Origin of the sequence: Streptomyces sp. NPDC057963 (genome assembly GCF_042887155.1) — a bacterium.
Taxonomy (GTDB): Bacteria; Actinomycetota; Actinomycetes; order Streptomycetales; family Streptomycetaceae; genus Streptomyces.
Genome location: NZ_JBHVPX010000011.1, coordinates 155,024 through 342,337, shown reverse-complemented (window position 1 = coordinate 342,337; position 187,314 = coordinate 155,024). Strand labels below are relative to the sequence as shown.

The window sequence follows — 187,314 nt, the reverse complement described above, 5'->3', positions numbered from 1 at the left end:
GGCCCGGGGGTCTTCCGCCGTGTGCGGTCGCCGGTCCGGTCGTCCGGTCCGGTCGTCCGGTCCGGTCGTCCGGTCCGGTCGCTCAGTCCCGCGGGGGCAGGCTGTCGACCAGCACGACCTCGTCCGGAAGGCGTCCGGCGGGCCGGCGTTCGGCCAGCCAGCCGGCGATGGCCAGGGGGTCGAGGCGCGGCTTGCCGGACTCGGCGGAGGCCACCACCGGCCGGGGGTCGTCCGCGTACTCGGGGCGCACCGCCTGCACGGCGTACCGGCCGGTGCCGCGCAACAGGTCCTCCTCGGCCACGGTGGCCCGGAAGCCGTTCGCGGTCAGCAGGTCCTTCACGAGCTGCACCCGGCCCTCGGTCGGGGTGCCCTTCTCGTCGTGGACCTCCATGCTGATCTGCTGGATCAGGGACCAGTGGCGCTCTTCGACGCCCCGCAGGACGTCCAGCTCGGCCCGCTGCACATCGATCTTCAGCAGATCGATGCGCGCCACCGCGGCCTCCTCGATCACCTCGGACAGCGACCGCAGCCGGCAGTGCCGCTCGGTGAGTTCGAAGTCCTTGGCGACCAGGGCCTCCACCTGGGCCAGATGGTCGTCCCGGCCCGTGGCGCCGGTCTCCCGGGTGTTCGCGACGTACTGCTTGATCAGGTCGACCTCGTTGTCCAGGTCCGCGTAGTCGCTGCGGCACGACATGATCGAGATGCCCGGGTAGAAGTTGAAGACGATGTCCTGGTCCCGGTCGGACAGCCCGAAGGGAAGCAGCCGCGCGGCCACGCCGTGCCGCTCGACATTGCTGCGCAGCACGTCGAAGACATCGGGCACCGGCTCGAACGCGAATACGTCGGCGGAGGGGCAGCGGGCACCGACGAAGAGGCTGAACATTCCGATATTCGCACCCACGTCGAAGACGACGGCGTCCTCGCGCAGAGTGATGCCGCCCTGCAAGTAGGATTCGGCGGAGAATATCTCGTCGTAGAGAAAGCGCGTCTCGTGCGGATTGATCTCGGCGAGTTCACTCAGCGGCCCGGTGGGCGAGAGATCATTCGCGTGGTCCCAGCCCTGGACACGCGCAGTGAGCCGGCCCCCGGCCGTGCGCTCCAGCTGTGCACGGGCGACGCCCGGGTACCGCAGAATCAGGTCGCGCACCTCGTCGAGTTCCGTCTTCGGCGCATCCGGCGCAGGGGACCGGTCGGGCTTCGTCACGAGAAATTCCTCCGTCATCGACAATCGGTTTCCGGGGTACGGGGAAGGGGAAACAGTGCGCCGGGACCGCGGGGTCAGGAAGCGACCGCGGACGCGACCGCGGAACCGAGCGGGTTTCGTGCCACCACGAGCCGTTCGGCGCCGCCGAGCGCCGGGTCCTGGTTGAGGATCGCCATCATGCAGTTCTTGACGCTCGGCGAGGGCTCCATTCCGAACTCCTCGACCAGGCGGCTGCGCAGTTGGTTGTAGGTCTGTATGGCTTCGGCCTGACGGCCGAGGCGGTAGAGGCACACCATGAGCAGCTCGAACAGCCGCTCCCGCCAGGGCGCGAGGTAGGCGAGCATCTTCAACTCGCTGACGGCCTGCGCGTATCCGTCGATCGCGATGTCGAGCTGTATCCGCGTCTCGACGGCCGAGAGCCGGTTCTCCTCGAACTGCGCGGCGGCGCTCTGGCAGATCGGGCCACCGGTGACCCCCTCCAGCGGCGCACCGTGCCAGAGCGACAGGGCCCGGTCGAACAGGTCCCTCGCCGCCGCCGGATCGCTCCGTATCAGCGCGCGGGCCTGCTTCGTCAAGGATCCGAAGAGATGTACGTCCACTTCGAGCGGATCGATGTCGAGGACGTAGCTGGAGGGACGGGTGATCAGCCTCCGGCAGACGAACTCGTCACCGAGCTCCGCGCGGAGCACCTTTCGCAGCCGGGCCACCTGGGCCTGTAACGCGTTTCCGGGCTGACTGGGTATTCCCTCCTCCCACAGCTCCTCGAAGAACTGTTCCTTGGTGACCGGCTCCCCCGCCTTCAGGAGCAGCAGCGCGAGCAGTGTGCACTGCCGTGCACCGCGTAAGGCGGTCAGACCGTTCCCGTTCGTTATTCCCACTGAGCCAAGAACCCTGAATGTCACGAATCCCCCCGCGTCCAATCGTCCGTTGACCGTCGGGAAGGGCCGCCACTCGTTGGATGTATATCGAGTATGCCCCTCGCTCAGCCAACTGTGCAGTAGGGCATTTGGCAAAGTCCATTACCCACCCAGTAATTGACGACCCACCGGGCGCGTGATAAACCCATTCTCAGCGGGGTGTGCAAAAAAATAGCCAAGATTGCCTCGGGCCGGCCGGTGCGGCTGAGGGCCCACGTACCATACGGCACGCGGGCCCGGCGGCAACCCGGTGCCGCGCGGCGCCGGACGGTCCGGCGGCGGCGGACCCGGCCGTGACACTCACGCAGCCTGCGGTTCCGTGCCGTTGCGGGCCTCGTCGCTGACCTTCCCGAGGAAGCGCGCCACCTCGCGGTACGAGGCCCATGCGGACACCTCCCAGTACGGAAGGGAGTGCTCCGCGCAGTAGTCGATGACCAACGGCCGTACGTACCGCAGATTGACCCGGGGCATGGCGGGGAAGAGATGATGCTCGATCTGGTAGTTCAGCCCCCCGTACAGGAAGTCGGTCAGCCGGCTGGACCGGATGTTGCGTGACGTCAGTACCTGGCGGTGGAGCCAGTCGAGCTGGACATCGCTGCGGTAGACCACCATGCCCTTGTGGTTCGGGGCGAAGACGGCGCCCAGGTACAGGCCGAACACCGCCTGGTTGACGAGCACGAACACCACACCGGTCAGCGGTGACAGCACGGTGAACACGGCGGTCAGACAGACCACGGCGTGCACCCCGATCAGCCCGAGTTCCAGGACGGGGCGGCGCAGTCCGCCCGCCCGTGCCGCCTTGAAGCCGGACGCGTGCAGCCGCCAGGCCTCCTGCCCCAGCAGCACGAAGAACATCACCGACTGGAAGCGGATGACGAACCGCCGGAAGCCGCTCGTCGCCTTCGCCGGCAGCTCGTCCACGTCGAAGATGACCTGGCGGCGCATCGTGTCCGGGTCGCGGTCGAGGTTGTTGGGGTTGCTGTGGTGCCTGTTGTGGTGGTTGATCCACCAGCCGTACGCGGTGCCCATCAGCAGGTTCATGTGGAAGGCGCCCAGGATCTCTGAGGGCACCTTGGCCTTGCTGATCTGCTTGTGGCCCGTGTCGTGCGCGATGAAGCCGGTCTGGACGAAGGCCAGTCCCAGCGCGACCGCGGTCACCAGCTGCCACCAGGTGTCCCCGAACCAGAACAGGGCCGCCCAGCAGGCCCCGAACAGCACGAGGTTGGAGATTATCTTGAAGGCGAAGTAGTCCTTCCGGGGATCCATCAGCCCGGCCTGCTTGACCAGTTCGGACAGCTCCTCGAAGGAGCCTGTCGGCGAGATGGCCAGAGAGTCCTGTCGGGCGGGCATGAGCGTTCTCCTTCATGTCGAGCCGAATTACCGGGCCGGACGGCGTCGTGGTCAGGCCGCGGTGAACACGAGTACGGCGTTCTGCCCCCCGAATCCGAAGGAGTTGCTCAGGGCGACTCCGATCGGCAGGGCCCGGGGCGCCTTCGCCACGATGTCGACCTCGATGGCGGGGTCGACGCTGTCGAGGTTCGCGGTGGGCGGCACGGTCCCCTGCTCCAGCGCGAGGACGGTGAGCGCCGCTTCGATGGCTCCGGCGGCGCCGAGCGAGTGCCCGGTCACGCCCTTGGACGACGTCACCGCGGGACGTGTACCGAGGACCCGTTTCAGCACCCGGGCCTCGGTGAGGTCGTTGAGCGGGGTCGAGGTGCCGTGCGCGTTCACATGGTCGACCTCGTCCGGGCCCACGCCCGCGTCGCGCAGCGCGGCGCGGATGGCACGTTCGGCGCCGCGCCCCTCAGGTTCGGGGGCGGTGGCGTGATGGGCGTCGGCCGACGCCCCGTACCCGCTCAGCCGGGCCCGTACCCGGGCGCCGCGGGCGCGGGCGTCGGCCTCACGCTCCAGCACCAGCACCCCCGCCCCCTCCGCCGCGACGAATCCGTCCCGGTCGGTGTCGAAGGGGCGGGAGGCCGCGGCCGGATCGTCGCGCCGCTTGGAGAGCGCGCCCATCCGGGCGAAGCCGGTCAGCACCGTCGGGGTCAGGCTCGCCTCGGTGCCTCCCGTGATCACCACGTCGCACGTACCGGAGCGCAGCAGGTCCCGGGCCGTGCCGATGGCCGTGGCGCCCGAGGCGCACGCCGTGGCGGTGACGAGGTTGGGCCCGAGGGCGCCGAACTCCATGGCCACGTAACCGGACACCATGTTGACCGCCGACATCGGCACCAGCATCGGTGAGACGGCCGCCGCTCCCTGCCGGTCGAGGGTGCGGACCTGCTGCTCGAAGGTGGCGGTGCCGCCGAGGGCGTTGCCGAGGACGACGCCGACCCGAGCACCGTCCCAGCCGGCGGGGTCGAGTCCGCTCTCGTGGACGGCCTCCGCCGCGGCGATCAGGGCCAGTTGTACGTACCGGTCGAGCCGCCAGGCCCGCCGCTTGCCGAAGTGGGCCACCGGGTCGAAGTCCGCGGCGCGGCAGCTGAAGTCGACCGGCAGGCCCGCCAGCCCGGGATCGGGGGCGGCGGTCGGTCCGGCGTCCAGGACGCGCGTCCAGTTCTCCGCCACGCCGATGCCCGCGGGGGTCGCCAGGCCGAGACCGGTGACCGCGATGTCACGGGCCCCGGCGCTGTCGCGGCCGGAGATCACAGCACCGCGCTCTTGCTGTCGATCAGCGTGATCAGGTCCTTGACCGACGACTCCGCGCCGACCTCCTCGTCGTCGATCTGGATGTTGAACTCACCACCGGCGACCAGGGCGAATTCGACCAGGGCCAGGGAGTCCAGGTCGAGATCGCGCATCGTGGTGTCCTCGGTGACCTCCTCCGGCTCGACTCCGAACCGGCTGACGAGGACCTCGGTGATCCGGTCGAGAACGCTGGGCATCTCTGTCTCCTTCAACGGTGTACGCACACAGGTGGGACGGGATGGGGCGGAGCGGATGTGGTCGTGCGGTCAGACGGCGTCCAGCTGCGGCCAGCGCAGCGTGGTGGAGCCCCAGGCGAGGCCGCCTCCGAAGGAGGTGAGCACCACCGAGTGGCCTTCGCGCAGGGTGCCGTCGGCCACCGAGTCGGCCAGCAGCAGCGGCACCGACGCCGCGGCGGTGTTGCCGACCCGGTCGATGTTGGACAGGGCCCGGTCCCGGGGCAGACCGATCTGTTCGGTGAGGGCGTCCAGAATGCGGGAGTTGGCCTGGTGGGCGGCGAGCCGGTCGATGTCCCCGACGGTCCAGCCGGCCCGTTCGACGGCCTTGTGGACGGAGCCGGTCATCCGCAGCACGGCCTGCCGGAACACCTGCTTGCCCTGCATGGCGAAGTAGTGGTCGCGGGGTCCGGCCGGTTCACCGCTGCCCCGCTGGCGCGAGCCGCCGCCCGGCACCTCGATCAGATCGGAGAGGTGCCCGTCGGTGCCCAGGTCGAATCCGCCGAGCGCCCCGGGCTCCTCCGGCTCGCCGCGGCGCAGTACGACGGCTCCGGCACCGTCCCCGAAGATCGGGCCGGTGGCGCGGTCCTCGGGGTCGAGCAGCGTCGAGTAGGTGTCCGCGCCGATCACCAGGACGTCGTCCGCCGTGCCGGAGGCGATCAGACCGGCACCGGTCGCCAGCGCGTAGACGAATCCGGCGCAGACGGCCCCGATGTCGAAGGCCGGTATGCCGTCCAGGCCGAGCCGCGCGGCCACCTCGGGGGCGGTCGCCGGGCAGGGGCGGTCCGGAGTGGTGGTGGCGAGGACCACCGCGCCGACGGAGTCCAGCTGCGCCGACTTCAGGGCCCTGGCCCCGGCCTCGACGGCGAGCGAACCGGTGGACATGCCGGGCTCGATCACATGGCGCTGGCGGATGCCGGTACGGGTGCGGATCCACTCGTCCGAGGTGTCGAGCCGGGCGACGAGTTCCTCGTTGGTCACCACCCTGGGCGGCAGCCAGCCGCCGAGCCCGCACAGCACCGCGGCCGGGCCGGCCGGCCGCCCGGCCCCGGCCGGGCCCGTCATATGAGGGCCTCTTCCAGCCCCATGTACTTCAGGCGCTTGGCCTTCATGTCGTCGGACCACTTGTCGGCGGTGTCCTGGCGCTCCTGCGGGGTGGTGTCGATCAGCCGGCGGCCCGGCCAGATCTCGTAGTCGCCCACCACGTCACCGTGGCGGCGCAGCCCCTCCTGGAACCGCTCCTCGCGCCAGTGCACCATGTCGTGGGTGGGGAGTTCCTCCCACATGTCCATGCCGCGGCGGATCAGCTCCACGACCCGGTCCTTGTCCTGCGGGTGGTCGATCAGATGGCGGCGCGCGATGTCCGCCCCGACCGTCAGATGGCGGATCTCGTCGATGCCCGCGCCCTTGTCGATCTCGGCGGCCGCCGGGTCGAGCGGCCGCCACTTGCGCTCGCTCAGTTCGGCCGCGGGGGCGAGGGCGCCCTCCAGGATGATGGTCATCATCACCACGCCGCCGACGAAGTCCCGGTCGTCGCGCATGATTTCCAGGCTGCGCTGCTCCAGCGGCCCCAGCACGCTCTCCTTGTACGGGGAAGCGAAGGTGTCGACCGCCTCGACCAGCCGCTCGGGGGCGACGCCGAGTGCCAGCAGGTGGTTGCGGAAGACCATGGCGTGCCGGCACTCGTCCAGCACCTGGGTGGCGTAGAACTCCATGGTGTCGTTGTCCGGCGCGATCGAGACCAGGTACGACAGCACCCGGGTGGCCTTCTCCTCGGCCAGGGCCCGGAAGGCGTACTCCTGGGTGATGGCCTCGTAGAACGGCCCCTCCAGCATGTGCGGGGCCACCGTGAGGGCGGGGTCGTGCCCGTCGGGGCGGCCGCGCAGGGTGCCCTGCGGCACGGCCTGCAGCCAGTAGCGGAGGTTGCAGTCCGCCGCGGTGAGCTCCAGGTCCATGGCTCCTTCGAGGAGCCCGGGGGCCTTGTCCCAGTCCGCCTCGGCGGGAATCGGCGTGGTCATGTGGTTTCCTCCTCGATCCGGATGTGACCGGGGTGAAGATGCCCGGCGAAGTACAGCAGTGGAGCCCGGTCGCTCTCGGCCGCGCAGGCCGTCACGGTGGCCAGCACCACCATGTGGTCCCCGGCCGGGACGCGTTCGTGGACCCGGCAGTGCAGCCAGCTGAGGGCGGACCGCAGCCGGGGCACACCGTCCTCGCCCGGTGTCCACTGCACCCCCTGGAACTGGGCGCGCCCCGGACTCCGGGAGCGGCTGGCGAAGTGCCGGGCCAGCGCGGCCTGGTGGGCGGCGAGCACATTGACGGTGAAGACGCCCTGCTGCGTGATGCGCGGGAGCAGTGAGCTGTCGTTCTGCAGGCAGACGGAGATCAGCGGCGGTTCGTGGGAGACGAAGGAGAACGCGCTGACGGTGCTGCCGTGCACCGCGTCCCCGCTGCCCACGGTCACCACCGACACTCCGGTGGGGAACCTCCGGGCGGCGCTCCACACCGTGGTCTCGACGACCGGCCGTCGCGCCGTGCCGATCGGCGAGGTCATGAGGTGGCGGACTGATGGGCCGGGGCGGGGGCGGCTGCCGGGTTCCGTCCGGCCCCCGGCTCCACGGCCGCTTCCAGCGCGGTGAACTTCGGGTGGACGACCGGCTCGAAGCTGAGGCCGAACGGCTTCAGGAAGTTGCCGAACAGGGCCCGGTCCCCGCACAGGTGGATGGGGAGGGCGAGCAGTGCCCACTCGTTGCCGACCAGCAGGATCCACAGCAGCGCGACGGCGCCCTGGGTCGCCATGCTGTGCATGGTGTTGTACAGCACGTAGTACGTCTTCGGGATCCGCTTGGTCTTGCTGCGGTGGAAGGCGATGGCGCCGGGGATGTAGCCGATCAGGTCGATGTAGACGAAGAGCAGGGCGAAGGCCCACCAGCGGATGTCGCCCAGGTGCTGGAAGAAGAAGTAGAAGCTGACGCCGAGGGCGAAGAGGTATTCGAGCCGGATCAGCCGGTAGGTGGTCTTGGTGTCGAAGCGGTTGAGCGCATCCATCAGGCACCTCCTGGGGCGGAGAGCGAGGGGGCCGGCTCCGGACCGGAGCCGGGCAGGTCGGTGAGCGCCTCGCCGCCCTCCAGCACCGTGATGGCGCCGAAGAGCCCTTCGAGTACGGAGCAGATGGCCCGCTTGATCACGCGCTCGGCGATGGGGTCCATGATTCCGACGAGGCTCTCGATGCCGAAGTCGTAGGTGACCTCGAAGCGGACCTCGATGCCGGCGCCGGCCGGGGTCAGCTGCCAGCTGCCCCGGAACTCCTCGAAGTCGCCGTCGGTCTGGTCGAATTCGATCCTCATCCGCTCCGGATCGACGGTCTCCGCCTCGTTCCAGCGCATGATTCCGCGCCGGAAGTTCACCTCCCAGTCGCTGTCGCGCGGCGCGTCCGGGGTGGCGGGCGGATGGGTCTCCACGACGTGGATGTCCTCCGCGATGTCCGCGAAGCGGGTGAAGTCCGCGATGGTCCCGAAGGCCGCCGAGGGGTTCTCGGCGTCCAGGGCCACCAGGAGATGAATGCTTCTCACGGTGATACCGCTCCAGTTTTCGGGGGGGGGTCGGTCTGACGGTCCGGGGGTCAGGCGAGGACGGCGAGGGCGGCCTTCTCGAAGGCGTCGAGGAGGAACTGCACGTCGTCCTGGCTCAGCACCGCCGGTGGCGTCAGCCGCATGACGGTGGAGGAGTTCAGCGAGTGGTTGGCGAGGACACCGGCGCCGATCAGTTCCAGGAGCAGGTCGCCCGCCAGTCCCGGCACGGTGAACTCCAGGCCGATGAGCAGGCCCGCTCCGCGCACCTCCAGCAGCCGGTGGCCCAGCACCCTGCGGGCGATCCGCTCCAGCTCGGTCAGCAGCAGCTGCCCCAGCTCGGCGGACCGCTCCACCAGGGAGTCCTCCTTGATGGCGGCGAGCGCGCCGCGGGCCGCGGCCATCGCCAGCGGGTTGCCGGAGAAGGTCGAGGTGTGGATGAACGGGTCCTTGTCGAAGGGCCGGAACACCTGGGGGGTCGCCACCAGCGCGGAGACCGGCACCACGCCGCCGGCCAGTCCCTTGCCCACCAGGAGGATGTCCGGCACCACGCCCTCCCGGTCGGCGCCCCACCAGGTGCCGAGGCGGCCGAGCCCGGTCTGGATCTCGTCGAGCACGAACAGCGCGTCGTACTCGCGGCAGAGCCGTGCGATGTCCCGCAGGTAGCCGTCGGGCGGCACGATCACACCGGCCTCGCCCTGCACCGGTTCGACGATGACGCAGCCCTCACCGGGGTGGCGTGCCAGTTCGGCCTCCAGGGCGGCCGCGTCGCCGTACGGGACGTGCGAGACCTGGGGCAGCAGCGGCCGGAACGGCTCCTGGAAGACGTCCTTCGCGGTGAGGCTGAGGGCGCCCATGGTCTTGCCGTGGTAGCCGAGGTTCATGGAGATCAGATGGGTGCGGCCCTGGGCGCGCGCCAGCTTGATGGCGCCTTCCACGGCCTCCGCGCCGGAGCTCGCGAAGTGCACCTTCTGCAGTCCGGCGGGGACGACGTCGATCAGCGCCTCGGCCGCGTCGACGACGGCGGGTTCGAGGAGCAGCCGGGTGGCGACCGGGTTGGTGTTGAGCTGCCGGGTCACCTCGGCGACGACCCGGGGGTGCCGGGCGCCCATCAGGAAGACCCCGTAGCCGCCGCAGTTGAGGATGCGGCTCCCGGAGGCGGTGTGGATCCAGGGGCCCTCGGCGGCGACCTCCACATCGCCGCCGAACATCTCGCCGAGCGAGGCGCGGCCCTTGCTCAGGTAGCGGCGGTAGCGGGTGACGAGGTCGGCGTACGGGTCCGTGGCGGGCGCCGGTGCGGTGCCGGTGTGCGTGGTGGTCATCGTGGTCGCTCCCGTTGTCATGCCACAACCAGCGGCTGGCCCGCGTAGTAGTCGAGGAGGCCGTCGACGGTGCTGGTGCGCGACGGCGGGTGGAAGGCGATCGCGTGGGTCGCCGCGGCGAGGTACGCGATCTCGGAGGAGGAGATGAAGGCCATGCCGCCGAGCATCTCCACGGCCTGTGCGGTGATCTCGGCGATCAGCTTCTGCACGCCGAACCGGGTGACCAGGGCGGCCGCGAGCCCGTCGTTGTCGGTGTCGCCGTCCATGACGCGCCGGGCCAGTCCCTCGGTGAGCGCGGCCGCGGTCTCGATGCCGACGGCGAGCGCGCCGCGGTCGGAACCGGAGCCGCGTCCGCGCTGCAGCACCCGCTCGACCAGGGAGCTGGCCATGCCGGTGTACGCCGCGCACACGATCATCTGGAACCAGATCAGCCCGACCTCCTGGAGCTCGCTGAGCTCCTCGGCCAGCTCGGCGGGCGGCTGCAGGATCTGCCGGTCGGTCACGAACACGTCGTTCAGGCGTACTTCGTTGCTCTCGGTGCCCAGCAGCGCGCTGGTCTTCCAGAAGGGGTGCACGCTGATGCCGGGGGTGTCGGCGGGCAGGATCAGGAAGCCCATGTCGACCGAGCCGTCCGGCCGGCGCATTCCGACGCTCGCGGTGATCAGGTCCATGGACTTCGACAGGCTGCACGGCTTCTTGGAGCCGGTCAGCAGGTACCCGCCGTCCACCGGCCGGGCCTCCATGGTGGGGCTGAGGATGCCCTGTTCGGTGCGGCCCTCGGCGAAGGCCGAGGCCACCAGCAGGCGTTCCTGGGAGACCCGCTTCAGCAGCAGGTCGTCGAGGTCGGTGCCGTCCGCGAAGGTGTCGGCGACGCCGAAGAGCGTGCCGACCGAGAAGTGGTGCATGGCGGTCGCCACGGCGAGCGAGGGGGCCGCGGCGCCCAGGGCGCGCACCACCCGGGCCGCCTGCAGCGCGGTGGCGTCCGCCCCGCCGAACGCGGCGGGCACCAGCAGGTTGGACCCTCCGTGGTCGCGGAAGATTCCCACGGCGGGGCTGTTGTCGGACTCCAGCTCGGCGAAGGGGACTTCGGCCAGCCGGTCCAGCAGACCGGGCAGCAATGCCTCACAGGATTCGCGGTCTGCTTGCATGAACTGCATTACTGCTCCTCAGAGTTGTGTTCCGGAGTGACGTCCGCCAGCGGCCCCGGGCGGGCGCCGGCGAGCTCGGCGTATGCCCCGAACACCGCCTCGCGCGGCCGTACCCCCGTGGCGCGCGAGACGCCCTGCAGATGGGTGGTGCGCAGCATCGGGTAGTTGGCCTCGCCGAAGGCGCCGCCGGTGCGTCCGGTGCCGCCGTGCGTCGGCAGATAGGGCAGGAAGCCGATGTGCGAGTCGTTGACCTTGAGCAGGCCGCCGTTGGACACCTCGGCCACGAAGCGGTCGGCGACCGCTTCGTCCCCGGTCCACAGCGAGTTGCGGAGCCCGTAGGGGTTGCTGTTGACGTAGGCGAGCATCCGGTCGAGCAGTTCGTCGTCGTCGGCGGCCTCGGGCACGATGACCGGCAGCAGCGGGAAGAACGTCTCCTCGGCGACCGCCTCGATGTCCCGGCAGTGGTCGAGGCCGTCCACCCGCAGGATGGTCGGTTCGAGGAAGAGGCCGGTGTCGGAGGGCGTTCCGTCGGTCTCCATCCGCCGGGCGCCGTGGACCAGGGTGGCGCCCTTGTCCAGCGCGTCCTGGACGTAGGCGTAGAAGCGCTCGCTGCGCAGGACCGGGGAGAGCAGCGCACCGGGGTCCTCGGGCAGTCCCGGACGGATCAGTGACGCGGTCAGCCGCAGCCGTTCCAGCAGCTGTTCGGCCACGGCGGGGTGCACGATCACCTGGTTGGGGACCATGCAGATCTGCCCCGAGCCGAAGAAGCACTCGACGAGGGCCTCGCAGGCGGCCTCGATGTCGGCATCGCGCCAGATCAGCACGGCGTCGTTGCCGGCGAGTTCGAGGATGGGCTTCTTGCCGTGCGCGACGCAGTTGCGCTCCAGCTCCAGGCCGGTGGCCACGCCTCCGGTGTAGAAGATGTCGTTGATGTACGGGCTCTCCAGCCAGCTCTTGATGGCGGGCCCGGGGCGGGAGCAGAAGACGTTGAGCGTGCCGGGGGGCGCGCCGATGTCGTCGAGCGCCGGGGCCACCAGTTCACGCATCGCGTACATGACGCCGAGCGGCGCGCTGCGGGGGGCCCGCACGACGACGGCGTTGCCGGCGATCAGCGGGGTGATGCCGAACAGGGCGCTGCTGGCGGGCGCGTTCTGCGGCGGGTTGACGGCGACCACACCGTCCGCCACGCGCCGTACGGTCATCCGCCGGTTGCCGTGCTCGATGCTCTGCTCCATCTGCCGGGCGCACCAGCCGAGGGTCTCGTCGCTGAAGATCTCCAGCAGTCCGGCCACCTGCCATTCGGCCAGCGCCCGCGGGTTGCCTTCGGCGATGAGCAGATCGACGAACTCCAGGTGGCGTTCCAGGAGCCGTTCGCGGATTCCCCGGCCCAGCAGCAGGCGCTGTTCCAGCGGAAACCGTGCCCATACCGGAGCTGCCTCGGCCGCTTTGCGGGATGCTTCTTCGACCGTTTCGTCGTCGGCCAGCGCGCAGCGTCCGACGACAAAGTCCGCCGCGTCCGCGGGATCGGCTTTACCACGCTCAAGTTTCCGTTTGAGTGTCAGGCTCTTGAAGACGTCGTCAAGAATGGACGATGTCTTCACCGTGTAGACGTGTCTTCCTGCTGGCACCTCATGTCCGGCGATATACGAGTCGTAGCTGAGGAACACGGGTCGGGACGGCCGCGAACCACTCATGGCGACTTGTCCGAAGGTCCCGGTGGGAGATTCCACGATTCGATGTCTTCCTTCCGAGGTGCTGGGCGTTCGACACTGCGGAGACAAAAGCTGCGGATACACGGAAGTGGCCGGAAGTTGCGCGACTCGGCACGTCGGCGATTCTGGCAGGGGGCACTGATACGGCCCTGACGGTCGACTGACCCACCCGGATGCCGGACGGGGGCGCGGCATCGCGGGCCCGGACCGGGAAGCCCAAGACCGGAAACAGGAAGCCCAAGATCGGAAAGCCGGGGGCCGGCAGGACCGCGGCGGGCGCGCCCGGGGCCAGGAAGTCCGGAATTCAATAGTCCGGTTCCTTGTCGCCGAACTCCGTTTATTTACGTGGAGGTCAGCAACACGACAGACGACGGACAAACAGCCCCTGCCGCCACAGGCGAATCATTCCGGCCAAAGTTTATTACAGCTCACGGCCGGGCCCGGAACCGCGAAGTCGACCTGCTTACGATGGGTAAATGCGCGGACACACGATGCCCAGCGGTCACACGAAGCCCCATCGAATCGGCCCCTTGCTCCGGGAGTGGCGCCACCGCCGCAATCTGAGCCAATTGGCGCTCGCCCTGCTGGCCGAGACGTCCAGCCGCCACCTGAGCTTCATAGAGACCGGGCGGGCCAGGCCCAGTCGCGAACTGCTCCTGAGACTCTGCGACCAGTTGGACGTGCCCGTACGCCAGCGCAACCGCCTGATGATGGCCGCCGGTTACGCGCCGGCCTATGAGGAGACACCGATCGGCGAGTCGCACATGAGCCGGGCCAATGAGGCCGTCGAACGGCTCCTCACCGGCCACGAGCCGTATCCCGCCCTGGTCTTCGACACCGCCTCGGACCTGTTCCGGGCCAACCGGTCGGCGATGGCGCTGCTGGACGGTGTGGCCGAGGAGCTGCTGCTGGCGCCGGTCAACGTCGTGCGGCTCGGGCTGCATCCGCAGGGCATGGCGCGGCGGATCACCAACTTCTCGGAATGGCGCCGGAATCTGCTCTCCCGGCTGCACCGCGACGCCGCGTTCACCGACGACGAGCGGCTCCACCGCCTGTACGACGAGGTCTGCGCCTACCGGTACCCGCCGGGCCTGCTGGAGACGGAACCGATCTCCCCGGACTTCTCGGACATCCACCAGGTCGCGATGCCGCTGCACATCCGTGCGCTCGGGACCGAGCTGAGATTCTTCAGTGCCGTGACCACCTTCGTGGCGCCCGTCGACATCACGCTGGCCGAGCTGACCATCGAGACGTTCTACCCGGCCGACACGCACACCGCGGGCACGCTCCACTCCCACCACTGGAACAACCACCTGCGCGCCGCGGTGCCGGAGGGCTCCCCGCTGCTGCCGACCGCCCGTTGAGCGCGCACACCCGCCGCCGGATCGCGGGTGCGCGCGGACGGGCTCAGGCGGTTTCCCCGGCGGTCTTCTTCGGCAGCAGTTGAACGGCGACGACGAGGAGCAGCGCGAGGGCGGTCAGATACACCAGCCCCGCGTCCAGCCCGTCCGCCGCGCTCGCCGGGGCGGCACCGGTCCTGCCGTAGTAGATGATGCCGATGAGTGCGACCCCCAGCGCGTTGCCCACCTGCATCATCGTGGTCAGGACGCCGGAGGCGGCACCGGCCAGACGGGGCGGAATACCCGCCAGGACCGTCGAGTTGAGCGGTGCCATCACCATCCCCATCCCCGCTCCGTCGAGCAGCAGCGCCGGGGCGAGCAGCCAGATGTTCCCCTCGACCCCGATGCGGGAGACCGTGAGGAAGAGCAGCAGCTGGCCGACCGCGATCAGCACCCCGCCCAGGGCCAGGGCCTGCCGTCCCAGCCACGCCCCGAGCCGCCGCCCGGAGACGGACGTGACGAAGAACCCGGCGCCCATGACGGTGAAGGTGAGACCGGAGTCCAGCGCGTCGAGCCCGCGGCCCTGCTGCAGGTACAGCGCGAGGACGAGGAAGAACGAGGCCATCCCCGAGTAGAAGACGATCACCGCGAACAGTCCGACGGTGAAGGCCCGCTGGCGGAAGAGCCCCGGGTCCAGCAGGGGGGAGCCGCCGTTCGACGACAGCCTCCGCTGGTGCAGCACGAACGCCCCGAGGAACGGCACGGCGAGGATCAGGCACGCCCAGGTCCAGGCCGGCCAGCCCGCCTCCCGGCCTTCGACCAGCGGCAGCACCACGGCCACCAGGCCCACCGTGACCAGCAGCATCCCGGGGATGTCGAGCCGGGTGGCGCCCTGCGCGCGTGACTCCGTGATCAGCCTGGGGGTGAGCAGCAGCGCCGCGACCCCGATCGGCACATTGATCAGGAAGCAGCTGCGCCAGCCCAGACCGGCGACATCGGCCTGGATCAGCGCCCCGCCTATCAGCTGGCCGCCGACCGAGGCCGAGGCGAGGACCAGGCCGTACGCCGTGAACGCCCGGACGCGGGAGGCACCGGTGTAGGTGACCCCGAGGATGGTCAGCACCTGCGGGGAGAGCACCGCGGCCCCGATGCCCTGGGCGACCCGGGCGAGCACCAGCACGGAGGTGTTCGGCGCGATCCCGCACAGCAGCGAGGCCGCCGTGAACAGCAGCAGCCCGATGACATAGAGACGGCGCCGGCCGAAGATGTCGCCCAGCCGCCCCGCCGTGATCAGACCGCAGGCGTACGCCAGACCGTATCCGGCCACGATCAGCTGGACCTGGGCCGTGCTCGCGCCGAGCTCGCTCTGCACCGCGGGGATCGCGACGTTCACGATGAAGAAGTCGAGGACGACCATGAAGGTGCCGGCCAGGATCACCGGCAGTGCCAGGGAGCCGGGCCGGCCGTCGGCGACCCGGCCCGGTCTCGTCGTTGTGGTGTGGACGTCGGTCACAGCGTTCTTCTCCACGCTCGAACCAGTACGAATCCGCTCACCCTCCGCGCGCGGTGTCGGCGGTGTCGATTACCTGGCAGGTAATTGTCCGGGCCCCCGCCCGCTGCCTAGCGTCGAGCGGTACGGACGCGGGGCGGGACCGGCGGCAGAGTCCCCGCCCGTCGCGGCACAAGCGCGGGAGGGGCAGATGGTCCAGGAGAACGCGGGGCTCGGCGCCGATTGGTTCCACACCGGCCGGGCACGGCCCGACGCGGCGTGCCGGCTCTATGTCTTCCACCACGCGGGCGGATCGGCCGCGACGTACGCGCGCTGGGCGCAGATGCTGCCCGCCGACGTGGAGGTCGCCGCGGTCCAGCTGCCCGGTCGGCAGAACCGGCGTTCCACGCCCGCGTTCACCGATCTGGACACCCTCGTCGAGGCCGTGTACGAGGCCCTGGAGGACGACCTCGACGGGCGCCGCTTCGCGTTCTTCGGGCACAGCATGGGCGCGCTGATCGCGTACCGGCTGACCCTCGCCCTGCAGAAGGACGGCGCCCCCGCTCCGGCGCTGCTCGCGGTGTCGGCGTGGGAGGGGAGCGCGCACCGGCCGAGCCCGGTCCCCGTCGCGCACCTCTCCGACGAGGAGTTCCTCGCCCGGGTCGGGGAGTTCGGAGGTCTGCCGCCGGAGGTCACCGGCAACCGCGAGCTGCTCGATCTCGTGCTCCCGACGCTGCGCGCCGATTTCACCGTGGTCAACGGCTATACGGACGACGGGGCGCGGGTCGGCTGCCCGGTCGTGGCCTACGGCGGGGCCTCGGACCCCCTCCTGGGCGGGGGCGCCATGGGTGCCTGGGCCGACCGGGCGGACGCGTTCCAGGGGCTCAGCGAACTTCCGGGCGGTCACTTCTACCTCTACGAGCAGGCCATGGCGCTGGCCGCGGACCTGTCACGCCGGCTGCGGCGCAGCGCGGCGGGCCCGCAACGGGGCTGACACCGGAAATCCGGGCCGGCACCGGAAACCCGGTCCGGCACCGGAAACCCGGTCCGGCACCGGAAACCCGGTCCGGCACCGGAAACCCGGTCCGGCACCGGGAAGCCGGGCTGCCACCGCAGACCCTGGGCCGGCACCGGAGGCCCGGACTGCCACCGAAACCCCGGCCGCACTGGAAGCCCCGGCCGGCACCGGAAAGCCGGGCCGCCACCGCAGACCCGAGCTGACACCGCAGACCCGAGCCGACACCGGAAACCGGGGCTGTCATCGGCCCCGGCGTCCGGCGTCCGGCGTCAGTGGATCTTGCTGGTCCGCCCCGCCCAGAACCGGTCCCGCAGCTCGCGGCGGAGCACCTTGCCGGTCGCATTGCGGGGCAGGCCGTCCAGGAAGTCGTACCGGACCGGGATCTTGAAGTCGGCGATCCGCCCCTTCAGGGACAGCATCAGTTCCCTCGGGGTCGCGCGCATGCCCTCGCGCAGCACCACACAGGCGTGCACCGCCTCGCCCCAGCGGGGGTGCGGAGCCCCGATGACCGCCACCTCGGCGACCGCGGGGTGCCGGCCGAGCGCCTCCTCCACCTCGCCGGGGTAGACGTTCTCCCCCGCGACGATGATCGTGTCCTTGATCCGGTCGCAGAGGTAGAGGTAGCCGTCCTCGTCGAGATAGCCGGCGTCGCCCATCCGCAGCCAGCCGTCCGTCAGGGTCTGCGCGCTGGCCTCCGGCAGGTTCCAGTAGCCGAGCATGACCGCGGGCGAGCGCACCCACACCTCGCCCATCTCACCGGTGGCGCAGGTCCTGCCGTCGGCGACGATCCGTATCTCCACCCCCGGGCAGGCCCGTCCGGCGGCGCGCAGCCGCGGGCTGCCCGGTGTGTGATCGGGCATCGGCAGCAGCGCCACGGCGTTGCCCGTCTCGGTGGCGGCGTACGCCTGCACCAGGTCGGCCTCCAGCACGTCGAGGGAGCGGACCAGCAGCTCCTCGGCGATCGGTGAACCTCCGTAGACCGCCTTGCGCAGCGTCGCGAAGGTCTCCTTGGACGCGGCGGGCTCGGCCAGCATCATCTGGAGCATGGCGGGGGCGACGAAGGTGGTGGTGACACCCGCGTCCCTGATCAGCGCCACCGCTTCCTGGGCGACGAACATCCGCATGATCACGTTCGTCACACCCGCGGTGAAGCCCTGCATGGACCAGGAGAGCCCGGCGATGTGCAGTCCCGGCAGCCCGATCAGATTCCTGTCGCCGGGTTTCCAGTCCACCCAGTCGAGACCGTGCTCGTCCATCGCGCGGCCCAGCGCGAAGAAGCTCCGGTGCGGCAGGACCACGCCCTTGGGCGGCCCGGTGGTGCCGCTCGTGTACATCTGGGCGACGGGCTGGGCGGGATCGGGGCGGTAGCCGGTGCCGGTGTCCGGGAAGCCGGATTTCCAGTCCAGGAAGCCCGCGCCGCGCGGCCCTCCCGCGTCCATGGCGACGACGCTCTTCAGCTCCGGCAGTTCCGCCCCGATCCGCTCGGCGGTGGCCCGGTACTCCTCCTCGACGAAGAGGAGCCTGGCGCAGGAGTCCCGCAGCTGGTGCTCGACCTCGCTCTCGGTGAGCCGCCAGTTGACCGGGACCAGGACGGTTCCGCTCTTGGCGCAGGCGAAGGCGATCTCGTAGTAGTACTGCGACTCCATGCCGAGGAACGCGACCCGGTCGCCGGGAGCGAGCCCGGCGGCGAGCAGGGCGTGTGCCGCGCGGTTGCTCTCGCGGTCGAGTTCGGCGTACGTCACCTCGGTGCCGAGGTGGATCATGGCGATGTGATCGGGCCGGACGGCGGCGTGGTGTCCGGGGATGGCGGCAAGGGTCTCGGGCGTGGCCTCGTCCATGGTCTCTCCATCAACAGGTCCGGCTGGTCCGGAGGTCGGTACGGCCCGGCCGTGTGCGGCGCGGGGTTCAGTCCGAGGTCAGCCGCTGCTCGGCGAACTCGGCCAGGGAACGTGCGCTGGGGTGGTCCATGACCTCGGACACCGTGGTCCGGCGGCCCAGGGCGGTGCCCAGCCGTCCGCTGAGCCGGGCGGCGGCCAGCGAGTCGAGGCCCAGGTCGAGGAAGTGCGCGCCGGGCTCGATCTCCGCGGGGTCGTCGAACTGCAGCTCGGAGGCCATCAGCGCACGGATGTGTCCGGTGAGGGCGGCGAGGCGTTCGTCCTGGCCCATGGAGAGCAGCCGTCCGGTGTCCAGCTCCACCGGGTCGGTGGCGGCGGACCCGGCGGCGGACCCGGCCGGGGCACCTCCCACCGGGCCGCCCTCGGCTCCGTTCAGCGGCCCGCCCGTCGACGTCCTGGGCGAGGGGCGGCGGGGGTCGGCCGACCGGAGCCAGTACTCCTGGCGGTCGAACGCGTAGCCCGGCAGCACCACCCGGCGCATCCGCCGCTCCGCGTGGAAGCCGGTCCAGGACACCGGGTATCCGGCCGCGTACAGCTTGGCCACCGACGACAGCAGTGCCAGATCGTCCTGTTGGGCGGGGCGCAGGCTGGCCAGCCAGGTGTCGCCCGGGGCGTCGAGGTTCTCCCGGGCCAGCGAGGACAGCGTGGCGGACGGCCCGATCTCGATGAACGCGTGCCGGCCGCGCCGGGCCACGGTCCGCATGCCGGCCGCGAAGTCCACCGGTTCGGCGATGTGCCGTACCCAGTAGTCGGGTTTGGAGATGTCCCGCCACCGGGCCACCTGGCCCGTGAGGTTGGAGATCAGGGTGAACTCGGGTTCGTGGAAGGTGATGCCGTCGAAGGCCGCGCGGAACTCCTCGGTGACCGCGCCCATCAGCGGCGAGTGGAAGGCGTGCGAGACGGGCAGCCGCTTGACCCGCACCCCCCGGGCGGGCAGCTCGGCGGTCGCCGCGTCCAGCGAGGCGGCACCTCCCGAAATGACGCACTGCGACGGCGCGTTGTACGCGGCCACGGCGAGGTCGTCGTACGGCGCCACCAGGGCGTCCGCCGTCTCCGCGTCGACGCCGACGGCCGCCATGCCGCCGGGCGCGGTGACCGAGTCCATCAGCCGGGCCCGGACCGCGACCAGCCGGACCGCGTCGGCCGCGGTGAAGAGCCCGGCGACGGCCGCGGCGACCACCTCGCCGATGCTGTGCCCGATGACGGCGGAGGGACGCACCCCCCAGGACAGCCAGAGCCGCGCCAGGGCGTACTCCAGGACGAACAGGGCCGGCTGGGTGTACCGGGTGCGGTGCAGCTCGTCGGAGTCGTCGGTGCGACCGAACATCAACTCCCGGATGGAGCGGCCCAGATGCGGGGCGAACAGCGCGTCCAGCTCGTCGACGGTCCGGCGGAAGAGCGGGTGCCGCTCGTACAGGGCGAGGCCCATGCCGGGGCGCTGCGCGCCCTGCCCGGTGAACAGGAAGACGGCCTTGCGGACGGCCTCCGGCCTGGCCGTCGCGGACCCGGCCGCGGCCGCCGACCGGGCGGCCCGGTCGGCGAGCAGCGCGGAGAGCCCGGCGTGGTCGCGGACGACCCCGGCGATCCGGTGGTCGAAGTGGGCCCGCCCGGTGCTGCCCGTGTAGCAGATGGCGTCGACCGGCAGATCGGGGCGGTCGGTCAGCAGCCGCTGGTAGCGCTCGATCTGCAGGGCGAGCGAGCGGGCCGACTTGGCGGACAGCGTGAAGACCTGGCCCCCGGGCTCGCCGGCCTCCCCGGCCGGCGCGTCCCGCTCGGGAGCGCGGTCGTCCGCGCCGGACGGCGCCTCTTCGAGTACGGCGGAGGCCAACGTGCCCGCGAAGCCGAAGGAGTTGACCATCGCGCGCCGGGTGCCGGCCTTCCAGGGGCGGGTCTCGGTGGGGATCTCGACCGGGGAGACCTCCCAGGGGATGCGGGTCGAGGGCGTGTCGAAGTTGAGATGCGGGAAGATCTCGCCGCTGCGCAGCTGGGCAACGGCCTTGATGACGCCGCCGATCCCCGCCGCCGGTTCCATGTGCCCGATGTTGGTCTTGGCCGAGGCGACGATCACCGGGTCGTTCCTGCTGTGCGAGTCGGCGAAGACCTCGCTGATCGCGCCGATCTCGATCGGGTCCCCGAGCGGGGTTCCGGTGCCGTGCGCCTCCACGTACTGGATGTCGCCGGGCCCCAGCCGGGCGCTGCCGAGCGCCCGCCGCAGCAGGGTCTCCTGCGCGGCGCCGTTGGGCACGGTGAGCCCGGCGCTCTCGCCGTCCTGCCCGACGGCACTGCCCCGGACGAGCGCCAGGACGGTGTCGCCGTCGCGCCGGGCGTCCGACAGCCGCTTCAGCACGATCATGCCGCAGCCCTCGGCCCGGCCGTAGCCGTCGGCGGAATCGTCGAAGGTCTTGCACCGGCCGTCGGGCGAGAGCGCGCTCAGGTCGGAGAAGAGCGCGGTGCTGCGGGGGTGGTGGATGGCGTTGACCCCGCCGGCCAGGGCGATGTCGCACTCGCGGCGGCGCAGCCCCTGGACCGCGAGGTGGAGTGCGACGAGGGAGGCGGAACAGGCGGTGTCCACGGTGATGGAGGGGCCGCGCCAGCCGAGGAAGTACGAGAGCCTGCCGCAGATGCCCGAGTGCGAGACGCCGGCCGCGATCCGGCCGTCCAGTTCGTCGTCGCGGAGTTCGTCCATCTCCATCACGTAGTCGAGGGAGCTGGCCCCCACGTAGATGCCGCCGTTGCCGTGCCGCAGCGCCGTCGGGTCGATCCCGGCGTGTTCGAGGGACTCCCACGCGGTCTCCAGCACCAGCCGCTGCTGCGGGTCCAGGCAGTGCGCCTCGGCGGGGGCCGTCTTGAAGAACTTGGGGTCGAACCGTTCGAGCCCGTCGAGGAATCCGCCGCCCGTGGTCCGGATGACGCCGCGGCCCTCGCCGGACGCGAAGGCCTCGACGTCCCAGCGGTCCTTCGGGAGCGGGCCGATGGCGCTTCGCCCCTCGCGCAGGAACTCGGTGAATTCCTCCAGGGAGTTGTTCCCGCCGGGGAAGCGCAGGCCGACACCCACGATCGCGATCGGCTCGTACTTCTCCTGCAGCAGCTCCTTCAGGAGCTCGCGCTGTCTGCGGAGGTCTTCGTGGGCCTGCTTCAGGGCGCGGTCGGTGGTCGTCGCGTCGTCCGGATCTGCCATGTCTCCTACCCCTGGTAGAGGTTCTTGAGGGCTTCGTCGACCAGGTCGTCCGCCGTGGGGTCGGCGGGGCCGGTGGCAGCGGCGGACGCGGGCCCATCGGCGGGCGCGGACCCGCTCGCGGGCCCGGACGCGCTCGCGGGGCGGAACAGACCGGGGAGCAGCTCGTCGCAGATGTGGTCCATCAGCTGGCCCACGGTGGGGCTGTTGAACAGCAGGCTCGCACTGAGTTCGTGCCCGATCATCGACTCCAGGCTCTGCTTCAGATCGGTGATCGTCAGCGAGGTGAGCCCCAGGTCGAAATAGCTTTCGTCCAGGGGGAGTTCGTCGTCGTCCTCCATGAGGAGCACGATCTTGAACTCGGCGACGACGAGATCCTCCAACGCCTGCCGCCGCTCGGACCGGGGCAGATCGAGCAGGTCGTCCACCACTGTGGCGGCGCCCGCCGTTCCGGGCCCCGAAGGGCGTTCGTCCACCGCACTCACTGCCATCGCCTCCGCCACGTCGCGCCTCCGCAAGAGCCCCCGTACCGCGTTCCGTGGGTGCCTGCTCCATTCCAGTCGACGAGCACGAGAGCAGTCCAGCGCCGTCGGAGCGGTGGTACGGGCATGTGCGCCCGGCGTCAGCGGCATGTCAGCGCGGTGTCGGCGGGCACGGCGAAGGCCCGCACGGAAGGAGCTTCCGTGCGGGCCCTCGGGGCCGGGCGGTCGAGAGGATCAGTGGTTGCGCGGGAAGCCCAGGTCCACGCCCGCCGGGGCGTCGGCCGGGTCCGGCCAGCGGGTGGTGACGACCTTGCCGCGGGTGTAGAAGTGCACGCCGTCGTTGCCGTAGATGTGGTGGTCGCCGAAGAGGGAGTCCTTCCAGCCACCGAAGGAGTGGTAGCCGACGGGCACCGGGATCGGCACGTTGACGCCGACCATGCCGGCCTCGATCTCCAGCTGGAAGCGGCGGGCGGCGCCGCCGTCGCGGGTGAAGATCGCGGTGCCGTTGCCGAACGGCGAGGCGTTCATGAGGGCGACGCCCTCCTCGTACGTCTCGGTGCGCAGGACGCACAGGACCGGGCCGAAGATCTCGTCCCTGTACGCGTCGGAGTCGGTGGACACGTGGTCGAGGAGGGAGAGGCCGATCCAGTGGCCGTCCTCGAAGCCCTCGACCGTGTAACCGGTGCCGTCGAGGACGACGTCGGCGCCCTGGGCGGCCGCGCCCGTGACGTAGGAGGCGACCTTGTCGCGGTGGGCGGCGGTGATCAGCGGGCCCATCTCGGACACGGGGTCGTTGCCGGGGCCGATCTTGATCTTCTCGGCGCGCTCCTTGATCTTGGCGACGAGCTCGTCCGCGACGGAACCCACCGCGACGACCGCGGAGATCGCCATGCAGCGCTCACCGGCGGAGCCGTACGCGGCGGAGACGGCGGCGTCGGCCGCGGCGTCGAGGTCCGCGTCCGGCAGCACCAGCATGTGGTTCTTCGCGCCGCCGAGCGCCTGGACGCGCTTGCCGTTGGCGGACGCGGTGGCGTGGATGTAGCGGGCGATCGGGGTGGAGCCGACGAAGGAGACCGCGGCCACGTCGGGGTGGTTCAGCAGCCCGTCGACGGCGACCTTGTCACCGTGCAGGACGTTCAGCACGCCGTCCGGCAGACCGGCCTCGGCGGCCAGCTCGGCCAGCAGGTTGGCGGCCGACGGGTCCTTCTCGCTGGGCTTGAGCACAAAGGTGTTCCCACAGGCGATGGCGAGCGGGAACATCCACATCGGCACCATGGCCGGGAAGTTGAACGGGGTGATACCGGCGACGACACCGAGCGACTGGCGGATCGAGGAGACGTCGACCCGGCTGGAGACCTGGGTGGACAGCTCGCCCTTGAGCTGGGTGGTGATGCCGCAGGCCAGCTCGACGATCTCCAGACCGCGGGCGACCTCGCCCAGCGCGTCCGAGTGCACCTTGCCGTGCTCGGCGGTGATCAGTGCGGCGATCTCGTCGCGGTGGGCGTCCAGCAGCGCGCGGTAGCGGAAAAGGACCGCGGTGCGGGCGGCCAGCGAGGACGTGCCCCAGGTGGCGTAGGCGTCCTTGGCGGCGGCCACCGCGGCGTCGACCTCTTCGAGGGAGGCGAGCGCGACCTGCGTGGTGACGGCGCCGGTGGCCGGGTCGGTGACCGGGCCGTAGTTGCCCGACGCGCCCTCGACGGTCTTGCCACCGATCCAGTGGTTGACGGTCTTCATGACAGAACTCCTTCAGTGGCGTCTTCAGAGGTGGCGGCGTCGTTCGGCGACGTGTCGGTCGTACTCCCGGCGGGCTTCCACGGCCGACGGCCGGGTGGCCGTTTCGGCTACGGGAACATCCCACCACGCCTGCGCCGGAGGGGGGCCCGACACTGTGTCTGCCGTTTCGGTCTCGACGTAGACACAAGTGGGACGGTCCGCCGCACGCGCCTCGGCGAGCGCTTCGCGCAGGTCACACACGGTCTTGGCGCGCAGCACCCGCATCCCGAGCGAACCGGCGTTGGCCGCGAGGTCGACGGGGAGCGGGGGGCCGGTGAAGGTGCCGTCCGCGGCCCGGTGGCGGTAGGCGGTGCCGAAGCGCTCGCCGCCGACCGTCTCGGAGAGGCCGCCGATGGACGCGTAGCCGTGGTTCTGGAGGACGACCAGCTTCACGGGGAGGTCCTGCTGCACGGCGGTGACGATCTCGGTGGGGTTCATCAGATACGTGCCGTCGCCGACGAGGGCCCAGACCGGGCGGCCGGGGGCGGCCAGCTGGACCCCGATCGCCGCCGGGATCTCGTAGCCCATGCAGGAGTAGCCGTACTCGACGTGGTACTGGTGCGGGGAGCGGGTCCGCCAGAGCTTGTGCAGGTCGCCGGGGAGCGAACCGGCCGCGTTGATCAGGATGTCGTCCTCGGTGACCAGCGCGTCGAGGAGGCCGAGGACCTGCGCCTGGGTGGGGCGGGCGTGCGGGTCGCCGGCGGTGAACGCGGCGGAGACGCGCCGCTCCCACTCCGCCTTGGCCTCGGTGTACTCGGTCTCGTAGGCCGGGTCGACACGGTGGTTGCGTGCGGCGAGCGCGGCGGTGAGGGCTTCGAGGGCGGCGCGGGCGTCGGCGACGAGCGGGAGCGCGCCGAGCTTGTGGGCGTCGAAGCCGGTGATGTTGAGGTTGAGGAAGCGGACGGCCGGGTTCGCGAAGAGGGTGGCGGAGGCGGTGGTGAAGTCGGAGTAGCGGGTGCCGATGCCGACGACCAGGTCGGCGGTGCGGGCCAGTTCGTCGGCGGTCGCGGTGCCGGTGTGGCCGATGCCGCCGACGTCGGCGGGGTGGTCGTGGCGCAGGGAGCCCTTGCCGGCCTGGGTGGAGGCGACGGGGATGCGGGTGGCGGCGGCGAACGCGGCGAGCGTCTCCTCGGCCGCGCTGTGGCGGACCCCGCCGCCCGCCACGATCAGCGGCCGACGGGCGCTGCGCAGGGCCCGTACCGCCCGGTCGAGCTCGTACGGATCGGGGGCGGGGCGGCGTACGTGCCAGACGCGCTCGGCGAAGAACTCCTCCGGCCAGTCGTACGCCTGGGTCTGCACGTCCTGGGGCAGCGCCAGGGTGACGGCGCCGGTCTCCGCCGGGTCGGCGAGGGTCCGCACGGCCTGGAGCGCGGCCGGGATCAGGGCCTCGGGGCGGGTGATCCGGTCGAAGTAGCGGGAGACGGGGCGCAGGCAGTCGTTGACCGAGATGTCGCCCGCGGCCGGAACTTCGAGCTGCTGGAGCACGGGGTCGGCGGGCCGGGTCGCGAAGGTGTCCCCGGGCAGGAGGAGGACGGGGAGGTGGTTGATGGTGGCGAGGGCGGCGCCGGTGACGAGGTTGGTGGCGCCGGGGCCGATGGAGGTGGTGACGGCGTGCGCGGACAGCCGCCCGGACTGGCGGGCGTAGCCGACGGCGGCGTGCACCATGGCCTGCTCGTTGCGGCCCTGGAGATAGGGCATGGCGCGGCCGGACTCGACGAGGGCCTGGCCGACTCCGGCGACGTTGCCGTGGCCGAAGATGCCCCAGGTGGCGCCGATCAGCCGCTGCCGTCGGCCGTCGCGCTCGGTGTACTGGCGGGACAGGAAGGACACCAGGGCCTGGGCGGTGGTCAGTCTGCGGGTACGCGGTGCGCTCATGAGGCCGCCTCCGTCCCGTACAGCGGGAGTCTGGGGTCCACGGGCTGTTCCGGCCAGGTGTCGCGGATCCAGCTGTGGTCGGGGTGGTCGGTGATCAGCCACTCCCGCTGCTCCCCCGGGCCCGCCATCACATTGAGGTAGTAGAGGGTGCGGCCGGGGGAGGCGATGGACGGGCCGTGCCATCCGTCGGGGATGACGACGGCGTCGCCGCTGCGGACCTCGGCGAGGACGTCCGTACCGCCGGCCCGGGACGGCGACACCCGGTGGTAGCCGAGGCCGTCGTGCTCCACCTCGAAGTAGTAGATCTCCTCCAGCACGGATTCGGCGCCGGGGCGGTGCTCGTCGTGTTTGTGCGGCGGGTAGGACGACCAGTTGCCGCCGGGGGTGAGGACCTCCACGGCGATCAGCCGGTCGCACACGAAAGTGTCGGCGGCGGCGAAGTTGTTGACCTGGCGGGAGCAGTTGCCGGATCCGCGCAGTTCGACGGGTACCTCCGGCGCGGGGCCGTAGCGAGCGGGGAGTCGTCGCTCGCACTTCGCTCCTGCCAGGGCGAAGCGGCCCCCTGCGCCGGAGGCGATCTGTGCACGGGCGTCACGCGGTACATAGGCGAAGTCGGATACGCCGCTGAACACGCTTTCCCGGCCCAGCAGTTCAAAGATCTCACCTGAGGTGTGCACCGTACAGCCACCCGTCAACGGCAGGACGATCCACTCGCTCTCCCCGGTGACGAGCGTGTGAACTCCGCCCGGCCCCAGCTCCAGCACCCGCAGGCTCGACCGGTCCCATCCGGCGCGCTCCGGGTCGATGTCCAGGGCGTAGGGGCCGCTCGCCGTGGACCCGGCGCGAAGGTGGCGGCGCGGTGCGTCGCGCGGTTCGTCGTACGTCGTCATACCCATCCCCTACCCGATACCCGGTCCCCGCCCGTTTCTCCCGGCTCCAGCAGCGACACGGCCGTGTCGACGGCCGCGGCCACCTTCCCGTCGGCCGGGTAGAGCAGCGAACGCCCCACCACCAGCCCCTGGACGGTGGGCAGTCGCAGCGCCGTGCGCCACTTCTCGAACGCGCCGTCCAGGTCGTCGCCCACCTCGCCGCCCAGCAGCACGGCGGGCAGCGTCGAGGCCGCCATCACCCGGGCCATGTCGTCGGGGTTCTCGGTGACGGGGACCTTGAGCCAGGTGTACGCGGACGTCCCGGCCAGCCCCGAGGCGATGGCGATCGAGGTGGTGACGGCCTCCGCACCGAGGTCGTTGCGGAGCCGGCCGTCCATGCGGCGGCAGAGGAACGGTTCGACGAAGACCGGCAGCCGGTGCGCGGCCATGGCGTCGATGGCGCGGGCGGTGGCGTGCATGGTGTCGAGCGAACCGGGATCGTCGTAGTCGATGCGGAGCAGCAGTTTGCCCGCGTCGAAGCGGAGCCGGGCGAGGTCCTCGGGGCGGTGGCCGGTGAAGCGGTCGTCGAGTTCGAAGGCGGCGCCCGCGAGTCCGCCGCGGTTCATCGAGCCGACGACGACCTTGCTCTCCAGCGCTCCGAGGAGCAGCAGGTCGTCGAGGATGTCGGCGGTGGCGAGGACGCCGTCGACGCCGGGGCGGGCGAGGGCGAGGCAGAGCCGTTCCAGGAGCTCGAAGCGGTTGGCCATGGCCAGTGCGCGGTCACCGACGGCGAGGGAGCCGCGGGCCGGATGGTCCGCCGCGATGATCATCAGCCGTCCGCCGACGCCGACGAGGGGCCGTCTGCGGCGGCGCGCGGCGGCCTCGGCGACGGCCTCGGGGTGGCGCATGCGCAGCTGGACGAGTTCGGAGACCGAGGAGGCCGGGGGTGTCATGGGGTGGCTCCGGTGGGGCGGGAGGTGACGGCGCCCGCGGTCAGGGCCGCTTCGACCTCGTACGGGAACGGCATGGCGGGCGAGCAGGCGAGCCGGGACGCGACGATGGCACCGGCGGCGTTGGCGTACCGCATGACGCGGGCGGTCTCCCAGCCGGCGAGGAGCCCGTGGCAGAGCGCCCCGCCGAAGGCGTCACCGGCGCCGAGGCCGTTGACGACCTCGACGGGCAGCGGCGGCACGTCGGCCACCGTGCCGTCGTGGTGGACGGCGAGGACGCCCTCGGGCCCCTGTTTGACGACGGCCAGCTCGACACCCGCGGCGATCAGGGCGCGTGCGGCCGCGTACGGTTCGCGCTCGCCGGTCGCGATCTCGCACTCGTCGAGGTTGCCGACGGCGACGGTGGCGAGGGCGAGGGCCTCGCGGTAGCGGGCGGTAGGACCGGCGGATCCGTCGTCCCAGAACATCGGGCGCCAGTCGAGATCGAAGACGGTGATGCCGGACCGGTCGCGGGCGCGGAGTGCGGCGAGGGTCGCGGTGCGGCTCGGTTCGGCGCACAGCCCGGTGCCCGTCATCCAGAAGACCCGGGCCGAACGGATCGCGTCGAGGTCCAGCTCCGATGTGTGGATCTCCAGATCGGGGGCCTTGGGGCGGCGGTAGAAGTAGAGCGGGAAGTCGTCCGGCGGGAAGATCTCGCAGAAGGTGACCGGCGTGGGATACGCGTCGACGGGGGTCACCCACCGGTCGTCCACCCCGAACTCCCGCAACTGCTGGTGGAGATAGTCCCCGAAGGCATCCCGCCCGGTGCGGGTCACCACCGCGGTCCGCCGGCCGAGCCGGGCCGCCGCGACGGCGACGTTGGTGGGTGAGCCGCCGAGGAACTTCCCGAAGGTGTCGACCCGGGCCAGGGGCAGACCGGTCTGCAGGGGGTAGAGATCCACACCGATCCGGCCCATGGTGATCACGTCGTACAGCTCAGGCATCTGCGTCCCTTCGACCGGCGACCGGGCGGCTGCTCCCAGGTCTAGCCCTCCCCCGAACCCCTGTCAACGCTTTGTCCGGACATACGGACGAATCATTGACACCGCCCCGCCGGGGCCGGGAGGCTGGGCGGTATGACCTCCTCCGCAGCGGCTCCGGCCCGTATCCGCATCGGTTCGGCACCCGACTCGTGGGGGGTGTGGTTCCCCGACGATCCGCGGCAAGTGCCCTGGCAGCGCTTCCTGGACGAGGTCTCGACGGCGGGTTACGAGTGGATCGAGCTCGGCCCGTACGGCTATCTCCCGACCGATCCGGCCCGCCTCGCCGACGAGACCGGCCGCCGCGGACTCGCGGTCTCGGCCGGGACCGTTTTCACCGGATTGCACCACGGTCCCGGCGTCTGGGACCGGACCTGGGCGCATGTCGCCGACATCGCGGCCCTCACCCGGGCGATGGGCGCCGGGCATCTGGTGGTCATCCCGTCGTTCTGGCGCGACGACAGGACGGGCGAGGTCCTGGAGGACCGCGACCTCACCGCGGAGCAGTGGCGCGACCTCACCACCCTGACGGAGCGGCTGGGCCGCGAGGTACGGGACCGGTTCGGGCTGCGCATCGTCGTCCATCCGCACGCCGACACCCATATCGACGGCGCGGAGAACGTCGCCCGCTTCCTCGACGCCACCGATCCCGGCCTGGTCTCGCTCTGCCTCGACACCGGCCACTACGCCTACTGCGGCGGCGACAGCGTCGAGCTGATCGAGACCTACGGCGAACGGATCGGCTATCTGCACCTCAAGCAGGTCGATCCGGAGATCCTGGCCCGCGTCGTGGCGGACGGGGTGCCGTTCGGGCCCGCCGTGGCGCGCGGCGTGATGTGCGAACCGCCGGGCGGGGTGCCCGCGCTGGAACCCGTACTCGCCGCCGCGCGCAAGCTGGACGTCGACCTCTTCGCCATCGTCGAGCAGGACATGTATCCGTGCCCGCCCGACAAGCCCCTCCCCATCGCCCGCCGCACCCGGGACTTCCTCCGCTCCTGCGGCGGCCCGCACCGGACCCCCGACACACCGGACGCCGCCGGGAAGTGACGCGGCGGCGGTACGCGGCGCCGCCCTCGGCGAGAAGCCGGCGCGCGCTCCCCGCCGCACCCCTCGGCCTCCCCTCCGATCCCCCGAGTGCCCTACAGCCCCACGCACCATAAAATTCGGGACAAATACGGAGATACACATAGGAGCGTCTGTGAACCGGTCCACCGATCCCGGTTTCGCCGTGCCGCACGCGCTCCGGGACTCGATGCACGGCATCGCGGTCCGGCCGGTCGCACGGGTCACCGACACCGGCCTGAGCCGCGCGCTCTTCACGCAGGGCTGCATCCCGGCCCCCACCGACGAGCAGCGTCACCTGTTCACGCTCTTCTCGGTGGGCGGCACGGCCATGATCACGCTCGCCGCGCCGGTCTGACTGCGGTCGCCGGCACACCGAGCGCGCGAAGGACGGCGAGCCGCTCGTATTAATACCCCCTAGGGGTATAGTGTGATGAGTGTCGGGGGACGCCGGATCTTCCCGGGTTCCCGACGCCACACCCTTCCGCGCCCACCCAAGAGGAGAACACCATGACCGCCGAGACCCAGCTCCCCCAGGCCACCGGCTCCTGCTGCTCACCGAGCGGCTCCTGCCACGACGACGCGGACAGCGGCGCCGGGACGGGCGCGGTGACCGCCGTCTACCAGGTGTCCGGCATGACCTGCGGCCACTGCGAGGGCGCCGTCTCCGAGGAGATCTCCGGCATCGAGGGCGTCACCTCGGTGAAGGCCGTCGCCTCCACCGGCCGGGTGACCGTCGTCTCCCGCGCCCCGTTGGCGGAGGACGCCGTGCGCGCCGCCGTGGACGAGGCCGGCTACGAGCTCGTCGGCCGGGCCTGAACACCATCGGGACCCACCCGATACGCCGGATTCACCCGCATCACCCGCTTTGCCCGCCGGGCCGGACCGACCAGCAGATACTGGTGGGGTACGGCCCGGTCGGCGTTTCAGGAGTTCGGACATGCACAGCGCAACGGACATGCACCGCGCGACAGCGGCCGGGACCCCGGCACCGGAGACTTCCCGGGCGGAACTCACGATCGGCGGGATGACCTGCGCCTCCTGCGCCGCCCGCGTCGAGAGGAAGCTCAACCGGATGGACGGCGTCACCGCCGACGTGAACTACGCGACCGAGAAGGCCCGCGTCTCCTTCGGCCCGGGGACCGGACTCGCGGACCTGATCGCCACGGTGGAGAAGACCGGTTACACGGCCCGGCCCGTCCGCGGCCCCGAGCCGGTACCACCCGCGGCGGTCGCGCCCGCCGCATCCGCCGCGCCCGCGACACCCGCGGGCGCCGTCGAAGGCCGATCCGAGGCCGGCGGCGCGGAAGCCGGTGCCGGGGCCACGCCCGGGACCGGCGCCGACGGCGCCCCGGCCGGTGCCGACGACGGCGACCCCGCCGAGCGGAGCGCCGCCGCCGCGCTCGCCGCGCTGCGCCGACGTCTGACCGTCTCGGCCGTCCTCGCCGCCCCCGTGGTCGTGCTCGCGATGATCCCGGCCCTTCAGTTCGACAACTGGCAGTGGCTCTCCCTCACGCTCGCCGCCCCCGTCGTCGTCTGGGGCGGGCTGCCCTTCCACCGCGCGACCTGGGCCAACCTCCGGCACCGCGCGGCCACCATGGACACCCTGGTCTCGATCGGCACCCTGGCCGCCTTCGGCTGGTCCCTGTGGGCGCTGTTCCTCGGCGACGCGGGCACGACCGGGATGCGGCACGGCTTCGACTTCACCGTCTCGCGCGACGGAGCCTCCTCCACCATCTATCTGGAGGTCGCCGCCGGTGTCGTCACCTTCATCCTGCTGGGCCGCTATCTGGAGGCGAAGTCCAAGCGGAAGGCCGGTGCCGCCCTGCGGGCGCTGATGCACCTGGGCGCGAAGGACGTCACCGTCCTCAAGGGCGGTACGGAGGTACGCGTCCCCGTCGGCCGGCTCACCGTCGGCGACCGCTTCGTCGTCCGCCCCGGCGAGAAGATCGCCACCGACGGCACCGTTGTCGAGGGCGCGTCGGCCGTGGACGCGTCCATGCTCACCGGCGAGTCCGTCCCGGTCGACGTGGGCGTCGGCGACGCCGTCACCGGGGCGACCGTGAACGCCTCCGGGCGGCTCGTCGTCGAGGCGACCCGGGTCGGCGCCGACACCCAACTGGCCCGGATGGCCCGGCTCGTCGAGGAGGCGCAGAGCGGCAAGGCCGAGGTGCAGCGGCTCGCCGACCGGATCTCCGCGGTCTTCGTCCCCGTGGTGCTGGTGCTGGCGCTGGCCACCCTGGCCGGGTGGCTGTTCGCCACGGCCGACGTGACGGCCGCGTTCACCGCCGCCGTCGCCGTACTGATCATCGCCTGCCCCTGCGCCCTGGGCCTCGCCACCCCGACCGCCCTCATGGTCGGTACGGGACGCGGCGCCCAGCTCGGCATCCTGATCAAGGGCCCGGAGGTCCTGGAGACCACCCGCCGCGTCGACACGATCGTCCTCGACAAGACCGGCACCGTCACCACCGGCCGGATGACCCTGCTGGACGTCCACACCGCGCCCGGCACCGACGAGAACCAGCTGCTGCGGCTCGCGGGCGCTCTGGAGCACTCCTCGGAGCACCCCATCGCGCAGGCCGTCGCCGCCGGAGCCGCCGAACGCACCGGCACCGCCCTGCCCACACCCGAGGACTTCACCAACGTCGCGGGCCTCGGCGTCCAGGGGGTCGTCGAGGGCCACGCCGTCCTCGTCGGCCGCGAGCAGCTGCTCACCGACGCGGGCATCGCCGTCCCAGAGGCGCTGTCCGGCGCCGTGGCGGACGCGGCGGCCCGGGGCCGTACGGCGATCGCGGTCGCCTGGGACGGGCAGGCGCGCGGGGTCCTCGCCGTCGCCGACGCAGTCAAGGAGTCCAGCGCCGACGCCGTCGCCGCACTGCGCGCGCTCGGTCTCCGCCCCGTCCTGCTGACCGGTGACAACCGGGCCGTGGCGGACGCCGTGGCCCGGACCGTCGGGATCGACGAGGTCCACGCCGAGGTCCTGCCCGAGGAAAAGGTCCACGTCATCGAGCAACTCCGGGCCCGTGGGCACTCCGTCGCCATGGTCGGTGACGGGGTCAACGACGCGGCCGCCCTGGCCACCGCCGATCTCGGTCTGGCGATGGGAACCGGCACGGACGCCGCGATCGAGGCCGGCGATCTCACCCTCGTTCGTGGAGATCTCAAGGTGGCAGCCGATGCGATCAGGCTCTCCCGGCGCACCCTGGCCACCATCAGGGGCAACCTCCTCTGGGCATTCGGTTATAACGTTGCGGCCCTACCCCTTGCGGCATTTGGCCTGCTCAACCCTATGATTGCGGGAGCGGCGATGGCGTTCTCATCGGTCTTCGTCGTGACGAACAGCCTGCGGTTGCGCGCCTTCACGTAACATCCACAAAGAGATTTAGATCACACCGATTTCAGGGTAACCATCCGGCGGGTTCGCGAGTCTAAGAGTGCGATGCCAAGGATGTCTTGGGGGACGTCCGTCGAAGTGTCTTGGGGGATGCTTCGGGCAAGCGTTGGCCGGGGCACGTGCACCGGGGAGCTTTGAGCGGCCCTCCCGTGCGTACGTACCCCGGCAGATCGCACCGGAAGTACAAGTGAAGACCGCAGCAGCAAGTGAAGACCGCAGCACACAGCGGGCGGCAACGCCCGTACGCAGGAGTGGGGAACGCTCAGGAGCTTCGGCTCCCACAGACGCCCGGCCGGATCCCGTGGGGGGAATCCGCTCCGGGATATGGGAAGCGCCTCGCTGTCGGCCCGTGGGGGGATCGATGGCGGGGCGCTTCTCGCTGCCCGGCCCGACGGACCGCCCGAGCCACGCCGGACCCACCAGGCCGCGCCGGGCCTCGCCGGGCCTCGCCGGGCCTCGCCGGGCCTCGCCGGGCCTCGCCGGGCAAGCAAATCGCCCCGGACACCGCGCTCTGTGCGAAAGCGCGGTACACGGGGCGAAGACGACCGGCCTCGGCGGCCGGGGTGATGCGGGGGGGGTGGTGCGGGACTCAGCGGCCCTCGACCGGGACGAAGTCGCGCAGGACCTCGCCGGTGTAGATCTGGCGCGGGCGGCCGATGCGGGAACCCGGCTCCTTGATCATCTCGTGCCACTGGGCGATCCAGCCGGGGAGCCGGCCGAGCGCGAAGAGCACGGTGAACATCTCGGTCGGGAAGCCCATGGCCCGGTAGATGAGCCCGGTGTAGAAGTCCACGTTGGGGTAGAGGTTGCGCGAGACGAAGTACTCGTCGGAGAGCGCGTGCTCCTCCAGCTTCAGCGCGATGTCGAGCAGCTCGTCGGACTTGCCGAGCGCGGACAGCACGTCGTGCGCCGCGGCCTTGATGATCTTGGCGCGCGGGTCGAAGGACTTGTAGACGCGGTGGCCGAAGCCCATCAGCCGGACGCCGTCCTCCTTGTTCTTCACCTTGCGGATGAAGGAGTCGACATCGCCGCCGTTGGCCTGGATGCCTTCGAGCATCTCCAGCACCGACTGGTTGGCGCCACCGTGCAGCGGGCCCCACAGCGCCGAGATACCGGCGGAGATCGAGGCGAACATGTTCGCCTGCGAGGAGCCGACCAGACGCACGGTGGAGGTCGAACAGTTCTGCTCGTGGTCCGCGTGCAGGATGAGCAGCTTGTCGAGCGCGGAGACGACGACCGGGTCCAGGTCGTACTCCTGAGCGGGGACCGAGAAGGTCATGCGCAGGAAGTTCTCGACGTACCCGAGGTCGTTGCGCGGGTAGACGAAGGGGTGGCCGATCGACTTCTTGTACGCGTACGCCGCGATCGTGGGCAGCTTGGCGAGCAGCCGGATCGTCGAGAGGTGGCGCTGCTCCTCGTCGAACGGGTTGTGGCTGTCCTGGTAGAACGTGGACAGCGCGCTGACGACCGAGGACAGCATGGCCATCGGGTGGGCGTCGCGCGGGAAGCCGTCGAAGAACCGCTTGACGTCCTCGTGCAGCAGCGTGTGCTGGGTGATCTCGTTCTTGAAGGTCGACAGCTCGTCGACCTTGGGAAGCTCACCGTTGATGAGCGTGTACGCGACCTCAAGGAACGTCGAGCGCTCGGCGAGCTGCTCGATCGGGTAGCCGCGGTAGCGCAGAATGCCCTGCTCACCGTCGAGGTAGGTGATGGCGGATTTATACGCCGCGGTGTTGCCGTACCCGCTGTCCAGCGTGACCAGGCCCGTATTGGCCCGGAGCTTCCCGATGTCGAAGCCCTTGTCGCCGACGGTGCTGTCGATCACCGGGTAGGTGTACTCGCCATCGCCGTACCGCAGTACTACAGCGTTGTTGGTGTGCTCGCTCACGTCATCCCTCACCGACGTAGTGCCTCTTCTTCGAGGTTCCCTGATTGTCTCCACCCTCCCCCATTTGGCTCAGGAGAGTGCACTCGGGGTCGTCCATTGGACCTACTCGCGGCACTGAGTGCCGCGAGTTTACTCATCCTGCCCCCTTGACACTGGTTCCGGAAGACCTCCGTGATGTTTCCCACCGATTTGATCGATCATTTTTTCGGTGGATCCTCCTCCCGAGCCCCCCGCCAGCCGGTAATCCAACGCCGTACAGCGCCTGCCCGCGGAAACCGTGCGGACGGCCTGGCCGATCGCCTGCCGCGACCCGACCAGCACGACGAGCTTCTTGGCCCTGGTCACGGCGGTGTACAGGAGGTTCCGCTGGAGCATCATCCAGGCGCTCTTGGTGACGGGGATGACCACGGCCGGGTACTCGCTGCCCTGGGAGCGGTGGATCGTCATGGCGTACGCGTGGGCCAGCTCGTCCAGCTCGTCGAAGTCGTAACCGATCTCCTCCTCCTCGTCGGTGAGGACGGTCAGCCGCTGTTCGTCCAGATCGAGGGCGGTGACGACGCCGACCGTGCCGTTGAAGACGCCGTTCTCCCCCTTGTCGTAGTTGTTGCGGATCTGGGTGACCTTGTCGCCGACCCGGAACACACGGCCGCCGAACCGCTTCTCGGGGAGGTCCGGGCGGCCCGGGGTGATGGCCTGCTGGAGCAGCCCGTTGAGCGTGCCCGCGCCGGCCGGGCCGCGGTGCATGGGGGCGAGGACCTGTACGTCGCGCCTCGGATCGAGGCCGAACTTGGCCGGGATGCGACGGGCGGCGACGTCCACCGCGAGAACGCCCGCCTCCTCCGTCTCGTCCTCGACGAAGAGGAAGAAGTCGTCCAGGCCCTGAGTGAGGGGCGGCGTCCCGGTGTTGATGCGGTGCGCGTTGGTGACGACGCCGGACTTCTGGGCCTGCCGGAAGATCGTCGTCAGCCGGACCGCCGGAACGGGTCCGCCCTCGGCCAGCAGATCGCGCAGCACCTCCCCCGCGCCGACCGACGGCAGCTGGTCGACGTCCCCGACGAGCAGCAGGTGGGCACCGGGTGCCACGGCCTTGAACAGCTTGTTGGCGAGCAGCAGATCGAGCATCGACGCCTCGTCGACGACGACCAGATCGGCGTCCAGCGGCCGGTCCCGGTCGTAGGCCGCGTCCCCGCCCGGCTTCAGTTCGAGCAGCCGGTGCACGGTGGACGCCTCGGCGCCGGTCAGCTCGGAGAGCCGCTTGGCCGCCCGCCCGGTGGGCGCGGCCAGCACCACCTTGGCGCGTTTGGCGCGGGCGAGTTCGACCACGGAGCGCACGGTGAACGACTTGCCGCAGCCGGGCCCCCCGGTCAGGACGGCGACCTTGCGGCTGAGCGCGAGCCGGACGGCGGCCTCCTGTTCCGGCGCCAGCGTCGCCCCCGTCCGGCCCGCGAGCCAGGTCAACGCCTTGTCCCAGTCGACGTCCTGGAAGGCCGGCATCCGGTCCTCGGGCGTCCGCAGCAGCCGCTGCACCTGCGCGGCGAGCGCGACCTCGGCGCGGTGGAACGGCACGAGATAGATGGCCGTGACCGGCTCGCCGCCCTCGGGCGACGGCACCTTCTCCCGTACGACGCCCTCCGGGTCCGCGGCCAGTTCGGCGAGGCACTCGATCACGAGCCCCGTATCGACCTGGAGCAGCTTTACCCCGTCCGCGATCAGCCGCTCCTCGGGGAGGAAGCAGTGCCCCTGGTCGGTGGATTGCGACAGCGCGTACTGCAACCCGGCCTTGACCCGCTCCGGGCTGTCGTGCGGGATGCCGACGGCCTGGGCGATCTTGTCGGCGGTCAGGAAGCCGATGCCCCAGACGTCGGCGGCCAGCCGGTAGGGCTGGTTCTTCACGACGGAGATCGAGGCGTCCTCGTACTTCTTGTAGATACGGACGGCGATGGAGGTGGAGACCCCGACCCCCTGGAGGAAGACCATCACCTCCTTGATCGCCTTCTGCTCCTCCCAGGCGGCGGCGATCATCTTCGTCCGCTTCGGCCCGAGCCCCGGCACCTCGACCAGCCGCTTCGGCTCCTGCTCGATGATGTCGAGGGTGTCGACCCCGAAGTGGGTGGTGATCCGGTCCGCCATCACCGGCCCGATGCCCTTGATCAGCCCGGAGCCGAGATAGCGGCGGATGCCCTGGATGGTGGCGGGCAGCACGGTCGTGTAGTTCTCCACCGTGAACTGCTTGCCGTACTGGGAGTGCGAGCTCCAGCGCCCCTCCATCCGCAGGGACTCACCGACCTGGGCACCGAGCAGCGAGCCGACCACGGTCAGCAGATCGTTCGCCCCGCGCCCGGTGTCGACGCGCGCGACCGTGTACCCGTTCTCCTCGTTGGCGTACGTGATGCGCTCAAGCACACCTTCGAGGACGGCCATGTTGGACATGCCTCGACGCTAATACCTCGCACTGACAGCCCGGAAGGCAGGCGGCCCTTCCCCGGTGGCCAGGACGGCGGCCCGGCGCCACGCCCTTCGCGGTGGCCCCGCAGAAACAGGGCATGGTTCTTCCTGGCCCGCTCAGGTGCGCGCGGCCACTGTCACGGATCGCCGGGCGCTGCTCCTTGTCCCGGCGCTTGCGGCAGTCGCGCCCCTCTGCTCTCCGCGACCCGTTTCACATCGCGCAAGGACTCCGTCAACCGGGAGGCGAGGAAGTGCAGTTCGCTGCCGGTCACGCGCCGGTCCGCCAGGAGGTCGGCGGCATGCCCGAGCAGGTCGCCCGCCATCCCGAGCTGAACGCTCTCGATGTCGTCCGCGGCCCGCGACACATAGCCGGAGCCGTCCCCGATGACATAGCAGGGCTTGCCGTCCGCTCCCGTCCAGGGCAGCAGCCGTACGGTGCCGGGCTCATCCGTCCCCCCGGTCACACGACCGCCCTCCCCGCCCGGCGCACGTGACGGAACTCGATGTCCACTCCGTGCACGCCGTGCACGGCGAGCCACAGCGTGCGCCGCCGACGCCGCGCCTCGGCCACCTGCCGCTCGTGCGCTTCGAGATACGGGCGGACCAGCGGGCCGTCCTCCCCGCGCGGCGGCCGCTCACCGGTACGACGGACGGTGGGCCCGGCCACGTATACGCACGAGTACGGATGGACGGTGGCCGGGGCCGGACGCACCAGCCGCAGCAGCGACTCCGTGAACCGGCGGACGAGGTCTTTCATGTCGGCGTGCTCTCTTTCTGGATGCCCACGAACGGATGCGTTCTGTGGCGAACTCATCACAGAGTGAGGTCGCGCGTGGCTACGCTGCCAGGGGTTCGGGCTTGACAGCCCGCTGGTCAGACGAGGGAGTTGGGGCCGGATGGCGAAGATCCGGAAGCCACGTACGCCGAGGGAGAAGTACGGACAGGAGCTGAAGCTGCGACGGACGGCGGCGGGGCTGACCCAGGAGGCCCTGGGCGATCAGGTCGTGTGCTCGCCGACGCTGATCAGCCATTACGAGGCGGGGCGGCGGCTGCCGACGCCGGATGACGCGCGAAGGATCGACCTGGCGCTGAAATCTGACGGGTTCTTTGTCAGGTGGCTGGAGGATCTGGAGTCGAAGTACGCCGACTACTTCGCTGCGGTGGCCGAGCTGGAGCGGGAAGCGTCGGAGATCCGGCAGTTCGGGGCCCAGCTCATTCCTGGGCTGCTCCAGACCCATGCGTACGCCCGTGCCGTATTCCGGTCAGCACGAACGAACTTCACTCAAGACGACCTCGACAAAGCAGTGACGAATCGCATGGAGCGGGGAAAGCTGCTCCAGATGTCATCTGGTCCCGTCGCATGGACCTTGCTCGACGAGGCGGTGCTCAGGCGTCGCATCGGCGGACCGCATGTGATGGCGGAACAACTGCGCAAGATCGCGGACATGGCCGAGAACGGCCGCCTTCGCCTGCACGTATTGACCTTCGAGATCGGCGCGCACGCACTGCTGGAAGGCATGCTCTACCTGCTGAACTTCAAGAACGCCGCGCCGGTTGCCTACGTCGAAGGTCTCTACACGGGCAATCTGCTCGATGACCCGGCGCTGGTTGAAGCCTGCCACACGGACTACGCTCTCGCCCTGGGTGATGCGGTCTCGCATCTGGATTCAGTGGCACTGGTCAGGGCCATCGCGGAGGAACACGAACATGCACAGTGCTGAGCACGCCTTCACCGGCTGGTACAAGTCCAGTTACAGCGGCGCCAACCAAGGCGAATGCCTTGAAGTCGCTCGTGGCTACCCCACCGTCCCCGTCCGCGACAGCAAGGCCCCGAGCGGCCCGGCGCTCGTCTTCTCCGCCGACGGCTGGTCGTCGTTCGTCGCGGCGGTCAAGGACGGCTGCATCACCGCCTGACGCCGGGCGACCCGGCCCTCGTCGGTGTGCCGCCTCCGGCGCGCTTCGCGTCAGGAGCCGTCACCGCGTGCGCCACGTATGCCCTCATCGGGCGCCACGGCTCCCGCCCGTGCCGTCACGGGCCGGTCCACCACACCATGCCCTCCGACCCGCTGTCGGCCATGCCGGGTCGACGCGGACGGAGGGCACGTTCGTTTTCCGTCCGACGCCGGGACCAAGGACGTCTTCACCAGTTCCCCGGCCCTGACGTCCGTCTCCACACAGGAGCGCCCCGGAAACAGGGTGTCTGGCGACACCCCAGGACGGTGTCCAGCCCTCCTGCCCCGGCCCGCTGCCCGCCGCAGACTCTGACTGTTCCTCACAACAACTTCGGTCAGGAGTACGGGACATGGCGAAACACACACGACGCACTGTGCTGCGCGGGGCGGCGGCGGTCGCAGCCGCGGGCGGGCTGGCCGGCACCGCAGGGGGCCCGGCGGCGGCGGTCGCGGCACCTACGGAGGCGACAGCGCGGCGCTTCCCCTTTCTGGAGGGGGCGTTCAAGCCCGTCACGGAGGAGCTGACGGCCTTCGATCTGCCGGTCACCGGGCGCATTCCGCGCGAGTTGAACGGGCGCTACCTGCGCAACGGTCCCAACGTCCTGGGCCTTGAGGACCCGCGCGCCCACCACTGGATGCTCGGCGACGGCATGGTGCACGGTGTACGGCTCCGCGACGGCCGCGCCGAGTGGTACCGCAACCGGTGGGTGCGCTCCTCCCAGGTGGCGGAGAAGCTCGGCGAGCCCCGTCCGGGGCCCGTGCCGCCGGACGACTTCGCCTGCAACACCCATGTGATTCCCTACCAGGGGCGGATCCTCGCGCTCCAGGAGGGCGGTCCGCTGCCGTACGAGCTCGACGACGAGCTGAACACCGTGGGCAACCACGACTTCCGGGGCACCCTCGAAGGCGCGTTCACCGCCCACACCAAGTACGACGCGCACGCCGGCGAACTGCACGCGATCGCCTACTACCCGACCTGGGACCACGTGCGGCACCTGGTCGTGGACCCGACGGGCCGGGTCTCGCGCACCACGCGCATCCCGGTGGCGGACGCGCCGATGATCCACGACTTCGCGCTCACCGAGAAGCATGTGGTGGTCCTCGACATGCCGGTCACCTTCGACCCGGCGGGCGCCGAGCGCGGCGACCCGGTGCCGTACGTCTGGAACAGGAAGCACCCGGCACGCGTCGGCGTCCTGCCGCGAGCAGGCGGTACGGTGCGCTGGTTCGAGGTGGACCCGGTCTACTACTCGCACACCCTCAACGCGTACGAGGAGGGGTCGGACATCGTCATCGACCTGACGACCTTCCCGGCGCCCTTCTTCGTCGCCGGCCGCGGCTCGGACGGGCCGCACGGGGTGGGCACCGCCAGACTCGAACGCTGGACGGTGGATCTCCGTCACGGCCGGGTGCGGACGAGGACCATCGACGACCGGCCGCAGGAATTCCCCCGCGTCAACGAGGCGTTGGTGTCCCGCCGCCACCGCTACGGCTACACGGCGGCGGCCGGGGAGATGACGCTGGCCTATCTGACGGCCGACGGCAACCCGCCCGACCGGGCGTTCGGCAGCGCGCTCATCAAGCACGACCTGCTGCGCGGCACGACGCAGGTCCACCGGCTGCCCCGGGACGCCGCGGCGAGCGAGGCCGTGTTCGTTCCGTCCGACGCGGCCGGTCCGAAGGCGGCCGAGGACGACGGGTACGCGCTCAGTTACGTGCACAATCCCGACCGCGGGGCGTCGGACCTGGTGATCCTCGCGGCCCAGGACTTCACGGCTGAGCCGGTGGCCCGGATCCATCTGCCCGGACGGGTGCCGCTGGGCTTCCACGGGAGCTGGATTCCGGACGCCTGACGCGCCGACCGGTGCGTGAGGGCGGACGCCTTCGACTCGTCACACGCCCCCGCGTGCTTCGGCGGCGCGCCGCGATGCGTGCGGGGGTGTGTGCGTACGCATCGGCACATCCGCGCCGGAAGACGAAACGGGGCCCGGTCAGAAGACCGGACCCCCCTCGTATTCCCCCTCCGTCAGGGCTTCCCGATCCCCCCGGATCCCTCCCCGGAAGCGCCCGACGACAGATACGACTCGGCCTGGTGCCGAACGGTTGCACTGCTTGACGATCTCTTTACCGTGGAGGCAAGAAGCGTCGTCAGCAGGCGTGTTCGGCGTAGCGGGAGGCGACCTCCGCGAGGACCTCCGCGCCGTCCCGAGCCCAGAGGTCCTCGTTGAAGATCTCCACCTCGACGGGGCCGTCGAAGCCGGTGGCCTCGACCAGCGTGCGGAACGCGCGGAAGTCCACGGCGCCGTCGCCCAGTTGGCCCCGGCCGACCAGGACGCCCGCCGGGAGCGGGGTGATCCAGTCGGCCAGTTGGAACGAATGGATGCGGCCTCCCGCACCCGCGCGGGCGATCTGTGCGGGCGCCTGGTCGTCCCACCAGATGTGGTAGGTGTCGACGACCACCCCGACCTGGTCGGCGGGGAAGCGTTCCGCGATGTCCAGGGCCTGGGAGAGCGTGGAGACGACGCAGCGGTCCGAGGCGAACATCGGGTGCAGCGGTTCGATCGCGAGGCGTACACCGCGTTCGGCCGCGTACGGGGCGAGCCGGCCCAGGGCGTCCGCGATGCGTTCGCGGGCGCCGTGCAGGTCCTTGCTGCCCGCCGGGAGGCCGCCGGAGACGAGGACCAGCGTGTCGGTGGACAGGGCCGCCGCCTCGTCGATCGCGGCGCGGTTGTCGTCCAGGGCGCGGGCCCGCTCCGCCGGGTCGAGGGCGGTGAAGAAGCCGCCCCGGCAGAGGCTGGTGACGGAGATGCCGGAGTCGGCGAGGAGCCGGGCCGTGCGCTCGACGCCGTACTCCTGGACGGGGGCCCGCCACAGGCCGACCTTGTCGATGCCCGCCTCGACGCAGCCCTCGGTCAGCTCGGGCAGCGACCACTGCTTGATGGTCTCCTGGTTGATGGAGAGACGGCCGTCGCTCATCGGGTGCCTCCGTGGACCGCGAGCAGGGCGCGCATCCGGGACTCGGCCAGCTCCGGGTCGGGGAACAGGCCCAGCCGGTCGGCGAGTTCGTACGCCTTCGCCAGGTGCGGCAGCGAGCGGGCGGACTGGAGTCCGCCGACCATGGTGAAGTGGTCCTGGTGGCCGGCCAGCCAGGCGAGGAAGACCACGCCCGTCTTGTAGAAGCGGGTGGGGGTCCGGAAGAGGTGCCGGGACAGCTCGACCGTCGGGTCGAGGAGATCGCGGAAGCCCTGGACGTCCCCGGTGTCCAGGACGCGCACCGCGTGCGCGGCCAGCGGGCCCAGTGGGTCGAAGATGCCGAGCAGGGCGTGGCTGAAGCCGTGGTCGTCGCCCGCGATCAGCTCCGGGTAGTTGAAGTCGTCGCCGGTGTAGCAGCGGACCCCGCCGGGCAGGCGGCGGCGCACGTCGATCTCGCGCTCGGCGTCCAGGAGCGAGATCTTGATGCCGTCGACCTTGTCCGGGTGCTCGGCGATGACCTTCAGGAAGGTGTCGGTGGCGGCGTCCAGGTCCGAGGAGCCCCAGTAGCCCTCCAGCGCGGGGTCGAACATCGGGCCGAGCCAGTGCAGGACGACCGGTTCGGACGCCTGGCGCAGCAGGTGCGCGTACGTCTCCAGGTAGTCCTCCGGCCCCTTTGCCGCCGCGGCGAGCGCGCGGGAGGCCATCAGGATGGCCTGGGCGCCGCTCTCCTCGACGAGAGCGAGCTGCTCCTCGTACGCCGCCCGCACCTCCGCGAGCGTGGCGGGTCCCGAGGGCAGCTGGTCGGTGCCGACGCCGCACGCGATCCGGCCGCCGACCGCCTTGGCCTCGGCGGCGGAGCGGCGGATGAGTTCGGCCGCGCCGGCCCAGTCCAGGCCCATGCCGCGCTGGGCGGTGTCCATGGCCTCGGCGACGCCGAGACCGTGCGACCAGAGGTGGCGGCGGAAGGCGAGGGTGGCGTCCCAGTCGACGGCCGCGGGGTCGTCGGGGCCGATGTCGGCGTACGGGTCGGCGACGACATGGGCGGCCGAGAAGACCGTACGGGAGGCGAGCGGCGCCCCGCCGGGGGCGAGGTCGAGCGGGGTGGTGCGGGGTTCGTACGACCCCTGCGGGAGGTGGATGGTCACGGGATCAGCTCCGTTGCGCCGTGGGCGAGGCGGATCGTCACAGCGTCAGCTCCGGTACGTCGAAGCGGCGGCCCTCGGCGGAGGACTTCAGGCCCAGTTCGGCGAGCTGGACACCGCGGGCACCGGCCATCAGGTCCCAGGTGTACGGCTCGTCGAGCACGATGTGGCGCAGGAAGAGCTCCCACTGGGCCTTGAAGCCGTTGTCGAAGACGGCGTTGTCGGGGACTTCCTGCCACTGGTCGCGGAAGGACTCGGTGACCGGGAGGTCCGGGTTCCAGACCGGCTTGGGGGTGGCCGAGCGGTGCTGGACGCGGCAGTTGCGCAGGCCGGCGACGGCGGAGCCGTGCGTGCCGTCGACCTGGAACTCGACGAGCTCGTCGCGGTTGACGCGAACCGTCCAGGAGGAGTTGATCTGCGCGACGGCGCCGCTCTCCAGCTGGAAGATGCCGTACGCGGCGTCGTCGGCGGTGGCGGCGTACGGCTTCCCCTGCTCGTCCCAGCGCTGCGGGACGTGCGTCTGGACGTGCGCCTGGACGGTGGAGACCCGGCCGAACAGCTCGTGGAGCACGTACTCCCAGTGCGGGAACATGTCGACGACGATGCCGCCGCCGTCCTCGGCGCGGTAGTTCCAGGACGGGCGCTGGGCCTCCTGCCAGTCCCCTTCGAAGACCCAGTAGCCGAACTCTCCGCGTACGGAGAGGATCTCGCCGAAGAAGCCGCCGTCGATGAGGCGCTTCAGCTTCAGCAGGCCCGGCAGGAAGATCTTGTCCTGGACGACGCCGTGCTTGATCCCGGCGTCGCGGGCCAGACGGGCCAGTTCCAGGGCGCCGTCGACGTCCGTGGCGGTGGGCTTCTCGGTGTAGATGTGCTTGCCCGCGGCGATCGCCTTCTTGATCGCCTCGACGCGGGCCGAGGTGACCTGGGCGTCGAAGTAGATGTCCACGGTGTCGTCCGCGAGGACCGCGTCGAGGTCGGTCGACCACTCGGTCAGACCGTGCCGCGCGGCGAGCTCCTCCAGAGCGTGGGCGCGGCGGCCGACCAGGACCGGCTCGGGCCACAGCACGTCGCCGTCGCCGAGTTCGAGGCCGCCCTGCTCGCGGATCGCGAGGATCGAGCGCACCAGGTGCTGCCGGTATCCCATGCGACCCGTGACGCCGTTCATGGCGATGCGCACTGTCCTGCGTGTCACGAAGTTCCCTCCATACAGCCGTAGCAAGCGCTTTCTATCTCGTATGACGCTAGCCTGCCGACAGCGGCCCGGACAAGAGGGGCCGGCCCAAAAACCCTCGGAGGAAGCGATGACGGTCACCCTGGCGGATGTGGCGGCCCGCGCCCGGGTGTCCGCGGCCACCGTGTCCCGCGTGCTGAACGGCAACTACCCGGTGGCCGCGTCCACCCGGGAGCGGGTGCTGCGTGCGGTGGACGATCTCGACTACGTGCTGAACGGGCCGGCCAGCTCGCTCGCCGCCGCCACCTCCGACCTGGTCGGCATCCTGGTCAACGACATCGCCGACCCGTTCTTCGGGATCATGGCGGGCGCGGCGCAGACCGAGATCGGCGGTCCGGGTGACGGCTCCGGGCGGGCCGGCGGCGAGAAGCTCGCCGTCATCTGCAACACCGGCGGCTCCCCCGAGCGCGAACTGACCTACCTCACCCTCCTCCAGCGCCAGCGCGCCGCCGCCGTCGTCCTCACCGGCGGTGCGGTGGAGGACCCGGCGCACCAGGCGGCGATCTCCGCCAAGCTGGCGAAACTCGCGGACGCGGGCACCCGGGTGGTGCTGTGCGGGCGGCCCCCGCTGCCGGACAGCGAGGCCGTCGTGGCCGCGCTCGCCTTCGACAACCGGGGCGGCGGGCGCCGTCTCACCGAGCATCTGCTCTCGCTCGGCCACCGGCGGATCGGCTACGTCGCGGGCCCGTTGGAGCGGACGACGACCCGCCACCGGCTCGAAGGCCACCGGGACGCGATGAGGGCGGCGGGGCTCGTCGGCGACGGGAAGGGCGCGAAGGGGCGCGCGGCGGACGCGTACGACGAGGAGCGCCTCACCGTCCACGGCCCCTACGACCGCCGCTCCGGCTACGACGCCACCCTCGAACTCCTGCGCCGCGAACCGGAGGTGACGGCGATCGTCGCCGCCAACGACACCGTGGCCCTGGGGGCGGGCGCGGCGGTCCGGGACCATGGTCTGCGCATCCCCGACGACGTCTCGGTGGCGGGCTTCGACGATCTGCCGTTCTCGGTGGACGCGGTCCCGGCGCTGACGACCGTACGGCTGCCGCTCTTCGAGGCGGGCGCGCGGGCCGGGCGGCTGGCGATGGGCAAGGAGGCCCCGCCGCCGGGAGGCATCGCGACGATCGCGGCCGAGCTGATGGTCCGGGGGTCGACGGCGCCGCCGCGGAGGCCGTGAACGCGCGGCCTCGCGGACGGGCCCTCGGCGGCGGGCGGACGCGCCGAGGCTGCTGGGTAACCTGGAGCAGCTGCTCCGGGAGCCCTGCCGAGCCCGGCCCGACGCGCGGCGGCCGGTGGATCCGACGGAAGGAACACGCACGTGAAGCTCGCTTTCTCGACCCTCGGAGTACCGGGCATGCCGATCGCCGATGTCGTCCGGCTCGCCGCCGGACACGGCTATCAGGGGGTGGAGCTGCGCGCCCACCCCGAGGAGCCGGTGCACCCGGGCCTTTCGGCGCCCGAACGGGCCGGTGTCGTCGAGGAGTTCAAGAACGGCGGCGTCGAGATCCTGGCCGTCGCCGGGTACGTCCGGGCCGCCGCCGCGGGCGACGACAAGCCGGTGCTGGACGAGCTCGCCGGGCTGGTGGAGCTGGCTCACGGCCTGGGCGCGCAGCACGTCCGGGTCTTCCCCGGCGGCGGTGGCCAGGACCCCGCCGCGGCCGACGCGACCGCCGCCCGCCGACTGGCCGCCGCCGCTGCGCACGCCGCCGGTCTGGGCGTACGCATCCTGCTCGAAACGCATGACTCGCACCGGGCGGGCGCCGACGTGGCCCGGGTCGTCGGGACGGTGGGGCACACGCAGATCGGTGCGCTGTGGGACATCATGCACACCTGGCTGGCGGGCGAGGATCCGGCCGCGAGCCATGCGGTGCTGGCCCCGCACCTGGGCTACGTGCAGGTGAAGGACATCGCGTCGGCACAGGAGACCGAACCCCTGGCGCTGGGCGCCGGGGTGCTCCCGCTGGGGGCCTGTCTGGACACACTGGACCCGGACGGCTGGGTCTGCTGGGAGTACGAGAAGCGCTGGCACCCGGCCGCGGCGGAACTGCCGGGTCTGCTGACCGCCGGGCGGGAGCACCTGCTGCGGCTGGCCGCCGCCTGACGGAAGGTCACCCGACGGGCCGACGGCACTCGCGCGCCCGGCGGCCTCCTCCACCCCGTCCCCCGCCCCAACACCGGGGCGCAGCAGGTTCGTACGGACGGCGCCCCCGCTCGTGCCACCCGCTTCCTGCGCGCTCTGCCGGCCCCGACGGACCTCGGAGTCAGCCGCTGACCGTCTTCGACGGGTGGAGCGCGCTCCAGGCAGGAAGGGGAGTCAGCTCCACCACCGATACGCGCTCTGGCTCGATTCCTCGCTGCTGCGCGGATCCGTAGGTTTCACGTCATGACGCTTTCAACCAGGCACTTACCGCTCGTCAACCGGCGACGTGGGCTGTTCATCTTCCTCGGTGTCGCATACATCGGCATGTGGGCGGCCATGTCGCCACTCCTGGCCAGCGGTTACCAGCGCGGTGACGCACGCGAGGAGACCGGTGCACTGGAACAGGTGTGCATCGCGGCCGCGATGTTGGCGCCTGCCCTCGCCGCAATCCTCGTCGTCCGCTGGGTCGAGCGCAGCGGCCGGGTGCGGGACACGCTCGCCCTGCGCTGGACGAAGCCCTGGGGGCGTGCCGCACGGGCGTGCCTGATGGCTTTCGTCGTCCCCGCCAGCCTCACCACGGCTGCTCTTGTCATCAGCACCGTCGCCGGCCGCTACCCGTTCGGTGGAGTGCACTGGACCGGGCTCGGCGCGTGGGCGGCCGCAGCGGTGCTGAACATGCTGGTGTCGCTTCCGCTGTTCTTCGGCGAGGAACTGGGCTGGCAGGGCTACCTTTTCCCGCGCCTCGCACAGGACGGTGACCGCCGGAGCCTGATACGGGCGTACGCGATCACCGGCGCGGCCTTCGCCCTGTGGCACCTGCCCACGCTGCTGATGGGCGGCCAGTACCCGGGGCGGCCCTGGTATGTGTCGGTCCCCGCCATGCTGGTGAGCTGCCTCCTCATCCTGCCCGTCTTCACCTGGCTGCGGCTGCGCTCCGACTCGGTCGTACCCGCCGTCATCGGCCATGCGTTCGTGAGTTCGGTGAGTGTCGGTATGGTCACGGAGTTCGCCGATTCCAAGGCGGCGCTGGATCCCCTGCACATGAGCATGGCCGGATGGCCCGGCTGGATCGCCACAGGCGCGTTCGTCGCCTTCCTGGCGCTGACCGGCCGACTCCAGCCGTCCTTCTACGCGGCCCGGACCGTCCCTCACCCCGCATCGGCCCGCAGACCGTGAGTGCGTGTGCTGCGGGGCCGACCACGGTCCGAGCCACCAAGGCCCGGACCGGGGATGCCGATCGAGGTCCGGCGGCGCGCCTGCCCCTGTCACCGGCCGGCCGCACCGGACCCGTGGTCTCCCGCGGCCGCCGGTGCGCCGGCCTTCGGGCCCGCATCCGCGTCAACCGCCGCGTCCGGCCCCGGCATCGCCGTCGCACTGGACCGGCGCGCCCCGGCGAGCGAGGTGAGGGCCACCCCGCCCACCAGCAGCGCCGCCGCGCACCACCGCAGCGGGCTCACCGACTCGCCGAGCAGGAGCGCGGCCGAGGACATCCCGAAGACCGGGACGAGCAGGGTGAACGGGGCCACCGAGGAGGCCGGGTGGTGGCGCAGCAGGAAGCCCCAGGCGCCGAAGCCGAAGACGGTGGTGATCCAGGCGACGTAGACGACAATGCCGACGCCGCTCCAGTCGAGGGCGGCAAGGGCGTCGGCGTCGCGGTCCCAGCCCTCGAAGAGGAGGGACAGGCCGAGCAGTGGCAGCACCGGCACCGTCGACACCCAGACCATGAAGTTGAGGGAGTCGGGCGGGGATGCCTTGCGGGTCAGCACGTTGGACACGCCCCAGCAGGCCGCGGCCACCAGCACCAGGACGAAGGCGAGCACCGGTCCGCCCGCGCCCTCGTCGATCGCGGCCACCCCGATCCCCACGAGCGCCACACCCATCCCCCACACCCGTGTCCTTCCCGGACGTTCACCGAGCGCCAGGGCCGCGAAAAGGGCGGTGAAGACCGCCTGGACCTGGAGCACGAGGGAGGAGAGGCCGGCGGGCATGCCCCGGTCCATGCCGATGAAGAGCAGCCCGAACTTCGCCACTCCGAGGACCAGCCCGACGCCCGCGATCCACTTCCAGGCGACCTTGGGCCGGCCGACGAAGAAGACCGCGGGCAACGCGGCGACCAGGAAGCGCAGGGCGGAGAACAGGAGCGGCGGGAAGTGCCCGAGACCGACCTCGATGACGACGAAATTGACACCCCAGACGGCGGCGACCAGCGCGGCCAGGGCGATGTGGAGGGGACGCATGCACCGAGGATCACCCGCCCCGACCATGTAGCACCAGCACGGTTTTCTTCATGGTGGAATTGAGCATCGCTAACGAATCACCGAGGGGTCCGTGCGGGATCGGCCCCTCGCCCTCCGGGAGGTTCCGGTGCTCGATCTGTCCCGGCTGCGCGCCCTGCACGCGGTCTTCGTCCACGGTTCCGTGGCGGGCGCCGCCGCGGCGCTCGGCTACACCCCGTCGGCGGTCTCGCAGCAGATCACCAAGCTGGAGCGGGAGACCCGCACGACCCTGCTGGAGCGGCAGGGGCGCGGCGTCGCGCTGACCGAGGAGGCGCTCCATCTCGCCGCCACAGCCCAGCAGTTGCTGGCGATCGTGGAGCGCGCGGAGACCACGCTGGAGGAGCGCCGGGGGCTGCCGACGGGACGGCTCTCGATCGGCGCGTTCGCGTCGGCGGCGCGCGGGCTGCTGCCCGGTGTGCTGGCCGAGCTGGACCGGGAGCACCCGGCTCTGGAGGTGCGGATGACCGAGGTCGATCCGCACCTCTCGGTGGACCTGGTGGCCAAGGGCGTGATCGATGTGGCGGTCGCGCACGACTGGGACATCGCCCCGCTGCCCGCCCCCCAGGGCGTGGCACAGGCGGTGATCGGTGACGACCGGTGCGATCTGCTGGTGCCCGAGGGCCACCGGCTCGCGGGGCGGGACGCGGTGCGGCGGGAGGAGCTGGCCGAGGAGCGGTGGATCTGCCAGCCGCCGGGCACGGTCTGCCACGACTGGCTCGTACGGACGCTGCGCGCGGCGGGTTACGAGCCCGACATCCGGCACCAGGCGGAGGAGAACCACACCCAACTGGCCCTGCTCGCCGCCGGACTCGGGGTCGCGATGATTCCCCGGCTGGGCCGGGGGCCGCTGCCCGCGGGGGTGGTGGCGGTGCCGCTCGATCCGGTACCGGTGCGCCGGCTGTACGCGCTGTGGCGCACCGGGGCGGCGCGGCGGCCCGCGATCACGGCGGCGGTGTCGGCGCTCCAGGCGCGCGGGGCCGCGGTGGGACTGGGGTAAGGGCCGTCCCGTAGCGGGCCGGCGGGGTCCCGGGTTCGCCCGCCCGCCCGGACTGGTGGCCCTCCTGGTCTCGGAGGCGTGCAACATCGGCATGACCCCGGTCATCAACCCCGGCCACGAGGCGCTGACCCGGGCCCGGTTGGTGCACGTCGACCAGTTCTACCTGCGCGCCGACACCATCGCCGCGGCGAACGCGGCGCTGATCGAGGCACAGGGCCAGGTGCCCGACGATACTTTCACCGCTTGACCTTGACGCGACGGCAGGGTTTCTACTGGCGGCATGCGAATTGGAGAGATCGCCGCGCTCGTGGGGATCACCCCCCGGGCGATCCGGCACTACCACCATGTCGGGCTGCTTCCGGAACCGGAGCGGCGCCCCAACGGCTACCGGGCCTACAGCATCCGCGATGCCGTCCTGCTCGCCCGGGTGCGCCGGCTCACCGAACTCGGCCTCAGTCTCGATGAAGTGCGCGACACACTCGCCGACGATGCCGGACGCGACCCGGCCGAGATATTGGAAGAACTCGACGCCGACCTGGCCCGCCAGGAAGCCGACATCCGGGAGCGCCGCTGCCGGCTCAGCGCCCTGCTCGCCGAGCCGCCCGGCGCGACCGGGCCCGTCTCACCCGCCCTCGCCGCACTGCTGGCACAGGCCCCCCGAACAGACTCGCCGAGCGCGGCCAAGGACCGCGAGTACCTCACGCTGCTGGACACCACCAGCACCGGTAACCAAGAGATGCTCGCGCTGCTCGGAACGCTGGTCGCCGATCCCGCGGTCGTCGAACTGTATGAGCGCCTCGACGCGCTCGCCGAAGCCCCCACCGACGATCCGCGCATCGCACCCCTGGCAGCTGACCTGATCGCAGCCGTCCCCGCGGAGCTGTTCACCGCAATCCCCGAGGACGGGGTCGTCGTGACCGGGTTCAAGGAGGCACTGCTCGCCGAGTACACCCCCGCACAGGCGGAAGTCGTGAGCCGGCTCATGGACGCGTTCATGGAAAGGGGCCGGAGATGAGCGGCCGGCCAAGGGGCGTACGGGCGGCACGGGTCGCGGTAGCCGCCGTGCTGCCGGGGGAACTGGCCCTGGCGGCCTGCCTGGTGGCTGGGGTCCAGCCGCCCGGGTGGGCGCTGGCGGGCGCCGAAGCGCTGGTGCTCGCAGTGCTGCTGCTGGAGACCTGGGCGCTGCGCTCGCTGTACGTCGCCGCGCGCGCCCGCGGCGTAGACCGCCGGGCGGCTCGGCGGGCTGCCCTACAGGAGGCGGTGCCGGTGACGGTCCGCCGCCTGGTCCTCCACGAGCTGCGCGCCCTCGCCTCCCTGGGACGGTGGGTCCGGCGCGGCACGCACGGGGTGCGCCCCGGGGACCTCGCTGCCGCGTACACCGGGCCCCAGACCGCGATGATGTACGGGCTGCTCTTCGTCGTGGTCATCGAGACGGCGGGCCTGGCCTTCCTCATCCCTTGGCCGGCGGTCCACCGGGTGATCCTGGTACTCGACCTGTACGGCGTCGTCCTCGTGCTGGCCCTGCACGCCGCCTGCGTCACCCGTCCGCACGTCGTGCGCCCCGACGGCTCTCTGCGGATCCGCTACGGAGCCCTCTTCGACCTCGCCGTACCGCCGGACGCGGTCGCCTCGGTCCGCGTCGACCGGCGCTACCCCGAAGGCCGCCTGATCACCCTCTCCGAGGACGGGGTCCTCGACCTGATCGTGGGCAGTCAGACCTCGGTGACCCTGGAGCTGAACCGGCCACTCCCCTTCACCCGCCCGCTCGGCGCAACGGAAAAGGCCCACACCATCCGCTTCCACGCCGACGACCCGCGCGCACTGGTCAGCGCACTCCGTCAGCCCGCCTGAGCACGCAGGTTGGGTCTCGCCGCGACGTGGCGTCCGGCAAGGCGCTCCGATCGGGCACCCGCCCGGTTGCATGTTCGACTTCTCGGCATTCTCACAAATGAACATCTGTGAGAGTTCTGCGACAGGCCCCGGAGTGATCACGTTTCCGCAGGTCGCCGTTTGCAAAAGTCCCCTCAGAACCCGCATGTTGTGCGACGGGGTTCCGAGAGGCTGCCGCCATGGATCTCACGCCCGATCAGGCCGCATTGGCGGTAGAACGTCACGACTGCCCGAACTGTGACGCTCCCGCCGGCAGCGCCTGCCGCACCCGGGGCGGAAAGACCGCCGCGAAGTACCACACTCCGCGCTTCGTCCTCGTCCCCGCGCTCCGCGCTCCGCGAGGAACTGGAGATCGCCGTCCCCGCCGGCCGACACCCGGGGCGTGCGTGGAAGCAGAGCCTCGCGCTCGCCGTCGTGCCCGCGCCCCGCACCGAGCGACCGGTACGGATCGGGTACGCGAGGACGTCGACCGCCCGGCAGGAGCTTGCGAGCCAGCTCGAAGCCCTCCACCGCGCGGAGTGCCACAAGGTCTTCAAGGAACAGATCAGCACCCGCATCAAGGTGAGGCCCGAGCTGGAGAAGGCGCTCGCCCTGGCCCGCCAGTTCAAGGAGGCCGCCCCCGAGACGCCGGTCATCTTCACCGTCCATGAGCTCAAACGCCTCGCGCGCAACGCCGCCGAGCTGATGACGCTGTCCGCCGAACTTCAGGCCGGCGGCATCCAGCTCGAACTCCTCACCGGCCCGCTCACCGGCATCTACGACCCCAACGGCATGGGCGCCATGTTCTTCGCCGTACTCGCCGTCGCCGGGCAGATCGAGCGCAACCACATCCGGGAGAAGACCCTCGAAGGGCAGGTCACCGCAGCGGCCAAGGGCAACCACGGCGGGCGCCCGAAGGTCATCGACGACGACATGCTCACCTTCGCCGTCGCGCTCAAGGACAAGGGCGTCCCGGTCCCCGAGATCGCCAAGAAGCTGGTCATCAAGACCGGGAAGAACGCGGGCAAGAACCCGTCGGTCGCCTCGCTCTACCGGGCACTCGCCGAAGCCGAGGAAGCCGCGGCCGACGACAGCCTCCCGCTGCGGCCCAAGCCCGTCCGCATCCGCCGACCGGAAGAACCGCTCACCCCCGAGGAGATCGACCTCCGCGAACGCCTCCGGGCTCAGCCCCGCCCGAACACGGAGATCCGCAGCTGGACCCCGTGATCGTTCTCAGCGCCAACGGCTGTACCGATGTTCCCCAAGGCCGGAAACGGTCCGGACCCTTGACCGGAAGTTATTTTCTGTATATCCGTGCTCCTTGGAAGTTTCTTTCACCACCCCCTCTCGTCCCCCGAGTACGGCCGAAGGAGCTCACGTGCACCACCGCACCTCCAGACGCACCCTCCTCACCGCCACCGCCGCGACCGCCGCAGCCGCCGTCACGGGCGGGGTCCTCGCCCCCGGTGCCGTCGCCGCCCGGAGGTCCGCCGGCAGCGGGCCCGGTGCCGGGCACCACACCTCAGCCGCCACCACCAGGCGCCTCAAGCGGCTCATCTCCCGGATGAGCCTGGAGGAGAAGGTCGGGCAGCTCTTCGTGATGCGGGTGTACGGGCACTCCGCCACCGAGCCCGACCAGGCCGACATCGACGCCAACATGGCCGAGATCGGGGTCCGCACCGCCGCCGAGATGATCGCCAAGTACCACGTCGGCGGAATCATCTACTTCACCTGGGCGCACAACACCCGCGACCCGCACCAGATCGCCGACCTCTCCAACGGCATCCAGCGGGCCGGTCTCGCCGGCCCCACTCCCCTGCCGCTCCTCGTCTCCACCGACCAGGAGCACGGCATCGTCTGCCGCGTCGGCGAGCCCGCCACCCTGATGCCGGGCGCGATGGCGCTGGGCGCGGGCGGTTCGCGCTCCGACGCCCGCCGGGCCGGGCAGATCGCGGGCGCCGAACTGGCCGCGATCGGCATCAACCAGAACTACGCCCCGGACGCCGACGTCAACGTCAACCCGGCCAACCCGGTGATCGGCGTGCGCTCCTTCGGCTCCGACCCGCAGTCCGTGGCGGGGATGGTCGCCGCCCAGGTGAAGGGGTATCAGAGCAGCGGCATCGCCTCGACGGCCAAGCACTTCCCGGGCCACGGCGACACCAGCACCGACAGCCACACCGGCCTGCCCGTCATCCGCCACACCCGGGAGCAGTGGGCGGAGCTGGACGAGCCGCCGTTCCGGGCCGCGATCGCCGCGGGCATCGACTCGATCATGACCGCGCACATCGTCGTCCCGGCCCTGGACCCGGCGGAGGACCCGGCGACGCTGTCCCACCCGATCCTCACCGGCATCCTGCGCGAGGAGCTCGGCTACGACGGCGTCGTGGTGACCGACTCGCTCGGCATGGAGGGCGTGCGGACGAAGTACGGCGACGAGCGCGTCCCCGTGCTCGCGCTGAAGGCCGGGGTCGACCAGCTGCTCAACCCGCCGGACCTGAGCGTCTCCTGGAACGCCGTCCTGGCGGCCGTGAAGAGCGGTGAGATCAGCGAGACCAGGATCGAGGAATCGATCCTGCGCATCCTGCGGCTGAAGACGAAGCTCGGGCTGTTCGACGACCCGTTCGTCAGCCACAGGGGTGTGGACCGCACCGTCGGGACGCGGGCCCATCTCGCCGCGGCCGACCGGATCGCCGAGCGGACCACCACGCTTCTCGCCAACGACGGCGCGGTGCTGCCGCTCTCCCGCCGCTCCCACAAGAACCTGCTGGTGGTCGGCGCCGACCCGGCCTCCCCGTCCGGCACCACCGGACCGCCGACCACCACCCTGGCCGCCGCCTTCGGGGAACTGGGCCACGCGGCCACCGCGTTGTCCACCGGCACCGCCCCCACCAAGGCGGTGATCGACGAGGCGGTGGCCGCCGCACAGGGCAAGGACGCGGTGGTCGTGGGGACGTACAACGTCTCGGCGACCAGCTCGCAGCGCACCCTGGTGAGCGCGCTGGCCGCGACCGGCATCCCGGTGATCACGGTCGCGATCCGCAATCCGTACGACATCGCCCAGTTGTCCGGGACCGGGTTCGCGGCGAGCCTGGCCGCGTACTCCTGGACCGATGTCGAACTGCGGGCCGCCACCCGGGTGATCGCGGGCCGCGCCGAACCGGAGGGCACCCTGCCGGTGCCGGTGCAGCGGGCGGACGATCCGGGGCGGGTGCTGTACCCGGTCGGCTACGGGCTGAGGTACTAGGGCGACGCCTGGCACGCTCGCGGCGTAGCAGGAATGCCCTGGGAGAGCCGGGGAAGGGCCGCGGAACCGGGAAAGGGGCCGTGTACGAGCACAGCCCCTTTCCCGGGCACGATCCGGCGCGGGGAGCGGTTACGGCCGCAGCCCGCGCTCGTTCCTCACGTCGCGCTTGTCGAGCCTCGCGTCGAACGCGGCGAGCGGCTTCGCCTTCGCCGGGTCGTCCTGCACGGCGGCCGGGGCGACGCCCGCCCAGCGCAGGATGGCCGCGGTGGCCTTCGCCTTGTCGTCGTCGGCGAGCCCGGCCACGTTGGAGCCGTGGTTGCCGCCCGCCACGGTCATGACATAGCTGTCCCGGGCGCCCGCCCCGAGCCGGAAGCGCTCCGCGCCCCACGGGTCGTTCTGCCCGTACACGTACAGCATGTGGTGGGCGTGGTGCTTCACCCAGCTGTCGACGTCGCGCATCACCGACGGCTGGAACTTCATCGGGATGGAGCGGGGTACGAAGTTGCGCGGCGGCTGGTACCCGTACCGGCTCAGCTTGCCGAGCCACGGCTGCGTGATGCTGGGCGAACCGAGCTGGGTGCCCGCCTGGTAGTAGTACGGGGTGTACGTCTCCAGGCCCTGATCGGTGTAGGCGGAGAAGCCGGAGATCGAGTCGATCGAATCCCAGATCGCCTGGTCGGGGGCGTTGCGGGCGTCGGCCGGAATGGTGTCGCAGTCGGACAGCAGGCTGTACTGCCAGTACGCCCAGACGTAGTCCATGACGACGGCCTCGTACGCCCGGTCGAGCGAGCCGGTGGTCTGGAAGGTGTAGCCGTTCGCCGCGGCGTACTCCTGGTACTTCTTCTCCAGCGGCTCACGGCGGACCAGTGCCTCGCGCTGCACACCGTTCAGCTTGTCGCGGCACTCCTTGGTGCCGACGTTGTCGAAGAACCGGTCGTACGCCGAGTCCTCCTTGTTGACCACGTCGTTGGGCGCGACGTACGCGACGACGCCGTCCATGTCCTTGGGGTAGAAGCGCTCGAAGTAGGTGGCGGTCATGCCGCCCTTGGAGCCGCCCGTGGTCAGCCAGTTCTTGCTGTAGATCCGCTTCAGCGCGGTGAAGACGCGGTGCTGGTCGCTGGCGGCCTGCCAGATGTCGAGCTTGGACCAGTCGGCGGGCGCCGGGCGGGACGGGGTGAAGAACCGATACTCCAGAGAGACCTGGTTGCCGTCGACGATCCGGGTCGGCTCGGAACGGCTGGGGTTCGTGGAGACGTTGTAGCCGCTGGTGTAGAAGACCGTCGGGCGGGACGTGTCCTTGTGCAGCAGGGTGATGCGCTGCTGGAAGGTGCCCTTGGACGGGTGCCGGTGATCGATCGGCTGGGTGTAGCCGAGGACGAAGTAGCGGTAGCCCGCGTAGGGCTTCTCCTCGATGAGACTCATTCCCGGGATGGCCAGGATGCGGTCCTTGATGTCCGTGCTCGTACCGCTGTCACTGCCGGCCGTGTTCCGGAACGCGGTCGGTTCCGCGGCGGTGGCCGCCCCGGCCGAGGCGCCCGTCGCACTCACCGTGCCGATGAGCACCGCCAGCGACAGGAACCCTCTGAGCGCCTTGCGCATGCACCCTCCCCATGATTCACAACAGTCGTCGTGAACCTAGCGGCGCAACACCTGCACCGCCAGACCCTGTTGGCACGGGGAATTCACCGGGCAGGCCGTCAGCAGAGAATCCAGCCCGTGGAGGCGGACTTTCCGGAGATCGTGGCCGAGGCCCGGACGCACCGGTTCAGCGCGTGCACCGTCACCGGGCCGGCCTGTGTCGTGTACTGGCCGCTGTCGGTGACGGGGCTGCCGCCGCGCGGCTGGAGCGTCAGGGACATCGGGCGGCGCGAGCCCGGCTTCTTGGCGACCGCGACGGCGCAGGCGTAGGCGCGGCTCTTGAAGACGCGCAGCTCACCGGTCTTGAACGAGACCGTCTTCGCGGGGCGTCCGGCGCAGGCCGCCGCGGCGTCGGCGCTGTTCGCCACGGTGCCGGTCAGCACCAGACCGACGGCGGCCGACAGCGGCAGGACGAACAGCCGCACAAGCGTCCGGCGCGATCCGCCGCGTTCGTTCCCGCCGGCCCTTCCGGTCCTTCTGGTCACCAGCCGCCCCACATCGTCCGATCGAACATTTACACCCTTGCTCGGCACACGCGCATACACGTGTACGACGCAGGAGGCCATCCGGAGGTTGCACCCGGCGCGCTCCACCTTCCGGGCGACCGCATCGCCACAGCATGGCTCCCACAGGGCAGAGCCACACGAAAGGCAGGAACCGTCATGCTCCACCTCCGCGACGCCCAGGCTCCGCGCGGCCGGCGCGCCATCGGCCGGACGCTGTTCGCCACCGCTCTCCTCACCGCCGCCGCCGTCGCCGTGGTCCCGGCCGGCGCGGCGGCCCCGCAGGCCCCGGCGGCCGCCGCGCCGGCCCACAGCGCCGGCGCCCCGGCGTACCAGCGGGTCGCCCACTTCTACGGCGCCTACATCGACGCCGCCACGGCGGAGGGCGGCGGCAAGCTCGCCACCGCGCTGAGATCCTTCTACCTGACTTCCCGCCTGCGCACCCAGCTGGACGCCTGGAAGCGGCACAACCACGCGGACGGCGTGCTCCGCGCCCAGAACACCCCGCTCGCCGTCCGGGTCACCCCGGGCGAGAGCGGCGCCGGCCACACCTGGTCGACGGTGCGGCTCACCTGGAGCACCGGCAAGCATCCCACCTACACGTATCTGACCGTGCGGTCGGACCTGGAGACCGGCAAGATCTCCGGCATCGGCGAGTGAACCGGTGGACGGGCCCGCCTCTCACACCCCCGCGGGCTCGTCCTCCCCGATGAACGTGCGCCACAGCACGGCGTAGTGCCCGTCACGGGCCAGGAGCTCGTCGTGCGTGCCGTCCTCGACGACCCGGCCGTGGTCCATCACCACGACCCGGTCGGCGCGGGCGGCGGTGGTCAGCCGGTGGGCGACGACCAGGGTGGTACGGCGGCCGGTGAGCCGGTCGGTCGCCCGGTTGACCAGGGCCTCGCTGGCCAGGTCCAGGGAGGCCGTCGCCTCGTCGAGCAGCAGGACGTCCGGGTCGACGAGTTCGGCGCGGGCGAGGGCGATCAGCTGGCGCTGTCCGGCCGAGAGGTTGCGGCCCCGTTCGGCGACCCCGTGCAGGTACCCGCCGTCCAGGGTGGCGATCATGTCGTGGGCGCCGACCGCCCGCGCCGCCGCCTCCACCTCGGCGTCGGTGGCCTCGGGCCGCCCGTAGGCGATGGCGTCGCGGACCGTACCGGCGAAGAGGTACGCCTCCTGCGGTACGACTCCGAGCCGGTGCCGGTACGCGGTGAGGTCGAGGCGGCGCAGATCGGTGCCGTCCGCCGTGACCCGGCCGCCCGTCGGGTCGTAGAACCGGGCGACGAGCTTGACGAGGGTGGACTTCCCCGCGCCCGTCTCACCCACGAAGGCGACCGTCTGACCGGCCGGTATGCGCAGGTCGACGTCGGTGAGGGCCGCCTCCGCGTCATCGCCGGAGCCGTACGCGAAGGACACGTCCTCGAAGGCGATCTCGCCGCGCAGCGACAGCACGTCCAGCGGTTCGTCCGGCGCGTCGGTGGAGGTCGGCTCCCGCAGGAGTTCCTGGATGCGGCCGAGGGAGACGGTGGCCTGCTGGTAGCCGTCGAAGACCTGGGAGAGCTGCTGCACCGGGGCGAAGAACAGGTCGATGTAGAGGAGGTAGGCGACCAGCGCACCGGTGGTGAGCGTGCCGTTGTCGACCCGGCCCGCGCCGACGATCAGGACGGCGGCGGCGGCCACCGACGACAGCAGCTGCACGAACGGGAAGTAGACGGAGATCAGCCACTGACCGCGGACCCTGGCCTCGCGGTAGTGGTCGCTGCGCCGCGCGAACCGGTCCGCGCCGTCGCGCTCGCGGCGGAACGCCTGCACGATCCGCAGCCCGGAGACGGATTCCTGGAGGTCGGCGTTGACGGCGCTGATCCGCTCCCGGGCCAGTTCGTACGCCTGGACGCTCTTGCGGCGGAAGAAGAACGTACCGATGGCCAGCACCGGCAGCGTCGCGAAGACGACGAGGGCCAGCTGCACGTCGAGGACGAGCAGCGCGACCATGATGCCGAAGAAGGTGACGACGGAGACGAAGGCCGTGACCAGACCGGTCTGCAGGAACGTCGACAGCGCGTCCACGTCCGTCGTCATCCGGGTCATGATGCGGCCGGTCAGCTCGCGCTCGTAGTAGTCCAGGCCGAGCCGCTGGAGCTGCGCGAAGATCTTCAGCCGCAGCGAGTACAGCACCCGCTCGCCGGTGCGGCCCGTCATCCGGGTCTCGCCGATCTGGGCCGCCCACTGCACGAGCACGACCACCAGGGCCAGCGCGGACGCCGCCCAGACGGCGCCGAGGGCGAGCTGCGAGACCCCCTGGTCGATGCCGTGCCGGATCAGTACGGGCAGCAGGAGCCCGCCGCCCGCGTCGACCGCCACCAGGGCCAGGCTGACCAGGAGCGGCAGCCCGAAGCCGCGCAGCAGCCTGCGCAGCCCGTAGGACTCCTCGGCCCGGACGGCCCGTGCCTCGTCGATGTCGGGTGTGTCGGTGGCTGGCGGCAGTGCCTCGACCTGGGCGAGCAGCTCCGGGGTCGCGGGCATGCCGGCCGCCCCGGTGTCGCGCGGCTCGTCCTCGCGGACCCACAGGCGCGGGCTGATGCCGCGCTCGGCGTCGAACTCGGTGTCCAGTTCTTCCTGGAGCGCGCGGTCGTCCTCGGCGGTCGAGTCGGTGGCGACGGCCGGCGGCCGGTGTCCGGGCGAGGTGCCGCCCAGTTCGTCCGGGTCGGTGAGCAGCCGCCGGTAGAGCGGGGAGCGGCGCTCCAGCTCCTCGTGCGTGCCGATGTCGGCGAGCCTGCCGTGCTCCAGGACGGCGATCCGGTCGGCGAGGCCGAGGGTGGAGCGGCGGTGGGCGATCAGCAGGGTCGTCCGCCCGGCCATCACCTGGCGCAGCGCCTCGTGGATCTCGTGCTCGACGCGGGCGTCGACGGCGGAGGTGGCGTCGTCGAGGAGGAGCAGCCGGGGGTCGGTGAGGATGGCGCGGGCGAGCGCGACGCGCTGGCGCTGGCCGCCGGAGAGGGTGAGTCCGTGTTCGCCGACCTTGGTGTCGTAGCCCTCGGGCAGGGCGGCGATGAACCGGTCGGCCTGGGCGGAGCGGGCCGCCTGCTCGATCTGTTCCTGCGTGGCGTCCGGGCATCCGTAGGCGATGTTGGCGCGGACGGTGTCGGAGAACAGGAAGCTGTCCTCCGGTACGAGGCCGATGGCGGCGCGCAGGGATCGCTGGGTCAGCTCGCGGACGTCGTGGCCGCCGACCAGGACGGCGCCGTGCGTCACGTCGTAGAAGCGGGGCAGCAGCAGCGAGACGGTGGACTTGCCGCTGCCGGAGGCTCCGACGAGGGCGACGGTCTCACCGGGCTCGATGGTCAGCGAGAACCCGTCGAGGACGGGGCGGTGCGGGGCTCCGCCGCCGAGCTCCTCGTCCTGGGCGGAGCCGGGGCGCGACGGAGCGTAGCCGAACCGCACGTCGTCGAATTCGACGCTCGCGGGGGCGTCGGCCGGGAGTTCCTTGGTGCCGTCCTTCATGGTCGGCTCGGTGTCGATCAGCTCCAGTACGCGTTCGACGCCGGCCCGCGCCTGCTGTCCGACGGTGAGGACCATGGCGAGCATCCGGACCGGGCCGACGAGCTGGGCGAGGTAACTGGAGAAGGCGACGAACGTACCGAGGGTGATCTCGCCGCGGGTGGCGAGCCAGCCGCCGAGGGCGAGCATCGCGACCTGGCCGAGCGCGGGGACGGCCTGGAGGGCGGGGGTGTAGCGGGAATTCAGCCGGATCGTCCGCAGCCGCCCGGCGAACAGCTTCCGCCCGACCTCGCGCAGCTTGCCGGTCTCCTGATCCTCCTGTCCGAACCCCTTGACGACCCGGACCCCGGAGACGGCCCCGTCGACGACCCCGGCGACGGCGGCGGCCTGCCCCTGGGCGTACCAGGTGGCGGGGAAGAGCCGGGCGCGGGAGCGGCGGGCGATGTACCAGAGGGCGGGAGCGACGGCGACGGCGACCAGGGTGAGCAGGGGCGAGAGCCACGCCATGATCACCAAGGAGATGAGGAAGAGCAGCACGTTCCCGATGGTCATCGGGAGCATGAACAGGAGCCCCTGGATCAGCTGGAGGTCGCTCGTGGCCCGTCCGACGACCTGTCCGGTGGACAGTTCGTCCTGGCGCCTCCCGTCGAGGCGGGTGATCGTGCCGTACATCTCGGTACGGAGGTCGTGCTGTACGTCGAGGGCGAGCCGGCCGCCGTAGTAGCGGCGGATGTACGTGGCTATGTACACCAGCGCGGCGGCGGTTATGAGGAGCCCGGTCCAGACGGCGAGTGACCGTGTGCGGTCGCCGACGACGTCGTCGATGATCACCTTGGTGATCAGCGGGACGAGGGCCAGCACCGCCATGCCGGCGAGCGACGAGCCGAGCGCGAGCAGCACATTGCGCCGGTAGCGCCACGCGTAACCGCTCAGCCGCCGGGCCCAGCCGGGCGCGCGCCCCGCGCGCTCCGCGTCCTCTGCTTCCGTCACCGGTGCCTCCCCGTTCGACCTGGTCTACCGGATGGCACCAACGCGGTGGGCAGCGGATTTCATCCCGCCGTTACAAAGACGGGTCCTTCGGCGTAGGGCGGTCCGCCGACCGGCCTACGCCCGGCTGCGTCGAACCGGTGGGACGTGCCCACCCGCCCGGACCGGGGCTCTGCCTCCCCGATCGCCGGACGCGGCACCGCGTCCGGCGGTCGAGGAGGGCTCCGGACGCGTCCGCTACGACCGCGGCGTCGCGGTGAGCATCCGTACGGCCGGTGCCTCCGGCACCGCGGGCACCGCTTCCTGCGGGGCGGCGGGCGGTGCGACGGTCGCCTTCGCGGTGGCGGCCGGGCTGAGGTCCTTGTGCACGGCGCGGGCGACGGCCTGAACGGTGCTGATGCCGTCGTTCATCGTCTTGTTGTCCTGGGTGAGCACGGTGATCGCGTAGTCGTGGCCCTTGCCCGTGAACGCGCCGACGCTGTGCACCCGCCAGCCGTGGGTGGCGCGCGGCAGCCAGCCGTTCTTGACCTGGACGGTCACCCCGGACGGCGCACCGGCGGGCGTGCCCCAGCGCTGGGAGGAGACGACCTTGCGCATCAGGCCCAGCTCGTACGTCCGCGCGCTGTCGCTCAGCACGGAGTTCTTGGCGGTCAGCAGGGTCAGCAGCCGCTGCTCGTCCTGGGCGGTGATCTGGGTCAGCCCCCAGTAGCCACCGGAGCCGGGCACGGTGTGCGTCATCCCGGCGGCCTTCAGGAACGCCTTGACCTTGGTCGCTCCGAGCTGCTTCCACAGGCTGGTGGTCGCGTTGTTGTCGGACTTGGTGATCATGGCGGTGGTGAGGTTGATCTCGCGCTGGGTGAGAAGGCGGTTGTGCTTCTTGTTGTCCCAGAGGAGCGTCGCCAGCACGGTCGCCTTCACGACGCTGGCGGAGTCGTACTTCGTCGCCGCCCGCAGGGAGCAGTTCGTCCGGGTGGTCCGGTCGTAGAGCGCGACCGCCGTCGTGGACTTCCGCCCCTTGAGCGCGGCGGTGATGTCCTTCGACAGCTTCGCGGCCAGCCCCGCCTTGCCGGACGTGCAGCTCACCGTCGGCGTCGCGGCGGCGGGCGTGGCGCCGAGCGCCACGGGTGCCAGTACGCCTGCGGCGAGCGCGAGGGACACCGCACCCCGCGCGCGTCCGGACATACGGGATATACAAGGCTTTTTCACAGGACATTTCCCCCTTGGTGCATGTACGCGGTGTGCCCCCGGCACACCCGACACTGATGACTTCTGGCGGACGGAAAGGTTGTACGGACGGAAGGGGCCGTACGGCGCGTGCCGGTGTTCCCCTGCCGCGCGGGCCGGGTAGGGATGGCGTCCGTCATCGCAACGGCGCGGAACAGGGAGGAATCATGCCGGACGACCGGCCGACCGACGCCCATCTCTGCGGGCAGCTGTACGCCGCCCTGGAGGTGCTGCAGCGGCTGGGCGACATCGGTTTCCGCGCGCTGGGGCGCGAGGAGTCGAGGCAGCGGGCCGCGAGGAGGCCGCGTACGGAGATGACCGTGCCTCTGCACACGGTCGGCAAGTCCCTGTACTGGGCGCGGCTGCGCGGCCACGGCGCCGAGGCGGGCGCCGTCTTCAGGACGATCCCGGACCTGATGCCCGCCGCCAGAGACCTGCCGGCCGCGCTGAGCCCTGATCAGCGGAAGGAGTTCTTCCGGGGCCGGCAGGAGCAGCTGGACGCCCTCGCGAAGGCCGCGGCGGAGACCGCCGGCCGCTGAACCGTCCCGTGCCCCCGGCGGCCGGGGGCACGGGACGGGCGGGACGGGCGGGACGGGCAGGTGCCCCCGCGGACGCTCCGGCGTGTGCGTCACAGATGCGTCGGCTCGAACATCTTCAGCAGGGCCGGGAGCACGACCACCGAAGGGCCGGGCTCCGCAAGGGACTTCGCCAGGTCGTCGGCGAGCGTCTCGGGGGTCGTACGGACCGCCGGGACGCCGAAGGACTCGGCGAGGGCGACGAAGTCGGGGCGGGCGAGTTCCGTCGCCGTGGCCTCGCCGAAGGCATCCGTCATGTACTCGCGCAGGATGCCGTAGCCGCCGTCGTCGACGATCAGCCAGGTGACCGGGAGGTCGTACTGGCGGGCCGTGGCCAGTTCCGCGATCGAGTACATCGCGCCGCCGTCGCCGGAGACCGCCAGGACCGGCTTCGTGCGGTCGGCCGCCGCCGCGCCGAGGGCGGCCGGGAAGCCGTAGCCGAGGCCGCCCGCGCCCTGGGCGGAGTGCATCGTGTTGGGGCGGCGGGCGTCGAAGGCGGACCAGGCCCAGTAGGCGAGGATCGTCATGTCCCAGAAGCTGGGGGACGTGTCGGGCAGCGCCTGGCGGACCGAGGCGACGAGCCGCTGCTCCAGGCCGAGTTCCTGGCCGGCGAGCCGGTCGCGTACCGCTTCCAGGACCGCACGGACCCGGTCCGGCGCCGACGGGTCCTCGCGGCGGTCGACCGCGTCGAGGAGGTCGGACAGCGCCTCGCGGGCGTCGGCGTGGATGCCGAGCGCGGGGTGGTTGGACTCCAGCTTCCCGGCGTCGGCCTCGATCTGGATCACCCGGCCGCGCGGGCTGAAGGTGTGGTAGTTCGAGGAGAGTTCACCGAGTCCGGAGCCGACGACCAGCAGCACGTCGGCGGACTCCAGGAAGTCCGTCGTGTGGCGGTCCTCCAGCCAGGACTGGAGCGAGAGCGGGTGCTCCCACGGGAAGGCGCCCTTGCCGCCGAAGGTGGTGACGACGGGGGCGTCGATCTTCTCCGCGAGCGCGAGCAGCTTGCCGGAGGCGTCGGACCGTACGACTCCGCCGCCCGCGATGATCGCCGGACGCTCGGCCCTCGACAGCAGACCGGCTGCCACGGCGGTCAGTTCGGGACGGGCGTGCAGGGCGCGCGGGGTGGCGTCCATCGCCGTGACGACGGGCAGGGCGGTCTCGGCGAGGAGTACGTCCTGCGGGATCTCGATCCAGACCGGTCCGTGCGGGGCGGTCAGCGCCGACTCCCAGGCGGCGGCGATCGCCGACGGGATCTGGGAGGCCGTACGGACCGTGTGGACCGACTTCACGACGTCGCGGAACGACGCCTTCTGGTCCCGCAGTTCGTGCAGGTAGCCGTGGCGGCCGCCGCCCAGGCCCGCGGTCGGGATCTGGCTGGAGATGGCGAGGACGGGGGCGGAGGCGGCCGCCGCCTCCTGGAGCGCGGCGAGGGAGGTGAGGGCCCCCGGCCCGGTGGAGAGCAGCAGCGGCGCGACCTCACCGGTGATCCGGCCGTACGCGTCGGCGGCGAAGCCCGCGTTGTTCTCGACGCGCAGGCCGAGGTAGGTCAGGGACGAGCGGCGCAGCGCGTCGAACATGCCCAGCGCGTGCTGGCCGGGCAGTCCGAAGACGGTGGTCGCGCCGAGGCCCTGGAGGGTCTCGACGACGAGGTCGCCGCCGTTGCGTCCGGGCGGGGGGTTCAGGGCGGCCGCGATCTGCTCGGGGGTGAGCTGCGGCCGCTCGTCGTGGTGGTCGTGGCTCACTTCGAACGGGCCTCTGCGATCTGGCGGGACATGACCGTCGTCAGCTCGTACGCCGTGTGGGAGGCGGCGACGGAGGTGATCTCGGCGTGGTCGTAGGCGGGGGCGACCTCGACCAGGTCGGCGGAGACCAGGTTGCAGGAGGACAGCCCGCGGACGATTTCGAGCAGCTCGCGGGAGGTCAGGCCGCCGGCCTCCGGGGTGCCGGTGCCGGGCGCGTGCGCCGGGTCCAGGACGTCGATGTCGATGGAGATGTAGAGCGGCCGGTCGCCGATGCGCTGGCGCAGCTGGTCGGCGACCTCGTCGACACCGCGCCGCATGACGTCGGCGGAGGTGACGATGCCGAAGCCCATCTTGGCGTCGTCGTCCAGGTCCTGCTTGCCGTAGAGCGGGCCGCGGGTGCCGACGTGGGAGAGCGCGGAGGTGTCGAGGATGCCCTCCTCGACGGCGCGGCGGAACGGGGTGCCGTGGGTGTACTCGGCGCCGAAGTAGGTGTCCCAGGTGTCGAGGTGGGCGTCGAAGTGGAGCAGGGCGACCGGGCCGTGCTTCTTCGCGACGGACCGCAGCAGCGGCAGCGCGATGGTGTGGTCGCCGCCGAGCGTCATCAGGCGGGCGCCGGTGGCGAGGAGGTCGTCCGCGGCGGCCTCGATCGTCTCGACGGCCTCGTTGATGTTGAACGGGTTCGCGGCGATGTCACCGGCGTCGGCGACCTGCGCGAGGGCGAACGGCGAGGCGTCCTGCGCCGGGTTGTACGGGCGCAGCAGGCGCGACGCCTCACGGATCGCGTTGCCGCCGAAGCGGGCGCCGGGGCGGTAGGAGACACCCGTGTCGAAGGGCACGCCGACGACGGCGACATCGGCGGTGCCGACCTCGTCGAGGCGGGGCAGCCGGGCGAACGTCGCGGGTCCGGCGTACCGCGGGACCCGGGAGGAGTCGACGGGACCGCGCGGCGTTTCGTTGCTGCTCATGGTGGGTGCCTTTCCTTCGGGTGTCATACGTCGTTCAGTGTGCGGGGTGCGACGGCGCGCGGAACACGGGGCCCTGCTCATGTGGCGACCGGCTCCTCGGCGGGCGCCGGGTCGTCCGCACCGCGCCCCGCCAGCCGCTCGCGCCAGGCGGCGAGTACAGCCGCGTCGGTCGGCTTCGTCGCCAGGGAGACGATCACGTACACCGCGAGCGAGGCCAGAAGCCCGTAGTAGACCGGTTCGTTGGCGAGGATTCCGTACGTCGCCATCAGGCCGATCACGGCGACGCCGCCGACCGACACCGCGGCCAGCGCGCCCGCCGCGGTGCCGCGGCGCCACAGCAGACCGCCGAGGATCGGCACCAGCAGCCCGCCGACGAGCAGGTTGTACGCGACGGTCAGGGCCTCGACCACGTTGTTGAGCGCGATGGCGATGGCGATGACACCGACGCCCATGACGAGGATGAAGACCCGGTTGCCCTTCACCTCGTCGTGCGCCTCGCCGGATGCCTCGCCGCCCCGGGACACCACGCCCCTGAGCCGGGACCAGATGTCGTTGTTGGCGACGGTGGCGCAGGCGATCAGCGCTCCGGAGGACGTGGACATCACGGCGGCCAGCGCGGCGGCCAGGACCAGCCCGCGGACGCCCACCGGCAGTTCGTCCTTGACGATGGTCGCGAACGCGGCGTCGGCGCTGGGCAGCTTCGGGTACATGACCTTGGCCGCGGTGCCGATGACGGCGCCCGCGATCGCGTACACCAGGCAGTACGTACCGGCGACCGTGCCGCCCCAGCGCGCCGTCCGGTCGCTCCTCGCGGTGAACACCCGCTGCCAGATGTCCTGGCCGATCAGCATGCCGAAGGTGTAGATCAGCACGTACGTGAAGATCGTCTCGCCGCCGATGCCCAGCGGGTCGAAGTACTCGGTGGGCAGCTTGGCCTTCATCTCACTGAAGCCGCCCGCCTTGATCACCGCGATGGGGAGCAGGAGCAGCAGCACACCGATGGTCTTGACGACGAACTGCACCATGTCGGTGAGGGTGATCGACCACATGCCGCCGAGCGTCGAGTACGCGACGACGATGGCGCCGCCGAGGATGATCGCGACGGTCCGGTTCAGATCGAAGAGGACGTCGAAGATGGTGGCGTACGCGATGGTCGAGGTGACCGCCAGCATCAGCGTGTACGCCCACATGACGACGCCGGAGATGATCCCGGCCCGGCCGCCGTAGCGCAGGTCGAGCATCTCGGAGACGGTGTAGACCTTCAGCCGGGCGATGCGCGCCGAGAAGAAGACGGAGAGGGCGAGCAGCCCGAGGCCGATGGTGAAGACCATCCAGGCACCGGAGAGCCCGTACTGGTAGCCGAGGCCGACACCGCCGATGGTGGAGGCACCGCCCAGGACGATGGCGGCCATCGTGCCGGAGTACATCCAGGGACCGAGCCTGCGGCCCGCCACCAGGAATTCGCTCTTGGACTTGGCGCGGCGCATGCCCCACCAGCCCATGGCGAGCATGCCGGCCAGATAAACGATGATCACCGCGTAGTCGACAGCCATGGGCTTCCTCCGTTCCCGTCAGGTGTGCACGTCGTACACGGTGAAGACGGTAGGTGGCCCGCAGGCGGCGCTGAAGTGTACGTTTCATCCATCATCGCAGTCACTGATGGATGGACCATCCATGCCGGAAGCCTCGGCCGGGTTCACCCCGCCCACTCCCCCGTCCGCCGTCTCCCCCGCCGCTCCCCCCACACCCCCGATCCCGCTGACCGAGCTGCTCGCCCGTGAGGAGCTCCGGCTGCGCCGGATCGCGGGTCCGGCCGAGGCGGATCTGCTGTGGGTGCACACCTCGGAGATGGCCGACCCGTACCCGTATCTGCTCGGCGGTGAGCTGCTGCTGAGCGCCGGGGTGCTGCTCAAGGACCCGGACGCCTATGTGGCCCGGCTGAGGGAGGCAGGGGCCGCGGCGCTCGGTTTCGGGGTGACGCCGGTGTTCGACACGGTGCCGCAGGCGTTGATCGAGGCGTGCGACCGGCAGGGTCTGCCACTGGTGGAGGTGCCGCCCGAGACACCGTTCACGGCGATCGCGCGGGCGGTGTGGCGGCTGATGGCCGAGGCCCGGCACCGCGAGCTGCGCCGGGTGACCCGGGCGCAGCAGGCCCTGGCCACGGCGGCGGCCCGGCCCGACCCGGTCCCCGCGGTGCTGCACCAGCTGGCGGCCCAGCTGGGCGGCCGGGCGGTGCTGCTCGCCGCGGACGGGGAGGAGCTGCACACAGCGGGCCGCCGCCCGGCCCCCGACGTCGGCGCGGCGCTGGCCCGGCTCACCCGGGTGGTCTGCGCCGTGACGCGCCCCGCGCCGACGTCCGCCACCGACACGGTGCGCGACGCGCACCTGTCCGCGTACGCGCTGGGCGGCGGCCAGGGCCTCGTCCTGGCACTGGCGACGGACCGGCGCGAGGCGGGCGACCACACCATCGCCGGGGTGGCGGTCGTGCTGCTCTCCCTGCTGGCCGCCCCGCACCAGGGCGCGGACGCGGCGGGCCGGTCCGCGGCCCTCGTACGGCTGCTGCTGGGCGCGGACCCGCAGGACGTCGCCCCGCTGCTCGGAGGCGCCGAGCGGTGGACGGTGGTGCACGCCCGCCGCAGCGGCGACGGCCCGGTGGACCCGCTGACCGCCGGAGCGCTGGGCGCCGCCCTCGGATCGGCCCTGGTCGACGCGGGCCGGGGCGGCGACGCCGTCCGGGTGCTGGTCCCCGGCGACGACCGGATCACCCCGCAGCCCGGCTGGACGCTCGGCGCCTCCGCCCCCGCCCCCATCACCGCCCTCGACCTCGCCGACGGCCAGGCGTCCCGCGCCCTGGGCCGTGCGGCGGCCACCCGCACCCCGCTGGCCCACCACCACGCCGGCCCCGGCCTCGGCCTGACCGCTCTGATCCCGCCCGACCAGGCGGAGGCCCACGCCCGCGCCCTCCTCGCCCCGCTCACCGATCCCCTGGCCGAGACCCTGCGCTGCTGGCTGAGCCTGCACGGCAGCTGGGACCGCACGGCCACGGCCCTCCAGGTCCACCGCAACACGGTCCGCCAGCGCATCGCCCGGTGCACGGCACTGCTGGACGTGGACCTGGACGACATGGACGTACGGACGGAGCTGTGGTTCGCGCTGCGGCAACGGTGACGGGCGGGATGGGGCGCGGCGGGTCGGGGTGCGGCGGGTCGGGGTGCGGATGTGCCGCTATCGCAGGCCGAGGCAGGGCAGCCAGTCGCGTGAGGTGCCGTGGGTGACGGTGAGGAGGACGCTCAGGGCGCCCGGGGCTCCGTCGAGCAGGGAGGTCCGCGCGCCCGGGGCTCTCCCGGGCGGGGTGGTCCGGGGGCCGCCGGAGGCGAGGGCCTCCGGCAGCCGGTGGTTCAGGTGCTCGACCAGGCGGGCGCTGAGCGTCGCCGCGGCCGGCAGGCGGGCCCACCGGTGGAAGGCGTCCGCCACCGCCAGCACGCCCGCGGCTCCGTGGCACAGTCCGAGCCGGTCCGTCAGGGGATCGCCGAAGAGGTGGAAGTCCTCGTCGTACCGCTGCGCGAGGGTGGTGAACGCGGCCGCCGCCCAGTCGGCCGTCGCCCGGTCCCCCAGCGCGTCGGACGCGTCCCACAGCGCCCAGGTGATGCCGGGGGAGCCGTAGCACCACGCCTGGCGGGCCCGTGCCCCGGCGGGCGGCGGGCCGTCGAGCCCGGCGCCCTCCCAGCTCCGGACGGACCGGGCGTCGTCGAAGGACTGCCGCACCAGCCAGTGGGCGGCGTGGCGCAGGGGGGTCAGCAGCCGCGGGCGCGGCCCGACGCGGCGGACCGCGGCGGTGAGCCCGGCGGTGAGCCCGGCCACGCCGTGGCCCATCCCGGTGTTCACCCGGCCCAGAAGCGGGTGGCCGGGGTACTGGCCGGTGCGCAGCCGGCGCAGGTCCCCGCTGTCGCAGAGCACGGCCAAGTGCTCGGCGAACGGCCGGAGTTGGCCGCGTGTGGGCTGCGGCGTACCGGCGCAGAGCGCGAGGAGCGTGCCGGACGGTCCGCTGATGAGGTCGTAGTCGGGCAGGCCCACGTCCGCCGTCCGCCAGGGGCGCGTCGAGGCCCTGTCCAGCAGGTGGTCGCGGAGCCGGTCGGCGGCGCGGTGCAGCACGGGGTGGATGCGGGCGCCCAGTCGCAGGCCGACGAGGGTTCCGGCCAGCCCGCCGTCGTACAGGCCGTTGTGGCAGGGTCCGCGGCCGACGGTCCGCGCCCACGCGGCCACCGCGCGTCCGGCGGTCACCACCGCGGCCGGGTCGTTCGTCTCCGCGACCACGGAGGCCAGTACCGGAATGCCCGGGTCGGGCGTCGCGCCCCCGGTATCCGGGAAGCTGTCGAGGAGTTGGAGGGAAATGTCGAGAGCCGGACGGTGCGGGGCGTGGCCGTGCGGGGTCATCGGGCCTCCGGATCGGGGAGCCGCCCGGAAAGAGTCCGGGGCGGCCTTCGGGGTGGGAAGCCACCCGGAAAGGGTTCGCGGCGGCCTCCGGGGCGGGAAGCCATCCGGACCGGTCCGGGTGACTCCGTTCAACTCGGCAGTGGACGTGTCACGTCCACCTGTGCGCGGTTGGCCGCCCCGGCAACGCCCTCACGGGGTGCGGGCGTTGCCGGGGACTTCTTGGTGAGCGCGACGGCAGCGGCTGCCGCCAGTTCCTCGGCGGTACGGTCGAAGGGCAGCCTGAGCATGACCTCGGCGGCCACCGGCGCGCCCCGGTGCAGGGCGTCGCGGCCGCCGGGCACATCGCGACGGGCAGGGGTACGGAGATCGGCGCCGGGTTCGGCGGGACCGGTACCGGGTTCGGCGGGACCGGTGCCGTTCCGGGGCCGGGCCATGTCAGTCCACCGTCCCGTACCCGGCGAGGGCCTCGGTGACCAGGCTCTGCCGCGCATGCGAGAGCCGTCCCCGGTTCCAGTGGAAGATCACGGCGTGGGCGGCGGCCCGGCGCGGGCCGCGCACCGCGTCACCGGACTCGAAGTAGCCGGTGCGCCAGCGGTCCGCGGCCCTGCGCACCGCCTCGCCATGGAGCTCCTGCGCCGCGCGCCGGTCCTCGGGCACATCTTCGAACAGTCGCGCGCGAGGCCGCTCCCAGTAGTCCCGGATGCCCTGGGCCGCCAGGCGGAGCCCGGCGTCCCGAAGACCGTCGTCGAGACCACGTCCGGTGTCCGTGCGCACCGCCTCCCAGACACCGCGGTGTTCCCAGCCGACGATGTGCAATCCGTCGAACATCTCGCGCAGCAGGGCCAGCGAGAACTGCCAGTCGGCCGGGGCCTGTTCGCCTCCTCCCGCGCTCAGGGCGTGGTGGTCGAGCCAGGCCAGCGAGTCCGCCGTGAACACCCCGTGCACCCACGGCATGGAGGCGGGGCCGCCGAAGAGGTAGGACTCCGGCTCGTACACCGCGCACACCGGCGGTGCGGTGAGCCCGTCGAACTCCGTGAGACGGCCGAGGAGTTCGACCCGCAGCCCGACGGCGTCGTCCGCCCCGGCCTCCTGGAAGCGCATGCGCAGCCCCGGCGGCTTGTGCATGAAGAAGAAGGCGTGTGCGGTGTGCGCGTCGAGGAGGTCGCGCGCCGTGTCGGCGATCCAGGCGTACAGGCGCGGCCACGCACTCGACCGCGGGGCCAGGTTCACCTGTACCCAGCTCGCCTCCGGGTGCTCCACCCTCACCATGGGACCTCCGTGTGTCGTGTGTGCCCGGCTGTCCGGCGGTCTGTCCGGCGGTCTGTCCGGCGGTCTGTCCGACTGCCTTGCCGGCTCGCCGGCCTGCTCATGGCAGGGCGTCCCGCGGACCGCGGAGTGCTGCCGCGGAATCGCTCGGACATCGGGAGAAGCCCTTGGTTCGCTCTGTGTCGCCTGCGGAATCACGGGACGCGCGAGGTGCCCGCAGCGCCTGTCGGTCGATCGGGTGCACCGAGCCGGGCGGGAATCGCCCCGCCCTCTGGCACAGGCACCCTCCCGGTCCCTCATTCAGCTCATTTCCCGCTTTCGCACCAGCTGAAAGGTATATAGCAATTAGTCACATTATGAACGGGTGTGCGCTTGGCGCGGCCCTTGAGGAAAACGCGCAGCCGTCCGCGCCGTCGCACGGACGAGTGGTCACGGTCACCTCTGATGCGACCCGGCGTGAAGCGAAAGGCCGTCCCGCAGTCCGCGAGATCCGGAGTGAGCGGCGTGGGACATCAAGCCGACGAGGGTCGTCCGTCGCCTACAACTCAGGTACCAGACAAGGGGTGTTGCGTCACGCCAAGGATGGAGGGGAAGTGCAGCCCGGCGGGGGATCCGCGCGCATGGCCGGTTCCTGAAAGATCTTCCCTGTCCGAACATGCGACCGGAAGGAACGATATTATGCACAGACGACGTCTCGCGCCCCTGTTGGCCGTGAGTATCACGGCAACGCTGGCTCCCGCGCTCGCCACCTCGACGGCCACCGCCGCTCCGGCCGCCACCCCGTCGACCGCCTCCTCGTCCCCCGCCACGGGCGCGCTGAACCGGTATGTGAAGCAGAAGCCCCGGTGGAAGCGGTGCGAAGCCGCCGCTCCGGCGGAGTTCGAGTGCGCCACGATCAAGGTTCCACTGGACTACCGGGCACCCGGGGGCAAGCAAATCGACTTAGCCATATCCCGGATCAGGAGCACCGCGCCCGACAAACGGCGCGGTGTCCTGTTCTCCAACCCCGGCGGCCCGGGGGGACAGGGGCTCTACATGCCGCTGTCGATGCAGGAGCAACTCCCCAAATCCGCACAGCAGAAGTACGACCTCATCGGCTTCGACCCGCGCGGTGTGGGACGGAGCAGCCCGGTCTCCTGCGGTCTGGAGCCGGAGGAGGAGAACTGGCTGCGGCCGTACAAGGAGAAGACGTTCGACAAGGACGTCGCCTGGGCACGCGACGTCGCGAAGAAGTGCAAGGAGAAAGCGGGCGACACGCTCCCGCACATCACCACGCGCAACACCGTGCGCGACATGGATCTGCTCCGGGCGGTCCTCGGTGAGAAGAAGATCTCGTACGTGGGTTACTCGTACGGCACCTACCTGGGCGCCGTCTACACCCAGCTCTTCCCGGGCCGGGCCGACCGGTTCGTGCTGGACAGCGCGGTCGATCCGGCGCGCGCCTGGCGGGGGATGATCCAGTGGTGGGCGGAGGGTGCCGAGCCCGCGTTCGACCGGTGGACCGGGTGGGCCGCCGAGCGTTCGGAGAAGTACGGCCTCGGTAAGACTCCGAAGCAGGTCGACCGGACCTTCTGGGACCTGGTCGCGCAGGCCGACGAGAAGCCCATCGAGGTAGAGGGACAGCCGACCACCGGTGATGACATCCGGAGCGGTATGCGCGGGGCGGTCTTCAGCCCGAAGGAGGCCACCGAGGCGATCGTGGAGCTGAAGAAGGCCGCGGCCGGCGAGCCCGCCTCCGCGAAGAGGCTCGGGGCGTTCGCCGGATCCGAGGGAACCGGGACGGCAGGCGCCGCCGCCGGTGCCGCCGCCGGTGCCGCCGAGATCCCGTCCGACAACTCCACGGCGAGCTTCTGGGCCGTGGTGTGCGGCGACAACTCGGCCGCATGGTCCCGCGATCCTGAGAGCTACCGGCGGGACGCCATCGAGGACAAGGGCCGCTACCCGCTCTACGGTGACTTCGCGTCCAGCATCAAGCCCTGTGCGTTCTGGGACAAGTCCGTGGAACCGGCGACCAAGGTGAACAACAAGGTCGGCTCCCTGGTCGTCCAGAACGAGTGGGACTCGCAGACCCCGCTGCCCAGCGGTCAGGCCCTGCACGCCGACCTGAAGGGCTCGAAAATGGTCACCGTCCTCGGCGGCGAGGGCCATGGCGTCTACCCGAACGGCAACGCCTGCACGGACGGCACGGTCAACAACTACCTGCTCACCGGGAAGCTCCCGGCGAAGGACGTGACCTGCAAGGCGACGGCCGAATCGAACGCGGAGGCACGGAAGAACCAGAAGCGGGACGTGCTCCCCGGGTCGCCGCTCCCGGAGCGTGCCCCGGACCGTTTCTGAGCCCGGCCGCACGGCCCATGACCGCATGACCCGTTGAAGATGGGGCGGGACCTCCCGGCGGGATCCCGCCGGGAGGTCTCTGTGGCCGGTATGCAGGAGCCGCAGGCCTCCGCCGGCGGGGATTGAGGCGCGCAAACTATCGCCGCCCGGCCGGTCCCGGCACTGAGCAGGAGGCGCTCTCTAGGAGGCGCGGGTCTGTCCGGCGTTGACTGCGGCGTCCGGCGCCACGCCGTGTGCGTGCTCCTCTCCCCACTGCCGGGCATCCGATTTGGGCCGGGGGATGAGGAAGGTCGCCAGCAGTCCGAGTGCCAGCAGCACGGCGCAGGTACAGCCGTTGATCCGGATCGCGTGGGACATGGCATCACGAGCGGCGTCAGCGGCGGATGCCGTCTGCGGGTTCTCGCTCAGCCCGGAGATCATCGCGCCGGCGCTGTCGGAGACCACCGAGGACAGTTGGTCCGCTCCGGATGCGGGCGTTCCCTGCTTGACAAGCCGATCCGACAGATCGGAGGCCAGCGCCGTGAAGAACGTCGACGTCAGAATCGCGATGCCGAGTGCGGAGCCGAGTTGGCGCGCGGCACTCTGGATTCCGGATCCCTGGCCGGCCTGCTGCGGCGGTACGTCCGCCAGGACGACGTTGGTGACCTGCGCAGTGGCGAAACCGACCCCCATGCCGTACAGGAACAGGGCGGTTCCGATGACCCACCACGGGGAGTCGCTGCCGGCCAGCAGACCGAACATCAACAGACCGATGGCCTCAAGGACCAGGCCGATCCGGACCAGGCCGACAGGACCGGCCTTCTCGGCCATGCCGAAGCTCGCGCCGCTCGCGAAGAAACTGCCGATCGCGACGACGAAGACCAGCAGCCCGGTCTGGACCGCGGAATACCCCAGGGTGTACTGGAGCCACAGAGGCAGCACGGCGAGCATGCCGAACTCCGCCAACGCGATGACGAGCGTCGCGATATTGCCCGTACTGAAGGACTTGATGCCGAACAGCGAGGTGTCCATCAGCGGCGCCGTACCGTTCTTCCGAGTCAACCGCACCTGCAGGAACAGGAAGAGCAGGAGGCATGCCACTGCGATGACCAGGGCGACCGGGATGACCGACAGATTCACCCCGTCCCCGAAGGGACCGAAGTTCTTCCGCGGCTCCCACCACCCGTAGTTGCGTCCCTCGATCAGTCCGAACGCGAGAAGTCCCAGGCCCAGCACCGACAGCGCTCCGCCGGCAGCGTCGATCCTTCCTGGCTGCCGAGGGGACTTCTGCAGGAACTTCATGACGCCGACAAGGATCAGCAGTACGACGACGATGTTGATGCCGAAGGCCCACCGCCAGGAGTAGTCGGCGAGCCAGCCGCCCAGCAGCGGTCCGACCGCGGCGGCCGCTCCGATCGTGGATCCCCAGATGGCGAAGGCCTTGCCGCGGTCCGGACCCCGGAAGGTCATGTTGAGCAGAGCCAGCGACGTCGGCATGATGATCGCGCCGCCGATACCCTGCGCGAGTCGGCCGGCGATCAGTAGATCCCCGGTGGGCGACAGCGCTGCGGCGATGCTGGCCAGTCCGAAGATCACGGTTCCGATCAGGAACAGCCTGCGCGCTCCCAGGATGTCCGAGAAGCGGCCCATCACCAGCAGCAGAGCGGCCAGAACGATCGCGTAGGACTCCTGGATCCACTGGGCACCGAAAGCCGAGATCCCCAGGTCATCGATGATCGGCGGCATCACCACATTGACGATGGTGAAGTCCACGACCACCAGCGAGACACCGAGGGAAATGGCGACCAAGCCCAACCAGGCGTCCCGGTCGGTCGGTGAGGGCCGAGCTGGATTCTCGGACACTGCGTTCCTCCGCTCTGTTCGATGCAACGCACCCGGATCGGTCGCCGAGGGCGAGGTACTGGGGTTGGCGGGGACGCGTCCCGCCCCCGAGCCAGTGGCACCTTGACAGCAGAAGAGGACGTACTTTGACCTCTACTGACACCAATCCGGAGGGCAATCCGTGATCGCCAACCGAACGCTGGAACTTCTCAGTCTGCTTCAGGCCCAGAAGGAGTGGACCGGCAACGGTCTGGCCGAGCGGCTGGGCGTGTCCCCGCGGACCGTCCGGCGCGATATCAATCGGCTGCGCGAACTGGGTTACCCCGTCACGGCGACGAAAGGCCCTTCCGGCTATTACCGGTTGTCCCGCGGAGCGCGACTGCCTCCGCTGATAGTCGACGACGAGCAGGCCATCGCCATCGCGCTGGCCCTCCAGACGGCGCCGGCCTCGGTGACCGGCATGGGGGACGCCACGAAGCGTGCGCTGAACTCCATCAAGGAGCTCCTGCCGCCCCACCTGGCCCGCCGGCTTGCGACCTTCTCGATCGAACAGATCGAGAACGCCTGGGAGCTTGCCCCGCCCCAGGTCGATCCCGCACTGCTGGTGCAACTGAGCGCCGCCGCGCAACAACGTGAGCTGGTGAGGTTCTCCTACCGTTCCATCAACCTCGACTCGGTGGAGGACAGCGAGGTCCTGGCCGAACCCCACCGGCTCGTCGTCTGGTCCGGACGCTGGTACATGGTGGCTTACGACCAGCACAGGGACTCCTGGCATACCTACCGGCTCGACCGCATCAGAGATCTGGTCCCCACCGCTTGGCGATTCGGCCGGCGGGACGTTCCCGGAGCGGACATCACCCGCTTCGTCCAGGGCCAGCCCGATCGTGGAGATACCGCAGACACCTGGCCCTGCTGGGGCACCGTCCTGATGGAGTGCCCCGCGACGCTGGTGGCGAAATGGGCTCCGGGCGCGGCGAGTTTCGAAGCGATCGACGAGCGGATCACCCGGATTCAGATGGGAGCGTGGTCGTGGTCGGCGCTCATCGGCTTCCTGGTCACCTTCGACTGCCGTTTCACCGTCGAAGGCCCGCCCGAACTCGCCGAAGCGGCCCGCAAAGTGATCGGCCGCCTCGACGTCGAGATACCCCTGACCGGCGAGCACTCGGGGCCGTCAGCCGGAATCCCCTCCTGACAAGCCGTATCTCAACCGAACGTGATGGTCTGATTCCTACCGGTCAGGCATGGTTTCCTTCGGGGTGAGGGAGGGTTTCGGCGTCCTGTTTTCGCTTGATCGTCGTGGGGGGGCGTGCCGCTTACGGCCCTGTACCTGCAACGTATGAGGCAGCCATGCCTCTGATCAGGCGATCGCGCCGGGCGCCCGTTCGCGCCGGAGTGCCGCACCTCCCCGAGCGGGCTTCGAGCGCCCTGTATCTGCGCCTGTCTGCGCAGGTCACAGCCGTGCCAGGCTGCCGGTGACCAGGGACAGAGCCCTGATCACTGTCAGGAGAAGAGGTCTCCGTCATGAACCGCATCGCCGCGCTCGCCGTCACCTCGATCGCCTTGGCCCTGGGGGTCGGAACCGGGCCCGCCACCGCCGTGGCCACCGAGAACACCGCCGTGAAGAACATGAAGAGCACCACCGTGAAGAGCACCGGCGCGAACGCCGCCGTCGGGAGCTCCCGCGCTTCCTACAACTGCAGCCCTGGTTACTTCTGTATCTACAGCGACTGGAACGGAGGTGGTACCCGCTGCCAGTGGTCGGACAAGCAGCGGGCGAATACCGCCGACAACTGCTCCTTCATCCAGCGGGGCCAGAACGTCCGCTCCGTGTGGAACGCGACCGGACATCGCGTGCAGTACTACACCCAGACCAACTACAACGCCCGGGTCGGCTCCACCGCCGCCGGAAAGGGCGGCAACCTCCAGGGGAATTACCAGATCCGCTCGTTCAAGCCCCAGTAGACAGCAGCGGAGAAGGCACCAGGAGCCCTTCCCGGCCGGCGGCCGGGAAGGGCTCCTGCGCGTCCACGGCCGGAACACCGGTCGGACCGCCGACCGAACCGCCGACCGGAATGCCGACCGTAGCGCCGACCGGACCGCCGGGGCGGGCGTGCTGAGCATCACCCTGGACAGCGCCGATGACTGCCGGGTAACTTTTGATCAGGACTGAGCAAGCGCTTAGCCAACCTGGCCGAAGCTCGCCCGAAGCCGATCGCAGCTGACCAAGGAGGCACCCCCGTGCGCCGTACGGTATTCAACGAGGACCACGAGGCGTTCCGGGAGACCATCCGCGCCTTCATCGAGGCCGAGGTCGCCCCCGTCTACGACGAGTGGTTCGCGGCGGGCCAGGTGCCCCGCGACTTCTACTACAAGCTCGCCGACCTGGGCATATTCGGCATCGAGGTGCCGGAGGAGTACGGCGGCGCCGGGGTCGAGTCGTTCAAGTTCGAGGCGATCATCTCCGAGGAGTGCGCCCGCGCGGCCGTGAACTTCGGCGGCTCCGGTGTGCACGTGCTGCTCTGCCTGCCGTACATCAAGGCGTACGCCACCGAGGAGCAGAAGAAGCGCTGGCTGCCGGACTTCGTCAGCGGCCGGACGATGTACGCCATCGCCATGACCGAGCCGGGCACCGGTTCCGACCTGGCCGGCATGAAGACCACCGCCAAGCTCTCCGAGGACGGCACGCACTACGTCCTCAACGGCGCCAAGACGTTCATCACCGGTGGCGTCCACGCCGACCGGGTCATCGTCTGCGCCCGTACGGACGCGCCCAAGGCGGACGACCGCCGGCACGGCATCTCCCTCCTCGTCGTCGACACCAAGGCCGAGGGCTACTCGGTCGGCCGCAAGCTCGACAAGCTGGGGCTGCGCACCTCCGACACCGCCGAGCTGGCGTTCGTCGATGTGAAGGTGCCGGTCGATGACCTCCTCGGCGAGGAGAACAAGGGCTTCTCCTACCTCGGCCAGAACCTGCCGCAGGAGCGCCTCGGCATCGCCGTCGGCGCGTACGCGCAGGCCAAGGCCGCCGTCCGGTTCGCCCAGACCTACGTGCAGGAGCGCACCGTCTTCGGCAAGACCGTCGCGTCGTTCCAGAACACCAAGTTCGAGCTGGCCGCCTGCCAGGCCGAGGTGGATGCCGCCGAGGCCGTCTGCGACCGCGCCATCGAGGCCCTCGACGCCGGGGAGCTGACCCCCGCCGAGGCCGCCTCCGCGAAGCTGTTCTGCACCGAGGTCGCGCACCGCGTCATCGACCGCTGCCTCCAGCTGCACGGCGGCTACGGCTACATGAACGAGTACCCGATCGCCCGCCTCTACGCCGACAACCGGGTCAACCGCATCTACGGCGGTACCAGCGAGGTCATGAAGTCGATCATCGCCAAGTCCATGGGCCTGTAGAGCGGTTACGTTCCCTCCATGAGCTCAGCACTTGAATCCCTGCTCGATCTGCTCGACCTGGAGCAGATCGAGCGGGACATCTTCCGGGGTACGAGCCGTTCGGCGGTCGTTCCCCGTGTCTTCGGCGGCCAGGTCGCGGCCCAGGCCCTGGTCGCCGCGGGCCGTACCGTCCCCGCCGCGCGCACGGCCCACTCCCTGCACTCCTACTTCCTGCGGATGGGCGACCCGGGCGCACCGATCGTCTACAGCGTCGACCGCATCCGGGACGGCCGGTCCTTCACCACCCGCCGGGTCGTGGCTGTCCAGCACGGCCAGCCGATCTTCCATCTGTCGGCGTCCTTCCAGACGTACGAGGAGGGCCTGGAGCACCAGGCGGCCATGCCGCCCGCGCCGGACCCGGAGACGCTGCCCACGGCCGCCGAGATGCTGCCCCGGTACGCGGACCGCTTCAGCGATCCGGGGGTCGTGGACCGGCTGATCGAGGCGCGGGCCGCGGTCGATCTGCGGTACGTGGACGCCCCGCCCTTCGGCACGGTCGGCGAGCCGCGCGAGCCCCGTTCCCAGGTGTGGTTCCGCACCAACGGCAAGCTCGCGGACGACCCGCTGCTGCACGTCTGCATGGCGACGTACGTCTCCGACATGACGCTGCTCGACTCGGTGCTCCTCGCCCATGGGCGCGGAGGCTGGACGGTCGGCGACGTGGTCGGGGCGAGCCTGGACCACGCGATGTGGTTCCACCGGCCGTTCCGGGCCGACGAGTGGCTGCTGTACGACCAGGAGTCGCCGTCCGCGTCCGGCGGGCGCGGGCTCGGCCAGGCCCGCATCTACACGCAGGACGGCCGGCTGGCGATCACCGTCATCCAGGAGGGCGTGGTCCGCGTCCCCCGGGACTGACCGGAGAGCGGTACCCGTCCGTCCGCCGGGTCGGCCCGGTCCCGGCCCGGCGCCGGGCGGCGGTTCCGCGGCCGCCCGGCGGGTGAGCGGCCGGAGCCGCACCGGCAGCGCACCGCCCCAATGACGTCAGCTCAGCGCACCGGTGACGTCAGCGCACCGCCCCGGTGGCGTCAGAGCAGCCCCGCCGCGTCCAGCAGATAGTCCGTCAGCGGGTCGTAGAACCGCGGGTCCAGCACATGGTCGTCCAGCGGCACGGCCACCTGGAGCGTCCCCTCCGCCTCGCCGAGGAAGAGCGCCGGGTCGTTGCAGTCCGCGTACCCCACCGCGTCCAGCCCGCGCTGCGCGGCGCACCCCGCCCATCCGTGGTCGGCGACCACCAGGTCCGGCAGCGGCCGGCCCTCCCGCTCCAGACCGTCCAGGATCGCGGCCATCGGGGCGGGCGAGTGCGTGTGCCAGAGCGTCGCGCCGCGCTCCTGCACCGCGACGTCCGCGAACTGGAACACCATGCCCTCGTCGGCCACCAGCCCCGAGGGGATCCGGACGATCTCGCACCCGGCGGCCCGCAGCGCCTGCGCGGTCTGCCGGTGCACGTCGAGGAGCCCTCCCGGGTGCCCGGTCGCGAACAGCACGCGCTGCGCGCCCTCCGCCGCCTTCCGCAGCCGCGCCGCCATCCGGTCCAGGGCGTCGACCGTCAGCTCCGGGTCGATGGTGTCCTGGCCGAACCGGTGCTCCGGGTCGTCGCTGACCCCGCAGCGCTCGGCCATCACGGCCAGCACGTCCTGCTCGTCGCGCCACCGGTCCCCGAGCTCCAGGCCCAGCCAGTAGTGACGGTCGCCGTTGGCGAGCTTGCGGTAGTGGGAGAGATTGTTGTCGCGGGGTGTGGCGACGTCTCCGGCGATGCGCGTACGGACGAGGTGTTCCACGAGGGCGGCACGGCTGGGTATCGGCATGAACCCATTGTGCCGTCAGGTGTGCGCAGTGTGCCGGGTGTCCTGCGGGACGGCCGGCCCCGTCCGGACCGGCCGCCCGCTCAGGGAAGCCGGGTCGAGTACGTGATCTTGTCCAGGTGGTAGTACGTGGCGACGCAGGCCGCCGGCCACGGCCTCTTGCCGTGGCCGCCGAACGGCTCCCCCATCCCGCTGACCGACACCGGTGTGTACGGAAGCACCCGGGCGCCCTTGGCCGCCTGTCCCCTCAGCCACCGGTCCTGCCGGTCCCAGTGCTGGGCGCGCACGTCCATCTGCCGTTCCAGCTGGAGCAGCGGGACGGCGAGACCGGCACAGGCCGCGGCGCACGCGACTGCGGCGGCCACCGCCGTCGCCGCGCGGATCCCCCGCCTGCCGCCCCGCAGCGCCCGTCCCAGCAGGGCCCCGACGCCGACCAGGAGCAGCACGAGCAGCAGGAGGAAGTCGCCCCAGATCCGCGACGCGGTCACCACGCTCGCCCCGAAGGCGGGGTGGGCGACGACGATGCAGAGGTAGCCGGAGACCAGGAAGGCGAGGAACCCGGCAAGGACCAGAAGGAGGGGCTTGCGGCGCAGGGACCCCTCCGGCCCGTCCGTTCCGCGCCCGCCTCCGCGCACCAGCAGGCCCAGCAGCACACCCACGGCGACCGCTCCCAGGTACTGCCAGGTCGTGAAGATCGTCCCCAGGATGTGCCCGAACTCCCGCAGCGCCGTGGTCAGCGCCTCCGGACCGAACATGGAGGAGCTGTCGGCGCCGAACCGTTCACGCCGGGCGCGTGCGCCGGGCGACACGTACAGGATGGCCGTCCCGACGGCGACCCCGGCGAAGGCGACCACGCACCAGACGCGGGTACGGGTCCGGCCGGCCCCGGGAAGGGCCCACCGGCTGATCAGCAGGGCGGTGGCGAGCACGACGAACGCGACGACCGCCGTCTCCTCCGACAGGGTGCCGATGAAGATCCCCGCCAGATACGCGACGCCCAGCGCGAAGGCGCGCCCCCGCCGCGTCCGTGCGCGCAGCAGGGGGATCACGGCGGCGCAGGCCAGCACCGGTGCGACGGTGTGCGAGACGGAGGAGGCGGGCCAGTAGAACGCCTTGTACGGGTTGGGCGACGCGAAGAAGAAGAGCACCGCCGTCGTCGCGCCCACCAGCAGCGCGAGCCCGCGTGGCGCGGTCAGCCCGGCTTTCTTGAGCGCGGAGGCGATCAGCGCCCAGAGGATGCCCAGCATGAGCACCCCGCTGACCAGCGCGAACCATTGGTGGCCCGGGACGCCGAAGGCCCCGTACGCGATGACGAGCAGCGCGTTGGCGATGCGTCCGTTGTCGTGGAGGAAGAACTTCCCGATCATGCCGGAGGCGCCGTCGTCCCGGATGACCGGGAGGAAGCACCAGTCGTCCCCTCCCGGGCGGACCAGCCGGCCGGCCCAGAAGGCCGCGCCGAGCAGGGTGAGCGGCAGCAGGGCGAGGCCCGCCGTCCCGATCGTCGCCCACCGCCGCGCGGGGCCCGGCCGGGCTTGCGGCCGGGGGGATTCCTCGCTCCCCGCCTGGGTGCCGGCGGATTTCGACGTGTCCGTGGTCATGTGCACTGGTGCCCTTCGTACGTTGCTCGCGTCTTGCGCGCCAAGAGGTTCAGGCGGTGTGAGGTCACGGTGTGGTGTGTCCGGTGTGGGGTCACGGTGTGGTGTGTCCGGCACTGCTCTCGGCCGGGCCGGCACCCTGCCGGGCCAGGGCGGCACCGGAGTCGATGGCCCAGCGGGCGAGCAGGAACGAGAAGGGGGTGGCGAGGATCCCCGCGGCCACGGCGGCGATGTTCTTGTCCATGCCCAGCCTGCTCACGCCGAGGTAGAGCAGGACGCCGGTGAGGACGAGATTGACGACGCTCGACAGCGGATACCGGACGAATGCATGCCAGGTCGGCTTCGTCCGGCAGGTGATGTAGGAGTTGAGCAGGAACGAGCCCACGATGCTGACCGTGTATCCGATGACGTGCGCGGCCAGGTAGGGAATCCAGGTGTTCAGCGAGACGTACACCCCGAGATATACCGCCGTGTTGACGATTCCGATCATCCCGAAAGCGATGAACTGGCGCACGGTGCGGAACCGGGACGCGCCGAGCGCGGTCGACCCGGTGCGTCCCGCCGGTGGCCTCCTGGCCGCGGGACCGGACGGACCCGAATGGCCCTCTGCCGGAATGTCGACCGGTACCGCCTTCGGGGATTCGCTCGTCTCGCGCACCACATAGTGCGGGCGGCGTTTCGCTTCGTAATAGATGCGTCCCACGTATTCGCCGATGACACCGAGCGTGGCGAGCTGGATTCCACCGAGTGCCACGACGGCGGTCAGCAGGGTGGTGTAGCCGGGTACGGCGACACCGTGGAGCACGACGCCGGCGATGGTCCACAGGGCGTATCCCAGCGCCGCCAGCGCGAGCCCGAGGCCGATGTGGATGGCCAGCCGCAGCGGACGGCTGTTGAAGGAGATGAGCCCGTCGATCCCGTAGTTGAGCAGGCGTCTGCCGCCCCATTTCGAACGTCCCGCCGCGCGCTGGGTGTTCCGGTAGGTGAAGCCGACGGTGTCGAAGCCGATCCAGGAGAAGATCCCCTTGGAGAACCGGTTGGTCTCGGGCAGCGCGAGCACGGCGTCGACGGCGGTGCGCGACAGTAGCCTGAAGTCGCCCTCGCCGTCGACGACCTCGACGTCCATGCACCGGCCCATGGCCCGGTAGTAGAGGGCGCTGAGAAGGGTGCGCAGGACTCCGTCCCCCACGCGGTCGCGCCGCGCGACGACCTGGTCGTAGCCGTGCTGGCGCAGCTCCAGCATGCGGGGCAGCAGTTCGGGCGGGTGCTGGAGGTCGGCGTCCATGAGGACGACGGCGTCGCCGCGGGACATGCGCAGTCCCGCGAGCATGGCGGCCTCCTTGCCGAAATTACGGCTGAAGGAGGTGTAGCGGACCCGTCGGTCCGCGGTGGCGAGTGAACCGATCCGGAGCCTGGTCCGGTCGCTGCTGCCGTCGTCGACATAACAGATCTCGAAGGTCCGCCGAGTCGGTTCGAGGGCGGAGATCAACGCACGGTGGAATACCTCGATGACCTCGTCCTCATTGAAACAGGGGACAACGATCGAAACCTGACATGTTTTCATTTAAATTCCCCATCAGGCGTGGGCGAGACAGCTCAAACCATATGCCTGGGGGCCACTCGACACTGCGACCGACGGAGCTCGTCGAGGAAAAGGAAAGGGAATATGGGGAAGCACCTCGCCCTTCTCGCATCAATTCATATATTCACGGCCGGGCGGGGAACGCGGACGCACCCGCCGGGCACGCCCTACGGACGGGCCGCCGCCTCGAACGCCCCGCGGGCCAGCCGGTGCAGCAGCGCCGCCGTGCCGGCGCGGTCCGGCTGTGCACCCGGACGGCCCAGGTGAGGAGTCGAGTTCAGCAGCCCGAAGACGGCGTGGACGGCCGCGCGGGCCTCGTGCTCGGGCAGGTCCGGATACAGCTCGCGGACGACCTCCACCCACACCTCGACGTACTGCCGCTGGAGCTGGCGGACCCGCTTGCGGTCGGCGTCCCGGAGACGGTCCAGCTCGCGGTCGTGGAGGGTGATCAGGGGGCGGTCGTCGAGGGCGAAGTCGATGTGGCCCTCGATGAGCGCGTCGAGCAACGCCTGCGGCGAACCGTCCCCACGGGCCGCGTCCTCCGACACACGCAGCTGCCCGCCCGCCAGCAGCCGCTCACTGATGCCGACCAGCAGCTCGGCGAGCATCGCGTCCTTGCCGGGGAAGTGCCGGTAGAGACCGGGGCCGCTGATGCCGACGGCGGCGCCTATCTCGTCGACGCCGACGCCGTGGAAGCCGCGCTCGGCGAAGAGGCGGGCGGCCTCTCTGAGGATCTGCTCGCGGCGGGTGGGAGCGTCCGTCCTGGTGGTCATGGATTCGATTCTAGACAGTCGGGTTAGCGAGCGTTAACCCAAGCGCGGCCGGGCGGCGGCCGCAGCAGCGCGGGGCGACCGCCCCGGGAGCGCGTGGCGTCACAGGCGCGCGTGGCGTCACAGGCGCGCGTGGCGTCACAGGCGCGCGTGGCGCTCGATGTCCTCTCCGAACTCCGTGAGCGCCTGGTCGGTGAGCGTGGGACGGGTGTCGGCGATGGCGGCGAGGTAGTCCTCGGTGCCGGCCGGAGCACCCTTGCGGTCGGCGACTTCGCGTTCGAACGCGGCGTGGGAGCCCTTGCGGGCGGCGAACTCGATGTCGGCCGGCGTGAACATCTCACTCGCCGACACCAGCCGGTGCAGCTCGACGCGGTCGGCGGCCGCGCCGAGGTAGCGCCGCCAGATCGCCGCTCGGGCCACCGGGTCGGGGGGACCGACCGGGATGACGTAGTCGAACCGGCCGTGGCGCAGGAATGCCGGGTCGAGGGAGCGGACGGAGTTGGTGGCGCAGATCAGCAGGCGGTCGTCGTGGTCACGGAAACCGGGAATCAGTTTGAGCAGTTCATTGGTGACTCCGTGACTGGGGTCGACGGCCCGGCCGGACCGGACGCCGGCGATCTCCTCGACCTCGTCGATGAACAGCAGAACGGATTCCAGCTCCGCCAGATCGGCGAACGCGTCCCGCAGCGAGGCGGCCGGGCCACCGGCGGAACCCGCCGCGAGCCGGGAGGGGAAGAGCTCCACGAACGGCCAGGCCAGCCGGGAGGCGACGGCCTTGGCGAAACTGGTCTTTCCGGTGCCCGGGGGGCCGAACAGGACGACCGCCTTCGGCGGCGTCACCGCGTACCGGTCGGCCAGCACGGGCTCGGCCAGCGGCAGCACGATCCGCCGCTCGATGGCCTCCTTCTCCCGCTCCATGCCCGCGAGGGCACTCCAGAGCCCCTGCGGCAGCACCCTCCCGCCGAGTTCCGCAAGCAGACCCGCGTCGCTCGCGCCGAGATGCTCGACCTTCTCGTAGAAGGTCAATCCGTCACGTGCGTGGTAGCCGGAGTTCTCCAGTGCTGCGCAGCCGACCACCCCCGGAGCGAGCAGCGCACCGATCCGGCGTATCCCCTGGGTGTGCAGGCGCCGCTCGATCTCGGCGATCAGGGCGCTCCCGATCCCGCGGTTGCGCCACATCCTCGCGAGCGCCACCAGCGTGATCCAGGCCCGCTCGCCCTGGGCCTGCGCCACCGCCATACCCACCGGCTCGTCGCCGACCACCGCGACGACCGCGGTCCCGCCGCTCCGGGCCGCGGCCATGACCTCGGAGACGGGGAACACGGGAGGCGTGTCGTCCGCCTGCCGGTCCTGATCCCAGATCTGGATCGCCCGGTCCAAGTCGTCGTCACGGAAGTCCCGCAATCGCCACGTCGGCATCATCGCCACCTTGTCAGCAGGCCGCCCCCGCCCCGCCGCCGCCCAGATCGCGGACCGCCCGGCCGCCCCGCCCGCTTCCGGCCCTCCTCATTCTCCGCGCCGATCGGACACCCGTCGACCGGTCGGGCAGGCGCCCGCCCCTCGGGGAAGCCCCGGCGGCCGACAGCATCCCCCGCCTCCCCGCCCCTTCTCTCCCGCCTCCCGGCCTCCCGGCCCCCGCCTCCTGTGCGACACGCCCGCCCGCCGCCCGCCGCAGCACCGCACGCGACGGCCGAGCGGCCTGGACAAGCCTGTTAGCGGTCGTTAACCTTGAGGCAGACGTTAACGGTCATTAACAACTGCGGTACGGGCAAGGGGGCTCGACAGGATGCAGCAGGCACCGGTGCTGGCGAGCGCGGCCGATCCCGCCTCCGAGGCCTGGCAGGCCAACGAGGCGGCGCATCACGCGCTCGCCGACGAGCTGCGCACGCGGCTCGCCACGGCCAGGCTCGGCGGAGGTGAGAAGGCACGCGCCCGGCACGTGGCGCGCGGCAAGCTGCTGCCCAGGGACCGGGTGGACACCCTGCTCGATCCGGGTTCCCCGTTCCTGGAGCTGGCCCCGCTGGCCGCCGAGGGGCTGTACGGCGGCGCCGCCCCGGCGGCCGGGGTGATCGCCGGGATCGGCCGGGTCAGCGGCCGGGAGTGCGTGATCGTCGCCAATGACGCGACCGTCAAGGGCGGCACGTACTACCCGATGACCGTGAAGAAGCACCTGCGCGCCCAGGAGGTGGCGCTGGAGAACCGGCTCCCCTGCCTGTATCTCGTCGACTCGGGCGGCGCGTTCCTGCCGATGCAGGACGAGGTCTTCCCGGACCGGGAGCACTTCGGGCGGATCTTCTACAACCAGGCCAGGATGTCGGGGGCCGGCATCCCGCAGATCGCGGCCGTGCTGGGGTCGTGCACGGCGGGCGGGGCGTACGTCCCCGCGATGAGCGACGAGGCCGTGATCGTACGGAACCAGGGCACGATCTTCCTGGGCGGACCGCCGCTGGTGAAGGCCGCCACCGGCGAGGTCGTGACCGCCGAGGAGCTCGGCGGCGGCGAGGTGCACTCCCGTACGTCGGGGGTGACCGACCATCTCGCCGAGGACGACGCGCACGCGCTGCGGATCGTGCGGAACATCGTCGCCACCCTGCCGGACCGCGGGGCGCTCCCGTGGTCCGTGCAGTCGGCCGAGGAGCCGAAGGTCGATCCCGCCGGGCTGTACGGGGCCGTCCCGGTCGACTCCCGCACGCCGTACGACGTGCGCGAGGTGATCGCCCGGGTGGTGGACGGCTCGCGGTTCGCCGAGTTCAAGGCGGAGTACGGCACGACGCTGATCACCGGCTTCGCCCGTATCCACGGCCATCCGGTCGGGATCGTCGCCAACAACGGCATCCTGTTCTCCGAGTCCGCCCAGAAGGGCGCCCACTTCATCGAGCTGTGCGACCAGCGCGGCATCCCGCTGGTCTTCCTGCAGAACATCTCGGGCTTCATGGTGGGGCGGGACTACGAGGCCGGCGGCATCGCCAAGCACGGCGCCAAGATGGTGACGGCGGTCGCCTGCACCCGCGTGCCGAAGCTGACGGTGGTGGTCGGCGGGTCGTACGGGGCGGGCAACTACTCGATGTGCGGGCGCGCCTACTCCCCCCGCTTCCTGTGGATGTGGCCCAACGCCAAGATCTCCGTCATGGGCGGCGAGCAGGCCGCCTCCGTCCTCGCGACGGTCAAGCGCGACCAGTTGGGCGACGACTGGAGCGCGGCGGACGAGGAGGCCTTCAAGGCCCCGATCCGCGAGCAGTACGAGACCCAGGGCAACGCGTACTACGCCACGGCCCGGCTCTGGGACGACGGTGTGATCGACCCGATGGAGACCCGGCAGGTGCTGGGGCTCGCTCTGACCGCCTGCGCCAACGCCCCTCTGGGCGAACCCGGCTTCGGCGTCTTCCGGATGTGAGGAACAGATGACGATGTTCGACACCGTTCTTGTCGCCAATCGCGGCGAGATCGCGGTACGTGTCATCCGTACGCTGCGCGAGCTCGGCGTCCGCTCGGTCGCCGTGTTCAGCGACGCGGACGCGGACGCCCGGCACGTCCGGGAGGCCGACACGGCGGTACGGATCGGGCCCGCGCCCGCCTCGATGAGTTATCTGAGCGTGCCCGCGCTGCTGGACGCGGCCCGTCGCACCGGCGCGCAGGCCGTCCACCCCGGGTACGGGTTCCTCGCCGAGAACGCGGGGTTCGCGCGGGCGTGCGCGGAGGCGGGGCTGGTCTTCATCGGCCCGTCCGCCGACGCCATCGCGCTGATGGGCGACAAGATCCGGGCCAAGGAGACGGTCGCGGCGGCCGGTGTCCCGGTGGTGCCCGGCTCCTCGGGGAGCGGGCTCACCGATGCCCAACTGGGTGCAGCGGCCCGGGAGATCGGGACACCGGTGCTGCTGAAGCCCTCGGCGGGCGGCGGCGGCAAGGGCATGCGGCTGGTGCGCGACGAGACGCTGCTCGCGGACGAGATCGCGGCCGCCCGGCGCGAGGCGAGGGCCTCGTTCGGCGATGACACGCTGCTGGTGGAGCGGTGGATCGACCGGCCCCGGCACATCGAGATCCAGGTGCTCGCGGACACCCACGGCAACGTGGTCCACCTCGGCGAGCGCGAGTGCTCGCTCCAGCGCCGCCACCAGAAGATCATCGAGGAGGCGCCGTCCGTCCTGCTCGACGAGGAGACCCGGGCGGCGATGGGCGAGGCGGCCGTCCAGGCGGCCCGCTCCTGCGGATATGTGGGCGCGGGCACGGTGGAGTTCATCGTCCCGGGCAACGACCCCGCCTCGTACTACTTCATGGAGATGAACACCCGCCTCCAGGTCGAGCACCCGGTCACCGAGCTGATCACCGGCCTGGATCTGGTGGAGTGGCAGCTGAGGGTCGCGGCGGGCGAGCCGCTCCCTTACGGACAGCGGGACATCGGGCTCACCGGCCATGCGATCGAGGCCCGGATCTGCGCCGAGGACCCGTCCCGCGGCTTCCTGCCCTCCGGCGGCACGGTGCTCGCGCTGCGCGAGCCGCAGGGCAACGGCGTACGGACGGACTCCGGGCTCGCCGCGGGCGGCGAGGTCGGCAGCCTGTACGACCCGATGCTGTCGAAGGTCGTCGCGTACGGCCCCGACCGCGCCGCCGCCCTGCGCGGGCTGCGCGCGGCGCTCGCGGACACGGTGATCCTCGGCGTCCCGACGAACGCCGGCTTCCTGCGCCGGCTGCTCGCCCACCCGGCGGTGGTGGCGGGCGACCTGGACACCGGGCTGGTGGAGCGCGAGGTGGCCGGGCTGGTGCCGGAGGGGGTGCCGGAGGAGGTGTACGCGGCGGCGGCGCTGCTGCGGCAGTCGTCGCCCCCGGCGAGCGCCTCCCCCGTGGACGGCTCCGGCTGGGTGGACCCGTTCTCGATGGCGAGCGGCTGGCGGCTGGGCGGCACCCCGTCCCGTACGGTGCGCCACTTCCGGCTGCCGGGCCACGACCCCGTGCAGGTCTCGCTGCGCTCCTGCCCGGCGGGCGCCGAGCTGACGTTCGGCCATGTCGGGGAGGGCGCGCAGCCACCGGAGCCCGCGACGGGCCCCTGCGGCCCGCTGGCCCCGATGCCCGGCGGCAAGGAGACGGCCCGGCTGGTCGAGCTGTCCCCGCACCGCCTCACCCTCGAACTGGCCGGTGTCACGCACACGTTCGCCCATGCGGCGTCCCCGGAAGGGACCTGGCTGGGCCGTGACGGCGACACCTGGCACGTACAGGACCACGACCCCGTGGAGGCGTCGCTGGCCGGCGGCGGCCGGTCCGGGGCGGACACCCTCGCCGCGCCCATGCCCGGCACCGTCACCGTCGTGAAGGTGGCGGTCGGGGACGAGGTCGTGGCCGGGCAGAGCCTGCTCGTCGTCGAGGCGATGAAGATGGAGCACGTCATCTCCGCCCCGCACGCCGGGACCGTGACCGAGCTGGACGTGACCACCGGCGCCACGGTCGCCATGGACCAGATCCTGGCCGTGGTGGCTCCCGCCGACGCCCCCGGGGAGGACGCGTGACACCCCGTACCCTGCCCATGACCGTACCGGCCCAGGATCTGCCCCCGCGGGTGCGCATCCACGAGGTCGGTGCCCGCGACGGGCTGCAGAACGAGAAGGCGGTCGTACCGACCGAGGTGAAGGCGGAGTTCATCCACCGCCTGGCCGCCTCGGGCCTGTCCACCATCGAGGCGACCAGTTTCGTGCACCCCAAGTGGGTGCCCCAACTCGCCGACGCGGAGGACCTGTTCCCCCGGCTCGCCGACATCGGGGAAGCCGCCCTGCCCGTACTCGTACCGAACGAGCGCGGTCTGGACCGGGCCCTGGCGCTCGGTGCGCGGCGCATCGCCGTGTTCGGCTCGGCGACCGAGACGTTCGCCGCCCGCAATCTCAACCGCACCGTCGACGAGTCGCTCGCCATGTTCGAGCCGGTCGTCGCCCGCGCCAAGGCCGACAAGGTGCATGTCCGGGGCTACCTGTCGATGTGCTTCGGCGACCCGTGGGAGGGGCCGGTCCCCGTCCACCAGGTCGTTCGGGTGGCCAAGGCGCTGATGGACCTCGGCTGCGACGAGCTCTCCCTCGGCGACACCATCGGCGTCGCCACGCCCGGCCATGTGCAGGACCTGCTCTCCGAGCTGAACGAGGAGGGCGTGCGCACCGACACCATCGGCGTGCACTTCCACGACACGTACGGCCAGGCCCTGTCCAACACCCTTGCCGCGCTCCAGCACGGTGTGACCACCGTGGACGCCTCGGCGGGCGGCCTCGGCGGCTGCCCGTACGCGAAGAGCGCGACCGGAAACCTCGCCACCGAAGACCTCGTGTGGATGCTCGACGGCCTCGGCATCGAAACCGGGGTCGACCTCGACGCGCTCACCGCCACCAGCGTGTGGCTCGCCGAACAGCTGGGCCGGCCCAGCCCGTCCCGTACCGTCCGCGCGCTCTCGGTGCGGTAAACCCAGTCCCACAAGGAGTGACACCTGCCATGTCCCTGGACCACCGGCTGACCGCCGAGCACGAGGAACTGCGTCGCACCGTCGAGGAGTTCGCGCACGATGTGATCGCCCCGAAGATCGGCGACTTCTACGAGCGCCATGAGTTCCCGTACGAGATCGTGCGGGAGATGGGGCGGATGGGCCTGTTCGGGCTGCCGTTCCCCGAGGAGTACGGCGGCATGGGCGGCGACTACCTCGCCCTCGGGATCGCCCTGGAGGAGCTGGCCCGGGTCGACTCGTCCGTGGCGATCACCCTGGAGGCCGGGGTCTCGCTCGGCGCGATGCCGGTCTACCACTTCGGTACGGAGGAGCAGAAGCGGCAGTGGCTGCCGAAGCTCTGCTCGGGCGAGGCGCTCGGCGCGTTCGGCCTGACCGAGCCGGACGCCGGCTCGGACGCGGGCGGCACCCGGACGACGGCGGTGCGCGACGAGGCGACGGGCGAGTGGGTGATCAACGGCTCCAAGTGCTTCATCACCAACTCCGGTACGGACATCACCGAACTGGTCACGGTCACGGCGGTGACCGGCCACAAGGCGAACGGCGCCCCGCTGATCTCCTGCATCATCGTGCCGTCCGGCACCCCCGGCTTCACGGTCGCCGCCCCGTACTCCAAGGTCGGCTGGAACGCCTCGGACACCCGCGAGCTGTCCTTCTCCGACGTCCGCGTCCCGCTGGAGAACCTGCTGGGCCAGGAGGGCCGCGGCTACGCCCAGTTCCTGCGCATCCTGGACGAGGGCCGGATCGCCATCGCCGCCCTGGCCACGGGCCTGGCGCAGGGCTGCGTCGACGAGTCGGTGAAGTACGCCAAGGAGCGCCACGCCTTCGGCAGGCCGATCGGCGCGAACCAGGCCATCCAGTTCAAGCTCGCGGACATGGAGATGCGGGCCCACATGGCCCGTACCGGCTGGCGCGACGCGGCGTCGCGCCTGGTGACGGGCGAGCCCTTCAAGAAGGAGGCGGCGATCGCGAAGCTGTACTCGTCGACGGTCGCGGTCGACAACGCCCGCGAGGCGACCCAGATCCACGGCGGCTACGGCTTCATGAACGAGTACCCGGTGGCCCGGATGTGGCGCGACTCCAAGATCCTGGAGATCGGCGAGGGCACGAGCGAGGTGCAGCGGATGCTGATCGCGAGGGAGTTGGGTCTTCCGGCCTGACGTTTCGCGGCGGTACGGGGCGGGTCCGGGGTGCGGGCCCGCCCCGTCCGCCTTCCCGGGCCGCCTTTCGGACCGCCTTCGGGCCGCCTTCGGGCCGCCCTTCCGAACCGCCTCGGTCGTGCGGGAGAGCGTCCCGGTGATCCGCCGGGCGGATTTCGGGTCGGGGGAGGCTCCGGCCCGAGGAAGGGCCTAGCGTGGCCCGTGGCCCGTACATACCGAAGGGACACCATGCAGCTGACCGCACCTTTCTACCCCTTGTACGCGGGACGCCTGCGCCGTCAGGTCCTGCGCGGCCAGATCCCCGGGCACATCGGGCTGATCATGGACGGCAACCGCCGCTGGGCCCGCCAAGTGGGCCTGTCCAGCCCGAGCCTGGGGCACAAGTACGGGGCCGAGCACGTGGCGGACGTCCTGTCGTGGTGCGAGCGTCTCGGCATCCGGCACGTCACCGTGTTCGTCTGCTCGACGGAGAACCTCGGCCGTCGCGGCGACGGTGAGGTGTCCTACCTGATGGATCTGATCGAGCGGGTCGTCACCGACGAACTGGCCCGCCCCGATGCCCGTTGGCAAGTCCACGTCGCCGGAACGCTCGACGTACTCCCCGCCCACACCGCAGAGGCCCTCAAGAGCGCGGTCGAGGCCACCCGCGCATGCACCACCGGCGCCCATGTCACCCTGGCCATCGGCTACGGCGGGCGTCAGGAAGTCATCGACGCGTTGCGCGGCCTGCTGCAGGAACGCTCCGCGGCCGGGCAGTCGTTGCGCGAACTGGCGGACAGCCTGACGGTGGACGACCTCGCCAGGCATCTGTACACGGCCGGACGGCCGGACCCGGACCTCATCATCCGCACCAGCGGCGAACAGCGGATGTCCAACTTCCTGTTGTGGCAGAGCGCGTACTCCGAGCTGTACTTCTGCGAGGCGTACTGGCCGGCCTTCCGCGAGATCGACTTTCTCCGGGCCCTGCGCAGCTACTCCGCCCGCCGGTGCCGCAGCGACCCGTAAAGGATTCGACGGCGCACCGGGCGTTCCGGGAGAGTCCGCCGAGACACGGGCCGCCGCCCGGCACCTCGCCTTCGCCGGACTCGGCGCCCGGACGGCGATCTCGTCCGCCACGACCGACAACCCGCCCCTGCGCCTGCGCCTGCGGGGTGGAGTACCGGGCCGGACCACATGAGGGAGGAGTTGTTCGCACGTGCCCCTACGCCCGAGGAGACGAAGCTCCTCCTGCTGCCACGGAGCGAAGCGGTCGTCGAGTTGCACAGGACTGCCTATACGGCCGACGGCACCGTGGTCGAATTCGCCATAGGCGTGCACGCCGCTTCACGCTTCAGATGGTCGTACGACTTCAAGGTCCCGGACTCGGCACACGGCAAGGGCAACGCGCAGTGATCTTCACGCCCGTCCATCCAGGACGACCGGCTGGTGATCGACATGCTCGTCGGCGCGCTGCAACGTCTGCTGATCTATCCGGCCCACGGCTTCATGGTCGCCGACGCCGTTCCCGACGAGGTGACGGCGGCGTACGAGCGGTTGTCCCGTGCGGGCTTCACGAGCCGGCTCGTCGCGGGCGGCGCGGGAACGGGGCACTGAGTCCGGCGCCCCGGGAACAACGCGGTCCCGCCGCGGAGTTCGTCCGGTACGGCTCCCCCGGCCCCGCACGCATATCCGCTCCCGCCTGTCACCGCCATGACATATCCTTCACAATAGCGGCCGCTCCCTGCACACCGTCTTCACACAGTGGTGTCCGGATGTCGCGCGGCCGACTCGTCACCCGGCCCATCCGCCGGGTTTCACTGTGGGGGTACATCAACGTGCGTACGCGCACCGTGTCGACCGCGCTCGCGGTCCTCTTCAGCTCGACGGCACTGGCCGTCGGCAATACGGGGTCGGCCATGGCCGACTCCGCCAAGGCCCTGCCGGTCTCCTCGTACGGCGACATGGCCGTGGACGGTGTCCACAAGCGGGTCTACATCAGCGATCCGAGCGGCAACAAGGTCGTCGTCACCGACTACGCGGGCAAGGTCGTGGCGACCGTCCCGAACCTTCCCGGCGTGCAGGATCTGGCGATCGCGCCCGATTCCCGTTCCGTCTACGCGGCCGTTCCGGGCAGCGACGCCGTCGTCGCCATCGAGACGGCCACCTCGACGGCGGCCGCCCGGTACGGCACCGGCGAGAACACCCGGCCGCAGACGGTGGCGGTGGCGGGCGGCCGGGTCTGGTTCATGTACGGCGATCAGCCTTCGCACCACCTGGGCTCGTTCGACCCCGCGCAGGGCAGCCCGGAGGTCGCCCTCGACCAGCTCCCCGGCATCGGCTGGTACGACGCCCCCGAGCTGGAGTCCGCCGGGAACACCCTGGTGCTCGGCGTCCACGGCACCTGGTCCGGTCTGGCCGTGTACGACGTGTCGACGAGCACGCCCGTCCTGCGCAAGCAGGGCATGCCGTCCGAGGCCGCGAACTACATGAACGACTTCGCGCTCAGCGCCGACGGCAAGAAGATCGTCGCCGCCTCGGGCGAGTCCCCCTACGCGGCGACCGCGATCAACACCGACGACCTCACCCGTACCGGTGGCTACCGCGTCGAGGCGGGCAACCCCGACTCCGCCGCGATCGCGCCGGACGGCACCGTCGCCGTGTCGTTGTACGCCCCGTACGACAAGGACATCTACGTCTTCAAGCCCGGGGCGACGGCGCCGTACCGCACGTACACGTACGCCCAGGGCACGGCGGGCGGCGACATCATCAGCTCCCGAGGACTGGCGTGGGCCCCCGACGGGACCAAGCTGTTCGCCCTCTCCGGGGGCTACGGCGGACCGTTCCTGCGGGTCCTCGACGACGCCACCAGGTTCCCGGTCAAGGCCACCGTCTCCGCGCCCGCCAAGGCGGCCCGCGCCAAGAAGCTCAACGTCACCGGCAAGCTGACCTCCGACAAGTCCTTCCCCGCGGGCTCGAAGGTCACCGTCACCCGGACCGACATCGACTCGCCCAAGGGCAAGTCGCTCGGCACGAAGACGGTCGGCTCGTCCGGTGCGTTCTCCTTCAGCGACACCCCGCCCGCCGGCGGCAACGTGACCTACACGGCGCGGTACGCGGGCGACGCCACGCACGCGCCCGCCTCGGGCAAGGACACGGTCGCCGTCTCGCGCACCGCCACCTCCCTCGGCCTCAACCGCAACGGCGCCCTCTACTCCTACGGCGCCGACGTCTCCTTCACCGCCCACCTCGGCAAGACCTACAAGAACCGCACCGTCGAGATCTGGGCCGACCCCTTCGGCGCCGACAAGCCCAAGAAGCTGCTGAAGAAGGGCAAGGTCAACTCCAAGGGCAACCTGTCGGTCACGGTGGACATGACCCGTGACACCACGGTCACCGCGGTCTACGCGGGCGATGCCCGCTCGGGTTCCAAGACGGCGAAGTCGACCGCGTACGCCAAGGTGAGGGTCTCCACCTCCGTCTCCAAGCACTACAAGACGGGCAAGATCGGCTCCACGACGTACTACTGGTTCCACAAGAACACCGACCCGGTCCTCACGACGTCGATGACGTACTACAAGGGCCGCCAGCAGCGCTTCGGGCTCCAGGTCTACTACCAGGGCCGCTGGTACGACACGGACCCCGAGTACTTCGCGCTGGGCAGCAACGGCAAGTCCGTGGTCCGCCTGGAAGCCCCCGGCCAGTCCGGCATCCGCGCCCGGATGCGCTCCTCGTACATCAACGGCTCCTCGGGCGACAGCGTGAACTCGACGACGCACGGCGCATGGAAGTACCTGTACTTCACGAAGTAGGCAGCAGCAGGCAAGCAGCACCGCACCGACGCAGGACGGAGAAGGGCCCCGCCGGGGCCCTTCTCCCCGGGTGCGGTGCAATTCGTTCGACAGCGCGCGGCCCCGGGCGGCAGAGTCCGTGCATGAAGCCGCACCACTGGCCCCTGTACGGGCTCCGCCTCCGCACACCCCGTCTGGAACTCCGCCTTCCGGACCTGGAGTTGCTGGACGGCCTCGCGTCGGTCGCCGTCGACGGGGTGCACGCGCCGGCCGACATGCCGTTCACGGTTCCGTGGACCGACGCGTCGCCCGCCGAGCGCGGCAGGGCCGTGTTCCAGCATGTGCTGGCCACCGTCGCCGACTGGTCCTCGCGGGACTGGGCGCTGAGCCTCGCCGTGCTGCACGAGGGCCGGGTGGTCGGGCGGCAGGACGTGACGGCGAAGGACTTCGCCCTCACCGGTGAGGTGAGCACCGGCTCGTGGCTGGGCCTTGCCCACCAGGGTCGGGGCATCGGCACCGAGATGCGGGCCGCAGCGCTGCATCTCGCCTTCGCCGGGCTCGGGGCGCGGACCGCGGTCTCGTCCGCGATGACCGACAACCCGCGCTCGCTGGGTGTTTCACGGCGGCTCGGATACCTGCCGGACGGACTGGAGGTCGCCGCGGTACGGGGCGCGCCCGTCACCCTCCAGCGGCTGCGGCTGGACCGCGCCCGCTGGGCGGAGCACCGGGACGTCGACGTCACCGTCGAGGGGCTCGACGGCTGCCGGGAGGAGTTCGGGGCATGACGCTTCTGGTGCACACCTTCGTCTACGACGAGCACGGCCGATCGCGTCTGCTCGACGACCCCGAGGACGGCGGCGACATGGCCGGGACCGAGGTCTGCCGGACCGCGTTGTGGGGATCGGACGCCGCGCGGGCGCTCGGCGCCCGGTTCCTCCCGGAGCTGGCCACCGGCGATCTGTACGTGGAGCCGGAAGATGTCGACGACTTCCTCGCCGAGTGCGAACTGCTGCACCGCAACGCCGCGGCGCTCGCCGGAGGCGGCGGCGACCGGCGGGACTACGTGGTGGCCCGGCTCGCCAACCTCACCCGCGCCGCCCTGAGGGCCCGGACGGTGGGCGGCGGGGTCCTCGTCTGGTGAACGGCCGGGAGGCCCCCTCGAACGCACGATGAGGTTAGGCTAACCTTCCTTCGAACGTACCGGCGGCCGCTTCCCGGCTTCGCACCCGGTTCCTGGGAGGAGCCCCCGCATGACGACGTCCGTCGCACCCCCCGCCACATCCCCCGTCGCCCCCTTCCGGTTCTTCGGCCTGGCCGTCCTGCGGACCCGGCGGCTGGGGCCCACCATGCTCCGGGTCACCTTCGGCGGCCCGGGACTCGACGGCTTCGCGGCCGGGGGCCGCGATCAGAGCCTGTCGCTCTTCCTGCCGCACCCCGGCCAGCCGGAACCAGTTGTTCCGGTCGATGGGGACGGCGACTGGTTCACCGCCTGGCGCGCCCTTCCGGACGACGTACGGCCCGTCATGCGCTCCTACACCGTGCGCGCCCAGCGCCGCGCTCCCGACGGGTCGACCGAGATCGACATCGACTTCGCGCTGCACGGGGACGGCGGGCCCGCCTGCCGCTGGGCCGCCGCGGCCGCCCCCGGCGATCCGCTCAAGGCGCTGGGCCCGGCCGTCGAGGACAACACCGCCGTCCGCTTCCGCCCTCCGCGGGACACCGACTGGGTCCTGATCTGGGCCGACGAGACCGCACTGCCCGCCGCGGCCGCGGCACTGGAGTGGCTGCCGGCCGGCACGAAGGCCCGGGTCTGGCTGGAGGTCCAGCACACCGAGGACCGCCAGGCCCTCAACACCGCCGCCAAGGCCCGGATCACCTGGCTCGTGCGGAACGAGGGCGCACCCGCCGCCCTGGAGGCCGTCCGCGCTGCCGAGCTGCCCGAGGGGACGCCGTACGTCTGGATCGCGGGCGAGTCGTCACAGGTACGCGCGCTGCGCCGCCACCTCGTCCAGGAACGCCGATTCGACCGCGGGCGCGTGACATTCGTCGGGTACTGGCGTCGCGGGCTGAGCGAGGAGCAGCTGCGCGAGGCGGCGGCCGACGCGGACGAGTAGACCGCCGACCGGCTCCCGGCCGCGCACGGGCGGGCACCGGACCTGCGGGGCCCGGACCTGCGGGGCCCGTCCGGCGGCCGGCCGTACGGACGACGGCCGCCGGTCGGGCCCCGCTCACCTCACTGGGCGGCCCAGGGAACCTGCGGCGCCCGGTAGTAGGTGATGCCGAGCGCGGAGAACCGCGGCCCCTGCGCGCCGAGCCGCACCTTGTACGCGTCCCAGTCGTGCGTGGACGCGGGGGACCAGCCCAGCTCCGCCACTCCCGGCAGCCTCGGGAAGGCCATCTGCTCGATCTCGTCGCTGTCGGTCAGGGTCTCCGACCAGAGCGGCGCCTCGACGCCGAGGATCGAGCCCTCCGGGGCGCCGTCCAGGTAGGTCGCCGGGTCCCAGTCGTAGGAGCGCCGGACGGAGACGTAACCGGCCCAGGCCAGGCCCAGCGCGGTGTCCTTGTCGTACTTCATGTCGAGGTAGCTCCGGTCGGCCGGGGACAGCACCAGCTTCGTGCCGTTCACGGCGGCGTCCGCCACCTGCTTGCGCTCGGCCGCGCCCGTCCGGTCGTACCCCCAGTACTGGGCGACCGCGCCCTTGACCGGCGTGGCCCCGGTCAGCTGGTGCCAGCCGATCACGGTCTTGCCGTGCTTGCCGACGACGGCCTGCGCCTTGTTCATGAAGGCCACGTAGTCCGCGTGGCTGGTGGAGTGCGCCTCGTCGCCGCCGATGTGGAGGTACGCGCCGGGGGTGAGCGCGGCCAGCTCGCGGACCACGTCGTCCACGAAGTCGTACGTGACGGACTTCGGGACGCAGAGCGAGCTGAAGCCGACGGCCGTGCCGGTGTAGAGCGGCGGCGCGACGCCGTCGCAGTTCAGCTCCGCGTACGAGGCGAGCGCCGCGTTGGTGTGGCCGGGCAGGTCGATCTCCGGCACGACCTCCAGATAGCGGGAGGAGGCGTACCGGACGATCTCCTTGTAGTCGTTCTTCGTGTAGTGGCCGCCGGCTCCCCCGCCGACCTCCGTCTGCCCGCCGTACGTGGCGAGCCGCGGCCAGGAGTCGATGGCGATCCGCCAGCCCTGGTCGTCGGAGAGGTGCAGGTGGAGCTTGTTCATCTTGTAGAGGGCGAGCTGGTCGATGTAGCGCTTGACCTCTGCGACGGAGAAGAAGTGCCGGGAGACGTCCAGCATCGCGCTGCGGTAGGCGTAGCGGGGCGCGTCCTTCACCGTGCCGCCCGCGATTCTCCAGGGGCCCTTCTGGCGGCTCTTCTTCTCCACGTGGGCCGGGAGCAGCTGGCGCAGTGTCTGGACGCCGTGGAAGAGCCCCGCCGGGGCGCGCGCGGTGAGAGTGACGGAGCCGGGGCCCGACTTCAGGGTGTACCCCTCGGCGCCCGACCCGCTGTCGCGGGGGTCGAGCCGGAGCCGGATGCCGTCGCCGCCGCGGCCGGTGACCGGCAGGGCGTAGCCGGTGGACGGGCGCAGCACGCCCGCCAGGTAGTCGCCGACCCGCCGGGCCTCGCGGGAGTCGTCCTCGACACGGATCCTGGTGTCCGCGGTGATGGCGTACGGGGAGCCGCCGGGCTTCGCCTCGGCGGGGGCGGGCACTATCTGCCCGAGCGGACGGGGTGAGGGGGCCGCGGCCGGGCTGCGGCTCGCCGCATGGCCTTCCGGCGCCGCGCCGACACCGGAGATACCGGCCGCCGTGACGAGCAGCAGCGAGCCGAGGAGACGGGGAAGGGCGGTGCGCTGTGTCCTGTGCAGTCTCACAAGCCGGGTCCTTTTCGACGGGTTCACACCTGTGGATCTCCTGACCGAGCCCTCACCATGCGTATCGCCTGCCTCACACATGGTCAAGACGTAGACCACTTCCCCGTTCTGCGGCTGCGAGAATCTGGCCCATGGCGGAAATAATCCAGCGCGACGGAACGTGGACCTTCGACGGCGAGACGGTGCGGATCGTGCCGGGGCGGGCCAAGGGCATCCATCCCCTCCGGCAGGAACTGGGCGAGCGCGCCGTCCCGCTGCGGGCACTGGCGGGCATCGCCTTCGAACCGGACCGCCGGGGCGGCCGGCTGCGACTGCGGCTGCGCGACGGCGCCTGCCCGGTCCTGCGCGCCGCCGACGGCCGGCTCGGGGACGCCGCGGATCCCTACCAGCTGGCCGTGGAAAAGGACCGCAGTGGCGTAGCGGAGTACTTCGCCGAGGAGGTGCGCGGCGCCCTGCTGATCGAACAGGTGCCCACCGGTCCGGTGGACGGCTTCCTGCTGCCCGGTCCCGCGGTGCCGGTCGCCGGGGGCGGCGGGGACGGCACGGCCTCGTTCGACGGGGAGACCATCCGCCTCACCTGGAACTGGAAGGCCAGGGAGGCCAAGAGCTCGGGCGGCCCGGTCGCCCTCCCGGTGTCGGAGGTGACCGGGGTGCACTGGCTGCCCGCCATCGGCCTGGAGAACGGGCACCTGCGCTTCGTACGGGGCGGGGACCGGGCGTCGGCCCCGGCGGCGGAGTTCGACCCGTACGCGCTGGATCTGTGGGGGCTGTCCAAGAAGGAGTACACGGCGGTGCTGGTGGCGGCGGCGGTGCTGATCCGGCTGCCGGACGCGGCGGAGGCGCGGACGGGGGCGCAGCCGGTCGCGAAGGCCGCGGGCGCCCGGCCCGCGGAGATCGCCCCGCCGCCCGCCGAGGACCACGACGCGCTGCTGCGCCGACTGCGGGAGCTGGGCGAGCTGCGGCAGGCGGGGATACTCACCGACGAGGAGTTCGCCGCCGCCAAGCAGGCCGTCCTGAAGCGCCTCTGAGGGCTGCCCCGAACCGTTTCCGGGCCGCCCGAGAGCCTCATCACACCCCCGCCTGCCCGATATCGGGCAGAATTGTTGCGTAAGTGCCCCGTTCACCGCAATATCAACGAGTGCTCGAACGCCGCCCGTCGCATGACGACCTCATCGACCACCTGGTGCGCAGCACCGCGCTCCAGCGCGGTGAAGCCGCCCGGGTGATCCTCGACGTGCTGGCGTACTTCGACGAGACGACCGACGACTTCGTCCGCCGCCGCCACCGCGAACTGCAGTCCGGCGGCCTGGTGAACGCGGAGATCTTCGAGCGGATCGCGGCCGAGCTGCCGCACCGGGCGGTCGCGCCGCCGGAGCTGTCGCTCCGCCAGCTGCGACGCATCGTCTACGGCTGAGCAACGGGCACTACAGGTACGTCGATGGAGGGGCAGAGACTCTATGTGCGGAATCGTCGGATACATCGGGAAGCGTGATGTGGCACCGCTGCTGCTGGAAGGGCTGCAGCGGCTGGAGTACCGGGGTTACGACTCCGCGGGCATCGTCATCACCGGCAAGGCGTCGGCCGGGAAGCCCGCCGCCCTGAAGATGGTCAAGGCGAAGGGCCGGGTCCGCGAGCTGGAGGCCCGCGTTCCCAAGCGCTTCACCGGCACCACCGGTATCGCCCACACCCGCTGGGCCACCCACGGCGCCCCGAGCGACGAGAACGCGCACCCGCACCTGGACGCCGAGAACAAGGTCGCCGTCGTCCACAACGGCATCATCGACAACGCCTCCGAGCTCCGTGCGAAGCTCGTCGCCGACGGTGTCGTCTTCCTCTCCGAGACCGACACCGAGGTGCTGGTCCACCTGATCGCCCGCGCCCAGGCGGAGACCCTGGAGGAGAAGGTCCGCGAGGCGCTGCGCTCGGTCGAGGGCACGTACGGCATCGCCGTCCTGCACGCCGACTTCAACGACCGCATCGTGGTCGCCCGCAACGGCTCCCCGGTCGTCCTCGGCATCGGCGAGAAGGAGATGTTCGTCGCCTCCGACGTCGCCGCACTGGTCGCCCACACCCGCCAGGTCGTCACGCTCGACGACGGCGAGATGGCCACCCTCAAGGCCGACGACTTCCGTACGTACACGACGGAGGGCTCGTCCACGACGGCCACGCCGACCACGGTGGAGTGGGAGGCCGAGTCGTACGACATGGGCGGCCACGACACGTACATGCACAAGGAGATCTCCGAGCAGGCCGACGCCGTCGACCGGGTGCTGCGCGGCCGGATCGACGACCGGTTCGCCACCGTGCACCTGGGCGGCCTCAACCTGGACGCCCGCGAGGCGCGCGGGGTCCGCCGGATCAAGATCCTGGGCTGCGGCACCTCGTACCACGCGGGCCAGATCGGCGCGCAGCTGATCGAGGAGCTGGCCCGCATCCCCGCGGACGCCGAGCCCGCCTCCGAGTTCCGCTACCGCAACCCGGTCGTCGACCCGGACACCCTGTACGTCGCGGTCTCCCAGTCCGGTGAGACGTACGACGTACTGGCCGCCGTCCAGGAGCTCAAGCGCAAGGGCGCCCGGGTGCTCGGTGTCGTCAACGTGGTGGGCTCGGCGATCGCCCGTGAGGCTGATGGCGGTACGTACGTCCACGCCGGCCCCGAGGTCTGCGTCGTCTCCACCAAGTGCTTCACCAACACGGTGGTCGCGTTCGCGCTGCTCGCCCTGCACCTGGGCCGGATCCGGGATCTGTCGGTCGCCGACGGCAAGCGGATCATCGAGGGGCTGCGCAGGCTGCCCGCCCAGATCAGCGAGATCCTGGCGAACGAGGACGAGATCAAGAAGATGGCCGCGGAGTACGCGGACGCCAAGTCGATGATGTTCATCGGCCGGGTCCGCGGCTACCCCGTCGCCCGTGAGGCCTCGCTGAAGCTCAAGGAGGTTTCGTACATCCACGCGGAGGCGTACCCCGCGTCCGAGTTGAAGCACGGGCCGCTGGCGCTGATCGAGCCCGCGATGCCGACGGTCGCGATCGTGCCGGACGACGACCTGCTGGAGAAGAACCGCGCCGCGATGGAGGAGATCAAGGCCCGCAGCGGCCGCATCCTCGCCGTCGCCCACCAGGTGCAGGAGAAGGCCGACCACACCATCGTCGTGCCGAAGAACGAGAACGAGCTGGACCCGATCCTGATGGGCATCCCGCTCCAGCTCTTCGCGTACCACACGGCCCTGGCCATGGGCCGCGACATCGACAAGCCCCGCAACCTGGCGAAGTCCGTCACCGTCGAGTAGGACCCGGCCGGCAGAGCGGCCCCGCACCCATCACCACCGTGGGTACGGGGCCGCTCCCGTACGGGCCGGTGGCCGATGCCCGGGAGCAGAAGCAGGAGCGCCGGCAGCAGCGGCATGTGCGCCCCGGCGAACAGGGCGACACCGCGGGCGGCACGGCGTCGGCCGCCGTCGCATCGCCCACGTCCCGGTGTGACCGATACCGAACGCCAACAGGGCGATTCGCGGGGCGAGATGGCCGACGACAGAGGTGCCGGCACTCCCGCAGAGACGCCGTTGTGCACGGAGGGCTCTCTTCACATGCGGTGGCTCCGCTTCCTCATGCCCCATATGCACCCTTCACAAGCGCGCAATCCGCCTCTGCGCCTCAGCGGATTGCCGGTTTCCACAGACGAGTTGACGCCACGTCGACCGCGCGGGTCCCCCCGGCGACAGAGGTGACGACAGGGATGGCCGGGGCGGGGCCGCTCAGGGAATGACGACGACCGGACGCTGCGCGCGGCGTGCGAGGCGCCCCGCCACCGAGCCGAAGATGCGGCCGACGATGCCGTGCGTGGAACCGACGACGATGGCGTCGGCCGAGTACTCCCGGCCGACCTCCTCCAGCTCGTGGCAGATGTCTCCGCCGCGCTCGACAAGCACCCAGGGGACCTCGGAGAGGTAGTCCGCGCAGGCGAGCTCCAGGCCGAGCACCTCGGTGCGGTGATCGGGCACGTCGACGAAGACGGGCGGCTCGCAACCTGCCCAGACGGTGGTCGGCAGCCGATTGGCGACGTGGACGATGATCAGGCCGGAGCCCGATCTTCGGGCCATCCCGATGGCGTACGCGAGGGCGCGCTCACTGGATGTCGAGCCGTCGAAGCCGACCACGACCCCGTGCCGGAAGGCCGGATCGCAGGAATGACGTGTTTCTTCGGCCGCCTGCGGGCCCGACATGGGGTCGGCTACCTGCTTGCGGTCGGCGGGTTCGGGGATTTCGTGACCGGCCATCGGTGTCTCGGCGAAGAGAGTCCTCGTGAGGAGAGCGACGTGGGGAAGGTGCTCAGCGGGCGGTGTTGCGGTGTCCGGGAATCATCTTCCCAACCCCTTACCCCCAAGGGTACGGCGCCACTCCTCCACTGCCCAGACCCGCGCAAAGCGCGCGCGACGTTTCACGGAGCATGCCCGAGGCGGACCCGTATGGCAATGCCGGTTGCGCTGTACATCGACGCCGAAGGGGCGAGAAGGCTCCCCTGCGTGACCGAACGGACCGTTTCCGTGACCGTCCGCACCCCGCCGCGAACCGCCCCCGAATCCCCGCAGAACGCCCGGGAAGCCGTCGCGGAACGACCGCGCTCCGGAGCGGCCGCCACTTCCCCGACGACCGCCGGCGCGACGATCCGCCCCCCGGGAGTCACGCCGCACCCGTCCCGGCCCGCCCGCCCCGTCCGCGGCCCTCCATCCGGCCGACGGACCGATACCGGCCCGCCGGTCGGGATCCGGCTGCCGCCGACGCCGGCACACCGGTCCGCGCGATCGGCCGCCCGACCTGCCCAGGGGGCGCAAAGAAGCAGTCGCTCATCGGGGTTGTGCGCCGGTCCACTGACCGAATCACGTACGCACAACCATCTATTTTCAGCCAACTTCACACCCCTGTCGCTTCCTTGCCGAATTGGCCGATCAACCCCCTTGCCACCAGGCAGGAAGAGACCGCGCGGTACGCTTCCACCCGACGGGGACGGGCCATCAAGGCGAGGCGCACTTCCCTGTGCGGCCGCTGAGTGAAACGCTTCGTGATCGAATGCTTCCCGCCAAGTTGCCTTGTCGACATAACGCCGGTTGGTGAACTTGTCACGACGGCGTCGTGGGACGCAGTAGATTCGATCTTGGGTATCGAAGACGGGGGTCTCGTGCAGGACCGAGGGGAAAAGTGCAGGAGCGACAGGCCCGTAAGGACCAGGGAGACGCGAACACCGAGGGGGGCTTAGCGTCATGAGCCAGGACTCCGCCGCCGCAACGGAGGCTGTACGGAAGCTCAGTGGACGACGACGACGAGAAGTCGTCGCCGTGCTGCTGTTCAGCGGCGGCCCCATCTTCGAGAGCTCGATCCCGCTCTCCGTGTTCGGAATCGACCGACAGGACGCGGGAGTTCCGCGGTACCGACTCCTCGTCTGCGGCGGGGAAGAGGGACCGCTGCGGACCACCGGGGGACTCGAACTCACCGCGCCCTACGGGCTGGAGGCGATCAGCAGGGCCGGCACCGTCGTGGTGCCCGCCTGGCGTTCGATCACCTCGCCACCGCCCGCGGAGGCACTGGACGCGCTGCGCCGCGCCCATGAGGAAGGGGCCCGCATCGTCGGGCTGTGCACCGGGGCGTTCGTACTCGCCGCGGCAGGTCTGCTGGACGGCCGCCCGGCGACCACGCACTGGATGTACGCACCGACGCTGGCCAAGCGCTATCCGTCGGTGCACGTCGATCCGCGCGAGCTCTTCGTCGACGACGGCGACGTGCTCACCTCCGCGGGTACGGCGGCCGGGATCGATCTCTGTCTGCACATAGTCCGCACGGACCACGGCACGGAGGCCGCCGGGGCACTGGCCCGCCGGCTCGTCGTGCCGTCGCGGCGCAGTGGCGGCCAGGAGCGCTACCTCGACAGGTCTTTACCCGAGGAGATCGGCTCCGACCCGCTCGCCGAGGTCGTGGCCTGGGCACTGGAGCATCTCCACGAGCAGTTCGACGTGGAGACGCTGGCCGCGCGCGCCTACATGAGCAGGCGGACCTTCGACCGCAGGTTCCGCTCGCTCACCGGCAGCGCACCGCTCCAGTGGCTCATCACCCAGCGGGTGCTGCAGGCGCAGCGGCTGCTGGAGACGTCCGAGCATTCGGTCGACGAGGTCGCGGGCCGCTGCGGCTTCCGCTCGCCGGTCGCGCTGCGCGGACACTTCCGGCGCCAGCTGGGCTCCTCCCCCGCCGCGTACCGGGCCGCCTACCGGGCCCGCCGTCCGCAGAGTGGCGGCGTGGAGCCCCTCTCCCCGGGGATCGACCCGATCGTGCCGGCCCAGGGCTCCTCGGCGGGCCGGCGGGCCGCGGCCACCGCGTCGGGTCCCTCCGTCTTCACGTCGGCGGCGGTCGGGGCGGGGCACCCGGAGCACGGGAAACCGGGCCCCGACGTGTACGCCGCCGGACGCCCGACCCTGCCGGGTCAACGGAGTGCCCCGTAGGCTGGGGCCATGAACGACCGCATGGTGTGGATCGACTGCGAGATGACCGGGCTCTCGTTGACGGAAGACGCACTCATCGAGGTGGCCGCACTGGTCACCGACTCGGAGTTGAACGTGCTCGGCGAAGGGGTGGACATCGTGATCCGCCCGCCGGACGCGGCCCTGGAGACGATGCCCGAGGTGGTGCGCCAGATGCACACCACCTCGGGTCTCCTCGACGAGCTGGCCCAGGGCACCACCCTGGCCGACGCCGAGGCCCAGGTGCTGGCCTACGTCCGCGAGCACGTGAAGGAGCCCGGCAAGGCCCCGCTCTGCGGAAACTCGGTCTCCACCGACCGCGGCTTCCTGGCGCGGGACATGGCCGCCCTGGAGGGCTACCTCCACTACCGGATCGTCGATGTGTCCTCGGTCAAGGAGCTGGCGCGCCGCTGGTACCCGAGGGCGTACTTCAACAGTCCGGCCAAGAACGGCAACCACCGGGCGCTCGCGGACATCCGTGACTCCATCACGGAGCTGCGCTACTACCGCGAGGCGGTCTTCGTGCCGCAGCCCGGTCCGGACTCGGAGCGCGCCAGGGCGATCGCGGCACGCGTCGCGCCGCCCACGCCGTAGGAGTGTGTGAAGCCGCTGGTCATGGGCCTTTCGGGGGCTGTGGTCAGCGGCGGAACAATGGGGGCGCGAGCACCCTCTCGGACCCTGTACACTTTTTCTCGGCCGGTCAGAAAAAGACCGGGCGTGGTGGGTATAGCTCAGATGGTAGAGCACCTGGTTGTGGTCCAGGATGTCGCGGGTTCGAGTCCCGTTACTCACCCTGAAGAGAAGGGCCCCGGTCGATGACCGGGGCCCTTCTCGTGTCTGAACCACCCTCACCGAGTGGCCGTGTGACGGTCGTCACGAGGAGTCGCGGACGACCAGTTCCGTGGGGAGCACGATCTGCGGACGTTCCTGGTTCTCGCCCGCGATCTCCTGGAGCAGGACGCGGGCCATCGTGCGGCCCATCTCCTCGATCGGCTGGCGCACGCTGGTGAGCGCCGGGTCCATGTGACGGGCCACGGCCGAGTCGTCGAAGCCGATCAGGGCCACGTCGTCCGGGATGCGCCGGCCGGCCTCACGGAGCACCTGGCGGGCTCCCGCGGCCATCACGTCGGAGGCGGCGAAGACCGCGTCGACATCGGGGCGGCGGGCCAGCAGGTCGCGCATGGCCTGCGCACCGCCCTCCTCGCTGAAGTCGGCCGGAGCGATCAACTGCTCGTCCGGTCCGAGACCGGCCGCGGCGACCGCCTCGCGGTAGCCGTCGAGGCGGCGCCGCGCACCGTAGACGTCCAGGCGCCCGGTGATCGTCGCGATGGAGCGGCGGCCCCGGGAGATCAGATGGTCGACCGCGGCACGGGCACCCCCGAAATTGTCGGAGTCGACGGCGGCGAGCGGCTCGGAGGCGGACCTGCGGCCGCTCATCACGGCCGGCATGCCGAGCTGCTCCAGCAGGTCCGGCAGCGGGTCGTCGGCATGGACGGAGACCAGCAGCACGCCGTCGACGCGGTGCGCGGTCAGGTACTGGGCCAGCCGTCGGCGCTCGCGGTCGCTGCCGACGAGAGTGAGCAGCAACTGCATGTCGGTGTCGGCGAGCGCCGCGCCGACACCGCGGACGATGTCGGAGAAGTACGGCTCGGCGAAGAAGCGGGTCTCCGGCTCGGGCACGACCAGGGCTACGGCGTCGGTGCGGTTCCCGGCGAGCGCGCGGGCCGCGCGATTGGGTACGTAACCCAGTGCGGCGACGGCCGCCTCCACCGCTTCCCGGGTCTGCGCGCTGACCCGCGGGGATCCGTTGATGACCCGCGAGGCCGTACCGCGCCCCACCCCCGCCCGTGCCGCGACCTCTTCGAGCGTGGGCCGCCCGCCGCTCCGTACTCGCGCTGCCGTCATGGCTGCCTCCCGTTCGCGGTCAATTTCTCACAGTCGGATAACCGAACCAAGTCCTGGTCTGGGATCCCCCGGCCCTCGTCCGGGCCCGGCGGTCTCGACGGCCCCATAATATGGGAGCGCTCCCAAACCGTGCGGTGCCGGCCTCGGTTCCGCGGGCCGCGGCCCGGACGGAGACGACGGAGACCCGGCGCGACGGGCGGCCGGGTCTCCGGGGTCGTACAGGAGGTTGTACAGGGGGCCTACAGGACCGTGCGGGGTGTGCGAGGTTCAGGCGGGGTCGGTGACCGGGGGCAGTGCGTGGCGGCGGATGACGTCGGCGTACCAGTGGGCGCTCGCCTTGGGGATACGGCGCTGGGTGGCGTAGTCGACGTAGACGGCACCGAAGCGCTTCGAGTACCCGTACGCCCACTCGAAGTTGTCCATCAGGGACCAGAGGAAGTAGCCGCGCACGTCCGCGCCGTCGGCCACGGCCCGCTGGACGGCTTCGAGGTGGCCACGCAGGTACTCGACCCGCTCGGGGTCCTCCACCAGGCCCTCGGGCGAGACGTGGTCGTCGAAGGCCGCGCCGTTCTCGGTGACCATCAGCGGCAGGTCCGGGTGGTCCCGGGAGACGTCGAGGAGCAGGTTGTACAGCCCGTCGGGGTCGATCGCCCAGTTCATCGCGGTGCGTTTCCTGCCCTCGGCGAGGTGGAAGGCGACGTGCTCGGAGCCGGGCCACGGGGAGTGGTCGCTGTTGCCGTGGCCGTCGTCGCGCGAGTCACCGGAACCGTCCGCGGGTGTGGAGACCAGCGTCGGCGTGTAGTAGTTGACGCCCAGGACGTCGATCGGACGGGAGATGGCGGCCAGGTCGCCGTCCTGGACCAGCTCCGACCAGTTCACCAGGTGCGCCGTGTCGGCGATCAGGTCCTCGGGGTACGCGCCGCGCAGCATCGGGCCGGTGAAGATCCGGTTGCCCACCGCGTCGATCCGGCGGGCGGCGTCCGCGTCGGCCGCGCTGTCGGTCAGCGGGCGGATCTGGTGGAGGTTGAGGGTGACCGAGGTCTGCGCGGTGGCGGGGAGCCGGTCGCGCAGGATCCCGACCGCCCGGCCGTGGGCGAGGTTGAGGTGGTGGGCCGCACGCAGGGCGGAGGCCGGCTCGGTGCGGCCGGGGGCGTGCACGCCGGAGCCGTATCCGAGAAAGGCCGAGCACCACGGTTCGTTGAAGGTGGTCCAGGTGGAGACGCGGTCGCCGAGGGCGTCGGCCATGATGGCGGCGTAGTCGGCGAACCGCTCGGCGGTCACCCGCTGGGGCCAGCCGCCGGCGTCCTCCAACTCCTGGGGCAGGTCCCAGTGGTAGAGGGTGGCGACGGGCGCGACACCGGCTTCGAGGAGCTCGTCGACGAGCCTGCGGTAGAAGTCCAGTCCGCGTTCGACGGCGGGGCCGCGGCCGGTGGGCTGCACCCGGGACCAGGAGACGGAGAAGCGGTAGGCCCTCAGGCCGAGTTGCTTCATCAGCGCCACGTCGTCGCGGTAGCGGTGGTAGTGGTCGGCGGCGATGTCTCCGGTGTCACCGTTGCGGACCTTGCCCGGAGTGCGGCTGAAGGTGTCCCAGATGGAGGGGGTGCGGCCGTCCTCGGCCGCGGCGCCCTCGACCTGGTAGGCGGCGGTGGCCGCCCCCCAGACGAAACCGGTCGGAAAGTTCGCTGCCTCGGGCGCCTGCTTCGGGGCGATGTCAGGTCGTACAGCAGTCATGCGGGAGCGCTCCCAGGAATGGACGAACAGGGCGGTTAGGGGGGTGTGGCTCCGGGGCCCGTACGGCCCGCGGTCAGGGAATCAGGCCGTACGGGTGCCCGGGGAACGGCGGGTGACGCGGGGTCACCCCTTGACGGCGCCGGACATGATCCCGCCGACGATCTGCTTGCCGAAGACCACGAAGACGACGAGCAGCGGCAGCGTGCTGATCAGCGCGCCGGCCATCACGATGCTCTGGTCGGGGGTGTAGGAGGCGCTCAGCTGGCCGAGGGCCACCTGGAGCGTGGGATTCTGCTGGTTGAGGGCGAGGTAGGGCCAGAAGAAGTCGTTCCAGGCCTGTACGAAGGTGAGCATTCCCAGCACCGTCATCGCGGGGCGGGCCACCGGGAGCACCACGCTCCGCACGATGCGGAAGTTGTTCGCGCCGTCGATCTTGGCGGCCTCGATGAGTTCGTAGGGCAGCGCCTCGGTCAGGTACTGCCGCATGAAGAACACCCCGAACGCGCTCACCAGGGTCGGGAAGATCACCGACTCCAGCTTTCCGCCCCAGCCGATGTCGGACATCATCATGAACAGCGGGACGACGCTGAGCTGCGGCGGGATCGTGAGCGTGGCGACGACCCCGGTCATCAGCGCCCCGCGGCCGGTGAAGCGCATCTTGGCGAAGGCATAGCCGGCCAGGGTGCAGAAGAAGAGCGTCGCCGCCGTGATGCAGCCGGAGACGACGACGCTGTTGACGATCGCCTTGCCGAGGTGCGCCTGGCTCCAGGCCGCGTCGAGGTTGTGCAGCAGCCGCCCGCCCGGCAGGAACGGCGGTGTGGTGGCGAGCACTTCGTCCTGGGTGTGGGACGCGGCCACGAGCGTCCAGTAGAGCGGCAGGAGCGAACCGATGCCGACGACGGCCAGGGCGATGTAGGCGAACGGGCCGCCCTTCAGTTGTCCGCCCGCGCCCGGCCTGAAGCGGCTCGGGCGCCGCGCCGCCCGGTGGGGCGTGCTCGGGAGGCCGGGTTCCGGGGCTTGGGTGGGGCTGGTCATGGTCATGGAATTCGCTCCCGGTCAGACCGCGGATGTGCGTACGAAGCGGCCGATGAGCCAGTTGACCGCGGCGATGATCAGCAGGAGGCCGAGCATCGCCCAGGCCACTGCGGCGGCCGGACCGAGATGTCCGAGGTTCCAGCCGTAGTTGTAGAGGTAGACGCTGAGCGTCTCGTACTGATTCTCGTTGCCGCCGGTGGCTCCGAGGGTGCCGCCCTCCAGCAGCAGCGGCTCACCGAACAGCTGCATGGAGCCGATGGTCGATATGACGATCGTGAAGAGGATCGTCGGCCGCAGCGAGGGGATGGTCACTTTGCGGAACTGCTGCCAGCGCGATGCGCCGTCCAGCGAGGCGGCCTCGTACAGATCGGTCGGTACGGCCTGCATGGCGGCCAGGTAGATCAGGGTGTTGTAGCCCGTCCAGCGCCAGATCACGATGACGGAGATCGCGATCTTCGACGTCCAGTGGCCGTTGGCCCAGTTGGTGTCGCCGAGGCCGATGAAGTGCAGCGCCCAGTTCAGCAGGCCGCCGTCGGCCCGGAACACCAGGGCGAAGACGAGGGCCGCGGAGGCCACGGAGGTGGCGTACGGGGTGAGGACGACCGTCCGCCAGAACGTGCTGGCGCGCAACCGGTAGTTCAGCAGATGGGCCAGCCCGAGCGCGACCAGCAGCTGCGGGACGGTGGACATGACCCCGATCAGGAAGGTGTTGCCGAGGGCCGTCCAGAACTCGGAGTCGTGCAGGATCTTGTCGAAGTTGTCCCAGCCGACCCACTCCATCCGGTCCAGGCCGGTCATCTCCACCCGGTGCAGGGCGATCCAGCCGGTGTACAGCAGCGGATAGAGCCCGAAGGCGCCGAAGACGAGGAAGAACGGGGCTATGTAGGCGTACGGCGAAGCCTTGTCGTCGAACCGCCACAGCCGGCTCCGCCAGTTCTGCCGACGGGACCGGGCCGTCGTCTGCTGGGAACCGCCGGGTGGCGGGGCGTATGCGTCCCGGGTGGGAGTCGAGGTGGCCACGGGCGGGATTCCTTCCCTGCGTTGCTGAGTTGGCCTGCACGAGGGGTGCGGGGGGTACGGGGCCGGGGTGGGCCGGGGGCGTGAGTGGCTTGTGCGCGTGGTCGGTTGCCCCGCAACGGGGCCCGGTGTGCGGGGGCGGACCCGCGCGGGGTACGGGGCGGGGCGGCCGTCCGGGCGCGGGCCGGCGCGGGAGGCTCCTGGGGGGCCGCCCGCACCGGCGACGATCTAGCCGATCGCCTTGTCGATCGCGTTGGTCGCCGCCTTCCACGCGTCGTCGGGGCTCGTGCCGCGCTGCTCCATGTTGTTGATCTGGGTGGAGATGGTGTCCTTGATGACGCCGTCCTTCGCGCCGAGGACCGTCTCGGGGATGGACTTGGCCTCTTCGGCGTAGATCTGCCCGATCGGCGCGTCGTTGAAGTAGGGGAGCTTCGCGTTCTTCACGTCCGGCAGGTCGTACGCGCCCTTGTTGGACGGGAAGACACCGATCGCCTTGAACACGGCGGCCTGCTGCTCGGGAGCGGTCAGCCACTTGACGAGCTTGGTGGCCTCGTCGACGTTCTTGCCCGACTTGGGCACGGCGAGGAAGGAGCCGCCCCAGTTGGCGGCGGTCGAACCGGGTGCGGTGGTGATGTCCCACTTGCCCTTGTTGGCCTCACCGGCGTTGGTCGAGATCTGACCGGCCATCCACGCGGGGCAGGCCACCGTGGCGACGGTGCCCTTGCGCAGGGCGGCGACCCACGGGTCGTTGAACTGGGCGAGCCCCTGGGTCAGCTTCTTCGACGCGGCCTCGGCGGCCAGGTTCCACCCCTGCTGGACGCTGGGGCTGTCCTTGTAGACCGGCTTGCCGCTCTCGTCGTAGTACTGCTTCGCGTTCGAGCTCACCACGGCGTTGAACATGGCGCTCGCGGAGTCCATGAAGTACGTGCCCTCGGGGGCCTTCTTCTTGTACTCCTCACCGAGCTTGAGGTAGTCCTCCCAGCCCCCGGCGACCTTCTTGGCGACCTCCGCGCGGTCGGTCGGCAGACCGGCCTTCTTGAACAGGTCGGTGTTGTAGCAGAGGGACATCGGACCGATGTCGGTGCCCGCGCCGATCACCTGACCGCCGGACGTGGTGGCCTGCTTCTCCTTCCAGGACACCCACTCGCCGACGTCGATCACCTTGCCGAGATCGGCGAAGGAGTCCGCCTTGGTGTCGACGATCTCCTTGATCCGGCCGACCTCGATGCCCTGGACGTCGGCGAGGCCGCTGCCCGAGTTCAACTGCTGGAGCAGCTTGGGGTAGTAGACCTTCTCGTCGGCGGTGACGTCCTCCTTGACCGTGATGTTCGGGTGCAGCTCGTGGTACTTGGCGAAAAGGCCGGCCTCCTTGTAGCCGAACTGCCCGTAGTCGGCGACGGTCAGCGTGATCTTCCCGTTCGCGCCGGAGCCCGTGTCGTCCGACGAGTCCGAGTCGCTGCTGCAGCCGGCCAGCAGCAGGGCCGAGGCTGTCAGGCCCGTGGTGGCCAGAACCGCGGCTCTGCGGCTCCGGCCGGCGACGGTGCGGGTGATGCGCATTCCACTACTCCTTGTTCCAGGGTGGGACTGGCGTTCTGACTGCGCGGCATACGCGCTGGTGGGAGCGGATGCCGGGTGGCTCAGGGGGGGAGGACACGGGCAGTGCCGTTCGAGCGGGAAACCCCGCACGATGTGGGAGCGCTCCCATGCGTCGATGTCGGAAGGTTCCTGCCTGCGAGGGGTGGGTGTCAAGAGTTGAAGGCGCTTCCGTTGCCCGAGTGTGTCCTGCAAGTCACGCGACCGTGTCCCGCCGAAGTCTTGCCATAGCCCGCGGAGATCGACCGGAGGCTCGATCCCTTTCCGGTGATGCGCAGGTCAAGGGCGCACCGGCCGGGAACCCGCCGCGCCGACCACCCCGGGGCGGGCCGGCCGGGCCGCATGTCCGCCCGGCCCGGGAGCGGCCCCCGTCACCCCCGGTTCCCACCCGATCGCCCACCGGAAGGTGAACGGGGCATCGCGCGAGGGGGCCCGCCGGGGGCGGCCCGGAACGCATCCGCGTTCTTTCCCCGAACCCGACGCATCGTCACGGGCGCGCCGGGGGGCGGCGGGAGACACGTCGGGAGGCACGACGAGAGGCGCAACGGGGACGGGCGGCAGAAACGGTCAGCGGGAGGCGCAACGAGAACAGGCGGCGGGTACGCCGAGGGACGACGGGTACGCCGAGGGACAGCGCGAGGCGCAACGGGAACATGCGCCGGGAACGGGCGCCGGTAGGCGCAACCGAGAAGGGCGGCAGGAAGAGGCGGGTCGGGGTCGCGGGGCTACGCCGCCCGCAGGCGCGCCAGGGTGGATTCCAGTTCGGCCTGTGCGGCGCGGCCCGCCGAGTCCGCGTCGCCGGCCACCACGGCCCGTACCAGCGCGTCATGGGCCGCGTCGCCGTGGTCCGGATCGTCGCGGCGCAGGCCGAACAGCTCCACGAGGTCGATGAGCCCCTGCCGCAACGCCGGGGCGAACTCGCCGAAGAGGTCGGTGAGTACGGGGTTGTGGGCGGCGACCACCACGGCCCGGTGCAGGGCGATGTCCGCGTCGACGAACCCCGCGTCTCCCCCGGCCCCCGCCGCCCGCCGCGCGGTGAGCGCCCCGTCGAGGGCGGCCAGGTCCTCGTCCGTGCGGCGCCGCGCGGCCAGGCGGGCGGCCTGGACCTCGATCAGCATGCGCACTTCGTAGACATCGGTGACCGAGGCCCTGCGCAGCCGGGCCGGCCAGTCCTCCGTCGCGTGGTCGGCGATGACGAAGACGCCCGCGCCCTGCCGGGACTGGAGCAGCCCGAGCGTGGCCAGGGTGCGCACCGCCTCGCGGACCGTGGAGCGGCCCACACCGAGCGTCTTGGCCAGGGTCGTCTCGCCGGGAATCTTCGTGCCGACCGGCCAGTGCCCCTCGGTGATCTGCTCGCGCAGATGGTGCGTGGCCTGTTCGACCAGGGGGCTGGGGCGGAGCGGACCGAGCGAGGACACGAATTCACCTGTCAGGTTGTCTGATGACTTGCTTTCTGGCTACTGTACCCGGCATGACGCACAGCGGTCTCCTTCTTCTCGGCTGCCGCGGCGGGGCCTGAAGCGACCGGCACCCCGCCGCGGGATGCCGTGCTGTGCCGGTCGCATCCGGCGATGCGAGAAGAGTCCGCTTCATGTCCGACCGTCTGTCACCGATGCACAGCTTCCCCACGATCTGCACCCCGCGCGGACCTGTGCCCGCCGGCGCGCCCCGCTGGAACCCGCAGCGCGCCAGCTCCATGCCGTCCCACCGCTACCGTTCCGCCTTCGACCGCGTCGAGGTCCCGCTGACCGGCCGCACCTGGCCGCAGGCCCGTATCGAGAAGGCCCCGCTCTGGGTACCCGTGGACCTGCGGGACGGCAACCAGGCGCTGGCCGAACCGATGGACACGCCGCGCAAGCGCCGGATGTTCGATCTGCTGGTCGCCATGGGGTTCAAGGAGATCGAGGTCGGCTATCCGTCCGCGAGCCGCACCGACTTCGACTTCGTCCGGCATCTGGCCGGGAGCGGCGCCGTGCCGGACGACGTCACCGTGGTCGTCTTCACCCCGGCCAAGCCGGATCTGATCGGGCGGACCTTCGAGTCCATCGAGGGAATGGACCGCGCGGTCGTCCATCTGTACACCCCGACCGCCCCCGTCTGGCGCGATGTCGTGCTCGGCCGCAGCCGCGCCGAGGTGCACGCCCTGGTGCTGGACGCGGCGGCGCGGATGGAGCGGCTGGCACGGGCGCGGCCCGGCGCCGACATCCGGTTCGAGTTCTCCCCCGAGGTCTTCGTCCTCACCGAGCCGGACTTCGTCCTGGAGCTCTGCAACAGCCTCACCGGCCTGTGGGACGCCTCCCCGGACCGGCCTGTCATCCACAACCTGCCCGCCACGGTGGAGATCGCGACGCCGAACGTGTACGCGGACCAGATCGAGTACATGCACCGCCACCTGGACCGGCGGGACGCGGTGATCCTCTCCGTCCATCCGCACAACGACCGCGGCACCGGCACCGCGTGCGCCGAACTCGCCGTCCTGGCGGGTGCGCAGCGCGTGGAGGGCTGCCTGTTCGGCAACGGGGAGCGCACCGGCAACGTCGACCTGGTCAACCTGGCCCTCAATCTGCACGCCCAGGGCGTCGACCCGATGATCGACTTCTCCGACATCGACGAGATCCGCCGCACGGTCGAGCACTGCAACCGGCTGCCGGTGCCGCCCCGCCACCCGTACGGCGGCGACCTGGTCCACACGGCGTTCTCCGGCACCCACCAGGACGCCATCAGCAAGGGCTTCGCCCATCGCGCGAGCAGTGGTGCCGAGCTGTGGTCGGTGCCGTATCTGCCGATCGACCCGGCGGACGTGGGACGGACGTACGAGGCGGTCATCCGGGTCAACAGCCAGTCGGGGAAGGGCGGCATCGCCCATCTGCTGCAGAGCAACTACGGGGTGCACCTGCCGGCCCGGCTGCGCGCGGACTTCTCCCGTACGGTGCAGACGGTGACCGACGACAGCGGTCTGGAGGCCACCCCGAAGGATCTGTGGGAGCTGTTCGAGGCGGCGTACCTGGTCCCCGGACGGGACGGGAACGTGGCCCTGACCGCCTGGTCCACGGACCGGAACCCGGCCGGTGAGCACCGGTTCATCTGCACGCTGCGGGTGGACGGGCGGGAGGGCGACTACGAGGGCACGGGCAACGGCCCGGTGTCGGCGTTCACCCGTGCGCTGGCGGCCGCGGGGATCGAGGTGGACATCCTCGACTTCACCGAGCACGCGACGGCGGCGGGGCAGGGCAGCCCGGCGATGGCGTACGCGGAGTGCCGGGTCGGCGGGGAGCCGCACTGGGGGGCCGGCCAGGACACGTCCGTCCTGACGGCTTCGATCCTGGCGGTGCTGTCGGCGGTGAACCGGGCCGGCTAGCGGGCCGGTTGCCCGGTGCATGGGGCGCACCCCGGCCGGGGGTGGGGGCGGGGGCCGGCCGGGGTGGGAGCGGGGGCCGGCCGGGGGTGCGGAGGGGGTGGTGGTCTGCGGGGTGCGGGGCGGTGGTCCGCGGGGTGACGGCGACGGCCTTCCGCGCGGCGGCGTCCGAGAGCCCGAGCGCGCCCTTGGTCCGGGCCTGTGCGGCGGCGGCCGCCCGCATCGCGTACGCGCCCGTGCCACCGCTGGACGAGGCGTCGCAGTCCATCGCCGTGATGGTGACCGCGCCGACCGCCCTGGTCCTGGTCCGCGCCCCCGCCCCGGCAGCCGACCTGCACCCCGTCGCACACCGCCCCCTCGCCCGCCCTCCCCGCGTCGCGTCGCGTCGCTCCACGGTGAGGAGTTACGGAACGGACGGCGGCCGGGTCCTCTTCGGCCTCGGCGAGGACTCGGCGAAGCCGGTCTCGGCGACACCGGCACCGGCACCGGACTGGTCGATGCAGGTCCGGACGGACTCGACGTGGATCCGGGTGAACTTCAGCCAGGACGGCGGCCCGACGGTCTCCGTCTTCTGCACCTGGAACGGCCATCCGCCGCAGGTCGAGATCGTGTGACCGAGGCACGCCGGCCCTGCCGGGCCCCCGGTGGCGGGACGGGGTGCCTGCCGCACGCCGGGTTCGCCGGTCGGCCGCGCGGCGTTCCTTTCACCGCACGCCGATCCACCGGGCACTGCGGGACAGCCCTCAGCCGAACGCCGAAGGCGGCGGAGCCGGAGACGGCCTGGCGTCCGCGTCGCTCACCGCCGCCGCGCCGCCGGTGAAGTCGGCGAGGGCGCGCCCGTGTTCGACGCGTCCGGGGTGCGGGTCGGTCGCGACCCGGCGGGTCAGCTCCGCGACCTTCAGCGGCAGGTCCGAGGCAAGCAGCACCGCATTGCCGAAGCGGCGGCCGCGCCACACGGTCGGATCGGCGGCGAGCGCGAGTTCGGGGAAGACCGTGGCCGCGGTGGCGATCTGGCCGCGGAGATGGGTCAGCGGCGGCCCGTCCGCGAGGTTGGCCACGTAACTCCCGCCGGGCTTCAGGACCCGGCGGACCTCGGCGAGGAACTCGGTGCTGGTCAGGTGTGCCGGGGTGCGGGCGCCGCTGAAGACATCCGCGATGACGAGGTCCGCCCAGCCGTCCTGGATCTTCCCGAGCCCGGCGCGGGCATCGGTGGCCCGGACCCGGATCCTGGCCTGCGGGTCCAGCGGCAGCTCGCGGCGGACCAGTTGGACCAGCCCGGCGTCCACCTCGACGATCTGCTGGGTGGAGCGGGGCCGGGTCGCCGCGATGTAGCGGGCGAGGGTGAACGCGCCGCCGCCCAGGTGCACCACGTGCAGGGGCTGCCCGGCCGGTGCGACGAGATCGGCGATGTGGCCGATCCTGCGCTGGTACTCGAAGGACAGGTACGTGGGGTCGTCCAGGTCCACATGGGACTGGGGGGCGCCGTCGAGCGTCAGTGTCCAGGCGTGCGGGCGCTCCCGGTCGGGCACCAACTCGGCGAGGCCGCCGTCCACCGGCACCGCGACGGGCTCCGCCCGGCGCCCGGTTCCGCGCCCGGCTGCGCGTCCGGCCGCGCGTCCGGCCCTGCCGTCAGCCCTGCTGTCGGTCCCGCTGCCGGCCTTGCGGTCGGACCGCTTACGGGCGCCCGTGCCCCCGCCCGACGCTCCTCGACGTGCCACTGCTGTTCGTGCCTGCTCACTGCTCATCGCTCCGGGCCGGTACGGAACCGGCCGCGCCGGAAGGTCCCGGCCACCGGCCCATTATGGGCGCGCGGAAGGACCCGGCGGTCAGCGGCAGCTGTCGGCCGCCTCGATCAGCCGGGCCGCCTGGTCGAGAGCGGCCCGCAGCACGGCCGGGTCGGTGACCGGGGCATCGTCCTCGGGCGGCAGCAGCCAGCCGCTGCCGGTGACCGGCGGTTCGGCGGGGATGCGCAGCCCGCGGCCCGCGGTCTGCGTACAGGCGCTGCCCGGTACGTCCCACGCCGCCGCGGTTCCCGGGGGCACCAGGAAGCCGAGGGTGTCGCAGGCGCCGTCGTGCAGGACCGGTCCGACGGCCTCCTGATCGGCGCCGCGGCGCAGGATGTCCACGGCCTCCAGTCCCTGACGGGCGGGGACGGTCACCAGGTCGCAGGGTTCGGCGCCATGGTCCGCCGGGGGCGCGGTGGGCGCCGTGGCACCCGTTGCGGCCGGGGTCGTCGCAGTCGTCCGCGAGCCGGTCTCCGTGCCGAGATGCAACAAGGGACCTCTCCTCTCATCGCCGGGCGGAGCCGGATTCCGTCTCCACGGGAACCAACGCGCCGACCGCGTCAAGGGCTACGGTGCCACGCCGCCGCAAAGGGTGGCAGTTCATGGCGGATCGCGGGTGAGATGCCCCTTTTGTTAGCAAACACAGAGTGTGTGACCGCTCACAGCAGGTACGTTCTTGCTCCGCCGGGACACCGGAAGCAGGAACCCCGGCTGCAGAAGAGAGGTCCTCGCCCATGGTGTCGACAGGGGCAGTTCCCAACCTCGCCTTCCGGCGGCTGCGCGGTCAGCGCTCCGCCGGGGAGTTCGCTGCCGCAGTACGCAGGTCCGCCCGCGAGATCGGCGAGCAGGTCGCGTGCGACGCCCGGTACATCGGACGCGTGGAGTCAGGCGAGATCCGCTGCCCCAACTACGCGTACGAGCGGGTCTTCCTGCACATGTTCCCCGGGACGACCCTGGCGGACCTGGGCTTCTCACCGCGCGAAACCGTACGCGGCCGGGGGGCGCGGGCCACCGCCGAAATCCCACCGCCCCCCACGCTCCACAGCGACACCGACGAGGAGAGCGACGTGCTGCGTCGCGTATTCATGACGAGCGGCACCACCACGATGGCGACCGCGACCCTGGGATTCGGCCTCGGCGGCACGTCCGCCGCCGCCCCCCTCCTGCCCGAGCCGCGCCGGGTCGGCGAGGCCGAAGTGAGCGCCGTCGAGAAGGCGGTACGGCAGATCCGGCTGCTCGACGACCGGCACGGCGGTGACGGCCTGTACCGCAAGGCGTCGCAGCCGCTGCGGGCGGCGTACGCGCTGCTCGACTCCGGGGCCGCCACCAGGCGCTCCACCGCCGACCGGCTGCACACCGGGGCGGGCGAACTGGCCATCTCGGTGGGCTGGCTGGCCCACGACTCGGGGCGGTTCGAGGACGCCCGCTCGCACTACGCGGAGGCGCTCGCCACGGCGCGCGTGGCGGGTGACGCGGCGCTGGAGGCGCACGCGTTCTGCAACGCGTCGTTCCTGGCCCGGGACACGGGGCGGCCCCGTGAGTCCGTACGGGCGGCCGAGGCAGGGCAACGGGTGGCGCGGCCGCTGGGCTCGCCGCGGCTGCTGGCGCTGCTCGCGCTGCGGGAGGCGGGGGGCCGGGCGGGGCTCGGGGACCGTACGGGCTGCGAACGGGCGATCGGCCGGGCGCACACCGCGTTCGGACGCGGTGCCTCCGACGCCGATCCGGAGTGGATGACGTTCTTCCGGGAGGCGGAGCTGGAGATGCTGGAGGCGCAGTGCTGGTCGGCGCTGGGCGACTGGTCGCGGGCGGCCCGCCACGCGCTGCGGGCCACGCGCCTCCAGGATCCGCACTTCACCCGGAACCTGGCGCTCTACCGGGCCGAGCTGACCACGGACCTCGCCAGGGCGGGCCGGGCCCCGGAGGCGGCGTCGGCCGGCCACCAGGTGCTGGACCTGCTGGACCGCGTCCAGTCGTCCCGCATCCGGGCGATGCTGGCGGGCGCGGCGGGGGTGCTGGCGCCGCACAGGGGCGCGGCGGAGGTACGCGGGTTCCTGGAGCGGTACGGGCAGGCCGCGGGGGCGGATGCCCCGGCGGGCACGTAGGCGGCGCCCTTCGCAGACCCGCGGCACGGTCTGTAGGCGATGCACTTCGCAGACCCGCGGCACGGCCTGTAGGCGACGCTCTCCGCAGCCGCGGCACGGTCTGTCAGCACGGATGCCCGGCGGGCGCGCGGTCGGCGGGCGCGCGGTCGGCGGCCGGAGGACCACCGCCCGGCAGGGCCACCGCCCGGCCGGCGGTCGGGTCCCCGGCCGACGGGGACCGGCGGCGGCTACCGGTCCAGGTGGCCCGTGTCGTTCCAGCGTTCCACCGCGGGCGCCCCGTACGCCCACCCCAGCACCGACAGCGACGTCGGGTCGAGCCGGATGCGCGCCGCGAAGGACACGTCCTCGCCCAGCCATCGCGCCCCCAGTGCCCGCAGGATGTGGCCGTGGGCGAAGACCAGGACGTCGCGGTCGGCCGAGCGGGCCCAGTCGACGATCTCGTCGGCGCGGGCGGACAGTTCGGCCAGGGTCTCCCCCTCCGGCACCCCGTCACGCCAGATGAACCAGTCGGGGCGGATCGCCCTGATCTCGGCCGGAGTCATCCCCTCGTACGCCCCGTAGTCCCACTCCAGCAGCGCGTCCCACGGCTCGGCCCGGTCCGCGAAACCCGCGATCTCGCAGGTCTCCTTGGCCCGCAGCAGCGGGCTGGTGCGGACTTCGAGGCCCGGCAGGTCCGCCCACGGCCCGCGGTGCAGCCGCTCACCGAGGAGCTTGGCGCCCGCCCGGCCGGTGTCGAGCAGCGGGATGTCCGTCCTGCCGGTGTGATTGCCCTTGACGGACCATTCCGTCTGGCCGTGCCGGGCGAGCAGGATACGCGGTGCCATGACGGCTCTCCCTGAACTGAGATCTGAGGCCGGAGATCGAGACAGAACGGATCGTCCGGTTTTCCCATCATCGCGCACGGGTCCGGGAGGCAACCTCCGGGGCGGAAGCGGCGTCCCTCTCTGCGCGGAGAAATCTGTACACACAGGGGGCAACCGACAAGGACCCCCGGGGGAATCGCGACCGACCCGCACCGTACGGTTGAACGCCCGCCGTCAGTCGCATGAACACATGATGGAGAGCTTCCGGATGCAGCCTGCCAGCACCGCGCCCGTGGCGCGCCCGCGGCCCCGTTGGTGGACCGAGCTGCCGCTGCTGGCCCTGGTGTACGCAGCCTACTCGGCGGGCCGGCTGGTGGCGCGCGGCGACGTGTCGACGGCCGTCGACCACGGTCTGCGCATCCTGCACCTGGAGAAGACGCTCCACATCAACTTCGAGCACCCGCTCAACCGGCTGTTCACCGCGCACTCCTCGATCGGCATACCCGCCGACTTCGTGTACGCGTCCCTGCACTATCTGATCACCCCGGTCGTTCTGGTCTGGCTCTTCCGCCGCCGGGAGGCCCTGTACCGCAGGGCCCGCACCTGGCTGATGACCTCCACGCTGCTGGGCCTGATCGGCTTCACGCTGCTGCCGACCTGCCCGCCCCGGCTGCTCGACGCCACGCACGGCTTCGTCGACACCATGGCGCAGTACAGCTCGTACGGCTGGTGGGGCACCGGGGCGAGCGCCCCGCGCGGCATGAGCGGAATGACGAACCAGTACGCGGCGATGCCGAGCCTGCACGTCGGCTGGGCGCTCTGGTGCGGAATCCTGCTGTGGCGCCACGGCCGGCACCCGCTCGTACGGGCCGCGGGCATCGCGTACCCCCTGCTCACCACGTTCGTGGTGATGGGCACGGCCAACCACTACTTCCTCGACGCGGTCGCGGGCGCTGCGGTGATGGGCGTCGGAGCCCTGCTGGCCGGACCGGTGATGCGGCTCGGCGACCGGGTCAAGGAGCGGCTCGAAACCCGCTTCCCGCGGCTCGCCCCGACCACGAAGTCCCCGGTTGTCAGTGCCGGATGCGAGACTTCGGCGGGTGAGCGAATCCCTGGCCAGCGGACCACCTCCGCAGACTCCACCGATGCCGCGGCATCGGCCGACGCAGACGCCTCGGCCGGTCGCACACCCCGGGCCGACGCCGCTGCCCCCGCAGACGCGCGAGCAGCGGGGGACGACGCTCCGGCAGCGGCTCGCTGAGCTGCGGGGCCCGGCCGTCGCACCGCGTCCGCTGGACGCCCGCGCGCTGGCCGCCCTCGCCGCCAACCCCGGCTGCCGGCGCCGCGCCCTGCTGGACGGCGCCGGGGTGGACAAGACCGCGCTGGCCGCGGCGCTCGGCTCACCGGCCCCCTTCGGCCAGTCGCAGTTCGCTCTCGTCCGGGGCAACGCCTTCGAGGCCAGGGTCAAGGCCGACGGCGGTACGGAGCTGATGCGGCTGCTGCACGAGCACCTCGGCGGCGGCGCCGTGGCACCGCGCGAGGTCCTGGTGCCCGACCTGGCCGCCGCCGGACCCGAGGGCCGCGCGGCGCGTACGGCGCTCGCCCTGCGGGAGGCGACCGAGGCGGGCGGCTGGGCGCTGCTGGACCACCCGATGCTGGCCCTGGAGGTGGCGGGCTCCCCGGCCTATCTGGAGCCGGACGCCGTGGCGGTGCACCCCGACGGCACGTGGACGGTCGTCGAGATCAAGTCCTTCCCCATGGTCGACGGCTCGGCCGACGCGGCGAAGGTCGGTGCGGCGGCCCGGCAGTCCGCCGTCTACGTACTGGCGCTGGAGCGGATCGCGGAGCTGACCGGGGGCGCCCGGGTCGGGCACCGGGCGCTGCTGGTCTGCCCGAAGGACTTCTCCAATCTGCCCACCGCCTCGGTCGTGGACGTACGGAAGCAGCGTGCGGTCACCCGGCGCCAGCTGACCAGGCTGGCCCGGGTCGAGGACATCGCGGCGGCCCTGCCCGAGGGCACCACCTTCGATCCGGAGTGCCCCCGGGAGCAGCTCGACGCCGCGGTCGAGTCGGTCGGCGCCGCGTACGCCCCGGAGTGCCTGGCCGCGTGCGAACTGGCCTTCCACTGCCGGGCGAAGGCCCGTGCGGCGGGTGCGGTGGAGGCGCTGGGGCGGAGTGTGCGCGGTGAGCTCGGCGGGCTGACGACGGTGGGTGCGGTGCTGGCCGCCGCCGCGGGCAAGGAGGGCGACCCGGCGGATCCGACGGTCGCGGCCCTGCGGCGGGCGGCGGCGCTGCGCGCCGAGGCGCTGGAGGGCGGTGCGTCATGTCGCTGATCGGCACGCTGGCCCGGCTGGAGGCCGTGGAGAGCGGCCGGGCACAGCCGATGACGACGGTCCGGCACCGCCATCTCACCGACCGGCCGCTGGTCCTGGTGCCGCTGACCACCGCGGGTGAGGCGGGCGCCCCGCTCGGGGCGCTCGTCGGGACCGACCGGGAGGCGCCCCGGCTGCTGACGGTGTCGCAGCCGCGCGACCGGGATCTGCGGTTCGCCTTCCTCGCGGAGCTGGCCGAGGCGGTGCTGCCGCACATCGAGGCGTACGAGGACGTCGTCGAGCCCGCCGAGCGCAACGAGACCGATCCGGAGACCGGGAAGAAGGCCAAGGTCGAGGTCGAGCTGTGCGCGGACGCACCGCAGTTGGTCGTGCCGAGCCGTGCGGGCATCGAGTTCGTCCGGCTGCTCGGCCGCTCCATGCGGTTCCGGCGTACCGCGGAGGAAGATCCCGACACCCCCTACCCCGCCCCGGCCCGGGTGCCGCTGCTGGGCCGCTGGCTGACGCACTACGGGGAGCGGGCCAGGGTGCCGGGCTCCTCGCTGCTGCTCGCCGCGACGGACCTGCTCAACCGGCACTGGGCGACCGGGCAGAGCAGCCTGGAGGATCAGCATCTGGGCGCGCTGCTGGCCTGGATCGACGCCCCGGCGGACGAGTCGGGGGCGGCGGCGGCGCTCCGTGCGGAGCTGGACCGGGACGGCGCGGGCCAGTTGCTGTGCCCGCCGGCCGGTCCGGCCACGGACCCGGCGTTCGACAACCGGCTGCTGGCACCCGCCATCGAGAAGTACGACCGGGCGCGCACCTCGCTCGCCGCGGCCGAGGACGGTCTGGCGGCCGATGCCCGGCTCGCCGAGCTGACCGGCGCCGAGCGGGAGATCAGGGCGCTCCTGGCCGGGGTGATGCGGCCGGCGTGGGACGCGGTGTGGCGGGGGCTCGATCTGCTGAAGGAGCTGCCCGAGGGGGTTCGGGCCGAGGACCGCTGGACCAGGGACCGCTGGTCGTTCACCGGCCACCGGGACCGGGTGCGGTCCGGTGAGCCGCCGCAGCCGCGCCGGGACGACGCGGTGACGGCGGCGCAGAAGCTGGCCTCGCGGGAGACGGCGCAGGCGCAGCTGGAGGCGCAGGAGGCGTTGGACGATCCGCTGGTGCTGGCCGGGCGGCGGCTGGCCGGTGAGGCGTTCGTGGGGGAGGTGACGGAGGTGGTGAGGGCGTACAGCGAATCGAAGCGCCCGTCCCCGCGCCCGCTGGTCACCGTCCGCACGGACGAGCGCCCGCATCTCGGCGAGCGCACCAAGGTGTACCGCTCGCTGGACGGCAGGCCGCAGACCGCCGAGTTCGTCGGCTACACCGAGGGGCCGGAGGACGGGGGCGCGCCCGCCCTGGTGCTGCGGATCACCGACCGGATGGGCCGGAGCAAGGAACCGGCCCCGGGTTCGGTGCCGGAGCCGGGCGACCGGATCTCCTGGACGCTGTTCGAGCACGATCAGCGCGGCGGCCCGAAGCTGCCGGACCCGGAGGAGACGCCCTGGACCCATGGCGGGCCGCCGGGCGCGGCCGGTGAACGCGCCGAGCACCCCGATCCCGTGACCGCGGAGGACCTTCTGTGACGGCCGTATTCGACCCCGGCGCCCAGGCCGCGCGGGCGACCGACGCGATCCTCGCCGACACCCTGGGCGGCACGTCGCGCGGGATCGTGGTGGACTCCCCGCCGGGCGCGGGCAAGTCGACGCTCGTGGTGCGCGCGGCGCTCGAACTCGCGGCGGCCGGGCACCCGTTGATGGTGGTCGCGCAGACCAACGCCCAGGTCGACGACCTGGTGGTGCGGCTGGCCGAGAAGGACCCGGGACTGCCGGTCGGAAGGCTGCACAGCAACGACTCCGACCCGTACGACAAGGTGCTGGACGGCCTGGCCAACGTACGGAAGTCGGCCAAGGCGTCGGATCTCGCCGGGCTCGACGTGGTCATCTCGACAGCCGCCAAGTGGGCGCACGTGAAGAACGTCGAGCCGTGGGGCCACGCGATCGTCGACGAGGCGTACCAGATGCGTTCGGACGCGCTGCTGGCCGTCGCGGGGCTCTTCGAGCGGGCGTTGTTCGTCGGTGATCCGGGCCAGTTGGACCCGTTCTCGATCGTCGGCGCGGACCAGTGGGCGGGGCTGTCGTACGACCCGTCCGCGAGCGCGGTCTCCACGCTGCTCGCGCACAATCCCCGACTGCCGCAGCACCGGCTGCCGGTGTCGTGGCGGCTGCCCGCGTCCGCCGCGCCGCTCGTGTCGGACGCGTTCTATCCGTACACCCCGTTCCGCAGCGGTACGGACCACGGCGACCGCCGGCTGTCGTTCGGCGTCGGGTCCGACGGCTCGGCGCCCGACCGGGTGCTGGACGAGGCCGCGGAGTCCGGCTGGGGCCTGCTCGAACTCCCGGCCCGGCACACCCCGCGCACCGACCCGGAGGCGGTACGGGCAGTGGCCCTGGTCGTCCGCCGGCTCCTCGACCGGGGCGGCGTGGCGACCAGCGAGCGCTCCCCCGACCCGGCCCCGGTGACGGCGGACCGGGTCGCGGTCGGCACCGCCCATCGCGACCAGGCGGCGGCGGTGCGGGCGGCGCTCGCGGAGCTGGGTGTGACGGGCGTGGCGGTGGACACGGCGAACCGGCTCCAGGGCCGCGAGTTCGATGTGACGGTGGTCCTGCACCCGCTCTCCGGCCGTCCGGACGCCACGGCGTTCCATCTGGAGACGGGCCGGCTGTGCGTACTGGCCTCGCGCCACCGGCACGCGTGCGTCGTGGTGTGCCGGGCGGGCGTCGCGGAGCTGCTGGACGAGCACCCGTCGACGGAACCGGTGCAGCTGGGAGTCACGGTGAAGTTCCCGGACGGCTGGGAGGCAATGTTCACCACACTGGATCACTGGCAGCAGCACAAGGTGTCCTGGCGGCCGTGACCCGTACAGCCGCAGGTGCCCTGACCAGCACGGAAGACATCAGTTAGCCCCGCCGGACGAGCCTCGTCTCCCCACGCCGCGAAGACCGGACCTAAAGACCAAGGCCGTGAAGTTATGACTCCAAGGGCGTTGGCAAGTGTGCTCTGATCTGCGGCGTTTCCGGATGGGAGAAGCGGAGCCCCGGCAGAACTGGCAGTCGACCAAGACAGCCGTTCACAGCACCGGAGGCTCCGCTGTCCGATCAGTGTGTCATCACGTGTGAAATCACGGTAGCCAAGGGGCTGTTCGCCCGGTGGCCCGAGGCGGCACAGCCCCGTACGGGTCGTGCAGCTGAGATGGGTGTAGTTCCTTTTATTTACACTCCCGAGGCGAGCAGCCAGGCTTCGGTCCTGCGCCGGATCGGCGAGAGAGTGAGCGCTGCGAACGTCGTCGTCCGTTCGGTCTGGCCTTCGCGTTCTGCGGCGTTGGGGGTTCTCGGTCGGGTCAGCATGCCGCACACCTGCCTTTGCTCGGTGTCCTACAGGGTTTTCGCGGCTCGGTGTATGAAGGTGTCGAGCACGCCGTCGGCGACCTTGACGTTGCCGTGAGGGCGGGTGGCGCCGGGGATGGTGCGTACCGCGGCCGCCTCCCGCGCGAGCTCGGCCGCTGCGGTGAACGAGCGGCCGGCCTTGTCCTTCTCGCCCTTGGCGCGATGTTCGAGCCCGTCACAGGTGTGCTCAAGGGCCTTGGCCCACAGGGTGAGTGCGTCCAGCCAGGGCTTGGTCTCGGCCGCGAAACCCGGGTCGGTGACGGTTCTGCGGATCTCGGTGGGAGCTTCGGCGAGTGAGCGTGTCTGTGCGCGCAGTGCCGTGACCGCTTGGTGTTTCCTGCCCGTGTGCCAGGATCGTTCGATGGCGTCCAGCCGGGCCTTGAGGGCGGGGGCTGCGGGCTGCCATGGTATGCCGGTCCAGCTGGGCGCCATGTGCTGGGTGTCGAGGAAGGTCAGCAGGGCGTGGGTGCCTTGCGGGTCGTGGGCGGTCATGTGTGCCGCGGCGCTGTGCCAGGAGTCAGTGGGCCGGTAGGCGCGCGGGTTCCAGGCGTAGTCGGCACCGGTGAATTCGGCGATCTTGCTGGCCGATGCCTGGTTCATGGGGTTGAGCGCGACGCCGCTGAGGTGCTCGCCGAGCCTGGGGGTGCGCTTGGCGTAGGGGGCGAGCAGCAGGCGTCCGGCGGCGTGGTCGTAGTCGTTGGTGGGGTAGTTGTCCCAGAGCAGCACGTCGTGGCCCCACACGTCGGCCGCTCGCCGGGTCTGTGCGGTGGTGATGGAGGTGGGCACCACGTCGGCGCCCGTCCACCACACCTGCACGCGGTCGTCCAGGGCGCGGCGCAGGGTCTTCTTGTACGGGGTGTCGGCGAGGTCGCTGTACTGCGTGGGCACGAACTGCAGCGGGCGCATGCCGCGGTGCTGGTCGACAAACTCGCGCTGCATGCGGTTGGCGAGGTCGGCCTGAGCGGCGGCGGCGGACTGCTCCGAGACGGGCCCGTAACGGGCGAAGTCCGCGGCACCGTTCCATACGGGCAGCGGGTGGATGTCGTCGAAGGCCAGGGCGAAGTCCCGGATCCCCAGGTTGTACAGGGACTGGAGCTTGCCGGTCAGGGCCCGGCGGTCGCCCGCGTCGTTGTAGGTGATGGACTTGCCCGGGGACAGGACATAGGTGAAGCGCACGTGGTGGTCGGCGGCGTGCCGGGCCAGCTCGGCCAGCTCGCGTTCCAGTTTCCTCGGGTAGCGCTCGCGCCAGCGGTCACGTTCGTACGGGTCGTCCTTGGGCGCGTACAGGTAGGTGTTCAGTTTGACGGAGCCGTAGAAGGCGATCTGGTCCAGGCGCTCCTCGTGGGTCCAGGGCTTGCCGTAGAACCCCTCGACGACCCCGCGCAGCGGCATGGCGGGGTGGTCGACGACCGTGGCGCCTGCTATCCGGCCGTCGGCGGTCAGCTGGGTGAAGGTCTGGGCGGCGTAGAGGACACCGTCGCCGTCGGCGCCCGCGAGCAGCACTTCGATGTGGCCGTCGAAGCTGCTGGTGGTGATCTGGTAGCCCTCAGACGGCAGTGTCCCGGCGGTGAAGGCATTGCTGCGTTCCAGCTTGTCGGCCATGTGCGGAGCCGAGACGGTTCCGATGACGACGGCCATCGGCCCTGCGGGACGCGAGGCACCGCTGAGGGGAGAGACACGGACATCGGTGGCACCCGCGCGACGCAATGCCGCTTTCACCAGAGCGACGGAGCGGGCGTCGGTGCCCTGTGCGGTGAGCAGGTCCACCCGACGCGGCACCGAGAGATCGGGCCCCGTACGGCGTATCTGCTGCGGGGTCGGCGACACCCGTGGCAGGTCATTACCGGTGACGGATGCCCGGGTGATCGAGGGCACATCGGGGGTACTGCGGGGGCCTACTGCGTGGTCATGCCTCCCCACAGCGTCCAGGGGTGCGCAGCCCGCGAGCAGCAGCCCGCTGCCCAGCCATGCGGTGACGGTCCTGCGGCGGATCATCGGCCCTGCTCCGCGCGGCGGGCACCGAGCAGGGCCCAGGTGGCCAGCAGCAGCAGGACGAGCCAGCTGCCGGGCACCAGGAGGAACAGAGAGGTGGCGACGGAGGAGACCGGGTCGCCCAGTGGCAGGACCAGCCAGTACGCCACGGCACTGGTGAGGATCACCACCAGAGCGGCCAGCGGCCACACCAGTGCCCCCGCCACTTTGGCGCGACCGCTCCATCCGCGGGCCGGCAACCACACGGCCAGGCCGATCAGCCAGCCGACGACGGGCAGCAGGAACCCCCCGAAGACCAGTAGCACCACGGCTGTTGTCTGCCCGGGTGTGCAGCCGCGCGCGGAGGTGCGAGGTACAGCCGGTGCGGGGGCGTCCGGGGCAGGGGGAGGGGTACGGTTCATGGAGGTTCCTGTGGGTGCGGAGGGTACCGGGGGCCGCTCCTGGCCGGAGGGGTTCCGGCGGGCGGCAGCTCGGCGACGGCGATGATCGCTCACCCAGCCAGCGTTTCCGCGCCTTGTCCGCCGCCTGTGGGCAGAGTATGGACGGACCGTAACAAAGCTTCCGGAGAGGGCCTGAACTGCCCGGATCTGCTGGCAGAGGTAGCCATAATTTCCTTATGCCCAAGATTCTGCTCATTGAGGACGACCAGTCCCTTCGCGACGGCCTTCAGCTGGCCCTGGAGCACCAGGGCCACCGGGTCCACGCCGCTGCGTCCGGCCACGCGGGTCTCACGGCGCTGCGGACAACGCGCACCGACCTGGTCGTCCTCGACCTGATGCTCCCGGACACCGACGGTTTCGAAATCTGCCGCCGCATCCGCGCCTCCTGGCCGGTACCCGTCATCATGCTCACGGCCCGCGGCGACGACTCCGACATCGTGCGTGGCCTCGACGCGGGCGCGGACGACTACGTCGTCAAGCCCGTACGCGGCCGGGTCCTCGACGCCCGTATCCGCGCAGTCCTACGCGGGCAGGACCCCTCACCCGCGACCACAGCCACCGAGATCTACGAGGAGCTCACCGTGGACCGCTCCGGCCTCAGCATTACCAAGAACGGACACCCCGTCGCCCTCACCCCGCTGGAACTAAGCCTGCTGCTGCACCTGTCGGCGGACCCCGGTCACGTGTTCGCCCGACAGGAACTGCTCGAAACGGTATGGGGCCACGACCCGTCGGCCGACGTACGCCTGGTGGACTCCGGTATCGCCCGGCTTCGTACGAAGATCGAGGATGATCCGGCATCCGCCCGCTACATACAGACGGCGCGCGGCTTCGGCTACCGCTTCGGACCGCTGTGAAGCGCCCCTCGCCGGTCAAGCGCCTCACGCTCGGGCTGCGAGGCCGCCTCATCGCCGGATACCTGCTGGTCGCGGCCATCAGCGTAGTGGCGACGGCGGGATTCACCTACTACCAGGCGCACATCTCGATCCTCCGGACCGGACAGGACACCCTCCTCAACAGCCTGCGGGACACGACCACCACGTTCGCCGACGACCTGCCCTACCCGCCCACCCGCGCCCAGCTCACCTCCTTCGCCGGAAAACTGGCCTCCGGCAGCGGCTTCCGGATCATCACCGTCACCTACGGCACCCAATCCGTGACCTCGGCCCAGGGCGGCCCTGCAATCCCCGAAACCCTCCGCCGTGATGTCACCGCCAACCGGGAACTGACCTTCCAGCGCGTCACCCAGGACGGCACCCCCTGGCTCACCGCCGGCAGCCCGATCACCTTCGCCGACAGCAGACAACCGTCCGGCATCGAGGTCTACGGAGCCACCCCGCTGCGCTCCCTCAGCGACGCGAAGGCCGCCGTGTGGGTCGCCTCCCAGTACGGTGCGATCCCCGCGCTCGTCCTCGCCGTGCCGCCCGCACTGCTCGCAGCCCGCGGCGTACTGCGCCCCGTGCGCCGACTCCAGCACGGCGCCCGACGCATGGCCGACGGCGATCTCACCAGCCGTATCAAGGCCACCGGAAACGACGAACTGGCCGACCTTACGAGGGCGTTCAACGAATCAACCGCCGCACTGGAGACCACGGTCGGTGAACTCCGCAGAATGGAAGCCTCCGCCCGCCGCTTCGCCGCCGACGTCTCCCACGAACTGCGGACGCCCGTCGCCACGATGGTCGCCGTCAGCGACGTCCTCGACGACAGCGCCGACACCCTCCAGCCGGACATAGGCCGGGCGGCCCGCCTGGTCACCGCCGAAGCCGACCGCCTCGCACGGCTCGTCGACGACCTGATGGAAATCTCCCGCTTCGACGCCAGCGCCAATACCCTGATCGCCTACGACATCGACGTGGCCGAGGCCGTACGTGCCTGCCTACGCGCCCGCGGCTGGCAGGACAAAGTCTCCACCGACCTCCCCGAACCCCCCGTCACTGCGCGCCTGGACCCCCGCCGCCTCGACGTCGTCATAGCCAACCTCATCGGCAACGCCCTGCGCCACGGAGCGCCGCCCGTGACCGTCCGTGTGACCGCATCCGAGGGCGACGAGGATTGCGTACGGATCAACGTCACCGACCACGGCGGCGGGCTGTCTCCCGAGACCGCCGCGCATCTCTTCGACCGCTTCTACAAAGCTGACCAGGCCCGGTCACGTTCCGAGGGCAGCGGACTCGGCCTCGCCATCGCCTGGGAGAACACCCGCCTGCACGGCGGCACCCTGACCGCAGCCAACGGCCCGCACGGCGGAGCAGTCTTCACCGCAGAATTCCCACGCACCCCCACGGCAGGAGACGGTACGTGACACAAAGCAGCCGCCTCCTTCGCCCTTTTCTCCCTGTGCTCCTACTCGGCCTCACAAGCTGCGGCACCGGTCCGGCGATCGACGCGTCCAAGCCCATGGGAGCAGGCGAGCCAGCCACCGGAATCGTGGCAGGCACCGCCGTCTATTTCCTCAAAGACGGAGCGCTGCACCCCGTCGAGCGCTCCGCCACCGGCATCACATCACCCACCGAAGCCGTCCGCGCCCTCCTCACCGGCCCCTCACCCGAAGACCGCAAGCAGGGCCTGACCAGCGCACTACCACCCCTGACCGGCACCTTGGAAACTGTCTTGGCCACGGTGACCGCCACCCCAAACGCCCCCGGGCGGCTGCGCGTCACCCTCCCCCACGACCCGACCGCACTCACCCCACTCGCACTCGGACAGCTCACGTGCACGGCGTCCGCCGCAGCACTGGTGGAACTGACCGGCACAGGCCACACCACCCCGGCCACCCACTGCTCCGACTACGCTGTGCGACATCCCGTGAGTTCTCCTGAGTCCCTCTGAGTGAGCCCCTGTGCCCGTGGCCAGGAAGTTGTTCCTCCTCGGGCGCTCTGCGGTCTCGTGACGTGATTTCGGGATTCTTGAAGCGTTCTCACTTGGGTGCGGATCCTGAAGTACACCCAGCTGAGGTGACACAACAACGGGCTCAGGGGCGGTGGGAGGCGTGCGGGCGCCCGTGCGCGGAACGTCCGACGGCCCACTTGCGGAACGTTGGACAATGGAGGGTGGCCGTCGGGCCCACCGGAGGCCGGGCCCACCGAAGGAGGAAACACCACATGGCACAACCCGAGCGGAACGAGCGGCAGCGGCTGCGCCCCGCGCCCCTGCTCTTCGAGCCGTCGGCGGCAGTCGCCGATCCCGAGCACTTCTTCGACCTGGAGTCGATGGACGATCCGCAGGAGCTGCTCGCCCGCGCCACCGAGCTGACCCTGGCGTTCCGTGCCGCGACCGACCGTGCGGTCGAGTTCCAGGCCGTCGCGGCCGCCCAGCTCGCCGATCCGCGCCGGTTCGACCGGCTGACGACCGCGGACATCGCGGAGCGCGCGGAGTGGACCGAGGACTATGCCAAGAAGATGGTCGAGTTCGGCCGGAGCCTGCTGGGCGGCTCCGCGCCCTGACGGCCGCGGCGACGGCCGTTCCGGCCCGCCTCCCGGTCACCGCACCGGATCGTGCATCGGCCGGACCACCGGCAACCACCGCGTCCCCGTCCCCTCGGGTACCACCAGTGGCATATGCCCGCGGGCAAGATACTCCCCCGCACCCCCGCGTGTCCCGATTTCCGGCAACTCTCGGAATCCGATTGATCACTCCCGGTAGACATGCACGCATGACCGCATGGCTGCCAGACGAAACGACCCTGCACCACGGCGACGGCTCCCACCACGGCGCCGACCTCTTCGCCCTCCTGCGGGACCGGGCCGCGCATCAGACGGCTCAGGTCACGGCGGCCGGCGCCGCCTGGCTCGCCGGCGCCGCGGCCTATCCGCGCAGCACGCTGGCACAGTGGGAGGCCCACCCCTCCTCGCCCGGGGTACTGCCGTGCGGTTCGGCCTTCGACGTGGTGAACGTGCCCACTCTTTTCGGCCGCCGGATGCTGGAGCACCTGTGGGCCGACGGCCCCGGCTCCGGCCCCGTCGCCACGCACCGCGGGCGGATGCTGCTCTTCGCCTCCCCCGGCACCGCCCAGCGGCTGCCGTCGCTGCTCGACTGGGAGGAGTGGGGCGGCGGCCTCGAACCACGGCGGCGGGAGGACGGCGACACCAGGGTCCCGCCGCTGCTCTGCCACGGCACCGGGGACGCGGTGACCGTCCCGCCGCTGACCTGCACGCCGGCCACCCCCGGCCCCCGCTGGGTGGTGGCCCCCGACACCCGCAGCCCCTGGCTGCCGGGCCCGGACGTACTGCTCTGGGCCTGTGTCCGGGTGACCAGGTCGATGACCTCGTCGGTGGCCCCGAATTCGATTTTTCCTCCCGCCGATCAGGATGCTAATGTCTACGACGTCAGCAGGCGCCGCTAGCTCAGTTGGTTAGAGCAGCTGACTCTTAATCAGCGGGTCCGGGGTTCGAGTCCCTGGCGGCGCACCGACGGAAGAAGCCCCTCGCGGAAGCGAGGGGCTTCTTCGTGTGCGCGGACGTCTACGTTCCGGTGACGATCCGGACCGTCCAGGCGCCCGACGGTGTCCGGTCGGCGACCTCGACCCTGGAGTGCGCGCCGGGGATGCTGTACGTCTCGCCGACCCGCAGCGGGGCGTCCGCGAGCGGCGCGTAGACGGACCGGTCCCAGCAGGCGTCGGAGCGGGGGTGGGTGTCGATGACCTCGACCGGGCCGGCTCCGGACGGGGTTCCGTTGCGCACCCGGTAGAGCAGGACGCCCTCGGTGCAGGTCGTCCGGTCGTTGCCGGTGGCGCCGCGGGCCTCGACGGCCACGGCGCTGCCCTCACCGGTCCTGATCACCGCGAGCCGGGTGCCGAGGGAGGATCCGGGCGAGGGCGCGGCGGCCATCGGCTCCAGGGTGATGTCCCGGCTGCGCTGGACACAGACCACCTGTCTGCGATCCAGCCAGCCCAGCTTCCACTTGTGCCAGCCGAAGAAGTCCGGCGCGAGACCGAACTGGCTGCCCATCACGTCCCAGTCGCCTACGTAGGTGTCCCAGTCGCCCTTGCCGTCGGACGGCCGGTGGTAGAGGTCCGGCAGGTCGAAGACGTGCCCGGTCTCGTGGGCCAGCACGTTGTGGTCGGGCGGGTGCTGTTCGAAGACGGTGACGACTCGCCGGATCTCCGCGCCGTCGGCGTGCAGCGGCTGGTCGAAGTTGACGACCTTGGTGGCGTCGGAGTCGACCCCCGGGGCGTCCGGATCGGCGACCAGGTAGACGATGTCGAACCGGGAGAAATCGACCTTCGGGTCGGCCACGGCGATGGCATCGCGCAGATAGGCGCTGCGCCGTTCGTTGTTCCAGTCGCGCCGTATGCCGTACCACTGGGACGCCTTGGGCATCTGGATCCACTGCTGCAGCGGGTGCGGGCGCAGGGTGAACTTCCCGTACGAGGCGCGCTGGAAGAACCGGCTGGTGGCGGGGAAGTAGTCGGCGGTCAGCTCCCGGGGGGTGACGGTGGGGTGGTGGTCCGGGAAGGAGAGGAAGATCATGACCGCGTCGAGGGAGTGGACGGGCCGGGGGTAGGCGTCGTTCCAGTCCCCCACACCGAGCGAGTGGTGGACCTCGGTACGGGGCAGCGCGCACGGACCCGCCTCGCCGGTGGCGGCCACGGCCGGTCCGGCGACGAGGGAGGTGGCCGCGAGCGCCATCAGAGAGGTCGCCGCCGCGGCCACACCGCGCAGGCTCGGCCTCTCGACTCTCCCGGCTCCGTGCTGGCGCGGCACATCCACCTCCGGGTGCGAGCTGCGGTCACCCACTCACCCTGTGACGGTTTCGAGGCTTTCGTCCTGTTGGACTGCCCCAGTCGAGTCAGCAGCCGTCCAAGACGTTCACCCTCACGGACAGTCACAATCAATCACAGGGGCGTCGTGAGAGAACGGAACCGCTCAGAAACGATCACCCAGGGGCAAAGCAGATCGGTGCGGGACTGGCCCATGCGGGGCGAACGCGGGGCTCGGAGGGGTCGGGCGCTGGAACGGCCGACGTGCCAGCCTCTATGCTTCACCAGGCTTTCCCGCGTGGTTTCCGCCTTCCACAAGCGGCACTCCGCGCGGCGGGCCAGTCCGGCCACACCTGTTCAGGACAGAACTGCACGGCGGGAGCGAACGGTGAGCGGTACCTCCGAAGGACCCAGGTCCGCGGCGGTCGGATCCCCCCACTCCACAGGACCGACGGTCACGGAGCGTCACGCCCCGCGGCCTCCTGCCGGAGCCCGGGGATCCGAGCCGCACGGCTATCGGGCCGCCTTCCGGGCCGCCACGCTCCCGATGGCCGTCGTCGACCACGAGGGCCTGGTCGTCGCCGCCAACGACGCGCTCGGCGGCCTCCTCGGCCTCTCCGCCACGGCACTCACCACGCAGTCGGCGGCCGACCTGCTCGACCTCGTGGCGGACGGCCGTACCTGGCACGCGTACCGCGAGGTGCTGCACGGCCGGCGTTCGCGGTTCCGCTGCACCCGCAGGTTCAAGCACCCCGACGGACGCTCGCTGTGGGCCGAGATCACCGTCGTGCCCATGCCCGAACCGGAGGCCGGCCGGGCCGACGCCCCGCGGCACGGCCCCGGCCGGGTCCTGCTCTCCGTCGCGGACGTCAGCGACCGGCGCGAGCTGCAGAAGCGGCTGCGCCACCTCCAGATGCACGACCCGGTGACCCGGCTGCCCAACCGGGCGCTGTTCTTCGAACGGCTCTCGGCCGTCCTGGAGACCCCGCCGTACCGGGACGGCACTGCCACCGGACAGGGCCGGATCGGGCTCTGCTACCTCGATCTCGACGGCTTCAAGGCCGTCAACGACACGATGGGCCACCGGATCGGCGACCGGCTGCTCACCGCGGTCGCCGCGCGGCTCACCGACTGCGCGGCCCAGGACCGCCCGCACCGTCCCGGCGCCCATCTCGTGGCACGCCTGGGCGGCGACGAGTTCGCGATCCTGGTCGAGGACTCCGCCGGTACGCAGCAACTCACCGAGCTGGCCCGCACGGTGCTGGCCGCTCTGCAGAAGCCCTTCGACCTGGGCGGGCAGCGGGTCTCCGTCTCGGCCTCGATCGGGGTGGTGGAACGGGCCGTGGCCGACACCTCGGCCACCGGTCTGATGCAGGCCGCCGACACCACGCTGTACTGGGCGAAGGCGGACGGCAAGGCCCGCTGGACGGTCTTCGACCCGGAGCGCAACGCCCACCGGATGACCCGGCAGACGCTCTCCTCCAATCTGCGGCCGGCCGTCGAGCGCGGCGAGTTCACCATCGAGTACCAGCCGCTCGTCGGCATGGCCGACGGCGTCGTACGCGGGGTGGAGGCCCTGGTCCGCTGGAACCACCCCCAGTTCGGCCTGCTCTCGCCGAATCGGTTCGTCGCGATCGCCGAGGAGGACGGCTCGATCGTCCAGCTCGGCCGCTGGGTCCTGCGGTCCGCGTGCCGCCAGGCCCGGCGCTGGCAGCTCGACCACCCGGCCGAACCGCCGCTGTTCATCAGCGTCAACGTCGCCGTGCGGCAGGTCTGGGACTCCGACCTGGTCACCGATGTCGCGGAGATCCTCGCCGAGACCGGCCTCGATCCCGCGCTGCTCCAGCTGGAGCTGACCGAGTCGGCGGTGATGGGCTCGGCCGGCCGCCCGCTCCAGGCCCTCCAGTCGCTCAGCGACATGGGCGTGCGGATCGCCATCGACGACTTCGGGACCGGCTACTCGAACCTCGCCTACCTGAGCCGGCTGCCGGTCTCCGTACTGAAGCTGGACGGTTCGTTCGTCCGCGGCTTCCGCTACGACGACGGCGACCGCTCCAGCCCCGCCGACGAGACGATCGTCGAGGCGATGGTGCACCTGGCGCACCGCCTGGGCCTGACCGTCACCGCGGAGTGCGTGGAGACGGCGGGACAGGCCGAACGGCTGCGCAGGATCGGCTGCGACACCGGGCAGGGCTGGCTGTACTCACGCGCGGTGGCCCCGGAGCGGATCGCCGAACTGATCGGCAGCCGGAAGCTGAAGGTCTGAACCCCGGTGTCCCGTCCCCCGCGGGGCCGGGACACCGGCGGCCCGGATCAGGCCGTCGGCAGCCCGTACGCGTCGGCGATCAGTTCGTAGCTGCGCAGCCGGGCCTCGCCGCCGTGGGCGTTGGCGGTGATCATCAGCTCGTCGGCGCCGGTGCGCTTGGCCAGGGCGTCGAGGCCCGAACGCACCTCGTCCGCCGTGCCGTGGACGATGTTGACCAGCCAGTTGTCGACGAACTCGCGCTCCATGGGGCTGAAGGCGTACGCCTCCGCCTCCTCGGGCGTCGGGACCAGGCCGGGGCGGCCGGTGCGCAGGCGGACCATGGACAGGGCGCCGGAGAGCACCTGGCGGCGGGCCTCGCGCTCGTCGTCGGCGGCCAGGGCCGAGACGCCGATCAGCGCGTACGGGGCGTCGAGCACCGCCGACGGCCGGAACGACTCCCGGTACAGGTCGAGGGCCGGCACCGTGTTCTGGGCCGAGAAGTGGTGAGCGAAGGCGAACGGCAGGCCGAGCACTCCGGCCAGCCGCGCGCTGAAGCCGGAGGAGCCGAGCAGCCAGACCGGCGGGCGGGCCGCCGACTGGACGCCGCCCTCGGCCGTGGCCTGGACGGGGCCGGGAACCGCGTGGATACGGGCGTAGGGGTGGCCGTCGGGGAAGTCGTCGTCCAGGAACCGGGTCAGCTCGGCGAGCTGCTGCGGGAAGTCGTCGGCCCCCTCGTCGAGGCGGTCCGCGCGGCGCAGGGCCGCCGCCGTCGCGCCGTCGGTGCCGGGGGCGCGTCCGAGGCCGAGGTCGATGCGGCCGGGGGCCATGGCCTCAAGGGTGCCGAACTGCTCGGCGATGACGAGGGGGGCGTGGTTGGGCAGCATCACACCGCCGGAGCCGAGCCTGATGCGCTGGGTGTGTGCGGCGAGGTGGGCCAGGATCACGGCCGGCGAGGAGGAGGCGACACCCGGCATCGAGTGGTGTTCGGCGACCCAGTAGCGGTGGAATCCGCGACGCTCGGCGAGCTGTGCGATGTCCACGCCGGTGCGCAGCGCCTGGGTGGCGGTGCGGCCCTGGCCCACGGTCACCAGGTCCAGCACGGAGAGCGGAACGGTGGCCGTCCCCTCCGCCTTGCCTCGGATCTCGTCGGCTCGAATCTCGTCCACGTCCTGGCCCTCTCCGGTGATGCGCCTGCGTCCGGCTCGTACGTCCGCCCGTACGTCCGGACACGCACAACAGGAGGTGGTCTCCGTTTATTCCTCCCACCAGCCCGGCCGGACCTGCTTTCCGGGCCGCCCCTTCCTGCCGCTCCGTGCCCATTCCCGGCCCTCGCCCCATCGGGCGACCGGGGCCGGGGGCGCCTCGCGCTCGGCGAAGATCTTGCCGAGCCGCGGGGACCAGGTCCGGCGGTCCGCCAGCCGCAGCCCCTCCCGGACCGCCACCTGGTTCCCGGTGAGGACCGGCTTGCCGAGGAGTTCCTCCAGCTCCGCCACGTGCGAGGCGGTGTGCAGGGCCGTGTCGGGCAGCAGCATCACCTCCGCCTCCGGGCGGTCCGCGGCCCGGACGAGTTCCTCCACCTCGTCCAGGCCCCAGGAGGCGGCCTCGGCGGCGGAGGTGAGCGCCGCGGCGTGGGTGGCGGCCACCTCGATGCCCGCGGAGTGCAGGAAGGCGGTGAACAGCGTGGCGATGTGCTCGGGGTAGGTCGCGGCCACGGCGACGCGGGCGGCGCCCAGCTCCCGTACCGCGTGCACGAAGCCGAACGAGGTGCTGGAAGCGGGCACGCCGGCCGCCCGTGCCAGGGCGGCGATCTGTTCGTGGGCGCCCTCCCAGCCGTACAGGAAGCTGCCGCTGCTGCTCGTCCAGACGACGGACTCGACACCGGCGCGCTGGAGCTCCGCCACCCCGGCGGCCAGCCGTTCGGGCGCTCCGGTGCGCATCAGCATGTCGGTCGTGTAGGTGTCCTCGTCGGCGTCGGTGTGGTTCACGACCAGCCTGACTGCGTCGAGCAGGACCTCCATCCGCGGGAAGTCGTCCTCCGCGAAGTGATGGCCCGGGTAGAGAAATCCGAGGGTCGTCATGTCCACCCTTCCTGTCCCTGCGAGTGCCCGCTTTCCCCCACCTCTCCCCAGTATTCCCCCATACGTCGCCACCCCCACCGCGACCTGTTGACGAAGGCGGGCGCGGGTGCGAGCGTGGTCGGGTCGCACAACTCAGACGCAGCGGAGCGACCGCCTCTCATGCCAGAGCCCACCCTGCTCGTCCTGGACACCGACCCGTCGCCCCGCCTCGGCCGGCTGACCGGCCGGGCCACCGTCCGGTACACGGACGGGGCCGGACTCGCCGCGCGGCTCCCGGAGGCCGACGTGCTGCTGGTGTGGGACTTCACCTCCGACGCGGTACGGGCCGCCTGGCCCGGCGACGGACCGCGCCCGGCGTGGGTGCACACGGCGAGCGCGGGCGTGGACCGGCTGCTCTGCCCGGAGCTGGCGGCCTCGGACACGGTCGTGACCAACGCGCGGGGCATCTTCGAGCGGCCCGTCGCCGAATACGTGGCGGGCCTGGTGCTGGCGTTCGCCAAGGACCTCCCCGGCACGCTGGAGCTCCAGCGCCGACGGCTGTGGCGCCACCGCGAGAGCACGGAGCTGGCGGGCGGCCGCGCGGTGGTCGTCGGCGCGGGCCCGATCGGACGGGAGATCACCCGGCTGCTGATCGCCCTCGGGGTCGAAGTGGCGCTCGTGGGGCGCAGGGCGCGGCGCACCATCCACGGGGTGGCGGATCTGGACCGGCTGGCCGCCATGGCCGACTGGGTGATCTGCGCGGCGCCGCTGACCGGCTCGACCCGTTCGATGTTCGACGCGCGGTTCTTCGGGCTGATGCAGCCCTCGGCCCGTTTCATCAATGTGGGGCGCGGCCCGTTGGTCGTCGAGGCCGATCTGGCGGCCGCACTGCGCAAGCGCTGGATCGCGGGCGCGGCACTCGACGTGTTCGAGCAGGAGCCGCTGGGGCCGCGCAGCCCGCTCTGGGACGTACCGGACCTGATCGTGTCGCCGCACATGAGCGGCGACACGGCGGGCTGGCGCGACCGGCTGGGCGAGCAGTTCGTGGAGATGTTCGAACTCTGGGCGGCCGGAGAACCGTTGCCGAACGTGGTGGACAAGCAGCGCGGATACGTCCCTGTCCGGGACCGGAGCGAGTAACCCCGACGGGCCGGGGGCGGCGGCCACTTCGCCCCCCATGACGGGCATCCGCACCTGACGCCCCGCCACAAGGCGTCTCGTGCCGGGGAATACGCGCTGCGCCACCGCCGTCGCACTCCACCCGCAATCGGACACGGGAAGGTCACCTTCCGGCCACCGTTCGATCACAGGCGGCCGCTTCCTGCATAGACGTACGGGATCGGGCAGGCGCTCCCCCTGTCCGGACTGTTCGATCCCTCCAGGAGATTGCGAACCATGGCTGACTTCCCGAACCTGTCCCGCCGGGGCTTTCTCAACCGATCGGCGGCCGTGGGCGGCCTGCTCGTCGTTCCCGGTCTGCTCTCCGCGTGCAGCAAGACCGACGCCGGTTCCGCGGACGGTGCGGGGGCGCTCGACAAGCTCCGCAAGCAGGGCTTCGTCCGGGTCGCGTACGCCAACGAGGCCCCGTACGGATATCTGGAGGGCAAGACGCTCAAGGGCGAGGCGCCCACGCTCCACCGGGAGATCTTCAAGGCGCTCGGTGTCGACGAGCTGAAGCCCACGCTCTCCGAGTGGGACGGCCTGATTCCCGGGTTGCAGGCGGGCAAGTACGACGTGGTCAGCGCCGGCATGGCGATCACGCCGGAGCGCTGCGCCAACGCCCTCTTCTCCGAGCCCGAGTTCGTCTCGCCCACCGCGCTGATGGTGCGGAAGGGCAACCCGAAGAAGGTCACCGACCTGGCGTCGGCGAAGGCCGCCGGGATCACCGTCGGGGTGATGTCGGGTGCCGTCGAGGGCTCGTACGCCGAGGGCGCCGGCATCGCGAAGGACCGGATCAAGTCGTTGCAGAAGCCGCAGGACGGCGCCGACGCGGTCAAGGGCGGCCGGATCGACGCGTTCCTGCTCACCGGCATCTCGCTGCGCTGGCTGGCGAAGACCAACCCCGGCACCGAGGTCACCGACGCCTTCGTGCCGGAGCTCGGCGGCACGAAGCAGTACAGCCCCGGCGGCGCCGTCTTCCGCAAGGGCAACGAGGATCTGCGCGACGCCTTCAACCGCGAGCTGAAGAAGATCGTCTCGGACCGGTCGCGCTATGTGGGCCTGCTCCAGGAGTACGGCTTCGGGGCCACCGAGCTCCCGCCGGCCACCCTGAAGACGGCCGATCTGTGCAAGGGCTGACGGGGACGGAACGCACCGCATGAGTGATTTCTTCTCCGCCTTCCTCGACGATCTGCCGCAATTGCGCGCGGGACTGTGGGTGACCCTCCAGGCCACCGTCCTCGGCGCGCTGCTCGCCCTGCTCCTGTCGTTCGTCCTCGGCCTGATGTCGGTCAGCCGGCTGCTGGTGGCGCGCGCGGTGTCCCGCGTGGTCGTGGAGTTCTTCCGCGGCACCTCGCTCTACATCCAGCTGTTCTGGCTCTACTACGCGATGCCGCCGCTGACGGGGTACGAGCTGACGCCGCTGCTCTGCGGCGTCGTCGCCTTCGGTCTCAACTACGGTGCGTACGGCGCCGAGGTGGTGCGCGGGGCGGTCAACTCCGTGCCGCGTGCCCAGTACGAGGCGGCCGTCGCGCTCAACATGACGCCGCTGCACCGGATGCGGAAGGTGATCCTTCCGCAGGCCTGGGTGCAGATGATCCCGCCCTTCACCAATCTGCTGATCCAGCTGCTGAAGTGCACCCCGCTGCTGTGGCTGATCTCCGCGGCCGACCTGATGACCGTGATCCAGCAGCTGCGCGACCGCACCGGTGAGACGCTCACCGCATACACGACCCTGCTGGTCGTCTACTTCGTCCTGGCCTACGCGCTGACCCTGCTGATGAACCTGCTGGAGCGGAGCGCCAAGCGGCGGCTCGGCCTGGCGACCGGTGCGGGCTCGCTGCTGCGCAGCCGCAGCGCCACGGAGGCCGTCGCGTCGGCGGCCGGCGGTGGTGCCCGGTGAACGGCTTCGACTGGAACGCCGCCGGGGACGCGCTTCCCCTGGTGCTCAGGGGTTTCGAGGTCACCCTGCTCGCGACCGTGCTCGGCACGCTCGTCGCCGCGGTGCTCGGGCTCGCCGTCGCGGTCGCCGGACGGGCCCCGAGCAGGTTCGTCACGGTGCCGGTGCGGGTCCTGATGGAGTTCGTCCGGTCCACCCCGCTGCTCGTCCAACTGGTAGGCGCGGCCGCCCTGTTCACCTCGGTGGAGCCGCTCACCATCGGCATCGCGGTGCTGGGCGTCCACTACGCCGCGTACACCTCCGAGGTGTACCGCGCCGGAATCGACGGTGTGCCGAAGGGCCAGTGGGAGGCCTGCCGGGCGCTCTCGCTCACCCCGCGCCGGACCTGGCAGGCCGTGATCCTGCCGCAGGCGGTGCGCAAGGTGCTGCCCGCCCTCGGCAACTACGCGGTCTCGATGTTCAAGGAGACCCCCTTCCTCGCCGTGATCACAGTGCAGGAGATGGTCTTCGAGGCCCGCAAGTACGGTGCCGACCACTTCGCGTACACCGAGGCATTCACGCTCGCCGGACTGGTCTTCCTGGTCGCGAGCTACCCCACGTCGCTGCTGATGAGAAAGCTGGAGAAGCGCCTTGGCCACTGAACCCCTCCCCTTGCAGAAGACGGCGGCCGCGGGCCCCGAGGGCTCCGTCGCGGTCGCGGCCACCGCGGCGGCCGGCCCCCCGCTGATCCGCTTCGACGACGTCGTGAAGCGGTACGGCGACCATGTCGTCCTGGACCGGCTGGGCTTCTCCGTGCGGCGCGGCGAACACGTCACCCTGATCGGGCCCAGCGGCTCGGGCAAGACCACCATCCTGCGGCTGCTGATGACCCTCGAAAGGGTCAGCGACGGGGTCATCTGGGTGGACGGCGACCCGCTGTCCCACACCAGGGCGCCCGACGGCTCACTGAGGCCGGCGACGGAGAGGCATCTGCGCGAGGCCCGGAAGAAGATCGGCATGGTCTTCCAGCAGTTCAACCTCTTCCCTCATATGCGGGTGCTGCAGAACATCACCGAGGCCCCGGTCAGCGTGCTGGGCATGGACCGCGACGAGGCGGAGGCCCGCGCCCGCGAACTGCTCGAACTGGTTGGACTCTCGGGGAAGATCGACGCACATCCCTCCCAGCTCTCCGGAGGCCAGCAGCAGCGGGTGGCGATCGCCCGCGCGCTGGCGATGCGGCCGGAGATCCTGCTGCTGGACGAGGTGACGTCCGCGCTCGACCCGGAGTTGGTCGCGGGAGTGCTGGAGTTGCTGAGCGACATCGCCAGGAACACCGACATCACCATGCTCTGCGTGACCCACGAGATGAATTTCGCCCGCGACGTCTCGGAGACGGTACTGATGTTCGACTCCGGACGTGTGATCGAGTCCGGTTCACCGGAAAAAATCTTCTCCGATCCCGAACATGAACGCACGCGCGAATTCCTCACCGCGGTGCTGTGACCTCGCCACTCGTCGCATGTCCATGACTCTGGCATATGCCAGACGGATGCGCCCCAGCTGACGGAGCCGGGGCGCATCGGCATCTCGCCAACAGCCGCCCCGCGCCGGTCCCTTGGCGGCTATCGTGAAGGCAGAGCTTGCGGTCACAACCTGGCAGGGGGAAACCGTGGCGTTGAAGCCCGAACCGACCGCACCGTTCCTTTCGGTGCAGTACGCCCTTCGCGTCCTCGAAACGGTCTCCGGACACGGCAGCGGCGTGACGGACACCCAGATCTCCCGGGAGACGGGAGTGCCCGTCGGGCATCTCACCTCCCTGCTGCTGACGCTGCGCCGCGAGGGGTACGTCGAGCAGATCACCGACGGCGCGTACGTCATCGGGTCCTCGCTGCTGCTCCTCGGTTCCGGCGCGGCCCGCAGGCAGGCCCTGGAGGCCAGGCTCCAGCAGTCGCTGGCGCAGCTGCGTGATTCGGTCGGCGCGGCGGTCTACATCAGCCGGTACGTGGACGGCGAGATCCGGGTCACGCAGTACGCCGACGGTCCCCGCACCCCCGCGGTCAACGAGTGGGTGGACTTCCGCTCCTCCGCACACGCCTCGGCGGTCGGCAAGTGCCTGCTGGCCCAACTCGACCAGAACGGGCGCCGCGACCACCTCTCGCGCCACAAGACGGCCCGGCTCACCTCGCGGACGATCACCAACGAGAAGGTGCTCTTCTCCAAGCTGGACAGTCAGCCGGCGACCGTCCCGGTGCTCGACCTCCAGGAGTACGCGGTCGGCACCGTGTGCGCGGCGGTGCCGCTGACGGCCGGATCGTCGGCGGGATGCCTGGCCCTGTCCCTGCCGATCGAGGACGCGCATCGTCTGCGCGCGGCGGCGGACACCCTAAACCGACGGGCGGCGCCGGTGCTGCTGTCGCTGGCGCTCTAGAAGCGGGGATCCGGCGGGACCCGTACGCACCTGATCGATCCAGCCGGATACGCCCCCTTTCATCCCTCTTTGGTCCGGGTGTCATCGGCACCCCTCAGGACCGGGTATTATTTTCGAGTCAGCAGGCGCCGCTAGCTCAGTTGGTTAGAGCAGCTGACTCTTAATCAGCGGGTCCGGGGTTCGAGTCCCTGGCGGCGCACAGACAACGCACTGGGCGGTTCACGTACACACGTGAACCGCCCAGTGCGTTTTTTGCTGCCCCGCGAGATGTACGAACGTTTTACACAGTCGTACTAGACAAGTGTTTTACACGCTCGTACATTTCCAGGCATGACGAACGCCAAGCACACCGCCGCCGAGCGCGGCCCCCTCGCCGGCCGCCGGGAATGGACCGCCTTCGTGGTCCTCCTGCTGCCCCTTCTCCTCGTCTCGATGGACGTCTCCGTCCTCTTCTTCGCGATCCCGTCCATCGACCGGGATCTCGCCCCCAGCGCCACCCAGCAGCTCTGGATCTTCGATGTGTACGCCTTCGCCCTGGCCGGCCTGCTCATCACGATGGGCTCGCTCGGCGACCGGATCGGCCGCCGCAAGCTGCTGCTTCTCGGCGCGTTCGCGTTCAGTGCCGCGTCCGTCGCCGCCGCGTACGCCACCAGCCCCGAGATGCTGATCGCGGCCCGCGCCCTGCTCGGGATCGGCGGGGCGACGCTGATGCCCTCGACGATGGGGCTCGTACGGAACATGTTCCGCGACGAGCGCCAGCGCGGCCGGGCCGTCGGTATCTGGTCGGGTGCCATGGCCGGCGGGATCGCGCTCGGCTCGGTGCTCAGCGGGGTCATGCTGGAGCACTTCTGGTGGGGCTCGGTCTTTCTGATCAACGTGCCGGCCATGGTGCTGCTGCTGGTCCTGGTGCCGGTGCTGGTACCGGAGTTCAAGGACCCGAACCCCGGCCGGTTCGACCTCCTGAGCGTGCCGCTGTCGATGGGGGCCGTGCTGCCCGTCGTCTACGGGGTCAAGGAGAGTGCCGCCCACGGGCTCGATGTGCGCAACGCGCTGATCATCGCCGCCGGTCTGCTCATCGGCTGGTTCTTCGTCCGCCGCCAGCGCGGCCACGGCGACGCGATGATCAGCCGGGAACTGTTCCGCAACAGCGGCTTCGCGGCCGGGATCGGGCTGAACGCGCTGGCCGCGTTCGCCATGATGGGATCCTCGTTCTTCACCACGCAGTATCTGCAGTCGGTGCTCGGCATGGGCACGATGGAAGCCGCGTTGTGGAGCATGGCCCCGTCACTGGCGGTGGGCGCCGCCGCCCCGACGGCCACGGCGATCGCCCAGCGGACCGACCGCACACGCGTCATCTGCGCCGGTTTCGTGATCGCCGCCGCCGGTTTCGCCGTCCTCGCCCTGACCGGCACGGACTCGCTGTGGCTGCTGCTCGGCGGTTGCGCCGTGATGAGCTGCGGCATCGTCACGGTGATGGCGCTCGTCTCGGACCTGGCACTGTCCACCGCCCCGCCGGAGAAGGCGAGTTCGGCGGCCTCGCTGCTGGAGACCGGGCAGGAGTTCGGCGGTGCGCTGGGGATGGCCCTGCTGGGTGCGGTCGCCACGGCCGTCTACACCGCCGACATGCCGGGCTCCGCTCCCGAGGACGCCCGTAAGACGCTGGCGGGCGCGGTGGCCACGGGGGACGATTCGCTGATCTCGGTCGGGAGGGATGCCTTCGTGCACAGCATGCAGTACGCCTCGGTGGCGGGGGCCGCGCTGCTGCTGGTGGGTGCGGTGCTGGCCGTGACGCTGCTGCGGCGGCGGTCCGCGGTGGCGGACCGGGACGAACTGGCCCTGACGAGCTGATGACCCGCGTCAGGAGTTCCCCGGCGATTCGGGGGTGAGTGGTCCCTGCCGCCGTTCCTGCTGCTGACCGCGGGCTTCGGTCTCGCCCCCGGCCGCGGTGGCGGCGTACCGCGTCGCGGTTGGCGCACCGCTGGGAGCAGTAGCGCTGCCGCCCGGTGCGGGAGGTGTCGGCGCGGCATCGACGACCTTCTCCCACGCGTCCAGTGCGTCCTGGGTACGGTCGAGGTCCTGCGGCGTGACCGGGCACTCCAGCAGGTGACCGGGCCGCCGGACCTGCGGCCCGGTCGGGTCCGCCGCAGGGTCGGCGGCCCGGTCGTCCGGTGGCGGCGTTACGGTCGGGGCTTGTCCGCGAACACCCACCGGTTGCCCGCCAGCGCGTCGTTCGGCTCGGGCATCGGGCCGCGTCCGTGGTGGCGGGTGAAGTCGAAGGGGGTCCGAACCGACGTGGACCAGCCCTTGCTCGCCAGATCACCGGCGGAGTCGGGCCGCGGCTCCCGGTCGAACAGGTTGAGCAGGTCGATGCCGATCTGGTGGGTCGTCGAGGTGTAGAGCGGGCTGTCGCGGTATTCCAGCAAGTCCTTGTCGAGCTTGACCTCGAACGCCAGAGCGCTTCCTCCCGTGCTCAGCCGGTCCACCATGTCGATGAGGTTCGTCTCGGCGGCGGCGGACAGGTAGAACAGCAGCCCCTCGGCGAGCCAGACGCTCGGTGCGTCCGGGTCGAAGCCGGCGTCGGCCAGCGCTCCGACCCAGTCGGCGCGCAGATCGACCGGGACGGGGACGCGCGCCGCGTTCGGGGTGGCCGACAGTCCGTCGAGCACCTTGTGCTTGAACGCCAGCACGCCTTCCCTGTCGATCTCGTAGAACACGCAGCCGGGGGGCCAGTCGAGCCGGAACGCCCGCGTATCCAACCCCGCCCCGAGCAGGACCACTTGCCGGGCTCTGCCGGTGTGCACCGACCGGAGGAGGAAGTCGTCGAGGACCCTCGTCCGCAGACCGAAGTAGCGCGCGAACCGCCCCCACAGCGGATTCGTGTCCCCGTCCGGAACCTGTTGCAGGCGGACCGGCCAGCCGGCGGACGCCGGTGCGGCGAGCACGAAGTGCTCCGCATAGGCATCCCGTGCCAGGGCGTCGTGGCGGTGGGTCTCGATCGCCCGTGCCGCGGCGACCAGGAGGGCGGTCAGGCCGACACCTCCTTCCACGCCTTCCACACCGGTGCTCCGAGGCGCTGTACCGACCACATGTCCTCCCTTGGACGAGTTGGGACCACGAACAGCAAGGAATACGAACGATGGATCAACGACCGGAGTCGGCCGGACGGGCAGCGGCGTCGAAGGCCCCGCTCATCGGCTCCTCCCCTGCGGAAGCAGGACGGGTTTGACCACGCGGCCCGCGTCGCAGTCGCGTTCGGCCTCGTTGATGTCGGCGAGCGGGTACGTACGGATCAGCTCGTCGAAGGGGAACCGCCCGGCCTGCCACAGCCTGGTCAGCCGCGGAATCAGCAGTCCCGGCACCGCGTCCCCCTCGCAGATGTGGGAGATTCTCCTGCCCCGGTCCAGTGCCCCCGGTTCGAGCGGCAGCGCGGTGCGGAGCCGTGCCACCAGACCGAGGTGGCCGGTCGGGCGCAGGGCCCGGAGCGCGTCGTTGATCAGCGGGGCGGAGGCCGTGGTGTCCAGCGCGTACTGCGCGCCGCCGTCGGTCAGTTGCCGGATGCGGCCGGGCAGGTCGGCCGATGCGGCGTGCAGCGGGATCGCGCCGAACCGTTCGGCGAGGGCCAGCCGTTCGGGGTGCCGGTCGACGGCCACGGTCACCGCTCCGGAGACGGCGGCCGCCATCACCGCGGCCAGGCCCACCGCTCCCGCGCCGAAGACCGCGAGGGTGTCGCCGGGCCCGGCACCGAAGGAGTTGAAGACCGCTCCGGCGCCGGTGAGGAAGCCGCAGCCGAGCGGCCCGAGCAGTTCGACGGGCAGCGAGGGGTCGGCCCGGACGGCGTTGCGGGCCGGAACCACCGCGTACTCGGCGAACGAGGACTGGCCGAACCACCGGGGGGCCAGTTCGCCTCCGGCCGCGTCGGTGAACCGCGCGGCGTTCTCCTTGCGCCCCCCGAAGAGGTTGAGCGGGGCGAAGGAGTCGCAGTGGGCGGGGGCAGCGCCCATGCAGCTCCGGCAGTGCCCGCAGGAGTCGAAGCTCAGCACGACGTGGTCGCCGTTGCTCAGGCCGGTGTGCGGGCCGCCCGTCTCCACCACGACCCCGGCCCCCTCGTGGCCGAGCACCGCCGGCAGCGGTGAGCGGCCCGCCGAACGCCGGACCGCGAGATCGGTCCGGCACATCCCGCAGCCCGCGATCCTGACCAGGATCTCGCCGTCGGCCGGTCCCGTGTTCAGGATCACCTCCTCGACGGCGAATCGGCTCTCGTACGAGCGCAGTACCGCCGCGCCGAACCTCATCGTCACGCCTCCTCCGGGCGGTGCACGACGAACGGCCCGAGGTTCCCGTAGAGCCCCCACAGCCCGCCCGCGACGCCGACCCCGCTCTCCTTGATGCCCGCGAAGGGCTGGGCGAGGGACAGTTCGGCGTGGTGGTTGATCCACGCCGTCCCGCACTCCAGCCGGTCGGCCACCGCCTCGGCCCGGTCGAGGTCGGCTCCCCACACCGAGCCGCCCAGTCCGAAGCCGGTGCCGTTGGCCGCCTCGACGGCTTCGTCGATGCTCCGGTACGGCAGCACCGGCAGGACCGGGCCGAACTGCTCCTCCGTCACCACCGGGCTGCCGGGCTGGACATCGGCCAGGATCGTCGGGGCGTGGAAGTAGCCCGGCCGCTCCAGCCGGTGGCCACCGGCCGCGGCTCGGGCACCGTCTGCCAGGGCCTGGGCCGTGTAGCGCTCGACCCGGGCCAGTTGGGGGGCGTTGTTGACCGGGCCCAGCTGCGTGCCCGGGGCGAGGCCGGCTCCGACGACGGCGGTCTTCGCGCGCTGCGCGAGGGCCTCGACCACGTCGGAGTAGAGCCGGGCCGGGGCGTAGACGCGCTTGACCGCCATGCAGACCTGCCCGCAGTTGCGGAACGCCGCCCAGAACAGCCGGTCCGCGATCCGCTCCACGTCCACGTCCTCCAGCAGGACGGCGGCATCATTGCCACCCAGCTCCAGGGTGACGCGGCCGAGCGATGCCGCCGCGCGCTGCGCGACGGCCCGTCCGGTGGGAATCGAACCGGTGAAGGTCACGTGGCGGATCCCCGGATGGGCGGCCAGGCGGGCTCCGAGGGGTTCGTGCCCGGTGACGATCGTGAGTACGTCCTCGGGGAGGGCGGTGGAGACGACGGATACCAGCAGCCGGGTGGCGAGGGGCGTGAAGGGGGAGGGTTTGAGCACCACCGTGTTGCCTGCGGCGAGCGCGGGCGCGAACTTCGCCGACGCCAGTTGGAGGGGGAAGTTCCACGGGACGATCGCGGCGACGGGCCCGAGCGGTCGCCAGCGGATCTCGCTGCGTACCGGCCGGCCGTCCGTGAGGAGCTGGGACCCGGGGTCGAGTTCGGCGAAGTAGCGCAGGCGGGCCGCCGTGCGGGCGACCTCCGCGTACGACTCGGCCAGGGGCTTGCCCTGTTCACGGGTGAGCAGGGGGGCGAGGTCCGCCCCGGCCGCCTCCACGGCGTCGGCCGCCGCGAGCAGCGCGGTGGCGCGGGCGCCGCGGTCGGCACGCCAGCCGCGCCAGGCATCGTGGGCCCGGTCGACGACGGCGTCCAACGCGTCCGGCTGCTGGTCGGGGGCCTCCTCGAAGGGCTCGCCCGTTGCCGGGTCGAGGACGGCAAAGCGCTTGCCGAGGGTTCCGGGCGCGTGACCGGGCTGACGTGTCGCCATGCCGGCGGTCAGCTCGCGGCGGTGACGGCAGCCGTGTGTTCCCGGCCGTGCCGGTCCATCTCCGCCCGGAAGGCGGCCACCAACTGCGGCTGAATCCTTCCGCCGGTGCGGTCGCCCCCCTCGCAGACCGCCCCGCGCACCCCCACGATGTCCGTGCCGATGCGGGTCAGCGTGCCGAGGTCGCCGACCTTCACGCTGCCCGCGAGGGCGGCGAGCAGACCGGCCTCGTGGGCCCGCCGGACGAACTCCGCGCAGACCTCCGGCGGAACGTGGTCGAACAGCCGTGTCCCGTCCTTGACCGCGGTGTCGAGCATGGCCGCGTCGGAGCCGGAGCGGAGGGCGATGTCGGGCAGTGCGAGCGGGTTGACGCAGCCGATCCGGTGGGCGTCGGCATAGCCCGAGGCGACGACGAACGCGTCCGGCCGGTAGTCCTTCACCGCCCGGACGACCCCTCGCATGACATCGATGGCTTGCTCGGGTGTGGTGCAGCCGTAGAGGCCGACCTTGATGTACGTGGCTCCGGACACCGCCGCGCCGAGCGCCGCCTGGGCCACCGTGCCGGGCTTGTACGGCACGTCTCCCACGGTGGCGGACACCGGCTTGTCCGCCGGGACCGCGTCACGGATCTCCCTGATGACCCACGGGAAGTTCGCGCCGAGCGAGCCCTCGTCGGGCTTCTTGACATCGACGATGTCGAGATGGTCGGCCGCCTTCGCGCAGTCGAGGGCCTCCTCGACGCCGTCCGGGGAGATGAGAAGCAACAACGTGGACTCCTTCCACTGCATGTCCACCTCGCCGGGAGGCGGATGGGCGGAGCCGCCTGGGTCCCTTGCGGCCCGCTCATCATTGCTGCGGCCCATGACCACCGGTAGGGCGTGCGGAGTCCGAACGGGTAGGGTCACGGCCCATCCAGTGCGCCGTGCGCGCCGGTTCGAAGCAGCTCCCGCCCGCATCGCGGATTCCCGCGCTGACGGGCGGCAGCGGCCGTCCTTGCTCAGTGGATCCTGCTGGTGGACCCGCCCGCGAGCGGCCCCGGGCCCGCACCTCCCGCACCCCCTCCACCCGACGGGCGCGCAGGCTCCGCCACGCGGTGTCGCCCCGGTGTTCTCGCAGGCCGTGCCACCGCACCCCGGTCCGGACCCGATGCGGACCTGCGTCGATCACCCGCCGGTGATCCCGCCGCCGGCCGCCACGCCGGTTGCCGACCGGCAGGAACGGCCGCACCCGTTCCCACCCGGCATCACTCGGACCGTCCCGCCCCATGCCCGCGCCGACGGCCCGGACACGGCGCAGTCACGTGGTCGCCCGGACACGTCCTAGGCGTCAGAACTGCACATCGGAGCACGCGTAGAACGCGTTCGCCGTGTCGGCGATGTTCCAGACGCTCAGGATGATGTGCTTCCCGGTCTTCTGCGTGGGGATGGTGCCCTGCTGGGTCAGGGTCGCCGGCGGCTGCTTGCCGCCGTAGGGCACCGTCATGAAGGGCTGCGGCTCCAGGTCGGCCCTGGTGAGCGGCTTGGCGGGGTCCCAGCCGTTCTTGGTGATGTAGTAGCGGAAGTCCGTCGTGGCGTGGCGGGCGGTGAACTGCCAGCGGAAGCCGAAGCCCTGACCTGCCGTCACCTGGGTTGCGGGCCAGTTGCCGCCGCGCGGGTCGTCGAGCTGGGCGAACTCGGAGTGACCGCCGGAACAGATCTTCCCGTCGGCCGGACCCGCCGCCGGGAAGCCCTTCGGGCCCTCGACGCTCTGCGGTTCCCACTGGATGTTGCCGCAGCCCGTCACCGTGCCGTTGGCACAGAGCTTCTGACGGCTGATGGGGTTGTCGGTGTAGCCGTGGCTGCCGGCGGTGCTCGTCGCGAACATCGAGACGCCCGCCACCGCCAGGCCGACTACGGCCGCACTTGCCCTTTTACGCATTGCTGTCGCTCCTCAAGAACGTGGGGAAGGTTCCATGAGCCCTGCTGTGCGCGCATGCTGAGGTCTAGACCAAGACTTAGATTATTGACGGGATATGAACATGTCCAGACCAATGGGAGTGGGATTCCGTTTCGCCGCCGGAGCGCCCCCTGCGGACCGTCAGGCCCCCTCTCCCCCACTGCGTCCGGTGTAGAAGGCCACCGTCAAGTCCTTGACCAGCGACTTCCGTTCGTAGTCGTCCAGCTCCACGAGCCCCCTCGCGGTCAGCCGGTTCACCGTGTCGTCCACCGCGTCGACCACCGATGTCAGGACACTGTCGCGGTGCTTGGCGTCGATGGCGGCGATCCGGCGGCGCTGCATGGCCGCGGCGACCTCCGGCGCGTATTCGATTCCGGTCGGCTGCGCCGAGTACACCTCGACGCCGACGGGTTCGCAGTCCGCCTTCAGCATCCGGGTCAGCGCGTCACCGACCGCCTCCGCGTTGCGCAGGGTGTGCGCGTCCTCGTGGAAGGCGTCGGCGGGCAGTTGGGAGAGGACCCGGGCCATCGCCGCCTCGACCTGCTCGCGCAGATACGTCTCGTGGTCCTCGACCCCGAGCGTCGCCCGGACGGTGTCCTTGATCCGCCACACGACGAGGACGACGACGCGCAGCGCCGTACCGTTGGCGTCCACGGCGGGCAGCGGTTCGCTGCGCCAGTGCCGCAGGCGCACGTCGACCCGGCGGCGCAGCAGCAGCGGGCTGATCCACATCAGCCCGGTCCGCCGCACGCTCCCCCGGTACTCGCCGAAGAGCGTCAGCACCCAGGCGTAGCCGACCCGTCCCCGGCTCAGGCCGCCGAGCGCGAAGAGCACCGCTGTCCCCAGCACGGCGAGCGCCGCCCAGGCGCCGAGACCGATCCCCTCGTACGGACGCGAGCCGATCCCGAGCCGGGTGAGCACGGTGGCGGGCAGCGCGCCGGCCCACCAGAGGACGGCGCCTGCGGCGGCGGTCCCGGCCAGCCCGGCGAGCAGCGCCGCCCAGCCGGGCAGCGCGGGCCCCGGCCGTTCGGCAAGCCGTGGGTCGCCGACCGGCGCCGGCCGGGTCGGGGGCCGCACCTGCGGCCCCCTCGGCGCGGCCGGGCGCGGTACCCCCGCGGCCGGCCGGCGGCCACCGGCTCCCCGCCGCAGCACACCGGCGGGGAGCGCGGCGGCATCGGCGTGCTCGGCGTCCTCGCGGAAGAGCAGGTGTACGGGGATGGACGCGGTCTGCTCCGTGGCGATGACCGCGTGCCGCCGTCCGGTCCCCCGCAGGGCGTTCACGGACTGCCCCTCCCCGACGCTCCCGGGTCCGGGGGCGGGCGCGGCACGGTGCGGGGAGGGGAGCGCGGCCAGGGGCGAGGCGCCGGAACCGGGCCCGGTGCGGTGACCGGCCGGGGCCGGCACGGGTGCGGTGCCCGGCACCGGGTCCTCGGCGAGCACGGTGCTCGATGTCGCGGCCGGACCGGCTCCGGTGCCCGCGGCCGGAACCGACACCGAGGCCGAGGTCGCGCCGAGGGCACAGACCTCGTCCTCACCGGGAACCAGGTCCAGCACGAGATCGACCACGGAGTCCGGCCCGGCGTCCCGCCCCGCACCCGGGGCCGGGGTCTGGGTCGGGGCCGGGGTCGAGCCCGGTCCCGTACCCGCGCCGGTCGCCGACCACGCGCCGTTCCCCGGAGCCGGGGCCGGTCTCGTACCGCCCCCCGCGGCCGGGGCCGGGGCCGGGGCCGCCTCATGGTCCGGATCCGCCGCGCCGTCGTGCCCCGCCGGCCGTTCCGGACCCCGCACCGGAGCCTTCTTTCCCGCCCCGGCCTCGGCCCCTGACCCAGCCCCTACCCCTGCCCGTTCCCGTTCCCGCCCGTCGTCCGGGGTTCCGGAGCTGTCCGACACCGTGGATCCCATTCCCGCCTCCGTCATGCATGTCCGTCGTGTCACGCGAAGAGTCGCCGCCAGGTCTCCGGACCGGGGTGGCCGTCAGCTGCTCCGCCCCGCCAGCCCTGGGCCCGCTGGAAGGCCTCGACATTGCGCCGGTCCGCCTCGGTCCACCGGGGCCCCGGTCCCGTCAGGTAGTACTTGCCGTATCCCTTCTTCACCAACTGCTTGCCGAGCCTGTCGACATGGCTGTTCGACTGACCGGGCCGGAAATATCCCCGGCCGGGGAACGTCGTGTCCGAGTTCGAGCCGCCCCCGCCCCCACCCCCGCTTCCGCCTCCCGCGGCGGGGATGTCATGGCCGGTCCCGCTCGCCAGGAGCCGCCAGGTGTCGGGCCCGGGGATGCCGTCGGCCTCCTTGCCCTTCCAGCCCTGGGCCTTCTGGAACGCCTGGGTCGCGCGCCGGTCGGCGTCGCCCCAGCCCGGCCCGGGGCCGACCTTGTAGAAATGCCCGCCGCCCCGTTCCACGAGCATCTTTCCGAGCTGGGTGACGTACTTGTTGCCGGCTCCGGGACCGAACTTCCCGGCGCCCGGGAACCCGGTCGTCGACGAGCCGCTGCCCCCGTTTCCACTGCCACCGTTTCCGCTGCCTCCGCCGCTGAGCCCCTTGTAGCGGTACGCGACGTAGCTGCCGGAGTTGCTCCAGTACGCCATGGGCGTCGTCTGCTTGCGGGTGTGCGGCTTCGTCTGCTCGTACGCCGTGTAGTGGGTGTGCGTGTAGTCGGTCCAACCGCCGAAGATCGTGACGTGCGAGCCCTTCGAGGGGTCGGCCGGATTGTGGAAGAGCAGGATGTCGCCGGGCTGCAGCTTCTCCCGCGCGATCCGTGTCCCGTACTTGGCGAGGCTGCCGGTCCACTCGTTGCCGGGCAGGTCCCAGGCCATCGACACATAGCCGGAGCAGTCCTGCCGGTACCCGTCGGACCAGTACTTGCTCATGCTGTACGGAACCTGCGCGGACACCCACTTCTTCGCGCGGTTGATGATGGCGGCCCGGCTGGTCTTCCGCAGCGGGGCGGTGGTGGTGGACGAGGGCGGGCCGGAGACCCCCGTGCCCCGCACCGGTCCGGGGGCGCCCTGCGGGCTGTCCGGATCCGCGTCCGCCACACCTGCCACATCCGCCGTATCCGCCATACCTGTCGCGTCTGTCACATCTGTCACACCCGCCGCATCCACCGCGTCCGCCGACGCCGCCGTCCCGTCCGCCCGGGTGGCTCCGGCCGCCCCCGCCGCCCGGTCGCCCGGCGCGCTCGCCGCCTCGGCCACACCGGTGCTCAGCACCACTCCGGCCGCGGTGACCAGCACCAGCGCGCGCCGCGCACCATGCGCGGCCGGATGGCCTCCGTACCGCAGGGGCAGGGCACTCGCGGCGGCTCGCCGTTGCGCGGCACACCCCGCACAGGTGCAGTCGATGGCGGGTACGTACTCCTCGAAAGCCGGCACAGTCATGCGATTCCCCTCCGCATTCGTCAAGATCTTTGAGCGCATCTACACGGGCGCCAGTGTCTCAACTCTTGTGACATGTCGCATTTTGACGGACAGAAGAGAAAAAACGACCATCCGACAGGCCGTGACGGTCGGGAAATGGTCAGGAGCACACTTCGGATTCGGGTAGAGTTCTCCAGGTCAGCAGGCGCCGCTAGCTCAGTTGGTTAGAGCAGCTGACTCTTAATCAGCGGGTCCGGGGTTCGAGTCCCTGGCGGCGCACGCAGAGTCAAGACCCCCTCACTACACGTGAGGGGGTCTTGTTCGTTTCCGAACCCAGCCCCCACGTCACCACTTTCACGGGACGCACAGGCAACACGCAGCAGACACACAGCCACGGACCCGTCACGCAGCGAATCGAACGCGTCTCGCATGCACCTCCCCTCACCTCCTCCACGAGGGATTCATAAATCGTATATATGACTGGCAACTCACCCATTTCACCCCTGCGATCGGGGCCGGGATCAGACAGTCCGCCCGGGGGAATCGGCGCCAACCACACTGATGCGCCGTGCAGTTGAGGGTGCACAAGGAGGCGTGGGGCGGGGGAGGTTCCGGGTGTCCGCTGCGCGGGGCACGCCGCAGAGTCGCCCGCGACGAGCGACGTGTTCACGACGACCCGGGGACCGACGATCACCGAGCGCGGCCGATGCGGCCCGGCGCGGTCATCCATGTCACGGACACCGGTCGGCGGTCGATTGCCGGTGGCGCCGGGCCTGAGGCGGACGGCGAACGGCAGACGGCAGACGGCAGACGGCAGACGGCAGACGGGAGCGCAGAGAAAGGATCACAGGGACGGGACCGCGGCGACGGTTCCGGGGAGCCGGGCGTTGGTCCCGTCAGGTCGGTACATGCTGTTCGTCGCGGCCGACAGGGGAAGCCGTCCGAAGTACTTGCCGTCGGCCCCCGCGGAGAGCCGCTTGCCGTGGTCCGTACGGACCACCGTGGTCCGTACGGTCCGCCGCAGTCCGGAAGTTGGAGACGTCGACGGCGAAGCCGTCGGCCGCTCCCCCTGGGAAGGGCAGCGGCCGGTGGAGCGGGAGACCGGGGTCGCGGGCGTCAGGCCCGGCCGCCGCCCCCTGACCTCTCGCCGGTCAGATAGGCCGAGACGACCACATTCGCGTCGTACGAGTGCGAGGCCCGGTCGTAGGTGCCGCCGCAGGTGATCAGGCGGAGTTCGGCACGGCCGTTCTTGTGCGGGCCATAGGCCTTGTCGGCGTTGAAGCGTTCCCGGGTGAAGACCTGGACGTCGTCGACGGTGAATTCGGCGACCGTGCCGTCCGCGCGGGTCACCTCGACCTTGGCGCCGGGGCGGGCCGCGCTCAGTCCGTAGAAGACGGCCGGCTTGGTCTCGGTGTCGACGTGGCCGACGAAGAGGGCGGGGCCCTTGGCGCCGGGCTCGGTGCCGTTGCCGTACCAGCCGACGGTCTGGGGTGTGTCGAACGGCGGCGGTTCGATCGCCCCGTCCTCGTCCAGGCCGCGGGCGACCACGGGGGCCTCGACGCCGATGGACGGGATCTCGACCCGCTCCGGCATCGCGCCCTCGATCGGGTCGTGCGGCGGCGGCAGCGGGACGCCGAGCGGGCGCCCTACCGCGGCGATGTCGCCCGTGGTCGGGGCGGAGCTGGCGCCGGAGCCGTCGGTGATGTCGCGGCCCCAGAGCCACAGGCCCGTCAGCAGGACGGCCCAGGCCACTCCGGTGAGCAGTCGGCCGTGGCCCTCGGGGCGGTCGCGGGCGGACACGTCAGTCCGAGGCCGGGCGGCGACGGCGCACGCGGCGGAACACGACGGTGACGACTGCGACGGCGGCCAGGGCCAGGCCGATCACCGCGTGCACGAGGCCGGGGCCGTCCTCCTGGACTTCCTTGTCGGTGAGGGCGGCGGTGCCCCCGCCGCCCGCGCGGACCGGCGCGAGGGGTGTGGCCTGGCCGCGGGCGGCGACGGTGACCGTGCCGGACGTCTCGGTGCCCTTGCCGTCCGTGCAGAGGACGCGGATCTCGTGGTCACCCGGGGAGGCGTCCGAGCTGATCCGGGCCTGCGCGAAGAGGCCCCCGTCCGCGGCGGGCGAGAAACGCGCCTCGGAGACGAAGGCGTCGGAGGTGCCCTTGGCCTCCTTGCCCCCGCAGCTGTCCAGCCGCAGATCCACCTCGCCGCCGGGCGTCAGGGAGGGCGGGGACACCGAAAGGGCGGTGCGGGAGCCCGAGCCCGTTCCGCGGTCGGACCCGGTACCGGAGTCGGCCAGTGCCGCGGAAGCCGGCACCAGGGCCGCCGCGACGACCGCGGCAGCACAGAACGTGAGCGGTATGGAACGCATCGTGAACCTCCTGAGGGAAGGTTCACGCCTGCTCCGGCTTTTCGCATCCGCAGGAGCGCGGGGGCGGGCCGGCAGGGACCGCCCGGCCCGCTCTCCCCCGGCCCTCGGACCGGTGCCCCCGCCGGGCTCAGGCCACGTCGACGAGGTCGACCAGGTCGGCGATGGAATCGACGACCGTGGACGGCCGGAAGGGGTACTTGTCGATGTCGGCGACCGTGGTGAGCCCGGTGAGGACCAGGAACGTCTGCATCCCCGCCTCCAGCCCGGCCAGTACGTCGGTGTCCATCCGGTCGCCGATCATGGCGCTGGACTCGGAGTGGGCGCCGATCGCGTTGAGCCCGGTGCGCATCATCAGCGGGTTGGGCTTGCCCGCGAAGTACGGGGCCTTGCCGGTGGCCTTGGTGATCAGCGCGGCGACGGACCCGGTGGCGGGCAGCGGGCCCTCGGCGGACGGGCCGGTCTCGTCCGGGTTGGTGCAAATGAAGCGGGCGCCGCCGTTGATCAGCCGGATCGCCTTGGTGAGCGCCTCGAAGCTGTACGTACGGGTCTCGCCGAGGACCACGTAGTCGGGCTCGTGGTCGGTGAGGACGTAGCCGATGTCGTGCAGGGCGGTGGTGAGTCCGGCCTCGCCGATGACGTAGGCCGTGCCGCCGGGCCGCTGGTCGTCCAGGAACTGGGCGGTGGCCAGGGCAGAGGTCCAGATGTTCTCCACGGGCACGTCGAGGCCCATGCGGTCGAGGCGGGCGTGCAGGTCGCGGGCGGTGTAGATCGAGTTGTTCGTGAGGACCAGGAAGGGCATTCCCGAGTCCCGCAGCCGCTTGATGAAGGCATCCGCCCCGGGGATCGGGGTTCCCTCGTGGATCAGGACTCCGTCCATGTCGGTGAGCCAGGATGAGATCGGCTTGCGCTCTGCCATGTTGGGACTCCTGCCGTACGCCGTGTGCGGGGACGCCGGCGGCACCGCGTTGTGCAGCGCCGACGCCCCCGATTTTAGGCCGTCCGTTCGACCTGCGGTCACGGCCGGACGCCCGAGCGGGAAAGGAGGCACGGACCAGACCCGTTACCCGTCCGCGATGATCCACCGGAGGCTCGTCCGCGCCGGTCACCGGGCCTCGGACTCTGTGCGGCGGGCGCCCGCAGGCTGCCGTCAGCTGCCGGTGGCCGACTTCCAGGCCTGGACGTACGTGTCCAGCCGGGTGCCGATGTCCGACCAGTCGGGCTCGAAGACCTCGACGCCGTCCATCAGCCCGGTCAGCGCGACGGCGTTGGCGTCGGCGGCCTCGACGTCCTTGCGGGCGGAGAAGCCGCCGCCGACCGCGCTGACGTCCTTCTGGGCCTGCTCGGAGAGCATGAAGTCGAGCAGCTTCTTGCCGTTGGCGCTGTGCGGGGCCTTGTCGAGCAGGCCGGCCGCGTACGGCAGGGCGAAGGTGGTGGGCTTGCCGCCCTCCTTCGCGGGGAACCAGATGCCGAGGTTCGGCATGTCCTTGGACTGCGCGTAGTTCATCTGGACGTCGCCGTTGGCCGCGAGCAGTTCGCCCTTGTCGACCTTGGGGGCGAGCTTGCCGGTGGAGGCGGACGGGCCGACGTTGTTGGCCTGGAGCTTCTTCAGGTACGCCATCGCCGGCTCCTTGCCGCCGAAGTCGTGCATGGCCTTGATGAGGACGGCCGTGCCGTCACCGGCGACTCCGGGAGTGGAGTACTGGATCTTGTTCTTGAACTTTCCGTCGAGCAGTTCTTCCCAGGTGGTGGGCGCCGACTTCAGCTCCTTCTTGTTGTAGATGAACCCGAAGTAGTTGTTGACGACCGAGGTCCACTTGGCGTCGGACGCCTTGTCGGCGCCGTCGACCTGGTCGGACCCGGCCGGGGCGTACGCGGTCAGGAGGCCCTTACTGTCGGCCTGCTGGATGAACGGGGGCAGGGTGACCAGCACATCGGCCTGCGTGTTGGACTTCTCGCGGACGGCGCGCTGCACCATCTCGCCGGAGCCGCCCTCCACGTACTTGACCTTGATGCCGGTCTTCTTCTCGAAGTCCTTGAACACCTTGTCGTACCAGCCGTCGCCGTTCTCGCCCTTGAGGCCGTCGGCGCTGTACACGGTGACGGCCTTCTCGTCGGAGGCGGCCGAGGAGCCGCCGCAGGCGGAGAGGGTGGCGGCGAGGGCGAGGCAGCCGGTGACGGCGGCTACGGGCCTGAGGTGGTTCTTGCGCATGGCAGTCGTATCTCCTGGATGTCGGCCGGGAGCCGGCCGGAGTCGGTACGGGGGAGGCGGGGCATCGACGAGTCAGCGGAACGACGCCCTGGTGCGGATGCGGGCGACACCGAGCAGCACGAGCAGCGTCGTTCCCATCAGGACCACGGCGACGGCCGCTCCGGTGAACAGTGAGCCGCGGTCGGTGGCCGCGAAGATCTGCACCGGGAGCGGCGTCCAGTCCGGCGGGTAGAGCATCATCGTGGCGCTCAGCTCACCCATGGACAGCGCGAAGCAGAGCCCTGCGGCCGCCGTGAGGGCGGGCAGCAGGAGCGGCAGCCTGATGCGCCACAGGACGTACGAGGGCCGGGCGCCGAGACTGGCCGCCGCTTGTTCGTACATCGGGTCGAGACGCACTATTGCCGCCGAAACCGACGTATAGGCAAACGCGGTGACAAGAATCGTGTGCGCCAGGATCACGATCCAGCGCGTCCCGTTCAGCAGCATCGGCGGTCTGCTGAACGCGACGAGCACGGCGAGGCCCACGACGACGGACGGCACGGCGACCGGCAGCATGAACAGCGCGTCGAGGAGCCTTCTGCCGCGCCTGCGCAGCGAGGCGGCGGCGAGCGCGGCCCAGGTGCCGATCGTGAGGGCCAGCAGACTGGCGCTGACGGCCGTGATCAGGCTGGTGGTCAGGGCCTGGAGGGAGTCGCCGCCGGTCGCGGCCGCGTAGTGCCCGGTGGTCGGCCCCGAGGGGAAGGCGCCGGACCAGTTGGTGGTGAACGACGCGGCCAGGATGACCAGCAGCGGCACCGCGAACAGCGGGACGAAGAGCACGAAGAACACGGACCAGGCGGCCCACTTCCCCGTACGGCTATGCACCAACACGGCGGCTCACCATCCGATACAGGCTGTAGAGACCCACGGAGATCGCGACGTTGACGACGGCGACGACGCAGGCCGCCGGGTAGTCGGACTCCAGGATCGCCTTGCTGTAGACGAGCATCGGCAGGGTCGTGACCCCTTTCGCACCGGTGAACAGCACGATGCCGAACTCGTTGAGGCACATCACGAGGACGAGGCTGCCGCCCGCGGCGAGCGCGGGAAGCGCCTCGGGGAGGATCACCTGCCGCACGATCCGGGCCGGCTTCGCGCCCAGCGAGGACGCCACCTCCAGCTGCGCGGTGTCGAGCTGCGAGAACGCGGCGAGCAGCGGGCGCATCACGAACGGGGTGAAGTACGTGATCTCGGCGAGCAGCACGCCCCACGGGGTGGTGAGGAAGTCGAAGGGGCCGCTCGACGCCCCGGTGACGTCCGTCCAGAGGCCGTTGGCCATGCCGGCGTTGCCGTAGATGAACAGCAGGGCGAGCGTGATCAGGAACGACGGGAAGGAGAGGAAGACGTCGATGAACTTGGCGACCGCCCTGCCGCCGGGGAACGGCACGAACGCGATGACCATGGCCAGGACGAAGCCCAGCACCAGGCATCCGGCCGTGGAGCCGGCCGCCAGCCAGACGGTGGTCGTCAGCGCGGAGCGGAAGGACTCGGAGGCGAACACGTCGCCGTACGGGGCGAGCGAGGTGCCGCCCTCGTCGGGGCTGACGGACTGCTGGACGACGAGGGCCAGCGGATAGAGGAAGACGAGCGCGAGGACGGCCACCGGCGGCAGCGCCCAGACGAAGCGCGGGACGCGCCGGCCCTCGCGGGACGCGGTCCGCGGGCCGGCCGCCGGGGGCATTGCCGCGGCGGGGCCCGGCCCCGTGCCCCCGGTGCGCTGCCGCGGGGGCGCGGCCGTCTCGATGCCCGGGGTGACGGGGTGCGCGGCGCTAGCCATCGGCCCCGCCCCCGGCTCCCGGTGCCGTGCCCGCGGGCAGCAGTACCGCGTCCTCCGCCGCGAAGTGCAGGGTGACCCGGTCGCCGAGCGCGGGCGTCTCGCGCAGTTCGCGCAGGTCCGCCTTGACCCGGTGCCCGTCGATGTCGACGTACAGCCGGTGCGTGGAGCCGCGCCACTGGACCTCGGTGATGGTGCCGCTCAGCGCGTTGGGCCCGTCGCCGAGACCGACGAGGTGGGGCCGGACGCAGAGGGTGGCGGTGGCACCGCCGACCGCCTCACCGGTCGGTACGCCGAGTGCGCGTCCCGCGAAGTCGACCGTGTCGGCGGTGCCGGCGACGGTGACCGGCAGCAGGTTCGCGTTGCCGACGAACGACGCGGTGAACTCCGTGCGCGGACGCCGGTACAGGTCCTGCGGGGTGCCGCAGTCCTGCAGGCGCGCCTTGTCCATGACGGCGATCCGGTCGGCGAGGGTGAGCGCCTCGACCTGGTCGTGGGTGACGTACAGGATGGAGACGTCCGGCAACTCCCGGTGCAGACGCGCCAGTTCGGCGAGCATTCCGGAGCGCAGCTGGGCGTCGAGCGCGGAGAGCGGTTCGTCGAGCAGGAGGACACCGGGGCGGATGGCGAGCGCGCGGGCGATGGCGACGCGCTGCTGCTGGCCGCCGGAGAGTTCACGCGGGTAGCGCTTGGCGTAGGCGGCCATGCCGACGAGTTCGAGGGCCTCGGCGACCCGCGCGGGGATCTCCGCCTTGGCCGCCTTGCGGGCCCTGAGTCCGAAGGCGACGTTGTCCTGGACCCGCAGGTGCGGGAAGAGGGCGTACTGCTGGACGACCATGCCGATGCCGCGCTTGTGCGGCGGCAGCCCGGTGACGTCGCGGTCGCCGAGGTAGACCCGGCCCGAGGCGGGCCGGACGAATCCGGCGACGGCCCGCAGGGCGGTGGTCTTGCCGGACCCGGAGGGCCCGAGCAGTGCCATGACCTCGCCGGGTTCGACGGTCAGATCGAGCCGGTCGAGGACGGTGTTCCCGCCGTACGCGACGCTGACCCGGTCGAACCTGATGCCGCTGCGCACGGCCTCGGCCGTGCCCGTCATGCCTCTGCCCGCGCGATCAGATCCGGGAGCTCGGCGACCGAGCCGAGGACGTGCGTGGCGCCGTGGCGGGCCAGTTGGTCCTTGTCGTGGGCGCCGGTGAGGACGCCCGCGACGAGTCCGGCGCCGGAGCGCACGCCGCTGAGCATGTCGTACGAGGTGTCGCCGGCGACGACGGTCTGCCGGACGCCGTCGACGGCGCCGGTGCGCAGGAACGCGGCGAGGACCATGTCGGGGTAGGGGCGGCCGCGGCCGCCCGCGTCGGCCGGGCAGAGGGTCAGGGCGACCAGGTCCTGCCAGCCGAGCGCGGCCAGGATGGCGTCCTGGGTGGTGCGGGCGAAGCCGGTGGACAGGACCACGGTCCGGCCCTCGGACATGAGCCGCTCGATGGCCTCGCGGGCGCCGGGGATCGGCGCGATACGGCCGGCGTCGACCAGTTCCCCGTACGCCTCCTCGAAGGCGGTGTTGGCCTGCTGGGCGCGGTCCTCGTCGCCGAAGAGGTGGCGGAAGACGGAGATCTTGGACTCGCCCATGGTGGCGCGTACGTAGTCGAGCTTCTCGGCGTGGTCGGCGGAGCCGGGCCGTACACCGAGGCGTTCGGCCGCGGCGGAGAATGCCTGCTCGACGAGGCCGCCGTCGGCGACGGTGGTGCCGGCCATGTCGAGGACGATCAGATTGAGGGGGTTGTGCGGGGTCAACTTCTTCACCAGCCCAGTTCGTTTGCGGTCGTTTCGGCGATGGCGGGCGAGCAGGTCATGCCGCGGCCGCCCGGCCCGGTGACCAGCCAGACGCCGTCCCGCACCTGCTGGCGGTGGACGACCCGGCTGGTGTCGGTGCACTGGGCGTAGACCCCGGCCCACCGGTGGCGGATCCTCGGCAGCGGGCAGCCGAGGAAGGCTTCGACGACCCCGGTGAGGTGCTCGTACGGCTCCTCGACGGTGTCGAAGGAGAAGGGGTGCTCGTACTCGTGGGTGTCGCCGATGGTCAGTCCGCCGTCGCGCCGCTGCACCATCAGGAGCTGCATCCTGTGCTGGGCGGCGGTGGGCGCCTGCGCCTGCTCGGCGTTGAGCGTGTCCAACGCCTCGCTCCGGTACGCCGGGTAGTAGCGGAAGCTGTCGGCGTCGGCGACGGAGGTGGTGAGCGGCTCGCCGAGCGGATCGGTCTGCATCATCTGGAGGCGGACGCGGCGCACCGGCAGATCGGGGCCGGCCAGTTCGCGGACGAGCCCGCCGAGCCAGGCACCGGTGGCCAGGATCACGGCGTCACCGGTGTGCACATCGCCGTGGTCGTCGCGGACGGAGGCGGTGCCCACCACCTCGCGGACCTCGCGCCCGCCGAGGTAGGTGTACCGCCCGGACTTCGACAGCTCCTGCTTCAGCGCGAGCTGGGCGGTGCGGGGCTCGACCGCCGCGTCCCGCTCGCACCGCAGGGCTGCGGCGAAGTCGCCGCGCAGCGCGGGGTTGACCGCGCGGGCCTCGTCGGCAGTCAGCAGCTCGTAGCCGCGGGCCGCCGCGTCGGGGCGGGCGACGGCCGCCTCGGCGACGGCGATCTCCAGCTCGGTGCGGAGCGGGGTCAGCGAGCCGCAGGGCCGGAAGCCGAGGCCGGGAACCCGGCTCCCGATGCCCTCCCACAGCTCACGGGCGCGCAGCGCGGTCTCCAACTCCTCGCCACCGGCCCGGCCGCTGACCCATATCTGTCCGAAATTGCGGAGCGATGCCCCGCGTGCCTCGCTCTCGCGCTCGATCTGTACGACCTCGTGGCCGCGGTTCACTGCGTGCCAGGCGTGCATGGTTCCCACCACGCCGGCTCCTACGACGATGACTCTCACGCCGGTCACGCTCCTCGGGGCCGGTGACCCGTACGGATCGATAGGGCAACGGGCGGGTGAACTGGGCCCCAAACTTGGCCTAGACCCGTTATCTTCTCGTTACCTTGACGGGGTGGGCGACTCCTCGGAGATCCCTGCGTCGCCACCGCCGGGGCCGTGCTCCCGGACGGTTCCGCCACCGACGGTTCCTCCACTGTCCGGACGCGCACGGCCTCCGGACGCCCTGCCCGCATCAGGCCGTCGCACCGGTCACCCGGTCGGGAGCCCTGCCGGTATCAGGAGCCGTGTGGGTGTCAGTAGCCGTGTCCGTCAGGAGCCCTGTCCGTCCTGCGCGCCCAGGTGCGCGGTGAAGGAGAACCTGTCCCCGCGGAAGAGGGTGCGTACGCGCTCCAGCGGCTTCCCGTCCGTATCGCGCGAGATCCGGTGGATCAGCAGCATGGGCAGTGCGGGCGGCGTACCGATGAGCAGCGCCTCGCGCGGAGTCGCGAGCACGGTCTCGATCCGCTCGTCCGCGTCGCCGAAGGGGATCCCGAGCCGGTCGCGCAGGTGGGCGTAGAAGGACGAGTCGGGGTCGAACTCCGTGTCCAGGTGCGGTACGCGGGCGACGGAGACGTACGTGCTCTCCAGGCCGACCCGGTCGTCGTCGGCGAGCAGCACGCGCTCCAGGTGCCAGACCGGCTCGCCGGGCTCCGCCCCGATGTCGGCGGCCAGCGCCTCGGGGCAGGGAAACCGCTCCAGGCCGATGAGGTGGCGGCCGGGGGTGCGACCCTGGCGGCGTACGCCCTCCGTGTAGCTCGCCAGCGAGAGCGGCTGCTCCAGTTTGGGGCCCGCGACGACGGTGCCGCGCCCCTGCCGGGCGAGCCGCCCCTCCAGCAGGAGTTCGCGCAGCGCCTGGCGCACCGTCTCGCGCGAGACTTCGTAGCGCTCGGCGAGATCGCGTTCGGTGGGCAGCATGCCCCCTTCGCCCAACTCCTCTATGAGGACGGAGACATGAGCCTTGACGGCGTAGTACTTGGGGATGCGGCCGTGCTCCGGGATGCCGGAACGGATGGGTGCGCCAGGTGTCTGGCCGTGCGGGTAGTCCACGGCCCGATGGTGGCAGACGGACATGAACACGGGTGAACGCGCGGTTCAGTGGCGGGGCCCGGGGCGGGGGCGGGCGCGGCGCATGCGGCGGGACCGGATCACCAGGGCCCCGCCCCCGATCAGGAACCCGGCGACGGTGATGCCGGAGTACGGAGGGACGGCCGGGCCGGTGCGGGCCAGTTCGGGGACGCCGCTCTCCGCCGGACTCCGGCCGGGTGCGACCGGCCGCGGGGCGTTTCCGGTGCCGGGGACCTCACCGGTCCTGCCGATGTCTCCCATCCTGCCGCCGATGTCTCCGCTCCCGCCGATGTCTCCCGTCCTGCTGCCGATATCTCCTCTCCCGCCGGTGTCTCCCGTCCTGCCGGTGTCTCCCGTCCTGCCGGTGTCTCCCGTCCTGCCGGTGTCTCCCGTCCTGCTGCCGATATCTCCTCTCCCGCTGATGTCTCCCGTTCCGCCGATGTCTCCGATCCCGCCGGTGTCTCCCGTCCTGTTGCCGATGCCTCCGGTGTCTCCGGTCTCCTCGGGGTCCGCGGCCCCTTCGGTGTCTCCCGTCCCGGCCGTCTCGTCGCTGTCGCTGCCCTCGACGACGGTGAACGGGTAGGCGTCGGACTCGCCGACCCACGCCCCGTCGTCCTTCCCGGCCCCGCCGCCCGCCACGTGCTGCCGCTGGACGATCGCCGCGTTGGCGGTGATCCGGCCCGGGGCTGTGTCGGAGGTGAACGCCATCCGGACCTGGACGGTGACGGTGCGGCCCGCGGGGACGGTGAAACCGGCGAAGTCGTCGGCGCCGTCGCCGCCGAAGACGCCGATGTGTTCGTCCTGGTCGGTGGTCTCCCAGGCGACGCGGTGCTCCACATCGGGACGGGACGGCTCGGCGAACTCCAGCTGGATCTGGTCGCCGGTCAGCTTCCGGCCCTCGTCGATGAGGACCAGGACCGGGTGGATGGCCCGGCACGGCTCGGTGGTGGTGTTGGTCAGGTCCAGGAACCAGGTTCCGTAGCCGCCGCCCGGTGCGTAGGTGTCCGGGCCGCCGCGGATGCGGGTCCGGATCGGGAAGTCGTTCGCCTCCGGATCACCGCAGGCGGGCTGCTGATCGGCGGTGGTGGAGTCCGGCTTCGAGACGGGGGCGGCCGACTGCGCGGCGGAGGCGGCTGCGGCGGAAGCGCCGCCGAGGACCGCGGGGACCATGCTCGCCGCCGCCAGCCCGAGCGCGAGCCCGTGCCGCGTCCGGCCGGGCAGCGGGGACCAGGACAGGTGTGGCGCGGGAGGGCGGGCGGAGGTGAGGGACACGGGGATGGACGCGGCGCTGGTCAGGGGGACGGACACGGGACTGGACGTGGGGATGGATGCGGGGAGGGGGGTGGAGCCGGGGCCAGGGCCGGGGCCGGGGCCGGGGCCGGAGCTGGACGCGGGGGTTGCCGGTGCGGCGTCGGTCACGCGGGTCTGCCCGGGGTCGGGCAGGGGGGTGGATGCGGACGGCGTGGTGGACGGCGTGGCCGACGGGGGTGGTTTCGGGGACATGCGGGGTCACCCTTCGCTGCTCGCGGAACGGTCGGCCGGGAGAGGACCGAAGAGCTCGGCCGGACCGGGGAACAGCGGCCGGGCGTACCACCACGAGGCGCGGGCGGCGTGCGTGCCGGCCGCCGCGAGTCCGGCCGGGATCTTCAGCATCCGCCCAGCCCTGTGCGCCGGAGTTCACCGGCTCTGGGCCGCGAGGCTGTCACGCGGGCGCGAGGCGCCCGGCACGGACATGCCGGAAGGCCGCCCGGCCGGCGGCCCGGAACCGCTCGATCGGCTCAGCCACGCGCCCCGCGTCCGGGTGGCCGGGAATAGCCGGGTGGCCGGGGGTAGCTGGGGTGCCCAGGGTATCCGAGTGTCCGGGGGTGCCCCGGGGTGTCCGGGTGTCCGGGTGTCCGGGGGTGTCCGGGGGGGGGCCAACCACCGCCACCGGGCGGCCCGCAACCGGACCCGCCCACCCCACCCGCTCAGCCCCCGTCCGCACCGCCGGCCCGCCCGAACAGCGGGGCCAGGACCAGCTGCGCTGCCCCCTCCGCGACCGGCCGGTCCCCACCACCGGCGGCGGTGACCGGCACCGCGTCGATGCCGCCCCGCCGGGCGCGCTCGCCGATCACGGCGCGGACGCCTCGTACGTACGCGCCGGGATCGGCGGCGACGGTACGGCCGCCGAGCACCACCCGGTCGATGTCGAGCAGCCCGACCAGGTTGGCGGCGCCCGTCCCCAGGACCCGGGCCGCCTCCCCGACATCGCCGCGGGCGACGGCGGCGAGGCAGAGCGCCTCGATGCAGCCGCGCCCCCCGCAGCCGCACACCGGCCCGTCCAGCTGGACGGTCTGGTGCCCGAACTCACCGGCCCCGGTACGGGCCCCGCGGTGCAGCCCCCCGCCGAGGACCAGCCCGGCGCCGAGCCCCGTCCCGAGGTGCAGATACGCGAAGTCGCCCCCGGCTCCGGCGCGCAGGGCGAACCCGAGGGCGGCGGCGTTGGTGTCCTTGTCGACGACGACGGGCAGCCCGGTCCGCTCGGCGAGCGCGTCCCGCAACGGATAGCCGTCCCACTGCGGGAACCCGGTGACACGGTGGAGCACTCCGCCCCGGTGATCGAGCGGCCCCGGTACCGCGACGCCGACCCCGAGCACCGGCCGGCCGGCCGATCGCGCCCCCTCGTCCCGTACGGACGGGACCGCGCCCCGTACGGCCGCGTCCTCGCCCCGTACAGTCGCCGCCTCGCCCCGTACCGCCGCGACCGCGTACGCCGCCGCTGCGACCACCTCGTCCGCCGGGGCGCCGAAGTCCAGCGGGGCGGTACGGCTCGCGGCGACCGTGCCGGCCAGATCGACCAGCACCACCGTCAGCTCGTCGCGGTCCAGGTGCAGGCCGACCGCGTGGCCTGCGTCCGGCACCAGCCGCAGCACGGTGCGCGGCTTGCCTCCGGTGGAGGCCCGGTGGCCCGCCTCGGTCGCCAGGCCCTCGGCCCGCAGCCGGGCGGTGATCTTGCTGACGGCCTGCGGCGTGAGCCCCGTGCGCTCGGCGAGTTCGAGCCTGCTGATGCCGCGCTCGCCCGCCACCCGCAGCAGATCCAGCACCAGCGCCGCGTTGTGGCTGCGCAGTGTCGGCAGGTTGGCGCCGCTGTTACTCCTGTTCACCGCATCATTGTCCCTGTTGCTTGCACTTTGGCAACAGCGTTGCTTAAGTAACGGGCATGACCACTGGCAACGCGACTCACGAGACGCCGGGACTGTCCGAGACCCCCCTGCGCGTCGCGCTCGTCGGCTACGGCCTGGCGGGTTCCGTCTTCCACGCGCCGCTGATCACCGCGACCGAGGGCCTCGTCCTCGACACGGTCGTCACGGCGAACGAGGAGCGCCGGGCGCAGGCGCGCGCCGAGTTCCCCGGCGTGCGGTTCGCCGCCTCGCCGCAGGAGCTGTGGGGGCGCGCGGACGAACTCGATCTGATCGTGATCGCCTCGCCGAACAGGACCCATGTCCCGATCGCGACCGCCGCGATCCAGGCCGGCCTGCCGGTCGTCGTGGACAAGCCGGTCGCCGGTACGGCCGCCGAGGCGCGGGAGCTCGCGGCGCTCGCGCAGGAGCGCGGGCTGCTGCTCTCGGTGTTCCAGAACCGCCGCTGGGACAACGACTTCCTCACTCTCGCCCGGCTGGTCGCGGACGGCGAGCTGGGGACCGTTCAGCGTTTCGAGTCCCGTTTCGAGCGGTGGCGCCCGCAGCTGAAGGGCGGCTGGCGCGAGTCGGGGGATCCGCAGGAGATCGGCGGGCTGCTCTTCGACCTGGGCAGCCATGTCGTCGACCAGGCTCTCGTCCTGTTCGGACCGGCGGTGCGGGTGTACGCGGAGTCGGACGCGCGCCGCCCCGGCGCGGCCGCCGACGACGACACGTTCCTCGCGATCACCCATGCCGGCGGGGTCCGCTCGCATCTGTACGTCAGCGCCACCACGGCCCAGCTCGGGCCGCGCTTCCGAGTGCTCGGCTCGACCGCCGGCTATGTGAAGTACGGCCTCGACCCGCAGGAGGCCGCCCTGCGCGCGGGCGCGCGCCCGACGACGGACGGGAGCTGGGGCGAGGAGCCCGAGGAGCTGTGGGGCCGGATCGGTTCGGGCGAGTCCCCGCTGACGGGCGGCGGCGCCCCGGTCCGTACATCGCCGGGCGACTACCCCGCCTACTACGCGGCGGTCACCGACGCGCTGCGCGGAAAGGGCGACAATCCAGTGACCGCTCTCCAGGCCGCAGCGGCCCTGGACGTACTGGAGGCCGCCCGCCGCTCGGCCCGCGAGGGAGCCACCGTGACCCTGCCCGCCTCCGCCGATACCGAGGAGCAGCCCGCATGAACCCCACCGCTCCGACCATCTCCGAGCTCATCGCCCAGGAACGCCGGCTGACGCTGCCGCACTTCGGCTACGACGACGCGTACGCGCTCGGCGGCCTGCTCGTCTCGATGGCCCGGGAAAGACACGCCCCGATCGCGATCGACATCCGGCGCGGCGCACAGCAGCTGTTCCACGCAGCGCTACCGGGATCGAGCGCGGACAACGACGCCTGGATCGACCGCAAACGCAAGGTCGTGGAACGGTTCGGCGAGAGCTCGTACCTGGTCGGATCCCGATTCCGGGCGAAGGGCACGACGTTCGACGACGCCTCACGCCTGGACCCGGACACCTACGCCGCGCACGGCGGCTCGTTCCCGATCGCGGTCGAGGGCGCGGGCGTCATCGGCTCGGTGACGGTCTCGGGCCTGCCCCAGGCGGAGGACCACGCCCTGGTGGTCGAGGCGCTGGAGCAGTTCGCGACGACCATCGGCGCGTGACGCGGAGGAGGGGCGGGGCGCCGCTTGCACAGCACCCCACCCCTCCGACCTTTGATCGGTTCTGACCACGTAATCGGTTCCGACCACGCCGACACCATCAAGCCCGTCGGGCGCCCGAGGACGGAGCGGCTCCCGGGCGCCCCGGACCGGACCGTCCGAACCATCCGAACCGCCCGAACCGCCCCGCCGTCCGCTACGCGTCCTTCAGTTCCTGCCGCTGCCGTCCCAGCCCCGCGATCTCCAGCTCCACGACGTCCCCGGCCTTCAGGTACGGCTTGGGCTCGGGCTGCCCGAGCGCGACCCCGGCCGGGGTCCCGGTGTTGATCACATCGCCCGGGTAGAGCGTCATGAAGTGGCTGAGATACCGGACCACCTCGCCCACCGGGAAGATCTGGTCGGCCGTCGTGCCGTCCTGCTTCAGCTCGCCGTTGACCCAGAGCCTCAGCGGCAGCGCCTGCGGGTCGGCGATCTCGTCCGCCGTCACCAGCCACGGCCCCAGCGGGTTGAACGTCTCGCAGTTCTTGCCCTTGTCCCAGGTGCCGCCGCGTTCGATCTGGAACTCCCGCTCGGAGACGTCGTGCGCCGTCGCGTATCCGGCGACATGCGCGAGCCCCTCCTCGGCGGACTCCAGGTACCGGGCGGTGCGCCCGATGACGACCGCGAGCTCGACCTCCCAGTCGGTCTTGACGCTGCCACGCGGCACCAGCACCGTGTCGTCGGGCCCGACGACGGTGTCGGGTGCCTTGAAGAACAGGATCGGCTCGGTGGGGATCTGCGCACCGGTCTCGGTGGCGTGGGCGTGGTAGTTCAGCCCGATGCACACGATCTTGCCGATCCGGGCGAGCGGCGGGCCGACCCGCAGCCCCTCGGCGGCGAGCTCGGGCAGAGCGCCGGGAGCGGCCGCGGCGGCCCGTACCCGGGCGAGCGCGGACGCGTCGGCGAGCAGCGCACCGTCGATGTCGGTGACGATTCCCGACAGGTCACGCAGGGTTCCGTCCTCGTCCAGCAGCGCCGGTCGTTCCGCGCCGGCCGTACCCACACGAAGCAGCTTCAACGGTCTTTCTCCCCTTGGTCGAGATCGGGCCCGTCGGATGGGTGGCGGCCATCGCAGGCTTGTCCGATCGTCCAAGACATCCGATCACTCTGCAAGACCCTGTTCACGGACTGGACCGGCACACCCGCCGCCCGGCCTAGGCCGCGGTGGCCATGGCGGTGCCCGCGGCCGGCATGTCGCGGTAGAGGACGGCCCGCTCGACCGCGGTCCAGGTCGTGCTCGTGACGACGTACAGCGCGGCGGCGAGCGGCACGACGGAGACGGTGAAGAGGGTGGCGAAGGACATCAGCGGCATCAGCTTCGTCATCGCGCCCATGCCCGGGACCGGCTGCCCGTCGGGGCCGGTGGCCGGAGTGACGGGGTTGGCGGCCATCTGCCGCTTCGTACGCCGGAAGTTGAAGGTGGCCACGGCGGCGACGAGCGCGAACAGGCCGAGGTAGACCACACCCTGCGCCCCGAACAGCCCGCCGTGCGCGAGCGCGTCGTGCCAGCGTTCGCCGAGCGGGGCGTCGAAGAGCCGGTGGCCGAGGAGCGCGTTGGGGTCGCCGCCGATCTTCTGACTGGAGAAGAGGTGGTAGAGGAGGAAGAAGGCGGGCATCTGCAGCAGGCTGGGCAGGCAGCCGGACAGCGGCGAGACCTTCTCCTCCTTGTGCAGCTCCATGAGCGCCTTCTGCATGCGCTCGGGGTTCTTGCCGTGCTTCTTGCGCAACTCGGCGATCTGGGGCTGGAGCCTGGTGCGGGCCTTCTGCCCGCGCGCCGCGGCCCGCGACAGGGGGTGCACGGCGAGCCGCACGAGCGCCGTGAACAGGACGATGGCGGCGGCGGTGGACGCGCTCTGGAAGAGCGGGTGCAGCACATCGGCCAGCGCGCCGACCAGGCCGGCGAATGCGGACATGAAGACGGACATGGGTGAGCCCTCCGAGGGTCTCGTCGTGCCGGGAAGGAGAACGAACTCGGCATGACGGACCGCGAGGGGTGCCTACGGGTAGCGGGGTACCTGGCGGTACCGGGGGGTGCCTACGAGCGCTGCCGTGAGCCCCCGTAACGCGCTGAGCCCCGGTAACGCCATGAGTCCCCGTACCGCCGTGAGTCCCAGCACCGCTGGGCGCTCCCGTACCGCTGTGAACCCCTACGCGGCCGTCGGAAGGGCGCGGCCGGGGGCTCGGGGGCGTCTGCGGCCCTTGGCGTCCGGATCTCGCTGCGGCAGGAACGCGGTGCGTTTCTCCCGGTCGCGTATGGCCGTCCGGACCCGGGTGCGGGGTACGGGGACGGCACAGCGGGCGCTGATGATCGAGGCGGCGACGAGCGCGGAGCCGGCGGCGGCGGTGGCCGCGAGCGCGACGGCGGCGGAGAGGCTGCCGCCGTCGGCGAGGAGGACTTCGGTCACGAGGAAGAGCAGCAGTCCGGCGGGGCGGAGCAGCCGGGCGAGACCGTCGCACAGATGGTTCCTGTCACCGCTCATCGGCCCCTCCCCTCTCCCCTGCATGCCTCATATGCGCACGCCCGTTCGGCCGCGCGGCTCTCCAGACGTTATACACGATGGGTCCGACACGACCGCCGGCCGTCAGGGGCGTCCGGTCTCCAGCGGACGCAGCAGTCGGCGCGGCTTCAGCAGGGCGCGGCCGACCGGATCGGCGGGGTCCGGATCGAGTCCGGCGCCCGGCCGCATCTCGACGTCCGCGGGCGGTACGGGTCGCGCGCAGGCCGGGCATTCGCCGTACGCGCCCAGTTCCGTCCCGCAGGAGGCATGGACGAAGACGCGCATCGGCCGGGTGCCGGGTACGTGGTCGCGCCCCCACACCCCGAGGGTGCGCACGACCGGCCAGAGGGCTTCGCCGCTGCCGGTGAGGACGTACTCGTCGCGCGGCGGCGACTCCTGGTAGCGGCGCTTCTCCATGACTCCGGCCTCGATGAGCGACTGGAGCCGGGTGGCCAGCACGGCGCGCGGCACACCCAGGTGGACGAGGAAGTCGTTGTAGCGGCGCACGCCGTAGAAGGCGTCGCGCACCACCAGCAGGGTCCAGCGCTCGCCGATCACTTCGAGTGCGCGGGCGATCGAGCACTGCTGTGTCGCGTAGTCCTTGCCGAGAGCCATGGGGCCACTTTACCTCCACTGGGTTCAATGAACGAACCTGACGTGCTAGCGTCAGCACGACTGCTTGAGTTCATTCACCGAACCTTCTCCGCGCACCTCTGGTCGCACCAGCACCAGCACCAGCCCCAGCCCCACTCCCCCGTCCCGCAGCCCCGGAGCGAAGCCATGGCCCAGCCCGTACGCCCCCGCCCCGCACGGTCAGCCTCCGCGCACCGGGCCCGCGACGCCCCGCCGCACGCCCCGGCCCGCCCCCTGTCCGGCCCCCGCGCCGCCCTCCGCCCCGGTGCCACACTGGCGACCACCGCAACGGCCACCGCCGTCGCGCTGATGAACTACACGTCGCCGATGACCACCGTCCCCGGCATCTCCGCCGCCCTCGCCACTCCCGCGTCCGGCCGGGCCTGGCTGCTCAACGGCGCCCCGCTCGGTCTCGCCGTCTTCCTCCTGATCGTCGGCAGCCTCGCCGACGACTACGGCCGCCGCAGGCTCTTCCTCATCGGCACCCTCGCCCTCGGCCTCACCACCGGCCTGGGCACCTTCGCGACCACCACCCTCGCCTTCACACTGGCGCGCGTGGCCCAGGGCGCGGCGAGCGCCGCGATCCTCGCGGCCAGCCTCGGTCTGCTGGTCGGCGCGTTCCCCGCGGGTGCGGCCAGGATCAGGGCGACCGGGATCTGGGGCGCGTTCGTCAGCGCGGGCATCGCGCTCGGTCCGCTGCTCGCGGGCTCGCTCGGCTCCGTCGACTGGCGGCTGCCCTACGCCGTGCTCGCACTCGCCGCCCTGCTCACGGCCGTGTTCGCGTTCCGTACGCTCGACGAGTCCCGGGCACCGCGCGGCGGCCGACCCGATCTGGCCGGGGCCGCGGCGCTGGGCCTGGCGATGACGGCTCTGCTGACCGCGCTGACGCTCGGCCGGGACGGCTGGCTGCGCGCGCCCGTCGGGCTGCTGCTGATCGCCGCGGTCGCGCTGGCCGCCGGGTTCGTCGCGGTGGAGCGCCGGGCCGCGGCCCCGCTGATCGACCTGTCGCTGCTGCGCAGCCGCCCGTTCCTGGTGTCGTCGGCCGGCGGGCTGTTCACCGGTCTTTCGGTGATCGGGCTGTTCAGCTACCTGCCGACACTGCTCCAGCAGGCGCTGGACATGTCGGCGCTCGCGTCGGCCTGGCTGTTCCTGCTCTGGTCCGGTACCGCGTTCGTGGTGGCGCTGCAGGCGCGGCGGCTGGCGGGCCGGGTCGCGGCCCGGCACCAGCTGGCCGCGGGCTTCGTGCTGCACGCGGTGGCGGTGCTGTCGCTGCTGGGCGCCCTGGACACGGCGCACCCCGCGCACATCGGGGCGTCGGTGTGGCTTCGGCTGCTTCCCGCCCTGGTCGTGTCCGGCGTCGGCAGCGGGCTGCTCAATGCCGCGCTGCCGCGGCTGGCGGTCGAATCGGTGCCGCCGGAGCGGGCGGCGATGGGTTCGGGGGCGAACAACACCGCCCGCTACATCGGCTCGTCGGCGGGCGTGGCCCTGACGATCGCGATCGCCACGACGGACTCGGGCACGGACGGCGCGCTGTTGCTGTCGGTGGGCCTGGCCGTGCTGGCGACGGTCAGTGTCCTGTCCCTGCGGGAGCGCCGCTGAGCCCCGCGCCCTTCGACGGAGCCTCGATCTCGTCCCGCGCGAGCACCTCGCTGTCCGGCCGTTCGTCGTGCTCGCGCGGGCCCGCGTACGTCACGGCGAGCGCGACGGCGAGGTTGGCGCCGAGCGCCACGATGCCCGCGTTCATCCCCCACACCGGATCGTTCTCCGTGAACACGAACCCGCACACCGTGGCCACCCCGACGACCAGCCCGCTCATCGCCCCGAGCAGGGTCAGCCGCCGCCACACCAGTCCCAGCAGCACCATGGGGAGCAGCTGCGCCATCCCCTCGTACGAGATGAGGGAGAGCCGGACGAGGGTGTTCGGCGCGGTGTACGTGAGCACGAGCGCGATCACGCCCGCGGCCACGACGACGGTCTGCGCGGCGCCCTTCTGCCGCCGCTCCCACCGCGGCACGAGCGACAGCACGCTGCGCCCCCACATCGTGCCGATGACCAGCATGAAGACGGCCATCGGAACGATCGACGACAGCGCCGCCGCCACACCGATGACGCCGACCGCCCAGGCGGGCAGCGAGTCCACCACGAGGGTGAAGAGCGCCAGGTTGGACTCGGCGCCGACGAGCCCCGGCACGACGAAGAGCGCCGCCATGCCGAGCAGCATCGGCACGAAGAGCAGCACGTTGTAGGCGGGCAGCCACATCGCGTTGCGGCGCAGCACGTCCGCGTTCTTCGCGCCGAGGTAGCCGGCGACGGTCGTCGGGAAGATCACCACGGTGAGGGAGTTGAGGAACGAGGTGGTGATGAACCACGCCTGTCCGAGCCCGCTGTCCCCGTGTCCGGGGAAGGTCAGCCACTCGCTCTTCTCGGTGACGAGCCGGTCGAGGAAGGGCCCGTACCCGCCGAAGTAGTGCAACGGTACGTAGAAGGCGAGGAACCCGAGTGTGGCGATGACGAGGACGTCCTTGAGGACGGACACCCACGCGCTGCCGCGCAGCCCGCTCACCACGACGAAGCCGGTGGTGACGGCGAAGGCGATGAAGTAGGCCCAGTTCAGGCTGATGGCACCGTAGGAGATGGTCGAGACGACCACGCCCATGCCGGTGATCTGGAGCTGGATGTACGGCAGCAGGAAGACGGTCGCGAGAACGGCGACCAGCGCACCCAGCCAGGGCCGCCCGAACCGGTGCGCCACCATGTCGGTGATCCCCACGAGCCCGTGCTTGCGCGCGTACGCCCAGAGCGTCGGCCCGACGACGTAGCCGAGGGCATAGCCGCAGGACATGTACGCCACCACGTAGAGCACGGGCGCCCCGTAGTTGTAGCCCCATCCCGCGGCGCCCAGGTAGCTGAAGCTGGTGTACCCCTCGCCGGCCATCAGTACCCAGATGAAGACCGTCCCGAGACTGCGCCCGCCCACGGACCACTCCGCGAGCCCGCCACCGTCACCCCCGCCTCCGCGCCGCCCGCGCATCGCGAGCAGCCCGAGTGCGACGGTGGCGACCATGAAGACCCCGAAGACGGAGGTCGCGACTGCGGCGTTCACCGGCGGTCCCCCCGCCGGGTCAGCCATACGGCGACGGGTGTCAGCAGGGTCGCCCCGAGGAGCCATACGAAGAGGAACGGCAGTCCGAGAACGACGGGACGGACCCGGTTCACGAACGGCAGCACCCCCAGGTACAGCACATAGGGGACCAGCAACCACAACAACTGCGGACGTCGTCTGAGCACGACAGGGAACCTTAGTGCGACACCGCTACGGCGTCCGGACATGCGTCAGCCTCCCCCATACGACAAGCCGGTATCGGGAGGTGAATTCGGGCGTGCACGTAGTGAGCGTCACATAGGAACCGGGCGCCCCGTACCCCGCGTACGGCTTCACGTTGCTGCGCGGGACGGCCGCGATGACACCGCTGTCGCGGGCGCTGGTCCGCGCGAGCGTCTTGTCGACGGTGTACGTGTAGACGGCGTCCCGGGTCTCGACGTCGATCCGGTCCCCGCGCCGCAGCCGGTTGATGTACCGGAAGGGCTCGCCGTGCGTGTTGCGGTGCCCGGCGAGCGCGAAGTTGCCCGCCCGGCCGGGCTGCGCGGTGCGCGGGTAGTGCCCGACGTACCCCTTGTCGAGGACGCCGCGCTTGCTGATGCCCTGGGCGACGGGGGCGGCGAGCCCGAGCCGCGGGATGCGGATGACGGCGTACGCCTGATCCCACCGGGGCGCGGGGGCCGGTGCGGTGCGGCCTTCGGACGAACGGCCGCCGGAAGCACGGCTGTCGGCCCCGGGCCCGCTCCCGGTACGGTCTCCCGCCGCCCCTCCCCCGTCGTCCTGTCCCTGTGAGCCTCCCTGCGTCCGGCTCCACTCCCGCTCAAGGTCCTCGACCTTGTGCCCGGCGTCGGCGCGGGCCTGCCGGTTGGTCCACCACAGCTGATGAACAACGAGCAACAACAGGACGACACCGAGGGTCACCACCGCCTCGGCACCCGTCCACAGCCCGCGCGCGGCGATCCGACGCCCCCGCGAGTTCCGCTGCACCACGACCGGTATCCGCTCCCGCACGGCCCGCACGATAGGGCCAAGGCCCGTAACTCTCCAGGGCCGGAACAACCCTCCGCCCCGGTGCCGCACAGCAGTACGGTGTGATTCATGCGCCCCGACACGCCTGCTGATCACACCACCGAAGCCGAGCGCCTGCTGCGCACCGCGGCGCAGTACCCCGAGGACCGTGAGCCGCTGCTCCTGCGGGCCGCGGCCCATCTGGAACTCGCCGGCGACCGCGCCCGCGCCACCACCCTCTACGACGACCTGCTCGGCTCCGCCGACCTCGACCACCCGCACCTGGTCAAGGCTCTGAACGCGGCCAACCTGTGGGAGTACGGCCACGAGGCCGAGGCCCGCGCCATCCTCGACGGCATCCGCGCCGCGGGCCCGCTCGACCCGGCGCCCTGGGAGATCACGGCCGAGACCCTCGAATCGCACGACGAACTGGAAGCGGCCCACGACTGCTTCACGACCGCGTTGACGCTCCTCCTGACGCCGGGCGAGGAGGTCCCGTACGCCGTGCAGTCGCTGTTGATCGGCCGCCACCGCGTAGGCAGGCTGATGGGCGCCGACCACGACGTCTGGGACGAGCTGGCCGACACCCTCCACACGGCCGCCGTACCGCTGGACGAACTGCACGACCCGAAGCGCCTGTGGGCGCTGGGCTCCTCGGACCCGGGCGAGCTCCAGGCCGAGATCACCCGCCTCCGCGCCGAACTGGGCACGTACCGCACCGCGCTGTCCCGCCCGTTCCCGGTGGCGGTGCTGCACTGGCCGGCCGCCGAGTTCGACGAACTCCTCACCGCGTACCCGAACCTGCGCAGCGAGTACCCGTCCCACCCCGACCACCTGGCCCGCCTGGAGGCCGCGCTCCGGGACCTCCACCAGGCCGGCACCCCGAACCTCGGCCTCGTGACCGGCACGGTCCCGTCGTACGAGGCATTCGCCGCGTCGGAGGCCGCGTCCCCGGCCGACCCGGATCTCCTCCCCCAGTACGCCACCACCCTCGCCGCCCGCGGCCGGGCCGTCCCCTGGCCCCCGTCCCGGACCGCCCCCTGCTGGTGCGGCTCGGAACGGACGTACCGGGAGTGCCACGGGGCGGAGTGAGCCACCGGCCGGACCGGGGACGGCCCCGGTCCGGCCGCTGCTGTTCCCGAACCGCGCGGACGCGGGTGGCCTCGCGAGCGAACGTGACACATCGGGCCGTGACTGTCACGTCGTCGCGAGGGGGGTGGCGTCCCCCGGAATCCGTATGGTTCTGCCATGCCCGAACTCCAACGCCTCCGCGCCGATCACGCCCCGGCCCTGCTCGCGTTCGAGCAGGACAACCGCGCCTTCTTCGCCGCCTCGGTACCCGACCGCGGCGACGACTACTTCGCCCATTTCGCCGCCCGCCACACCGCCCTGCTCGCCGAACAGGCCGCGGGAGTCTGCCACTTCCACGTCCTGGCGGACACCGACCCCGGCGCCGAGGGCGAGATCCTGGGCCGGTTCAACCTGCTCGACGTCGCCGCCGGCTCCGCCGAACTCGGCTACCGCGTAGCCGAAAAGGCCACCGGCCGGGGCCTGGCCACGGCCACCGTCCTCCGACTCCGCACTCTGGCCGCTACGGAGTACGGCCTGACCACACTGCGGGCCTTCACCACACACGACAACCCGGCCTCACAGGCGGTCCTGACCCGCACGGGCTTCGTCCCCACCGGAGAACGACTCCTCCGGAGCGGCCGGCCGGGTACCGGCTATGTGCAGCACTTGGGAAAGAACCCGCACCCGGGGCCCTGAAACCGGCCCCCGGTCGACACCCCGGGAAGAGCGGGGGAGCATGGAACGGCGGGCACCTTCCGGCCACCGGGCTTGCCACCGGCATGACGCAGCGGCCGGAAGCCGGATTTCTACGCACCCGCCCGCCCCGCAGGCCGCCGCGCCGCGCCGCGCTCGCGGTGGGTGAGCGCCGACGCCTGTGCGGCCGACTCCTCCACGCCCCTCCGACGGGAGCACCCTCATGCATCTGCACCCTCGACGCGCCGTGGTTTCCCTGCTCGCGTCCTCGCTCGCCCTGTCCGGCGCGATCGTCCTCGCGCCGACCGCCGACGCGGCCCCCGCCGCAAGCTGCACGGTCACACGCGCGGCGAACGGCATGTCCGTCACCATCTCCGGCAAGGGCTTCACGGCTCCGCGGACCCTCAACGACGGTGAGTCCACGGAGCCCCTGAATGTGGACGAGAACGGAAACTTCCTGCTGACGCGCTTCCAGAAGAACGTCGACTACACCGTTCTCGCAGTCAACGAGGACCAGAGCAACATCTTCGTGAACTGCAAGGTCGCCCCACCCCCCACAGAGCCGACCCAGCCGGGCACAGGGATGCCCCAGCCCGACACGGGCACGAACCAGCCGGACACAGGGACGAACCAGCTCACCCCCCTCACTGGGTTGGGCAGCGGCAGCAAGTAGGCACAGAACCGCAGGGAAGGAAGCCGTCCGGGCCGCAACGCGGCCCGGACGAGCTGCGGGCACACGCATACACGGACGGTCTCTGTCAGCTGCTCTTGATACAACTGCATGCATAGCTGACGAGATGAGGGGGACTCGGCCATGCCCAACGACTTTGCAGGCGACGCAGCTCCGGTCGCTGGGCTCTACGAGACACTGGTCACCCATCGTCTCGACGAACAGATGAAACAGCTCGACTCCACAGGCTGGCGCTCCATCGATGAAACGGTCGGCCCTGAATCCGCACCCCATGTGTTGTCGCGCCACATTGGAAACGTCGTGCGCCAGGTGCTCCAGGACCTCTCACCTACGGAGCAGGTGATCGCCGCCAACCACGTCCTGGAGTCACTCAGCACGCTCGACGGTGCGGCCACGTGGGGCGATCTCGTCAGCGAGGGCCCTCGACAACTCCTCGCAGTCGCGGAGCAAGAGGCTCCTGGCGTCTACGCCATTCGCCCAGCGACGCCTCTCTCTGAGACGGCGCTGATCACTAACTCGCCTGAAGACCCAAGTCTGGGATTCGAGCTACGCGCCGAGTTGGCCACGGCAGACCGCGTGGATCTCCTCTGTGCCTTTGTCAAGTGGCACGGGCTCCGGATCCTTGAGCAGTCTCTCTCCTCCGCCCGCGATCGCGGCGTCCCTATCCGTGTACTGACAACCACCTACATCGGAGCCACGGAACGACGCGCACTGGATCGTCTGGTTCGCGAATTTGGCGCCGAGGTGAAGATCAACTACGAACTCCGCTCCACACGTCTTCACGCGAAGGCTTGGCTGTTCCGACGCAAGAGCGGCTTTGACACTGCGTACGTAGGTAGCTCGAACTTGTCCAAGGCAGCGCTACTTGACGGGCTCGAATGGAACGTTCGGCTCTCATCGGTCGCCACGCCTTCCGTACTCCGCAAGTTCGAGGCGACATTTGACGCGTACTGGAGCGAACGGTCCTTCGAGCCGTACGACCCCGACAGTGACGGTCAGCGACTCGACGAGGCACTTTCTCACGCCGGCGGATCCAGTCAGAACGGCGCCACCACCATCACGCTCTCTGGGCTTGAAGTCCGCCCCTATCCACACCAGCGCGACATGCTGGAACGTCTTGAAGTGGAACGTACGGTCCATGGTCGAAATCGCAACCTCCTCGTTGCCGCGACCGGCACGGGCAAGACCGTGATGGCAGCGCTGGACTTCAAACGTCTGAAGCGAACACTGGGCCGTGATCCGCGACTGCTCTTCGTCGCCCATCGCAAGGAGATCCTGGAGCAATCCCTGCGCGTCTACCAGAATGTGCTGACCAACGCGAACTTTGGCGAGCTCTTCGTCGGCGGGGAGATCCCCCACGACTGGACACATGTGTTCGCTAGCGTCCAGTCACTCAACTCGCATGCCCTGGACCATTTTGCCCCACATCACTTTGACATCATCGTGATTGACGAATTCCATCACGGCACGGCCCCCACGTACCGACGGATCCTCGATCACTTCGAGCCAAAAGAACTGCTGGGACTCACCGCTACCCCAGAACGCATGGATGGGGTGAACATCCAGGACGAGTTCTTTGAGGGCCGGATCGCAGCTGAGATGCGTCTCTGGGAAGCCCTGGAGAACGAGCTCCTCAGTCCCTTCCACTACTTCGGCGTCACTGACAACACCGGCATGAGCGCCATCACCTGGAAGCGGGGTTCGTACGACGCCACGGCCCTCAGTAATCTCTTCACAGGCAATGACGCACGAGCCAGGCTCGTCGTTCAAGCCGTGAAGGACAAGATTGCCGACCCTGGCTCGATGCGCGCTTTGGGCTTCTGCGTTTCCGTTGCCCACGCCATTTTCATGGCCGACGTCTTCCGCCGAGCCGGCCTCCATGCGGCCGCTCTGTCCGGCGAGACCGCACGCCATGAGCGCAAGAGCGCCTTGGATCAGCTCAAGGCAGGAACGCTCCAGATCATCTTCTCTGTCGACCTGTTCAACGAGGGGCTCGACGTCCCCGACGTCGACACCTTGCTCCTCCTGCGCCCCACGTCTAGCGCCACAGTTTTCCTCCAGCAGCTGGGGCGAGGTCTGCGTCGAACCGAGGACAAAGCCGTCCTCACTGTCCTCGACTTCATCGGCCAGCACCGTAAAGAGTTCCGCTTCGAGGAACAATTCCGTGCGCTGACCAATCTCACCCGTAATCGCCTGCTCACTAATATTGAGCATGACTTTCCGCAGTTGCCATCTGGCTGCCAGATCATCCTTGAGTCGAAGGCCAAGGAGCTGATCATTGACAACATCCGCAGCCAGATCAGCGTCAACGTCACTCAGCTTGCTCGTGAAGTCGCCGCATACGCCGAACTTCAACTCGCTGACTATCTCAAGGAGAGCGGTCGCGAGCTCAAGGAACTCTACCGGGGCAACGGAAACTCATGGACCGGCCTACTTCGCCGAGCCAAGCTCCTCCCTGAGACGGGGCCGAAGGGAGAAGCAGCGCTACTGAAGCGCGTATCAGCGTTCCTCCACGTTGATGATCCACTCCGAGCAACCGCGTACAGCAAGCTCCTCACTGACGACGCACCCACATACGACGATCTCAGCGAGCAGGAACAGGCCTACGCCCACATGTTGTTCTTCTCGCTGTGGCCGTTGGGCGGCGATTTCAACAGCTACCAAGAGGGCTTCGACACCCTTCGCCCTCAGCACACCTTCCGCAGCGAGATCCGCCAGGTCCTCGCTCACGTCCTGGACGAGGCCGACCACGTACCCGTCCCGCTGATCGGTGGGCACGCGAGCCTGCCATTGACCGTCCACGCCTCTTACAGTCGCGAAGAGATTCTTCCAGCCTTGGGCCAGTCCTACGTAGGCGGCTTCATGCCGGGACACTTCCGTGAAGGGGTGAAGTGGTGCGAGAACATCCAGACTGACGCGCTGCTCATCACCCTCGAAAAGAACGAGAAGGATTTTTCTCCAGAGACCCGGTACAAGGACTACGCGTTGAACGAGTCCCTGTTCCACTGGGAATCCCAGAACCAGATCTCAGAGACATCTGCCACTGGCATCCGCTACCAGACACACAAGGACAAGGACACCCACGTTCTCCTCTTCGTCCGGCGCTACAAGAAAACGGACATCGGCGGCCCGCAGCCATGGATGCTCCTCGGTCCCGCCGAGTACGTCGAACACAAGGGCAGCAGACCGATGGGCATCGTCTGGAAACTCCGCAATGAGATTCCGGCTGACGTATGGACGTACTCAGCGATTGCTGCGGGTTAGTTATCCTGATCCCTTATGCGCCAGAAGCGACGGTGCGCTCGCATGAATCGCTCCCCAACGCGATGCTGCTCCACGGTCCTCAATGGGGAAGTTCGCGAAGCCGAGCTTTCTGCATAGCGATCCACAACATGGAAGTCGTCAGTCAGGTAGAGAGCTCCACGGTCAAGTCTCACATGGCAGTTGGGACATAGGCACAGGACATTTCCTTCGACGTCGGGGCCTCCAGCCGAGCCGCCAAGCGCCTGTATGTGCGCTCCCTCGGCATAGCTCTTGCCTCCAGGCCCGACTTTCAGTGCCAGACCACACACCTGGCACGTGTATTCGTGCCACTCCTTGACCCGGTGGACGACAGCCGTGTCACGGACGATGCGTTCGACCATAGCCGTCCGTCGCCGCGTAGCCGGCTCGAAGCCATCAGCGCCGTGCTCATCGACAGCACCTTGACCCTGCCGATCGAGAACGTCTCGGACCTGCTGCTCGATCGGCGTGAGCTCCTGCGCCTCAGCGGAAAGTCGGCGCAACTCAAACCGGCAGATCTGAAAGCCGGCCTTGCCTACTTCGGTCCACTCATTGACGACCCGGTAGAGCCCGTCATACCGATACCCACTGACGGGCGAGTAGTCTCGCTCACCCTCACTCCCACGGATCACCCTCACGGGATTGCCCGATATTCGACTCCTCCGGAGCCCCGCATTTCCCCGGTTCTCCCAAGTTTGATCCTCTATTTGCCGACCAGTATTCCTGTCCCGGCCACCAGCGCCCGTGTAGATGACCTCGTCCCACTTGTCGAGATCGTCTTCATAACCCTTATTCAGCACGATCGCATCCGCGGCCCGCTCTCCGTCGGCGTCAAGCCCCCAAGAGATACCCGCCTCACGCTCTTTGTGGAGCTTGGCGTCCTTAACGGCTAGCCGAGATTCAAAATGAACACCCGGAAGGTACTCACCCACATGCCCGAAGAATGCCCTGTACGCAACCATGCGAACATACTTCCGGTTATCGAGTCATATTCGATCACCCATGCCGCCCCAGACGCTCAAGTGGCTTGATTCTTTCTACGTTTGACCTAAAAGCGATCATTGATCGTTAAGCGGATGGCCATGGCCGGGCCGCACCAGGCGAGCTGGGGCTCCGAGCGGGTGAGGGTACGGGGGGTGGGGCCGGCGGGTGGGGGCTTCGGGGTCTGCCGGGGGCGGGCGTGGGCCGGGGGCTGCCACCGAGGCGGTGAACATGCTGCCGTTCTGGACCTCTTGTGGGTTATAGCGCTTCCGGCCTTCTGATTGCGTTGGGTGTGGGCTCGCTCCCGCGCCCGCACTGAGAGTCAGATGAAACAAACGACGATTTTTGGATTATTTCTACAGTCAATCCATATAAACGGCTGTTTGGGCGACCCTGCCGAGCGCCAAGTTCCTCCTTGCAACGTTCGAGGCGAAGGGACACGAGCATGGCCGACTGGAAGCAAGTCTCTGGTGGTCTCACGACGATCTCGGTCGGGTCCAGGACGCATGTGTGGGGTGTGAACTCCCTGGGCCAGATCTACCGGTACACCGGCCACGACACCAACCCCTGGATCGGCATCCCCGGCCGCGCGGTGGACATCGGCGTCGCCGCCGACGGCACCGTCTGGCACGTCAACTCCGCCGGCGGCATCTACCGCTACACCGGAGACCAGGGCTCCACCGACTGGGTCTCCATCTCCGGCGGCCTCACCCGCATCTCGGTCGGGTCCAGGACGCATGTGTGGGGTGTGAACTCCCTGGGCCAGATCTACCGGTACACCGGCCACGACACCAACCCCTGGATCGGCATCCCCGGCCGCGCGGTGGACATCGGCGTCGCCGCCGACGGCACCGTCT

At 71.2% G+C, this 187,314-nt stretch carries 161 protein-coding genes, 4 tRNA genes and 3 pseudogenes; 74 read left to right on the top strand and 94 right to left on the bottom strand.

Annotated elements, in window-relative coordinates:
• Window positions 1-82: 82 nt before the first annotated feature.
• The 13 genes from ACFVT1_RS26160 to ACFVT1_RS26100 all read right to left on the bottom strand — a co-directional run bounded on the left by ACFVT1_RS26160 (window position 83) and on the right by ACFVT1_RS26100 (window position 12,805).
• The gene (locus ACFVT1_RS26160; RefSeq protein WP_389799686.1) at window positions 83-1,204 is read right to left on the bottom strand and encodes an FkbM family methyltransferase; all 1,122 of its coding nucleotides are present in this window, start codon (window positions 1,202-1,204) and stop codon (window positions 83-85) included.
• 74 nt (window positions 1,205-1,278) lie between these two features.
• Window positions 1,279-2,082, bottom strand: coding sequence for a BTAD domain-containing putative transcriptional regulator (locus tag ACFVT1_RS26155; protein WP_389799684.1), 804 nt, complete (start codon window positions 2,080-2,082; stop codon window positions 1,279-1,281).
• Window positions 2,083-2,421: 339 nt separating this feature from the next.
• Entirely contained in the window at window positions 2,422-3,471 is a 1,050-nt protein-coding gene (locus ACFVT1_RS26150) for a fatty acid desaturase family protein (RefSeq protein WP_389799681.1), read from the bottom strand.
• A gap of 51 nt (window positions 3,472-3,522) precedes the next feature.
• Window positions 3,523-4,767 carry a beta-ketoacyl-[acyl-carrier-protein] synthase family protein gene (locus ACFVT1_RS26145; protein ID WP_389799680.1) on the bottom strand — a complete coding sequence of 415 codons (1,245 nt, stop codon included), beginning with the start codon at window positions 4,765-4,767 and terminating at the stop codon, window positions 3,523-3,525.
• Window positions 4,764-5,003, bottom strand: coding sequence for a phosphopantetheine-binding protein (locus tag ACFVT1_RS26140; protein WP_389799678.1), 240 nt, complete (start codon window positions 5,001-5,003; stop codon window positions 4,764-4,766). The genes ACFVT1_RS26145 and ACFVT1_RS26140 overlap by 4 nt, the downstream gene beginning before the upstream one ends.
• A gap of 69 nt (window positions 5,004-5,072) precedes the next feature.
• Window positions 5,073-6,104 (bottom strand): beta-ketoacyl-ACP synthase III, encoded by a 1,032-nt coding sequence (locus ACFVT1_RS26135; RefSeq protein WP_389799676.1) that lies wholly within the window; start codon window positions 6,102-6,104, stop codon window positions 5,073-5,075.
• Window positions 6,101-7,057: a VlmB-like protein gene (locus ACFVT1_RS26130; protein WP_389799673.1), complete on the bottom strand. Its 957-nt coding sequence runs from the start codon at window positions 7,055-7,057 to the stop codon at window positions 6,101-6,103. Before ACFVT1_RS26130 ends, ACFVT1_RS26135 begins: the two co-directional genes overlap by 4 nt.
• Entirely contained in the window at window positions 7,054-7,590 is a 537-nt protein-coding gene (locus tag ACFVT1_RS26125) for a flavin reductase family protein (RefSeq protein WP_389799671.1), read from the bottom strand. The genes ACFVT1_RS26130 and ACFVT1_RS26125 overlap by 4 nt, the downstream gene beginning before the upstream one ends.
• Entirely contained in the window at window positions 7,587-8,084 is a 498-nt protein-coding gene (locus ACFVT1_RS26120) for a hypothetical protein (protein WP_389799669.1), read from the bottom strand. Before ACFVT1_RS26120 ends, ACFVT1_RS26125 begins: the two co-directional genes overlap by 4 nt.
• A complete protein-coding gene (locus ACFVT1_RS26115) occupies window positions 8,084-8,608 on the bottom strand; it encodes a type II toxin-antitoxin system RatA family toxin (RefSeq protein ID WP_389799668.1) in 525 nt (174 codons plus the stop codon). The genes ACFVT1_RS26120 and ACFVT1_RS26115 overlap by 1 nt, the downstream gene beginning before the upstream one ends.
• 50 nt (window positions 8,609-8,658) lie before the next feature.
• Complete coding sequence (locus tag ACFVT1_RS26110; RefSeq protein WP_389799666.1) at window positions 8,659-9,927, bottom strand: aspartate aminotransferase family protein; 1,269 nt, start codon at window positions 9,925-9,927, stop codon at window positions 8,659-8,661.
• Window positions 9,928-9,944: 17 nt separating this feature from the next.
• Window positions 9,945-11,084 carry an acyl-CoA dehydrogenase gene (locus tag ACFVT1_RS26105; protein WP_389799664.1) on the bottom strand — a complete coding sequence of 380 codons (1,140 nt, stop codon included), beginning with the start codon at window positions 11,082-11,084 and terminating at the stop codon, window positions 9,945-9,947.
• Window positions 11,084-12,805: an aldehyde dehydrogenase family protein gene (locus tag ACFVT1_RS26100; RefSeq protein WP_389799662.1), complete on the bottom strand. Its 1,722-nt coding sequence runs from the start codon at window positions 12,803-12,805 to the stop codon at window positions 11,084-11,086. The genes ACFVT1_RS26105 and ACFVT1_RS26100 overlap by 1 nt, the downstream gene beginning before the upstream one ends.
• A 458-nt stretch (window positions 12,806-13,263) precedes the next feature.
• Between ACFVT1_RS26100 and ACFVT1_RS26095 the strand changes: the two genes are divergently transcribed.
• The gene (locus ACFVT1_RS26095; RefSeq protein WP_389799659.1) at window positions 13,264-14,151 is read left to right on the top strand and encodes a helix-turn-helix domain-containing protein; all 888 of its coding nucleotides are present in this window, start codon (window positions 13,264-13,266) and stop codon (window positions 14,149-14,151) included.
• A gap of 43 nt (window positions 14,152-14,194) precedes the next feature.
• Here ACFVT1_RS26095 and ACFVT1_RS26090 read toward each other — a convergent pair whose 3' ends face one another.
• Window positions 14,195-15,655: an MFS transporter gene (locus ACFVT1_RS26090; protein ID WP_389799656.1), complete on the bottom strand. Its 1,461-nt coding sequence runs from the start codon at window positions 15,653-15,655 to the stop codon at window positions 14,195-14,197.
• Window positions 15,656-15,827: 172 nt separating this feature from the next.
• On the opposite strand from ACFVT1_RS26090, the gene ACFVT1_RS26085 reads away from it, so the two are divergent.
• Window positions 15,828-16,610 (top strand): thioesterase II family protein, encoded by a 783-nt coding sequence (locus tag ACFVT1_RS26085; RefSeq protein WP_389799654.1) that lies wholly within the window; start codon window positions 15,828-15,830, stop codon window positions 16,608-16,610.
• Between the two features lie 293 nt (window positions 16,611-16,903).
• On the opposite strand, the gene ACFVT1_RS26080 is transcribed toward ACFVT1_RS26085, so the two are convergent.
• The 8 genes from ACFVT1_RS26080 to iolC form a co-directional block, all read right to left on the bottom strand.
• Window positions 16,904-18,472: a long-chain-fatty-acid--CoA ligase gene (locus ACFVT1_RS26080; protein ID WP_389799651.1), complete on the bottom strand. Its 1,569-nt coding sequence runs from the start codon at window positions 18,470-18,472 to the stop codon at window positions 16,904-16,906.
• Window positions 18,473-18,539: 67 nt separating this feature from the next.
• The gene (locus ACFVT1_RS26075; protein ID WP_389799649.1) at window positions 18,540-21,707 is read right to left on the bottom strand and encodes a type I polyketide synthase; all 3,168 of its coding nucleotides are present in this window, start codon (window positions 21,705-21,707) and stop codon (window positions 18,540-18,542) included.
• A gap of 5 nt (window positions 21,708-21,712) precedes the next feature.
• Window positions 21,713-22,207 carry an acyl carrier protein gene (locus ACFVT1_RS26070; RefSeq protein ID WP_389799646.1) on the bottom strand — a complete coding sequence of 165 codons (495 nt, stop codon included), beginning with the start codon at window positions 22,205-22,207 and terminating at the stop codon, window positions 21,713-21,715.
• A gap of 213 nt (window positions 22,208-22,420) precedes the next feature.
• The gene (mmsA, locus tag ACFVT1_RS26065) at window positions 22,421-23,920 is read right to left on the bottom strand and encodes a CoA-acylating methylmalonate-semialdehyde dehydrogenase (protein WP_389799643.1); all 1,500 of its coding nucleotides are present in this window, start codon (window positions 23,918-23,920) and stop codon (window positions 22,421-22,423) included.
• Window positions 23,921-23,944: 24 nt separating this feature from the next.
• Window positions 23,945-25,834 carry a 3D-(3,5/4)-trihydroxycyclohexane-1,2-dione acylhydrolase (decyclizing) gene (iolD, locus tag ACFVT1_RS26060; RefSeq protein WP_389799641.1) on the bottom strand — a complete coding sequence of 630 codons (1,890 nt, stop codon included), beginning with the start codon at window positions 25,832-25,834 and terminating at the stop codon, window positions 23,945-23,947.
• Window positions 25,831-26,724 carry a 5-deoxy-glucuronate isomerase gene (gene iolB / locus ACFVT1_RS26055; RefSeq protein WP_389799639.1) on the bottom strand — a complete coding sequence of 298 codons (894 nt, stop codon included), beginning with the start codon at window positions 26,722-26,724 and terminating at the stop codon, window positions 25,831-25,833. The genes iolD and iolB overlap by 4 nt, the downstream gene beginning before the upstream one ends.
• A complete protein-coding gene (locus ACFVT1_RS26050) occupies window positions 26,721-27,656 on the bottom strand; it encodes a deoxyribose-phosphate aldolase (RefSeq protein ID WP_389799637.1) in 936 nt (311 codons plus the stop codon). The genes iolB and ACFVT1_RS26050 overlap by 4 nt, the downstream gene beginning before the upstream one ends.
• Window positions 27,653-28,636 (bottom strand): 5-dehydro-2-deoxygluconokinase, encoded by a 984-nt coding sequence (iolC, locus tag ACFVT1_RS26045; protein ID WP_389799635.1) that lies wholly within the window; start codon window positions 28,634-28,636, stop codon window positions 27,653-27,655. The genes ACFVT1_RS26050 and iolC overlap by 4 nt, the downstream gene beginning before the upstream one ends.
• 132 nt (window positions 28,637-28,768) lie before the next feature.
• Here iolC and ACFVT1_RS26040 point away from each other — a divergent pair, with 132 nt between their 5' ends.
• From ACFVT1_RS26040 to ACFVT1_RS26025, 4 genes are all read left to right on the top strand, one after another.
• Entirely contained in the window at window positions 28,769-29,719 is a 951-nt protein-coding gene (locus ACFVT1_RS26040) for a sugar phosphate isomerase/epimerase family protein (protein WP_389799633.1), read from the top strand.
• A 151-nt stretch (window positions 29,720-29,870) separates the two neighbouring features.
• Window positions 29,871-30,092 carry a hypothetical protein gene (locus tag ACFVT1_RS26035; protein ID WP_389799631.1) on the top strand — a complete coding sequence of 74 codons (222 nt, stop codon included), beginning with the start codon at window positions 29,871-29,873 and terminating at the stop codon, window positions 30,090-30,092.
• A 152-nt stretch (window positions 30,093-30,244) separates the two neighbouring features.
• Entirely contained in the window at window positions 30,245-30,553 is a 309-nt protein-coding gene (locus ACFVT1_RS26030; RefSeq protein WP_389799628.1) for a heavy-metal-associated domain-containing protein, read from the top strand.
• 139 nt (window positions 30,554-30,692) lie between these two features.
• The gene (locus ACFVT1_RS26025) at window positions 30,693-33,101 is read left to right on the top strand and encodes a heavy metal translocating P-type ATPase (protein ID WP_389799722.1); all 2,409 of its coding nucleotides are present in this window, start codon (window positions 30,693-30,695) and stop codon (window positions 33,099-33,101) included.
• A gap of 616 nt (window positions 33,102-33,717) precedes the next feature.
• On the opposite strand, the gene ACFVT1_RS26020 is transcribed toward ACFVT1_RS26025, so the two are convergent.
• From ACFVT1_RS26020 to ACFVT1_RS26005, 4 genes are all read right to left on the bottom strand, one after another.
• Window positions 33,718-35,016 (bottom strand): citrate synthase, encoded by a 1,299-nt coding sequence (locus tag ACFVT1_RS26020; RefSeq protein WP_266361410.1) that lies wholly within the window; start codon window positions 35,014-35,016, stop codon window positions 33,718-33,720.
• Between the two features lie 129 nt (window positions 35,017-35,145).
• On the bottom strand, window positions 35,146-37,446 hold the full coding sequence (locus ACFVT1_RS26015) for an ATP-dependent RecD-like DNA helicase (RefSeq protein WP_389799625.1): 2,301 nt from the start codon (window positions 37,444-37,446) through the stop codon (window positions 35,146-35,148).
• Window positions 37,447-37,598: 152 nt separating this feature from the next.
• Window positions 37,599-37,925, bottom strand: coding sequence for a hypothetical protein (locus ACFVT1_RS26010; RefSeq protein WP_389799623.1), 327 nt, complete (start codon window positions 37,923-37,925; stop codon window positions 37,599-37,601).
• A complete protein-coding gene (locus ACFVT1_RS26005; protein ID WP_389799621.1) occupies window positions 37,922-38,218 on the bottom strand; it encodes a hypothetical protein in 297 nt (98 codons plus the stop codon). The genes ACFVT1_RS26010 and ACFVT1_RS26005 overlap by 4 nt, the downstream gene beginning before the upstream one ends.
• Window positions 38,219-38,357: 139 nt before the next feature.
• On the opposite strand from ACFVT1_RS26005, the gene ACFVT1_RS26000 reads away from it, so the two are divergent.
• From ACFVT1_RS26000 to ACFVT1_RS25990, 3 genes are all read left to right on the top strand, one after another.
• Window positions 38,358-39,182: a Scr1 family TA system antitoxin-like transcriptional regulator gene (locus tag ACFVT1_RS26000; protein ID WP_389799618.1), complete on the top strand. Its 825-nt coding sequence runs from the start codon at window positions 38,358-38,360 to the stop codon at window positions 39,180-39,182.
• Complete coding sequence (locus ACFVT1_RS25995) at window positions 39,169-39,375, top strand: DUF397 domain-containing protein (protein WP_389799615.1); 207 nt, start codon at window positions 39,169-39,171, stop codon at window positions 39,373-39,375. Before ACFVT1_RS26000 ends, ACFVT1_RS25995 begins: the two co-directional genes overlap by 14 nt.
• A 388-nt stretch (window positions 39,376-39,763) precedes the next feature.
• Entirely contained in the window at window positions 39,764-41,266 is a 1,503-nt protein-coding gene (locus ACFVT1_RS25990) for a carotenoid oxygenase family protein (protein ID WP_389799613.1), read from the top strand.
• Between the two features lie 295 nt (window positions 41,267-41,561).
• On the opposite strand, the gene ACFVT1_RS25985 is transcribed toward ACFVT1_RS25990, so the two are convergent.
• From ACFVT1_RS25985 to ACFVT1_RS25975, 3 genes are read right to left on the bottom strand one after another with little or no spacing between them, the layout of a single operon-like run.
• Complete coding sequence (locus tag ACFVT1_RS25985) at window positions 41,562-42,389, bottom strand: sugar phosphate isomerase/epimerase family protein (RefSeq protein WP_389799610.1); 828 nt, start codon at window positions 42,387-42,389, stop codon at window positions 41,562-41,564.
• On the bottom strand, window positions 42,386-43,531 hold the full coding sequence (locus ACFVT1_RS25980; RefSeq protein ID WP_389799607.1) for a dihydrodipicolinate synthase family protein: 1,146 nt from the start codon (window positions 43,529-43,531) through the stop codon (window positions 42,386-42,388). Before ACFVT1_RS25980 ends, ACFVT1_RS25985 begins: the two co-directional genes overlap by 4 nt.
• 37 nt (window positions 43,532-43,568) lie before the next feature.
• Window positions 43,569-44,720: a Gfo/Idh/MocA family protein gene (locus ACFVT1_RS25975; RefSeq protein WP_389799604.1), complete on the bottom strand. Its 1,152-nt coding sequence runs from the start codon at window positions 44,718-44,720 to the stop codon at window positions 43,569-43,571.
• Between the two features lie 109 nt (window positions 44,721-44,829).
• Between ACFVT1_RS25975 and ACFVT1_RS25970 the strand changes: the two genes are divergently transcribed.
• From ACFVT1_RS25970 to ACFVT1_RS25960, 3 genes are all read left to right on the top strand, one after another.
• On the top strand, window positions 44,830-45,936 hold the full coding sequence (locus ACFVT1_RS25970; RefSeq protein WP_389799601.1) for a LacI family DNA-binding transcriptional regulator: 1,107 nt from the start codon (window positions 44,830-44,832) through the stop codon (window positions 45,934-45,936).
• A 141-nt stretch (window positions 45,937-46,077) separates the two neighbouring features.
• Window positions 46,078-46,860, top strand: a complete 783-nt coding sequence (locus ACFVT1_RS25965; protein WP_389799598.1) for a sugar phosphate isomerase/epimerase family protein — start codon at window positions 46,078-46,080, stop codon at window positions 46,858-46,860.
• A gap of 282 nt (window positions 46,861-47,142) precedes the next feature.
• The gene (locus tag ACFVT1_RS25960; RefSeq protein WP_389799595.1) at window positions 47,143-48,075 is read left to right on the top strand and encodes a CPBP family intramembrane glutamic endopeptidase; all 933 of its coding nucleotides are present in this window, start codon (window positions 47,143-47,145) and stop codon (window positions 48,073-48,075) included.
• Between the two features lie 89 nt (window positions 48,076-48,164).
• On the opposite strand, the gene ACFVT1_RS25955 is transcribed toward ACFVT1_RS25960, so the two are convergent.
• Complete coding sequence (locus tag ACFVT1_RS25955; RefSeq protein WP_389799593.1) at window positions 48,165-49,136, bottom strand: EamA family transporter; 972 nt, start codon at window positions 49,134-49,136, stop codon at window positions 48,165-48,167.
• A gap of 127 nt (window positions 49,137-49,263) precedes the next feature.
• Here ACFVT1_RS25955 and ACFVT1_RS25950 point away from each other — a divergent pair, with 127 nt between their 5' ends.
• From ACFVT1_RS25950 to ACFVT1_RS25925, 6 genes and pseudogenes are all read left to right on the top strand, one after another.
• On the top strand, window positions 49,264-50,172 hold the full coding sequence (locus ACFVT1_RS25950) for a LysR family transcriptional regulator (protein WP_389799720.1): 909 nt from the start codon (window positions 49,264-49,266) through the stop codon (window positions 50,170-50,172).
• Between the two features lie 43 nt (window positions 50,173-50,215).
• A pseudogene (locus tag ACFVT1_RS25945) lies at window positions 50,216-50,398 on the top strand (Tn3 family transposase); the annotation flags it as partial.
• Between the two features lie 54 nt (window positions 50,399-50,452).
• Entirely contained in the window at window positions 50,453-51,187 is a 735-nt protein-coding gene (locus tag ACFVT1_RS25940) for a MerR family transcriptional regulator (RefSeq protein ID WP_389799590.1), read from the top strand.
• Entirely contained in the window at window positions 51,184-52,023 is an 840-nt protein-coding gene (locus ACFVT1_RS25935) for a hypothetical protein (RefSeq protein WP_389799588.1), read from the top strand. Before ACFVT1_RS25940 ends, ACFVT1_RS25935 begins: the two co-directional genes overlap by 4 nt.
• Window positions 52,024-52,476: 453 nt before the next feature.
• Window positions 52,477-53,268, top strand: coding sequence for a recombinase family protein (locus ACFVT1_RS25930; protein ID WP_389799585.1), 792 nt, complete (start codon window positions 52,477-52,479; stop codon window positions 53,266-53,268).
• A gap of 151 nt (window positions 53,269-53,419) precedes the next feature.
• The gene (locus ACFVT1_RS25925) at window positions 53,420-55,285 is read left to right on the top strand and encodes a glycoside hydrolase family 3 protein (protein WP_389799582.1); all 1,866 of its coding nucleotides are present in this window, start codon (window positions 53,420-53,422) and stop codon (window positions 55,283-55,285) included.
• Between the two features lie 129 nt (window positions 55,286-55,414).
• Here the strand turns inward: ACFVT1_RS25925 and ACFVT1_RS25920 are convergent, their stop codons facing one another.
• Window positions 55,415-56,884 carry a S28 family serine protease gene (locus tag ACFVT1_RS25920; protein ID WP_389799580.1) on the bottom strand — a complete coding sequence of 490 codons (1,470 nt, stop codon included), beginning with the start codon at window positions 56,882-56,884 and terminating at the stop codon, window positions 55,415-55,417.
• 98 nt (window positions 56,885-56,982) lie between these two features.
• Window positions 56,983-57,408, bottom strand: coding sequence for a hypothetical protein (locus tag ACFVT1_RS25915; protein WP_389799578.1), 426 nt, complete (start codon window positions 57,406-57,408; stop codon window positions 56,983-56,985).
• A 177-nt stretch (window positions 57,409-57,585) separates the two neighbouring features.
• Between ACFVT1_RS25915 and ACFVT1_RS25910 the strand changes: the two genes are divergently transcribed.
• Window positions 57,586-58,086: a hypothetical protein gene (locus ACFVT1_RS25910; protein WP_389799575.1), complete on the top strand. Its 501-nt coding sequence runs from the start codon at window positions 57,586-57,588 to the stop codon at window positions 58,084-58,086.
• A gap of 21 nt (window positions 58,087-58,107) precedes the next feature.
• Here the strand turns inward: ACFVT1_RS25910 and ACFVT1_RS25905 are convergent, their stop codons facing one another.
• Entirely contained in the window at window positions 58,108-61,911 is a 3,804-nt protein-coding gene (locus ACFVT1_RS25905) for an ABC transporter ATP-binding protein (RefSeq protein WP_389799572.1), read from the bottom strand.
• A 234-nt stretch (window positions 61,912-62,145) separates the two neighbouring features.
• Complete coding sequence (locus ACFVT1_RS25900; protein WP_389799569.1) at window positions 62,146-63,090, bottom strand: serine hydrolase; 945 nt, start codon at window positions 63,088-63,090, stop codon at window positions 62,146-62,148.
• A 209-nt stretch (window positions 63,091-63,299) separates the two neighbouring features.
• Here ACFVT1_RS25900 and ACFVT1_RS25895 point away from each other — a divergent pair, with 209 nt between their 5' ends.
• Window positions 63,300-63,671 (top strand): hypothetical protein, encoded by a 372-nt coding sequence (locus ACFVT1_RS25895; RefSeq protein WP_389799567.1) that lies wholly within the window; start codon window positions 63,300-63,302, stop codon window positions 63,669-63,671.
• Between the two features lie 89 nt (window positions 63,672-63,760).
• On the opposite strand, the gene ACFVT1_RS25890 is transcribed toward ACFVT1_RS25895, so the two are convergent.
• The 3 genes from ACFVT1_RS25890 to ACFVT1_RS25880 form a co-directional block, all read right to left on the bottom strand.
• On the bottom strand, window positions 63,761-65,446 hold the full coding sequence (locus ACFVT1_RS25890) for a thiamine pyrophosphate-binding protein (RefSeq protein ID WP_389799564.1): 1,686 nt from the start codon (window positions 65,444-65,446) through the stop codon (window positions 63,761-63,763).
• On the bottom strand, window positions 65,443-66,411 hold the full coding sequence (gene speB / locus ACFVT1_RS25885; RefSeq protein ID WP_362208320.1) for an agmatinase: 969 nt from the start codon (window positions 66,409-66,411) through the stop codon (window positions 65,443-65,445). Before speB ends, ACFVT1_RS25890 begins: the two co-directional genes overlap by 4 nt.
• Window positions 66,412-66,488: 77 nt before the next feature.
• Entirely contained in the window at window positions 66,489-67,964 is a 1,476-nt protein-coding gene (locus ACFVT1_RS25880) for a sodium:solute symporter (protein ID WP_389799563.1), read from the bottom strand.
• 121 nt (window positions 67,965-68,085) lie between these two features.
• Here ACFVT1_RS25880 and ACFVT1_RS25875 point away from each other — a divergent pair, with 121 nt between their 5' ends.
• A complete protein-coding gene (locus ACFVT1_RS25875; RefSeq protein ID WP_389799560.1) occupies window positions 68,086-69,579 on the top strand; it encodes a PucR family transcriptional regulator in 1,494 nt (497 codons plus the stop codon).
• Window positions 69,580-69,636: 57 nt separating this feature from the next.
• Here the strand turns inward: ACFVT1_RS25875 and ACFVT1_RS25870 are convergent, their stop codons facing one another.
• The 3 genes from ACFVT1_RS25870 to ACFVT1_RS25860 form a co-directional block, all read right to left on the bottom strand.
• Window positions 69,637-70,845, bottom strand: a complete 1,209-nt coding sequence (locus ACFVT1_RS25870; protein ID WP_389799558.1) for a lanthionine synthetase LanC family protein — start codon at window positions 70,843-70,845, stop codon at window positions 69,637-69,639.
• A gap of 128 nt (window positions 70,846-70,973) precedes the next feature.
• Entirely contained in the window at window positions 70,974-71,279 is a 306-nt protein-coding gene (locus ACFVT1_RS25865) for a hypothetical protein (RefSeq protein ID WP_389799555.1), read from the bottom strand.
• Window position 71,280: 1 nt separating this feature from the next.
• Window positions 71,281-72,114, bottom strand: coding sequence for a thiopeptide-type bacteriocin biosynthesis protein (locus ACFVT1_RS25860; RefSeq protein WP_389799553.1), 834 nt, complete (start codon window positions 72,112-72,114; stop codon window positions 71,281-71,283).
• Between the two features lie 675 nt (window positions 72,115-72,789).
• Between ACFVT1_RS25860 and ACFVT1_RS25855 the strand changes: the two genes are divergently transcribed.
• Window positions 72,790-74,448, top strand: coding sequence for an alpha/beta hydrolase (locus ACFVT1_RS25855; RefSeq protein WP_389799550.1), 1,659 nt, complete (start codon window positions 72,790-72,792; stop codon window positions 74,446-74,448).
• Window positions 74,449-74,628: 180 nt separating this feature from the next.
• Here the strand turns inward: ACFVT1_RS25855 and ACFVT1_RS25850 are convergent, their stop codons facing one another.
• Window positions 74,629-76,290 carry an MFS transporter gene (locus tag ACFVT1_RS25850; RefSeq protein WP_389799548.1) on the bottom strand — a complete coding sequence of 554 codons (1,662 nt, stop codon included), beginning with the start codon at window positions 76,288-76,290 and terminating at the stop codon, window positions 74,629-74,631.
• Window positions 76,291-76,450: 160 nt separating this feature from the next.
• On the opposite strand from ACFVT1_RS25850, the gene ACFVT1_RS25845 reads away from it, so the two are divergent.
• From ACFVT1_RS25845 to ACFVT1_RS25830, 4 genes are all read left to right on the top strand, one after another.
• On the top strand, window positions 76,451-77,461 hold the full coding sequence (locus tag ACFVT1_RS25845) for a helix-turn-helix transcriptional regulator (protein WP_389799547.1): 1,011 nt from the start codon (window positions 76,451-76,453) through the stop codon (window positions 77,459-77,461).
• A gap of 329 nt (window positions 77,462-77,790) precedes the next feature.
• On the top strand, window positions 77,791-78,231 hold the full coding sequence (locus ACFVT1_RS25840) for a peptidase inhibitor family I36 protein (protein WP_389799545.1): 441 nt from the start codon (window positions 77,791-77,793) through the stop codon (window positions 78,229-78,231).
• A gap of 276 nt (window positions 78,232-78,507) precedes the next feature.
• Window positions 78,508-79,665 carry an acyl-CoA dehydrogenase family protein gene (locus tag ACFVT1_RS25835; RefSeq protein WP_389799543.1) on the top strand — a complete coding sequence of 386 codons (1,158 nt, stop codon included), beginning with the start codon at window positions 78,508-78,510 and terminating at the stop codon, window positions 79,663-79,665.
• 18 nt (window positions 79,666-79,683) lie between these two features.
• Entirely contained in the window at window positions 79,684-80,559 is an 876-nt protein-coding gene (locus ACFVT1_RS25830) for an acyl-CoA thioesterase (RefSeq protein WP_389799542.1), read from the top strand.
• Between the two features lie 170 nt (window positions 80,560-80,729).
• Here the strand turns inward: ACFVT1_RS25830 and ACFVT1_RS25825 are convergent, their stop codons facing one another.
• From ACFVT1_RS25825 to ACFVT1_RS25805, 5 genes are all read right to left on the bottom strand, one after another.
• Window positions 80,730-81,509, bottom strand: coding sequence for a phosphatase (locus ACFVT1_RS25825; protein ID WP_389799540.1), 780 nt, complete (start codon window positions 81,507-81,509; stop codon window positions 80,730-80,732).
• Between the two features lie 80 nt (window positions 81,510-81,589).
• Window positions 81,590-83,104: a DUF6056 family protein gene (locus tag ACFVT1_RS25820; protein ID WP_389799539.1), complete on the bottom strand. Its 1,515-nt coding sequence runs from the start codon at window positions 83,102-83,104 to the stop codon at window positions 81,590-81,592.
• A gap of 91 nt (window positions 83,105-83,195) precedes the next feature.
• Window positions 83,196-84,665: a glycosyltransferase gene (locus ACFVT1_RS25815; protein WP_389799538.1), complete on the bottom strand. Its 1,470-nt coding sequence runs from the start codon at window positions 84,663-84,665 to the stop codon at window positions 83,196-83,198.
• A gap of 185 nt (window positions 84,666-84,850) precedes the next feature.
• Entirely contained in the window at window positions 84,851-85,456 is a 606-nt protein-coding gene (locus ACFVT1_RS25810) for a TetR/AcrR family transcriptional regulator (protein ID WP_389799535.1), read from the bottom strand.
• Window positions 85,457-85,591: 135 nt separating this feature from the next.
• Window positions 85,592-86,872: an ATP-binding protein gene (locus tag ACFVT1_RS25805; protein ID WP_389799532.1), complete on the bottom strand. Its 1,281-nt coding sequence runs from the start codon at window positions 86,870-86,872 to the stop codon at window positions 85,592-85,594.
• Between the two features lie 367 nt (window positions 86,873-87,239).
• On the opposite strand from ACFVT1_RS25805, the gene ACFVT1_RS25800 reads away from it, so the two are divergent.
• The 11 genes and pseudogenes from ACFVT1_RS25800 (at window position 87,240) to ACFVT1_RS25750 (ending at window position 98,963) form a co-directional block, all read left to right on the top strand.
• Window positions 87,240-88,847 (top strand): carboxyl transferase domain-containing protein, encoded by a 1,608-nt coding sequence (locus ACFVT1_RS25800; RefSeq protein ID WP_389799530.1) that lies wholly within the window; start codon window positions 87,240-87,242, stop codon window positions 88,845-88,847.
• 13 nt (window positions 88,848-88,860) lie between these two features.
• Window positions 88,861-90,951, top strand: a complete 2,091-nt coding sequence (locus ACFVT1_RS25795; RefSeq protein WP_389799718.1) for a biotin carboxylase N-terminal domain-containing protein — start codon at window positions 88,861-88,863, stop codon at window positions 90,949-90,951.
• Window positions 90,952-90,968: 17 nt separating this feature from the next.
• Window positions 90,969-91,886 (top strand): hydroxymethylglutaryl-CoA lyase, encoded by a 918-nt coding sequence (locus ACFVT1_RS25790; protein WP_389799716.1) that lies wholly within the window; start codon window positions 90,969-90,971, stop codon window positions 91,884-91,886.
• A 29-nt stretch (window positions 91,887-91,915) separates the two neighbouring features.
• Window positions 91,916-93,082 carry an acyl-CoA dehydrogenase family protein gene (locus ACFVT1_RS25785; protein ID WP_389799527.1) on the top strand — a complete coding sequence of 389 codons (1,167 nt, stop codon included), beginning with the start codon at window positions 91,916-91,918 and terminating at the stop codon, window positions 93,080-93,082.
• A gap of 228 nt (window positions 93,083-93,310) precedes the next feature.
• Entirely contained in the window at window positions 93,311-94,087 is a 777-nt protein-coding gene (uppS, locus tag ACFVT1_RS25780) for a polyprenyl diphosphate synthase (protein ID WP_389799525.1), read from the top strand.
• A 168-nt stretch (window positions 94,088-94,255) separates the two neighbouring features.
• Window positions 94,256-94,474: a UTRA domain-containing protein gene (locus ACFVT1_RS25775; protein WP_389799522.1), complete on the top strand. Its 219-nt coding sequence runs from the start codon at window positions 94,256-94,258 to the stop codon at window positions 94,472-94,474.
• 12 nt (window positions 94,475-94,486) lie between these two features.
• Window positions 94,487-94,675, top strand: a pseudogene (locus ACFVT1_RS25770) (YdcF family protein); the annotation flags it as partial.
• Between the two features lie 221 nt (window positions 94,676-94,896).
• The gene (locus ACFVT1_RS25765; RefSeq protein ID WP_389799519.1) at window positions 94,897-96,870 is read left to right on the top strand and encodes an Ig-like domain repeat protein; all 1,974 of its coding nucleotides are present in this window, start codon (window positions 94,897-94,899) and stop codon (window positions 96,868-96,870) included.
• A gap of 122 nt (window positions 96,871-96,992) precedes the next feature.
• Entirely contained in the window at window positions 96,993-97,634 is a 642-nt protein-coding gene (locus tag ACFVT1_RS25760) for a GNAT family N-acetyltransferase (protein WP_389799517.1), read from the top strand.
• Entirely contained in the window at window positions 97,631-97,990 is a 360-nt protein-coding gene (locus ACFVT1_RS25755) for a hypothetical protein (RefSeq protein ID WP_389799515.1), read from the top strand. The genes ACFVT1_RS25760 and ACFVT1_RS25755 overlap by 4 nt, the downstream gene beginning before the upstream one ends.
• Window positions 97,991-98,099: 109 nt before the next feature.
• Entirely contained in the window at window positions 98,100-98,963 is an 864-nt protein-coding gene (locus ACFVT1_RS25750; RefSeq protein ID WP_389799513.1) for a siderophore-interacting protein, read from the top strand.
• A 119-nt stretch (window positions 98,964-99,082) separates the two neighbouring features.
• On the opposite strand, the gene ACFVT1_RS25745 is transcribed toward ACFVT1_RS25750, so the two are convergent.
• The gene (locus ACFVT1_RS25745; protein WP_389799510.1) at window positions 99,083-100,717 is read right to left on the bottom strand and encodes a beta-N-acetylhexosaminidase; all 1,635 of its coding nucleotides are present in this window, start codon (window positions 100,715-100,717) and stop codon (window positions 99,083-99,085) included.
• A gap of 131 nt (window positions 100,718-100,848) precedes the next feature.
• Here ACFVT1_RS25745 and ACFVT1_RS25740 point away from each other — a divergent pair, with 131 nt between their 5' ends.
• The 3 genes from ACFVT1_RS25740 to glmS all read left to right on the top strand — a co-directional run bounded on the left by ACFVT1_RS25740 (window position 100,849) and on the right by glmS (window position 104,004).
• Entirely contained in the window at window positions 100,849-101,745 is an 897-nt protein-coding gene (locus ACFVT1_RS25740; RefSeq protein ID WP_389799508.1) for a DUF4429 domain-containing protein, read from the top strand.
• 110 nt (window positions 101,746-101,855) lie between these two features.
• Complete coding sequence (locus ACFVT1_RS25735; protein WP_072489218.1) at window positions 101,856-102,131, top strand: hypothetical protein; 276 nt, start codon at window positions 101,856-101,858, stop codon at window positions 102,129-102,131.
• A 43-nt stretch (window positions 102,132-102,174) separates the two neighbouring features.
• Window positions 102,175-104,004: a glutamine--fructose-6-phosphate transaminase (isomerizing) gene (glmS, locus tag ACFVT1_RS25730; protein WP_362208255.1), complete on the top strand. Its 1,830-nt coding sequence runs from the start codon at window positions 102,175-102,177 to the stop codon at window positions 104,002-104,004.
• A 465-nt stretch (window positions 104,005-104,469) separates the two neighbouring features.
• Here the strand turns inward: glmS and ACFVT1_RS25725 are convergent, their stop codons facing one another.
• Window positions 104,470-104,991, bottom strand: coding sequence for a universal stress protein (locus ACFVT1_RS25725; protein WP_362208252.1), 522 nt, complete (start codon window positions 104,989-104,991; stop codon window positions 104,470-104,472).
• A 981-nt stretch (window positions 104,992-105,972) separates the two neighbouring features.
• Between ACFVT1_RS25725 and ACFVT1_RS25720 the strand changes: the two genes are divergently transcribed.
• The 3 genes from ACFVT1_RS25720 to ACFVT1_RS25710 all read left to right on the top strand — a co-directional run bounded on the left by ACFVT1_RS25720 (window position 105,973) and on the right by ACFVT1_RS25710 (window position 108,013).
• Window positions 105,973-107,202, top strand: a complete 1,230-nt coding sequence (locus ACFVT1_RS25720) for a helix-turn-helix domain-containing protein (protein ID WP_389799505.1) — start codon at window positions 105,973-105,975, stop codon at window positions 107,200-107,202.
• 9 nt (window positions 107,203-107,211) lie between these two features.
• Window positions 107,212-107,814 carry an oligoribonuclease gene (gene orn / locus ACFVT1_RS25715; RefSeq protein WP_389799503.1) on the top strand — a complete coding sequence of 201 codons (603 nt, stop codon included), beginning with the start codon at window positions 107,212-107,214 and terminating at the stop codon, window positions 107,812-107,814.
• A gap of 126 nt (window positions 107,815-107,940) precedes the next feature.
• A tRNA-His gene (locus ACFVT1_RS25710) sits at window positions 107,941-108,013 on the top strand.
• Between the two features lie 80 nt (window positions 108,014-108,093).
• Here the strand turns inward: ACFVT1_RS25710 and ACFVT1_RS25705 are convergent.
• The 6 genes from ACFVT1_RS25705 to ACFVT1_RS25680 all read right to left on the bottom strand — a co-directional run bounded on the left by ACFVT1_RS25705 (window position 108,094) and on the right by ACFVT1_RS25680 (window position 115,919).
• On the bottom strand, window positions 108,094-109,125 hold the full coding sequence (locus tag ACFVT1_RS25705; RefSeq protein WP_389799501.1) for a LacI family DNA-binding transcriptional regulator: 1,032 nt from the start codon (window positions 109,123-109,125) through the stop codon (window positions 108,094-108,096).
• 267 nt (window positions 109,126-109,392) lie between these two features.
• On the bottom strand, window positions 109,393-110,856 hold the full coding sequence (locus ACFVT1_RS25700; protein WP_389799498.1) for a GH1 family beta-glucosidase: 1,464 nt from the start codon (window positions 110,854-110,856) through the stop codon (window positions 109,393-109,395).
• Window positions 110,857-110,979: 123 nt separating this feature from the next.
• Window positions 110,980-111,897 carry a carbohydrate ABC transporter permease gene (locus ACFVT1_RS25695; RefSeq protein WP_389799497.1) on the bottom strand — a complete coding sequence of 306 codons (918 nt, stop codon included), beginning with the start codon at window positions 111,895-111,897 and terminating at the stop codon, window positions 110,980-110,982.
• Between the two features lie 15 nt (window positions 111,898-111,912).
• Window positions 111,913-112,911 (bottom strand): carbohydrate ABC transporter permease, encoded by a 999-nt coding sequence (locus ACFVT1_RS25690; protein ID WP_389799495.1) that lies wholly within the window; start codon window positions 112,909-112,911, stop codon window positions 111,913-111,915.
• Between the two features lie 225 nt (window positions 112,912-113,136).
• The gene (locus ACFVT1_RS25685; RefSeq protein WP_389799492.1) at window positions 113,137-114,465 is read right to left on the bottom strand and encodes an ABC transporter substrate-binding protein; all 1,329 of its coding nucleotides are present in this window, start codon (window positions 114,463-114,465) and stop codon (window positions 113,137-113,139) included.
• A 761-nt stretch (window positions 114,466-115,226) separates the two neighbouring features.
• Complete coding sequence (locus ACFVT1_RS25680) at window positions 115,227-115,919, bottom strand: FadR/GntR family transcriptional regulator (RefSeq protein WP_389799489.1); 693 nt, start codon at window positions 115,917-115,919, stop codon at window positions 115,227-115,229.
• A 173-nt stretch (window positions 115,920-116,092) separates the two neighbouring features.
• Between ACFVT1_RS25680 and leuA the strand changes: the two genes are divergently transcribed.
• Together leuA and ACFVT1_RS25670 are read left to right on the top strand one after the other, a co-directional pair.
• Complete coding sequence (gene leuA / locus ACFVT1_RS25675) at window positions 116,093-117,859, top strand: 2-isopropylmalate synthase (protein ID WP_389799486.1); 1,767 nt, start codon at window positions 116,093-116,095, stop codon at window positions 117,857-117,859.
• Between the two features lie 134 nt (window positions 117,860-117,993).
• Window positions 117,994-118,470 (top strand): hypothetical protein, encoded by a 477-nt coding sequence (locus tag ACFVT1_RS25670; protein ID WP_389799484.1) that lies wholly within the window; start codon window positions 117,994-117,996, stop codon window positions 118,468-118,470.
• A gap of 129 nt (window positions 118,471-118,599) precedes the next feature.
• On the opposite strand, the gene ACFVT1_RS25665 is transcribed toward ACFVT1_RS25670, so the two are convergent.
• Together ACFVT1_RS25665 and ACFVT1_RS25660 are read right to left on the bottom strand one after the other, a co-directional pair.
• Entirely contained in the window at window positions 118,600-119,574 is a 975-nt protein-coding gene (locus tag ACFVT1_RS25665; protein WP_389799715.1) for a spermidine synthase, read from the bottom strand.
• Window positions 119,575-119,682: 108 nt separating this feature from the next.
• Complete coding sequence (locus ACFVT1_RS25660) at window positions 119,683-120,132, bottom strand: hypothetical protein (protein ID WP_389799481.1); 450 nt, start codon at window positions 120,130-120,132, stop codon at window positions 119,683-119,685.
• 242 nt (window positions 120,133-120,374) lie between these two features.
• Between ACFVT1_RS25660 and ACFVT1_RS25655 the strand changes: the two genes are divergently transcribed.
• Entirely contained in the window at window positions 120,375-121,742 is a 1,368-nt protein-coding gene (locus ACFVT1_RS25655; protein WP_389799479.1) for a tetratricopeptide repeat protein, read from the top strand.
• A 227-nt stretch (window positions 121,743-121,969) separates the two neighbouring features.
• Here ACFVT1_RS25655 and ACFVT1_RS25650 read toward each other — a convergent pair whose 3' ends face one another.
• A complete protein-coding gene (locus ACFVT1_RS25650) occupies window positions 121,970-122,566 on the bottom strand; it encodes a histidine phosphatase family protein (RefSeq protein WP_362208216.1) in 597 nt (198 codons plus the stop codon).
• Window positions 122,567-122,813: 247 nt separating this feature from the next.
• Here ACFVT1_RS25650 and ACFVT1_RS25645 point away from each other — a divergent pair, with 247 nt between their 5' ends.
• Genes ACFVT1_RS25645 through ACFVT1_RS25630 form a run of 4 tightly spaced genes read left to right on the top strand, consistent with a single transcriptional unit; the run spans window position 122,814 to window position 127,813 of the window.
• Window positions 122,814-123,806 carry a phosphatase PAP2 family protein gene (locus ACFVT1_RS25645; RefSeq protein WP_389799476.1) on the top strand — a complete coding sequence of 331 codons (993 nt, stop codon included), beginning with the start codon at window positions 122,814-122,816 and terminating at the stop codon, window positions 123,804-123,806.
• Entirely contained in the window at window positions 123,691-124,878 is a 1,188-nt protein-coding gene (locus ACFVT1_RS25640; protein WP_389799474.1) for a hypothetical protein, read from the top strand. The genes ACFVT1_RS25645 and ACFVT1_RS25640 overlap by 116 nt, the downstream gene beginning before the upstream one ends.
• A complete protein-coding gene (locus ACFVT1_RS25635; protein WP_389799472.1) occupies window positions 124,869-126,482 on the top strand; it encodes a hypothetical protein in 1,614 nt (537 codons plus the stop codon). Before ACFVT1_RS25640 ends, ACFVT1_RS25635 begins: the two co-directional genes overlap by 10 nt.
• Complete coding sequence (locus ACFVT1_RS25630; RefSeq protein ID WP_389799470.1) at window positions 126,479-127,813, top strand: AAA domain-containing protein; 1,335 nt, start codon at window positions 126,479-126,481, stop codon at window positions 127,811-127,813. The genes ACFVT1_RS25635 and ACFVT1_RS25630 overlap by 4 nt, the downstream gene beginning before the upstream one ends.
• A gap of 355 nt (window positions 127,814-128,168) precedes the next feature.
• On the opposite strand, the gene ACFVT1_RS25625 is transcribed toward ACFVT1_RS25630, so the two are convergent.
• Genes ACFVT1_RS25625 through ACFVT1_RS25615 form a run of 3 tightly spaced genes read right to left on the bottom strand, consistent with a single transcriptional unit; the run spans window position 128,169 to window position 130,735 of the window.
• Window positions 128,169-128,303 carry a hypothetical protein gene (locus tag ACFVT1_RS25625; protein ID WP_389799468.1) on the bottom strand — a complete coding sequence of 45 codons (135 nt, stop codon included), beginning with the start codon at window positions 128,301-128,303 and terminating at the stop codon, window positions 128,169-128,171.
• 27 nt (window positions 128,304-128,330) lie between these two features.
• The gene (locus ACFVT1_RS25620) at window positions 128,331-130,337 is read right to left on the bottom strand and encodes a beta-N-acetylglucosaminidase domain-containing protein (protein WP_389799467.1); all 2,007 of its coding nucleotides are present in this window, start codon (window positions 130,335-130,337) and stop codon (window positions 128,331-128,333) included.
• Complete coding sequence (locus ACFVT1_RS25615) at window positions 130,334-130,735, bottom strand: hypothetical protein (protein ID WP_389799464.1); 402 nt, start codon at window positions 130,733-130,735, stop codon at window positions 130,334-130,336. Before ACFVT1_RS25615 ends, ACFVT1_RS25620 begins: the two co-directional genes overlap by 4 nt.
• Window positions 130,736-130,950: 215 nt before the next feature.
• Between ACFVT1_RS25615 and ACFVT1_RS25610 the strand changes: the two genes are divergently transcribed.
• The 6 genes from ACFVT1_RS25610 (at window position 130,951) to ACFVT1_RS25585 (ending at window position 135,183) form a co-directional block, all read left to right on the top strand.
• Window positions 130,951-131,631, top strand: coding sequence for a response regulator (locus tag ACFVT1_RS25610; RefSeq protein WP_389799462.1), 681 nt, complete (start codon window positions 130,951-130,953; stop codon window positions 131,629-131,631).
• Entirely contained in the window at window positions 131,628-133,079 is a 1,452-nt protein-coding gene (locus ACFVT1_RS25605; protein ID WP_389799459.1) for an ATP-binding protein, read from the top strand. Before ACFVT1_RS25610 ends, ACFVT1_RS25605 begins: the two co-directional genes overlap by 4 nt.
• A 125-nt stretch (window positions 133,080-133,204) precedes the next feature.
• Window positions 133,205-133,606: a hypothetical protein gene (locus ACFVT1_RS25600; RefSeq protein WP_389799457.1), complete on the top strand. Its 402-nt coding sequence runs from the start codon at window positions 133,205-133,207 to the stop codon at window positions 133,604-133,606.
• 272 nt (window positions 133,607-133,878) lie between these two features.
• Window positions 133,879-134,220, top strand: a complete 342-nt coding sequence (locus ACFVT1_RS25595; protein WP_362212288.1) for a hypothetical protein — start codon at window positions 133,879-133,881, stop codon at window positions 134,218-134,220.
• Between the two features lie 209 nt (window positions 134,221-134,429).
• On the top strand, window positions 134,430-135,119 hold the full coding sequence (locus tag ACFVT1_RS25590; protein ID WP_389799454.1) for a hypothetical protein: 690 nt from the start codon (window positions 134,430-134,432) through the stop codon (window positions 135,117-135,119).
• Window positions 135,110-135,183, top strand: a tRNA-Lys gene (locus ACFVT1_RS25585). The genes ACFVT1_RS25590 and ACFVT1_RS25585 overlap by 10 nt, the downstream gene beginning before the upstream one ends.
• A 54-nt stretch (window positions 135,184-135,237) precedes the next feature.
• On the opposite strand, the gene ACFVT1_RS25580 is transcribed toward ACFVT1_RS25585, so the two are convergent.
• Window positions 135,238-136,404, bottom strand: a complete 1,167-nt coding sequence (locus ACFVT1_RS25580; protein WP_389799713.1) for a M6 family metalloprotease domain-containing protein — start codon at window positions 136,402-136,404, stop codon at window positions 135,238-135,240.
• 459 nt (window positions 136,405-136,863) lie between these two features.
• Between ACFVT1_RS25580 and ACFVT1_RS25575 the strand changes: the two genes are divergently transcribed.
• Window positions 136,864-138,741, top strand: a complete 1,878-nt coding sequence (locus tag ACFVT1_RS25575) for a putative bifunctional diguanylate cyclase/phosphodiesterase (protein ID WP_389799451.1) — start codon at window positions 136,864-136,866, stop codon at window positions 138,739-138,741.
• Window positions 138,742-138,788: 47 nt separating this feature from the next.
• Here the strand turns inward: ACFVT1_RS25575 and ACFVT1_RS25570 are convergent, their stop codons facing one another.
• A complete protein-coding gene (locus ACFVT1_RS25570) occupies window positions 138,789-139,886 on the bottom strand; it encodes an LLM class flavin-dependent oxidoreductase (RefSeq protein ID WP_389799448.1) in 1,098 nt (365 codons plus the stop codon).
• 87 nt (window positions 139,887-139,973) lie between these two features.
• Window positions 139,974-140,798 carry a decarboxylase gene (locus ACFVT1_RS25565; RefSeq protein WP_389799446.1) on the bottom strand — a complete coding sequence of 275 codons (825 nt, stop codon included), beginning with the start codon at window positions 140,796-140,798 and terminating at the stop codon, window positions 139,974-139,976.
• Window positions 140,799-140,957: 159 nt separating this feature from the next.
• Here ACFVT1_RS25565 and ACFVT1_RS25560 point away from each other — a divergent pair, with 159 nt between their 5' ends.
• From ACFVT1_RS25560 to ACFVT1_RS25525, 8 genes are all read left to right on the top strand, one after another.
• Window positions 140,958-141,917, top strand: a complete 960-nt coding sequence (locus ACFVT1_RS25560) for a D-2-hydroxyacid dehydrogenase (RefSeq protein ID WP_389799444.1) — start codon at window positions 140,958-140,960, stop codon at window positions 141,915-141,917.
• A gap of 255 nt (window positions 141,918-142,172) precedes the next feature.
• Window positions 142,173-143,075, top strand: a complete 903-nt coding sequence (gene ehuB / locus ACFVT1_RS25555) for an ectoine/hydroxyectoine ABC transporter substrate-binding protein EhuB (RefSeq protein ID WP_389799442.1) — start codon at window positions 142,173-142,175, stop codon at window positions 143,073-143,075.
• A 19-nt stretch (window positions 143,076-143,094) separates the two neighbouring features.
• On the top strand, window positions 143,095-143,838 hold the full coding sequence (gene ehuC, locus ACFVT1_RS25550; protein ID WP_389799440.1) for an ectoine/hydroxyectoine ABC transporter permease subunit EhuC: 744 nt from the start codon (window positions 143,095-143,097) through the stop codon (window positions 143,836-143,838).
• Window positions 143,835-144,476 carry an ectoine/hydroxyectoine ABC transporter permease subunit EhuD gene (gene ehuD / locus ACFVT1_RS25545; RefSeq protein WP_389799438.1) on the top strand — a complete coding sequence of 214 codons (642 nt, stop codon included), beginning with the start codon at window positions 143,835-143,837 and terminating at the stop codon, window positions 144,474-144,476. The genes ehuC and ehuD overlap by 4 nt, the downstream gene beginning before the upstream one ends.
• Entirely contained in the window at window positions 144,466-145,317 is an 852-nt protein-coding gene (gene ehuA / locus ACFVT1_RS25540) for an ectoine/hydroxyectoine ABC transporter ATP-binding protein EhuA (RefSeq protein ID WP_389799437.1), read from the top strand. Before ehuD ends, ehuA begins: the two co-directional genes overlap by 11 nt.
• A 166-nt stretch (window positions 145,318-145,483) precedes the next feature.
• Window positions 145,484-146,242 carry an IclR family transcriptional regulator C-terminal domain-containing protein gene (locus ACFVT1_RS25535; protein WP_362212260.1) on the top strand — a complete coding sequence of 253 codons (759 nt, stop codon included), beginning with the start codon at window positions 145,484-145,486 and terminating at the stop codon, window positions 146,240-146,242.
• A 125-nt stretch (window positions 146,243-146,367) separates the two neighbouring features.
• Window positions 146,368-146,441 (top strand) — tRNA-Lys (locus tag ACFVT1_RS25530).
• 131 nt (window positions 146,442-146,572) lie between these two features.
• Window positions 146,573-148,090 (top strand): MFS transporter, encoded by a 1,518-nt coding sequence (locus ACFVT1_RS25525; RefSeq protein ID WP_389799433.1) that lies wholly within the window; start codon window positions 146,573-146,575, stop codon window positions 148,088-148,090.
• A 100-nt stretch (window positions 148,091-148,190) separates the two neighbouring features.
• On the opposite strand, the pseudogene ACFVT1_RS25520 reads toward ACFVT1_RS25525, so the two are convergent.
• The 9 genes and pseudogenes from ACFVT1_RS25520 to ACFVT1_RS25480 all read right to left on the bottom strand — a co-directional run.
• Window positions 148,191-148,286: pseudogene (locus ACFVT1_RS25520) on the bottom strand (CGNR zinc finger domain-containing protein); the annotation flags it as partial.
• 133 nt (window positions 148,287-148,419) lie between these two features.
• Window positions 148,420-149,328 (bottom strand): class I SAM-dependent methyltransferase, encoded by a 909-nt coding sequence (locus ACFVT1_RS25515; RefSeq protein WP_389799431.1) that lies wholly within the window; start codon window positions 149,326-149,328, stop codon window positions 148,420-148,422.
• A 102-nt stretch (window positions 149,329-149,430) separates the two neighbouring features.
• Window positions 149,431-150,534, bottom strand: coding sequence for an NAD(P)-dependent alcohol dehydrogenase (locus ACFVT1_RS25510; RefSeq protein ID WP_389799710.1), 1,104 nt, complete (start codon window positions 150,532-150,534; stop codon window positions 149,431-149,433).
• 2 nt (window positions 150,535-150,536) lie between these two features.
• A complete protein-coding gene (locus tag ACFVT1_RS25505) occupies window positions 150,537-151,940 on the bottom strand; it encodes an aldehyde dehydrogenase family protein (RefSeq protein ID WP_389799429.1) in 1,404 nt (467 codons plus the stop codon).
• A gap of 8 nt (window positions 151,941-151,948) precedes the next feature.
• Window positions 151,949-152,725 carry a (5-formylfuran-3-yl)methyl phosphate synthase gene (locus tag ACFVT1_RS25500; RefSeq protein ID WP_389799427.1) on the bottom strand — a complete coding sequence of 259 codons (777 nt, stop codon included), beginning with the start codon at window positions 152,723-152,725 and terminating at the stop codon, window positions 151,949-151,951.
• Window positions 152,726-152,783: 58 nt separating this feature from the next.
• Window positions 152,784-153,203 carry a transposase gene (locus ACFVT1_RS25495; RefSeq protein ID WP_389799424.1) on the bottom strand — a complete coding sequence of 140 codons (420 nt, stop codon included), beginning with the start codon at window positions 153,201-153,203 and terminating at the stop codon, window positions 152,784-152,786.
• Between the two features lie 60 nt (window positions 153,204-153,263).
• On the bottom strand, window positions 153,264-153,854 hold the full coding sequence (locus tag ACFVT1_RS25490) for a lytic polysaccharide monooxygenase (protein ID WP_389799422.1): 591 nt from the start codon (window positions 153,852-153,854) through the stop codon (window positions 153,264-153,266).
• A gap of 159 nt (window positions 153,855-154,013) precedes the next feature.
• Window positions 154,014-155,774: an SPFH domain-containing protein gene (locus tag ACFVT1_RS25485; RefSeq protein WP_389799420.1), complete on the bottom strand. Its 1,761-nt coding sequence runs from the start codon at window positions 155,772-155,774 to the stop codon at window positions 154,014-154,016.
• A 29-nt stretch (window positions 155,775-155,803) separates the two neighbouring features.
• Window positions 155,804-157,249, bottom strand: coding sequence for a peptidoglycan-binding protein (locus ACFVT1_RS25480; RefSeq protein ID WP_389799417.1), 1,446 nt, complete (start codon window positions 157,247-157,249; stop codon window positions 155,804-155,806).
• 184 nt (window positions 157,250-157,433) lie between these two features.
• On the opposite strand from ACFVT1_RS25480, the gene ACFVT1_RS25475 reads away from it, so the two are divergent.
• Window positions 157,434-157,507, top strand: a tRNA-Lys gene (locus ACFVT1_RS25475).
• Between the two features lie 565 nt (window positions 157,508-158,072).
• On the opposite strand, the gene ACFVT1_RS25470 is transcribed toward ACFVT1_RS25475, so the two are convergent.
• The 14 genes from ACFVT1_RS25470 to ACFVT1_RS25405 form a co-directional block, all read right to left on the bottom strand.
• Entirely contained in the window at window positions 158,073-158,228 is a 156-nt protein-coding gene (locus ACFVT1_RS25470) for a hypothetical protein (protein WP_389799414.1), read from the bottom strand.
• Between the two features lie 116 nt (window positions 158,229-158,344).
• Window positions 158,345-159,028, bottom strand: a complete 684-nt coding sequence (locus tag ACFVT1_RS25465; protein ID WP_389799411.1) for a class F sortase — start codon at window positions 159,026-159,028, stop codon at window positions 158,345-158,347.
• A 1-nt stretch (window position 159,029) separates the two neighbouring features.
• Window positions 159,030-159,599, bottom strand: a complete 570-nt coding sequence (locus ACFVT1_RS25460; RefSeq protein ID WP_389799409.1) for a hypothetical protein — start codon at window positions 159,597-159,599, stop codon at window positions 159,030-159,032.
• Between the two features lie 127 nt (window positions 159,600-159,726).
• On the bottom strand, window positions 159,727-160,515 hold the full coding sequence (locus ACFVT1_RS25455; protein WP_389799408.1) for an HAD-IIA family hydrolase: 789 nt from the start codon (window positions 160,513-160,515) through the stop codon (window positions 159,727-159,729).
• Between the two features lie 231 nt (window positions 160,516-160,746).
• Entirely contained in the window at window positions 160,747-161,808 is a 1,062-nt protein-coding gene (locus ACFVT1_RS25450) for a 2-aminoethylphosphonate ABC transporter substrate-binding protein (protein WP_389799406.1), read from the bottom strand.
• A gap of 72 nt (window positions 161,809-161,880) precedes the next feature.
• Window positions 161,881-162,678, bottom strand: a complete 798-nt coding sequence (locus tag ACFVT1_RS25445; protein WP_389799404.1) for an ABC transporter permease — start codon at window positions 162,676-162,678, stop codon at window positions 161,881-161,883.
• Window positions 162,665-163,528, bottom strand: coding sequence for a 2-aminoethylphosphonate ABC transporter permease subunit (locus ACFVT1_RS25440; RefSeq protein WP_389799707.1), 864 nt, complete (start codon window positions 163,526-163,528; stop codon window positions 162,665-162,667). The genes ACFVT1_RS25445 and ACFVT1_RS25440 overlap by 14 nt, the downstream gene beginning before the upstream one ends.
• An 88-nt stretch (window positions 163,529-163,616) precedes the next feature.
• Window positions 163,617-164,717, bottom strand: coding sequence for an ABC transporter ATP-binding protein (locus tag ACFVT1_RS25435; RefSeq protein WP_389799402.1), 1,101 nt, complete (start codon window positions 164,715-164,717; stop codon window positions 163,617-163,619).
• Window positions 164,714-165,421: a phosphonatase-like hydrolase gene (locus tag ACFVT1_RS25430; protein WP_389799399.1), complete on the bottom strand. Its 708-nt coding sequence runs from the start codon at window positions 165,419-165,421 to the stop codon at window positions 164,714-164,716. The genes ACFVT1_RS25435 and ACFVT1_RS25430 overlap by 4 nt, the downstream gene beginning before the upstream one ends.
• Complete coding sequence (locus ACFVT1_RS25425) at window positions 165,418-166,542, bottom strand: TIGR03364 family FAD-dependent oxidoreductase (RefSeq protein WP_389799397.1); 1,125 nt, start codon at window positions 166,540-166,542, stop codon at window positions 165,418-165,420. The genes ACFVT1_RS25430 and ACFVT1_RS25425 overlap by 4 nt, the downstream gene beginning before the upstream one ends.
• Before the next feature lie 309 nt (window positions 166,543-166,851).
• Window positions 166,852-167,628, bottom strand: a complete 777-nt coding sequence (locus tag ACFVT1_RS25420) for a GntR family transcriptional regulator (protein ID WP_389799394.1) — start codon at window positions 167,626-167,628, stop codon at window positions 166,852-166,854.
• A 45-nt stretch (window positions 167,629-167,673) separates the two neighbouring features.
• Window positions 167,674-168,954 carry a hypothetical protein gene (locus ACFVT1_RS25415; RefSeq protein ID WP_389799392.1) on the bottom strand — a complete coding sequence of 427 codons (1,281 nt, stop codon included), beginning with the start codon at window positions 168,952-168,954 and terminating at the stop codon, window positions 167,674-167,676.
• Between the two features lie 201 nt (window positions 168,955-169,155).
• Entirely contained in the window at window positions 169,156-169,299 is a 144-nt protein-coding gene (locus ACFVT1_RS25410; RefSeq protein ID WP_389799390.1) for a hypothetical protein, read from the bottom strand.
• A 314-nt stretch (window positions 169,300-169,613) separates the two neighbouring features.
• Window positions 169,614-170,789 (bottom strand): ROK family protein, encoded by a 1,176-nt coding sequence (locus ACFVT1_RS25405; RefSeq protein ID WP_389799389.1) that lies wholly within the window; start codon window positions 170,787-170,789, stop codon window positions 169,614-169,616.
• Window positions 170,790-170,845: 56 nt separating this feature from the next.
• Between ACFVT1_RS25405 and ACFVT1_RS25400 the strand changes: the two genes are divergently transcribed.
• Entirely contained in the window at window positions 170,846-171,988 is a 1,143-nt protein-coding gene (locus ACFVT1_RS25400) for a Gfo/Idh/MocA family oxidoreductase (RefSeq protein WP_389799387.1), read from the top strand.
• The gene (locus ACFVT1_RS25395; protein WP_362205085.1) at window positions 171,985-172,464 is read left to right on the top strand and encodes a heme-degrading domain-containing protein; all 480 of its coding nucleotides are present in this window, start codon (window positions 171,985-171,987) and stop codon (window positions 172,462-172,464) included. Before ACFVT1_RS25400 ends, ACFVT1_RS25395 begins: the two co-directional genes overlap by 4 nt.
• A 193-nt stretch (window positions 172,465-172,657) precedes the next feature.
• Here ACFVT1_RS25395 and ACFVT1_RS25390 read toward each other — a convergent pair whose 3' ends face one another.
• The 4 genes from ACFVT1_RS25390 to ACFVT1_RS25375 all read right to left on the bottom strand — a co-directional run bounded on the left by ACFVT1_RS25390 (window position 172,658) and on the right by ACFVT1_RS25375 (window position 175,613).
• The gene (locus ACFVT1_RS25390) at window positions 172,658-173,518 is read right to left on the bottom strand and encodes a fumarylacetoacetate hydrolase family protein (protein ID WP_389799384.1); all 861 of its coding nucleotides are present in this window, start codon (window positions 173,516-173,518) and stop codon (window positions 172,658-172,660) included.
• Window positions 173,519-173,654: 136 nt separating this feature from the next.
• Window positions 173,655-174,425, bottom strand: a complete 771-nt coding sequence (locus tag ACFVT1_RS25385) for a YidC/Oxa1 family membrane protein insertase (protein WP_389799382.1) — start codon at window positions 174,423-174,425, stop codon at window positions 173,655-173,657.
• A 222-nt stretch (window positions 174,426-174,647) separates the two neighbouring features.
• Window positions 174,648-174,980, bottom strand: coding sequence for a DUF6412 domain-containing protein (locus ACFVT1_RS25380; protein WP_389799379.1), 333 nt, complete (start codon window positions 174,978-174,980; stop codon window positions 174,648-174,650).
• 102 nt (window positions 174,981-175,082) lie between these two features.
• On the bottom strand, window positions 175,083-175,613 hold the full coding sequence (locus ACFVT1_RS25375) for a winged helix-turn-helix transcriptional regulator (protein WP_389799377.1): 531 nt from the start codon (window positions 175,611-175,613) through the stop codon (window positions 175,083-175,085).
• A 165-nt stretch (window positions 175,614-175,778) separates the two neighbouring features.
• On the opposite strand from ACFVT1_RS25375, the gene ACFVT1_RS25370 reads away from it, so the two are divergent.
• Window positions 175,779-177,230, top strand: coding sequence for an MFS transporter (locus ACFVT1_RS25370; protein ID WP_389799375.1), 1,452 nt, complete (start codon window positions 175,779-175,781; stop codon window positions 177,228-177,230).
• Here ACFVT1_RS25370 and ACFVT1_RS25365 read toward each other — a convergent pair.
• From ACFVT1_RS25365 to ACFVT1_RS25355, 3 genes are read right to left on the bottom strand one after another with little or no spacing between them, the layout of a single operon-like run.
• The gene (locus ACFVT1_RS25365) at window positions 177,199-178,734 is read right to left on the bottom strand and encodes a sodium:solute symporter (protein WP_389799374.1); all 1,536 of its coding nucleotides are present in this window, start codon (window positions 178,732-178,734) and stop codon (window positions 177,199-177,201) included. The genes ACFVT1_RS25370 and ACFVT1_RS25365 overlap by 32 nt on opposite strands.
• Entirely contained in the window at window positions 178,731-178,889 is a 159-nt protein-coding gene (locus ACFVT1_RS25360; RefSeq protein ID WP_376513752.1) for a DUF3311 domain-containing protein, read from the bottom strand. The genes ACFVT1_RS25365 and ACFVT1_RS25360 overlap by 4 nt, the downstream gene beginning before the upstream one ends.
• A 55-nt stretch (window positions 178,890-178,944) precedes the next feature.
• Entirely contained in the window at window positions 178,945-179,751 is an 807-nt protein-coding gene (locus ACFVT1_RS25355; protein WP_389799372.1) for a class E sortase, read from the bottom strand.
• A gap of 78 nt (window positions 179,752-179,829) precedes the next feature.
• On the opposite strand from ACFVT1_RS25355, the gene ACFVT1_RS25350 reads away from it, so the two are divergent.
• The 4 genes from ACFVT1_RS25350 to ACFVT1_RS25335 all read left to right on the top strand — a co-directional run bounded on the left by ACFVT1_RS25350 (window position 179,830) and on the right by ACFVT1_RS25335 (window position 185,458).
• On the top strand, window positions 179,830-180,831 hold the full coding sequence (locus tag ACFVT1_RS25350) for an SEC-C domain-containing protein (RefSeq protein ID WP_389799371.1): 1,002 nt from the start codon (window positions 179,830-179,832) through the stop codon (window positions 180,829-180,831).
• A gap of 156 nt (window positions 180,832-180,987) precedes the next feature.
• A complete protein-coding gene (locus tag ACFVT1_RS25345; RefSeq protein WP_389799369.1) occupies window positions 180,988-181,506 on the top strand; it encodes a GNAT family N-acetyltransferase in 519 nt (172 codons plus the stop codon).
• A gap of 220 nt (window positions 181,507-181,726) precedes the next feature.
• Window positions 181,727-182,176, top strand: a complete 450-nt coding sequence (locus ACFVT1_RS25340; protein WP_389799366.1) for a hypothetical protein — start codon at window positions 181,727-181,729, stop codon at window positions 182,174-182,176.
• Between the two features lie 141 nt (window positions 182,177-182,317).
• Window positions 182,318-185,458 carry a DUF3427 domain-containing protein gene (locus ACFVT1_RS25335; protein ID WP_389799363.1) on the top strand — a complete coding sequence of 1,047 codons (3,141 nt, stop codon included), beginning with the start codon at window positions 182,318-182,320 and terminating at the stop codon, window positions 185,456-185,458.
• Here the strand turns inward: ACFVT1_RS25335 and ACFVT1_RS25330 are convergent.
• A complete protein-coding gene (locus tag ACFVT1_RS25330) occupies window positions 185,455-186,438 on the bottom strand; it encodes a YDG/SRA domain-containing protein (protein WP_389799362.1) in 984 nt (327 codons plus the stop codon). The genes ACFVT1_RS25335 and ACFVT1_RS25330 overlap by 4 nt on opposite strands.
• Window positions 186,439-186,902: 464 nt before the next feature.
• Between ACFVT1_RS25330 and ACFVT1_RS25325 the strand changes: the two genes are divergently transcribed.
• Window positions 186,903-187,314 (top strand): tectonin domain-containing protein (locus ACFVT1_RS25325; RefSeq protein WP_389799361.1); only part of this gene is annotated, 412 nt, incomplete at its 3' end.

What these genes read in the sequence shown, in the direction of transcription:
- glmS (WP_362208255.1), top strand. Translation starts at nt 102,175, where the DNA reads ATGTGCGGAATCGTCGGATACATCGGGAAGCGTGATGTGGCACCGCTG.
- ACFVT1_RS26135 (WP_389799676.1), bottom strand. Translation starts at nt 6,104, where the DNA reads ATGACGGGCCCGGCCGGGGCCGGGCGGCCGGCCGGCCCGGCCGCGGTG.
- ACFVT1_RS25495 (WP_389799424.1), bottom strand. Translation starts at nt 153,203, where the DNA reads ATGGGGCGGGACGGTCCGAGTGATGCCGGGTGGGAACGGGTGCGGCCG.
- ACFVT1_RS25725 (WP_362208252.1), bottom strand. Translation starts at nt 104,991, where the DNA reads ATGGCCGGTCACGAAATCCCCGAACCCGCCGACCGCAAGCAGGTAGCC.
- ACFVT1_RS25985 (WP_389799610.1), bottom strand. Translation starts at nt 42,389, where the DNA reads ATGAGCGACGGCCGTCTCTCCATCAACCAGGAGACCATCAAGCAGTGG.
- ACFVT1_RS25650 (WP_362208216.1), bottom strand. Translation starts at nt 122,566, where the DNA reads ATGGCACCGCGTATCCTGCTCGCCCGGCACGGCCAGACGGAATGGTCC.
- ACFVT1_RS25580 (WP_389799713.1), bottom strand. Translation starts at nt 136,404, where the DNA reads ATGGCGCTCGCGGCCACCTCCCTCGTCGCCGGACCGGCCGTGGCCGCC.
- ACFVT1_RS25940 (WP_389799590.1), top strand. Translation starts at nt 50,453, where the DNA reads ATGCGAATTGGAGAGATCGCCGCGCTCGTGGGGATCACCCCCCGGGCG.
- ACFVT1_RS25855 (WP_389799550.1), top strand. Translation starts at nt 72,790, where the DNA reads ATGCACAGACGACGTCTCGCGCCCCTGTTGGCCGTGAGTATCACGGCA.
- ACFVT1_RS25560 (WP_389799444.1), top strand. Translation starts at nt 140,958, where the DNA reads ATGCCAGAGCCCACCCTGCTCGTCCTGGACACCGACCCGTCGCCCCGC.
- ACFVT1_RS25700 (WP_389799498.1), bottom strand. Translation starts at nt 110,856, where the DNA reads ATGACTGCTGTACGACCTGACATCGCCCCGAAGCAGGCGCCCGAGGCA.
- ACFVT1_RS25840 (WP_389799545.1), top strand. Translation starts at nt 77,791, where the DNA reads ATGAACCGCATCGCCGCGCTCGCCGTCACCTCGATCGCCTTGGCCCTG.
- ACFVT1_RS25395 (WP_362205085.1), top strand. Translation starts at nt 171,985, where the DNA reads ATGAACCCCACCGCTCCGACCATCTCCGAGCTCATCGCCCAGGAACGC.
- ACFVT1_RS25610 (WP_389799462.1), top strand. Translation starts at nt 130,951, where the DNA reads ATGCCCAAGATTCTGCTCATTGAGGACGACCAGTCCCTTCGCGACGGC.
- ACFVT1_RS26085 (WP_389799654.1), top strand. Translation starts at nt 15,828, where the DNA reads ATGGTCCAGGAGAACGCGGGGCTCGGCGCCGATTGGTTCCACACCGGC.
- ACFVT1_RS25455 (WP_389799408.1), bottom strand. Translation starts at nt 160,515, where the DNA reads ATGGCAGAGCGCAAGCCGATCTCATCCTGGCTCACCGACATGGACGGA.
- ACFVT1_RS25865 (WP_389799555.1), bottom strand. Translation starts at nt 71,279, where the DNA reads ATGGCCCGGCCCCGGAACGGCACCGGTCCCGCCGAACCCGGTACCGGT.
- ACFVT1_RS25685 (WP_389799492.1), bottom strand. Translation starts at nt 114,465, where the DNA reads ATGCGCATCACCCGCACCGTCGCCGGCCGGAGCCGCAGAGCCGCGGTT.
- ACFVT1_RS25875 (WP_389799560.1), top strand. Translation starts at nt 68,086, where the DNA reads ATGCCGGAAGCCTCGGCCGGGTTCACCCCGCCCACTCCCCCGTCCGCC.
- ACFVT1_RS25525 (WP_389799433.1), top strand. Translation starts at nt 146,573, where the DNA reads ATGACGAACGCCAAGCACACCGCCGCCGAGCGCGGCCCCCTCGCCGGC.
- ACFVT1_RS25440 (WP_389799707.1), bottom strand. Translation starts at nt 163,528, where the DNA reads ATGCCCCCGGCGGCCGGCCCGCGGACCGCGTCCCGCGAGGGCCGGCGC.
- ACFVT1_RS25815 (WP_389799538.1), bottom strand. Translation starts at nt 84,665, where the DNA reads ATGAAAACATGTCAGGTTTCGATCGTTGTCCCCTGTTTCAATGAGGAC.
- ACFVT1_RS25830 (WP_389799542.1), top strand. Translation starts at nt 79,684, where the DNA reads ATGAGCTCAGCACTTGAATCCCTGCTCGATCTGCTCGACCTGGAGCAG.
- ACFVT1_RS26150 (WP_389799681.1), bottom strand. Translation starts at nt 3,471, where the DNA reads ATGCCCGCCCGACAGGACTCTCTGGCCATCTCGCCGACAGGCTCCTTC.
- orn (WP_389799503.1), top strand. Translation starts at nt 107,212, where the DNA reads ATGAACGACCGCATGGTGTGGATCGACTGCGAGATGACCGGGCTCTCG.
- ACFVT1_RS25480 (WP_389799417.1), bottom strand. Translation starts at nt 157,249, where the DNA reads ATGACTGTGCCGGCTTTCGAGGAGTACGTACCCGCCATCGACTGCACC.
- ACFVT1_RS26105 (WP_389799664.1), bottom strand. Translation starts at nt 11,084, where the DNA reads ATGCAGTTCATGCAAGCAGACCGCGAATCCTGTGAGGCATTGCTGCCC.
- ACFVT1_RS25350 (WP_389799371.1), top strand. Translation starts at nt 179,830, where the DNA reads ATGCGCCCCGACACGCCTGCTGATCACACCACCGAAGCCGAGCGCCTG.
- ACFVT1_RS25705 (WP_389799501.1), bottom strand. Translation starts at nt 109,125, where the DNA reads ATGACGGCAGCGCGAGTACGGAGCGGCGGGCGGCCCACGCTCGAAGAG.
- ACFVT1_RS26050 (WP_389799637.1), bottom strand. Translation starts at nt 27,656, where the DNA reads ATGACACCCCCGGCCTCCTCGGTCTCCGAACTCGTCCAGCTGCGCATG.
- ACFVT1_RS26015 (WP_389799625.1), bottom strand. Translation starts at nt 37,446, where the DNA reads ATGTCCAACATGGCCGTCCTCGAAGGTGTGCTTGAGCGCATCACGTAC.
- ACFVT1_RS25645 (WP_389799476.1), top strand. Translation starts at nt 122,814, where the DNA reads ATGCAGCCTGCCAGCACCGCGCCCGTGGCGCGCCCGCGGCCCCGTTGG.
- iolD (WP_389799641.1), bottom strand. Translation starts at nt 25,834, where the DNA reads ATGAGCGCACCGCGTACCCGCAGACTGACCACCGCCCAGGCCCTGGTG.
- ACFVT1_RS25565 (WP_389799446.1), bottom strand. Translation starts at nt 140,798, where the DNA reads ATGACGACCCTCGGATTTCTCTACCCGGGCCATCACTTCGCGGAGGAC.
- ACFVT1_RS25640 (WP_389799474.1), top strand. Translation starts at nt 123,691, where the DNA reads ATGCCGCGGCATCGGCCGACGCAGACGCCTCGGCCGGTCGCACACCCC.
- ACFVT1_RS25370 (WP_389799375.1), top strand. Translation starts at nt 175,779, where the DNA reads ATGGCCCAGCCCGTACGCCCCCGCCCCGCACGGTCAGCCTCCGCGCAC.
- ACFVT1_RS25795 (WP_389799718.1), top strand. Translation starts at nt 88,861, where the DNA reads ATGTTCGACACCGTTCTTGTCGCCAATCGCGGCGAGATCGCGGTACGT.
- ACFVT1_RS25860 (WP_389799553.1), bottom strand. Translation starts at nt 72,114, where the DNA reads ATGGTGAGGGTGGAGCACCCGGAGGCGAGCTGGGTACAGGTGAACCTG.
- ACFVT1_RS25760 (WP_389799517.1), top strand. Translation starts at nt 96,993, where the DNA reads ATGAAGCCGCACCACTGGCCCCTGTACGGGCTCCGCCTCCGCACACCC.
- ACFVT1_RS25410 (WP_389799390.1), bottom strand. Translation starts at nt 169,299, where the DNA reads ATGCTGAAGATCCCGGCCGGACTCGCGGCGGCCGGCACGCACGCCGCC.
- ACFVT1_RS25655 (WP_389799479.1), top strand. Translation starts at nt 120,375, where the DNA reads ATGGTGTCGACAGGGGCAGTTCCCAACCTCGCCTTCCGGCGGCTGCGC.
- ACFVT1_RS25510 (WP_389799710.1), bottom strand. Translation starts at nt 150,534, where the DNA reads ATGAGGTTCGGCGCGGCGGTACTGCGCTCGTACGAGAGCCGATTCGCC.
- ACFVT1_RS25435 (WP_389799402.1), bottom strand. Translation starts at nt 164,717, where the DNA reads ATGACGGGCACGGCCGAGGCCGTGCGCAGCGGCATCAGGTTCGACCGG.
- ACFVT1_RS26075 (WP_389799649.1), bottom strand. Translation starts at nt 21,707, where the DNA reads ATGGCAGATCCGGACGACGCGACGACCACCGACCGCGCCCTGAAGCAG.
- ACFVT1_RS25720 (WP_389799505.1), top strand. Translation starts at nt 105,973, where the DNA reads ATGAGCCAGGACTCCGCCGCCGCAACGGAGGCTGTACGGAAGCTCAGT.
- ACFVT1_RS26040 (WP_389799633.1), top strand. Translation starts at nt 28,769, where the DNA reads ATGACCTCCTCCGCAGCGGCTCCGGCCCGTATCCGCATCGGTTCGGCA.
- speB (WP_362208320.1), bottom strand. Translation starts at nt 66,411, where the DNA reads ATGAGCAGCAACGAAACGCCGCGCGGTCCCGTCGACTCCTCCCGGGTC.
- ACFVT1_RS25505 (WP_389799429.1), bottom strand. Translation starts at nt 151,940, where the DNA reads ATGGCGACACGTCAGCCCGGTCACGCGCCCGGAACCCTCGGCAAGCGC.
- ehuB (WP_389799442.1), top strand. Translation starts at nt 142,173, where the DNA reads ATGGCTGACTTCCCGAACCTGTCCCGCCGGGGCTTTCTCAACCGATCG.
- ACFVT1_RS26025 (WP_389799722.1), top strand. Translation starts at nt 30,693, where the DNA reads ATGCACCGCGCGACAGCGGCCGGGACCCCGGCACCGGAGACTTCCCGG.
- iolC (WP_389799635.1), bottom strand. Translation starts at nt 28,636, where the DNA reads ATGCCTGAGCTGTACGACGTGATCACCATGGGCCGGATCGGTGTGGAT.
- ACFVT1_RS26095 (WP_389799659.1), top strand. Translation starts at nt 13,264, where the DNA reads ATGCGCGGACACACGATGCCCAGCGGTCACACGAAGCCCCATCGAATC.
- ACFVT1_RS25775 (WP_389799522.1), top strand. Translation starts at nt 94,256, where the DNA reads ATGAGGGAGGAGTTGTTCGCACGTGCCCCTACGCCCGAGGAGACGAAG.
- ACFVT1_RS25335 (WP_389799363.1), top strand. Translation starts at nt 182,318, where the DNA reads ATGCCCAACGACTTTGCAGGCGACGCAGCTCCGGTCGCTGGGCTCTAC.
- ACFVT1_RS25995 (WP_389799615.1), top strand. Translation starts at nt 39,169, where the DNA reads ATGCACAGTGCTGAGCACGCCTTCACCGGCTGGTACAAGTCCAGTTAC.
- ACFVT1_RS25345 (WP_389799369.1), top strand. Translation starts at nt 180,988, where the DNA reads ATGCCCGAACTCCAACGCCTCCGCGCCGATCACGCCCCGGCCCTGCTC.
- ehuC (WP_389799440.1), top strand. Translation starts at nt 143,095, where the DNA reads ATGAGTGATTTCTTCTCCGCCTTCCTCGACGATCTGCCGCAATTGCGC.
- ACFVT1_RS25955 (WP_389799593.1), bottom strand. Translation starts at nt 49,136, where the DNA reads ATGCGTCCCCTCCACATCGCCCTGGCCGCGCTGGTCGCCGCCGTCTGG.
- ACFVT1_RS25460 (WP_389799409.1), bottom strand. Translation starts at nt 159,599, where the DNA reads ATGCGTTCCATACCGCTCACGTTCTGTGCTGCCGCGGTCGTCGCGGCG.
- ACFVT1_RS25785 (WP_389799527.1), top strand. Translation starts at nt 91,916, where the DNA reads ATGTCCCTGGACCACCGGCTGACCGCCGAGCACGAGGAACTGCGTCGC.
- ACFVT1_RS25400 (WP_389799387.1), top strand. Translation starts at nt 170,846, where the DNA reads ATGACCACTGGCAACGCGACTCACGAGACGCCGGGACTGTCCGAGACC.
- ACFVT1_RS26140 (WP_389799678.1), bottom strand. Translation starts at nt 5,003, where the DNA reads ATGCCCAGCGTTCTCGACCGGATCACCGAGGTCCTCGTCAGCCGGTTC.
- ACFVT1_RS26080 (WP_389799651.1), bottom strand. Translation starts at nt 18,472, where the DNA reads ATGGACGAGGCCACGCCCGAGACCCTTGCCGCCATCCCCGGACACCAC.
- ACFVT1_RS25590 (WP_389799454.1), top strand. Translation starts at nt 134,430, where the DNA reads ATGACCGCATGGCTGCCAGACGAAACGACCCTGCACCACGGCGACGGC.
- ACFVT1_RS25870 (WP_389799558.1), bottom strand. Translation starts at nt 70,845, where the DNA reads ATGACCCCGCACGGCCACGCCCCGCACCGTCCGGCTCTCGACATTTCC.
- ACFVT1_RS25910 (WP_389799575.1), top strand. Translation starts at nt 57,586, where the DNA reads ATGCTCCACCTCCGCGACGCCCAGGCTCCGCGCGGCCGGCGCGCCATC.
- ACFVT1_RS25800 (WP_389799530.1), top strand. Translation starts at nt 87,240, where the DNA reads ATGCAGCAGGCACCGGTGCTGGCGAGCGCGGCCGATCCCGCCTCCGAG.
- ACFVT1_RS25920 (WP_389799580.1), bottom strand. Translation starts at nt 56,884, where the DNA reads ATGCGCAAGGCGCTCAGAGGGTTCCTGTCGCTGGCGGTGCTCATCGGC.
- ACFVT1_RS25450 (WP_389799406.1), bottom strand. Translation starts at nt 161,808, where the DNA reads ATGCGCAAGAACCACCTCAGGCCCGTAGCCGCCGTCACCGGCTGCCTC.
- ACFVT1_RS25615 (WP_389799464.1), bottom strand. Translation starts at nt 130,735, where the DNA reads ATGAACCGTACCCCTCCCCCTGCCCCGGACGCCCCCGCACCGGCTGTA.
- ACFVT1_RS25635 (WP_389799472.1), top strand. Translation starts at nt 124,869, where the DNA reads ATGTCGCTGATCGGCACGCTGGCCCGGCTGGAGGCCGTGGAGAGCGGC.
- ACFVT1_RS25490 (WP_389799422.1), bottom strand. Translation starts at nt 153,854, where the DNA reads ATGCGTAAAAGGGCAAGTGCGGCCGTAGTCGGCCTGGCGGTGGCGGGC.
- ACFVT1_RS25695 (WP_389799497.1), bottom strand. Translation starts at nt 111,897, where the DNA reads ATGACCATGACCAGCCCCACCCAAGCCCCGGAACCCGGCCTCCCGAGC.
- ACFVT1_RS26120 (WP_389799669.1), bottom strand. Translation starts at nt 8,084, where the DNA reads ATGGATGCGCTCAACCGCTTCGACACCAAGACCACCTACCGGCTGATC.
- ACFVT1_RS25485 (WP_389799420.1), bottom strand. Translation starts at nt 155,774, where the DNA reads ATGGGATCCACGGTGTCGGACAGCTCCGGAACCCCGGACGACGGGCGG.
- ACFVT1_RS25380 (WP_389799379.1), bottom strand. Translation starts at nt 174,980, where the DNA reads ATGAGCGGTGACAGGAACCATCTGTGCGACGGTCTCGCCCGGCTGCTC.
- ACFVT1_RS26130 (WP_389799673.1), bottom strand. Translation starts at nt 7,057, where the DNA reads ATGACCACGCCGATTCCCGCCGAGGCGGACTGGGACAAGGCCCCCGGG.
- ACFVT1_RS25790 (WP_389799716.1), top strand. Translation starts at nt 90,969, where the DNA reads ATGACCGTACCGGCCCAGGATCTGCCCCCGCGGGTGCGCATCCACGAG.
- ACFVT1_RS25810 (WP_389799535.1), bottom strand. Translation starts at nt 85,456, where the DNA reads ATGACCACCAGGACGGACGCTCCCACCCGCCGCGAGCAGATCCTCAGA.
- mmsA (WP_389799643.1), bottom strand. Translation starts at nt 23,920, where the DNA reads ATGAAGACCGTCAACCACTGGATCGGTGGCAAGACCGTCGAGGGCGCG.
- ACFVT1_RS25330 (WP_389799362.1), bottom strand. Translation starts at nt 186,438, where the DNA reads ATGGTTGCGTACAGGGCATTCTTCGGGCATGTGGGTGAGTACCTTCCG.
- ACFVT1_RS25620 (WP_389799467.1), bottom strand. Translation starts at nt 130,337, where the DNA reads ATGATCCGCCGCAGGACCGTCACCGCATGGCTGGGCAGCGGGCTGCTG.
- uppS (WP_389799525.1), top strand. Translation starts at nt 93,311, where the DNA reads ATGCAGCTGACCGCACCTTTCTACCCCTTGTACGCGGGACGCCTGCGC.
- ACFVT1_RS25820 (WP_389799539.1), bottom strand. Translation starts at nt 83,104, where the DNA reads ATGACCACGGACACGTCGAAATCCGCCGGCACCCAGGCGGGGAGCGAG.
- ACFVT1_RS25500 (WP_389799427.1), bottom strand. Translation starts at nt 152,725, where the DNA reads ATGCAGTGGAAGGAGTCCACGTTGTTGCTTCTCATCTCCCCGGACGGC.
- ACFVT1_RS25960 (WP_389799595.1), top strand. Translation starts at nt 47,143, where the DNA reads ATGACGCTTTCAACCAGGCACTTACCGCTCGTCAACCGGCGACGTGGG.
- ACFVT1_RS25805 (WP_389799532.1), bottom strand. Translation starts at nt 86,872, where the DNA reads ATGCCGACGTGGCGATTGCGGGACTTCCGTGACGACGACTTGGACCGG.
- ACFVT1_RS26110 (WP_389799666.1), bottom strand. Translation starts at nt 9,927, where the DNA reads ATGACCACCACGCACACCGGCACCGCACCGGCGCCCGCCACGGACCCG.
- ACFVT1_RS25375 (WP_389799377.1), bottom strand. Translation starts at nt 175,613, where the DNA reads ATGGCTCTCGGCAAGGACTACGCGACACAGCAGTGCTCGATCGCCCGC.
- ACFVT1_RS26030 (WP_389799628.1), top strand. Translation starts at nt 30,245, where the DNA reads ATGACCGCCGAGACCCAGCTCCCCCAGGCCACCGGCTCCTGCTGCTCA.
- ACFVT1_RS26005 (WP_389799621.1), bottom strand. Translation starts at nt 38,218, where the DNA reads ATGAAAGACCTCGTCCGCCGGTTCACGGAGTCGCTGCTGCGGCTGGTG.
- iolB (WP_389799639.1), bottom strand. Translation starts at nt 26,724, where the DNA reads ATGACGACGTACGACGAACCGCGCGACGCACCGCGCCGCCACCTTCGC.
- ACFVT1_RS26125 (WP_389799671.1), bottom strand. Translation starts at nt 7,590, where the DNA reads ATGACCTCGCCGATCGGCACGGCGCGACGGCCGGTCGTCGAGACCACG.
- ACFVT1_RS25970 (WP_389799601.1), top strand. Translation starts at nt 44,830, where the DNA reads ATGACGGTCACCCTGGCGGATGTGGCGGCCCGCGCCCGGGTGTCCGCG.
- ACFVT1_RS25750 (WP_389799513.1), top strand. Translation starts at nt 98,100, where the DNA reads ATGACGACGTCCGTCGCACCCCCCGCCACATCCCCCGTCGCCCCCTTC.
- ACFVT1_RS25340 (WP_389799366.1), top strand. Translation starts at nt 181,727, where the DNA reads ATGCATCTGCACCCTCGACGCGCCGTGGTTTCCCTGCTCGCGTCCTCG.
- leuA (WP_389799486.1), top strand. Translation starts at nt 116,093, where the DNA reads ATGTCCGACCGTCTGTCACCGATGCACAGCTTCCCCACGATCTGCACC.
- ACFVT1_RS25755 (WP_389799515.1), top strand. Translation starts at nt 97,631, where the DNA reads ATGACGCTTCTGGTGCACACCTTCGTCTACGACGAGCACGGCCGATCG.
- ACFVT1_RS25740 (WP_389799508.1), top strand. Translation starts at nt 100,849, where the DNA reads ATGGCGGAAATAATCCAGCGCGACGGAACGTGGACCTTCGACGGCGAG.
- ACFVT1_RS25825 (WP_389799540.1), bottom strand. Translation starts at nt 81,509, where the DNA reads ATGCCGATACCCAGCCGTGCCGCCCTCGTGGAACACCTCGTCCGTACG.
- ACFVT1_RS25990 (WP_389799613.1), top strand. Translation starts at nt 39,764, where the DNA reads ATGGCGAAACACACACGACGCACTGTGCTGCGCGGGGCGGCGGCGGTC.
- ACFVT1_RS25385 (WP_389799382.1), bottom strand. Translation starts at nt 174,425, where the DNA reads ATGTCCGTCTTCATGTCCGCATTCGCCGGCCTGGTCGGCGCGCTGGCC.
- ACFVT1_RS25895 (WP_389799567.1), top strand. Translation starts at nt 63,300, where the DNA reads ATGCCGGACGACCGGCCGACCGACGCCCATCTCTGCGGGCAGCTGTAC.
- ACFVT1_RS25900 (WP_389799569.1), bottom strand. Translation starts at nt 63,090, where the DNA reads ATGTCCGGACGCGCGCGGGGTGCGGTGTCCCTCGCGCTCGCCGCAGGC.
- ACFVT1_RS25935 (WP_389799588.1), top strand. Translation starts at nt 51,184, where the DNA reads ATGAGCGGCCGGCCAAGGGGCGTACGGGCGGCACGGGTCGCGGTAGCC.
- ACFVT1_RS25625 (WP_389799468.1), bottom strand. Translation starts at nt 128,303, where the DNA reads ATGCTGACCCGACCGAGAACCCCCAACGCCGCAGAACGCGAAGGCCAG.
- ACFVT1_RS25880 (WP_389799563.1), bottom strand. Translation starts at nt 67,964, where the DNA reads ATGGCTGTCGACTACGCGGTGATCATCGTTTATCTGGCCGGCATGCTC.
- ACFVT1_RS26000 (WP_389799618.1), top strand. Translation starts at nt 38,358, where the DNA reads ATGGCGAAGATCCGGAAGCCACGTACGCCGAGGGAGAAGTACGGACAG.
- ACFVT1_RS25595 (WP_362212288.1), top strand. Translation starts at nt 133,879, where the DNA reads ATGGCACAACCCGAGCGGAACGAGCGGCAGCGGCTGCGCCCCGCGCCC.